Source organism: Archangium violaceum, from assembly GCF_016887565.1.
Lineage (GTDB): Bacteria > Myxococcota > Myxococcia > Myxococcales > Myxococcaceae > Archangium > Archangium violaceum_B.
Window position 1 is genome coordinate 9,303,960 of record NZ_CP069396.1, and the last position, 230,686, is coordinate 9,534,645.

Below are 230,686 nucleotides of genomic sequence, written 5' to 3' on the forward strand. Positions count from 1 at the left end.
CCGGCACCGCTCGAGATCGGCCTTGAGTCCCTCCGCGCTCTGGTAGCGCTCCTCCGCCACCTTGGCCAGCAGCTTCAAGACGATGGCGGACAGCACGGGAGGCAGGCCAGGCACCCGCTCCAGCGGTGGCTCGGGTGCCACCGCCATGTGCGCATGGAACCACTCGAGCGCATCGCGCCCCTGGAAGGGCCTGCTTCCCGTCAGCAGCTCGTAGAGGGTGACCCCCAGCGAGTAGAAGTCCGTGCGGTAGTCCACCGCCCGGTTCATGCGCCCCGTCTGCTCGGGGGACATGTACGCCAACGTGCCCTCCATCCAGGAGATGGGCGCCGCCTCCACGTGCTCGACGAGCTGCGGGGTCGCGGAGCCGAAGTCGATGAGCCACGTCTCGCCGGAGGGGGCGACGATGATGTTGGAGGGCTTGAGGTCCCTGTGGACGATGCCGCGGCAGTGGAGCTCGGCCAGCGAGGAGCACAGGGAGATGGCCAGGTCCAGGACTCGCGCCACCTCGAAGGGCTGCTCCGTGAGCAGCTCTGACAACGGCTGGCCCTCCACCTTCTCCAGCAGGAGGACGGGGCGATCCCGGAGCCGCTCGCAGGCATGGACCTGGACGACCCCCTTCACGCCCTGGAGTCGCTGAAGAATGCCCAGCTCGCGGCGATAGCGCTCGGACTCGCGCGGGCCTGGAAACGCGGCCGTGGGCGTCTTGAGGATGAGGGCCTGGCCATCGGCGTCACGCACCGCGTGGAAGAGCTGGTTGGCGCCGGTGGGCTTGATGGCCCCTCGGAGGGTATATCCTGGGATGTCGAGCATGGTGCCCCCCGTGGCTCGATATGGATTGAGCGCACCGAGTGATTCGGAATGGGAACACGCCCCCGAATACGCCGCAATGCGCGATGGGAAGCCACTCCGGCGCCCTCCCGACCCCTATCCGAGAAGGCACACGTCAAGTTTCTTTCGCGCGCGCGTGACCGCGCGTGTGCTCACAGCCCCGCGGAAAACGCAAGCAGCAGGGGCTTGACTGGTTGCCCCTGACAATCCACAACACGCGCGCACCCAGGGGACCCCCATGACCCGTAAACCGCTGTACCTCTTCGCGCTGCTCGCCGTCCTGCTGTCCTCGACCAACGCCTCCGCCGGGGTGTGGTTCGAGCTCCTTCATGCGCCGTGCTGGACGGGCAACGAGGACAACATCAATCCCGTGAGCGGTCGCTACCGGGGCGCAGTCGACTGCTTCAACAAGGACTTCAACGGTGGGGGTTCCCGCACCACGCTGAGCATCAAGGCGTTCCAGGCGTGGGAGTTCGGGACGATGTTCCTGTATTACGACATCACCGGCCCCTTCAACAGCGCCCTGGCCGACGTCACCAGCCTCAACGAGAAGGGCGGTTTCTTCGGCGGCATCACGCTGACGCTGTCGGGCAAGTTCTTCGCCGAGAAGGTGCTGGGCCGCCCGCTCAACTGGGGTCCCCTGTCCAACGTGTCGCTGAAGTACGAGGCGGAGCACGTCTCCAAGTTCGGCATGCTGAACTACTACGGCCTGCAGTGGGACCTCGCGGTGCCGGGCATGGACTTCGTGACGGTCACCACCGTCATCCGCGACGACTACGTGTTCCGCGGCGTGGACTTCCAGGTGGGCGCGGCGTGGCAGAAGTCCTTCGCGCTGGGAAGCCAGGACTTCATCTTCGGCGGCTTCTTCCAGACGGGCCTCTTCGGCGAGGGCGCGCACCGCAACCCCGGTCCCTTCGATCTCACCAAGGGCCAGCGCTTCTTCCTCGCCCAGCCCCAGCTGCTGTGGGACTTCGGCAAGGTCATCACGTTCACCCCGGGCAAGCTGTACGCGGGCTTCGAGTACCAGATCGCCTTCCACCGCTACCTCATCCCGGGCAAGGCGGAGAACGTCCTCCAGGGAATGATCCGCTGGAACATCTGAGCCGCACCCGTTCGTGATGAGCGCCAGGGGCTCGGAACCGCGCACCGGTTCCGGGCCCTTCGCGTTTCAGCTGCGCGCCGCCGGGAGGAGCCGCCGCTCATGCTCGAGCAGCCACTGCTTGACGGGGACGCCCCCCGCGTACCCGGTGAGCTTCCCGTCGGTGCCCACCACCCGGTGGCAGGGGACGATGATGGAGAGCGGATTCCTCGCGTTCGCGGACCCGACGGCCCGCGCCGCGCCCGCCCGGCCGATGTGGCGCGCCAGGTTCGCGTAGGACCAGGTGATGCCCAACGGAATCTCCCGCAGCGCCTTCCACACCGTGTGCTGGAACGGCGTTCCCTCCGGTTCCAGCGGGAGCTCGAAGGACACCCGCTCGCCCGCGAAGTACTCCTCCAGCTGGCGCCGGGCGGCGAGCAGCACCGGGAGCTCCGGCCGCTCGGTCGCCTCCAGCACGGGAGCCCGCTTGTGGTTCTCCAGGTAGATGGCCGTCAGCGCTCCTTCCGTGGCGAAGACACGCAGGGGCCCCACCGGGCTCTTCAAGGTCGTGGTGTATCGCATCATCCGCCTGCTCCTTCCGAGAGAGAGGTCCAGAGGTGTACCGCCGCGTAGGACCTCCAGGGCCGCCAGGCCTCGGCGCGCTCCGCGGCCGCCTTCGCCGTCAGGCCTCCGAGTGCCTTGCGGATTCCGAGATCGCTCGCGGGAAACGCATCGGGCCAGCGCAGGGCCCTCATCGCGATGTAGTGCGCCGTCCAGGCCCCGATGCCCGGCAACGCCTCGAGCGCCGCCATCGTCGCGTCCACCTCCGCGCGCCCGTCCAGCCGCACCGAGCCCTCCGCGACGGCCTTCGCCACGCCCAGCAGGCTTCGCGCCCGAGCACCGGGCAGCCCCAGCGCCGCCACGTCGTCCTCCCCCGCCGCCGCCAGCGTCTCCGGTAGCGGGAAGAGCCGCGAGGCGTCCGCATGGGGGCTGTCCACGGGCTCGCCGAAGCGCGCCACGAGCCGCCCGCTCAAGGTCGTGGCCGCGCGCACGGAGACCTGCTGCCCGAGGATGGCGCGCACCGTCAGCTCGAAGGGATCGAACGCCCCCAACACGCGAAGCCCGGGATGCTCCCGCACCCGCTCCGCGAGGAGCGCATCACGCCCCAGGCACTCCGCGATGACCTCCGGCCGCGCGTCCAGGTCGAAGAGCGCCCGCAGCCGCGCCGCCACCTGCATCAGCACTCCCGCCAGCGAGAGCGAGACCTCCGCCAGGAGCGCCGGGCGCTTCCCGTCCCGCCGGACCGTCAGCCAGCCCGTCCTGCCCCCCAGGCGCACCGTGCGCCGGTACTCGGACTCCCCCACCGACTCCACCCCGGGAATGGCGCGCCCGCGCAGGAAGGCCAGGAGCTGCTCCCAGTCCAGGGGCGGCCGGTAATCCAGCCGGAGCACGAGCGAGCGCGCCCCCTCCGGTTCACCACTCTTCCGCCGGAGCGCCGAGGGCGGCATCCCGAACCGCGCCTGGAAGAGCGCGTTGAAGCGCCGGACGCTCTGGAAGCCGCTCGCGAAGGCGATCTCCGCCAGGGGGAGCGCGGTGTCCTGGAGGAGCTGCTTCGCCAGCGCGAGCCGCCTCGACTGGGCCAGCTCGACCGGCGAGACGCCGAGCTCCGACTCCATGGCCCGGCGCAGGTGCCGGCTGGTGACGCCCAGCTCCGACGCGAGCTCATCGATCGACGCCTCGTTGAGGGCGCCCGCCTCGATGCGGGAGACCGCGGTCGCGACGAGCCGTGGCACCGAGTCCACCGGCGCGCTGCCCGGCGCCAGCTCGGGACGGCACAGGAGGCAGGCCCGGTAGCCCGCGCGCTCGGCCTCGGCGGCCGTCCGGTAGAACGCGCACCGCTCCTGGCGCGGTGTCCTCGCCGTGCACACGGGCCGGCAGTAGATGCCCGTCGTCGACACCCCGACGAAGAAGAGCCCATCGAAGCGCCGGTCTCGCGCGCTCAGGGCCCGGTAGCAGGTCTCGGTCTCCAGCGTTTGCATCACGGGGTGTTCGTAGCGTGGACGAGCACCCCTGTCTGGCCGTTTTCGGACCCGACCGCGAAAATAGGGTCCCTAGCGCTGCTCGAGGCCCGTCAGCCCACTCCCCTGCAGCGCGGAGCCGATGCGGGGCGCGCTCCGGGACACGGAGGCGAGCGACCCCTCGACATGGGACTTGACCCGTCGCTTGCGCTCGGGGGAGACCCCGTGCCACCGCGTGGACCGGCCGCCCGCCTTGCTGGACGCCAGCGCGATGGCGCTGAGAGCCGTGCTCCGCTCCCGGGCACGCCCCGGAGCCGTGACGGAGAAGACCCGCGAGCCACGCACGGAGGCCGCCGCCAGCAGACCACCCCGGACGTTGGACCCCTTGGGGCTCGAGATCAGCGAGCGGGACGGCTGGATGGCACCCAGGTCCAACCCATCCGAGGCCACGCCCCGGCTCGGCGAGCCGTCGCCCAGCCGCAGATCCGTCGCGGACACGTAGAGCGGATTGGCGGAGATGGAGCCCTGCCCCGCGAACGCGGCGGCCCCGTAGTCCCCACCCGCGTTGCCCCAGACATTGTTGGACAGCAGGACGCCCCGGGCCGCCGACGCCTTGAACACGCCATGGCCCCCGTTGGACGTGATGAGGCTGTCCCTCACCACCGGCGCCTCCTGCTCGGAGAGCAGCGCCACACCCGCGGCCCCGTTGGCGTGGAACGTGTCGTGGCGCAGCTCGCCCCCGCCCCTCAGCTCGATTCCGTGGCCTCCACTGCCCGTCACCACCGTCCCCTCCATCCGCACCTTCGCCCACTCGGCCACGCTCACCCCGTTCGCCCCACACCCGCTCAGCCGGTTGTCCACCAGCGTCGCGTTGCCCCAGCCCACGCGCAGGCAGTCCTCCACGGTGGCGTTCACCGCCGTGCTCCGCACCACCGCGCTCGTGTCCAGCGACAGGGCCTGCCACGCCTGATCGATGACCGCTCCGTCGATGACCGTGCCCCGGCCTCCCCTCACCCGGATGCCGTACCAGGCGCCCAGCTCCCCACCGGACGTGAACTTCACCGGCCGGGCCTCGGTGCCTCGCACCACCAGCGCGCCATCCACGATGAGCTCCACGCGCTGCTCATCCACCCCGGACCGCAGCGCGTCCCGCTTCGCGGCGATGACCTTCACCCCGGGCTCGATCACCAGGGTCGCACCCCACCCCACCGTCACATCCCCCGTGAGCACGTAGGGGCTGCCACTCTTCTTCCAGACCGTGGGCGTGGAGAGCTTCCCCTGGACCTGGGTGGCGGACGCCATCAGCGGGGTCAGCGAGCTCCACACCACCAGCAGCGCGCGCAGAACCCGCCTGGATCCCCGCCACCTTCCGCCTCCAGACAGGGGGCTTCGGGCGACACCACACGACTCACTCCTGGTACGGCTCGGCAACATTTCACTCACCCCGGAAAACGACAGCAACACCATAACACCATCCCGCTTCAGAGTCATCAGAAACCGAGAGATACGGGGAGTTCCCGCTTTTCTCATGAACCAAGAAATGGCCGAGGTGTTATGGTGGCCCGCCATCAGGAGGACCGCTCGGTGACACCGGGCCTCGCTCAAGCCTTCATCTCCGCCCGAGAGGGCATCCCCGCGGGAGTGTCCCTGGCCGACCTCGAGGAGCGACTCGGCCGGCTGCTGGACACCGCCCGCGCGCACTGGCCCGGCGTGGACCTGGACGGTGCGCGCTTCGCCGCCCACCTCGCGCGGCACCTTCCCGCCGACAGCACCCCCGAGGCCCTCGAGCGCCTGCACCTGCCGGACCTCTACCTGGCCCACGCCTGCGCCGAGGGAGTGCCCGCGGCCCATGCCGCCTTCGAGGCCCACCTCCTGTCCGAGGTGAACGTGGCCGTGGCCCGCCTCAAGCTGCCCCCCGCGGCCCTGGACGAGGTGCGACAGCTCGTGCGCCAGAAGATGCTCGTCCCGGGCCCGGACACACCGCCCAAGCTCGCCGCCTACCCCGGCACCGGCCCGCTCTCCGGCTGGGTGCGCGCCGCCGCGCTGTGGCTCGCCCTGGATCTGCAGCGCCAGCGCTCCAGCCACGACACGCCCAAGGACGACAGCACCCTCTCCCTGCTCGTCGACCCCGGGGACGACCCCGAGCTGGCCTACCTCAAGACCACCTACCGCACCGAGTTCAACACCGCCTTCGGCCAGGCCCTCGCCAACCTCTCCCCGCGCGAGCGCAACCTCCTGCGCCTGAAGTACCTGGATGGGCTGAGCATCGACCAGTTCGGCGCCCTCTACGGCGTGCACCGCGCCACCGGCGCGCGGTGGGTGGTGGCCGCCCAGCAGGCGCTCCTCGAGGAGACCCGGCGCCTGCTCACCGAGCGCCTGCGTCTCACCGGCTCCCAGCTCGACAGCGTGCTGCGCCTCATCTCCAGCCAGCTCGACGTGAGCCTCAGCCGACTGCTGCGCTCGCGCGTCGACTGAAGCGCCATGCCCTGCCTCGACGAAGCCACCTTCATGGGGCTGATGCTCGGCGAGCTGCCTCCGGAGCGCGCCTCGGAGGTGGACCGGCACCTGGACACCTGCCCCGACTGCCGGCGTCTCGTGGCCGACGCCGTCCGGGCCCGGACGCCCCCCGTCCCGTCTCCCCCCTCCGACCTCCCCTCCTCTCCCGCCGCCTCTCCCGTGGAGGCCGTGCTCCCGAGAGGCACCGCCGTGGGGCGCTACCTCGTGCTGGAGCGGCTGGGCGCGGGGGGCATGGGCGTCGTCTACTCGGCCTATGACCCCGAGCTGGACCGCCGCGTGGCCCTCAAGCTGCTGCGCGTCGTGGCCCTCGGGCTGGACGCCGAGGAGGGACGCGCCCACCTGCTGCGCGAGGCCCAGGCCATGGCCCGCGTCTCCCACCCGCACGTGGTGTCCGTCTACGACGTGGGCACCTTCGGCGAGCAGGTGTTCCTCGCCATGGAGTACGTGGAGGCGCAGACGCTGCGCCAGTGGATGAGGGCCGCGCCACGCTCCTGGCGGGAGGTGCGCGACGTCTTCCTGGACGCGGGCCGGGGGCTGAGCGCCGCGCACGCCGCGGGGCTCGTCCACGGAGACTTCAAGCCGGAGAACCTCCTGGTGGGCCGCGACGGGCGCGTGCGCGTCACCGACTTCGGCCTGGCGCGCCGGACCACTCCCGGCCACACCCCGGAGGTGGTGGGCGGCACCCCGGCCTACATGGCGCCCGAGCAGTTCGGCCGGGAGGGCCGCGCCGACGCGCGCAGCGACCAGTTCGCCTTCTGCGTCGCGCTGTACGAGGCCCTCCACGGCGAGCGCCCCTTCGCCGGAGACACCGAGCGGGAGCTGGCGGCGGAGGTGCGTGCCGGCCGGGTGCGCCCCGCGCCAAAGGGCACGGGCGTACCGCCATGGCTGCACCAGCTGGTGGCGCGCGGGCTGGAGGTGGACCCCACCGCGCGCCACCCCTCGCTGGAGGCCCTGCTCTCCGAGCTCACGAGGGACCCGGCGCGGCGGCGGCGGTGGTGGCTGCAGGTGGGCGGAGGGGTGGCGCTGCTGCTGCTGTCGGTGGGCCTCACCCATGCGCTCCACACGCACGCGGCCCGGGCCTGCCAGAACGCCGGGGAGAAGGTGGCCGGCATCTGGGGCCCGCAGCAGAAGCAGGAGGCGGAGGCGGCCTTCCTCGCCACCGGCCGGCCCTTCGCGCAGGAGGCGTGGAAGAGCGCGCGGCGCACGCTGGACGCGTACACCGCCGCCTGGGCCACCCTGCACACCGCGGCCTGCGAGGCGACCCGGGTGCGCGGCGAGCAGTCCCCGGAGGTGCTGGGCCGGCGCATGAGGTGCCTGGACGAGCGGCTGGCCGAGGTGGCCGCGCTCGCGCGCCTCTTCACCCAGGCGGACGCGAGCGTGGTGCAGCACGCGCACCGCACCGCCGAGCAGCTCTCCTCGCTGGCCACGTGCTCCAACCTGGCGGCGCTCGAGGCCGCGGGGCCCGTGCCCCGGGACGACGCCGCGCGCCAGCGGGCCGAGGCGCTGCGCACCGCGCTGGTGGAGGGCCGCACGCTCGGCGCGTCGGGCCGATATAAGGAGGGCGCGGCCCGGGTGCTCCCCGCGGCGGAGGCGGCGCGCGCGGCGGGGGATCGGTACGGCAGCGCGGAGGCGCTCCTGCTGGTGGCCGAGCTGAGAGATCAGGCGGCGGACTACCGGGGCGCGGAGAAGGCCGTCCAGGACGCGGTCTGGGCCGCCGAGGCCGGCCGCAACGACGCGGTGGCCGCGCGCGCCTGGACGCTGGCGGTGCGCATCACCGGGGAGCGGCTCGAGAAGTACACGCTGGCCAACTTGTGGCGAGAGCGCGCGGAGGCGGCCCTCGCCCGGGTGGGCGACGACGAGGTGCTGCGCGCGCGGCTGCTCACCAACGAGGGCCGCGTTCTCGCGACACAGGGCCGGTTCGCGGAGGCCTCGGAGCGACACCGGGAGGCGCTGGCCCTGCTGGAGAAGACCCGGGGACCGGAGGATCTGGAGGTGGCGGACGTCCTCCTCGAGCTGGGCTCGGCACATGTGGCGATGGGCCACCAGGAGGAAGCGCTCACCCACCTGCGGCGCGCGCGCTCCCTGCGCGAGCGGATATTGGGGCCCAACCACCCGGAGGTGGCGATGGCGATCCTCGCGCTCGGGGACGCGGCCTGGCAGCTACGGGACATCCCGGAAGCGGCGCGGCTGGCCCTCCAGGCGCGGGAGATGTTCGAGCGCGCGCTCGGCCCGGAACATCCGAGCTTCGGCTACGCGCTCAACTTCTACGCGATGACCCAGCTCTTCGATCCGAAGGCCGACCGGCGGGAGATCCTCTCCCTGATGGAGCGCGCACGGAGCATCATCCGCGCGGTCGATGGACTGGAGAGCACCAGCGTGCCCTACCTCAACATCAACCTGGCCCAGGTGCTGATGGCGCAGGGGCGCTTGCAGGAGGCGGAGCAGTACTTCCGCGAGTCCATCGCCCAAGAGGAGGCACGGCAGGGCCCGGACTACCCACCGCTCAGCCTGATGCTGAGCGGGCTCGCCGAGGTGCTCCTGCATCAGGATCGCAGCCCCGAGGCCCTGCCATACTTCGAGCGCGCCCTGGCCATCCACCAGGCCCAGCCGGGGGACTACCGGAATTTCCGGGGGGAGCTGCTGATGAACATGGGGTGGGCCTACCTCCGGGCGAAACGGCCGCGCGAGGCCATCCCGCCCCTGGAGCGCGCCGTGTCCGCCCTGGAAGGGGCGCCCGAGGGCTACCAGCGGCACCGGGAGATCGCCCTCTTCCGCCTGGCGCGGGCCCTGTGGGACTCGGGAGAGGATCGCGTCCGCGCCCGCCGGCTCATCACCGAGGCGCTCGACATGGTGGCGACGGACACCCTGCCCGGTGCGGAGAAGGTCCGCGCCAACCTGGAGCAGTGGCTCGCCGAGCATCCGCCCGTCGTCCCGCCCAATCGCTGACGGCGTCCGCCGCGCTCACGACTCCCACCGAGCCGCGCGGCTCACTCCGGCCTTCCCGCGAGCGCCCGCGCCTCCGAGAGGCTCGCCGCGCAGCGGAAACCGAAGTGGTGGAAGATGGGCCGGTTGGCGGGCACATGGGGCCGCCGGTACACCGTCGTCGCGTACGAGCCCGGCCAGAACCACGAGCCGCCTCGCACCACCTTCTCGGTGTAGCCCTCGCAAGGCACCCGGCCCTCGCACGGGCCCTTCGGATCCACCCCCAGACACGCCGCGCCACACGCCTTCCACGAAGGGGTGAACCAGTCCGCCACCCACTCCCAGGCGTTGCCGGACATGTCGTGGAGCCCGTACGGATTCGGAGGCCGCGAGCCCACCGGCTCCGGACGTCCCACGTCGGCGTGCGTCCTGGAGCGCTGCTTGCGTCCGCAGCTCCGCCCCCGGGCGTCCATGATGACCGCGCGCTCGCAGGTGGCGGGCTCGTCGCCCCACGGGTAGAGCCGCCCGTCCGTGCCGCGCGCCGCCTTCTCCCACTCGGCCTCCGTCGGCAGGTGCTTGCCGTGTGCCTCGCAGTAGGCCTTCGCGTCGTACCAGCTCACCCCGTTGATGGGCTGCTGGGGGTTGTCGAAGTCGCGGTAGTTGGGCCCGGCCTTCCGGCACCGTCCCGCCTTCTCACACGCCTTGTAGGCCCCGTACGTCACCTCGTGGGTGTCCATGTAGAAGGTCCCCACCCAGACCTTCGCCTGGGGCCTGGCCGGCGCATGCCGCCCTCCGTTCACGCCTCGGAGGAAGGGGCCTCCGGGAATGCAGGCCATGCCGGTGATCGGCGCCTCGAGACAGGGCAGCACCTGGGGGGCCCCGGGGAACACCTCCTCCGCCACCGCCACGCGCGCCACCAGGACAAGGGGCACGATGGCCCACCACGTCCTCACCTTCACCGCACCGCCTCGCCGCGCGCCGCCCGCGACAAGCCCTTCCCCCGCCGCACCTTCTTCGCCTGCACCTTCGCCAGCAGCCGCTGCTTCGCCGCCTCGCGCGCCTCCTCGGGCCCGACGTCGAGCCGCGACAGCCCGTACACCGTCCCGCTGTCCGGCGCGTAGCGCAGCATCCGGCGCACGTCCCGCGTCTTCGCGTCCGCCAGCCACGCCAGGAAGCTCGAACCCGACTGGGTGTTGTAGTGGTAGTAGGTGCCCTTCACGTGCGAGACGCCCCGCTGGCCGCTCGTGCGCACCACCACGCTGCCCTCGTCCAGGGAGAGCTCGCGCATGTTGCTCCGGTACCGCGCGTCATACGGGAAGTACTGCTCGGCGTTCGAGAGGTAGAGCACCCCCACCTTCTTGCCCGCCTGGGCCACCGCCCGGCCCACGGCGCTCACGGTGCGCTGAGCGGTGAGGTCCCCCCGCACCATGAAGACCTTGTCCTCCTGGAAGAGGCGGCGGATGTGCGCGTACTCGGCGGCATCCACGACGAAGCACGGCAGGGACGCCTTCGCCATCTGCGTCACCACGCGCTTCAGCCTCCGATCCACCGCCCAGCGGGCCGTGCCGTAGGCCCGGAGCGCGCCCGTCCGCTGCTTCTTGTCCGGGTAGCCCTCCTCGATGAGACGGCGCACCTCCTCGCGGCTCTTCGGTTGCCACAGCCGGAGGAACTCCTCGGGGGTCTCCGCCGCGAGGAAGAGGACGCGGTAGACGCGGTGCAGGTCCACGATGGACTGGTCGAAGTCGAGCAGGACGAGCGTCTCGGCGCGCGCCCAGGCCCCCAGCAGGTAGTTCTGATCGGAGCCGACGCCGATGTAGACCCCGCCCTTGTCCTTCACCGCGTCATGGAAGAGGTGGAGGTCGTTCTCGTTGGAGATCCAGTAGTGGAGGCCGCGCACGAGCTCCGGAGGCGCGGGGTCCGCCGGCAGGCTGGCGAAGGCGGAGAGGTCCGGCTCGCTGGCGGAGGCCAGGGCTCCAGCCAGGGCGACGAGGAGGGCGAAGACGCGCATCGCGGGCATGATACCGCGCCGCGCGTGATACGCTCGGGGGCATCCCGAGCGCGCCGCCGCTCCGGGGGGTCGGCATGTCGGCGCATCTCTTCGCCTCATCGGTGGTCGCGCTCATCGTGGCGCTCTTCAACGGCCTGCTGGCCGGCTACGTCCTCGCGGCCAGCCGGGGAGACAGGCGCCAGCTCTCGTTCGCCTGCGGACCCGCCGGGGTGGCCCTCTTCGCCATCGGGTGGTTCGTCGTCCTCCTGGAGCCCCAGTCCCGGGCCTCGGTCCGCGTGGCGGTCGGGTTCGCCTCCCTGCTGTCCATCTCCAGCTTCGTCGCCGATGCCCTGGCCGACCTCGGACCCGGCCCGGCCCGGCGCCGCCTCCTCGTCTCGCTCGTTCCCATCGGGCTCGGCCTCGTCGGGCTGTCGGCCCTGGCCGCGGTGGCCTTCGCGCAGCCGCTCGTGGCGCTGCTCCCCCAGGTGCTGGCACTGGCCGGAGTGGGCCTGTTGGGCGTCATCCGCTTCGCCCTGCGCCAGCACGAGAACGCCTCCATCCGCCGGCTCTCGCGGCACATGGTGGCGCTCATCGGCATCTCGCTACTCGTCTGCACCGTGCGCTCGGCCGTCGAGCTCTCCCAGGGAGGGGCCGCCGGCAATGGGATGATCCTGTGCGTCATCCTCGTCGCCGAGGTGGCGACGCTCAGCTACACCGTCCACGAGCGGGTCTCGGTCCATCTCCCCGTCTCGCGCGCCCTGACACACGCCGTGCTCGCCATCGGTCTGGCCTTCGCCGTCGTCGCGAGCCTGAGGGCCCTGGGCCATGGGGTAGACCTCGTCCAGGTGTCGGTGGCGGTGGTGGTGGCGCTCGTCGCCTCCGTGCTCTTCATCGGCCTGGGAAAGCAGCTCGACCGGGGCATCGAGCAGCTCCTGTTCCCCAAGCAGGCGCTGCTCGCCGGGCAGCTGTCCGCCGCCCGCTCCGAATCCGCGGCGCTGCGCGGCCGGCTGGAGCGCGCCGAGCGGCTCGCCATCGCCGGAGAGCTGGCCACGGCCATCGCCCACGAGGTGAAGAATCCCCTGGCCGCCGTGCGCGGCTACGCCGAGCTCCTCGCCACGCAGTCCCCGCATGTCCTCCCCGAGCAGCGGGCCCGCTTCGAGAAGGCGGTCCGCATCATCCGCGAGGAGAGCGATCGCATCGACGCGCGGGTGGCGGAGCTGCTGAACCTCGGGCGGGCACCCCGGGGGGAGAAGGGTGGCGGCACGCTCGACGTGTCGCGCCTGGTGCTGGAGGCGGTGGCGGTGGCCGAGGGAGAGCCGGGCTTCCCCACGCTGGTGCCGGGATTGGACCCGGCGCTGCGGGTGGTGGGAGACGAGGACGCGCTGCGCGGGGTGCTGCTCAACCTGCTGAAGAACGCCGCCGAGGCGATGCGGGAGAAGCCCGGTGGGCGCATCGAGGTACGGGCCTGGCGCGAGGAGGAGCGGGTCGTCGTCGAGGTGCGTGACGAGGGCGCGGGGCTCGACGGGGTGGAGCGCGAGCGGCTCTTCCGGCCCTTCTACACGACGAAGGCGGACGGGACGGGGCTGGGGCTCGCCATCTCGCGCTCGGCCATCGAGGCGGCGGGCGGCACACTGGGCCTCCTGCCCCGAGCGGACCGTCCGGGCGCGGTGGCCCGCGTGGAGCTGCCCGTGGCACCAGGCGCCGACACCCCAGCGAGGGAGGACGTGTGATGACGGAGGACGCAGGCGCGGTGGACAGGCCGGAGATCGCCCTCGTGGAGGACGAGCACAACGTGCGCGAGCTCTACCTGGACGTGCTGGGCGCGCGAGGGCTGTCCGTCGTCCCGCTCGAGTCGGTGGCGGCCGCGGAGGCGTACCTCGCCCTGCACGTGCCGGACCTCGTGTTGCTGGACGTGAAGCTGCGCGACGGTGACGGACTGGTGCTGTTGGACCGGCTGCGCAAGCAGGGGTTTCGCGCGCCCGTCGTGGTGATGACGGCGTTCGGCACCGTGGAGCGCGCGGTGCAGGCACTGCGCGCGGGCGCGGCGGACTTCCTCGTCAAGCCGTTCAGCAACGAGCGGCTCGTCTCCGCGGTGGAGGCCGCGCTGGAGACGGGACGCAGGCTGGTGGAGCTGGAGCTGGCCGCCCCCACCGTCTCCCCGGACACGGAGGCGGGCCGCGCGCTCATCGGCGCCGATGGGGGCCTGCGGGACGTGGCCGCGCTCCTTCCCCGGGTGGGCGCCTCGGACGCCACAGTGTTGGTGCGCGGCGAGTCCGGCACGGGCAAGGAGCTCGTCGCCCGCGCCATCCACGCCGCCTCGTCGCGGCTGGACGGGCCCTTCGTCTCCGTCAACTGCGCCGCCCTCCCCTCCTCCCTGCTCGAGTCCGAGCTGTTCGGCTTCGAGCGCGGCGCCTTCACCGGCGCCCACGCCCGGCGCAAGGGCCTCATCGAGGCGGCCGAGGGCGGCACGCTCTTCCTCGACGAGATTGGCGACATGTCGCTGGAGGCCCAGGCGAGGCTGCTCCGCGTGCTGCAGGAACGGGAGCTCACCCGCATCGGCGGGCGCGAGACGGTGAAGGTGAACATCCGCGTCATCGCCGCCACCCACCGCGACCTGGACGAGCTGGCGGCCAGCGGCCGGTTCCGCTCGGACCTGCTCTACAGGCTGGCGGTGATTCCCATCCACCTGCCGCCCCTGCGCGAGCGCACCCGAGACATCCCCGGCCTCATCGAACACTTCCTGGAGAAACACGCGGTGCGCAAGGGACTCCGGCCGCCCCGGCCGGACCCGGAGACCCTGCGGTGCGCCATGGCCTGGCCCTGGCCCGGCAACGTGCGCGAATTGGAGAACTTCGTCGAGCGCGCCGTCGTGCTCGGCCGGTTCGATCCGGACTCGCTCCAGCCCGCGCGAGCCCAGAAGGCCGCGCCTGCCTCCGCCCCGGCGGCCTCCGGGCCCGTTGGGTTACCGGATGCCAATGCTCCCACGCTGACGCTGCGCGAGGCGGTGGCGCGGGCGGAGCGGGCCGCGGTGATCGCCGCGCTGCAGGCGGCCGGGGGACAGAAGACGGTCGCCGCGCGGCTGCTAGGGGTGAGCTACAAGACCCTCTTCAACAAGATCCACGAGCATGACATCCGAGAGGAGCTGCACATCGGGTGACACCTGTGTAAGGCCTTACATACCTGGGTTGCGCATGCTCCCTCTCCCTCTGGGAGAGGGCGGGGGGTGAGGGTATGAGTCCCGCCGTGAAAAGACCCTCACCCTAGCCCTCTCCCAGAGGGAGAGGGGACATGCACGGGGCCTCGGACGGGTCCAAGGGCTTCAATGGGGCACGGGGCTTGCTCAGTCCTCGACCGCGCGATGACGCGCACTCGAGGAGGCCTCATGGGCTCTGCATCTCCCGGGGCGGCGATGGGCCGCCTGGATCTGATCGACTCTCTCCTGCGCGCGGTGGACAGACCCGCTCGCGAGGCGCTGGACATGGCCCGGCGCCCGCTCGCCGCGACCCTCGCTCCGGCGCTGCTCGGCCTCTTCCTCGTGGCGGCCAGCTCGGCCACCGTGGGGTTCATCTCCCCCGAGGGCCTCCAGCTCGTCCCCAGACTCGACGCCCTGCGCGCCGTCTTCGAGGCCCTGCTCGTCGTCATCCCCGGCACGCTCGTCTTCGCCATCTACCTGCGCCTGAGGCTCTCCACACGCACGCTGCTGGCGGCCACCGCCATCGGACTGTTCGCCGCGGGGCTTGTGGCCACGTGCGTCCTGCCGCTCATGGCCTTCCTCATGCTCGTGTCCAGGGAGGCGCCGCTCGTCCTCGCGCTCCCCTCGGTGTTCGTGCCCGCCCTGGCGCTCTCCACGCTGGCGGCCCTGCCGGTGCGCGTCATCACTTCGCTCGACCCGTCGCGAGCGGCCTGGTGGCTGTCCCGCGCCTTCGCCTTCTTCCTGGGCGCCGTCTTCCTCCTGCGCGTCCACACGTCCCTGCTCAACCTCTGGTCCTGACGAGGTCTCCCATGCAAGCCATCTCCCGAAGTGTCACGCTCACGGCCGAGCCCCTCACGCCGTTCATGCCCTGGTCGGTCGAGGAGCGCGCGCCGCTCCCCGAGCCCGCCGCCGCCGGAGAATCGTCCGAGCGGCAGCTCCTGGTGGAGCTCCTGCGCGAGCCGGAGTCCATCGTGGAGCGGCTGTTGGATCCGGCCCGGCTCCAGGGGCTGGTGCTCGGCTCGGTGGGAGTCATCACCGTCTGCACGAGCCTCTTCGCCGCCACGTCGAGCGCCGCGCGGGCGGACGGAAGCGCCTGGGCGCTCCCGGCGGCGCTCGCCTCGGTGAACGTGCTGCTGGCGCTCGCGGCGTCGCTGGGCCCCATCTACGCGGCGAGCATCCTGGTGGCGGCGCGCGTGCCGCTGGCCCGGCTGGTGGCGGCGCTGCTGGCCTCGGCGGCGACGGGCTCGCTGTTGCTGGCGGGACTGGCACCGCCCCTCTACCTGCTGTGGAGGCTGGACTCCGAGTGGGCGGGGCCGCTGCTGCTCACGGCGGCCTTCCTGCTCTCCGGAGCGGCGGCGGGCGCGCGCATCCACCGGCTGCTGAGCCTCCTGGCGGAGGCCGTCACCCGCACGGCGCTGGGCGACGCCACCGCGGTGCTGTCCACGCAGGACGCGTACCGGGTGGGCATCCTCGCGCGCGTCTCCTGGATGATGGTGGCCTTCACCTCGGGCATGGGCTTCTGGGCCTTCGACGCGCTGGGCTGAGGAGGACGAACCATGACGGCGCTCATCATTCTCTCGGCATACACGGCGCTCGGACTGTTGGCGGCCGTGCTCGCCCTCGTCCGCCGGCGGGAGGACTCCCTCCCGGCCCGGCTCGGTCAGGCGCTGGCGGCCCTCCTCCTGTGGCCCTTCCTCCTGCCCGTGCTCCTCTCTCCGGGAAACACCCCCGCGCGTCCCGAGCGCGGCGACCGGAGCGAGCGCGCACGGCGGTTGGATGACGTGACGGGCCGGCTCGAGGAGTGCTGGAGACAGGCGGCGGTGGAGAGCTCCTGGGCGGCGGAGCAGGCGCGCGAGCACCGGCTGCTGGACGGGTTCATCTCCCGCCTGCGGGCCCAGGAGCGGCGCCTGGTGGAGATGGAGGCGGCGCTGGCCACCGCGCCCGCGAGCGTGAAGGAGCGGCTCACCCGGCTGTACGAGCACTCGGTGACGGAGCTGGAGCACAGCATCGGGCTCGTCGAGGAGCTGGCCGCCCAGCTCACCCTGCTGCGCTTCTCCGACCTGGGCAACCCCTCGGCCGTGCGCGTCGAGCGCGGACACATCGAGGAGCTGCTGCTGCGCATCGAAGCGCTCGCGGACGCCTCCCAGCCGGGCATGAGCGAGGCGCCACCAGCGGCCCAGGTGGCGCGCGCATAGCCAGACATTCATCCGAGCGGACAGTCACATCGGCGGGTTGGGGGCTCCATGGAGATGAAACCTCACGAGGAGCCCCCCATGCCCATCCGATTTCCCACCGCGAGCGCGCTCGCCCTCGCCTGTGCCCTCTGCGGTGTGGCCAGCACCGCATGGGCCCAGACGCCGAAGCCACCCCCGCGCGACGTCTTCCAGCACCTCACCCGGTCCTGCGGCGGCTTCCCTGGCACGCCATGTCCCAAGAACCAGCTCTGCGTCGACGACCCCAGCGATGACTGCGATCCGGACAAGGGAGGCGCCGACTGCATCGGCATCTGCGTGAAGAAGAGCGAGTGCAAGTCTCCAGTCTGTGACTACAAAAATCCGCTCAAGCAGTATGTCAGCAAGAGCCCAGAGCGGTGCGCGACCATCCGTTTCATCTGTGCCCCGGGCTTCCAGCCGTTCTTCGACGACTGCGGCTGCGGCTGCGAGCGCGGAAAACAGGAAGAAAGCGCCCCCCGGAAGTGAAGGGACGCCGGTAGTTTTTTCACCTATCCACTTGGAGAAACTTCCATTCTCCAGGGGCGCCCCCGCCTTCCAAGTCATGAAAATGACAAGAGGAAGGGCTGGCGTGATTCGTGCTTCACGTCCAGCTCGAGATGAATCCCTCCGAGAACACCACCGCCTATGCCGTCGAAGTCAGCTCGGCGGCCTGGAAGCAACTCTCCCAGCTTCCCTTGGAGACCTACCAGCGCATCCGTGGCGAGCTGGATTCAGTCGCCGCCAGGCTCGTCCGCATGGGGACTCCCACCCTGGCCCTGTTGAAGACCGTGTGCCAGGTCACATCTCTGTCAATCGTGGTGGGCAAGTACGTCGTGATCTACGACCTGGACCCCGACCGCAGACACCTCACCCTGCGCGAGGTCGCACGCCGTCTTCCCCACGACATGTAGAGGCCCGGGATAGTCTCCGGCCCTCCATGAGCGACTCCCAGACAGAAGCCACCCGGGTGCCGCACGAGTCCTACGGGAAGCTGTTCCTGCGCTTCCTGCACTTCGGCCTGCTCGCCTGGGGTGGACCGGTGGCGCAAATCGCGATGATCCGCCACGACCTGGTGGAGAAGGAGAAGTGGGTCACCCGCGAGCACTTCAACCGGGCGCTCGCCGTGTACCAGGTGCTGCCGGGGCCCGAGGCGCACGAGCTGTGCGTCTACTTCGGGATGCTCGCGCGCGGCCGGCTGGGTGGTGTGCTGGCGGGGCTCGGGTTCATGCTGCCGGGCCTCGTCCTGATGCTTGGCCTCTCGTGGCTCTACCTGCGTTATGGCCTGGGCTCGCCGCGACTCCTGGCCGTGTTCGGTGCCGTCCAGGCAGCGGTGACGGCGCTCATCGTCCGGGCGGTGGTGCGCATCGCGCAGCACACCCTCGCGGACCGCTGGTCGTGGAGCGTGGCCGGGCTCGCGGCGCTCGCGCAGGGAGCGGGGGTGCACTTCGCCTTCACGCTCGTGGCCGCGGGGCTCATCCTCCTGCTGGCCAGGAAGGGACTGCGGCTGCCGGCCCTGGGGCTCGCCGGAGCGTGCGCGGTGGCCGTGGCCCTCTTCCTGGCCCTCCACGGATTCGCGCCCATGGGCGCGGGCGGGGCGGAGATCGGACAGGGCGTCGCCGGCGAACGCCCTTCCCTCCTGGCCCTGCTCGTGTCGGGCCTGCGCGGCGGGCTGCTCACCTTCGGTGGGGCCTACACCGCCATCCCCTTCATCCAGCGCGACGCCGTGGTGACGGGCGCGTGGATGACCAACGCGCAGTTCCTCGACGGGCTCGCCCTCTCGGGGCTCATCCCCGCCCCGCTCATCATCTTCTCCACCTTCGTGGGCTACCTCGGTGGAGGATGGGCCGGGGCGCTGGTGATGACGGCGGGCATCTTCCTCCCGGCCTTCTCCTTCTCGCTGCTGGGCCACGACTTCTTCGAGCGGGTGCTCCACCACCCGCGCTTCCGCCACTTCCTCGACGGGGTGACGGCGGGCGTGGTGGGGCTCATCGCGGCGACCACGGTGGGACTGCTGCGCGCCGGGCTGACCCGGCCCGCCACGGTCGCCATCTTCGCCATCGCCCTCGGGGTGCTCTTCCGGTGGAACGCGAAGTTCCTCGTGCCGCTCGTCATCGCCGGGGCCGCGGTGGTGGGGCTCTTGTTCCAGATGGCATGAGCGGGAGGTGGCCGCGGTCTCCGCCCCCGCCTCCGTCCCCTCAGCCGCGGGAGGTGCTGCGGGCCAAGGAGATCAAGGCCGACTGGGTCGAAGCGGACGAGATCCACGCCAAGGAAGTGAAAATCGGCCGGTAGTCCCGGCCCCGGACACCTGGCCCGGATGCAGGCCCTCGTCCAGCCGCCAGCCCCCCGAAGTCACTCCCCGTATCACCCATACGGGGAGCGGTCCTGGTAGCTTCCCCCGTCCATCATGGAACCGACCGCCGTCACCGACCCCCGAATCGGCACCATCTTGCAGGAGCGCTATCGGATCCTCCAGCGGCTCGCCGCGGGAGGCATGGGCGTGGTGTACCAGGGCGAGCGCCTCGAGCTCGGCCGTGCGGTGGCCATCAAGTTCCTCCACCCCTGGATGGCGTCGGACGCGAGCTTCCTGAAGCGATTCCAGATCGAAGCGCAGGCGATGAGCCGGCTGTCGCACCCATGCTGCGTGTCGGTCATCGACCATGGTGTGCACGATGGCGCCCCCTTCATGGTGATGGACTTCGTCACGGGGCGGACCCTGCGCACGCTGCTGCGCGAGGGAGGGCCTCTTCCCGTGAGGCGCGCGCTGGGTCTCGTGCGGCAGGTGCTGGCCGGGCTGGCCCACGCGCATGCCCAGGGCATCGTCCACCGGGACATCAAACCGGAGAACATCCTCCTGACGGAGGCCATCGGGCTGGGCGAGCAGGTCCGCATCCTCGACTTCGGATTGGCGAAGCTGCGCGACACGGTCTCGGGCCTGACCACGGGCCTGGCCATCGGCACGCCCAGCTACATGGCCCCGGAGCAGATCCTCGCCGGGGAGATCGACGCCCGGACGGACCTCTATTCCGTCGGCGTGCTCCTCTTCGAACTGCTCACCGGCGCCAAGCCCTTCAACGGCGAGCGCGCGGCGGAGGTGATGGGCCAGCACCAGGTGGCCACACCGCCGGCCCTGGGCAGCATCCGCTCCGGGGCCGGGTTCTCCCAGGAGCTGGAGGCGGTGGTCCGCAAGGCGCTGGCGAAACACCCGGGGGACCGCTTCCAGTCGGCCGTGGACTTCGCCGCCGCGCTGGACGCACTCCCGGACGTGGGCACCCCCTCCTCCGAATGGCCCACGGCGCAGGTGGCTTCCCCTGCCCAGTCCCCCGAGGCTACCGTTCCCAGCCGTCCCCAGGCGAAGACGCCATCGCTGGTGCCGCCCCGGGACAAGCGGCCCATGGTGGCCCTGGGGGCCACGGGTGTGCTCCTGGTGGGCCTGGGCGCGGCGCTCCTCTGGCCGGAGCCGCAGGAGACCCCGCCCGCCACCCACGCGCCTTCCTCCGTCGCGAGGAACACTCCCGAGGCGAAGCCACAGCCCGCCCCCAGCGACACGCCCGCCCCCTCCGCCCAGGCTCACTCCACCCGGGAGGAGACCGTTCCGCGGGAGGACCTTCCCAACATCGAGCAGATCGAACGCTGGGCGAAGGAGGGCGAGCGGCGGAGGGATCAGACGCTCCGGGCGCTCGCCAGTCTGCGCGCGCAGTACCCCCAGAGCGCCTACGCCCCCTATCTGGAGGGACACGTCAACTTCGACAACTTCCGCTGGGTGGATGGCCTCGCCTCCTACGGTGCGGCCATCCGCAACAACCCCGCCTATCGCACGGATGCGAAGCTCGTCCGCAACGTCATCCGCTGCCTGGTGAGTGATCGCTTCCACACGAAGTGCGCCGACTTCCTCGTCCGGGAAGTGGGAGCCGCCGCGGCGCCCTACCTCGAGGAGGCGGCGCGCTCGGACCCCTACGCCAATGTCCAGAGCCGTGCGGCCAGACTCCTGCCGAGGGTGAACGCGCGGCGTTGACGCTCACACCTGCTCGCGGGCACCGCCCCGGAGACATGGACACCGTGTGGACCCTCCTTGGTGCTGAGCGCCAGATGCCCCTGGTACTATTGACGGTAGTAGCAAGCCAGGGCTTGATGCGGGAATGGTGAAGAAGCGCACCTGGGAACCCCTGGGCCATCTGGAAGCGGCCGTGATGGAGGTCGTCTGGACCCGAGCCCCGGTCACCGCTCGCGAGGTGTGCGACCGGATGACGGGGGCCGAGGAGCGGGCCTACACCACCATCATGACGACGATGGATCGGCTCCACCGCAAGGGGCTGCTCGTCCGCGAGAAGGACGGCCTGGCCTGGCGGTACGCGCCCGCGCTCGGAAAGGCCGAGTTCGAAAAGGCGCTCGCGGACGGCCTGGCGGCGGAGATCCTCCAGTCTCACGGAGAGGTCGCGCTGTCGGCCTTCGTCGACGCGGCGGCCGAGGTCGATGAGGGGCTGCTCGACCGGCTGGCACAGCTCATCTCCCAGCGGCGCAAGGGGCGCGCGTAATGGCGGCCCTGGCATTCCTCCTGGAGTGCGCGGCGACGGCGGCCCTCATCGGAATGGCCGTCTCGCTGCTGGTGTGGCCAGCGCTCCTGCTCTTCCGGGGCCGGGCGTTGCAACGCGTTCCGGCGCTCCGCGCGGACCTCGCCTTCGTGCTCGGTACGCTGCCCGCCCTGGCCTCGATGGGCGTGGTGGCCGCCGCGGCCACGCCTCCGCTCGCCGCGGCGCTCGGTCTGGCGGCCGACCACTGCCAGGGTCACGGGCACCACGTGCACCTCTGCTTCCTCCACGCGACGCACGTGAGGCCCCTCCTCGCGACGGTGGGGGCCTTCTCGCTGGCCGTGTTCCTCTTCCGTGCCGGGGGAATCGTCTTCCGGCTGCTTCGGGTGCGGGCACGGCTGTCCGCCCTCGAGTCGCTCGGCACTCCTCGCCCGGGGCGCTTCCCCATCGTCGCCGTCCCCGGTGCTCCACGGCTCTGCCATGCGGTCGGACTCGTGCACCGGCGCATCCTGCTGTCCGCCAGTCTGGAGGAGTCGCTCACCCCGGCGGAGCTGCGCTCGGCGCTGGCGCACGAGGAGGCCCACCTGCGCCGTCGAGATCCGCTGCTCGGGTTGCTCCTCGGAGTGGCCGGGCTCTTCGCCGCGCCGTTCCTCGCACGCGCCTGCACGGCCGTCCACCAGATGGCCGCGGAGGAGGCATGCGATGCCGAAGCGGCGGTGGCGGTGGGAGATGGCGGGCTGGTGGCGGGCGCGCTCGTCAAGGTGGCGGCGCTCCAGCGGCGGCTCTCCAACGTCGCGGGGGATGCACCTGCCTTCGGGGCACTCGCACTGGAGCGCCGTGTCCGGCTCCTGCTCGATGAGGAGGCGCGAGTCACCACGACACACGCCCTTCGAGCCGCCGGAGCCGTGACCCTCGCGGCCGGGCTGTTCGCACTCGCGCACACCGCCTTCCTCCACCACGCGGTGGAGACGGCCCTCCATCTCCTCTTCTGAGAGCCCCAGGCCATGCGCATGCGCTCGCCCCTTCGTCGTTCGGCCTCTTCTACTATCCTGGGTAGTATCTCCCTGGTGCTGATGCTGGCCGGCACGGTCCTGGCCCAGCCCGCGCTCGACGAGCAGCAGTATGTGACGCGAGTGCTCACCTCGAGCCTGGAAGGCCGCGTCGCCGAGAGCGAAGCCGCGCTCGGCCGTGCCGAAGCCACGGGCGTTGGCCTGTGGCCCAACCCCACCTTGGAGTGGGAGCGCCAGAAGACGAGCTCCGGAACCCGGGAGGGGGAGAGCCAGGACGTACTGATGGCCTCCATCCCACTGGTGCTCTCCGGGCGGTTGGGGTTGGAGAAGCAGGCCGCCGAGCGGGACGCACGGGCCGCCGAGGCGCGTCTCGAGTGGGCCCGTGCCCAGCTGCGACACGAGGCGACGCGGGCCTTCGCCGCGGTGTTGGCGGCTCGGGAGCGCCGGTCCATCCTGGAGGAGTCGCTCACCCAGCTGCGGCGCCTGGCCGAGGCCATCGCCACCCGCGAACGGGCCGGAGAGGCCGCGGGCTATGACAGGCTGCGCATCGAGCTGGAGGCGGCGACGGTGCAGGACGCGCTGCGCGGCGCCGTGTTGGACGAGCATCGGGCCGAGGCCCACGCGCTGAGACTCCTCGGGCCCGAGGTGACGGTGCTCCCTCCGTTCGAAGGCTCGCCGCGGGTGGAGCGGCCCCTGCCGGATGGGGCTTCGCTGTTGGCGGAGCTCGAGGAACGGCGTGGCGACCTGCGAGCCCTCGCGCTCGAAGCCAGTGGCGCGGAGGCCGCCCGCCGTGCGGCGGGCCGGGGTTGGATTCCGGAGCCCTCCGTCCGCGCGGGCGCGCAATTCCTCGACGTGGGACTGCCGGGGGCCGGGGCCGGGTACGTGGTCGGCGTGGGACTGCCGCTGCCCCTCTTCGACCGACAGCAGGGAGAGGCGGCCCGGGCGCGAGCGCGCCGGGGGCTCGCCGAGGCACGCCGCGCGACACTCCTCCACGAAGCACGGACCCGGCTCGCGGTCGTTCTCGAGGAGGTGTCCGGCCGGAGGCAGAGACTGGAGCGGCACCGGACCGAGGTGCTCGGGCGCGCCCAGGAGCTTCGGCGAATCGCCGCGACCGCCTACCGGGGTGGAGGTGCCGAGCTCCTCGTCCTGGTCGATGCCGAGCGCGCCGCCCGTGAGGCGCGGCTGACCACCGTCGAGTTGGCGGTGTCCCTGGTCGAGGCGGAGACGGACCTTCTGCTTCTCGCGGGTGCCTATGACAGCGCCACGCCCCGGAGTGTGACCCCATGAGCCGCCCTCTCCTTCTCGTCCTCTCCCTGGCGTGCATCCTCGCCTGCAAGCGGGCCCCGGGCGACCATGAGCATGGCGCTGGACAGGACCACGAGCATGGCCACGAGCACGGCCCCGCTTCCGCCAACGAGCCGGAGCGCCCGGGCCAATCCGTCACCGTCTACCAGGACGGCCTGGAGCTCTTCATGGAGTACCCGGCGTTCGTGGTGGGCCAGCCCTCGCCCCTGGTGGCGCACTTCACCGACGCGCGAGATCCCAACGGCTTCCACGTGGTGACGAAGGGGCGAGTGACGGCCACCCTGCGCTACGCGGACGGCACGGAGGAGCGCTTCGTGGCCGAGAAGCTCCTGCGCGACGGCATCTTCAAACCAGAGGTGCGGCCCACGAAGGCGGGAGAGGGCACGCTCACCCTTCGGCTCGAGGGAGAGCAGGTTTCGGGCACCGTGGACGTGGGCAAGGTGGTGGTGTACCCCACCGTGGCCGCCGCGGTGGCCGCCGTGCCTCCCGAGGAGACGGGCGAGGCCACCGTGCCCTTCCTCAAGGAGCAGCAGTGGAAGACGCAATACGCGACGGCGCCGGCCGAGCCGCGAGTCCTCCAGGGTGGGGTGCGCGCCAACGGTGAGCTGAAGCCGGTGGCGGGTCAGTCCGCGGAGCTGTCCGCCCCGGTGGCCGGACGCATCGCGGTGGGAGACAAGGTGGCGCACCTGGGGCAGCGCGTGCGCAAGGGCGAGGTGCTCGTGCGGCTGGTGCCCACCGCCTCGGCGAGCGGCACGGACCTGGCCTCCGTGGAAATGGAGGCGGCGCGAGCCCGGGCGGAGCTGGGCCTGGCGGAGCGGGAGGTGAAGCGCGCCGAGGAGATGTTCGCGGGCAAGGCCATCCCCGAGAAGCAGCTCGACGCGGCGCGGGTGGCGCAGGAGGTGGCGGCGGCGCGAGTGGCGGCCACCGAGCGCCAGCTCGCGCTCTACCGCAGCACGCAGAGCGGGGCGGCGGGCCCCAGCGGCACGGCCTTCGAGCTGCGCTCCCCGGTGGACGGGGTGGTGTCCTTCGCGGATGTCATCCCCGGGGCGGTGGTGGAGGCGGGAAGGCTGCTCGTCTCGGTGGTCAATCCCGAGCGGCTCTGGCTGGAGGCGCGCGTGTTCGAGGCGGACGTGCCCAGGGTGGAGCGCTCGCCCGGGGCGTCCTTCTCCGTGACGGGCTTCGAGCACGAGTTCTCCGTGGACGAGAAGACGGGGCGCCGAGTCGCGGTGGGCTCGGTGGTGGACCGGGCGACGCGCACGGTGCCGGTCATCTTCGAGCTGCCCAATCCGGAGGGAGTGCTCAAACCCGGCATGTTCGCCAAGGTGACACTCTACACCGGGCAGACGGTGCGCGGAGTGGCCATTCCCGAGTCGGCCATCGTGGACGACAACGGCAAGCCCACCGTCTTCGTGATGGAGGGTGGAGAGTCCTTCTTCAAGCGGACCCTCCGGCCAGGCATCCGCTCCGGCGGCCACGTGCAGGTGCTCGAGGGCGTGAAGGAGGGCGAGCGGGTCGTGTCCCGGGGCGCCTACGAGCTCAAGCTGTCCACCGCCACGGGGGCCATCCCCGAGCACGGCCACCAGCACTGAGGCGGAGTCGCACGACGATGAATCACCTCATCCGCTGGTCCATCGACAACCGCCTGCTGGTCGTGGCGGCCTGCGTGCTGCTGCTCGTGCTGGGGGTGGAGACGGCCCGGAAGATGCCGGTGGACGTCTTTCCGGATCTCACCGCGCCCACCGTCACCGTCCTCACCGAGGCGCATGGACTGGCGCCCGAGGAGGTGGAGACGCTCGTCACCTTCCCCATCGAGACGTCGGTGAATGGAGCCACGGGCGTGCGCCGGGTGCGCTCGGCGTCCGGGGTGGGCATCTCCATCGTCTGGGTGGAGTTCGACTGGGGCACGGACATCTATACCGCGCGGCAGGTGGTGAACGAGAAGCTGCAGCTCGTCGCCTCGCAGCTGCCGCCGGACGTGCCGCCGCCCACCCTGGCGCCCATCTCCTCGGTGATGGGGGAGATCCTCTTCCTGTCCGTCTCCTGGAACGAGGACGCGCTGGCGCCGGAGGTGGCGGGGCGCGAGGCCCAGATGATGGAGGCGAGGAGCGCGGCGGACTGGGTGCTGCGCAAGCGCCTGCTGTCGGTGGCGGGCGTCTCCCAGGTGGTGCCCATTGGCGGGGCGGTGAAGCAGTACCAGGTGCTGCTGCGGCCCGAGTCGCTCCAGGCGCTCGATGTCGGCTTCGAGCAGGTGGCGCACGCGCTGCGGACGACGAACCAGAACGCCTCCGGTGGCTTCTACGTGGAGGGCGGACAGGAGTACCTGCTGCGGGCCGTGGGGCGGGCCCGGGGGTTGGAGGACGTCGCCAACACGGTCGTCACCGTGCGCGCGGGTCAGCCCATCACCGTGGGGCAGGTGGCGGACGTGAGGGTGGGCGCCAAACCCAAGCGCGGAGAAGGGAGCGCCAACGCGGAGCCCGCCGTCATCCTCGCGGTGATGAAGCAGCCGGATGCCAACACGCTGGAGCTCACCCGGCGGCTGGACTCGGTGCTCGACGACATCCAGCGCACGCTGCCCCAGGGGCTGGTCATCAACCGCCACATCTTCCGGCAGTCGGACTTCATCTCGGTGGCGGTGCACAACGTGTCCGTGGCGCTGCGCGACGGCGCCATCCTCGTGGCCGTCATCCTGCTCGTCTTCCTGATGAACCTGCGGGCGACGTTCATCTCGCTCATGGCCATTCCGCTGTCGCTGGTGGTGGCGGTGCTGGCGCTCGCGGCGTTCGGCGTCACGCTCAACACCATGACCATCGGCGGGCTGACCATCGCCATCGGGGCGCTGGTGGATGACGCCATCATCGACGTGGAGAACGTCTTCCGGCGCCTGCGGGAGAACGCCCACCTGCCCGAGGCCGAGCGCCGATCCGCCTTCGAGGTCATCTACCGGGCCTCGGTGGAGGTGCGCACCTCCATCGTCTTCGCCACCCTCATCATCGTCCTCGTCTTCGTCCCGCTCTTCTTCCTGTCGGGGCTGGAGGGACGGATGCTGGCGCCGCTGGGGCTGGCGTACATCGTGGCCATCACCGCGTCGCTGGTGGTGGCGGTGACGGTCACCCCCGCCCTGTGCGCGTACCTGCTGCCCCGGGCGCGCTCGCTGGGCACCGAGGAGGGACCGGTGCTGCGCTGGCTGAAGGCGCGCTACCAGCCGATGCTCGCGTGGGCGCTGGCGCGGCCGAGGGCCATCCTGGCGGGGGCCGGACTGGCCTTCCTGGCGACGCTCGCCATCATCCCGTTCCTCGGGCGCTCCTTCCTGCCCGAGTTCAACGAGGGGACGCTCACCCTCAACGTCGTCACCCTGCCGGGCACGTCGCTGGAGGAGTCGGACAAGCTGGGCCGGCGGGTGGAGCAGGCGCTGCTGGCCCTCCCCGAGGTGGTCTCCACCGCCCGGCGCACGGGCCGCGCGGAGCTGGACGAGCACGCCCAGGACGTCAACGCGGCGGAGCTCGACGTGGGCCTGGACCTGTCGAAGAGCGACCGGAGCAAGGAGGAGCTGCTGGAGGCGATGCGCAAGTCGCTGGCCCAGGTGCCGGGGGCGGTCATCACCATCGGCCAGCCGCTCTCCCACCGAATCGATCACATGCTCTCGGGCTCCCGGTCGGCCATCGCGCTGAAGCTCTTCGGGGATGACCTGGAGAAGCTGCGGGAGCTGGCCGAGCAGGTGAAGAAGGTGGCCGAGGGCACCCCGGGCGCGGTGGACGTCTCCATCGAGCAACAGGTGGACATCCCGGAGCTGGAGATCCGTACCGACCGGGACGCGGTGGCGCGCTACGGCCTCACCACGGGCGAGGTGGCCGAGGCGGTGGAGCGGGCCTTCGCCGGGCAGACGGTGGGCTCGGTGCTGGAGGGCCAACGGGCGGTGGACCTCGTGGTGCGCCTGGACGACGCCTCACGGGCGGACCTGGAGGCCATCGCCTCCACGCTCATCGACACGCCCGTGGGGCCGCGCATCCCGCTCAAGATGCTGGCGAGCCTCACGCGCGAGACCGGCCCCAACACCATCAGCCGCGAGGGAGTGCAGCGCAAGATGGTGGTGCAGGCCAACGTGGCGGGGAGGGATTTGTCCTCGGTGGTGGACGACCTGGAGGCCCGCGTCGCCCGCGAGGTGACGTTCCCCGAGGGGTATTACATCGTCTACGGAGGGCAGTTCGAGAGCGCCGAGGAGGCGGCCCGCGGCATCACCCTGTTGAGTGGAGGGGTGGTGGTGGGCATCTTCCTGCTGCTGGTGGTGGCCTTCGCGTCGGTGCGCAACGCGCTCCTCACCCTCATCAACCTGCCGCTGGCGCTCATCGGCGGAGTGGTGGCGGTGGCGCTCACCTCCGGCGTGGTGAGCGTGGCCTCGCTGGTCGGCTTCATCACCTTGTTCGGCATCGCCACGCGCAACGGCATCCTCATGGTGAGCCACTTCGAGCACCTGATGACGGAGGAGGGAAAGAGCCTCTCCGACGCGGTGCGCCAGGGCTCGATGGAGCGACTGGCGCCCATCCTCATGACGGCGCTGTCGGCGGGGCTCGCGCTGGTGCCGCTCGTCATCGCCGGGGGCGAGGCCGGCAATGAAATCCAGGCGCCCATGGGCGTGGTCATCCTGGGGGGCCTGCTCTCCTCCACCTTCCTCAACATGCTGGTGGTGCCGGTGCTCTTCCAGCTCTTCGGCCGGAGCGCCGAACGGCACTGAGAAAGGTTTGGTGCGACACGGAGCCCATCTATAGATTCCGGCCGCTCTCGACGTCTCGGAGCGAAAGGACAACGTGAGGACGATGAAGAAGCTTCTTGGGTGCGTAGTCGCGGTGGTCGTGGCCCTCACCGCGTTGCCCGCGTCGGCGCAGCTCGAGCTGCCCGCGCCGAGCCCCTCCGCCAAGGTGATGCAAGAGGTGGGACTGACGGAGATCTCCGTCGATTACTCCAGCCCCGCGGTCAAGGGGCGCAAGATCTGGGGCGGGCTGGTCCCCTATGACCAGGTGTGGCGGACGGGCGCCAACCTGGCCACGAAGATCACCTTCAGCCGGGATGTGACGTTCGGCGGGAAGCCGGTGCCGGCGGGCACCTATTCCATCGTCACCGTGCCCACCCAGAAGGAGTGGACAGTGGCCCTGAACAAGGAGCTGGGCCTGTTCAGCGGCAGCAAGCAGTACGACACCAAGGACGACGTCGTGCGCGTCACCGCGACGCCCACCGAGATTCCCAACCGCGAGCGCCTGACGTTCCTCTTCTCCAACACCACCGACGACCAGACGTCGCTCGACATCGAGTGGGAGAAGCTGCGCGTCTCCGTGCCGATCACCGTCGACACGGCGGCGCATGCGCAGGCCAACATCCAGTCCACGGTGAACGGCACGTGGCGCTCGCTGGCCAACGCGGCGCGCTACGTGGCCGACACGTCGAAGGACTACCCCACGGCGCTCAAGTACGCGGACAACTCGCTCGCCATCCAGTCGCACTGGTACAACAACTGGATCAAGGCCGACATCCTGGCGCGCTCGGGGAAGATCGCCGACGCCCGCAAGTTCGCCCAGACGGCCTGGGACCTGGGGCAGAAGGATCCGAACTTCTTCTTCAAGGATCAGGTCGCCAAGGCCCTGCAGGACTGGAAGGGCAAGAAGTAGTCTCAGCCGCGCGAGGCCCCTGTCACGAGCTGGCGGTAGAGGGCCTCGTAGCGGTCGATGGCCGGCCCGAGCTGGAAGCGGGCCAGGACGTTCTCGCGAGCGCGGCGGGAGAAGAGCCGCCAGCGCTCCGGGTCCCGGACGAGCTCGAGGACGTGGCCCGCCATGGCCTCCACGTCCCCCACCGGCGCGAGGTAGCCCGTCGTCCCGTGCTCGACCTGCTCCGGGATGCCGCCGATGTTGCTCGCGACCACCGGGATGCCACAGCTCAGCGCCTCGAGTGCGGCGAGACCGAAGCTCTCCTGTTCACTCGGCAGGAGGAAGACATCCGCCGCGGCGAGGATCTCCACGAAGCTCTCCTGTTTGCCCAGGAAGGCCACGCGGTCCTCGAGGCCGAGCTCCCGCACCCTGCGCTCGGCGGGTGAGCGCTCGGGGCCATCACCAATCATCACCAGCCGGCACGGGCGCCCGCGGTGGGCCTCCGCGAAGACGGACACCACGTCGCCGATGCGCTTCACCGGCCGGAAGTTCGACACGTGGATGAGCACGGGCTCGTCATCCGCGAGTCCTGGGAAGAGCTGACGCAGGTGGGCCCGGTCGCGGAGCGGAGCGTAACGCTCCGTGTCGACGAAGTTGGGGATGACCTCGATGGGGACGGTCTCCGGGAGACGGAAACCCTCCCAGGTGGCGCGCCGCAGGAACTCCGAGGGCGTGGTCACCGCGTCACTGCGCAGGATGGAGAAGCGCGTGATGGGCAGGTAGGTGGGGTCCGTGCCGACGAGCGTGGTGTCGGTGCCGTGGAGCGTCGTCACGATGCGCGGCGACAGGTCCCCCAGCACCTCGCGAGCCATCCAGGCCGCCGTGGCATGGGGCACCGCGTAGTGCACGTGCAGGATGTCCAGCCGCTCGTAGCTGGCGACCTCGATCATCTTCGAGGCCAACGCCAGCGGGTACGTCCCCGAGTGGGCGAGCGCCGGATAGTCGCTCTCCACCACCTCGTGGAAGATGACCTTCCGGGTCATCCCGTGCAGGCGCACCGGGAGATCTCTCGCGATGAAGTGGACCCGGTGGCCGCGCTCCGCCATGGCCAGACCGATCTCGGTCGCGACCATGCCGCTGCCTCCAAAGGTGGGAAAGCAGGTGATGGCCAGGTTGAGACGGTCGCTCATCGGGATTCTGGGAAGAACAGGGGCCGAGCGAAGCTATTCCGGCGGAAATGCTCCAGCGGATCGCTCAGGCCCAGGGTCTCTCGCAGGACGTAGGGCTCGCCGTGGGAGACGCCGATCCGCGCGCCGTAGAAGCGGTCGCGGGCCTCGAGCGAGGTGAGCGACAGGGGCGAGCCGACGAGCGTCTGCGGACCATCCGCCCGGGGCTCCACCTGGCTCGCATAGCAGCGGATGGCCGCCATCTTCCGCTCATGGGCCGCCGACACGTCGACGACGAAGCTCGGCTCGGCCAGGTGGCGCATGGGGTAGTAGAGGACCTGCCTCGGCGTGAAGGACGCGCTGGGGGGCTCGGTCTCGAACTTGCGCACCGAGGCGAAGAACAGCGCACGCGTCACCAGGGCGCTGGTGGCCTCGTGGTCCGGGTGGCGCTCCTGCTGCCACGGGACGAGGACGAGCTCGGGACGCAGGCGGCGGAGGACCTCGACCACGCGCGCGACGGGCGCGGTCCGCGAGCGCTCGGCCTCGGGCGCCTCGAAGCCGGCCCAGGGGTCGATCCACCCATCCGGCAGGCCGAGGTTCTCGCGGACGGAGAGGCCCAGCACCCGGGAGGCGGCCTCGGTCTCGGCGGCGCGCGACTCGGGAGTGCCTCGCGAGCTCTTCTCGCCGCGCGTCAGGTCGACGATGCCGGTGCGGTAGCCGAGGTCGACCATGCGGGCCAGGAACCCACCGCAGAAGAGCTCGACGTCGTCGGGGTGCGGCCCGAAGGCGAGGACGTCGAGACCGTAGGGCGAATCGACCGCGGTCATGGCTTCAGCTCCTTCAGGTCTCCGGAGAAGGGCACACAGGCCTCGAGGACGAGGCGCGTGAAGGCCCGGGAGCCGAGACGGCTCGCGTAGTACGGCAGCCCGTGGATGCGCTCCTGGGGCGCGCCGTCCGGGGCGAGGTAGGCGCGCAGACGGTCCACGCGCTCGACCCTCACCTGATCCCTCTGCGTGATGGCACGGCCGTACCGGGCCGTGAGGCGGGAGATGCCTCGGCGGACGGTCTTGTCGGTGCGGGAGATGGCGCGGGAGAAGGTCGGATCGATGGCGGCCATGCGCTCGCCGAGGCGGGCGAGCTCGGAGGCGAAGTCGCCCAGGAGGCGGGCCTCGATGGCCTCGGGCGACTCGAAGCCTCCCCCGGTGTCACGGGCGGCGAGGCGGGCCAGCAGCTCGTCACGCGGGGCGGCCACGTCATCCGGCGAGAGGCCGAGCGTGTCGAGCAGGCGGCGCGCGCGGTCGTCGACGATGCGGAACCGGGCGCGAGGAACGATGAGCGGCATCGGCAGGCCGGCGTGCGCATGGAGGGGCGCGAGCTGCGCGAAGTAGGCGATCTCCCCCGGCCCGCCGACGTACGCCGCTGTGGGAAGCCAGGAGTCCTGGAGGATGGGACGCAACAGGGCCGAGGTCGTGAAGCGGAGCGGCTCGCGCTCCAGCCAGGAGAGGAGCTCGGCCGTGGTCACGGAGGCGCCCTGCGGGTGGCCCACGAGGCTCCAGGTGCCAGGGGTGGAGGCGGGATCGATGCGGTAGCGCGCGCCCTCGATGCCATCGGGCGAGAAGAAGCCGAGCGGCGCGCCCGGGCGGATGTGGACCTGCTCGGAGAAGCCCGCCTCGGAGAGGGCCTGGCCCCGCTGGGCGAGCTTGCCGGCGATGGCCGCGGCCTCCTCGATGGCACGGCGGTGGAGGGGCGCGGCCAGGGGCGCGAGGCGCGGATCGCGCGGGTCGAGGAACACGAGCCCCTCGTCCGCGAAGAGGGCCGACAGCACCTCGGCGAAGGCATCCGCCAGCGTCGCCCCGGGACGGTAGGCGCGCTCGAGGAGCGCCAGGTGCTCGCTCGCGTGAGGACCGTCACCCAGCTCGGCACGGAGCGCGGCGAGCGCGGCGGTGACACCCGGGCCCAGGTGGCGGTGTGCGACCGGGACGCGCGAGGTGGCCGCGTCGGGCTGCTCCAGGGACACGCGCAGGAGCCCACCGGCGGAGCGCGGGATGAAGCAGTGATCGATCTCGGGAAGGTCGTGGTCCTCGGTCTGCAGCCAGAAGACGGGGACACAGGGCCGGCCGGTCTCCTCGGCGAGGGCGCGGGCGGCGACGATGGCCGAGGCGGCCTTGTAGACCGTGAAGAGCGGCCCGAGGAAGAGCCCGACCTGCTGGCCTGTCACCACGGCGGTCGTGCCGGAGCGGGCGAGCAGCTCCAGGTTCCGCTCGCGGGCGGGGCTCGGCGCGAGGCGCGCGTTGCGGGCCACGAGCACGTCGTGGATCGCCGGGGCGAGTGGCCGCGAGGCCGCGGCGGCGACGGCCTCGGCGCGGGCGGCCCGGTGCCGGAAGCGGTCGGGGAGGAATTCGAGCGCGCGCGGATCGCCGCGGAGCCAGGAGGCGGAGAAGGAGGAAGCCACGGGCAGGGTGATAACAAGTCCGTGGCACCGGGGCGACCGGGATGGACCCGGCTCGCACGGCCAGTCATGACCCAGGGCGTCATGGCGCGGCGGGCATAAGGAATCCTCCCATCAGCGCGGCTGCGTTCCTTGTTAGGGTCCGCCCGAATGCGGAACCTGGTCATTCTTGGAACGGCACTGGCCATGAGCCTCGGAGTCTGGTCGACGGCACTCGCGCAACCCACCCGGCAGCCCCATGCGGGGGAGCTCGCGGCGGGAATCCGGCGCCTGGGCGTGGTCGGGAGCGTGCTCTACGTGGCGGCCCACCCCGACGACGAGAACACGCGGCTGCTGGCCTTCCTGGCCGGTGGACGGGGTCTGCGCGCGGGTTATCTCTCGATGACCCGTGGGGATGGCGGACAGAACCTCATCGGGACCGAGCAGGACGAGCTGCTGGGGCTCATCCGCACGCACGAGCTGCTCGCGGCGCGGCGCATCGACGGCGCCGAGCAGCTGTTCACGCGGGCGAGGGACTTCGGCTACTCGAAGAGCGCCGACGAGACGCTGCGCATCTGGGGGCGCGACGAGGTGCTGGCGGACGTCGTGCTCGCCATCCGCCGCTTCCAGCCGGATATCATCATCACGCGCTTCACCACGAAGCCGCCGAATCACGGTCACCACACGTCCTCGGCGATCCTGGCGGAGGCGGCCTTCACGGCGGCGGCCGACCCGGCGCGCTACCCCGAGCAGCTCGGGGAGCTGAAGCCGTGGAAGGCCGACAGGCTGCTGAACAACGCCGCCACCTGGAACCTGAAGCCGGACGCGGACATGTCGGGCTACCTCGCGCTGGATGTCGGCGGCTATGACCCGCTGCTGGGACGCTCCTGGGGGGAGATCTCCGCGGAGAGCTGCAGCCAGCACAAGAGCCAGGGCTTCGGAGTGCCGGCCGAGCGCGGGACGCAATTGGAGTACTTCACGTCCCTGGCCGGGACGAAGCCGAAGTCCGACCTCTTCGAGGGACTCGAGCTCACGTGGCGGCGGTGGAGCGGCACGGAGCAGGTCGTGCGGACCATCGACGAGGCGGTGAACGGGTTCGATGCGCGCGCGCCCCACCGCAGCATCCCGGCGCTGCTGCGCGTGCACGAGGCGCTCTCGGCCCTGCCGGACAGCAACCCGTGGAAGGCGCTCAAGCTGCGCGAGACCGAGGCGCTCGTGGCCGCGTGCGCGGGCCTGTTCCTCGAGGCGCGCGCGGCGGAGGAGTCGGCCGTCCCAGGCGGAAAGGTGGCGTTGAACCTGGTGGCGCTGAACCGCTCGCCCGCCGCGCTCCGGCTGGTGGGGGTGACGCTCCCGGGCGGCGAGTCCGTGGCGGCCGGTGCCGACCTGGCCGACAACAAGCCCTTCAAGCTCTCCAGGCCGGTGGCGATTCCCGGGGACGCACGGATCTCCACGCCCTACTGGCTGCGCAAGTCCGTCTCGGGTGGCCTCTACACCGTGGACGAGCCGGACCGCGCGCTCGTGGGCAGGCCCGAGGGAGAGCCCGCCCTGACGGTGACCTTCGCCTACGAGGTCGGAGGCAAGCGCTTCACCGTGGTGAGGCCGGTGGTCCACGCGTGGACGGATCCGGTGCGCGGTGAGCTCTACCGGGCCTTCGAGATCGTCCCGGCCGTCACGGCGACGCTCGAGCGGGACGTGCTGATGTTCCCCAATGGCACGGCGCAGTCCGTCGCGGTGGTGCTGGCCGCGGGCAAGGCGGATGCGGCCGGCAAGGTGCGGCTCGAGGTGCCGAAGGGCTGGCGCGCCGAGCCCGCCGAGGTGCCGTTCCAGCTCGCCGCGCGCGGTGACGAGCGCACGGTGCGCTTCCAGGTCACCCCGCCCCAGGGCGCGAGCGAGCGGGGCCGACTGCGCGTCGTCGTCGACAGTGGCGGACGCTCCGAGTCGTGGCGAGTGCGCACCGTGACGCACGAGCACATCCCGCCGCTGGCCGTGCGCCAACCCTCCGAGGCGGCGCTGGTGCCCTTCACCCTGGCCACGAAGGTCCGGCGGCTCGGCTACATCCCCGGGCCGGGAGATCGCGTGGCCGAGAGCCTCGCGGCCGTCGGGTACGAGGTGACGCAGCTGCCCGAGGAGCGCCTCGCCTCCGAGAAGCTCGAGCGCTTCGAGGCCATCCTGGTCGGAGTGCGCGCCTTCAACGCCAACCCGCGCCTCGCGCTCCACCACGAGCGGCTCATGAAGTACGTCGAGCAGGGAGGGCGGCTGCTGGTGCAGTACAACACCAACAGCCGCGTGGGACCGCTCAACGCCTCCGTCGGGCCCTACCCCCTGGAGATCGGTCGCGATCGCGTGACGGATGAGACCGCGGCGATGACGCCCGTGGACCCCAACCACCCGCTCCTGAAGGGCCCCAACCGTCTGGTGCCCGCCGACTTCGAGGGCTGGGTCCAGGAGCGGGGCCTCTACTTCGCCTCGAAGTGGGACGAGCGTTACAAGCCCGTGTTCGCCATGAATGATGTTGGCGAGGAACCGCTGCGCGGCGGGCTTCTCGTCGCCCGTCACGGCAAGGGGACCTTCGTCTACACGGGCCTCGCCTTCTTCCGTCAGCTTCCCTCGGGCGTGCCCGGGGCCTACCGCCTGCTCGCGAACCTCCTCGCCCAATGACCGACATCTCCAACACCTCCAAGCCGCGGCCCCAGCTCGACGACGCGCCTCCCCTGCTCGGGTCCTGGCGCAACATCTACTTCTTCGTGTTGGGCTCCCTCGCCGTGTTCATCGCCCTGTTCTGGGCACTCACCCGGGCCTATTCGTGACACTGCTCGACTGGCTGGTCCTCATCGGGACGACGGCATTCATCGTGGGCTGGGGGCTCTGGCGGACGCGCGGCGAGCGCGACACCGCGAGCAGCTTCCTGCGCGGCGATCAGGATCTGCGCTGGCCCACCATCGGCCTGTCGGTCATGGCCACGCAGGCGAGCGCCATCACCTTCCTCTCCGTCCCAGGCCAGGCCTACGAGGACGGGATGCGCTTCGTGCAGTTCTACTTCGGACTGCCGCTCGCGATGGTGATCGTCAGCGCCGTCTTCGTTCCCATCTACTACCGGCTGAACGTCATCACGGCCTACGAGTACCTGGAGTCGCGCTTCGACTTGAAGACGCGTCTGCTCGGCGCGTTCCTCTTCCTCATCCAGCGCGGGCTCGCCTCCGGCATCACCATCTACGCGCCCTCCATCATCCTGTCGGCCATCTTCGGCTGGCCGCTGGAGCCGACCATCATCGTGATGGGGGGACTCGTCATCCTCTACACGGTGACGGGTGGCTCCAAGGCCGTCAGCCAGACCCAGAAGCAGCAGATGGTGGTGATGCTCGGGGGCATGGTCGTGGCCGCCCTCGTCATTGTGTGGCGGCTGCCCGAGCACGTGTCCTTCGGCCGTGCCGTGGATGTCGCCGGAGCGCTCGGCCGGATGAACGTGGTCAGCTTCGACCTCGACTTCCAGGACCGCTACAACATCTGGTCCGGCCTCACCGGCGGCCTCTTCCTGTCGCTGTCGTACTTCGGGACCGACCAGTCCCAGGTGGGCCGCTACCTGACGGGCCGCTCCATCACCGAGAGCCGCCTCGGGCTGCTGTTCAACGGCGTCCTGAAGATCCCGATGCAGTTCCTGATCCTCTTCGTCGGGCTCCTGGTCTTCGTGTTCTACCAGTTCAACACGCCGCCCCTGCTCTTCAACCAGCCCCTGCGCGCGAAGGTCCAGGCGACCGCGCAGGCGGGTGAGTTCGCGGCCCTCGAGGAGAAGTGGACCCGGGTCCAGGCCGACAAGCGCGCCGAGGCCGAGCGCTATCTGGCGGCGCGTGAAGCGGGTGATGGTTCCGCCGAGGCGAGCGCGCGCGAGCGGCTCCAGGCCGCCGCCCGCACGGCCGACACGGTCCGCAAGGAGGCCAAGGCCGTGGTGTCCCGAGCCCTGCCGGGTGTGGAGACCAAGGACTCGGACTACATCTTCATCTCGTTCGTGAAGGACTGGATGCCCAGCGGGCTCGTGGGGCTGCTCATCACCGTCATCCTCGCGGCGGCCATGAGTTCCATCGCCAGCGAGCTCAATGCCCTGGGCGCGACGACCACCGTCGACTTCTACCGGCGGATCGTCCGCCGCGACGCCTCGGACCACCACATCCTGGTGGCCTCCAAGCTGTTCACCATCTTCTGGGGCCTCGTCGCGGTCTCCTTCGCGAGCTTCGCGTCGCTGCTCGACAACCTCATCCAGGCGGTCAACATCCTGGGGTCCATCTTCTACGGGACGGTGCTGGGTCTCTTCCTCGTGGCCTTCTTCCTCAAGCACGTGCGGGGGAACGCCGTCTTCATCGCCGCGCTCATCTCGCAGACGACGGTGATCGCCCTCTTCATGTTCAGCGGCATCGGCTATCTCTGGTTCAACGTCATCGGCTGCGCGCTGGTGGTCGCCCTGGGCCTGGCCATCCAGGCCGTCATGCCCCGGGCGGCACGGGCCCCGTGATCGACAGCCTGCTCGACGTGACCGTCTTCACCCGGGTCGTGACCGCGGGGAGTCTCTCGGCCGCGGCCCGGGAGCTGGGAATGTCACTCCCCGTGGTCAGCAAGCGCCTGGCGCGTCTGGAGGATCGGCTCGGGGTACGGCTCGTGAACCGCACCACGCGCCGCCTGAACCTGACCGAGGAGGGGGCCGAGTTCCATGAGCGGTGCGTGCGCCTGCTCGGAGAGATCGATGAAGCCGAGGAGAGGGTGCGCTCCCGCAAGCGTGGGGCGAGCGGGCTGCTGAAGGTGACCGCGACCGCCGCCTTCGCCCGGCGCCAGTTGGGATGGCTGATCCCCCGCTTCCTGGAGCGCTATCCCGACATTCGCGTGCAGCTCGACGTCTCGGACACGGTGATCGACCTCGTGCAGACGGGCCATGACGTGGCCATCCGCTTTGGCACCCTGCCCGACTCCAGCCTGATCGCGAAGCGCCTCGCCCCCAACCATCGCGTCGTGTGCGGCTCACCCGGCTACTTCACCAGGCGGGGCAGACCCAAGCGCCCGGCCGACTTGAAGGACCACGCCTGCATCGCCTTCGGCAGCCCGCCCAACCAGGACTGGCAGTTCGAGGGCCGGGGTGGCGAGACGATGACGGTCCGGGTCTCGGGTCCGCTGGTGACCAACAACGGTGAGGTCGCGCACGAGTGGGCGCTCGAAGGTGGCGGGCTCGTGCTCAAGTCGCTCTGGGACGTCGGCCCGGACCTCGATGCCGGGCGGCTCGAAGTGGCGCTGCCCGGGTACAGGGTGCCGGCCGCGCCCATCCACGCCATCTACCCCCATACCCGTGGAATCGCGGCGAAGGTGAAGGTGTTCGTCGAGTTCCTCGGCGAGGAGCTGCGCGCGGCCTACCGGTCAGTGCTTCACGACGCCGAGTTGTGAAAGGAGGGTGAGGTTGTCCTCCAGGTGCCAGTTCGCGGCGATGCGGCCCTCCTTCACCGTGTAGATGTCCACGGCGTCGAACTGGATGGAATGGCCATCACCCTGGATGCCGTTGAACTGGCCGGTGAAGTGGCCCGTGAAGCGCAGGCGGCCGATGACCTGGTCGCCCACCACCCAGACCTCCTCGACCGAGACCTGGAGGTCCGGCACCGCCTTGCGGAAGGTGCGTGAGGCGACGAGCGGACCGGTCGGTCCCTGCGGGCGGCCCTCGGGCAGGTTCAGGTCCACGAAGTCCTCGGCGAGCGCCGCCCTGGCGTAGCGCTCATCCCCTGTGTTCCAGAAGGCGTAGTAGCGCCGCGCCGCCTGCAGCCGGGTCTGCGCCTGAGCGGACGTCAGGCCACGGTCGACCGTGAGCTTCTTCGGTTGGGGCAGTTCCTCGGCGGCGCGAGCCGGTGCGCCAGCGAGAACGGCGAAGCAGACAAGGGCGGACAGGAAGTGGGTCGCGATCGTCATCGTGCATCTCCCGTGATTCAGCGTGTTCGTCACGCATACCGGGATGATGCGGAAGGCGTGTGGCGCCAGCTACGGGCAGGGCGCGAAGGGATCCTTTCGACACGGGAAAGAATGGGAGCCGGCCCCCCTCACCGGCTCGCATCATTTCAGGCGCAGCGCCCTCCGGGCCGCGAGGCGCCACCCCACGCGCTCCCTTACGCCATGGACGAGCGCGTAGAAGGTGGGCAGGGCCAGCAGCGTGAAGAGCGTGGAGGTGAGCAGGCCACCCACCATCACCACGGCCAGCGGGCGTTCGACCTCGGTGCCGTGGAGCGGCAGCACCAGCAGCGGCAGCAGGCCGAGGATGGCCGTGCCCGCCGTCATCAGCTTGGGCCGCACGCGGCCGATGCTGGCCTCGCGGACGGCCTCGGGGAAGGGCTTGCCTTCCGCCATCAACCCCTTCGTCTGCGCCACCAGCACCAGGCCGTTCTGCACCGCGATGCCGAACAGGCCGATGAGGCCCACGAGGCTGGACACGTTCCACGTCTCCCCCGCCAGCAGCAGCGCGAGGATGCCGCCGACGAAGGCGTCCGGCAGCGTCGCGAGGATGACGAGCGTCTCGGCCAGCGAGCCCAGCGCCAGGTACAGCAGCAGGAAGACGGCGAGCAGCGCCACCGCGATGGCGAGCATCAGGGACTTCGCGGCCCGCTCCTGGCTCTCCACCCGGCCTCCCACGTCGAGGAAGTAGCCCGTGGGCAGCCGCAGCTCCGCCGCCAGCCGCTCGCGCACCTCCGCGGCGGTGCTCCCCAGGTCGCGTCCCACCACGCTCGCCTCGATGGCGATGCGGCGGCTCCCCGCTTCCCGGCGCACGCTGCCCGCGCCGGTCGTCTCCTCGATCGTGGCCAGCTGGCTCAGGGGAATCCGCGAGCCGTCATGCCCGTCCACCAGCAGGTTGTGGATGGCGTTGACGTCCCCCCGGCGGTGGTCCGCCAGACGCAACACCAGGTCGAACCGGCGCTGGCCCTGCCACACCTGGGAGGCCTCCTCGCCCACGAGCCCCACGCGTACCGCGCGGATGACATCGCCGGGAGTGAGGCCCACCCGGGCCACCGCGGCGCGGTTCACGTCGATGCGCAGCTGGGGCAGTCCGCTGAGCTTCTCCACGCGCAGGTCCTCCACTCCCCTCACCCGCGCCATGACGGCACGGGCCCGCTCCGAGAGCTGGGCGAGCCGCTCCAGGTCCGGGCCGAAGATGCGCACCGACACGTCGGCGGGGCTGCCGCCCAGGCCCTCGTCGATGCGCATTCCCAGGGGCGTGGTGAAGAGGACGGACACACCGGGCACCTTCGCCACGGCCTCGCGCATGTCCGCCTCCAGGGCCTCCAGGTCGCGCCGCCGGTCCTTCTTCAACACCACCAGCACGTCCGAGACGGTGTGCGGCATGGGGTCCTCGGTGCGCTCGGCCCTGCCCGTGCGGCGCACCACGTCCTCCACCTCGGGGAACTCGCGCAGCTCGTCCTCCACGCGGTGGTTGAGCCGATCCACCTCCTCCAACGAGGCCTCCGGTGGCAGCATCGTCTGGAGGAGCAGCGCGCCCTCGTCCAGCCTGGGCATGAAGTCGCTGCCCACCGCGAAGGCGAGCCCCAGCGCGGGCAGTGTGATGGCGAGCGCCACCACGCGCACGAGTCCGGCCCTGCGCATGCAGGCATCGAGCAGCACGGCGTAGCGGACCTTCACCACGCGGATGAGCCACACGTCCTCCTCCGACTGGCCGTCCTTCCGGGGCCGGAGGAGCAACGCCGAGGCCACCGGCACCAGCGTGAGGGCGAGAAGCAGCGAGGCGGCGAGACACGCCACCACCGCCGCCGCGAGCGGCTGGTACATGCGCCCCTCGATGCCCGACATGGCGAACAGCGGGATGAAGACGGAGACGACGATGAGGGTGGCGAAGGTGATGGGCCGGGCCACCTCGCGCGCCGCCTTCAGCGCCTGGGCCTTGTGGTTGCCCGGGTCACCTCCGGCGCGGAGCCGGTGGACGATGTTCTCCGTGACGATGATGGCCGCGTCCACCAGCAGGCCCACCGCGATGGCCAGGCCCCCGAGCGTCATGGTGTTGATGCCGACGCCCGTGGCCTTCAGGAACAGTCCCGCGAGCGCCAGGGACAGCGGCAGGGTGAGGGTGACGATGGCCGCGGCGCGCAGGTCTCCCAGGAGGGCGAAGAGGACGAGCACCACCAGGAAGGCCCCGAGGAGGATGGCGCGGCCGACGCCTCCCAGCGCGGAGGACACCAGCTCCGACTGGTCATACACGGGGCGCAGGTGGACGCCCGGTGGAAGACCCGCCCGCACCTCGTCGAGGGCCTGGCGCACGCCCTCCGCCACCTTCAGGGTGTCCGAGCCGAACTGCTTGATGACGCGGCAGCTCACCACCTCGCCCTCGAGCCGGTGGGCCATGCCCCGGCGGATGGCGGGCGCCTCCCGCACATCGGCCACGTCCCCGAGCAGCACGGGTGTCCCCCCGCGCAGGGCCACCACCGTGCCGCGCAGATCCTCCAGCGTCTTCGCCCTCCCCATCGCCCGCACCGTCCACTCCACGGGCCCCCGCACCACGAAGCCCCCGGAGGCGTCGAGGTTGGCGCCCTCCAGCGCGTGCTGCACCTCGTCGAGGGAGATGCCCCGGGCGGCCATCTGCTCCGGATCGAGCTGCACCTGGTACTGGCGCAGGTAGCCTCCCAGCCGCTCCACGCCCGCCACGCCGGGCACGGCGAGCAGCCGGTTCTTCACCTCGAACTCGGCCAGGTCGCGCAGCGTCATCAGGTCCGCCGCCCCCTGCTCGGCCTCGAGGGTGAACTCGAAGATCTCATTGAGCCGGCCGGTGAGACTGGAGATGAGCGGCGCATCCGTCCCGGGAGGCAGCTCACTGGTGGCCGCGGCCACGCGCTCCGCGACGAACTGACGGCTGCGGAAGTAGTCCGCGTCCGGCTCGAACTCCACCGTCACCTGGGTGACGCCCAGCTGCGAGGTGGAGCGGACGCGGCGCACGTCGGGCAGGCCCGCGAGCGCCACCTCCATCGGAATGGCCACGGCCGTCTCGAGCTCCTCCGCGCCCATGGCCGGGTTCTGCACGATGACGTTGAAGAGGGGGGCGGACAGGTCGGGGAAGACGTCGCGGCGCAGGCCCTCGAAGGCCACCGCGCCGAAAGCGGAGAGCGCCAGGGCCAGCACCACGGTGAGGCCGGGGCGCGCGAAGGACGCCTTGAGAATGCGTGAAATCACGAGAGGCTCCCTTCAGTGCTCATGGTGCTCGCCCCCTCCGCGTGACTTCTCCACCTCGGCCTTGAGGAGGAAGGCCCCTTCCACCACCACCTGCTCACCGGCCTTCAGGCCCGAGAGCACCTCCACGTCACCCGACAGGGTGCGGCCACGCCCCACCGCGCGCCGCTCGAAGGTGCCATCGCCCTTGGGAAGGAAGGCGAACCAGCCATCCTCCAGCCGTTGGAGGGCCGCCGCCGGGACGGTGGTCATGGGAGCCCCCGACTCGCCCAGGGGAATGAAGGCCGAGGCGGACATGCCCGGCCGCAGCAGGCCGTCCGGGTTGTCCACCTCCAGCCGCACCGGGATGGTGCGCGAGGCCGGGTCCACCCGTTGGCCGATGAAGCCCACCTTCGCGGTGAAGTCCTTGCCAGGAAGCGCCGCGAAGGTGGCACGGGCCGTGGCGCCGAGCGGAATGCGCACCGCGTCCCGCTCGAACGCATGGACGGTGAGCCACAGCCGCGACAGGTCTCCGATGTGGAAGAGGGCCCGGGAGGGATCCGCCATCTGCCCCACCACGGCGCCGCGCTCGATGACGGTGCCATCGAGGGGCGAGCGCAGGGTGAAGCCCGCGGCCGCTCGACCCCGTGCCGCTTCCTGCTCATCCACGCCGAGCGCCAGCAGCTCCGCGTGTGCCGCCCCCACGTCCGCTTCGGCCGAGGCCGCTTCGGCTTCGGCGGCCTGCACGTCCTTCTGGGCCACGATGCGCTCGGCCCCCAGGGTGCGCTTGCGCTCCGCCGCCTGCCGGGCGGCACTGGCGCGGGCCTGGGCGGATTGGAGGGCCGCGCGCGCCCTGCCCAGCTCGGGACTCTGGAGCTCCACGAGCGGCTGGCCCTTCTTCACCTGCTGGCCCGGCGAGGCCTGGAGGGAGAGCACCCGGGCGGGGATGGGCGAGGCCACCTCGGCATAGGCGTTCTCGTTCACCCCCAGCTCGCCCAGGGCGGTGACGCCCTCTCCACCGGGGCGCTCCTGCACCGGGGCCGTGGTGATGCGCAGGTCTCTCAGCATCTCCGGATCGATGTGGACGAGGGTCTCGTCCTCGCCCTCACGGTGGGCGTGGGCCTGGGCTTCCCGCTCGTGGTCATGTCCCTCCTCGTGCTGGGGCGTCTCGCGCTTGCAGGCGCAGACCCCGAGGAGGCACACCAGGATGACGTGGTGGAGGGACTTCATCGAAGGACTCCGGCCTGGACGGCGAGTTGGACGCGGGAGAGGGAGGCTTGCAGGAGGCGGGTGAGGTAGTCGGCGCGGGCCTCGAGGACGTCACGGCGCACGATGAGGAACTCGGCCAGTCCCATCTCCCCGGCCTCGTAGGACTTGCGCGCCAGCTGCTCGTTGTCCGCGAGCAGCGGGAGGGCCTCGCGCTCCAGCAGCTCCACCGCCTCGCGATCCTTGTGGTACCGGGCCAGGGCGGCCCGCACCTGGACGGACTGGGTCCTCCGGGCGGCCTCCAGGGCCTGCTGGAGACGCCGCACCCGGGCCTCTCCCGTCACCCGGGCGGACTGACCCCGGGCGAACAGCGGCAGGGACACGCCCAGGGCGCCGAGGAGCACACGCTCATCGCCCTCCTGCTCGTAGCGGACCCCCACGTTGAGATCAGGCCACGCGGAGCCCTCCCCCAGACGCTGCTCCGCCTTCGCCTCCTCCAGCTCCGCCTCCAGGGCGGTGATGTCCGGACGCTCCGAGGGGGTGGGCGGAAGCTCCTCGGACCGGGAGGCCAGGGCGCTCAAGTCACCGCGCACCCCGAGGGGGGCCTCCGCGGACAGGCCGAGCAGTCCGCTCAACTCGCCAAGGAGTGCCGCCTCGTCGCCCTCGGCGCTCGCCGCGTCCGCCCGGGCACGCGCCAGGGCCACGCGTGCCACGTTGACGTCCACCACGGGCACGTCTCCGGCCTCGAAGCGCCGCTGGGTGGACTGGGAGACATCCCGGGCGGCCGCTTCCGCCTCTCGCGCCAGGCGCAGCCGCTCCCGGGCATGCAGCGCCCGCAGGAAGGTGCCCGCCACCTCTCCGAGCACCCGCCGCTCCGTGTCCCGCTGGTGGGCCGTCTCCCGGGCGAGGCCGGCGCGGGCCGCCTCGAGACGCGCCCCCCGCTTTCCCCCCAGCTCCACGGGTTGAGTGAGCCCCACCGAGACATCCGGTGCGCGCTCTCCCGTGGCCAGGGTGCGGGGGCCCGCTTCGACCTCCAGCGTGGGGTTGCCGTTCAACAGGGGCGAGGCACCCGCGACGGGCCCTCGCGCCTCGGCCACCCGGCCGGCGGCCTCCAGCAGGGCGGGGGCACGCTGGCGGGCCAGGGCCAGGACCTCTTCCAGGGTGAGCTCGGACGAAGGTTGGGCCGCACCCGGGCGCGGCCAGAGCAATACGGCGGCGAGCCCGAGGGCCGCCGTCGTCGGACGGTGGAACACAGAAACCTCGCGAATGAAGACGAGCGTCGGGAGCGAGGCGGTACCCCTGGGAGACCAGGGCGCACCTCTCCTGATGGCGCTCGAGGCGGATGGACGAACAGGGCCTTACGCGAGGGCGGCTATTGGGATGTGCAGGATGTCACCCACCTCGACGGATGAGGGCTCGTCCTCCTCGTGCTCGACGGGAGGAGGCCTCGGAGCCCTCGGGATGCTCGAGAGGGTGGGCGTCAGGACGACCTGGCGCAGGTGGGAGCAGCAGGTGCAATCGAGACAGTCCGGGGCACATTGCCCGCGCTCGTCATCGTCCTGGCAGCGCTGCGTGCACACGACCCCCGAGCTGGCGGGCGGCAACAAGCCACCTCCCACCGGGGCGAACAGCAGCAGAGCGAGGAAGAACCAGATCCGGAGCACCGGGGCCTCTTGTAGCACGTCGGCGCGAGACCCGCCCGCACAACCCTCACTTCACGGAGCGCGAAAGTGTCATGCAGGAACCTGGGTGGAGGCGGCGGCTCGTTTCTCCTTCCGTGAGAGGGAAAAGAGGGGTTGAGTGCCGCGCATGGGCATCTGGTCGAAGAAGAGCATTGCCCAGCTGCGAGGTGAGGAGGGCCAGACGCACGAGCTGCACCGCACGCTCAGTGGCGTCCACCTGATGCTGCTGGGAGTGGGAGCCATCATTGGCGCGGGCATCTTCGTGGTGACGGGCACGGCGGCGGCGCAACACGCGGGGCCGGCCATCGTCCTTTCCTTCGTGCTGGCGGGAGTGGGCTGTCTCTTCGCGGGGCTGTGCTACGCCGAGTTCGCGGCGATGATCCCCGTGGCTGGCAGCGCCTACACCTACGGCTACGCCACCCTGGGCGAGCTGGTCGCCTGGCTCATCGGGTGGGATCTCATGCTCGAGTACCTCTTCGCCTCCTCCGCGGTGGCGGTGGGCTGGTCGGGCTATTTCACCGCCTTCCTGCGCGACTACCTGCACTGGCAACTGCCACCGGAGCTGACGAGCGCCCCCTTCGACGTGGAGCCGGGCGGTCACCTGTTCCACGCCACTGGAGCCATCATCAACCTGCCGGCCGTGCTGCTGGTGGCGCTCATCACGGGGCTGCTCGTCATCGGCATCCACGAGTCGGCGCGCGTCAACAACATCATCGTCTTCTTGAAGGTGGGCGTCGTGCTGCTCGTGGTCGGCTTCGGCGCGTTCTACGTGGAGCCCGACAACTGGAAGCCCTTCCTGCCGGAGAACACGGGGACCTTCGGCCAGTTCGGCTGGAGCGGGGTGCTGTCGGGGGCGGGCATCATCTTCTTCGCCTACATCGGCTTCGACGCGGTCTCCACCACCGCGCAGGAGACGCGCAACCCGCAGAAGGATCTGCCCGTCGGCATCCTGGGCTCGCTGGCCATCTGCACCCTGCTGTACGTCCTGATGGCGCTGGTGCTCACGGGGCTGGCGCCCTACAGCACCCTCAACGTGGCCGAGCCCGTGTACGTGGCCATCGCGAAGGCGGGGCCGGCGCTGTCCTGGCTGAGGCCCATCGTCAGCATCGGGGCCATCGCCGGGCTGGCCTCGGTGGTGCTCGTCATGCTGATGGGACAGCCGCGCATCTTCTATGCGATGGCGCGCGACGGCCTGCTCCCCCACTTCTTCGGCCGGGTGCACCCGCGCTTCCACACGCCCTACGTCGCCACCCTCATCACGGGCGTGGTGTCCATGGCGGTGGCGGGGCTGTTCCCCATCGGTCTGCTGGGGGAGCTGGTCTCCATCGGCACCCTGTTCGCCTTCATCGTCGTCTGCGGGGGCATCCTCCTGTTGCACTATCGGCGGCCGGACATTCCCCGGCCCTTCAGCACCCCGTTCAAGCCCGTGGTGCCCATCCTCGGCATCCTCACCTGCGGAACCCTCATGGTGGGCCTGGGGCTGGCGACGTGGTTGCGGCTCCTCGGCTGGATGGCGCTCGGGCTTGCCATCTACTTCGGCTATGGCCACAAGCACTCGCGCCTCGCCCGGGGAGGGACAGCTCCCTCAGAGCCTCCACCGGGAGACCTCGGCGGACCGCTCTGAGGTGGCCGAGGGTTCCCAGGTGTAGTCGACTACATCCGTCTCGATGGACCGCACACGCCCATGAATACCCAGGATCTCCTCGCTCGACTCCAGGATGCCTCTCCCGATGGTCCGCTGGATCGTCTCGCCGCGCTCGTCGTGGAGCACGAGCTGTCCCAGCCGCTCGAGACGCTCTTCCCCCCTCCCCTGCTGGCGCGCGCGCTGAAGGCCGCCCTCGAGGGGTGGCTCGCCTCCGACACCGCCGACCGGGAGCTCGCCTCCGTCCTCGAGCACCTCCACCTCCAGCTCACCCAGGAGAAGCGGACCGTGCGCGAGGCCGTGCCCCCGGAGCTCGCCAAGGGGCTGGCGGAGCTGGCCTCCCGCCGCTACTCGCCGGACCGGGCGGTGGTGATGGCGGTGCTGGACCGGCCCCCCGTCCGCTCGCTGGCGCGCGGGCTGCTGCTCAACGTGCTCATCGAGTTCAGCCGCAAGGTGAGCGCCCCCGTGACGGAGAACCGCATCGCCAAGGGCTTCTCCGGCCTGGCGCGGCTCGCGGCCGAACAGGCGAAGGGCTCGGGCGGAACGCTGGGTGGCATCGCCAGCGCGCTCTCCGATGAAATCGAGCGCCAGGTGGAGAAGCGCGCCCGCGACTTCACCGACTCGGCGCTGTCCGGCATCTTCCAGCAGCTCGCGGACGCGCTGAGCGATCCGGGCCGGGCCTCGGAGCAGGCGGAGATGCGCGTGGCCATCCTGGACGGAATCCTGGGCCTGCCCCTGGAGCGGCTCGGGCGCGAGCTGTCGCGCGCGGACGTCCCCGGCGGCGCGGCGGTGGTGCGCAAGGCGCTCTCCCAGTGGCTCGGCTCGAGGGACGTCACCACGGATCTGGAGGGCTGGCTCGCTCGCGCGATGGAGCGGGACGGCAAGCGCCCGGTGCGCGAGGTGCTCGGGACGCTCGGCCTGCTCGAGACGTTCCAGAAGCTCGGCCGGGAGTCACTGCGCGGGCGCCTGGCGCCGGTGGTGGCCTCGGAGCCCTTCGCGCGCTGGCTGGAAGAGCTGACGCAGGTGAAGTAAGGCCCCACCCCGTTGCGATACCAGGAGATACCCCATGGCACTCGAGGATGATTTCCGTTCAGCGCAGGAGCGCGTGAAGACGCTCACCACCCGTCCCTCCAACGACACGCTGCTGGAGCTGTATTCGCTCTTCAAGCAGGCCACCGACGGCGACGTCCAGGGCAAGCGCCCGGGGATGCTCGACATCAAGGGCCGCGCCAAGTACGACGCCTGGGCGGGCCGCAAGGGCCTGGGGCGCGAGGCGGCCATGCAGCAGTACGTGGCGTTGGTGGAGAAGCTGTTGCGCGGCTAACGGCTGAAGGCCCACAGGGAATGTCCGTCGCGATGAACACGCCCCCCGCTACCCCTCCGCCGCCCCTGCGTCCCGAGGAGCTGTGGCCTCGAATTCTCAGCACGACCCGGCAGGGGCTGGCCACCGGCGCCCTGCAGCCGATCGCGACCGAGTGCCACACGGTGGAGCACCAGGGGGTACCCTTCCAGGTACGCGTGCTCGGCCGGGTGCAGCTCAAGGAGCGCCGGAAGAAGGAGCCGCCCCGTCCCGGGTTCGATCCCTTCGAGAACCCGGAGCCGGACCTCACGGTGGGGGATGTCACGCCCACGCACCTGTGCCTGCTCAACAAGTTCAACGTCGTCGAGCACCACCTGCTCATCGTGACGCGGGCCTTCGAGGAGCAGGAGTCGCCGCTGACGCACGCCGACTTCGAGGCGCTCGCGCTCTGCATGGAGGGACTGGACGGGCTGGCCTTCTACAACTCGGGCGAGATGTCCGGTGCCAGCCAGCGGCACAAGCACCTCCAGCTCACGCCGCCGCTCGGTCCCGAGGGCCTGCGCGCTCCCATGGAGAAGCTGCTCTCACCACCGCCGGCGCGGGGCCACGTCACCACGGTGCCGGCCCTGGGCTTCGCCCACGCGGTGACGGGCCTCGGGCGCTGGGAGGGTGTGGCTGGTGAGGACGCGGCGCGGATGCTGGAGGCCTACGAGGCCCTGAGGGCCGCGGTCGGAATGCATCAGGAGCTCTCTCCGTACAACCTGCTCGCCACGCGGAACTGGATGCTGCTGGTGCCCAGGCCTCGCGCCGAGGCCCACGGCATCAACGTCAACGCCCTGGGCTTCGCCGGCTCGCTGCTCGTCAAGACGCAGGAGCAGTTGCAGCAGGTCGAGGCCCTCGGCCCCTTGGGGCTGCTGCGGCAGGTCTCCCAGCCCGCCCCTACGGCGTCGCCGGAGCCGGAAGCTCGATAAGACCCGCGCGGTCCAACAGCTCGCGCACGTGCGCGGTGAATGCCACGTGCTCGGGGTTGCTCGCCGTCATGAGCTCGGGAGAGAGGATGAGGAGCCATCCCAGCTCCCCCACCGGCTCGATGCGCACGGGCTCGGGCAGCGGAGGCAGCGTGCCCCTCCGACGCGACAGGTACGTCAACCAACCCATCCGTACTTCCCACTTGCGCTTCTCGACGAGGTTCACCATCTCGCTCGAAGTGGCCATGGCGAAGTCGGGGTCCCACGCGGTGACCATGCTGGTGAGCACCTGGGCCAGCACGGGTGCGCGCAGCAGGCGCTTCCGAATTGGCTCCTCGGTCGTGGGATAGAGAAGGCACACGTTGGGCCCACCCCACGGCGAGTATGCACCGCAAGACAGGTGAATATCGGTGGCGGCCTTCTTCGCATTCCACATGATCTGGCTGAAGCCTAGCTCCTCAATGACCTTCCGGCTGGAGCTCGTGCGGATTCGCCCTTGAAGGAACAACGCCTCGAGTTCCTTTACTTCTTGAGGCATGGGGTGGCCTGGCAGATCGCGTGGGGCTCCACGGCCCGCCCGGTACCATTGAGCAAACGTCGGGTCACACCGTGCCAACATGAGGAAGAAGAGTTCCGCGCGCCGGGCGCACTCCAGCGCTGTCTCCTGACGCGGTCCCCAGTATGCGCCCACATAATACCTCTCCTTCATTCGCACTCCTCACGGGGCTGGCGGTGTATGGCGGACGGTGATGTTGTTCCATCCTCTATCCTTGAAGATTTCGCGAAGGAACTCCGCGACCTTGGCATCGGCCACATGCCACGTCAGCGATAGCTTTACCCGCTCGGCCATTCTCGATTGAGCACTGGCTTGTTCGATCAGCTCGTTGAATCCTCCTGACCTCACGTACCAATACTTGGGCGTGCCATCGTTGTTGAAGAACTTGATGTAGCGGGGTCCCTTGGCCTCCAACAGTTCCGTACCGTTGAAGCCGTCGAACTCCTCCTCACCAATCATGTACACAAACCAGGCAGGCCGCCCCGTCACCTGCTCCTGGTAGTTCAGGGCATCCTCGGAGTCAGTCGTGGGCGTCTTGTGCACTCACCTGCCAGGACCCATCGTCGAGGCCACCTTGCCGGTGTTTCCCTGACCCAGGTTGGCCATGTGGAGGATGGAGAAGGTGCCCAGTTCCACGCCGAGCGTGGTTGCCACGGTGCCCCCCGCCACCAACACCGTCCTCATCTCCAGCACCCCCTCGGCCGTGAGTGCCAGCACCGGCAGTTTCGCGCCCAGCCCGCCCGCGCGGCCCACCGTGCCCACCGCCCCCTCTCCACCTCCGAACAGCATGAGCAGGTGCGTGGACAGCCGCGCCGCCTCGCGGATCTGGTCCTGCAATGACATGGCACCGAAACGCTCGAAGTATTCGGGTGAGGAGGCGATGAGCAGCGCCACCGTGTTGGGAAGCTGCGCGAGGTCCTGGGCACCGCGGATGGGGTGGAGGACGGACTGACCGAACGCCAGCGCCATCTCTCCGATTGCATCCTGCGCTCCGTCCAGGGCGGCATTGAACCAGTCGCGCTCCAGGCCCAGCTCGGCCCAGGGAACGGTGTTCACGCGCCGCAGGGCATCATTCACCGGGTAGAGGACGCCGCCACGCGAGAAGTAGAAGGTGCCCACCACGAGGTTGCCCACCTTCCACTGCCCCTGTACCAGCTTCACCTGCCCCATGCGCTGAATGGGTCTGCCCGTGAGCGCCGCCACCAGGTAGCCGTCGGGGCGCATCAGCACCAGGGGCCTGAAGCGCTCGGTGCGCCGCGAAAGCTCCGCGTATTCCACGCGCTCGCCACCCTCGAACACTTCACCCAGGAGCCATGCGAGGACCCTTCGCGAGGCGAAGCTCCGCTGTGTCACGCGCGTCTTCGCCAGGTGGCTCAGGAGTTGACGCGCCTGCTGTGTGTAGAGCGCCGCGCCCGCTGGATGTCGCGACTCCTCCTCCAGACCGCACGCTTCCTGCACCGCTTGGAAAGCATCCGCCAGTGGCTCGGGGAAGCCACCCGCGCTCCCATCCACTCCCATCATCCAGTCGGGAGAAGCCGGACGCGTGGGCGCACGGCCCGTGGCACATCCCCCCAGCAATACCAGCGCCACCAGGACGAGGGGGCCCGGTGTCCGGCGCTCCCCTCCACATGAACCCAGGCCCATGCCTCCAGCCGCTCAGGCCTCCATGAGGATCCGGTGCCGGTAGAGCTCCAGCAGGATGTCCTCGTGCAGGTCCGCCTGCTTCTCCTGGCGCAGGTGCTGGCGCACCGCCTCGACGGGCTCCCGGCCCGTGAACTCCACGAGCAGCCCGTAGGCGATGCCGGGTAGCGCGACGGCGTCGTACTCGCTGTAGGCCCCCAGCGCGACGTTCCCGTCCGGGAGCCACTTCACGGTGGCCTCGGGGTTGAGCTTGAGCACCTTCGGCAGCGCGGGCGCGACCGCGTCCCGGTGGCTCTTCTCCAACACCTTCAGCTCGATGACTCCATCGAGCCCCATGATCTTCTCCATCTGCTCCGCGGACAGGCCCCGGACGATGTCGAAGCAGCCCCGGTAGAACTCGCCCTCACGGCCCGCCCACCTGCTCCACAGCGCGGCGTACTCCTTCTCCGCCAGGGGCTTGTCGTCGAGGTCCTCGACGGTCGGCGTCTCCGACAGGTCCGGCTTGTCCTTCCCGGCCAGGATGAACTCGGGCATCAACTGCAGCACCGCGTAGCGCGAGAGCTGGATCTCCGCGAGCGCCAGGTACGTCTTGAGCGTCATCCAGAACTTCCGCCCGTCGGCCCCCGCCACGTACTTGCAATAGAACGTGGAGCACACCGCCTCGCGGTAGGGCCAGATGGTACAGCCGCCCTGCTCCAGCTCGTAGTACGGACAGCGCATGGACGCCGCCCGGCCGAAGAACTGCCGCGAGTTGCGATACAGCAGGTTGTAGCGCGCCGAGGGCCTCACCCACTGGGGCGTCACGCCCACGCGGCTGGCGATCTTCTCCCCCATGCGCCGCCGCCCCTCGCCCAGCTCGTCCCGCTCGTCCGACAGGAGCGCGCCCACCAGGTAGTTCGGCAGCTTGGGGTAGTAGGTGCAGCACTTGGTGTCCGGCCGGAACAGCCGGCTCACGCCATCCACGGACTCGACGGTTCCCTGGCCCGAGCTCTGGCACATGGCGCACGAGGCGCACGTGGCCTTCGTCTCGACGGGAATCTCCTTCCGGAAGAAGTCGGGGAACAGGTCGCGGTAGAGGACCGGCAGGCTGTCGAGGATGCGAGACATGGACGAGGGCTCCCTAGGCCACGAGCCGGATGAGGATCATCACCATCAGCGCCAGCGTGGAGAGCTGTCCGATCCCGAAGCTGATGGAGCGCCACGGCTGCATGGACTTGATGTAGGCGATGCTGTGCCCCACGCGGGCGGCGGTGAAGGCGATGAAGCAGATCTGCATGCCGAGCACCGGCGCGCCGGCCAGCACGGCGATGAGGCCCAGGACGAGGAAGCCCGGGATGTTCTCCAGGTCGTTGCGATGGGCGCGCAGCACGCGCTCCACGTCGGGGTGCTCGGTGGTCGCCAGCTGGGCGCCGAAGCGGGCCGCGTCCTCGGGGTTCAGCGCCACCTTGAGCCGGGCGCGCGTGCTCGCGGTGTAGATGCCAACGGCGTTCATCTTGAGGATGAGCACGATGGCGCACAGGGCGTAGAGGCGAAAGCCCGGAGCGGCCAGCATCAAACTGGAGGCAACGTTCGTGAAGAGATCGTTCATGGGAGATGAGCGATGTAGCAGCAGCGCGGCCGTTTTGACAGCCACGCGCCCGCTCGCGCTCAGTCGGCGAAGTAGAGGCTGCCCAGCGCGACCCCGGTGACGGTCAGCAGGAGCATGAGGCCATAGCCGCCATACAGCACCGCCGTCTTGAAGGCGGTGCGCATGAGCGACTGCCCGTAGACCCGCCGCAGCGACAGGAAGAGGTAGCCCAGGATGAGGGGCTGCATCACCGGCAAGCGCTTGGGGCCCAGCGCCAGGCCCGCGACGATGCCGGCGGCCGCCGCCAGGAAGGCGAAGGCATGGAAGTGGAGCGTGAAGACGAAGTGCTCCGCGTAGAAGCGCCCTGTCTTCCGATACAGCAGGTGCAGCAGCAGGGCGAACACCGGGACGAGCACGAACATCGCCTTGGGCAGCGATTGCGTGATGGCCTGGAAGGCCTGCTCCTTCCCCGCCGAGCCACTCATGGCGATGCGGTTGAGCCGGCGCTTGAACTCGGAGTCCTCGTGCAGCAGCGGCCTGGGCGCGGGCGCCTGCGGGCCTGTATCCAACTCCGCCAGGGACGGACCCACCGTGACCACCACCTCGCCGGGCGCGTCCACCCGCGACCGCACCTCGAAGAGGCCCTCGGGGTGGATGACCGTCAACGCGAGGAAGTAGAGGAAGCTGGCCGTGAGGTAGAGCCGGAAGGGGCGCACGTAGAGGGAGCGCTGGCCCTCGAGGTACGCGACCGTGAGCCCTCCGGGACGCCGCAGCATCATCCCCGCCGAGCGCGCCAGGTTCGACTCCAGGTGGAAGGTGTCGGTGAGGTAGTCGCCCAGCCACTTCCAGAAGGGCACCCGCACGTCGGCGTGGCTCTGTCCACAGCCCGAGCAGTAGCGCCCCCGCACCTCCTCGCCGCAGCTCGGACACTTCTCGAGGGGTAGGACGGCCACGGTGGGCTCGGCCTGCGGGGACGGAGCGGGGACGGGGGCGGGCTGGGACATGGTGCGTGGGGCCCAGTGTCCCCCTCCCCTCCCCCGCCGCACAAGGTGCGCCAGACCCGGCCACGGGCCGCACCAGCAGTACCTTGACGGCGGCGCCCGGCTTGCCCATGTTGCCGGGCTTCATGCCTGTCCTCAGTGGTGCAGTCACCTTCTCGCGTTTCCGGTCCGAGCCGACGGGGAACGCTCCTTCCGATGTGAAACGCTGGCTCGCCAAGGGCCTGAAGTCCGGCGCCTTCGAGCCCATCGACCTCAAGAAGACCGAGGACGAGCGGGCCGCGGGCTTCGTGGAGCTGGAGAACCATGAGTCCGTGGACTTCTCCACCGGCAGCGTCCTCTATGGCGAGTACGCGCTGTTCGGCTTCCGCGTCGACACCGTCAAGGTGCCCGCGCCGGTGCTCAAGGCCGAGCTGGACAAGTGGGCCACCGCCTTCGAGAAGCAGAACGGCCGCGCCCCTACCCGGGGCGAGAAGGCCGAGAACCGCGCCTCCCTCCGCCACATGCTGCGCCAGCGCGCCGTGCCCTCCACCAAGGTGCATGACGTGAGCTGGAACCTGAAGACGAGCCAGGTGCAGATCTGGGCCGCGTCGCGCAAGGCGGTGGATGAGATCCTCCTGGCCATGGAGACGGCCTTCGAGGTGAAGCTCCAGCCGCTGGTGCCCGCCTCCCTGGCGGCGCGCGCCGGCATCGCGGACGACGCGCTCATCCCCACTCCGGAGCTCATCGGCGTGGAGATCGCCCACAACGAGATTCCGAGCAGCGAGGTGGCCCATGGGGAAGCGTGAGCAGGCGAGGATCGAAGCGGCCTTCATGCGGGGCGACACGGGCGTCGACGGTGCCGCCACCGAGGAGGACACGCGAGACGAAGCCGAAGTCGAAAAGGACAAGGCCCGAGAGCAACTGCTGCGCGGCCGGGCCTATCTGGGCCGCGAGTTCCTCACCTGGCTGCTGTGGCGCTCGGAGTCGGGCGACGCGCTGGTGGACTTCGAGAACACGGGCCTCGTGGTGCTCTACACCGGCCGGTGCACCCTCAAGGGCATCAGCGGCGACGTGACGGAGATGTCCGCCCGGGGCGCGCTCGCGCCGTACTCGGAGCAGGTGAAGCACTCGCTGGACCGCGGGCTGCTCGTCCACCAGGCGCGGCTGCGCCTCACCCACGGCGAGAAGGTGTACGAGGTGACGCTGGACGCCGAGTTCCTCGACATCCGCGCGGCGAAGCTGCCGGAGCTCATGGCCGAGGAGGAGGATGACCGTCTCCTGGAGCGCCTCTACCTCACCGAGCAGCTCTCCGACATGGTGGACGCGCTGGTGCAGGCCTTCCTCGAGGTGCGCGCGAGCCGCAACTGGGGCAAGAAGGTCGTCCCGGCGATGAAGAGCTGGATGAAGGGCGAGGACGAGGCCCCCCGGGCCACCAAGGTACAGCTGGCCCGCGCCGCGCGCGGCTGAGCTGACAGAGGGACACCATGGCTCCCGCCCCGCCTCGCCTCACCTTCTTCTGCGAGCTGGAGGCGGGGCCGCTGGTGGCCCTCTTCGCCGACCCGGCCGTCGTCGAGCACCTCCTGGCGCTGCGAGCCAGTGTCAGCCTCGGGGTGCTCGACCTCGGCCCGGAGCGCGCCGCCGTGGTGCGGCGGTTGAACGACGCGGGCGTGCCCGTCATCGCCTGGCAGTTGCTGCCCAGGGCGGAGGGCTACTGGTTCCACCTGGGCAATGCCCCCCAGGCCGAGGCCCGCTACGAGGCCTTCCGCGCGTGGACGGCCGGGCACGGCCTGCGCTGGGACGGCGTGGGCCTGGACATCGAGCCGGACATCCACGACATGCAGCGCATGCTGGCGAGCCGTTGGCGGCTGTTGCCCGCGCTGCTGCCCCGGCTCCGGCGCGGCGGGCAGTTGCGCGAGGCCCGGGCCCGGTACGGCGCCCTGCTGGCCCGCATCCGCGCGGACGGGTACCGGGTGGACAGCTACCAGCTCCCCTTCATCGTGGACGAGCGCCGGGCGGGCTCCACCCTGCTGCAGCGCCTCGTCGGCGTGTTGGACCTGGCGACCGACCGCGAGGTGTTGATGCTCTACTCCAGCTTCGTGCGCCCCCATGGCCCGGCGGTGTCGTGGAGCTACGGCCCGGACGCACGCTCCATCGGGGTGGGAGTCACCGGTGGCGGCGTGGACGTGCCGGGCCTCATCGAGGTGCCCCCGCTGGACTGGGAGGAATTCGCCCGGGACCTGCGGCTGGCGCGGCGGTGGACGGAGGACCTCCACGTCTTCAGCCTGGAGGGCTGTGTGCGGCAGGGCTTCCTCGCGCGGCTCCGCGACTTCGACTGGACGGTACTGGACGAGGCGCCTCCCGCGTCCGCCCGGCGCCTGGACCGGCTGCGACGGCTCGCGAGCCGGCTCCTCCGTTTCGCGGGCAGTCAGGGGTAGACACGACGGGAGACAATCACGTCATCGAGGGGGGAGACGGCACGCGGGCAACCTTCTTCGCGTGCGAGATCGACTCCAGATGTTCCTGCCGCAGGGGACGATCTCGACGAAGCCGGAGCGCGCTCTGCTCCGCGTCCGCCAGCATCTCCCATGCCTCGCGGGCCTGCCGAGGGAAGAGGTGAAGTGACTGCACGTAGAGGCAGGCGACGTGAACGCGCATCCCCAGATCGTGGAACCCGAGTTTCTGGATACGACGAAGCCATCGGCCAAACTCCTTCCAGGGCAGTCTGTTGCCGTATGTCTCGGTGAGAAGGGTACTTGTGATGATGCGCTGCACAGCGAGGCGCTGGGCAGCGGTTTTCGCCTTTCGCAGCCAGTGTTTCTCGAGCTTCAGGAGCTCTCGCCTGCATTGCTCGTATGGCGCCTTCGCCCTGAGTAACTCCAGGTAGTGAAGGTCGAGATCCTCGCTGAAGGTTGCAGCATGCTCCTGGCGTGAAGTCTTCATGCTCACGCTCCAGGGCAAGGCTTCCCGTTGGCACGCAGGGGCCAGTAGCCATACCGCATGCAGGCATCGAAGCACGCCTTGCACTGCGACTCACCCCAGACTCGGCCGTCATGTTTCCCACTTCTGCATTTCTCGTAGCGCGGCAGGCAGATGTCCTTCTCCCACCTTTCCCTCTCCTCTTGCGTCGGAAGCTCGGGGATGGGCGCGGCTTCGGACTCAGTGCGTCCAGGCGGTAGATAATTGGGGCGCGTGGCCTCTGTCGGAGGTGTTGCACCACACCGCTCGTATTGGCCCGGGTTCTGCTTGAGGCAACAGGTGACGGTGCTGTCGGTCGGGCTGCACTCGGCCAGAGTGAGCGCGAAGCCGCCGCCGTACCCCGAGGCGCTCGTTGATACACACCCAGATGCCAGAACGGTCAGCCCTACGGCGAGCCATGCCGGGCGGCACAGTTGACCGCGACCGACGACACGGGCTTGTTGCATGACGACCCCCAAGTGCCTGGACTCAGGGCCAAGATCGTCATGCCAACTGGACCATTGGCTAAAGGAGCCCTGCCCCTGTTGTGTCAGCCGGAGGACTTGTGCTCCCTTCCCGCTTCTGCGTTGGCTCGTGGTGTCCTCTTCCCATCGCTTCAAGGCTTCGAAAGCTCCGTAACTGCTCGCCGGACCCCCGTCATGACGAGAGGGGTGGAGACATGAGACCCCAGCCGAGCGACCCGCATCCGTCTGGCGGAGGACAAGGGGGCCCCAGGTACTCAACACACGGAGGCGCGCTCAGTCCGACGCGTCGCGGAGCACGGGGAGGGAGAGCTCGAACCGCGCGCCCTTCCCCGGTGACGAATGGACCTCGAGCGTCCCGCCATGGGCGAGGGCGATCCGCCGCGCGAGGTACAACCCGAGCCCCAGTCCCGAGGACTTGGGGCCGCGGGCGAAGCGCTCGAACAACCTGGGGAGCAGCTCGGGCGAGACCCCGGGCCCCTGGTCGACGACGGAGACGACGACATGGTCGCCGTCCGTGCGCGTCCGCGTCTCGACCTCCACCACCACCGGAAGCCCCGCGGGCGAGTGCTTCAGCGCATTGGCGACCAGGTTGGAAAGGGCCTGGCGAAGACGCTCGGGGTCGGCCACGAGGACGAGCTCCTCCGGGCCTCGGGACTGGACCTCGTGCGAGGGAAGCGTCGAGGTCGCCGCCACTTCCTGCACCAGCCGCATCACGTCCAGGGGCTGTGGGTGCAGCGAGAAGAGCCCCTGCTCCAGGCGGCCCACATCGAGCAGGTCGGAGGTGAGCCGGGAGAGTGCCTTGACACTCCCGAGCGCCGCCTCGGCATCGCGGATGTCGTCGACGGACCGCTGCCGGACCGACCGCCGGTGGATGAGCTCGATGCGCGCGCGCAGGGAGAACAGGTGATTGCCCATGTCATGCGCGAAGATGGTGATGAGGTCCTCGGCGGCGGACCGCCGGCCCTGCTCGAGGGCGGCCTTCGTCAACTGCTCCGAGAGCTCGATGCGGTGCGCCACCACGCCCACCCACCGGGCGACGGCCTCCAGGAAGCGGAGGTCGTCCAGGGAGAAGAACTCCGCCTTGTCCGAGGAGCACTCCAGGACGCCTCGCCGCTCCCCGCCCACTTCGATCACCGCCCCGATGGCGGACTTGATCCCCAACCCGAATTTGATGCCTGGCAGCTCCTCGGGGTCCTCGTCCTGATGGCCCGTGTGCCAGGGCATTCCTGTCTCGAAGATCTCCACGATCCGGCCGCGATTGGCGAGCTGTAGCCGGTCCAGGCCGAGGCGCTTCTGCTTGCGGGACATGGGGGTGTCGCTGATGCCCCTGGCCACGAGCGTCTGGGTCTCTGGCTCCAGGAAGAAGATGTCCACCTTGTCGGCATGGAGCAGTTCCACGAGGATCTGGGCCGCGTTATCCATCGTGGGACGGAGCTCGGCTCCCTGCAGCTCGAGCAGCTTCTCGAGCGCCCGCAGGAGCAACTCGCGCCGCCCGCTCTCACTCTGGGGTCGTTCCGAGGACACGACACAGAGGATATGTACCTCGGAGGTCAAGACCACTGTCCTACGGGACACATCCCCTGGCGGGCTCCTCGCTCCTCAGGAGGGCATGCGGCGGAGCGTCATTGGACGAGCCGGTGGATGTCCCCGCAGGCGATGTACGAGCCGCCGTTGCCGGTGGTGACGATCTCCTCCACCACGTACAGCACGTTCTCCTCGCGGATGTCGCGCGGGAAGCGGATGTTGAGGTTGGGGTCGTAGCCGTCGGACACCACGCGGGCGCGCAGCTTGCTGCCCTCCTTGACGCACTGGACGAGCACGCCGGTGCCCACCGTGTTCGTCGTGGGCAGATCCGCCGCCGAGCCCGTCACCTTGGACGCGGTGGGCTTGCCCTTCTTCTTCGCGGCCTCCGCCGAGCGGGCGCCGCGCTCCTGCCCGGGCAGCACCAGCCGCTTGATGGCGCCGCTCACCCGGTAGAACGTGCCGTCTCCCGACGGCTCCAGCTTGTCCACCACGTACGAGACGCCCTCCTCGCGCGCGCTCCGGGGGAACTGCACGTTGAAGCTCGGGTCATACCCCTCGGAGGCGGCGTGGACGCGCAGCTTGCCGCCCTCGCGCACGCACTTGAGGATGACGCCGGTGCCCGCGCTGGACACGGCCTCCAGGCTGTCCGCCGAGCCGCCCGCCGTCCCGCGCAGCGCCAGATCGCCACGGCTGCGCGTGCCCGCCTGGTAGGACTGATCCCTCATCTCCTTGCGGATGACCGGGTCGTACTTCCTCGACTCCAGGCGCTGCGCGTAGTGCGCGAGCTGCTCCACCTCCTCGGCGATGTCGTAGGAGGCCTTGTCGAGGTGGGCGGAGACCTCGGTGATGACCTGCCGCAGCCGCTGCGAGGCCGAGCCGAAGTCCCCCTTGTCGGCGAGCTCGACGGCCTGGTCCTTGACGCGCGCGATGCGCAGGCGGCTCGTCTGGGCCAGCACGTTCTTGTCCGCGGACACGGCCGCCGACTCCGAGGCCGAGGCCAGGTTGACGACGATGGGCACCTCGCCCGACAGCTCCCGGATGGCCCCGTCCACCACCGCCTGCGCCCGGAACACCAGCGTGGCGAGCGTCACCGGGCCACTGGCGCTCCCCGCGTCCACGGACAGCTCCGCCGCGAGCTGCCGCGGCTCGGTGGCGTACACGTCGCCCAGCCCCACCGCCACCTCCTGGCCCCGGGACTCGAAGCGGTAGCGGTTGAGCACGCTCGCCACCTTCACCTTGGGCGCCGGCTTGAGCGTCACCTCCAGGTTCTGCGCGACGAGCGAGCCGAGGCCCTCCATCTCGATGCCGAAGACGCCCTCGGCGTCGTCCGGCGTCTGGATGTAATAGAAGTGCCCCTCCCCGGCGTTGGCCATGCCGATGAGCAGGTCCTCGTTGAAGTTGGAGCCGAAGCCCAGCGTGGTGGTGATGATGCCGGCCGCGGACTTCTCCCGCGCCGTGGAGACGAGGGCGTCCGGATCGGTGATGCCCATGTTGGCCTGGCCGTCCGTCAGCAGGAGCACGCGGTTGACGCGCTCCGCGGCCTTGTTGGCCCCCACGTGCTCCACGCCCTTGAGCCAGCCGCCGCTCAGGTTGGTGCACCCGCCCGCGCGCACCTTGGAGAGCACCGCGCCGATGGCCGCCTTGTCCGTGACGCGGGTGGGCGCGAGCACCGAGAACACCGCGTCGTCATAGGTGACGATGGAGAGCCAGTCCTCCGGGCCCATCCGCTCCACGAGCTGCCGCGAGGCCTGCAGGGCGTGCTTCAGCGGAACGCCCGCCATGGAGCCCGAGCGGTCGATGACGAGGCTCAGGTTGAGCGAGCGCCGCGTGGACGCCGCCGGGGCATCGGCCTGGAACGTCACCACCAGGTCGACCTTGGAGGAGGTACCAACGGGGAGCACCGGACGGCTGAGGGTGTAGGTGGCCTTCATGGAGGGGCCCTTTCGTGAAGTATGCGACACAGCCTAGTCTCTCGCTCTGTCATGAGTCACTTCGGGCCTACCCGCCCCACCAGGTCGGACCCGTGTGCCAAGAAGAGGGGGGCACCTTGATCTGCCTGGCCTGTGCCGAGCTCCGTGCCACGGACTCCGCGACCACCTGCCCGAGTTGCGGAACCGCGCTCGTGCCCGCCACCGCGGAGCACCTGGACGCGCTCGTCCAGGAGAAGCTGCGACGGCGCATCTCGGACTGGCACGCCACACGGCTGCTCGACGAGCACACCGCGTCCCGGCTCACCGAGTCCCTCGCCGGCGCGCCCGTGGCGAGCGTCGCGGTGCCGCTGCTCGAGGACGCGAGCACCCTGGAACAGAAGGCCGATGCGCTCGCCGGGAAGCTGGAGCAGCTCGAGGACTGGCGGCCGGGCTGGGGCCAGGCGTTCTTCCAGGCGCTGGAGAACGCGGCGCGCGCGGAGCGGGAAGCGAAGCGCGCGTCCGACGACGAGGAGCTCGACATCGGCCTCGCCTCGGAGTCGGGGCAGGCGCTCTTCCACCGCGTGGACGCGGGCGCGCTCGGCGGCGGGCTGGATGCCATGGTGGCGCTCGATGACGCCGGGGGCGCGCGAGGAGAGGCGCTCAAGCTGCACGAGTACGTCTGGTGGTTCCTCGGGGCGGTGCTGGTGCTCGGTGGCTCGCTCATGGGCGTGCGCGAGGCATGGCGCGCTCTCGGGGGCGTGCCTCGCCAGCTGCTCGTCACGGGCGCCCTCTTCGCCTACCACGCGAGCTTCATCGGGCTCGGGGTGTTCCTCGCCCGGCGCTCGGCGTCGGCCGGGCGGGTGCTCGCGAGCATCGGCCTCGCGCTGCTGCCCGTGGTCTTCGTCGCGCTGTCCTCCCTGATGGGCCTGCACCCGGCGCTGGGAGGAGCCGTCTCGGCCGCGGCCGCCGGCCTGTGCCTGCTCACGCTGAGGCCCGCGGGCCGCCTGCTGTATGGGGCCTCCACGGTGTCGCTGGGCGTGGCGCTGCTCCCCTCGCTGCTGGCGGGACTGCCCCTGATGGGGCTGGACGATGCGCCCTGGACGCGCACCCTCTGCGCCTTCGGCGGTGTGGCGGCGCTCGGGGCGGCGGCGTGGCGAGCCAGTCGCGAGACGACGGGCCGGGCCGGGCTCTCCGTCCTGACCACGGGCCTCTATGGAGCGGCCGCGCTGGCCGTCTTCTCGGTCGCCAGCGCGCCGTCGGGCTTCGATGCCTTGGTGCCGGGAAGCCCGCTCTTCGCGGGGATGACGCTCTGGGCGGTGGCGCTCGCGGCGGTGGTGGCGGGCGTGGCGACCCTGGCTTCGGTGCGCGAGGCCCATCCCCGAGCGGCCCCCGCCGTGGAGACGCTCGCGCACGCGGTGGTGGCTTGCGGAGCGCTCGCCGGGGCGCTCTCGGCCTTCTCCGTGCCGCCTGGAGTGGAGCGATGGGTCGATGTGGCCTCCGCCTTCACGCCCTTGGCGGCGGCGCTGGTCTTCTTCGTGCTGGAGCCCACGCGCCGGGCGCTGGTCCATCCGGCCGCGCTCGCCACGGCCCTGGCGGGCGTGCTGCTGGCGCGGCTGGAGATGCCCTCGGAGGCGGGCTGGTGGATGGTGGGCCTCGCCACTGTCGGAGCGGGCCTGCTGCCCATCGCGCGGTTGCTCCCCCGGGGTACCCTTCGCTTCTGGTTGGAGGTCTGGGGCGTGGTGCTCTCGCTGGCCTCACTGCCACTCACCTCGCTGGCCACCTCGGCCTGGGGCTCGGGGACGTCGTGGCCGAAGGCCGCGGCGGGTGCGCTGGTGGCCGTCTCCGCGCACCTCGTCGCCGGTCATCAGTGGCGGGCACTGCATTACCTGGGAGGTGCCGCGCTCCTCTTCGGTACCTTCGGCGCCGTCGAGGCCTCGGCTGAAAACGCGAGTACCTGGATGTTGGTCGCCGCGCTCACCCTGGCCGCGGGTCTCTACGCCGTGACCGGGCTCATCCAGGAAGCGTGGATGCGACGCAACGGCAAGACGCTCGAGCTGCTCCCCCTGGACGACCTGTCACTCGCGATGGCCACGCTGGCCATCCTGCGCGCCTTCCCGGGAGCGCGGATCGTCCTCGATGGGGAGGACCCCTTTCCGCTTCGCTTCGCCACCCACGCAGAGTTCCTGAATCTCGCGATCCTCGGCGGGCCGCTCGTCCTCGCCTCGGTGCTCCTCCTGCTGCGCGTGAGAAGGGACCGCAGCCGGCTCGTCAGCGCCCTGGCCGCATGGGGCCTCGCGTTCTCGGTCGTGCAGTGGGTCCAGCAGACGAGCGGTCCGAGCCTCGCCGACCGCGCCCTGCTCCTCGCGCTGCTCGCGTTCGGCTTCTCCGCGATCGCGACACTGCGTGGCCGTGGATCCGAGCCCTCTACTCCCGCCAGGAAGGGACGGCCCCTGCTCGGGTGGCTCGAGCTGCCATTCGCCGAGCGGGGCCGCCCGCTCTACACCGATGGCTTCGCCGCCGTGTCGTTCCTGGCGGCCACGTTCTCCCTCGTCCTGCTCGTGAGCTGGATGTCGTCGCCCGACGAAGCCACGCGCTCCCGGGCCGTACTCGCGGGAGCGCTCCTCACGGGGAGCGCGGTGCTCGCCTTCCTCACGCGAGGCTTCGTCACGTGGCGCCTGCGCGGCGCGGTGGTGACGCTCGCACTCGCGGGACTCTTCATCGCCTTCACGGCGGTACTCAACCGCACGGGCCGGCCGCTGCCGCCCGACGTGGTGGCCCTGCGCCTGCCCTTCATCGGCGTGGGACTCTGGCTGCTGGCGCTCGCGACCCGGCGCTTCGGACCGTGGCTCGCCCGGCTCCTGGAGAACGAGCCCCAGGGACGCCTGTACCACTTCGTCCCGCACGCCGGAGTGGCCGCGCTGGGCGCACTGCTCGCGGTAGAGGCGTGGATCTTCGGTGGGCCCCTCCTGTCCCGCGCGCTGACGGTGGTGCCTCCGCTCATGCCGCTGGGCGCGGCGCTCCTGGCGCTGCTGCTCGCCTTCTCCTTCCGGGCCCCGGGCCTTGCCCGCCTGGGGTTGCTCCTGGGCATTCCGGGAGCCGCGTTGTGGGCCGTCCATCGCACCGTGCTCGGGCATCCGCTGGTGGCCTTCACACCGCCGGGTGGGCAGTGGATGCGCGCCGGGCTCCTGGAAGCCGCCCAGAACCTCGGGTGGCTCGCGTCCGAGGCCTGGCTCACCTCGGGAGAGACGGTGCCCCAGTTGTGGTACCGGGCCTTCGCGGGCGTCGCCGCCGCGGGGCTCGTGTACGCCGGCGCGGGCATGGTGCTATCCCCGCTGGGAGCGCGGCTCGACTTCCTCCGAGCCCTCCTGGGCAACGAGCCAGACTCCTTCGGCCAGCGGCTCACGCAGGCGCTGCACCACCAGGCGGGCATCGCCGCGGGGCTCGTCTTCGCCGCGGCGTTCTTCCAGCCCGGGCTGGAGGCGGCCGTGCTCACCCTCGCCTCTGGACTGCTGCTCATCGCGGGCCGGGCGAAGGCGCGTGCGCGAATGGTGGCGGGAATGGGCATCCTCCTGGTCATCCACGCCCTGGCGCACCGCGAGCCCCTCATCGGCGCGTGGCCGGGGCCGGTGCTCGCCCTCGTGGGGTGGCTGCTGGTGGCGCTGAGCCCGCGAGTGGCCCGCTGGCGGGGAATCGACGAGGGCGCGGTGCGAGCCCGCGCGCAACTGGGCGCGCTGTTCTTCTCCCTGAACGCGGCGGAGTACGCCCTGGCCAGCGGCGGCGCGACAGACCCGCTGATGGCCGTTCCCCGCCTGCTGCTCGATACCCTCTACGGGCTCGGTGGGCTCTGGACTCGGTCCACCGCCCTGCCGGTGACCTTCGCGCTCGTCGCCGCCTCGCTGTTCACCGGCGCGTACCAGTGGAAGGGCGCGCTGTCGAAGCTGGGCGCGGGGTGGGCCTCGATGGTGGCGGGGCTCGCCGCCGTGACGGGCCTCTCGGTGGGGCTCCTGGCGGGCGCGGACGAGGCCGGGAGGTTCGCGGCGTACGAGCTCCTCCTCACGCGGCACGGGACAGCGCTGGCGCTCTGCCTGGCGGGAGTGGCGGCGCTCGCGCACGCCGCCAACCGGTGGATTCGCGACGGCCGCGAGGACATCGCCCGGGGGCTCGCGTGGGGCCGGGACGCGTGGCTCCTCGTGACGGGTGGCCTGCTCGCGCTGGTGGCGGCGTGGGTGAGCACGCCGGATGAACGGGCGCTCCCGCTGGCGGGGGCGGCCATCGGCCTGGCGGTGGCGGTCTCCCTCCACTGCGCGTGGCGCGAGCGGACGGGCCGGCACGTGTACTTCGTGCAGGTGGCGGTGGTGGGCGTGTACGCGCTCGTGAGGGCGCTGTACGCGCGGGGCCTGCGTCCCGAGCACGATGCCCTCTTCGCCCTGGCGCTCGGCTTCGTGCTGGTGGGCGTGACGGTGCTGGCGCGGCGGGCGGGCATCGCCCCGGTGGAGCAGGCGACCCGCCGGTTCGCGGCGCTGCTGCCCGTGGGCATGGCCCTGGTGCTCCCCAGCGAGGCCACGGGCGAGGCCGCGCTGCTGGCGGGTGGCTCGGGCCTCCTGTACGCGGTGCTGGGCGCGGTGGAGCGCAGCCGGCTGTTCGGCTCGCTCGCGGCCACGGCCTGCAACGTGGCGCTGCTCATCGGCGCGCTCTCGGCGGACATGGAGGGCATCGAGGTCTACCTGGCGCCGCTCGGCATGCTGCTGCTGATGCTGGGGCAGCTCTTCACGAGCAGCCTGCCGCACGCGGCGAGGAACGCGGTGCGCATCGTGGGAGGCCTGCTGCTGTACGTGCCCGCGGCGTCCAAGCTGACACTCCAGCTCGGACAGGCGGAGGACGGGACGTATGCCCTCGTGTTCGGCGCGGTGTGCCTCCTGGGCGTGGCCGCGGGCATGGCCCTGCGCATCCGCGCCTACCTGGCGCTGGGGACGCTGTTCCTCACGCTGGACGTGGCGGCCACGCTCGTGCACGCCGGACTGAGGGACCACCGCATCGGCTTCGTGGTGATGACGCTCACCGGCCTCACCATCGTGGGAGGCCGGGTGCTGGCCACCTTGCGCCGCCAGGAGCTGGAGCTGCTCGTCCGGCGCGTGCGCGTCACGCTCCGGGGCTGGGACTAGCGAACTCACCCAGCACGACGAGCGAGCGGCCTTCCATGGGGAGCTCATGCTCCTCCACGGAGGAGAAGCCGCGCTCGCGCGCCAGGTCCGCCAGGTGCCGCCGCCACGGGTTGTACGGCATGCTGTTGTCCGAGCAGCACGGCACCACGGCGAAGGGCAGCCGGTACTTCGCCGCGTACTCGATGATGATCCGCGTCGCCCCGTCCGGGTGCATGCCCACGAGCAGGTCGCACTCGCACGGCTCCTCCAGCGTGAACATGCGCTGGGCGTAGCGCACGGGTAGGTGCTTGTGTCGCAGATCGAACGTGGTGACCGTGCGCCCCAGCCGCGAGAGGGCCTCGTTCAACCGGCCCTGCCCTCCGGCGATGTCGAAGATGCGGGGGGCGGCGAAGCGCTCGGTGATGAACTGGGCGAAGAGGTCGAAGCGACGCTTGTCGGCCATGCGCCCTCCTCTACACCAGGTCCGGTGCTCCGGATTCCCCCAGGAGCCCGCCAACCCGCCAGGGAGCGCCCGCTCTCGCGACAGGCGGCCGGGCCTGACTTGGATTTCCTTGAATTCACGGATAAGAATGACGCACCCTGTCGTGAGGTAACGTTGCTCCCGGTCATCTGCCTCACGCGACGATTCCGCGTACATGGCGCGGGCTGGTATCGCAATCTGAGAAGACCGGAGGAGCCGGCCCATGAGCGTCATCATCATTGGAGGAGGACTCAGTGGGATGGCGGCCGCCTTCCATCTGCGGCAGCGGGGCATCCCCGTGGTGCTGCTGGAGCGCGCGCCGCGGCTGGGGGGCAACATCCAGACGCACGTCCGCGACGGCTTCCTCCTGGAGAACGGGCCCAACAGCTTCTTCGACCGCGAGCCCTCCATGCGAGAGCTGGCCCGGGCGCTCGGAGTCGAGTCGCTCATCCAGCCCGCCACCGACGCGGCCCGGAAGCGCTACGTCTATACCCGCGGCCGGCTGCGAGCCCTGCCACGCCCCCTGCCCTCCTTCCTCGGCTCGAATGTCCTGCCGTTCACCTCGCGGCTGCGCGTGCTGGGAGACCTGTTCACCCGCCGGTCCGTCCGTGACGAGGACGAGTCGCTCGCCCGCTTCGGCCGCCGGCACCTCGGTCACACGGCCACGTCCGTGGTGCTCGACGCGGTGCAGAGCGGGCTGTTCACGGGAGACCTCGAGACGCTGAGCGCGCGAGCCGCCACGCCGCGTCCGAAGGAGCTGCCCCAGCCCGGCGCGCTGTGCTCCTTCCGGGGAGGGCTGCAGCGCATGGTGGATGCGCTGATCCGGCGCCTGGGGACCATCGCCCACACGAGGGCCCACGTGGAGCGACTCACCCCTGTCCCGGGAGGCTGGCGCGTGGTGGTGCGCGAGCAGGGGGAGCGCACGGAGTTGGAGGCCTCGCAGGTGGTGGTGTGCACCCCGGCGAACACGGCGGCCGGACTGCTGCGCGAGACGGACGCGGAGCTGGGCTCCCTGCTGGGGAGCATCACCTACGCACCGGTGGCGGTGGTGCACGTGGGCTTCGCCCCGGAGTCCGTGCCGAAACCGGACGGCGCGGGCTTCCTCGTGCCCGCCAGCGAGAAGCGCAGGCTGCTCGGCGCCATCCATGCCTCGACCCTCTTCCCCTGGCGCGCCGAGGGGGAGCGGGTGCTCTACACATGCATGGTGGGTGGGACGCGGCAGCCGGAGCTGGCCTCGCTGCCTCCGGAGGAGCTCGTCACGCTGGTGCGCGAGGAGCTCGCGCACATCACCGGGGTGCGCGCCGAGCCCGTCGTCACCGACGTGGTGCGCTGGCCGTGCGCCCTGCCCCAGTACACCCTGGGCCACGAGGAGCGCCTGGCGGCCATCGACCGGGCCGTGGCCCGCTGGCCGGGACTGCACCTCAGCGGCAATGCCTATCGGGGCATCAGCATGGTGGACTGTGTGCGAGACGCGGCCACGCTCGCGGAGCGGCTGGCGGCCCGGGTAGGGCCCACGGGCGGCGCCCTGGGGTTGGGCTCCCAGCAGCAGGCGTGAGCGTGTCGCATCCTCACAAGTCCAGCCCTCCTTCGGGGAGGTAGCGTCTCGCACACGAAGGACGCATCATCGGACAGGGGTCTGCGCCGTGATTACACATGTCGTGTTCGATTTCGATGGAACGCTGGCGAACTCGTTGAACGTGGCCATCGCGCTCTACAACGAGATCGCCGAGAAGAAACGTTACGGCAAGATGACGGCCGACAACCTCGCGGAGCTGCGCGGGATGACCGTGCGCGAGCGGTGCAAGCGCTTGGGGGTTCCACTCTACATGCTGCCCTGGGTGGGGGTGCGGGTCGGCAGGGGCTACCGAAGCGCGGTACAGACCATCGAGTTCAACGAGGGCATCCCCGAGCTGCTGAAGGAGCTGAGAGGCCGGGGTCTGGAGTTGCTCATCCTGTCCACCAACGACGAGGAGAACATCCGGGCCGTCCTGAAGCGGCACTCGGCCGAGGAGTGGGTGAAGGACCTCTATTGCGGTGGAGGAATCTTCGGCAAGGCCCGCCGGCTGCGCGCGCTGATGAAACGGACGGGGCTCCGGCCGGAGCAGCTCGTCTACGTGGGCGACGAGCACAGGGACGTGGTGGCCTGCAAGGAGGTCGGCGTGAAGGTCATCGCCGTGCGGTGGGGTGCCGACACCGAGGCCCTGCTGAAGCAGGCCGGGCCGGACTACATCGCCGAGCACCCGGCGGAGATCGCCGAGTGCCTGGGCCACTGGTCGACCCCGGCACCCGCGCCCGCGGTCCACTGACGAACGGGGCCCTCCCTCAGGAGAAGAGCTCGAGCAGGTCCTCGCGGGTGATGGCGGTGGCGGCCGACGCCTCGCTCAGGGCCGCCTCGAAGAGGGCGCGCTTCTTCTCCTGGAGCCCGAGGATGCGCTCCTCCACCGTGCCCTGCGACACCAGGCGGTACACCATCACCGGACGCTCCTGACCGATGCGGTGCGCGCGATCCGCCGCCTGGGCCTCCACGGCCGGGTTCCACCACGGGTCCATCAGGAATACGTGGTCCGCCGCGGTGAGGTTCAGGCCGGTGCCGCCAGCCTTGAGCGACATCAGCAGCACCGGAGCGCCCTCCGGTGACTGGAAGCGCGAGGTGATCTCCCCGCGATTGGGCGTGGACCCATCCAGGCGCTCGAAGGGAATCCCGGCCGCCTTGAAGTGCGGCTCGACCAGGTCGAGCAGCGAGGTCCACTGCGAGAACACCAGCGCCTTGTGCCCATCCGACACGGCGGTGCCGAGCGCCTCCACGAGCGTCTGCACCTTGGACGACGTGTTGGCCTGCTGGCCCGGGACGAGCGCCGGGTGGCAGGCGGCCTGACGCAGCCGGAGCAGGGCCTCCAGCGCCTTGAGCACGCTGCCGCCCTCGTTGAGCAGCGCGACCACTTCCTTACGGGTCGCCGCCATCACCGCGTCGTAGACGGAGCGCTCGCGCTCATCCAGCGACACGTGCATCACGGACTCGGTGCGCGGCGGCAGCTCGGGCGCGACATCCCGCTTGAGACGCCGCAGGACGAAGGGCCGGATGCGCTTGCGCAGCCGCTCCGCCGCCTCGGCGTTGCCCTCGGTGATGGGCCGGGCCGTCCGATCCTCGAACTGCCGCCGTCCCCCGAGCAGGCCGGGGTTGGTGAAGTGCATCAGGCTCCAGAGCTCCTCCAACCGGTTCTCGAGCGGCGTGCCGCTCAAGGCCAGCCGGAAGTTCGCCTTGAGGCCGAACGCCGAGCGCGAGACCTGGCTCTCCGGGTTCTTGATGGCCTGGGCCTCGTCCAGCACGACCGCCTCCCAGGTGCGGCCCCCGAGCACGGCCGCGTCCAGCCGCAGGATGGAGTACGTGGTGAGCGTCACATCGGCGGCCTCGTCCAGGGCACGGCCGGGCCCGTGGTACACGCACACCTTGAGCGACGGGCGGAAGCGCTTGAGCTCCGCGGCCCAGTTGGGAAGCACGCTGGTGGGGCAGACGACGAGCGAACGAGGACCCAGCACGCAGATGGTCTGGAGCGTCTTTCCGAGGCCCATGTCGTCGGCGAGGATTCCGCCGAGCCCCGCGCCGCGGAGGAAGCCGAGCCAGCTCACGCCCTGCTGCTGGTAGTGGCGCAGCGTCGCGGAGAGATCCGGCGGGAGGACCGGGGGCGGGAGCTTCTCGAAGCCCTCGACCATGGGCGCCAGCCGGTCGAGTCCCGGCGGAGGCGGCTGTTCGAGCGACTCGCACAGGGCCCCCAGCTCCGGCAGGGCGTGGTTGGAGACCTTGCCATCCGCCTGCCGCGCGGCCAGGAGGTCCGCGACGCGCTGGCCATGCTTGTCCAGCCAGGCCCGGGGAAGAGGCGCCCAGCCACCTCCATCGAGGGGAACGAGCCCCAGCCCCTCGGTCCACGCGCGGATGACGGCCGCCGCGTCCACGGACTGCGTCTCGCCCTTGCCGCCCTCCACCTGGAACTCGAGCGTGAAGCGCACCTCGGGCATGCCCGGCCCGGAGGTGGACTCCACCTGGAGCGAGGGCCGGAGCTTGACGTCCGGGCTCACGACACCCGCCGAGTCTCCGGCGAGGTCCCCGCGCCAGCGCCGCAGCTTGTCCGCCCAGCGCACCATCTCCTGGCCCTGGACCGTCACCCGCCGGCCGGGCACCAGGTTCAGCTCGTCCCGGAGCTGGTGGATGAGCCGCTGTTCGGCCGCTTCGTCCCGCAGGGGGACGGCCCCGCGCAGGTAGACCATCCGGCCGTTGTCGACACGCACCGACGGCGGCGCCCCGTAGACGAGGGTGGGCAGGATGGACAGCCCCGACTCCAGCTGGTTGAGCTCCAGCAGGATGCGCGGCTTCATCTCGCGGTCGATGGGCGGCAGGCGCCGGCTGCGGACCTCCACGGGCATGCGGCGGCCCAGGTCCGGCAGCACCTTCGAGGAGATCTCCCCCATCTGCTCGGGGGCGAAGGTGCGGACGATCGGGAGGTTCTGCAGCCACGGCCCGGTCATCGACGTCTCCCCCAGGCGCGCCAGCGCATCACCGCACAGCGCGACTCCCGGGCTCACGACCTCGGTGACACGGGGGTCTCGCGTCACCGTCACCACCAGCTGCGCGCCACGGTCCTCGGCGACGGCCCTCGGGAAGACGACCTCCTCCGACACGGCGACGGGCCGCCCGTCGAGCAGCACGTTCCTCGCCTGCTGGAGCACCTGAAGCAGCGCGTCGAGCCGCTCGGGAGGGAGCGCCCCACGTGTACGGCGCTCCAGGAGCCGATCCGCGAGCAGGTCCGACTGCTCGACCTGCAGCTTCGCGGCCTGGGCCGGCCTGGCGAGCAGGGCGGCGAGGCTGTCCTCGAGGGGCTCCTCGGTTCCATCGGCGTGCGCGAGCGCGCGGTGGAGCTCCAGCCCCCCCGACGCGCGCGAGAACCGGTACACCACGCGCGACCACTTGTTCGCGGTGGCCTCCATGGGAGTGTCCTGCTTCTCCGCCTGCTGGATGGAGATGGCCGCCGCCACCACGTGCTCACACGGGTCCACCCGGCCGGGGCAGTCGCACTCCCAGGCCTCGTCGTTCGGGTACAGGATGACCGTGAGGGCGACCGGGCGCCCCGCCGCCTTCACCCGCAGCTCGATTTCACTCGCGGTCTGGGCCTGGAGCGAGACGGCGCCGGCGCGGGCGAGGTTCACCCCGTTGGACCAGATTCCGGGGCGGGCTTCCTTTCGAACGGCTTCGAGCAGCTGAGCGGTCGCGGACATGGGAGATGCGATTCCCTATGCTCCGTGGGGGGCACCGCGCAACGACGATGTGCCCACCGGGGCGCATAAAGGACAGGAGGCAGCACCCTCCCCCACCCCGGAAACGAGCGCGAGGTGACCTCGACCTGCTCGATGAACGCCCAGTTTGGGACACTGTCCTCGCGTGTACACTGCGCCCATCCCCGCCTCCGAGGGAACTGGGTATGCTTCGGGGATTTTCCGGATGGGCAATCGTACCTGGGAGCTAGACCTTCGGACACATGACCGCTCTCGAGAAGAACAACGTGAAGGTCTTCGGAAATGGCGGGAAGGCGTTGATCTTCGCCCACGGTTACGGCTGCGATCAGCGGGTGTGGCGCTTCATGACGCCCGCCTTCCAGGACGAGTACAAGATCGTCCTCTTCGACCATGTCGGCTCCGGGGGCTCGGCTCTCTCCGCGTACAGCCGCATCCGCTACAGTTCCCTCAAAGGCTACGCCGACGATGTGCTGGAGCTCTGTCACGAGCTGGCGTTGACGGATGTCCTCTTCGTGGGGCACTCGGTGAGCGCCATGATCGGCGTGCTGGCCGCGATCAAGGAGCCTGCCCGGTTCGACAAGCTGGTCCTGATCGGACCGTCGCCCCGGTACATCAACGACATCAACTACATCGGTGGCTTCTCCCAGGGAGACATCGAGGGCCTCCTCGATTCCCTCGATAGCAACTATCTCGGCTGGTCGAGCACGATGGCGCGCGTGATCATGGGCAACCCGGCGCGCCCGGAGCTGAGCGAGGATCTCGCCAACAGCTTCTGCCGCATGAAACCCGACATCGCGAAGCATTTCGCGCGAGTCACCTTCCTCTCCGACAACCGGGCCGACCTGCCGAAGCTGAAGACCCAGTCGCTGATCCTCCAATGCTCCGAGGACGTGATCGCCCCGGAGGTGGTGGGCCGATACCTGCACCAGAACCTGGCCAACAGCCGGCTGCGGGTGCTGGAGGCCACCGGGCACTGCCCTCACCTGAGCGCGCCCGAAGAGACCGTCGCCGCCATACGGACCTTCCTGTGAGAGGCTGATGGAGGAGAGCGCCGAAGAGCTGTATGACACCGCGCCCTGTGGTCACGTCTCCACGCGTCCAGATGGTACCCTCGTCAAGCTCAACCAGACGTTCCTGACCTGGACGGGCTACCCGCGCGAAGAGCTGCTCTCCGGCAGACGCTTCCAGGAGCTGCTGACCGTCGGCTGCCAGATCTTCTACGAGACGTATTACGTCCCCCTGTTGCGGATGCAGGGCTTCGCCAATGAGATCAACCTCGAGCTGAAGCACAAGGACGGCCATTCCCTGTCGTTCCTGCTCAATGCCATCCAGAAGAAGGACGCGAACGGCAGACCCCTCTCGAACCAGATCGCCCTCTTCCATCTCGTCGACCGCAAGAAGTACGAGCGGGAGCTGCTGCTGGCCCGGAAGAAGGCCGAGGAGGCCATCAAGATCAAGACGGATTTCGTGTCCATGATCAGCCATGAGATCCGCACGCCCTTGAACGCCATCATCGGGATTTCCAACCTGCTACGGGACACCCACCTCTCGCCCCAGCAAGAGGAATATGCCCGCATCCTGAGCTTCTCGTCCGGGAGCTTGCTGAACCTGATCAACAACATCCTGGACTTCAACAAGATGGACGCGGGCAAGGTGACGCTGGAGGAGCGAAGCTTCGATGTCCGCCAGTTGATCTACGACACCGTCTATGGCCTCGGCCTCCAGGCCGAGGAGAAGAACCTGGCCCTCCGGTTGGAGCTCGACGAGCGGGTGCCGGCCTACGTCGTCGGGGATCCGCTCAAGCTCGGGCAAATCCTCACCAACCTGCTGAGCAATGCCATCAAGTTCACCGAGAAGGGAGCCATCACGGTGGAGCTGCGGCTCGGCGAGCTGTTCTCCGACTCCGCCGCCCTCGAGTTCCGGGTCACCGACACGGGCATCGGAATCGCAAGGGATCGCCTGCCCCGCATCTTCGAGGAATTCACCCAGGCCAGCTACGACATCAACCTGAAGTACGGGGGCACCGGCCTGGGGCTCACCATCAGCCAGAAGTTGTTGGAGCTGTATGGCACCCGGATGGACGTGGAGAGTGAACCGGGAAGGGGCTCCTGCTTCTCCTTCCGCCTGCGCCTGGGGATCGGCCAGGAAGCAAGGGAATCGGAGCGCACGGCGGAGACCGTCCCGAACGAGCAGTCCCTCCAGGGCCGCAGGGTCCTGGTGGCCGAGGACAATGAAGTCAATGTGTTCGTCCTCACGCGGTTCCTCCGCAAATGGAACATCGACTTCGACGTGGTGGGAAACGGCCGGCGCGCCCTGGAGAGGATCACCGAGCGCGATTACGACCTGGTGCTGATGGACTTGCAGATGCCCGAGCTGGACGGCTTCGAGGCCACCCGGCTCATCCGGAATCTTCCCTCCGAGAGGCTCAACCGGCTGCCCATCATCGCGCTCTCGGCTTCCGCCAGGATCAGCCTGGGAGACCGGCTCGTGTCCGCTGGCTTCACCGACTTCATCGGGAAGCCCTTCAGGCCGGAGGAGCTCTTCACGAAGATCACCCTCTACGGCTTCCAGCCCTCACCAGCCACCGCGGCGAACCGCTCCGAGGAGGAGAGGGACCAGCGACAAGGGGTGGACCCGGCGCGTTCCCCGCCGGGTTTCAGCCTCGAGAAGTTCAGGCGGTTGACCGCGGATGACCGTCAGGCCCTGGTGGAGCTGAGCGCCATCACCATCAAGAGCTACGAAGCCTACAAGCACGAGTTCCAGGAGGCGCTCGAGACGGGCAACCTGGAGAAGTTCGACTTCCATGCCCATAAAATCAAGGTGACGCTGGAGCTGATGCAGGCCCACGCGTTGAAGGCGGCCCTGCAACAAGGCAAGAAGCTGCTCGCGGAGAAGGAGCGCGCGCCGGACCGCATCCATGCCGTTCTTCACACCATCCAGTGTGAGCTGGATGCGATGATCCGGGCGTTGGAGGAAGTGCGGAAGGAATAGGGACATGTCTGGACCGCTGGAGCAGTTGCTGGAAGAGGAGGAGGCGCTGCAGTTCGACCACCTGAGCCACGAGGACGCGCTCGCCCTCGGACTGCGGCTGCTCGAGCGCGCGCGGCGCGATCGCCTTCCCGTCGTGGTGGACGTGACGCTCGCCGGGCGCTGCGTGCTGCAGTGCGCGCTCCCCGGCAGCCGCCCCGACAACCACGACTGGGTGCGGCGCAAGCGCAACACGGTGAACCGTTTCTGGCACAGCTCGTATTACATGGGCCGTTACTACGCCAGCAAGGGAACGAGCCTGGCCGACAAACCCTATCTGGACCCCGCTGAATACGCGGACCACGGGGGCGGCTTCCCCCTGCTGCTGAGGGGGACGGGCTGCATCGGCAGCATCACCGTGTCGGGGCTGCCACAGGAAGAGGACCACGCCCTGGTGGTGGGCGTGCTCCGCGAGTGGTTGGCGGGCCAGACCCGCCGCGACACATAACGTCTGCCTCAGAGCACCCGGCTCGCGACGGCGTCGAAGAGGAAGTTGGGCACCAGCTTCGTCAGACCGACGGCACGGTCCATGGGCCAGGGAAAGCCATACTCGGCGGCTCCGCGTGAGATGGCCCGTCCCATCAACTCCACGGCCGGCTCCGACTCCAGGAGGAAGGGCATGACGTGCCGGATGCCCGCCGTCATCTCGGTCTTCACGAAGCCGGGCTTGATGCAGGTGACGCGCACCCGGGTGCCCTGGAGGTCCACCCGCAGGCTCTCCAGGAAGGTATTCAGGAAGGCCTTGGACGCCGAGTAGGCCGCGTTCTGGGGCAGGCCCCGGCAGCTCGCCAGGCTGGAGACACCCACCAGGTGCCCGCGGTTGCGCTCCACCATCCGCGGCAGCACCGCGGACAGCGTGGCCACGGCACCGGTGACGTTCACGTCGATGATCCGCTTCGCGTGCTCCCACGGGAAGTGCCGGGCGTCGGTCTGTCCACCCACTCCCGCGTTGGCCACCACCAGATCCAACCCACCGCAGGCGTCGTCCAGCGCGCGGATGCGCTCGAGCGTAGGCTCCGCCTGGGAGACATCCAGCGCCACGGGCTCGATGTCGGCACCGGTCACGCGGGCTTCCCGGGCCAGTGCCTCCAGGTTGTCGTGGCGCCGCGCGGCGGCGTACACCTTCACGCCGCGCTTGCCGAACCACAGCGCCAGACCCCGACCCAGGCCGCTGGAAGCCCCCGTCACCAGCGCCGTCCGATAAGGCATCTCCGTCATGAGCACCCTCCCCTGGCGCCGAGGCTTAGCGCAGGGGTCCCGGGGTCACCAGGGGATGCGTCTGGCGGAGTGCTCCACACCGCCAGAAGGCGCCGGGGGTGAACAGAGCCCCGGCGCCCACCCACTTCCTACCGCCCCATGGAGGAGGCGGAGAGGGGGTTCAGACACGTCAGCGCGCTCGCCCCCAGGGAAGCAACGCCAGACGCCTCGCACTGGCAGAGGTCCGCGTTGCACTGCTGATCCGGCCCGCAGCCGCCACAGTCCGGCTTGCAGACACAGGCGCACGCGTTGGGGTCCGCCTGGTACGTCGGCCCGCACTCGAGCGCCGCCGTATCGCAGACACAGGCGCATGCCGCCGGGTCGAACCGCATGCCCGGCTGGCAGGTGGCGCTCTGCACGCACTGACAGGCGCACGTGTTGGGGTTGCACTCCTCGAAACGGCCGCAGAGCCCGTTGCAGTCCGTGGGGCAGGTGAAGGCACACACGGCCGGGTCGGTGTTGCACACCTTGCCGGGCGAGCCACCCCCCCCGCAGTCGGACGGGCACGCGCACTGGCCCGTCGACAGATCGCAGGCCAGAGTGCCCCGGCAGAAGTCCGGCTCGCGCGGATCGTAATAGGCCATATCCGTCGAGCACGGTGGCGGAGTGCCATCCTTGTTCGGCGTGCGGTCGGTCCAGTAGCGGTAGGAGATGGCGGCCTTCGTCACGCCCGCCACGGAGGGACGGCACGCGCCGTAGAAGGCCAGCGCCTGGCTGACACCGTCCACGTCGAAGCCGTTCACGCGGCTGCGCGGCAGGTCACTCGCGTTGCACTGCGAGGGATCCAACACCGACTCCACCGCCACCCGCATCGAGGCGCCGATGGGCGGCTTGAGCGTGCGGTAGCCCGAGGCGGCGATCGTGCTGTCCATGATGGTGTTGATGGTGTTCTGGATGGACGTGGCGCTGCGGATGCTGCCCGTGATGCCGCCCGTGGCCTGGATGACCTCCACGTGCCGCTGGTCGTGGACGGGCTCGCCCGGATAGCACTCGCCACCGGCCGCATCGCAGATGATGCCGTGCATGGGGATGAGCTGTCCGGTGGGGTTGGCGCCCTTGAAGTAGTCGATGTACGTGCTCACGGGCGTGCTGTCGTTCGTGTCACGCACGTCGGTGAGGATGATGACCACCAGCCTGGCGCCCGGACGGTACTTCTTGTCCGTGGGGGTGCTGGCGTTGGTCATGTACTCCACCGCGCCGCGCGTGCTGTGCAGGGACATCTCGTCGGCGGAGCCGCTGACGCCGACCCAGCACCCCTGGGTGGTGTCAGGGCACGGGGCGTCCTTCTGCAACCACGCCTTGAACTGATTGATGTCGCGGGTGAAGCCGCGGAACACCCCGGCGTTGGGGATTCCATAGCCCGTCTGCGTGTAGGACGTGGTCACCATGCCGATGCGCCAGTCGAGCTGCGAGTTGGCCAGCCGGTTGGCCACGGCCGTGGCGGCGTTGCCCAGTGCGCTCTGGGACGTCTCCATGGAGCCGCTGTCGTCCACCACGAAGAGGAAGTCGGTCATGCCGTTGCCCGGGGTGAAGACCTCGCACTGGAGCGCGTCCGTGTCTCCGAACTGGGCCAGTGCCGACCCGCCCGCGGTGTCGCCCATGACGAAGAGCCCCGGCTCCACGAAGCGGTTGGCGGGGGTGATGGCCAGCACCACCACGACGCTCTGGTTGGAACGGTGGACGTACTGTGCCTGGATCTTGTACGGCCCGCTCACGCCCGCTCCACCCGACAACACTCCAGCCCCCGAGCCGACGAGCGTGTTGGCCACGGCGTTGGCGTAGTCGCGCAGGTTGGTGGTCGCGGGCTGGTCATAGCGGGCCAGCACCGCCGCGTGGTTGTCCCAGGTGGTGAAGGTCTGGGTGGTGACGGTGGTCGACGCCACCGCCGGGCTGAACTGGCCGCGCACGTACGCCTCGTCACCCATCGGCGTGGTCGAGGAGCCCGCCTGCCCGCGCCTGTAGGCGATGAAGGCCACCTTGTGGGTGTCGTCGTAGCCGATGAAGCCGCGGCCGTTGCCACCCACGAGGAGCTGCCGCACCTCCTGGAAGGAGGGCCGGAGCGCCACGCGGATGTCACCGCCGTTGTCGTCCTTGAAGGTCACCTGCCGCAGGTTCTGGGGAGCGCAGGCCTGACCGGGCAGCGTGTTCGAGGCGCCGTCGCTGCCGTCACGCGGATCCAGCTCGCCCGGGTCCTTGCGACCATTCTGGTTGGTGTCCTCGGCACCATCCGGAATGCCATCCGCATCGCTGTCGGCATTCGCGGCGTCGGTGGTGGTGGAGGGGTCCGCGTCACCGGAGTAGCCGCAGGTGGAGTCGGGCGCCGCCGCCGTGGCGATGCCACGCTCCACGCCATCGAGGATGCCGTCCAGGTCCGTATCCGGGCGGATCGGGTCCGTCTCTCCGGCCGCGTCACGCGTGCCATTGGCGTTCAGGTCCTCGCCGCGGAAGGAACCCTGGTCCGGGCCATCCAGGAGGCCATCACAGTCGGAGTCCTTCTCGCGCGGATCCGTCTCGTTGGGGCCCACGTGGCCGTCGTGGTTGCGATCCTCGAGACCATCCTTCAGCCCATCGCCATCCGTGTCCGGGTTCAGCTTGTTCGTCCCGGTGGCGTCCTCGATGGAATCCGGCAGGCCGTCACGGTCCGCATCGGGGGCCCTGTTCGGGCCGCAATCGCTGGCGTCGTTCGGGTTGGTCTCGCCCAGGTCGACCACGCCGTCGCGGTCGGCGTCTTCCGAGCCATCCGCGCAGGTGTCACCGTCCGTGTCCCGAGCGAGCGGGTTGGTATGGGTGACCTTGAGCTCGAGGCCGTCGAAGAGGCCATCGCCATCCGTGTCGAAAGCCTGTGGATCGGTCTCACCCGGGTCCACCCGGCCATTGCGGTTGCTGTCCTCCTGCCCGTCCTTCAGCCCATCGCCATCCGTGTCAGCCACCACCGGATGCGTGCGGGTGGAGGGGTCCGTGTCCACCGGCACCGAGGCACAGCGCGGGTCGACCCCCGCCGTGATGCCCACCTCGACACCGTCCGGGACACCGTCCTGATCCGTGTCGTCCGAGACCGGGTGCGTCTTCAGCCCGCCCAGGTAGATGACGGAGTATTCCTGCCCGTTCGACAGGCCATCGCAGTCCAGGTCCCGCTCCGGGGCGCGCGGATCATCCGGATGCCCCGCGTCCTGTGCCGGGGAGCCCGCGTCCGTCGTCGTACCCGCGTCCGTCGTCGTACCCGCGTCCGTCGTCGTACCCGCGTCCGTCGTCGTGCCCGCATCCGTCGCCGTGCCCGCATCCGTCGCCGTGCCCGCGTCCGTCGTCGTGCCCGAATCCGGAGTCGAGCTGCCCGCGTCCGTCGTCGTGCCCGCATCCGTCGCCGTGCCCGCATCCGGAGTCGAGCTGCCCGCGTCCGTCATCGTGCCCGCATCCGGAGTCGAGCTGCCCGCGTCCGTCGTCGTGCCCGCATCCGTCGCCGTGCCCGCATCCGGAGTCGAGCTGCCCGCGTCCGTCATCGTGCCCGAATCCGGAGTCGAGCTGCCCGCGTCCGTCGTCGTGCCCGCATCCGTCGCCGTGCCCGCATCCGGAGTCGAGCTGCCCGCGTCCGTCGTCGTGCCCGCGTCGGGCGGCACCTGGGCTCCACCATCCTGCTGGGAGCCCCCACCAGCATCTGGCACCTCGCCGTAATCGTTGGGATCGTTCGGGTCCGTCTCGCCCGGATCCACCCGACCGTTGTGGTTGATGTCCTCCTGCCCATCCTTCAGCCCATCACCATCCGTGTCCGCCACCGCCGGGTGGGTCTGGGTGGAGGGGTCCGCATCCGGCAACGCCTCGAAGGCACAGCGGGGGTCGACGCTCCCCGCGCGTCCCATCTCGATACCGTCTGGAATGCCATCCTGATCCGTGTCTTGCGAGGCCGGGTGCGTCTTCAGCCCGCCCACGAGGACGAAGGAGTATTCCTCCTCGTCCGACAAGCCATCGCAGTCCAGGTCAAAGGTCCCTGGGATTCCCGAATCGGGCCCCGGCTGGGAACCGCCATCGGGTTGAGTGCCACCACTGCCCGGGGGGTCTCCAGGACCACACCCGGAAGTCACGAGCGCGCTTCCCAGAAGGAAAGTCGCGAGAAGACGAAGAGAAGAAGTCATAGGTCCGTGCTCTCGGGGGGACGGGCCCCCCGGCGACGCGGAAGATTACACGCTCCTTCTGACTCCTCGGCCAGGAAGACGGAAGCCCGCGCCCTCAACGGCCCTGGGTGCAGGTCCGCAGCTCGGAGATGAGCGTCTCGTAGCGCAGGGGCTTGCCCAGCACCCGGTACGCGCCCAATGAAAGCGCTGCCACGGAGGCCAGGGAGCTCACGAGCCCCGTCACCACGAGCACCGGCACGCCCGGCCGGGACTCGCGGGCGGTGCGAACCACGTCCAGCCCATTGCCTCCGGGCAGCTCCACGTCGGTGATGATCGCATCGAAGGCCTCGTTGCGCAGACGCTCGACGGCCTCCTTGGTCCCGCACAGGCCCACCGCGGAGTAGCCATCCATCAACAGCAGGTCACACAGCGCTCCCGCGGCCACCGGCTCGCCATCCACCACCAGGATGCGCTTCATCGCACTCACCGCCCACCCCAGGGTTGTGGGCGTCCACCCCCCATGCGGCGCACGGGGGTGGCCGGCAGGGGAAAGGCCAGCTCCAGGGCATCCGCCGCGTCGGCCAGTGGCCCGTGCGCGGCCTCGATGCGCGCGAACTTCGCCCGCACCCGCTCCATCATGTCCACCGGCAGCAGCCGCCGGACGATGGGGAAGAACCGCCCCTCCTCCGCCTCCGTGTGGCCCCGCTCCAGGCGCACGTAGCGCTCCGCGAGCACGTAGATGTCCTCGGGCTCCTTCTCGCCCCGGGTCACCGCACGCGCCGTCTCGCGCAGCTCCTCCGCCAGCTCGCGCCCCATGGCGTGCTGCCCGGAGAGCGCCGCCATCACACCCTCGCCCAGCGGCAACCCCCGCGAGGTGATGGCCTGGAAGACCTCGCCCTCCTTCGCGTCATGGCTGCCATCCACGAAGGTGAGGAGGAAGTGCGCGGCCCGCTCGAAGAGCACCGGGGAGACGTCACCTCCGCCACGCCCGTGCACCACGGCCCGCTCGAGCACGTCCAGGACGCGTTCGATGTGGCGATGCTCGTTCATCAGGATGTCGATGGCGTCCATGTTCACACCGTCCGGGAGAAGCGGGGCCGCTCGGCCCGGCGCAGGTAGGCGTCGAACACCATCGCCACGTTGCGCACGAACAGCCGGCCCAGGGGGGTCACCTCGAGCTGGCTCCCCTCCCGGCGCACCAGCCCATCGTCTTCCAGCGGCTTGAGCCGCTCCAACTCCAGCGCGAAGTCGCGCGTGCCGTCCTCGCCCAGGTCCACCCAGAAGTTGCACATGAGCTGGGTGATGAGCGCGCGGCGGCGCCGGTCATCCTCGGTGAGCTGGATGCCACGCTCGGTGGCGAAGCGGCCCTCGCGGACGCGCTCGTAGTAGTACGGCAGGGCGCGGACGTTCTGCGCATAGGCCCCGCCCACGTCGCTGATGCCGGTGGCCCCCAGGGCCACCACGTCCGAGGCCGCCTTCACCGTGTAGCCCTGGAAGTTGCGCCCCAGCGCGCGCCGCTCCTGGGCGCGGGCCAGCTCGTCCTCGGGGACGGCGAAGTGGTCCATGCCGATGGGCCGGTAGCCCGCCTCCACGAAGGCGGCCCACGCCGAGCGGAACAGCCCCAGCTTGGTGCGCGCGTCCGGCAGGGCCTCGGCCGGCATGCGCCGCTGGTGCTTGAGCACGTCCGGGATGAAGGCGAAGGAGTAGACGGCGAGCCGGTCCGGCCGCAGCTCCAGCACCTGCCGCAGCGTGCGCTCCCAGCCCTCCGGGTTCTGGTACGGCAGCCCATAGATGAGATCGAAGTTCACCCCGGAGAAGCCCAGGCCCCGCGCGTGCTCCAGCAGGGCGCGCGTCTGCTCGAAGGGCTGGTGGCGGTTGGTCACCTCCTGCACCTTCGGGTCGAAGTCCTGCAACCCCATGGAGACGCGGTTGAAGCCGAGCTCCCTCAGCAGGGAGAGCTGCTCCGGCGTGGTGACGGCCGGGTGCACCTCGACGGCCACCTCCGCGTCCGGCAGCGGAGAGAGGTGCCGGGTGATGCCACTCCACAGGCGCTCGAGCTGCTTCTCGGACAGGAAGGTGGGCGTGCCACCCCCCCAGTGCACCTGCGACAGCTTGCGCCGGTGACCCAGCCGCTCCACGACCTGGGACAGCTCCTGGAGGACATGGTCGATATAGGTGTCCGCCGCGCTCCGGTCCTGCGAGATGACCACGTTGCACCCGCAGTACCAGCAGAGGCTGCGGCAGAACGGCAGGTGCACGTACAGGGAGAGCGGCTCATCGGCTCCAGCAGTGCCGGCCACATCGAGCCGCTCGGCGTAGTGCTCGGTGCCGAAGTCCTGCTTCCACTCGGGGGCGGTGGGATAGCTGGTGTAGCGGGGGCCGGCGACGTCGTAGCGCCGCATCAGCTCTTCGGAAGGCGTGGGGATTTCCAGGGACGAGCGCATCGGTGCCCCTTGCCATTCCAAGCACCGTGCCAGCGTCGAGCCCTCGGAAACCCCAGTCCCGACAGCGTTTCCGGGCGCAAGGGCTGCGTCCGGACGCAATGGTTGCGCTTCAGGAACCCATCGGCCCCGCTACCGCACTGGAGAGGGAGGCCCGAGGAAGCGGGCCTCCAGGCGCTTCACCTGCCCGGACGCCTGGTCGGAGACCTCGATGTGGAAGGTGAAGGGGAGACGCTGGCTCCGCTCCACGGTGACGAAGAGCGGCACGCGCTGGCCCTCCAGCGAGCCGAGCTTCACCTGGGGCAGAGGCAGCACCACCGAGGCGGGGACCGGGCTGTCCACCCGCACCGTGAAGGTGGACTCGGTGGGATTCTTGTTCACCAGGTGCAGCTCGAGCTGGTTGCGCACCGTGGTGCCCTCCAGGAGGTAGGGCATGCCGGGGAAGCGCAGCAGGTTGGCCTCGAAGGGCGTACGGCCCACCAGGCTCACCGTGAGCGCGATGGCGGAGATCGCCAGGAGCCCGCCATACATGAACAGGCGCGCTCGGAGGACCTTTCGGGGCTGGCCCGCCAGGCCATTGAGCGAGTCGTAGCGGATGAGGCCCTTGGGACGCCGCAGCTTCTCCATCACCTCGTCACAGGCATCCACGCACTGCGTGCAGGCGATGCAGTCCATCTGCAACCCGTTGCGGATGTCGATGCCGGTGGGACAGGCGGTGACGCACTTGCGGCAGTCCACGCAGTCGCCCTGCCGAGGGGCCTCGGGAACCACCAGCCTCGCCTTCATCAGCCGGCCCCGGGGCTCGCCGCGGGTGGCGTCGTAGCCGATGATGAGCGAGTCCCTGTCCTGCATGGCTGACTGCAGGCGCCCGTAGGGGCAGACCACCACGCACAGCTGCTCGCGGAACCAGGCGAAGTTGAAGTACAGCGCGCCCGTGACGGCCATGGCCCAGGTGAAGGGCACGCCGTGCCCACCGGGGCCCTCCCTCACCATGGTCTCCAGGTCCTTGACGGAGATGAAGAGCGCCAGCGCCACGTGCGCCAGCAGCCACGACACGCCCAGGAAGGCGCCATGCTTCGCCACCGCGCGCAGCACCCGCTCCGGTGTCCACGGCCCGGCGGCCATCTTCAGCCGGCGCTCGCGGGGGCCGTCGATCCACCGTTCGAGCCGCCGGTACACGCCCTCGAGGAACACCGTCTGGGGGCAGGCCCAGCCGCACCACACACGCCCCAGCCACGCGGTGGCGAAGAGCAGGGAGAAGCCCGCGGTGGTGAGCAGGAAGAGGACGAGCCAGAAGTCCTGCGCGTTGAAGGTGCTCCCGAAGAGGTAGAAGCGGCGCGCGGCCACGTCCAGGTGGACGGCGGGGTGGCCCCCCACCCGGAGGAAGGGCAGCACGGCATAGAAGGCGATCAGCACCGCGTAGACGATGCGCCGCCGGGTGACGAAGCGGCCACGCACATCCGAGGGATGGATGGCCACGCGCGAGCCATCCGGCCGGATGGAGGAGAGGTGCCCGGTGTCCGGCCCTGAAGCTCGAGGCTGCATGGCTCTTCCCTCCCTTACTGCTCTGGCTCGCCCTGGGGCGCCTTGCCAGCCACGTTCGTGTTCTTGAGCGTCAGCACGTACGCGACGATGGAGCGCACGCGCTCGGCGCCCAGCGTGCGTTCCCAGGCGGGCATGCCCTTGGCCACCACGCCCTCGGACACCGTCTTGTGGATGGCCATCGGCTTGCCGCCATGCAGCCAGAAGTTGTCCGTGAGGTTGGGACCGATGAGTCCCTCGCCCTTCTGGCCGTGGCAGGAGGCGCACTGCTGCTGGAACTGCGCCTTGCCCAGCTCCACCGACTGGGAGTCCTGCATCAGCGCGAGCAGCGTGTCGTCGGACACGGGCTTGTTGGAAGCCGCGAGGCGCGCGGCCTCGGCGGCCTCGGCCTTGTACACCTCCAGCGAGCCCGGGCCCATGCCCGTCACGTGGTAGTAGTACCAGTAGCCGAAGCCGAAGATGAGGGTGGCCCAGAGGATGAACAGCCACCACCGGGGCAGGTGGTTGTCCATCTCCTCGATGCCGTCGTAGACGTGGAGAACGCCCGACTTGTCACTCGCGCTCATGGTGGGTCCTCGCGCCGCGGGGGTCGGAAGTCACCGCGCCCGGCTCGGCCAGCGGCAGCCGGGCCAGCGCGTCGTAGTCCTGGCCCCGCCGCCCGAGGAACACCCAGGCGGCCACGCCAAGGAACACAGCGAAGAAGAGAAGCAGGGTGAAGAGCGGGAGATGGACGAGGTCCATCCCCTCGTAGAATTGTTTCCACATCAGGGAGTCCCTCCGGCCGAGGCCGTCTCGAGGCCGCCCGGAACGGGCGCGATGTCCTGGGGCCCGCGCCCGAGCCGCTGCAGGTAGGAGATGAGGGCCACCATCTCCGAATCCCACGCCACCTGGACGCCCTGGCTGGCCAGGTCTGCGGTGATGGCCTCGGCCTGGGCCTTCTGGCGGGCCTCGGCCGCGTCGACGTCCGCGTTGGTATAGGGCACGCCGAGCTTCTGCATCAGCGCCAGCTTCTTGGGTGCCAGCTTCACCTCCAGCTTGTTCTCCGCGAGCCACTGATACGGAGGCATGTTGGAGCCGGGGCTGGTGGCGCGCGGATCCATCAGGTGCGTGTAGTGCCAGAGATTGGGATACTTGCCACCCTCGCGGTGCAGGTCAGGACCCGTGCGCTTGCTGCCCCACTGGAACGGGTGGTCGTAGATGAACTCCTCGGCGCGCGACACGTCGCCGTAGCGCTGCGACTCGGCGAGGAACGGGCGGATCATCTGCGAATGGCAGACGTAGCAGCCCTCGCGGACGTACAGATCTCGTCCCTGGAGTTCCAGCGGGGAGTACGGCTGCTGGGCCTCGCCGTGCGCCGGCACCGCCTGCTTGATGAGGATGGTGGGCAGCAGCTCCGCCACGCCGCCGATGAGGATGGCGAGCAGCGTGAACACGGTGAAGGCCAGCGGACGGCCCTCGATGAGGGCGAACCAGGAGGGCCCGCCCGTCTCACGGTTGCGCCGGGCGACGATCCACGCGAACTCGCCCAGGGCCACCATGGCGCCCATGATGGCGATGGCACGCACGGGACCCGACCAGCCCAGGAAGATGCTGAGGCCGATGATGGCCAGCGCGAACAGGAGCGGCCAACCGGTGACCACGGCCACCCAGGCCGGCTTGCCGGGCACCACGGGCACGGGGGCCAGCTCCTCCAACACCACGGTGGTCTCGCCATCCACCGCTTGGCCGGAGCGGGCCGTCTTCCAGAGGTTCCACACCATCAGGATGAAGCCAGCCAGGTAGAGCGAGCCGCCCAGGAAGCGGACGATGTACATGGGCCGGATGGCGATGAGCGTCTCCACGAAGCTCGGGTAGAGCAGCGTGCCGTCCGGGTTGGTGGCGCGCCACATGAGGCCCTGGTTGATGCCCGAGGCCCACATCGCGACCATGTAGAGCAGGATGCCCACCGTGCTCGTCCAGAAGTGCAGATCGGCCGCCTTCACCGAGTGCAGCTTCGTGCCGTACAGCCGGGGCACCAGCCAGTAGAACATGCCGGCCGCCATGAGGCCGTTCCAGCCCAGGGCGCCACCGTGCACGTGGCCGATGATCCAATCCGTGTAGTGGCCCAGCGCGCTCACCGACTTGATGGAGAGCAGCGGCCCCTCGAAAGTGGCCATGCCATAGAAGGTGAGGCCCGCGATGAGGAACTTGATGACGGGATCCTCACGCAGCTTGTGCCAGGCGCCGCGCACGGTGAGCAGCCCGTTGAGCATGCCGCCCCAGGAGGGGGCCCACAGCGCCACGCTGAACACCATGCCCAGCGACTGCGCCCAGTCCGGCAGCGCGGTGTAGAGCAGGTGGTGCGGGCCTGCCCAGATGTACATGAACACCAGGGCCCAGAAGTGGATGATGGACAGCCGGTACGAGTAGACCGGGCGCTCGGCCGCCTTGGGCAGGAAGTAATACATGATGCCCAGGATGGGCGTGGTCAGGAAGAAGGCGACCGCGTTGTGGCCGTACCACCACTGCACCAGGGCGTCCTGCACGCCGGCGAAGACGGAGTAGCTCTTCAGAGGGCTGAGCGGCAACGCCAGGCTGTTGACGATGTGCAGCACCGCCACGGTGATGATGGTGGCGATGTAGAACCAGATGGCGACGTAGAGGTTCTTCTCGTTGCGCTTCGCCAGCGTCCAGAAGAAGTTGATGGCGAACACCACCCAGACCAGCGTGATGGCGATGTCGATGGGCCACTCGAGCTCGGCGTATTCCTTCGAGGTGGAGATGCCGAGCGGCAGCGTGACGGCCGCCGCGACGATGATGGCCTGCCATCCCCAGAAATGGATTTTCGAGAGGAGATCCGACGCCATCCGCGTCTTCAACAGACGCTGGGTGGAATAGTAGACGCCGGCGAACATCATGTTGCCCACGAACGCGAAGATGACCGCGTTGGTGTGCAGCGGGCGCAGGCGGGAGAAGGTCAGGTACGGGACGCCGAAGTTGAGCTGCCACCAGGCGAGCTGGGCGGCGACGATGCAGCCCACCAGCATGCCCACCACGCCGAAGAGCAGCGAGGCGGCGATGAATCGCCGGGTGGTGGTGTCGTCATAGACGATGCGTTGCTGTTGCACGAAAGCACCTCGGGGAAATTCACTGCCGCGGGTTGGCTTCGGAGGACACGGCCGGCGGGGGGCGGGCGGTGTCGTCCTCGAGCGGAATGAGGGACAGGCGGTCGGCGTGCTCGGAGTCGCGGTGCCGCACGCTGAAGGCGTAGAGCAGCACCGAGCCCGCCACGAGCATGAGGCTGACGAAGACCTGGAGGACGATGACGTTCATGCGGGCACCTCCTTCAAGGCACTCGGTGTCTCCCCGGCCGCATGCGAACGGCGGGCCGAGAGGCTCGCGAGGGTGAAGAGGATGAGGGACAGGGAGCTGAGCGGCATGACCACGGCCGCGCGCAGCGGCGTCATCAGCCCGGCGAGGCACACCGACACCGTCACCACGTTGTAGGCGAGCGAGATGCCGATGACCCGCCGCACCACCTGGCGCAGGCGGCGCGAGAGCACCAGCGCCTCGCGGATGGCCGAGAGGCCCTCGCCCATGAGGAAGAAGTCGGACTTGCCCGGCAGCACCGGCCGGTCGATGGCGGGCGTGCCAGCGCAGAAGGCGCGCTCGAAGGCGAGGCTGTCGTTGACTCCGTCCCCCAGGTAGAGCGTGTCCGCCTGGTCGATGCGCGCCACCGCCTCCGCCTTGTCCTCGGGCCGCTGGCCACCGAGCGCGTGCTCCACCGGCACGTCCAGCGCCTCGGCCATGGCGCGCACCCGCGCGGGCGCGTCGCCGGAGATGAGCCACACCTCGTGGCTGGCCTCGCGCAGCGTCTGGATCTCCCGGCGCGCGTCGGCGCGCACGGACTCCCGGAGAGCGAAGGAGGCCAGGGGCTGGCCATCCCGAGCGAGGACGGTTCCCTCCAGCCCCGTGGCACCGGGCGCCGCCCAAGCCGGGGCACCCAGTCGCCACGTACCGTCCGCCCGGAGCAGCTCCAGGCCCTGCCCGGGGTGCTCCGTCACCTGAGCGCCGGTGGAGAAGCGCGCGCCGGCACGAGAGAGGGCCGCGGCGAGACACCGGCTCACCGGGTGGTTGCTGCGCGCGGCCAGGTCGAAGGCCACGTCGCGCGACTCGGGCGCGAGCGCATCCACGGCCTCGCGGTCCACCAGCTCCAGCCGGCCGAGCGTCAGCGTGCCCGTCTTGTCGAAGAGCACCTTGCGCACGCGGGGGAGCCGGTCCAACAGATCCTGACTGCGCACGAAGAGGCCGAGCCGACGCAGGCGCGTCTGGGTGAGCTCGTACGCGAGTGGCACGGCGATGCCGATGGCGCACGGGCACGTCACCACGAGGAGGGCCACGGCCACCTGGAGCGCCTTGTCCTGGCCCTGGGGGAGCCAGAGGAGGAGACCCAGCGCGGAGACGAGCAGCACGGAGAGGACCCAGCGGCGGGACACCGCGTTCCAGAAGCGCGCATGCGCGGGCACACGGCCGGGCGCCGAGGGCGTCTGGCGCAGCAGGGCCACCAGCGGCGAGTCCTGGAAGTCCGTCCGGGCACGCACGTGGGCGGCACCCCGGGCCGCGTTGAAGGCACCGGCGGGCACCTCGCCCCCCTGCTCCACCGCGCGCACGTCCGGCTCGCCCGTCACCCAGTCGGTGGAGAAGCTGGCGCGCGCGTCGAGCAGCTCCGCGTCCACGGGCACCAGCTCGCCCGGGGCGATGACGAGCACGTCTCCCGCGCGCAGCTCGGCGGCGCGCACGGTGACGAGCCGGTCCCCCTCCTGCCGGCGGGCGAAGAGTCCCTCCGCGCCATCATCCTCCAGGAGGAAGCGGCGGTTGCGCTCGAGGACGCGCTGCTGCAACCAGCGCCCCACCAGCATCAGGGTGACGAAGGTGTTGAGCGTGTCGAAGTAGGCGAGGTCTCCCCGGCCGTCGCGCGCCTTCACCAGGGAGGTGGAGAAGACGAGGAGGATGCCCAGGGCGATGGGCAGGTCCAGATGGAGGACGCCGCTGCGCAGCCCGCGCCAGGCGGAGCGGAAGAAGGGCCAGCCCCCCACCAGCACCACGGCGGTGGAGAGCCACAGGCTCAGCTGGCTGAAGAGGGAGAAGACCTCGCCGTCGGCGGGGGTGAGCCCCACGTAGAAGCTCACCGAGAAGAGCATCACGTTCATCGTGATGGCGGCGCAGAGGCCGAGCCGGATGGGCAGGTCGTGCGAGGCGGACTCGGAGCTCTTGCGACCGGGTCCGAAGAGGTAGCCGAAGCCCTCGACGGAGCGGAGGAAGCCGGCCACGTCGAAGGCGCCCCTGCGCCAGGCGAGCCGCGCCTTGCCGAGCGCCGGGTTGACGGTGAGCGAGGCCCCACCGGGCTGGCGGCGGAAGAGCTCGTTCATCAGCCAGACGCATGCGGCACAGTGGATTCCCTGCACGTCCAGTTCGAGCGCGCACACCGGGCCGGTGGTGGCCTCGGCGCGGGCCACGAGCGGCTCCAGCCAGGCCAGGCCCCGGTCCTGCCTGGGCTCGGGCGCCGGAGCCGTCTTGCCATCGGCCAGCGCGTAGTACCGGGTGAGGCCCTGGTCCACGAGGAGCCGGTGCACGGCCTCGCAGCCCGCGCAGCAGAAATCCCTCGGCGACGAGCCCTCGGGAACGGGGCTGCCGCAGTGACGGCAAGAGGCCGGGAGGCGCTCGATTGGCGGGGAAGCCAGCATCGGCTCGGCCCCCTTGCGAACGGCATGCCCATTGCGATGGACCGGGGCATGACCGCGGCCCTTCCCGTTCTCCAGAGCCTCTTCGGACAGATCCTTCCGGCCCCCGTGGTGGTGGCGGGCGCCGCGGGCGCGTTGATGGTGGGCGTCACCGGCAGCGTGCACTGCCTCCTCATGTGCGGGCCACTGGCCTGCGCGGGATTGCCGGGCGTGAAGGGCCCGGAGAGGTGGCGCGCGGTGCTCGCCTATCAGAGCGCGCGCGTGGGGGCGTACGCGCTGATGGGCGGCCTGCTGGGCGCGCTGGGCGGAGGGGTGACCCGCGCGCTCGCGGTGTCGACGCGGCCCTGGCTGCCCTGGGTGATGGCGGCGGCGCTGGTGGCCTCGGCGCTGGAGCTGGGGAAGCGTTTGCGCCCGCTGCCGGGGCTGTCACACCTGGCGGGCGCCATCACCCGGGCGGGCGCAAAGTTTTCGCTTTTGAGCAGATCGGGCGCAATGGGTGCGGTAACGCCGCTGTTGCCGTGCGGCCTGCTCTACGGCGTGTACGCGGCGGCGCTGACGAGTGGCTCCCTGGGAGGAGGGGCGTTGCTGCTGGGGGCGTTCGCGCTGGGCGGGCTGCCGGCGCTGCTGGGCGCACAGCTGCAAACGGGCCTCTGGCAGAGGCAGCCGCGCGTGGCGGCGTTCGTGCTGAAGCGCGCGGTGCCGCTGGTGGCCGCGGCGGTGCTCATCTACCGGGCCGTGGGCGACACAGCGCGTCACATGAGCTGCCACTAGAAGCGTCGGGCGCCCAACAACGTATCAGCTTGACTTACCACTTGTTCCATTTTCTCTTCACTATCCGTCCTGGCCGGAAACGGCCAGTGCGTGAGCTGCTTCAAACGGAAAGTGAAGAGTCCCCATGTTCAACAAGACAACCGCAATGGCTGTCGCATTACTCATCACCAGCCTGTGGGCTGGCGAGGGTGTGGCGGCCACCTACGGCGTGCAGAGCTCTGGCTCCTCCGCCATCTTCTACGTGGACACCACCTCCTGGGCGGACATCCACTACACCCTCAACAATGGAGGACAGCTCAACGTCCGGATGACGGTCGTCAACGGACGAAACCAGTACACGGTGAGCAATCTGGTCAGTGGCAACACCATTGATTACAACTTCACCTACTGGGACGTCTCCTGTAACTGCGCTCGCGACACGCCCGCGGCCCGTTACACGCACGGCAGCACCTCCACGGATGCTGGCACCGACGCGGGGACCGACGCAGGCACCTCGATCGATGCGGGCACCGACGCGGGAACCGATGCGGGCACCTCCATCGATGCGGGCACCGCCAACGTCGTGCCCCTCTTCAACAGCGGCACGCCGCTGGAGCCGGCCCTGGTGGAGAATACGTCCCAGGCGCTGATCACCCGCGTCGGTGAGCGGGTGCGCGACCGCCACGCCCGTGAGAGCCAATTCCAGGCGTACGATCACTTCCTCTCGCTGTATTTCGCGAACCGCACCTACTCCATCGAGATCGTGGACCAGGTCGCCAAGGGCGGCAACCAGATCATCGTCAATCTCCACACCGTCTACCCGCACGACGGCACGAACTTCCGCGCCTTCTTCCGGGGCATCAACACGGTGGCCGAGTACTGGCACAACGGCACCTTCAGCCGCGTGAATGACAACCTCTACACCGCCAGCGTCAACTACAACGCCAAGGAAGGCCGGGCGATCAAGATTGGCGATCGCATGGAGATCGAGGTCGGCGTCTTCCTCAAGCAGCCGGTGGAAGGCCGCTTCAACTACTACTCCCGTGCCTGGCTGTACATGGTGGGCAGCGGCGGCATCGTGCCGTTCGAGGGCGTCGGTACCCTGATGGACTCCTACCCGATGCCGGAGGCCGGGTGGAGCGGTGGCCGGACCACGCTGAACCAGCCGTTCTCGAACGAGCCGGCCGAGCGCTTCATGCAGATGGCGTTGAACATGGCGCCCGTGAACGCGCAGCCCTTCGTCGAGGGCCGGCGCATCCACCACACCGACTTCGGCAATGGCAGCCATTCCGAGTCGGGCAACCCCATCTTCACCGAGCAGGTGAACAAGCTGGGACCGAACTACATCGCGCGCTCCTGTGTCGCCTGCCACAAGAACAACGGCCGGGGCCTGCCGCCCACCACCACCAACACCACGTTGAACAACATGGTGGTCAAGGTGGGACGGGTCAACGGCACCACGGTCACCGCGGATCCGCAGCTCGGCGCCAAGCTGCAGCCGTTCAGCACCAGCGGGACCCCCGAGGCGGACGTGCGCATCTCCGGATGGACCACGACCAGCGGCCAGTTCGGCGACGGCACGGCCTACCAGCTGCGCAAGCCGACCTACAGCTTCCTCAACGTCATCCCCACCCACTACTCGGCGCGCGGCACCCCTCAGCTGGTGGGTCTGGGCCTTTTGGAGGCCATTTCTGAAAGCGCTGTCATGGCCCTGGCCGACCCGAACGACAGCAACGGGGACGGCATCTCCGGGCGCGCGCGGACCGTGACGGATCCCCAGACGGGCGAGACCCGCCTGGGCCGCTTCGGTTGGAAGGCGGGCCTGGCGCGTCTGCGGCACCAGGTCGCCGATGCCTTCAACGGCGACCTGGGCGTCACGACCTCCGTCTACAAGACCCTGGACTGTGGCACCTCGCAGGCCGGCTGCTCGGGCTCCAGCACGGAGCTGAGCGATCAGGACCTCGACAAGATCGTCCGGTACATCGCCCTGCTGGGTGTCCCGGCCCGCCGCGATCTGAGCGACGCCCAGGCCCTGCGCGGTGAGACCCTCTTCCAGAGCGCGGGGTGCGCCAGCTGCCACAAGGCCACCCTGACCACCAGCCCCTATCACCCCAACGCGGAGCTGCGCGGCCAGACAATCCACCCCTACACCGACCTGCTGCTGCATGACATGGGCACGGGCCTGGCCGACAACCTCCCGGAGGGCAACGCCTCGGGTTCGGAGTGGCGCACCCCGCCGCTGTGGGGCATCGGCCTGACGGCCGGCGTCAGCGGCGGCGAGGCCTACCTGCATGACGGCCGCGCGCGCACCCTGTCCGAGGCCATCCTCTGGCACGGGGGCGAGGCGGAGTCGTCCAAGCAGGCCTTCGCCAAGATGCCCGCCGCCGACCGGGATGCCTTGATCCGGTTCCTGAAGTCCCTCTGATCAAGGCCTCCTCGCAACACACGGGGGCCGCGCTGTCGTCGCGGCCCCCGTTTCATTCACATGCGGGGTTGCCTGGTGCTCACTGGGGGATGGCCAGGCACACGCAGGCGCCGGACACATCGCAGGGCAGCGGCGGGTCACTGTCGCGCTGCACGCATTGCGTCCCATTGCAGCAACTGCCTTCGGACGCACCACACGCCTCACCCACCGTGGAGCAGCCGTTGCTCACGCGGTACGACACCCACTGAGGGAGGTGACTGGAGGCGGAGAGGTTCTGCATGGGCACCGGGAAGGCCGCGAAGGAAGGATCCTCCCCCGCCGCCAGCTTGTCCGGGTCCACCGCCGCCATCCACAGCAAGACCCCCTTGAGGTTCTCACCGATGCTCCCGGGGGGTCTGCGCAGGCCATACATGCGGGAGGAGGCGAACGTCACCCACATCAACCGGTCACTGCCCACCGAGCCTCTCGTCACGTTGGGATACCACCTCGGGTAACCGTTGGTCAGGTCCACCGTGCTTCCGTCCATGACGCCAGGCGCGTTGGCGCGCGCCAGCTCCACGGGGGCCGCGCTGGCGTGCAGCCGCGCCACCCACATCCTCGCGGAGGGATCGCTCTCCGAGTTGCAGTTCATGTGCGACTCACCCGAGCCGCTGGGGCAGGAGGACTCGTTGTAGACGAGGAAGGACGAGTCGGGCGCGATGGCCGGGGCATAGCGGTTCTTCCCGCTCTGCGACGGAACCACGGTCATCGGCTCGCTCCAGCCGCCACCCGGCTGCTCCGACACCAGCTGGATGGAACCCTTGAAGAAGCGCTGAAGCGTCTGCTTGATGCCAACGGACGTGAAGGCGATCGTCTTCCCGTCCGCGCTCCAATCCGGATGGCTGGCGGGATTGGCCGACGTGCCGGTGTTGGCGATCTCTTGCAGGAGAGCACCGGTGCTCCCGTCGAAGAGCATCAGGTTGAAACGCGTGGCGTTCGTGTCTCCGTAGACGCCGACGAACCTGCTGCCCTCCGGGTTCCAGGACTCGAAGGTGCTCAGCTGCGTGCCGCCCTGCGCGAGGGGGAGCCGGGTCGTGGAGGTGAGGGTGGACAGATCCGCCAGGGCGATCCGCCCATCATTCTGTCCGTTGACCCCGGCCACCATCCTCTTGCCATCGCGGCTCACCGAGTGGCAGCCCACGCAGGTCACGCTGGAACCCTCGATGTTGCTCGCTCTCAACACGGAAGTGGCGTACGTCGAATCGTTCCCGACGAAGTCCTGGCGCACGATGGCCATGTTGTTGGCGGTCGTGAAGTAGTAGAGCGCACCCTCCACCGTGGAACGGGAGATCTGGAGGGCGATGGGGTCGGAGACGCCCACCGGGCCGGTGAGCAGATCGCCCGTCCCGCGCAGGACGAGCTCCACGGGCTGGCCACCGCGGTTGCTCTCGGCCACGAACCGCCAGACCTCCTCGGTGAGCGTGTAGATGCAGCCACGGCTCACGCCTGTGGGCAACGAGAAGCCGCTCGGCACGTAGCACCGCAGGTAGACGCGCACGTCGGTGATGCCGTTGCGGAAGGACAGCTCGAACAGGGTGTTGGAGTCGGCCCCCGGCAGGAAGTGGATCTCCATCTGCCCCAGGTTGGGTGGGATCATGACTCCGCTGTTGGGATGGAGGAGCTGGGGCTTGCGCGCGGCGTCCACCGCTCCGTCGAACCGCAGCTCCGGCTGCGGAGGCAGGGAGGCGGAGATGGGATCCAGGATCCGCTGCTCGAGCTTCACCGTGATGGGAGTGGAGACGGACAGGGCCCCTACCCGGGCGCGTACGTTGCTGGTGCCACCCACCGAGGTACCCGAGGTGAAGGTGGCCCCCGAGAAGAGGCCCAGCCGCGTGTCATCGACGCTGAAGGCCGCCTGAGCCGTCACGTCCTCGGTGTGCCCATCCGAATAGGTCCCCGTGACGGTGAACGCCTGGACGGCCCTCGTGCTCCCCTGGATGACGAGCTGGACATCGCCGGGCGAGAGCGTGATCGAGCTCAGGGTCGCGCACGACGGGCCGTCGCAGTCCGGGTCGGAGCAGTCGAGACGCCCATCTCCATCGTTGTCCAGCTGGTCGTCGCACACGGACTCGGTCCTGGCGTTGCCCTCGCAGATGCAACCCGTGCCGCACGCGCGACTCTCGCAATCAGGGTCCACGCAGTCCGTGTATCCATCACCATCGTCATCGTTGCCGTTGCCACAGGCCTGCTCCGAGGGTGGCACACAGGAACCGTTGGAGCACGTCTCCGACGCTCCGCAGGACTTGTCACACCTGCCGCAGTGAGCCGGGTCCGTCCGCAGGTCGAAGTCCTCGTCCACCTTGCCGTCGCAGTCGTCATCCTCACCGTTGCAACGCTCCACGGTGTTGCTGGTGACATCGCTGCACACCACTCCACCCGAGGCGTTGCAGACGAGCTCGCCCTCGGCGCACAGGTCCGAGTCCTTGCCATCGCAGGACTCGCCAACGTGGAAGCCCTCGTCCACCTCTCCATCACAGTCGTCGTCGCTCAGGTTGCACAGTTCCACCGAATCCGCGGTGGTATCGCTACAGACCGTGCCGCCATTGGCGCCACACACCACCTTCCCCTCCATGCAGCGGTCGCTGTCCGGTCCATCGCAGGAGGTCCCGAGCGCGAAGCCCTCGTCCACCTCGCCATCGCAGTCATCGTCGATGCCATTGCACAGCTCGGCCGAGGCGGGCTCGCAGCGGCCTCCATCCGGGGCTCCTCCATCGGAGCCTCCCGGCCCGGCGTCACCCGCGTCCGGCGTGCCTGCTCCTCCGGCGTCACCCGCATCTGGAGTGCCCACTCCCCCGGCGTCACCCGCGTCCGCGGTGCCCGGGTCCGTGTCACCACCGTCGGTCCCGCCATCGCCCCCGCCGGACTGGCCGGCGTCAACCTGGGTGGCAGGCGTTCCGGAGTCCGGATCATCCGGCTCCGGGGGATCGCAGGCGGTGAGGCCGGTGACCGCGAGTGCCACCATCAGAAAGAGAGAGCGCGCGTGTGCCGCGATGGGGCGAAGGGAGGCCCTGTCTCGCCGCGAGTCCACGCGGGGTGAGACAGGAGTGCCGAAGTTACTCATGACGCTGGTATGACCTGTGCCTTTCGGGACGGTGACTCCCGTGGAGGGAGTCTTCAGTCGCGACCCGGGAAAAGTTGTAGATGCAACATTCCTCGGTGGACAACAACAAACTGATTCACCGGGCGAGGCACATGCCTTCCTCGAAACGGGGCACTGGCTTGCGGGTCAGACCACACTTGGACTTGATGCCCGCCTCCTGCTGCCACGCCCGCTCGGCCTTCTCGAGCGCGTCGAGCTTGGAGCGCAGCGCCTTCACGTCCGTCGTCCGCGTGCAGTAGCCGATGTACTCGCGAGGCCCGCCGCAGGCCTTGTGGCCGAACCCCGCCACCGCGCACTCCTCCACCTGCTCGCAGCCTCGCGGGTTCGCCAGGGCTCGCGCCTGGCTCGCGAGCTTGTCGGCCCGCTGTTTCAGCTTCGAGCCACTCGCGCCCCAGGCTCCGCCCGCCGCCATCAGCCCTACCACTGCCCACGCACTCAACCGGCCCAATCGGAACCTCATGCCGAACCTCCTCGCCTGTCCGAAAAGACAACGCGCTGGCGGGAGTGAGCCCCTCGCCAGCGCGTCCTCATCTACCTGCTCGTCTCCGAGGCGACCAGGCGGGCGGGTGAAGCCCCCGCCCGGTCCGCCCCGCGCCCCGCCTCAGGCCGCCTTCGCCCGGCGCCGCCGGACGAGCACCTGCCGGGCCAGCACGAACAGCCCCAGGTAGATGCTCGCATCCGTGCCCGAGGTGGCGCCGCAGCCGCAGCTCCCACTCTTCACGCTGATGCCCACCGGGGCGGAGCTCGCCACGTTGCCAGCGCTGTCGGAGATGACGGCCGTCACGGTGTGCGACGACCCCTCCACCGCCTTGGAGCTGTCCCACGTCGTGGTCAGCGTCGCGTCCGTGCCGGTGGCGATCACCACGCCATCGACCAGGATGGAGAGCTGGCTCAGCGTGGTGCCAGTGGCCACCGCGCCCGTGGCGGAGATCCGCACCTCGCCGGACACCACCGTGCCGCCCGCCGGCTCCGTTACCGACACCGTGGGCTGAGCGAACGGCGTGACGTTGGTCTGCGCCGCGCCGGTCAGGTGGGCCTGCGCGGCATCCGTCAGGGTGAGCGTCTTCAGGCCCGTCGACAGGAACGTCACCTTCAGGCCCTCGAGCACGCCGTCCGTGAAGGCCGCGTTGGCCGGGAGGACCGCCGCCGCATCCGAGCTCGTCACCTTGACCGGGCCGGAGTAGGTGGTGGCCACGTTGCCGTAGGCGTCATACGCCGTGGCGGACAGGGTGACTTCCTGGCCCGCGGTGAGGCTCGCGGGGAGTGCCAGCGCGTAGCTGGCCGCCGGGCCCGGCGTCACCTCGAACGCCGCGCTCGTCGCGCCCGCGAAGCCCTGGGCGCTCGCCACCAGCGTGTAGCCGGTGCCCGCCTTGTGAAGGGAGAGCCCCTCGAACCGGGCAACGCCATTGACCGCGGACACCGGAGCCGCGCCGAGCAGCGTCCCGGCCGCCGGGTTCGCGCCCAGGCTCAGCGACACCAGGACCGAGCCGTCGGAGAGCACGTTGCCTTGCGCGTCCTGCACCTCCACCTCGATCGGAGCGAGCGAGGCGCCCGCCACGAGCCGGCCCGGAGCGCCGCGGAAGACCAGCCGCGCCGGAGCGCCGGTGGTGATGTCGAACGCCGCGCTCGTCACCGCGGACAGCGCCTCCGTGCTCGCCTGGAGCGTGTAGCCCCGGGCGGCGCGGTCGAGCGACAGATCCGCGAAGGTGGCCACACCGTTGACCGCGGCCACCGTGGTGGTGCCCGTCAGCACACTCTTCCCCGGGTTGGCGCCCAGGGTGAGGGTGATGGAGTCGGTGGCGCTGGTGACGACGTTGCCGAAGGCATCCACGATGGCCACGCGGACCGCCGGACCGACCTTCGCGCCGGCCTGGGTGGCTCCGGGCTGGACCGAGAAGGCCAGCGCCGCCGCCGCACCCGGAGACACATCGAACGCCGCGCTGGTGACATCCAGCATGTCGTCCGCGTGCGCCGTCAGCTGGTAGCCCGCCGCCGCGCGGGTGATGCGCAGATCCTTGAACGTCGCCACGCCGTCGACCGCCGGCACCTCGAGGGTGCCACCCAGCGTGCCCCCCTGCCCTCCCTGCAACGTCAGGGAGATGGTGTTCGTCGCCGACACCAGGTTGCCGGAAACGTCACGGATCTCCACCTCGACCGGAGCCAGCGTGGCGCCCGCCGTGGTGGAAGCGGGGCCCTGCTTGAAGGAGAGCCGGACCGCGGTGCTGGCCTGGACGTCGAACGCCGCGCTGGTCACGGCAGACAGCGAGTCCGAGGTGGCGCTCAGCGTGTAACCGGAGCCCATGCGGTTGACGGACAGGTCTCCGAAGGTGGCCACGCCGTTGATCACCGCCACCGTCGTGGTGCCACTCAACACACCGCCTCGGGGGTTGTCGTTCAGGGTCAGGGTGATGCTCGCGTTGGACGACGTCACCGTGTTGCCCTGGTCATCCAACACCGCCACCTTCACCGTGAAGGCCTCGCCCGCGCCCGGGCGGGCCGGAGGAGGAGTGGTGAAGACGAGCCGGGCCGGAGCACTCGCGCGCACGTCGAAGCCGACGCTGGTGTCCGAGTAGAGACCGCTCGCACCGGCCACCAGGGTGTAGTTGGAGCCCACGCGTCCCAGCGACAGGGAATCGAAGGTGGCCACGCCATTCACCGCGTTGACGGTGGTGGTGCCGCCCAGGGTGGCGCCGCTCGGGTTGTTGCCCAGCGACACCACCACCGGGGTGGTGGCCTGCGTCGACACGTTGCCGAACTGGTCATGGAGGGTGACCTGGACGGCCGGGGTGATGGGAGCGCCAGCCTGCACACTGGTGGGCTGCCGGGTGATGACCGCCCGGTACGGAATGCCCGGCGTCACGTCGAACGCGCCGCTGACCACGCTGGTGAGCGACGTCGCGGAGGCCCTCAGCGTGAACCCGGTCCCCAGCTTGTTGAGGGACAGGTTGCCGAAGGTGGCCACGCCACTGACGGCCGCCACGGTGGTGGTGCCACTGAGCGTGGCGCTCGCCGGATTGGTGGCCAGCGCGAGGGTGACGTTGGCCGAGGAGGTGGTCGCGTTGCCATACGTGTCCACGATGGCCACCCGCACCGCCGGGGTGATGGCCGAGCCCGCCGGGGTGCTGGAGGGCTGGGTCACGAAAACCAGCTTCGACGCCGCGGCCGGGGTGATGTTGAAGACCGAGCTGGTGGCGCTGGTGAGGCCGGTGGAGGAGGCCACCAGCGTGTAGCCGGTACCCACCCTGTTGATGGACAGGCCGCTGAAGGTGGCGACACCGTTGGTCATGTTCACCGTCGCGGTGCCGGACAGCGTGCCACCGCCCGCGTTGTTGCCGATGACGAGGGTGACGCTGTTGGAGCCCGTCGTCACCGTGTTGCCGTAGGCATCCACCAGGCCGACCTTCACCGCCGGGGAGAAGGAGGCACCGGCCACCGCGTTGGAGGGCTGGACTGAGAAGACCAGCCGGGTCGCGGCGGCGGAGGTGACGGTGGTGCTGGCACTGACGCTCATGCCCGGGTTCGCCGGGTCCGTCGCGGTGAGGGACTGCGTGCCCTGGGTGAAGAAGGTGACGGGCACGGTCGCCACGCCTCCGGTGAAGGTCGCGGTGGACGGCAGCACCGCCGCGGAGTCCGTGCTGGTGAGGGACACACTCCCGCTGTAGCTGGAGCTCACCACGCCCGCCGCGTCCACCGCGGAGAGGGTGACGGAGGACTGCGTGCCCACCGCCACGGAGGCAGGAAGCCCGGTCATCTTGAAGCCGACCGCGGGTCCCGGCGGCGGCGTCCGGGTGGAGCAGGCGGCCACCTGATCCGCCGTGATGCGGACGTCATCCACGTAGAAGCCTTCGGAGTGCTCGATCGACCCGCTGTAGAAGCGGAACCCGAACCACACCGTCTGGCCCGCCAGCGCCCCCAGGTTGACGGTGACCTGCTTGAGCGAGCCATTGGCGTTGGTGCTCTGGTTGGTCCAGACGCGGATGCTCGTGTTGCTGTTGAGCGGATTGTCGTAGCCACCCGCCGAGATGTACGGCTGCGTCGAGGACACCGCGTCGGACACCGGGGTCCAGGTCCCGCTCGCGCCCGTGGTGCTGTAGACGAGGTAGGCGCCGTCGTACTTGTTCTCGACGTTGTACCAGACGTTGAACGTCATCTGGGGACTGGCCGCATTGGCCGGGATGGCGAAACCATTGATGCCGGACACCGAGCCGTTGCCTCCCAGCACCAGCGTGAGCTGTTGGCTGGCGGGGTAGGTGCCACCACACGCCGTATTGGCCGCGCCGATCCGGTACGCGTTCGTGGCCGACTGGTAGTGGCAGCCGGAGACGAGATTGATGGCGCTCGCGTTGCCGGACTGCGCCGTCGGGAGCCAGTACGCGGACGCATTGGCCGGCCTGTTGGTGTCGAAGTCATCGAAGTAGCGGACACCCGACAAGACCGGGCCGGTGGGCCTGGCCGACTTCTGGACCAGGTTCGTCTCCTGGAGGGTGGCCGTGCTCGTCTCGGTGGCGCGGACCACGTAGTAGTACGTGCCGCCGGACGACAGGTTCAGGTCATCCGAGAACGTGGTGCCAGTCAGCCCGGTGGCGATCCGGTTGGCCGCCGAGGGGGTGAAACCCGGCGTGGTGCTCCGGTACACCGAGTAGCCGAGTGTGCCACCGCACAGGGGCGTGGCCGCTGACCAGGTCAGGGTGTTGGCGCAGGTGCTGGAGGCGCCATTGTTGACGGAGGCGAGCCCCTCGAAGCCGGGCGGCAGCGTGCACTGGCCCGTGGTCACCGCCGAGGCCTCGTTGGAGTTGGGAGACTCCGCGCACAGGACCCCGCGCACCACGTAGGAGTAGGTCGTGCCACCCGACAGGCCGGTGTCCACGAACGGCGGCGCCGCCGCGGTGCCCGCCAGGGTGTACGGACCACCGGCCCGGGTGGCACGGTAGATGCTGTACGAGGTCGCGCCATTGGGGCTCCAGCTGACGTCGATGCGGCCATCGCCACTCGCGGTGGCCGTCACGCCGGTGGGCGCCGGGGGAGCGTCCGTGCAGATGTTGTAGATGACGAGCGCGAAGTCCTGATCCAACGACGTGGAATTGTTCGGCACGCCGTCCGAGTTGATGTTGGCCGCCTTCACCGTCACGGAGAAGAGGCCGCTGGCGCCCGCCGGCAGGAAGACGCTCTCCACGTTGTTCCGGCTGTCCGCGGTGCCTCCGGTCACGGAGTTGGCGCCCGAGAAGACGTTGCCCTTGTACGTGTTGGCGCCCACCGTCACGGTGAGGTCCAGATCGTTCTTCCAGGCGCTGGCGGCGGTGGAGCCCGGCGCGTCCGTCCACGCGAGCGTCACGCGGAAGGGCTTGCTCGAATCCAACACCTTGCCCGTGAAGGTCCGGGTCTCGCCCGTGGCGACGAAGAGGTTGGCCGGGTTCTGGTCATCCAGCAGGCGCGAGGTGCTGTCGAACGCCGTGCCGAGATCCATCAGGCCCGTGCCCTGGTTGTTGGAGTAGAGCGAGTCGCCGGCCCCCGTGCCCGTCATGTAGCGGGCCGAGCTCATCAGGAAGGCCTTCGTCATCGCCGGGCTGGGCGGAGTGCGGCCCTGGTTGATGAAGTACTGGCGGACCAGCGCCGCCGCCCCCGCCACCGCGGGAGTGGCGTGGCTGGTCCCCGAGGAGGCCGAGTACCACTGCTGGCCCTCCGGGAAGTAGTTGCTGGGCTCGAGACCGCCGCACACGCCCTCGCCGTCGAAGCAGGAGAGCGCCTGGCCCAGGGGGTTGGCCGGCGTGGCGGCGCGCTGGCCCGCCACCTGGGCCACACCACCCGAGACGTGCGTGCCGGGCGCCATGATGTCCGGCTTCTTCCGGCCGTCCGCGGTGGGACCGCGGCTGGAGAAGGACGCCACGTCGTACAGGCTGTTCGCCTCGGAATCCGGGGTCTCGCAGTTGTCCATGCCGCCGAAGGGCTGCACGTTCTCCGAGGCCCCCACGGTGATGACGTTCTTCGCCGTTCCCGGAGAGCCCACCGTGCTGGCGCTCGGGCCCGCGTTACCCGCCGCGAAGACGATGACCATCTCCTGGTTGCCCGCGTTGGCCTCCGCCGAGCCCGTGGGCTGCGCATCGCGCACCAGCGCGTCGTAGATCTGCGCATCCTCGTCGTACTCGTTGAAATCGGCGCCCCAGCTGTTGGAGCTGATGCGCATGCCATCGCGGTACGCGCGCGACTGCAGGTTCGCGTAGTCGGGGTCGGTGAAATCCGCCGGATCGAACACCACCGACGCGCCCACCTTCACGAAGGGCGCCACGCCCAGGCCGTAGGAGAAGCCGCTCGAGTCCCTGTAGGGCGACCCGGCCTGATTGGCGTAGCCCGCGACGATGTGCGTGTTCAGAGTGCCATGGCCGTCGCAACCCTGGAGGGTGCTCCCGGTGTTCGCCGTTCCCTCCAGGCGGCTGTAGACGACGCGGCTGGTGCCGGTGACGTCCCCGTTGGCGTACAGGCCGAAGTGGTTGGGCATCGACGTGCCGTTGTCGAGTCCGCTGTCGCTCACGTCCACGCCGAAGCCGGACGCGGTGAACTGCGCCTGGGTGAACCCCTTGGAGGCCAACCACGCCAGATAGCCCGGTCCCGTCGGACCCGTCCCGGAGATCTGCCCGGCGAGGATCATGTCCTGGCGCTCGTCGAACTTCCTCGGCCGGGGACGCGGCTGGATGGACACGACGTCCGGGCGCCGCACCACCTCATCGAGCGCCTTCCGGTCCAGCCAGGCCACCACGTTCACGTAGCCCAGCGCTTCCCGGATGATGGACTCGCGGGATTGCAGCGAGCGGATGAGCTCCAGCGTCGCGCCGTTCGTCTCCTCATCCTTGACGAGCTGGATGGCGTAGGTGGGCGTCACGACCGTCTGGATGGACGGGGACAGCTTGTACTCGTCCAGGTACTCGCCATCCCACTGGATGGCAGGGGACGCGGTGAGGTGACGCTCCAGTGTCCCCATCGCGGCGGGGTCGCCATACACGAGGTAGGCGTTGTTGGGGAGGTACGTCACCACCCTGACTCCGGTGGCCTTCAACGCCTCGTACCACTCGGGCCGCACCGGGCCGGCGAAGTGCACGATGTGGAGGCCCTTGCCGGCGACCGTCTTCTTCATCCCGCGCAGGGACATCGCCCGCGTGGACGTGGTGTCGAGCTCCCCCGCGTTCAACAAGATGCGGTTGTAGTCGTCCCGCACCTCCACCCCCGGCGCCGCCGACAGCGACTCGAGCGTGGCGTCATCCACCTGCAACAGCTTGAAGGAACCGTAGTCCCCGAGGACCCTGGCGCCCTGCTTCTCGAGCTCGGCCGCCTTCTCCGCGCCCAGCTGCACCTTGTGCAGGGATGAGCTCGCGTGGGAGCCCTCGGACCGCGCAGACCCTGGCTCATTCCCCGAGCCCCCACACGCCAACGTCGCAACGAGCCCCGCAAGACCGAGCGCCCTCGCGGACAGGCCGCGAGCGCGCATACCGGTCAGCCGGTACGCCGATTCCTTCATGTATTTGCCCTCATGGGCGACGAGCGAGGTGCGCCTCGTTCGTGGCTTCACCGGGGGAATCCGGTGAAGGCTCCACTTGCGCGAGCGTCCTCCGAGAATCGGAGCCGCCCGCCCACCACTCGCCGCTGAGGGTGATGATTTACCACGTCCCGGTAATCAATGCCAACACACGCCCTCCCACGGGGCGTCAATCGGCTCTCAAGAATCGAGACCGTCTATTCGCTCTCGCCCGGAGCGCGTGCCCCGGAAACACAAAGCCCCGGGCGCGGCGCAGGGTGCGCCGGCCCGGGGCCTCTACTGCTTGGAACCGCGACTACTTCGCGCCGCCGCCGAGGCTGAACAGCTCGGCGGAGGACTGATCGGTGTTGCTGACGCCCGCGGTCGCCAGCACCTGGCCGTTGGGCAGCAGCGTGGCCGTGTGGCCGTAGCGGTCCACGTTCAGGCTGCCCGCCGAGCACCAAGTGCCGGTCGCCGGATCGTAGAACTCCGCCGCGGTCAGGATGCCGGTGGCCTGGTGGTAGCCGCCCACCGCCAGCAGCTTGCCATTGGACAGCAGCGTGGCCGTGTGGAAGCGGCGCGGGGTGACCATGCTGCCCGTGGCCGTCCAGCGGCCCGTGGCCGGGTCATACAGCTCGGCCGAGGAGCCGCTGGCGATGTCCCAGCTGCCACCACCCGCCGCCAGCACCTTGCCGTTGGGCAGCAGCGTGGCCGAGTGGAAGCGGCGCGGCGTGCCCAGGGCGCCCACCGGCGTCCAGGTGCCGCTCTCGGGATCGTACAGCTCCGCGGAGGTCAGCAGCTCGCTCGCGTCATCGCCGCCGCCCGCCACCAGCACCCTGCCATTGGGCAGCAGCGTGGCCGTGTGGTCACGACGGGCCCCGCCCATGTTGCCGGCGAGCGACCAGGTGCCCGTGGCCGGGTCGTACAGCTCCACCGAGGACAGCGCGACGCCGGAGGCGCTCTCGCCACCCGTCACCAGCACCTTGCCATTGGGCAGCAGCGTGGCCGTGTGATGCGAGCGGAACACCACCAGGCTGCCAGTGGTCTTCCAGCGGCCGAGGTCCGGGTAGTACAGCTCGGAGGAGGCGCCGCTGATGGCGCACGCCCCGCCGCCGGCGATCAGCACCCGCCCATCCTGCAGCAGCGTCATCGTGTGGTAGCGGTGCGTGGCCAGCGTGTCGCCGGTGCGCTTCCAGGTTCCGGTGGCAACGTCATACAGCTCGGAGGTGGTGTTGAAGCCGCCCGCCGTCAGCACCTGGAGGCCGCCCTTGAGCAGCGTGGTCGTGTGATGGATCCGCCCCAGCGCGAGGCTGCCCGTGGCCTTCCACGTCCCCTTCACCTGGCAGACGCCCGCGCGCGTGCCCGGGGCGTTGGAGCGGAAGTTGTTGAGGCCCGGGGTGAGCCAGTTGGTCGCCGGGCGGGCGGGGATGGTGCCGTCGTCGTTGACGTTCGTCACCGCGTACGCGTGCTGGTTCCAGATACGGCGCGTGCCCACCCAGCCATCCTGCGGATCGCCGAACACGCGGATGCCGTTGAAGCCCGGCGCCGCATGGTTGTTCTCCGCCACGACGATCTCCGCGGCGCCGTCGCCATCCACGTCCGCGACGATGGGGAACTCGTGCGTGGTGCCGGAGCTGTGCGTCGTCTCCCAACGCAGCCCACCCGTCACACCGTCGAGGATGCGCACGCGGAGCTCGTCGGCGTAGATGACCTCGGTCCTGCCATCGCCCTCGAAGTCGAAGGTGGTGGAGGTGGTCTTGCCCGAGCTGTACTCCTGGATGGGGATGGTCCACTTCACGGCGCCATCGGTGCCGTAGACGGTGTAGTTCCAGTCGCCCGCCAGGCCGATCTCCAGCTGCCCGTCACCATCGAAGTCCGCGATGTTGGGCGCGCCACCGTGGCCACGGTTGGTGGGGAAGGACTGGCCGGGATCCGTGTAGTGGACGTCCCGGGTCCACAGGAGCGTGCAGTCGTCGTCGAGCAGGCTCACCTGGCCATGGCCCGCCACGACGATCTCACCGGCCGCGTCGGCGTCGAAGTTGGCCACGCCGGAGAAGCCGCCCAGGATCTGCGTGTTGGTGCACTTGAGCGAGCCATCGAACCGGTAGACGGAGCGGCCATTGATGACCTCCTGCTTGCCGTCCTGGTCGATGTCCGCCGCGAAGGAGACGGGGCCGGTGTACAGGGCGCCATCCATGCCCTGCGAGCCCACCCACTTCAGCGCGCCGGTGTTGGTGTAGACGCGGTTGCCGTCGAGGATCTCCACCTTGCCATCGCCGTCCAGGTCCGCCAGAGAGGGGCCGCCCCACTCGTTGTAGTCGTACGCATCCGGGGCAGAGCGGAACTTGAAGGCGCCATCGTTCTCGAAGCAGATGATGCCGCGGCCGTTCTCCGGAATGCCGCAGATCTCCACCGCGCCGTCGCCGTCGATGTCACCGGCGGCGATGCTGGCGGCCGGCTTCACCCGGTACTCCGCGTTCGCCACGGCCCACAGCTCGGCCCCGGTCTTGCCGCTGATGGCCCGGAGCACGCCATTGACGTTGGCGTTCTCTCCCGCCCGGGCCTTCGCGTTGTAGAAGTCGCCGTCGAAGGCGGTGAAGACGATGTCGGGGCTGCCGTCCCGGTTCACGTCCACCACCACCGGCTGCATCATCACCTGCTTGTACGCGGACAGCGTCTCGCTGCCCGTCCACGCCCACTGCTGCGCCACCTGAAGGCTGGCGGCGGCGGGCGCGCTGGGGACCACTGGCGCGCTGGGGACCACTGGCGCGGCGGGCTCGCTGGGGACAGGGGCCGTGCCGTCCACGGTGGGCTCAGGGGTGGCGATGGGCGTCGGGCTCTGATCGGCCGCGACGCCGTTGATCGCCGCCACGGACTGCGGCGTCTGCCCCGACTGCTCGTCGTTGCGCACCTCACTGCAGGCAGACAGCGCGGCCAGCGCAACCACCGCCGAGCCCTTCAAGGCACCTGGAACGCTCGTGCGTCCCCACTTCCAGCCTCTTGTTCTCGTCTTCATGCGTGTCCCTCCCTCTCTTTCGGCCCCTGGGTGCCCACGCGAGCCATGAAGACCGGCGGAGGGCGTGAAGGGGACGACAGAGTAATCTAATTAAAAAAAGACATCCTCTCGGAAATGAATGGCTTCTCGCGTCATCCATTCCCTTCCGGCGGAATCATCAAGGAATCAGAATCTGGAGAGACCACATCCACGCAGCCAGTGGTCCGCCACCCGGACATTTCCCTTCACGAGAAGGCCCCCTCCTGCACGCCACACCCCAGCACCGCCAGGACGAGCCGCGCCTCGAGCGCCACCCGTCGCGCGCCAGCGCGAGCCGCACGCGCCGCGAGTGATTGGAGTCGCGGTGCCACCGCCTCCCGCTCCGAGCCACCACCCACCCGCTGAACCAGCAGCGCCTCGGTGAGCAGGAGCTCCGCCTCGATGAAGAAGTCCTCGCTGTGACACGCGAGCGCCCGAGCCCGCGCCAGCGCCTCACGTGCCTCCAGGGTCTCACCCAGGGCCAGCAGTGCCCGCGCCTTCACCGTGTACGAGAGCCCTTCCCGGTCTGGGCTCCGCAACGCCGCGTGGCTGGCCAGCGCCCACTCCGCCACCACGAGCGCCTCCTCCGGGCGGCCCTCCTCCAGGGCGAGGCTCGCCAGCGCGAGCTCCGTCTCGGCCACGAAGGCCCACAGGCCCCGCGCCCGCCGCAGCTCCAGCGCGCGCTCCAGCTCCCGCCGCGCCCGCGCCAGCTCCCCCAGTTCCATCAGGAGCAAGCCCAGCTCGTGGCGGGCCCAGGCCTCCATGTAGTCATCCCCATAGGTGACCTGGGCCGCATGAATCCCCTCCTCTAGCAGGCACCGGGACTCGTCCAGCTCCCCCAGCAACCGCAGCACCGAGCCCACCAGGATGACGCAGCTGCTCGCGTCGTGCAGCCGGCCGCGCAGCTGGAACAGCTCCCGTGCGCCCTGGCCCCGCAGCAGGGCCTCGGTGAGATTGCCCAGCTGGCGGTTCAACACACCGGCGCTCAGGAGGAGCTCCGCCTCGAGCGAGGCGCCCTGGAGCCGCTGAGCCACGCGGATGGCGGAGACGATGACGTACTCGGCCTCGCGCAGCCGAGCCATGTCGATGAGCGTCATGGCACGTACGTGCATCGCGCGCGCCACGCCACCCCAGTCCCCGCCCTCCAGGAACAGCTGCTCCGACTCCTCCAGCAACCCGATGGCCTTCCGAGGCTCCGCGAGGTTGCGCGCGGCATACGCCTGGATGATGAGCGCGGACGCGGCGAGCTGCCCCTGGCCCTCCCTCAGCGCCCGGGACACGGCGGCCGCGGCATGGCGCCGGGAGGACATGAAATCGGCGGTGGCGCTCGCGGCCACCGCCGCGGCCAGGTCGATGCGTGCATCCTCGCACTGAGGAGGAGGGAGCTGCCGCAGCGTGTCCAGGGTGGCCCGGGCCTCGCGCGACTGCCCCACGTTCACCAGCACGTGCACCAGCGAGGTGCCGTACTCCACATTGCGGGGGAAGAACTCGAAGAGCGTCCGGTAGGCCTCGATGGCCTGTGCCCACTCGGCCCGCAGCTCATGGTTGCGGGCGGCCACCAGGAGGCGCTCCTCCCGGGACAAGTGCCCGGCCAGCTCGAGCGCCCGGCGCGCGGCCTCCATGGCTGGCTCCTCTTGATGGAGATACTGGCGAGCGGCGGCCAGTGCCGAGTGCGCGGGAGCGAAGTCCGGGACGCTCTCCACCACGCGCTCGAACCGCTCGGCCGCGGTCGCCGCGTCATGGTGCCGCAGGGCGACGAGCCCCTCGGCGTAGAGCCGCGCCGCCTCGGCCTCGGTGGGCATCGCGCCACGCCCGCCCTGGAACTGCTCAGGGAGCCGCGGCCCCGCGCCCAACCGCTCCCTCGCCATGCGCACGGCGCTCGCCACCCGCTTCATGGGGGAGAGCGAGGGCAACCCCGAACGGCTCCGCCGCTTCGGAACCGGTGCCCCACCGCGCAGCGAGGCCACTACCTCGGACGCGGTGGCAAAACGAGAACACGGCCGTGGCGCCAGGCAGCGCAGGAGCACCTCCTCCCAGACGGGCTCCAGCTCCGGCACCAGCTCGCGCGGCGAGGGAGGCGGCACACTCAGGCGCATCAGGGCGGTGGACGTCTCCGTGTCCCCCACGAAGGGCCGCCGTCCCGTCACCATCTCGAAGAGCACCACCCCGAAGGAGTAGATGTCGGAGGCGGGAGACAGCGGCCTGCCCTCCACCTGCTCGGGGGACATGTACGCCGGGCTTCCCATGATCGGACCGTCCCCGGAGGAGGACGCCTCTCCTTCGAAGACCTCCCCGCCGGCCAGGCCGAAGTCGGTCACCACCGCCCGCTGACCACCCGGCAGGGAGGCCGCGGGCACCAACATCACATTGCTGCTCTTGAAGTCGCGGTGGATGATCCGCGCGGCATGCGCCGCATCCAGCGCCGCCGCCATCTGTTCGGCCAGGAGCAACACCTGACGCGGTGACATCCGCCCGTGGCGCTGGAGGTGCATGTGGAGCGTCCACCCCGCGAGCAGCTCCATGGAGAGGAAGACGATCCTCCCCGGCGAATCCCCCGCCGCATTCGACTCGACCTCGTGCTCTCCGAGGTCGAAGACCCGGCACACATTGGGATGCGTCACACGGCGTGCCAGGCGAAGCTCACGCTTGAAGCGCGGGAGCGCCTCCGGCATGGCGGCCAGCTCCGGCCGGAGGGTCTTGAGCGCCACGGGCTCGTGTAGCGACAGATCCTCCGCCGCGTACACCTCGCCCATCCCTCCACTGGCGATGAAGCACGCCACCCGGTAGCGCCGGGCGACCAGATCCCCCGCGAAGAACGCGCGCTCACTGTAAAATTCTGGATGCGCGGAAACCCGCTCCGCCTCGGCACCGCCACGTGCCAGGGTGGTCGTGCTCTGCATCCCCTTGAGCGACTCGCGGTCCATGGCTCGGCATCCCCCCTTCAGACGGCATGATGCTCAAGCTAGAGCAGGCGAACTACTTACACCTATGAGGTACGTCACACTCCCCTGACCAGTCGCAGGAGGTCCTCCCGGATGCCCGGCCACGGCTGGTCCAGGTCCAGGGAACAGGCCCGCAGCTCATGGCCGCCGAGCCGATACCTGTAGTCGAAGCGCTCGCCGCTGGTGGCATACAGCAAGACCCCGGTGTCAGCGGCGCCATGGCCGCGAGCCTCCAGGTTCTTGAGGTAGGCGAACACCTGGTAGAGGTGCTCCTCGCGCAGCTTCTTGCGCCCGTCGCGGCCGGTGCGCAGCGGGCGCGTGTAGAACTTCGCGTCGAGGATGACCTTGTGCCCCGGAGCGACGAGCGAGATGTCCGTGCGCATGCTGGGCAGGAGGGCCTCGGCGCCGGGCAGAACCGGCTCGGCGGCCCAGCGGATGACTTCTCCCCCCACCCGGAAGTGGTCCTGCTCCCGCTTGAGGAAGTTGCGAACGAACGCCTCGAACAGCGCGCCCATCTCCCGCTCGTCCGCACGGAAGTCGACGAAGCGAAAGCCCTGCCCATGCTGCTCCGGGACGAGGAAACGCATCGCCAGCTCGCACGTGTGGAGCAGGAAGCCGTAGTGCGCGTTGTTGCGATGGAGTTGCACGCGCCGGAAGAGGGCCGGCACGGGCTCGATGGGTGACACCTCGCGCATGCGCCGGGCGGCGTTCGTCAGCTCGCGCGCGAGATGGGGAGCGACACCCGCCGAGGCCAGGCGGAGCATCGTCGCCCGCAACAACCGGTTGTGCAGGACGTCGTGGCTGAGCTCGTCGTACCGGCAGACGGCGCGGCTGGAGCGCTCGAGGTTGCGCTTGAGCGTCACGGACACGTCGAGCCTGCCACGTGGCGAGCGCAAGGCCTCCTCGTGCTCCACGTACGCACGATCCAGGCCCCGGCGCAGCAGGCCCGCCACGCCCGAGACGAGCACGTGAGCCAGCAGGTCCTGGAGCGGCCCGACATCCAGCCCGCCCACGTCGGCGAGCGGGGCCATGTCGGCGTGATCCCAGGCGTAGCAGAGCAGGTAGTAGACGTTGCGGACGGGAACCACGACGCCTCAGTCCTCGAGGAGCAGCGCCGTGGCCTCCATGGCGCGCCTGGGCCGATCGAACCAATACTCACGCAGCAGCGGTTCCAGCTCGTAATCGACGATGCGCTGATACCAGTCATCGTCGCAGGTCCCACCGATGGGAGGGCCGCAGAAGTAGCTGTGCCCCACGAGGAAGCCCTTGCCGAGGCCGTCGTCCTTCTTGATGAGCTCGTTCACCTTCTTCACGCGGTTGCGGATGCGCTCGATGAGGGCGGCTGGCGCGCCCCGGGACGTGAGCAGCCGTTGGAAGGAGGGATCGTCCAGCGCGGGCTCGACATCCACGAAGGCGAAGCGCCGCCGCAACGCGTAGTCCACCATGGCCAGCGAGCGGTCGGCCGTGTTCATCGTGCCGATGATGTGCAGGTTGGGGGGAACGTAGAAGGGCTCCTCCTTCTCGTCCGCGTAGGCCAGCGAGGTGGCCCAGCGCGGCTCCCTCTTGTCCTGCTCGATGAGCATCATCAACTCACCGAGCACCTTGCCGAGGTTGCCCCGGTTGATCTCGTCGATGATGAGGACATAGGTGTCGTCCTTGTCCTGCAGCGCTCGATCGCAGAAGCGCAGGAACGGACCATCTCGCAGTTCGAAGCCCCCGCCCTTCGCGGGACGGTAACCCTGGACGAAGTCCTCGTAGGCATAGGACGGGTGGAATTGGACGAAGCAGACGTGCTCGGGGTCGCGCCGCCCGACGAGCAGATCCGCCAGCCGCGAGGCAAGGAACGTCTTGCCCACGCCGGGAGGGCCCTGGAGCACCACGTTCTTGCGGTGGCGCACGAGCCCGATGAGGTGCTCGAGGTCCTCGCGGGAGCGGAAGAGCTCGGCCGTGGCCTCATCGAGAGTGTAGGGCGGCTTCGGCTTGGAGACGTTCGAGGAGGAGTCATCCGTCCCGGGGCGGCCATCCGGGCCCTTGGCCCCCACGGCCGCCTTGAGTTGGGGCAGGAGGCGCGGATGGTGGGTGATCTCCGTGAGTGTCTTGGTGACGAGCAGCTCCCGAGGTGTCTCCTCACCGGTCCACAGCCACTTCACACGGCGCACGTTGGGGTAGCCGGAGCGGGAAGCGTCGTAGGTGTAGCCGGACTCCACGACACCGTAGCCCACGATGAGCGAGCGGCCCTGCTTCACGAAGACCAGATCACCGGGCTTCATCTCGTGGGCGAATTCCCAGGCGGCGAGCGCGTCCTGGATGGGATCGCTGCCATCATTCCGGCTCTGCCGGAGCGCGGCCCGCACCTCGTCATGGCTGCTGAACCTGCTCAGGTCTCCCAGCCCGCTGATACCAATGGCGATGATGCCCTTGTCCTGGAACTCCTCCCAGTACTCGGCGCCACGGCCGCAGGCGATGAGCCACGCACGCTGGGTGGGAGCAGGGGGCTCCTCGGTCCCATTGGCCCCCGTCTCGATGGACCCCGGTGACTCCACCCCCCACACGCAGAGGCGCTCCAGATCCCAGGCCCCCACCCCGAGCGCCGCCTGGAGCTCCCGCACCACCTCCACGAAGCGGAAATACGAGGCGACAGGGTCCTCGGTCTTCTCGAAGAGCCCCTCCTCCGCCAGCCGCTTGCGCATCGACTCGTAGTAGGCGGGCCAGGTCTCCGGCGCTTCCTGGTGCCAGATGGCGCTCACGAAGAACGGCACCCGTGACGGCTGCACGTTCCGGCGCGTCGTCACACCCATGTCGATGTGCTCCACCAGCCGGTCGTGGAATGCCTGCATCCGCGCGCGTGCATCCGCATCCGACCTCGGCACGGGCAGCACCGCGCGCAGCCGCGCCGTGATGTCCGCCGACTGCGCGGGCAGGTGCTTCAAAAGGGTATTCAGGAACATCGCCCCGGACAGCCCCTTGAGCCCGAAGACGTCCCACTCCCCTCTCGTCCTCATGTCGAAGACGGCTCGCAGCCTGTCGAGCTCGATGCGCTCCCCGAGGAAGTCTCCGATGAGCGACCGGATCTCCTCGCGCACCTTCACGCGCTCGCCGTCCCGCTGGTCGTACTCGCTCATGAATGCGCGATCGGCGCGCATCGCTTCCAGCCTCTTCTTCCACTGCTCGAGGGTTGCCGCGTTCAGCATCGCGCCGCGAGGTTAGCCGAGATGCTCCCTCCAAAGACAACGGGCCGAGGTCACCGGAGGAGGACGGTGACCTCGGCCCATGAACCTCGCGCACTCTGGGTGCGCGGGGGCACGGCTCACGTCGATAGGGGTAAAGACCCTCACCCCAGCCCTCTCCCAGAGGGAGAGGGGGCATACACGGTCACGTGTGATGGTGCAGGCTCTCCACCAGGTACGGGTCGTTTCGCGCGATCAGTGGCACCGATGCCACCGTCCTCGTCACCGTCAGCACGAACAACGCTCCCAATCCCACCAGCCCCGCTACGTCCCAGACGCTGATGCCCGTGTACTCGGGCATGTTCGACGGCGCGATCATCAGGTGCAGATCCAACCACCGCCCCGCCAACATGATGCCCGCCACCAGGCACAGGTGCGTCGCGTTGCGCTTGGCTGGCTTCGGCAGCAGCAGCACGAACGGCAGCGCCCAGTTGAGCACCACGTTCAGGTAGAACGGCCCCTCCCAGCCTCCGTGCATCCGGTGGATGAAGTAGACCGTCTCCTCCGGAATGTTCGCGTACCAGATGAGCAGGAATTGCGAGAACCACAGGTAGGCCCACAGCGTCGCGAAGCCGAACATCAGCTTGCCCAGATCGTGCAGGTGGCTGGTGTTGAGCTCCTTCATCAGCCCCGAGCGCTTCATCAGCACCACCGCCACGGTGATCGCCGCCACGCTCGACTCCAGCAGCCCCGCGACGTTGTACAGCCCGTAGATGGTGCTGAACCAGTGCGGCTCCAGGCTCATCAGCCAGTCGAAGCTCGCCAGACAGAACGATATCGCGAACACCACCAGGAAGATGGCCGAGGTGGCCACGTTGCGCTTCGTCGGCCCCACGGAAGGCTCGGCGTCCTGGTCCAGTGAGTTCTTCCGCAGCCGCCACGTCAGGAACGCCCAGAGCACCAGCATCACCCCCATGCGGATGGCGAAGCCCGGCGCGTTGAGGAATGCGGCCTTCTGGTGCAACAGGTGGTCCGTCTCCATCACCCCGGGACGCGCCCATAGGTACAGCGAGGGCAGGCCCGCGAGCACGACCAGCAGGCTCACCGCGCCCACCGGCACGTAGGAAGCGAAGGCCTCGGGAATACGCTTGAAGACGGTGTACCAACCCGCGTTCGCCACCGAGTTGAGCGCGAGGAACACCGCGCCGCCCAGCGCCAGCGTGAGGAAGAAGAAGCCGTTGAGCAACAGGCTGGAGAAGCCACGGGTGGGCTCCTGGGCCAGGCCCGCGGCCAGACCGAGCAGTCCGAGCACCGCCAGCGCCATGCTGGCCCTGCGGAGGTTGGGGCTGATGACGATTCCCGAGGAGCTCATGGCGTGTCCTTCCGCGCGGTCCGCGTCGGTGACTGCAACGACCGGATGTAGTGGACGATCTTCCAGCGGTCCTCCTGGGCCACCTGCGAGCCGTGCGCCGGCATCAATCCCTGTCCGTGGGAGATGATGTGGAAGAGCTGCCCGTCGGCGAGGCCGAGGGCGTGCTCGGCCAGCAGCGACGGAGGCCGGGGGAAGCGCGCGGCCACCAGGCCATCCCCGAGCCCTCCCGAGCCGTGGCAGTGCGAGCAGTAGCGGTTGAAGGCCACCTTGCCGCGCGCCAGCACCGGCTCCGAGGCCTCGAAGGGATTCTTCAGCTCCGTGGAGGCGCGCATGGCCTCCTCGGTGCCCGGGCCGTAGTGCAGCGGCGAATAGCCCCGCGGAATGCTGCCCGGCGCGGGCGCCATCAGTGTCTTGCCATCGCGCGTGTTGGGGTTGGGCGCGTAGCTGTCATACGGCACGGAGCCGTACATGTCCGGCGCGTATTCGAGGTTGGGCTGGGACACGTCCCGCTCGCAGCCCACCTGCGAGGCCGCGGCGAGCACGCCGATTCCGAAGAGGAGCCGCTTCACGACGCCACCTCCATCTGCTCCACCTCGAGCGCACCGTGATGCTCGAGCATCCGCCGCAGCTTCCCGTCCGACTCGTCCGCGCGCAGCGCCAGCACGAAACGGTCATCCGTCACCCGGGGCAGCGCCTCGCGCTTGCTGCCGGGGAAGGTCTTCGTGCGCAACAGGAAGGCCGCCACGGTGAGGAGGCCCGCGCACAGCACCGTGAGCTCGAAGGCCACCGGGATGAAAGCCGGGAAGGAGTTGAAGGGCTTGCCTCCCACGTTGAGCGGCCAGCTCACCACCGACGTGTAGTACTGGAGCGCCAGGGCCGACGTGGTGCCGAACAGCCCCGCCCCGAAGCACACCCAGGTCAGGCGCGAGGACTTCAGCCCCATCGCCTCGTCCATCCCGTGGATGGCGTACGGCGTGTAGACGTCATGCACCGCGTAGCCCGCCTCGCGGGCGGCCCGGGTGGCGTCGAGGACGTGCTCCTCGCTGTCGAAGTAGCTGAGCAGGACGGATTGGGACTGGCTCATACCGGCATGTCCTTTCTCACCGCCACCGCCGCCAGGGCCGGGGTGGGCAGGGGCTCCGGCGTCTCCGCCGGGTGCTCGTGCGGCGTCTCGGAGCCGTGAGCCGGGTGGCTGGCATGCGCCGGGGCATGCGCTCCCCGCGCGAACGCCGCCACGCTCTTCACCTCTCCGATGGAGATGATGGGCAGCACCCGGGTGAACAGCAGGAACAGCGTGAAGAAGAGGCCGAAGGTGCCCACGAACGTGCCCACCTCGACCACCGTGGGCGTGTACATGGACCAGCTCGAGGGCAGGAAGTCCCGGTGCAGCGACGTCACGATGATGACGAAGCGCTCGAACCACATGCCCACGTTGATGACCAGCGACAGCACGAAGATGGCCGCGGGCGACGTCCGAATCTTCTTGAACCAGAACAGGTGCGGCGACACCACGTTGCACGTCACCATCGTCCAGTACGCCCACGCGTACGGGCCGAATGCCCGGTTCATGAACGTGAACTTCTCGTACGGGTTGCCCGAGTACCAGGCGATGAAGAACTCCGTCCCGTACGCCAGCGACACGATGCCACCCGTGACGATGATGACCTTCGTCATGTTCTCCAGGTGGCGGATGGTGATGAGGTGCTCGAAGCCCAGCACCGTGCGGGTGATGATCATCAGCGTCAGCACCATCGCGAAGCCGCTGAACACCGCGCCGGCGACGAAGTACGGCGGGAAGATGGTGGTGTGCCAGCCGGGGATGACCGAGGTCGCGAAGTCGAACGACACGATGGTGTGCACGCTGAGCACCAGCGGCGTCGCCAGGCCCGCCAGCAGCAGGTACACCGTCTCGTAGCGGTGCCACGTGCGCGACGAGCCGTTCCACCCGAACGACAGCGCCTTGAAGATGGACTTCTTCAGCCCCTTCGCCCTGTCACGCACCGTGGCCAGGTCCGGAATGAGGCCGAAGTACCAGAACACCGCCGAGATGGTGAAGTACGTGCTGATCGCGAACACGTCCCACAGCAGCGGCGAGCGGAAGTTCACCCAGAGCGAGCCGCGGCTGTTCGGATAGGGCAGCACCCAGAAGGCGTTCCACGGCCGGCCCATGTGGATGACCGGGAAGATGGCCGCGCACATGACCGCGAAGAGCGTCATCGCCTCGGCCGCCCGGTTGATGCTCGTGCGCCACTTCTGCCGGAAGAGGAAGAGGATGGCGGAGATGAGCGTGCCCGCGTGGCCGATGCCCACCCAGAACACGAAGTTGGTGATGTCGAAGGCCCAGCCGATCGTCTTGTTGAGGCCCCACACGCCGATACCGGTGGCCACCTCGTAGGAGACCATGCCCACGCCCACCGCCAGCGTGGCGACCGCCAGGGCGAAGGCCACCCACCACTTGCCGGTGGGCTTGCGCTCCATGGGGGCGCAGATCTCCCCCGTGAGCTGGCCGAGGGTGCGCTCCTCGCCGACGAGCGGCACCCGCAGGGAGGATGTGTGCTGGTTGCTCATTCCGCGCTCCCGTCTCCGGTGTTGCGAACCTTGGTGAGGTACGTCACGGCCGGACCGATGTTGAGTTCCTCCAGCAGCCGGTAGGCGCGCCCGCTCTTCGCCAGCTTCGCCACGTCGCTGTTCGGGTCGTTGAGGTCTCCGAAGTGGATGGCCCGCGCCGGGCAGCTCTGCTGGCACGCGGTGCGGATCTCTCCGTCACGCACCTCGCGCCCCTCGCGCTTCGCCGACGCCTTGCCCTCCTGGATGCGCTGCACGCACAGCGAGCACTTCTCCATCACGCCGCGCGTGCGCACCACCACGTCCGGGTTGAGCACCATGCGCTCGAGCGGCTCGTCGTGCTTGTAGTCGAACCAGTTGAACCGCCGGACCTTCGTGGGGCAGTTGTTCGCGCAGTAGCGGGTGCCCACGCAGCGGTTGTAGACCTGCTGGTTGAGGCCCTCGCTCGAGTGCACCGTCGCGAGCACCGGGCACACCGTCTCGCACGGGGCGTTCTCGCAGTGCTGGCACATCATCGGTTGGTGCACCACGCGCGGCGCGTCCGGCTCGCCCTCGTAGTACCGGTCGATGCGCATCCAGTGCATCTCCCGCTGCCGGCGCGCCTCGTCCTCTCCCACGATGGGGATGTTGTTCTCCGCCTGGCAGGACACCACGCACGCCGAGCAGCCCGTGCAGGCGCTCAGGTCCACCGCCATGGCCCAGCGGTGGCCCTTGTACTCGTGGCCCGACCAGATGGAGAGCGGGTGGCCACTCCCGTGACCGCCCTCCTCCTCGTTGCCCGCGCGCGGGTTGGCGAGGAACGCCGCCAGCTCGGCCTCGCGTACCAGCGCGCGGCCCTCCATGGAGGCGTGTGTCTGGGACAGGGCGAGGGGCTGGTGATCGGGCGTCACCTGCACTCCCACCCCATGCGCCGTGCGGCGCACCTTCCCATTCGTCAAAGAGGCCAGGCCGAAGGCGTTCTCCCCCACTTCGTTCCCGATACGTCCCACCTTCGTCCGGCCATAACCCATGGCGAGGCCCAGCGCCCGCGGATGCGTGCCCGGCTGCACCAGCGCCGGCACCGCGAGCGTCTTCCCCCCGGAGATCACCTTCACCACCTGCCCGTCGCGGATGCCCAGCTTCGACGCGGTGGAAGGCGCCACACAGAGGTAGTTGCCCCAGGTCGCCTTGGAGATCGGATCCGGCATCTCCTGCAGCCAGCCATTGTTGGCCAGCGCGCCGTCCCTCAAGGCCACCTTTTGATACAGAACCAGTTCGTACTCACCCGCCCCCGAGGAGGAGCCCGCCAGCGCCGCCGCCACGCTCTCGGCGCGGAACGTGGGGGCCTCGGAGGCCGAGGGCGGCAGCACCACCACCACGCCCTGGCGCACCGCCTCGTCCCAGAAGGGCTGGAAGCCCGTGGCCACGTTCGCGCGCGGGAAGATCTCCGCCTCCCAGCGGGCCCGTAGGAAGTCGTAGTGCGACTGCTCCACCCCCGCCCACTTCAGCAGGGACTCCACCGCGCCACGCGTGTCGTGCAGCGGAGCCACCACCGGCTGGCGCAGGCTCAGCACCCCGCGCCGCGGCTCGGCATCCCCCCAGGACTCCAGCGGGGTGTGGTCCGGCGCGTGGAAGCGCACCAGCGAGGCCGTCTCGTCGAGCCGGTCGCTCGTGGCCACCGTCAGCGCCACGTCCTTCAGCAGGCCCGCCAGCGCCTCGCCCTTCGGGTGGGCGTAGGCCGGGTTGACGCCATGGAAGAGGACGGCGCCCACCTGCTTCGCCTCCAGCTCGGCGAGCAGCTCGCCGAAGGTCATCGCCCCCGCGTCCAGCGCGAGGCCCCCCGTCACGGAGCGGGTGGTGCCCTCGTTGCCGAGCAGCTCGTTGGCCGCGTTGGCCAGCACCTGGGCGGCGGGCTCGTCACTCCCGCACACCACCAGGGCCTTCTGCCTCGCGGCCCACAGCTCGCCGGCCAGTACGTCCAGCACGTCGGCGGCCACCTGCTTCACGAGGAATCTCTCGAGGCCCTCCACGCTCCGTCCGGCCTTCTCCGCCAGCCGCCTCACCAGCCCCGCCAGCGCGGGCACCACGTCCGAGGGCGCCACCGGCACGCGCTTGTCGGCGCTCGCGCCCGTCAGCGTCATCAACGGCTCGAGCTGCCAGTGCCGCGCCATCTCCTTCTTGCCCGCCGCGTCACGGGCCTCGGTGTACTGGCGCGTGAAGGCCACCGGCGACACCCAGGTGCCCAGGAAGTCCGCGCCGAAGCTGGCGATGACCTTCGCCTGGTCGAAGCGGTAGTCCGGCACCCCGCGCACGCCGTGCGTGAGGCGGTGGGCCTCGGCGATGGCCTCGAGCTCCCCGGTCGCGTCGAAGCGCACCGTCCGCGCGGTGGGGAAGACAGACAGGAAGCGCGCCACGGCGGCCTCGGCGGTGGGTCCCAGCACCCACGGGAGCACGAGCCGGATGGGCTTCCCCTCCCCCGCCAGCTTCCGCAGCCCCTCCACCACCGCCTTGTCCAGCTCGCCCCAGGTGGCCTTCGTCCCCCCCACCGACGGCCAGCGCGAGCGGTTGGCGTCATAGAGGGACAGCACGGACGCCTGGCCCGTGGCGCACACACCGCCACGCGACACCGGGTGCTCCTCGTTGCCCTCCACCTTGATGGGGCGGCCATCGCGCGTCTTCAGCAGGACGCCACAGTTGGCGCTGCACGCACCGCAGGTGGACGCGTACCAGAGGGCAAGGCCCGGGGTGACCTCGTCCGGCCTGGCGATGAAGGGCACCGCCTTCTGAACCGGGGCGCGCTGACAGGCCACCATGGCCGCCGCGGCGCTCAGGCCCATCACCTTGAAGAAGTCACGGCGCGAGCTCTGATCCGGCGCCTGGGCCGCCACGCCCACGGGGAGCTCCTCGGCGAACTCGTCGCGGGCCTTCTCGAGCAGTGCCGGATCTCCAGCACGCGCGGCCAGGCTCTGCCAGTACTTGGGTGTCGTCTCGGACATGGTGCGCGTTCCTCAGCGGTGGCAGCCAGAGCAATCGGTGGGAGGGTTCAGGGTGCGCGGCGCCGGGGTGACGGGCGCGGAGGCCACGGCCACCCCCGACGCGGAGGTCCTCAGCACACCGGATGCCAACGGCGGTACCGGCGCCTGGGATTTCGACTCCTGCGTCTCGCGGTGGCAGTCCAGGCACCAGCCCATCGTCATGGGCTCCACCTGCTCCAGCCGCACCATCTCCTGCACCGGGCCGTGGCACTGCTGGCACTCCAGCCCGGAGGTGACGTGGCTCGCGTGGTTGAAGTACGCGTGGTCCGGCAGCCGGTGCACGCGCACCCACTCGATGGGCGTGTTCTGCTTCACCGCCTGGGTGAGCTTCTGGATCTCTGGCGAGTCCGTCTTCACCTGGGTGTGGCAGTTCATGCACACACCGGAGTGGGGAATGCCGGCGTGCCGGCTCTTCTCCGCGCCCACGTGGCAGTACTGACAGTCGATTTCGTAGTGGCCGGCATGCACCGCGTGCGAGAACGCGATGGGCTGCGCGGGCATGTAGTTCTGGTTGTTGTTGACCGGCGTGGTGTCACAGCCCCCCAACGCGAGGGCGGCCAGCACACCGGAGAGCAGCGAGGCTCGGGTCGAGTCGATCATGGGGTGACGATCCCGCTCTGGCTGGCGGGCTCCTCCCGGGTGGACACCAGCGTGGGCGCGGCGCCCGTCGAGGCCAGCCAGCGCGTCAGGGGCCAGGCGAGCAGCAGCGCGAGCACGCCGAAGAGGTGCATCCGCACGGTCAGCGGCAGCTGGGCGACGAGCGTCGCGTCCGGCTGCAGCGTCACCAGCGAGCGCAGGTACGGCACCACCACGCTCACGTACCAGGCGGAGGCCCACCGGTACGCCACCGCGATGTAGAGGCCGTTGAGCACCTCGGCCAGCAGCAGCACCTGGAAGGCCAGCCACGCCCGCGCGCCGGGCTCGCGGCTCGACAGCTTGCGGGCGATGCTCGCCACCAGGCCCCAGGCCAGCATCATCCCGCCGATGAGGCCCACCACCTCCAGGAGGAAGAGGCGCGCGGGCGAGCGGATGAAGAGCTGGACCGGGTGCGGCAGGAGGAAACAGGCCGCGTGCCACAGCACCATGATGATGGCGCCCACCACCAGGGACACGGCCGCCGAGCCGGTGCCCTCGCGATCCACCCACCGCATCACCCAGGCGGACAGACGCTCGCGGTTGCGCAGCCACGCCGGCACTCCGATGGCGAGGGCCAGCACCATGTAGGGAAGGGAATCGTAGAGGAACGTGCCGCTCACGTGTCGCCTCGCTCTCTCAGTCCTTCGCGCGGCCACGGCCGCCCAGGACGATGCCGATGAAACCCAGTGCGACGCCCAGCCCCACGAAGCCCAGGTAGAAGAAGTCCCGGTCCTTGCGCGGCGGCGTGCCGTCTCGCGAGACGTTCGCCAGGTATGCCTTGAGCTCGAACTGCTCCGCTTCCGTCAGCGGCGCCTTCTCGTAGAGCTCCTTCATCAACGGGAAGGACATCTCCTTCAGGGCGGGCGTCATCTTCCGCTCGCCCAGCCGCGCGAAGGAGAAGGTCAGGTCTCGCGCCAGCGTCCCTCCCCCCACCACACCAATGCCACGCACGTCATGACAGCCGATGCAGGCCGGGCCTCCATTGGCCAGCGCCACCTGCCCCTCGAAGAGCTGACGGCCGTGCTCCAGCTCCTCGGGCGTGGCGTCCGAGGCCAGCTTCGGCCCGGTGGCCCCCGGCTGACAGCTGCCCTTCTCGGTGCAGTCACGGAAGAACGCGAACAGCCCCTTTCGCTCGTCGTCGGAGAGCTGCTGGTCCGGCATCCGGACCCCGTTGAACTTCTTGATGAGCTCGCCGGCCACCGGGTCGCCGCCGTCGATCATCGCTCCCGGGCTCTTCAGGAAGGAGGTGACCCAGGACTCCTCGCGGCGCTTCAGCACGCCCATCAGGTCCGGGCCCACCCGGTCTCCCTGGCCCACCGTGTGGCAGCTCGCGCACCGCTCCGAGAAGAGCTTCGCCCCCTCGGGAACCCCCTGCGCCGCCGCGGGCACGGCGGCGAGCAACGCCAGTACCGACAGGACGGGAGTGACGGCCAGTGCTCGTGTCCGGCGTCGGCTCGGGACGTATGTACCCATCACGGCGTGCCCCTCTTCGTGAAGCCCGGGCACCTCGCCCGGCTCGACGCGCCGGTCTGCAACTGGAAGGCCAGCGGCCAGGCGGGCTCCGCTCCGAGTGGAGGTGCCTCCTCGCGCGAAGTGTCAGATGCGCAGCATTTGCGCCTCGCGCACGCCCGGAGCGCAGCATTTGCCGCGCGCCTCACCTCATGGCTCGATGCAACCCCTCGAGGCGTTGGATCCCGCCATGCAGATTCATCGGGCCAGGGAGAGCCACCATGCACTCCAATGACACCGGATTCTATGGACGATGGATCCTCGCGAACGGCCAGGCCGAAGCGGCCGGGTTGGGAACGACCTTCGTCGCCGGACGGCTGGTCGCACCGCACCTCGAACAGGTAACGGGTGTGGCGGCCACCCTCGGGGGAGCGTTCGCCGCGGTCCTCCTGGGCACGCTCCTCGAAGGCGTCCTCGTGGGGCTGCTACAGGAGCGTGTCCTTCGTCAGCGGCTCACGGGCCTGCGCCGTGGGGCGTGGATCCTCGCGACCGCCGCCGGAGCCGGACTGGCATGGCTGCTCGGGATGGTGCCGAGCACGGTCATGGAGCTCGCCTCCACCGCGTCGCCCGGCCCGGCACCGGAGGAGCCGGGTGCGCTGGTCCAATATGGACTGGCCATGGGGCTGGGGTTCGTCGCCGGCCCCATCCTCGGCCTCGCCCAGTGGACGGTGCTGCGCGGCCTCGTCTCGGGCGCCGGCCGCTGGCTGTGGGCCAACGCGCTGGCCTGGGCCGTTGGAATGCCTCTCATCTTCATCGGGATGGACCTCGTGCCCTGGGCCGGTCCCTTCGCGCTCGTGGCGCTCGCGCTGTACCTGGTCTGCGGCGTCACGGGCCTCGTCGTCGGCGCCATTCACGGACGCGTGCTCGTGCGGCTTCTAAGTCCTCGTCACATCCGGCTCCTCGCCCATCAGTCCCATGGGGGAAGGAGGGGATGAGGATGCCGGCAATGCCCGACGAGAGTGCAGCGAATCTGGAGCTCGAGAAGACAACCCGCCTGTTCAAGGCGAGGTACGAGATCGGTACCGGTGAGCTCGGTGCCCCGGACTTCTACATCGACGTCAATGTCAACACGGTGAGCAAGACACTCACCGGCATTGGCAGGATCAATCAGGCAGCGCTCCCACCCGTGGACGTGCGCACCCGGTTGGAGGGCACGTACATGCCCATGGTGGCCGAGCCACCCTCCCCCATGCGCGTCATCGTGGCCGCCACGGGCACCTCCGTCATCCCCTGGCTGCCCGACGGAATCCAGCCACGCGGGCAGAGCAACGTTCGCCTGTTCATGCTCCTCGACCCGAACTGGAAGAGCGGTAGCGCCTCCTACGAGTACAAGGGGGCACAGGGGCAGTGGCTCGAGGTCATGAACGTTCCCGTGAAGCGATGCAGCTGACCCCGAGCGCCCGTCCGGCGAAGGAGCCTCGGCGGCCGCTCAGCCGCCGATGGAGGTGGTGCCCATCAGGCTCCGGCCGATGGCCAGGATGCCGCCGAGCACGAGCACGAGCGCCCCGCCCACGCCGATGAGCGGCAGCAGGTAGCCGGGGTTGGGGCGCTTGCGGTTCACCACCAGCAGCGCGTGGGCCAGGCCCGCCGCCGCCAGCATCATCACCAGGTGGCCCCAGAGGGCCGGGTAGAAGGGCCAGCCCGAGCCCAGCAGGATGATGCCGAGGAGGATCTGCGTGTCGAGCAGCCCCGCGAAGCTGGAGCCGATGATGCGGACCGACTTGTCCACGGGCCGCTTCGTGGCGAGCCCGAAGGCGAAGTAGGCGACGGCGACCAGCCCCATCAGGAGGACGAGGTAACGCAACCCGGAGTGCGCGTAGAAGAGCATTCTCATGCTCGCGCCCTTTAACGCCCCCCGGGCCGGGAGGCGAGCCTTTACGTCGGATCCGGCTTCGGCGTGGCGCGCGTGCTGGGGGGCAGCTCGGGGGCCGCGAGGACGTCGGCGCCGGGCAGCTCGCCGGTGAGGCTCTTGAGGAAGGCCACGATGTCGTCCACCTCGGCGTCGGTGAAGCTCATCCCCAGCTGGTGCTTGGCCATCAGGCGCACCGCCGTGGGCAGCTCCTTGACGGAGCCGTCGTGGAACCAGGGACCCGTCTTCTCCACGTTGCGCAGCGTGGGCACGCGGAACTTGTGCAGGTCCTCCTCGTTCTTCGTCACGTCGTAGCGGCCCTTGTCCTCGGTGGGGAAGTCCTCGATGAGGCCCAGCTTCTGGAAGGAGGTACCGCCCACCGACGGGCCGTTGTGGCACGTGGTGCAGCCCGCGCTGGCGAAGAGCTCCAACCCGCGCCGCTCCTGCTCGGTGAGGGCGCTCTCGTCACCCGCCAGGAACTTGTCGAAGCGCGCGCTGGTGAGGAGCTTGCGCTCGAAGGCGGCGATGGCCCGCGCGGCGTTGCCCACGCTCACCGCCTTCTTGTTTCCAGGGAAGGCCGCCTGGAAGCGCTTCACGTACTCCGGCATGGAGTTGAGCGTCGCCAGGACGCGCTTCTCGCCCGGCATGGCCATCTCCAACGGGTTCATCATCGGGCCCTCGGCCTGCTCCTCCAGCGTGGCGGCGCGGCCATCCCAGAACTGGGCGACATGGCCCGCGGCATGGAAGACGGTGGGCGCGTTGCGGCTGCCCTTCTGGCCCTTGTGCCCCTCGGAGGTGGCCTTGCCATCCACGCCGAAGGTGTCCAGGTCGTGGCAGCTGTTGCACGAGATGTCGTGGTTCTTCGACAGGCGCTTCTCGAAGAAGAGCATGCGCCCGAGCGACACCTGCTCCGCGCTGTCCACCGGCGCCTTGACGGTCTTGGCGGGCAGGCGGAAGAAGGAGACGAGCTTCTCGTGGCTCATCTTCGGCTTCGGTGGCTCCGGCGCGGCGGCGGGCGAGGGCGCGGCGACCACGGTGGGGGCGGGTGGCGCCGGCGGAGGAGACTCCTTGCTACAAGAAGAAGAGAAGGCGCCCAGGGACACCAGTCCGACGCCAAGCAAGAGCCGATTCCGCGACATCTACCAACCTCCCGAGAGCAGCAGCAGTACTGGGATGTCGTTCCTACCATCCCCCGACGCCTTTTGTGGATGCCCCCCGGCTGACGGGGAAAAGGCCAGGGTGAGGCTCATCCCTCCTGGAAGCCCTGACCCGCCTTCCTGGAGAGCGGCCACCCGAGCGGGCGCCGACGCCTCGCGGTGGAAGAAGAGCCGGTCGATGGCCCAGGACAGGCCGAGGCCGGTGGCCGTGCCCAACACGTCCCACGTCAGGTCCTTGAAGGAGAAGAAGCTCCCGCGCCACGCGTCGTAGACCTCCTTGCCGACACCCGCGCCGAGCGCCAGCCCCGCGCCGGTGAGCCACCGCGCTCCGGGCTCCTCGAAGAGGAGCGCCCCGCCGGTGTACCCCGCACCGGCCAGGCCGGCGCTGACGCTGTAATGCAGCGCCTTGTCCCGGCCGAACCAGTCGTCCGTGGAGGGAATCTCGGGCTCCCCGCCCCGGGCGGACAGTGGCAACAGCAACGACAGACACAACAAGGCCAGGAGGCCTTCACGGGCAGTCATGATGCGCCATGACACCACCCTCCGGCGCCCACGTCAGCCCCCCGGGGAGGACCCCATGGGTGACCCTGGGAACCTGTCGCGTCGGATTTCGAGACTCGCGGCCCACCTGCACGTATGCTTGTCATCCGTGACACGCCCCGGCACATCTCTCTTCGACCTCGGCAAGCCCTCCTCCCGTCACCCCGGACTCGACGGGGCACGAGGATTGGCCGTGGTGGCGATGGTGCTGGGGCACACGCTGGACGCGCTGCTCGCGCCCGAGGTCCGCGTCCACCCCTGGGTGCAGCGGTACTGGGAGTTCCGCGGCATCACCGCTCCCCTCTTCCTGCTGGTGGCCGGCTTCGCCGTGGTGGCCGCGCTCGGCACCTCCCCGGCCAGCGCGGGCCAGTCCTTCTTCCGCCGGGTGCGGCGGGCCCTGCTGCTCCTCTTCCTCGGCTACTTCCTGCACTGGCCGGGCTGGGCCACCGCCCACTCGCTCGGCTGGGGCGTGGAGCTGCGCACCCTCGTCTTCACCTTCGATGCGCTGCAGAGCATCGGCGTGAGCCTGCTGGTGGGCGCCGCCGTGCTGGTGCTCGCGCGCGGCACCTGGACGCGGGCCGTGGCGCTCGCCCTGCTCGCCGTGGGCATCCCCCTGGCCAGTTCCCTCCTGTGGAACGCCGCCACGGCCTGGCCCGTGGAGTTGCAACAGGCGGTGGGCATGCCGGGCTCGCGCTTCCCGCTCTTCCCCTGGGCGGGCTACTTCTTCGCCGGAGCGCTCGCCGCCCACCTGCTGCGGCTGCTGCGGCCCGGCTGGCCCCAGGGGCTCGCCCTGGTGGCGCTCGGCGCGGGGCTGCTGGCCCTCACCCAGCGCCTGCCCGCCGACTGGAGCCCCACCAGCGCCTGGCTCGTGGCCTTCCGCGTCGGCGAGGGACTCCTCGTGCTGGGTGTCATCAACCTGTTGCCCCAGATGTTCTCGCGGCCCCTCGCGCCGCTGGGCCGCACCTCGCTGTGGATCTACGTGCTGCACCTGCCGGTGGTGTACGGCTGGGCCGGCACCGCGGGGCTGGCCGGGCGCGTGGGCCCCACCCTGGGACTGCTGCCCGCGCTGGGCGTGGGCCTCGGGTTGCTCGGGGTGTGTTTCCTCGTGGCCCGCCTGGGCCGGATGGTGCGCGGAAGCCGCGGCCCCGCGGACGGCACGACGTGGCGCGCCCGCCCGGTGCCGGTCGACGGCGCCGCGCTGCGCTCCGGCCAGCGCACCTAAGTGGGCAGCCCCCCATCGAGAGCATTTACATCCCAGGGTCTGCGGGCTAGATGCGCGGCGCTTCCTTCCACACAGGCAGTCCAAGCGAGGAACCATGAACCTGCTTCGCAAGCTGTCCGTCGTCGCCGTCCTGTCCCTCGGCCTGTCCGGCTGCGCGGGTGTCGCGTTCATCGGCACCGGCGCCCCCGGCTCCTCCGGCCTCTACGCGCAGACCACCAGCAACAGCTTCATCAACGAGCAGACCAAGCTGGGCTCCAAGTCCGGTGAGAGCTGCATCACGTCCATCCTCGGGCTCGTCACCACGGGCGATGCCGGCGTGAACGAGACGGCCAAGAAGGCCGGCATCAGCCGCGTCACCCACATCGACCAGAAGCTCACCAACATCATCGGCGTGTACGCCACGTACTGCGTCGTGGTGTACGGCGACTAGTCGCCTTCCCCGGTGCCGCGTCCCCGCCAGACGGCCGAGGGGCGCGGCACCGTGTTTCACTGGGATGCCGGGGTGAATGCCGGGGCAGAATGCCCCGCGTCGTTTCCCCCTGCACCCAAGAGACTGCTAATTTCCTGACGGCTTCCGGCCTCCCCCCCTTCAGCGGACCCACCCGGGTCTTCCGGCCGCGGAGCTCAGTGAAAGAGCAGACCTCATGAAACTCAAGAGCCTCGTTCGTCCCCTCATCCTGGCCGCCGCCACCGTTGGCGCCGCGGCCTTTGCTCAGGCGGCCAAACCGGCCGCACCGGCCGCCCCCACCGCCGCTCAGCAGCAGGTCGTCATCGACCGCGCCCTGCTCGGCGTGTTCAAGGCGCTGCCGGCCCGCTTCGAGGACCCCAAGAACCCCATCACCCCGGAGAAGGTGGAGCTGGGGCGCATGCTGTACTTCGACACCCGTCTGTCGAAGAACCAGGACGTGTCCTGCAACAGCTGCCACGACCTGAACAAGTTCGGCGTGGACGGCAAGCCCACCTCGCCGGGCCACAAGAAGCAGCTGGGCGGCCGCAACTCGCCCACCGTGTACAACGCCGGTGGTCACATCCTGCAGTTCTGGGATGGCCGCGCCCCCAACCTCGAGGAGCAGGCCAAGGGCCCCATCCTCAACCCCGTCGAGATGGCGATGCCCAACGAGGCGCGCGTCGTCGAGACGCTGAAGTCCATCCCCGGCTACGTCACCGCCTTCCAGAAGGCATTCCCGGGCCAGGCCGACGCCGTCACCTACGACAACATGGCCAAGGCCATTGGCGCCTTCGAGCGCCAGCTCGTCACCCCCTCGCGCTTCGACAAGTTCCTGGCCGGTGACGAGAAGGCGCTCACCGAGGCGGAGAAGCACGGCCTGAAGAAGTTCCTCGAGCAGGGCTGCCAGACCTGCCACAACGGCCCGGCCATCGGCGGCTCGCTGCAGAAGCTGGGTCTCGTGGTGCCCTTCCAGTCCAAGGACCAGGGCCGCTTCGACCTGACCAAGCAGGAGTCGGACCGGATGATCTTCCGCGTCCCCACCCTGCGCAACGTGACGAAGACGGGCCCGTGGTTCCACGACGGCTCCGTCACGGAGATCCAGACGGCCGTGAAGCTGATGGCCCAGCACCAGTTCGGCAAGCAGATCACCGACGAGGACGCGAAGGCGATCGTCACCTTCCTGGACTCGCTCACCGGTGAGCTGCCCAAGAGCTACATCACCAAGCCGAAGCTGCCGGCCAGCGGCCCCAAGACGCCGAAGCCGGACCCGACGTAATCCATCGAAGCACCGGCCTCCGCGCGCCCGAGGAAAGGACGCGCGGGGCCGGAGTCCTCGGAGGCTCAGCCCTTGCGCAGGACGCGCGCGAGCCGGGCCACCGCGTCCCGCAGGACGTCGGGCTCGCAGTGGGAGAAGTTGAGCCGCAAGCAGTGCGCGGCCGACGGCCCGCCGGGCACCGCGAAGGCCTGGCCGGGCAGGAAGGCCACCTGCTCCTGCTCCACCGCCCGCATCAGCAGCGCCGTGGTGTCCACGTTCCCCGGCAGCTCCACCCAGACGAACATGCCACTGGAGGGCCGCGTCCACTTCGCCCCCGAGGGGAAGTGCGTCTCGAGCGCACCCAGCAGCGCGTCCCGCCGCCGCCGGTACTCATCCCGCAGCCGCGCCAGGTGCGCATCCAGACGGCCCGACTCCAGGAAGGCCAGCACCACGCGCTGGGCGAAGGACGTGGTGTCGATATCGCTCGCCTCCTTCACCGTGGCCAGCCGGTGGATGAGCTCCTCCGGCACCACCAACCACCCCACCCGCAGCGACGGGGCCAATATCTTGGAGAAGGAGCCCAGGTAGAACACCCACTGGCTCTCCAGCGCCCGCAGCGGCGGCAGCGGATCCGGCTCGTACTGGAGCAGGCCGTAGGCGTCGTCCTCGATGATGGGCAGGCGGTAGTCGCGCGCCACCTTCACCAGCCGCTCCCGCTTCTCCGCGGACATGCGCACGCCGAGCGGGTTGTGCCCATCGCTCATGACGTAGAGCAGCGAGGGCCGCTCGCCCCGGCGCAACACCGCCTCCACCGCATCCACGTCGATGCCGGTGGACAGGTCCGTCCCCACCGTCAACCGCCTCGGCTGGAAGGGCTCCAACACCTGCTGGAAGCCGGAGTAGACGCGCTCCTCCAACAGCACGGTGCTGCCGGGCTCCAGGAACAGCCGGGCCAGCAGACTCATGGCCTGTTGGGAGCCGGCGGTGAGGAACACCTGCTCTGGCGAGCACCTCACGCCGCGCAGGGCCATCAGCTCCACCACCTTCTGGCGCAGGGGCTGGAGCGCGGCGCCATACTGCAACGCGGCCAGCGGCTGCTCCGCGAGCACCCGCGCCGCCGCCTCGGCCAGACCCTGCGCGGGGAACAGCTCCTCCGCCGGCAATCCCAGCGCCAGCGACAGCACGCCGGGCCGCAGGATGCGCTGCAACGCGTCCTGGATGGCGGAGGGCTGTAGCTCCTTGGCCCACCCCGCGAGTGGAAGCTCGGTACCACCGCTCATGCCACCCTCCGGGCGTGCTCGCGCTCCACCGCCTCGAAGAGCGCGCGGATGTTGGCGCCTCCGAAGCCGCGTGCGTCCTTGCGCTCCACCATCTCGAAGAAGAGCGTCCCCCGCGAGTGCCGCGAGCGGGTGAACGCCTGCATCAGCAGGCCCCACTCGTCGCGATCCACCAGGACGCCCAGCTCGCGCAGCACGCCCACGTCCAGCCCCAGCTGGCCCAGCCGCGACTCCAGCACCTCGTAATAGGTGGAGGGAATCTCCAGGAAATCGAGGCCGCGCTGGCTCAGGGCCCGCACGCTCGAGGCGATGTCCGGGGTGAGCATCGCCACGTGCTGCACCCCCGGCCCCCCGTGAGCGGCCAGGAACTCGGCGATCTGCCCAGGACTCTCGCCCGTGGCCGGCTCCTGCATCGGCAGACACACCCGGCCCGAGGCACTCTGCACCACCTTGGAATTCATCCCGCTCTTGCGTGTCCGCACGTTCTCCTCGTGCGTCACACGGTAGCCGAAAACCTCCTGGTAGAAGCGCACCGTCTCATCCAGCGTGCCCGGCGCCAGGCAGATGGCGAGGTGATCCAGGCTCGAGACCAGCTCGCGCGTGGGGGCCGCTCCGGACTCCAGGGCCCGGAAGCCCCGCGGCACGAAGAAGTCCCGGGGTCCGTCACGCTGGATGAGCGAGTGGACCACGTCCCCCATGCCCGCCACCGCGGCGCGCACGAGCCGGCGGCCGTGCCCGTCCTCCACCACCCCGGGCTCCTCCACGGGCCGGGCGCCACGCCGCACGGCCAGCTCGAAGTCCGCCACCACGTCACGCGAACGCAGGGCGATGTCGCGCACCCCATCCCCATGCCGTTGGACGTACCCGGCCACCGGCCCCTGCGGGTCCAGGCCCTGTGTCAACAGCATCCGCAGGCTCCCTTGCTGCAAGAGCTGGCTGCTGCGCCCCTCCAGCCCCGTCTCGGGCCCCCCCTCGGCAACCGCCCGGAACCCCAGGCATGATGTGAAGAAACGAGCAGCCTGTCCCACGTCCTCGACGTAGAGCTCGATATGGTCTATTTCTTCAAAAGTCATAAAATGGATAATACCACGAATCTGTCATTATCCGGCATATGAGTAATCCGGGGGGATTACGGTTTTCCAGCTCGTACTCCGCCGCACAATTCCTCACCTGTTCCGTGGGATGCGCTCACCGCGCTGTCCCACTCCATTGCCGTGGGCAGCTCAGGGCGGCCCGCGAGATGACCAAGGGCTTCACGCTCCATGAAGTCGATTTCGAATTCGTCTCCCGCATCCACGTTGCTGGAGTTGGTGGAGGAGCGCGCCGCGCTCCTGACCGAGGCACCGCTCTTCACCCTGTATGAAGACGCCGATGGTGGCGAGGAGATCCTCAGCCACGCGGGACTGTTGAGGCGCGCGCAGGGCATTGGAGCCCACCTGCAGGGGATCGCCGCGCCGGGCGAGCGGGCGGTGCTGCTGTATCCCCCGGGGCTCGAGTACGTGGCCGGCTTCTTCGGCTGTCTGGCATCGGGCGTGGTGGCGGTGCCGGCCTATCCGCCGGATCCGACGCGACTGGAGAGGACGCTGCCGCGTCTGAGGGCCATCATCCAGGACGCGCAGGCCACGCTGGTGCTCACCACGTCCTTCATCCTCTCCATGGCGGAGCTCATCTTCGAGGCCGCCCCGGATCTGAGGAACCTGCGCTGGGTGGCCACCGACGAGGTGGCGGCGGGAGCGGAGGCGGACTGGAAGCGGCCGGAGCTGACGAGCGACTCGCTCGCCTTCCTCCAGTACACCTCCGGCTCCACGGGCACGCCCAAGGGCGTGATGCTCACGCACGCCAACCTGCTGCACAACCTGAAGCTCATCCACGGAGCCTTCGGGATGAACGCGGGCAGCTCGGGCGTCATCTGGCTGCCGCCCTACCATGACATGGGGCTCATCGGCGGCATCCTGGGCACCGTGTACGGGGGCTTCTCCACGGCGCTGCTGTCGCCCTTGACGTTCCTGCGGCGCCCGCTGCGCTGGCTGGAGGTGGTCTCGCGCACGAAGGGCACCATCAGCGGTGGCCCCAACTTCGCCTTCGATCTGTGCGTGCGCAAGACGACCGAGGAGGACCGGCGCAAGCTGGACCTGAGCCACTGGGAAGTGGCCTTCTGCGGCGCCGAGCCCATCCGCCCCGAGACGGTGGACCGCTTCGTCCAGGCCTTCTCCGTCAGCGGCTTCCGCCGCGAGGCCTTCTACCCCTGCTACGGCCTGGCGGAGGGGACGCTCATCGCCTCCGGTGGTGATGTGGGCGCCTCGCCCGTGCTGCGGACGGTGGGTGGAGAAGAGCTGTTGCGGGGCCACGCCGTGTCCGCCCAGCCCGAGCAGGAGAAGGCACGCACCCTGGTGGGCTGCGGCCGGAACCTGCAGGACCAGGAGCTGGCCATCGTCAATCCCACCACGTTCGCGCGCTGCGCGCCGGGCGAGGTGGGGGAGATCTGGGTGAAGGGCCAGAGCGTGGCCGTGGGGTACTGGAACCGCACCGAGGAGACGGAGCGGGTCTTCCACGCGCGCACCCAGGATGGCGCGGGGCCCTTCCTGCGCACGGGAGACCAGGGCTTCCTGCTGGAGGGGGGAGACCTCTTCGTCACCGGCCGCATCAAGGACCTCATCATCATCCGCGGCCGCAACCACCACCCGCAGGACATCGAGCTGACGGCGGAGCAGGCGAGCCCCGCGCTACGGCCCGGGTGCGGCGCGGCCTTCTCGGTGGAGGTGGAGGGCGAGGAGCGGCTGGTGGTGGTGTTCGAGGCGGACACGCGGCGCCAGCCGGTGGCGATGGACGAGGTGGTGCAGGCCGTGCGGCAGCGCATCGCCGAGGTGCACGAGCTGCAACTGCATGCACTGACGCTCATCGAGCCGGGCAGCCTGCCCAAGACGTCGAGCGGCAAGATTCAACGGCGGGCCAGCCGTGAACTCTACCTGACGGGAGAGCTGCGCGAGGTGGCCACGTGGCGCGGCGAGGCGGTGAGCGCCCCGGCCGTGGAGGAGACGGCGGCCTCGGCCGACGCGGTGGAGGAGCGGCCCGGGACGCCCGAGGCGCTCGAGCGCTGGCTGCGGGCGCGGCTGGCGCGGCGGCTGGGAACGAGCCCGGAGCAGCTGGAGCGGGACGAGCCGCTCACGCGCTACGGCATGGACTCGCTGTCGGCCGTGGAGCTGGCGTACGAGGTGGAGAAGGGCCTGGGCGTGACGCTGCCCATGGAGGCCCTGCTGCGCGGGCCGAGCCTGGCCGAGCTGGTGGAGCAGCTCTCCCAGCTCGCTGGCACCCGTCAGGCCGCGCCCCTGGGCCGGGCCTCGCGCGAGCAGCCCCTACCCCTGTCCTTCGCCCAGCAACGGCTGTGGTTCCTGGATCAGCTCGAGCCGGGCAGCCCGCTCTACAACATCCCCGCCTGCGTGCGGATGGAGGGCTCGCTGGATGCGGCGGCCCTGGAGCGGAGCTTCGCGGAGATCGTCCGGCGGCACGAGTCGCTGCGCACCACCTTCCAGGCCCAGCAGGGCGAGCCCGTGCAGCACGTGCGTCCCGAGGGCGCGCTGGAGCTGGTGAGGGTGGACCTGAGCGCACTGCCCGCGGAGGAGCGCGAGGCGGAGGTGCAGCGCCGGGCCCACGAGGAGGCGCTGCGCCCCTTCGAGCTCACGCGCGGCCCGCTGCTGCGCACCGTGCTGCTGAAGCTCTCGGACACCGAGCACGTGCTGGTGCTGTGCATGCACCACATCGTCTCCGACGGCTGGTCCATGGGCGTGCTGGTGCGCGAGGTGGCGGCCCTCTACGCGGCCTTCTCGCGAGGCCAGCCCTCGCCCCTGCCCGAGCTGCCCGTGCAGTACGCCGACTACGCCGTCTGGCAGCGGCAGTGGCTGCGGGGCGAGCTGCTCGACACGCAGCTGGCGTACTGGAAGCGGCAGCTCTCCGGCGCGCCCTCCCATCTGGAGCTGTCCACCGACAAGCCCCGGCCCCCCGTGCAGGGACTGCGCGGCTCCAGCGTGCCGGTGCGGCTGTCCCGCGACCGGTGGGAGGCGCTCGAGGAGCTCGCGCGGCGTGAGGGTGTCACGCCCTTCATGCTGCTGCTGGCCACGTTCCAGACCCTGCTGCACCGCTACAGCGGCCAGGATGACATCCTCGTCGGCTCGCCCATCGCCGGCCGCAACCGCTCCGAGCTGGACGGGCTCATCGGCTTCTTCGTCAACACGCTCGTGCTGCGGACCGGGCTGCACGGCGACCCCACCTTCCGCGAGCTGCTGACGCGCGTGCGGGAGACGACGCTGGGCGCCTACGAGCACCAGGACCTCCCCTTCGAGAAGCTCGTGGAGGAGGTGCGCCCGGTGCGCGACCTCAGCCGCAGCCCCCTCTTCCAGGTGATGCTCGTGCTGCGGCCGGATCCGCTGCCCGGCACCGCCCTGCCCGGGCTGTCGCTGCACGAGGTCGAGCTGGAGAGCCGCACGGCCAAGTTCGATCTCACCCTCACGCTCAGCGAGTCCGCGCAGGGACTCTCGGGCGCACTCGAGTACGCCACCGATCTGTTCGAAGCCCCCACCATCGCTCGCATGGTGGAGCACCTGGATGTGCTGCTGGAGGGCGTGCTGAATCACCCCGAGGCGCGCCTGTCGGAGCTGCCACTGCTGCCGGCCCAGGAGCATCAGCGTCTGCTGGTGGACTGGAACCACTCCGACTTCCTGCCCCGCGCCGACCGCGCCCTCCACCAGTTCTTCGAAGCCCAGGTGGACGCCACCCCCGAGGCCACCGCCCTCGTCGTCGGCACCCGCCGCTTCTCCTACCTCCAGCTCGAGGAACGCACCAACCAGCTCGCCTGGCACCTGCGCTCCCTGGGCGTCGGCCCCGAGGTGCCCGTCGCCCTGTGCCTGGAGCGCACCGAGCTGCTGCCCCTGGCCATCCTCTCCATCCTCAAGGCTGGCGGCACCTACGTGCCCCTCGACCCGGCCTACCCCTCTCAGCGTCTGGCCTACAGCCTCGCCGACGCCCGCAGCCCCCTGCTCCTCACCCAGCGCTCCCTGGCCGAGGACATGCGCGGCCTGGGTGCTCCCTCGTTGTTGCTGCTGGACGAGCCCGAGGCTTTCTCCCACCAGCCCACCCACCGGCTGCCCTGCCTCAACACGCCTCAGCACCTGGCCTACGTCCTCTACACCTCCGGCTCCACCGGTAGACCCAAGGGCGTCGCCCTCCAGCACTCCAGCGCCTCCGCCTTCCTGAATTGGGCCCTGGCCTCCTTCTCTCCCTCTCAGCTGGCCGGCACCCTGGCGGCCACCTCCGTCTGCTTCGACCTGTCCGTCTTCGAGCTCTTCGCTCCCCTGGCCTGCGGCGGCTGCGTCTACCTGGCCGACAACGCCCTGGCCCTTCCCTCCCTGCCCGCCGCTTCCGAGGTGACGCTCATCAACACCGTCCCCTCGGCTGTCGCCGAGCTGGTGCGCCAGCGTGCCCTGCCCGCCTCCGTGCGTACCGTCAACCTCGCCGGTGAGGCCCTTCAGTCCTCCCTGGTGCAGGCCCTCTACGCCACCGGCACCGTCGAAGCCGTCTTCAACCTCTACGGCCCCACCGAGGACACCACCTACTCCACCTGGGCCCTGGCTCCTCGCGACTCCTCCCTCATTCCTCCCATTGGCCGTCCCCTGCCCGGCTCCCAGGCCTATGTGCTCGACGCACACCTGCGGCCCGTGCCCCAGGGCGTCCCCGGTGAGTTGTTCCTCGGCGGCCTGGGCCTGGCCCGTGGCTACCTCGGCCGCCCTGAGCTCACCGCCGAGCGCTTCATCCCCGACCCCTTCTCCTCCTCTCCCGGCGCTCGCATGTACCGCACCGGCGACAGGGTGCGTTGGAGCGCCGACGGCCAGCTGGAGTACCTGGGCCGCATCGACTTCCAGGTGAAGGTGCGTGGCTTCCGCATCGAGCTGGGCGAGGTGGAGTCCGCCCTGCTGCGCCACTCCTGCGTGCGTGACACCGTCGTGGTGGCTCGTGAGGACGTGCCCGGCGACAAGCGCCTGGTGGCCTACGTCGTGGCTCGCGAGGGCCAGTCCGTGGAGCCCGGCGTGCTGCGCTCCTTCCTCGAGGAGCACCTGCCGGCCTACATGGTGCCCTCGGCCTTCGTGGCCCTGCCCGCCCTGCCTCTCAACCCCAACGGCAAGGTCGACAGGAAGGCCCTCCCCGCTCCGGATGCCTCGCACCTGCCGAGCGGCTCCAACTACGTCGCCCCGCGCACTCCCACCGAAGAGGCCCTCGCCTCCATGTGGGCCGAACTGCTGCACGTGCCGCGCGTGGGCGTGCACGACAACTTCTTCGAGCTGGGTGGTCACTCGCTGCTGGCCACCCAGGTGGCCTCTCGCATCCGCGCCACCTTCGGCGTGGAGCTGCCCCTGCGTGCCCTCTTCGAGTCCTCCACGCTCGAGGCACTCGCACGGCGCATCGAGTCCTCTCGCCAGGAGCGCACCTCCAGTCTCCCCGCCCTCAGGACCGCCGACAGGTCTCGCCCGCTGCCCCTGTCCTTCGCGCAGCAGCGCCTGTGGTTCCTGGAGCAGCTCGAGCCCGGCAACACCACCTACAACATGCCCGCCGCCGTCCGGCTGGTGGGCTCCCTGAACGTACAGGCCCTCCAGGGCAGCTTCGATGAGCTCGTGCGCCGCCACGAGTCCCTGCGCACCACTTTCCGCTCCGAGGCTGGCGAGCCCGTCCAGGTCATCGCGCCTTCGGCTTCGTTGCCCCTGTCCCTGGTGGATCTGACGACACTGTCGCCACAGGAGCGTGAGGCCGAGACCATTCGTCTGGCTCACGCCGAGGCCACGCGCCCCTTCGATCTGGCCCATGGTCCGCTGCTGCGCACCGTGCTGCTGAAGCTCTCGGACTCCGAGCACGTCCTGCTGCTGTGCATGCACCACGTCGTCTCCGACGGTTGGTCCATGCAGGTGCTGGTGCGTGAGGTGGCCGCCCTCTACGACGCATTCTCCCAGGGCAAGCCCTCTCCCCTGCCTGGACTGCCCGCCCAGTACGCCGACTTCGCCGTCTGGCAGCGCCAGTGGCTCCAGGGCCAGACGCTCGACACCCAGCTCTCCTGGTGGAAGCAGCAGCTCTCCGGCGCTCCCGCTCAGCTGGAGTTGCCCACCGACAAGCTCCGCCCCGCCACCCTTTCCTACCGCGGTGCCGAACTCCCCGTGCGGCTCCCCCGTGAGCTGTCCGAGTCGCTCAAGGCGCTCGCCCAGCGTGAAGGCGTCACCCCCTTCATGCTCCTGCTCGCCGCCTTCCAGGTGCTGATGCACCGCTACAGCGGTCAGGAGGACGTGAGCGTCGGCTCGCCCATCGCTGGCCGCCGTCACTCCGAGACCGAGAGCCTCATCGGCTTCTTCGTCAACACGCTCGTGCTGCGTGCCCGCATGGAGGGCAATCCCTCCTTCCGTCAGCTGCTGCGCCAGGTGAAGGACACCACCCTGGGTGCCTATGAGCACCAGGACATCCCCTTCGAGAAGCTCGTCGAGGAGTTGCACCCGGCTCGCGACTTGAGCCGCACTCCCCTCTTCCAGGTGATGTTCGTCCTGCAGAACGCGCCCGCCGCGGACATGGCTCTCCAGGGCCTGTCCCTGCGCATGCTGGAGTCCTCCTCCCAGACTGCCAAGTTCGACCTCACCCTCTCCCTCTCCGATTCCGCCGAGGGCTTCGCGGGTTCCCTGGAGTACGCCACCGATCTCTTCGAGCAGGACACCGTCTCCCGGCTCGCGCAACACCTGACCGTGCTGTTGCAGGGAGTGGTGTCTTCTCCCGAGGCGCGCCTGTCCGAGCTGCCGCTGCTGCCGGCCCAGGAGCGTCAGCGCCTGCTGGTGGACTGGAACCACTCCGACTTCCTGCCCCGCGCCGACCGCGCCCTCCACCAGTTCTTCGAAGCCCAGGTGGACGCCACCCCCGAGGCCACCGCCCTCGTCGTCGGCACCCGCCGCTTCTCCTACCTCCAGCTCGAGGAACGCACCAACCAGCTCGCCTGGCACCTGCGCTCCCTGGGCATTGGCCCCGAGGTTCCCGTCGCCCTGTGCCTGGAGCGCACCGAGCTGCTGCCCCTGGCCATCCTCTCCATCCTCAAGGCTGGCGGCGCCTACGTGCCCCTCGACCCGGCCTACCCCTCCCAGCGTCTGGCCTACAGCCTCGCTGACGCCCGCAGCCCCCTGCTCCTCACCCAGCGCTCCCTGGCCGAGGACATGCGTGGCCTGGGTGCTCCTGCGTTGTTGCTGCTGGACGAGCCCGAGGCTTTCTCCCACCAGCCCACCCACCGGCTGCCCTGCCTCAACACACCTCAGCACCTAGCCTACGTCCTCTACACCTCCGGCTCCACCGGCAGGCCCAAGGGCGTCGCCCTCCAGCACTCCAGCGCCTCCGCCTTCCTGAATTGGGCCCTGGCCTCCTTCTCTCCCTCTCAGCTGGCCGGCACCCTGGCGGCCACCTCCGTCTGCTTCGACCTGTCCGTCTTCGAGCTCTTCGCTCCCCTGGCCTGCGGCGGCTGCGTCTACCTGGCCGACAACGCCCTGGCCCTTCCCTCCCTGCCCGCCGCTTCCGAGGTGACGCTCATCAACACCGTCCCCTCGGCTGTCGCCGAGCTGGTGCGCCAGCGTGCCCTGCCCGCCTCCGTGCGTACCGTCAACCTCGCCGGTGAGGCCCTTCAGTCCTCCCTGGTGCAGGCCCTCTACGCCACCGGCACCGTCGAAGCCGTCTTCAACCTCTACGGCCCCACCGAGGACACCACCTACTCCACCTGGGCCCTGGCTCCTCGCGACTCCTCCCTCATTCCTCCCATTGGCCGTCCCCTGCCCGGCTCCCAGGCCTATGTGCTCGACGCACACCTGCGGCCCGTGCCCCAGGGCGTCCCCGGTGAGTTGTTCCTCGGCGGCCTGGGCCTGGCCCGTGGCTACCTCGGCCGCCCTGAGCTCACCGCCGAGCGCTTCATCCCCGACCCCTTCTCCTCCTCTCCCGGCGCTCGCATGTACCGCACCGGCGACAGGGTGCGTTGGAGCGCCGACGGCCAGCTGGAGTACCTGGGCCGCATCGACTTCCAGGTGAAGGTGCGTGGCTTCCGCATCGAGCTGGGCGAGGTGGAGTCCGCCCTGCTGCGCCACTCCTGCGTGCGTGACACCGTCGTGGTGGCTCGTGAGGACGTGCCCGGCGACAAGCGCCTGGTGGCCTACGTCGTGGCTCGCGAGGGCAACACGCTCGATATCTCCGCCGTGCGTGCATTCCTCGAGGAGCACCTGCCGGCCTACATGGTGCCCTCCGCCTTCGTCGTACTGCCCGCCCTGCCCCTCAACCCCAACGGCAAGGTCGACAGGAAGGCCCTCCCCGCCCCGGATTCTTCCCACTTCTCCGGCTCACACGAGTACGTCGCTCCTCGCAACGAGGTGGAGCTGCGCCTGGCCAATATCTGGAGCCAGATCCTCCAGCTGCCGCGCGTGGGCGTGCACGACAACTTCTTCGAGCTGGGCGGCCACTCGCTGCTGGCCACCCAGGTCGTCTCGCGCATCCGCGCCGCCTTCGGCGTGGAGCTGCCCCTGCGTGCCCTCTTCGAGTCCTCCACTCTCGAGGCCCTCGCCTCGCGCGTGCGGGCGTCACTCCAGGGCAACGCCACCTCCGCACTGCCTGCGCTGAAGCCCGCCGACAGGACGGCCCCGCTGCCCCTGTCCTTCGCCCAGCAGCGCCTGTGGTTCCTGGAGCAGCTCGAGCCCGGCAACACCACCTACAACATGCCCGCCGCTGTGCGTCTGGTGGGCACCCTCGACCTCCACGCCCTCCAGCGCGTCTTCGATGAGGTGGTACGCCGTCACGAGTCCCTGCGCACCACCTTCCGCTCCGAGGCTGGCGAACCCGTCCAGGTCATCGCTCCCAAGGCATCACTGCCCTTGTCCCTGGTGGATCTGACGACACTGTCGCCACAGGAGCGTGAGGCCGAGACCCTGCGTCTGGCCCGCGCCGAGGCCGTGCGCCCCTTCGAGCTGGCCCACGGCCCGCTGCTGCGCACCACCCTGCTCAAGCTCTCGGACTCCGAGCACGTGCTGCTGCTGTGCATGCACCACGTTGTCTCCGACGGCTGGTCCATGCAGGTGCTAGTGCGCGAGGTGGCCGCCCTCTACGACGCCTTCTCCCAGGGCAAGCCTTCTCCCCTGCCCGGGCTGCCCGTCCAGTACGCCGACTTCGCTCTCTGGCAGCGCCAGTGGCTCCAGGGCCAGACGCTCGACACCCAGCTCTCCTGGTGGAAGCAGCAGCTCTCCGGCGCTCCCGCTCAGCTGGAGCTGCCCACCGACAAGCCCCGCCCCGCCACTCTTTCCTACCGCGGTGCCGAGCTGCCTGTTCGGCTCCCCCGTGAGCTGTCCGAGTCGCTCAAGGCGCTCGCCCAGCGTGAAGGCGTCACCCCCTTCATGCTCCTGCTCGCCGCCTTCCAGGTGCTGATGCACCGCTACAGCGGCCAGGAGGACGTGAGCATCGGCTCGCCCATCGCTGGCCGCCGCCACTCCGAGACCGAGGGCCTCATCGGCTTCTTCGTCAACACGCTCGTGCTGCGTGCCCGCATGGAGGGCAACCCCTCCTTCCGTCAGCTGCTGCGCCAGGTGAAGGACACCACCCTCGGTGCCTACGAGCACCAGGACATCCCCTTCGAGAAGCTCGTCGAGGAGTTGCACCCGGCGCGTGACCTCAGCCGGACGCCTCTCTTCCAGGTGATGTTCGTCCTGCAGAACGCGCCCGCCGCGGACATGGCCCTCCAGGGCCTGTCCCTGCGCATGCTGGAGTCCTCCTCCCAGACTGCCAAGTTCGACCTCACCCTCTCCCTCTCCGAGACCTCCGAGGGCTTCGCTGGCACCCTGGAGTACGCCACCGATCTGTTCGAGAAGAGCACCGTCTCCCGGCTCGCGCAGCACCTGCATGTGCTGCTGGAGGGCGTGATTGCCACGCCCGAGGCGCGGCTGTCCGAGCTGCCGCTGCTGCCGGCCCAGGAGCGCCAGCGCCTGCTGGTGGACTGGAACCACTCCGACTTCCTGCCCCGTACTGACGGTGCCCTCCACCTGCTCTTCGAGCGCCAGGTGGACGCCACTCCCGAGGCCACCGCCCTCGTCGTCGGTACTCGCCGCTTCACCTACCGCCAGCTCGAGGAGCGCACCAACCAGCTCGCCTGGCACCTGCGCTCCCTGGGCGTCGGCCCCGAGGTGCCCGTCGCCCTGTGCCTGGAGCGCACCGAGCTGCTGCCCCTGGCCATCCTCTCCATCCTCAAGGCCGGCGGCGCCTACGTGCCCCTCGACCCGGCCTATCCCTCCCAGCGTCTGGCCTACAGCCTCGCTGACGCCCGCAGCCCCCTGCTCCTCACCCAGCGCTCCCTGGCCGAGGACATGCGTGGCCTGGGCGCTCCGGCCCTCCTGCTGCTGGATGAGCCCGAGTCCTTCTCGCGCCACCCCACTTCGCGCCCGCCCTGCCTCAACACGCCTCAGCACCTGGCCTACGTCCTCTACACCTCCGGCTCCACCGGCAGGCCCAAGGGCGTCGCCCTCCAGCACTCCAGCGCCGTCTCCTTCCTCCACTGGGCCATGGCCTCCTTCTCCAAGGCCCAGCTGGCCGGCACCCTGGCGGCCACCTCCGTCTGCTTCGACCTGTCCGTCTTCGAGCTCTTCGCTCCCCTGGCCTGCGGCGGCTGCGTCTACCTGGCCGACAACGCCCTGGCCCTTCCCTCCCTGCCCGCCGCTTCCGAGGTGACGCTCATCAACACCGTCCCCTCGGCTGTCGCCGAGCTGGTGCGCCAGCGTGCCCTGCCCGCCTCCGTGCGTACCGTCAACCTCGCCGGTGAGGCCCTTCAGTCCTCCCTGGTGCAGGCCCTCTACGCCACCGGCACCGTCGAAGCCGTCTTCAACCTCTACGGCCCCACCGAGGACACCACCTACTCCACCTGGGCCCTGGCTCCTCGCGACTCCTCCCTCATTCCTCCCATTGGCCGTCCCCTGCCCGGCTCCCAGGCCTATGTGCTCGACGCACACCTGCGGCCCGTGCCCCAGGGCGTCCCCGGTGAGTTGTTCCTCGGCGGCCTGGGCCTGGCCCGTGGCTACCTCGGCCGCCCTGAGCTCACCGCCGAGCGCTTCATCCCCGACCCCTTCTCCTCCTCTCCCGGCGCTCGCATGTACCGCACCGGCGACAGGGTGCGTTGGAGCGCCGACGGCCAGCTGGAGTACCTGGGCCGCATCGACTTCCAGGTGAAGGTGCGTGGCTTCCGCATCGAGCTGGGCGAGGTGGAGTCCGCCCTGCTGCGCCACTCCTGCGTGCGTGACACCGTCGTGGTGGCTCGTGAGGACGTGCCCGGCGACAAGCGCCTGGTGGCCTACGTCGTGGCTCGCGAGGGCAACACGCTCGATATCTCCGCCGTGCGTGCATTCCTCGAGGAGCACCTGCCGGCCTACATGGTGCCCTCCGCCTTCGTCGTACTGCCCGCCCTGCCCCTCAACCCCAACGGCAAGGTCGACAGGAAGGCCCTCCCCGCCCCGGATTCTTCCCACTTCTCCGGCTCGCGCGAGTACGTCGCTCCTCGCAACGAGGTGGAGCTGCGCCTGGCCGAGCTCTGGAGCCAGATCCTCCAGCTGCCGCGCGTGGGCGTGCACGACAACTTCTTCGAGCTGGGCGGCCACTCGCTGCTGGCCACCCAGGTCGTCTCGCGCATCCGCGCCACCTTCGGCGTGGAGCTGCCCCTGCGCGCTCTCTTCGAGTCCTCCACCCTCGAGGCCCTCGCCTCGCGCGTGCGGGCGTCACTCCAGGGCAACGCCACCTCCGCGCTGCCTGCGCTGAAGCCCGCCGACAGGTCGGCCCCGCTGCCCCTGTCCTTCGCCCAGCAGCGCCTGTGGTTCCTGGAGCAGCTCGAGCCCGGCAACGCCACCTACAACATTCCAGCCGCCGTCCGGCTGGTGGGGGCCCTGGATATCGAGGCCCTGCGCCGTACTTTCGATGAGGTGGTACGCCGCCACGAGTCCCTGCGCACCACCTTCCGTTCCGAGGCCGAAGGCAGCATCCAGCTCATCGCGGCTCCTGCCTCCCTGCCGCTCCCCGTGGTGGACCTGACGGCCCTGCCCACCGAGCAGCGCGAGGCCGAGGCCCGCCGGCTCGTCGGGGAAGACGCCACCAGGTCCTTCGACCTGGCGCATGGTCCGCTGCTGCGCACCTCGCTGCTGAAGCTCTCGGACTCCGAGCACGTCCTACTGCTGTGCATGCACCACATCGTCTCCGACGGTTGGTCCATGCAGGTGCTGGTGCGCGAGGTGGCCGCCCTCTACGACGCCTTCTCCCAGGGCAAGCCTTCTCCCCTGCCCGGGCTGCCCGTCCAGTACGCCGACGTCGCCGTCTGGCAGCGCCAGTGGCTCCAGGGCGAGACGCTCGACGCGCAACTGTCCTGGTGGAAGCAGCAGCTCTCCGGCGCTCCCGCTCAGCTGGAACTGCCCACCGACAAGCCTCGCCCCGCCGTCCTCTCCTACCGCGGTGCCGAGCTGCCCGTGCGGCTCCCCCGTGAGCTGTCCGAGGCCATCAAGGCGCTCGCCCAGCGTGAAGGCGTCACCCCCTTCATGCTCCTGCTCGCCGCCTTCCAGGTGCTGATGCAGCGGCATTCGGGACAGCAGGACATCGTCGTCGGCTCGCCCATCGCCGGGCGCCGCCACGCCGAGACCGAGGGCCTCATCGGCTTCTTCATCAACACGCTCGTGCTGCGTGCCCGCATGGAGGGCAACCCCTCCTTCCGCTCGCTGCTGCGCCAGGTGAAGGACACCACCCTCGGTGCCTACGAGCACCAGGACATCCCCTTCGAGAAGTTGGTGGAGGAGCTCCAGCCGGCTCGCGACATGAGCCGCACTCCGCTCTTCCAGGTGATGTTCGTCCTGCAGAACGCGCCCGCCGCGGACATGGCCCTGCAAGGCCTGTCGCTGCACATGCTGGAGTCCCAGTCCCAGGCGGCCAAGTTCGACCTCCACCTCTCCCTCTCGGAGACCTCCGAGGGCTTCTCCGGCTCCCTCTCCTACGCCACGGATCTCTTCGAGCAGGACACCATCGTCCGTCTCATCGAGCACTTGACCGTGCTGTTGCGGGGAGTGGTGGCGGCGCCCGAGGCGAAGCTGTCCGAGCTGCCGCTGCTCACCGAGGCCGAGCGCCGCCAGCTGCTCGTGGAGTGGAGTGATACCTCCGCCGACTTCCCGCGCGAGGCCACCCTCCACCAGCTCTTCGAGGCCCAGGTGGCGCGTACTCCCGACGCCCCGGCCCTCGGCTTCGAAGGCAGCTGGCTCACCTACCGCCAGCTCGACGAGCGCGCCAACCAGCTCGCCTGGCACCTGCGCTCCCTCGGCGTCGGCCCCGAGGTCCGCGTCGGCGTCTGCATGGAGCGCTCGCTGGACATGGTGGTGGCCCTCTTCGCCACCCTCAAGGCCGGCGGCGGCTACGTGCCGCTCGACCCGGCCTATCCCGCGCAGCGCCTGGAGTGGATGCTCGAGGATGCCCGGCCCGCCGTCCTCCTCGTGCAGCAGCACCTGCTCAACCGCCTGCCCCGCTCCGAGGCCTCCATCGTGTGCGTGGACACCGGCTGGGACTCCATCTCCCGCCAGTCCACCCTCACGCCTCCGGCGCTCTCCACCGCGGACAACCTCGCCTACATCATCTTCACCTCGGGCTCCACCGGCCGCCCCAAGGGCGCCATGAACATCCACCGCGCCGTGGCCAACCGCCTCGTGTGGATGCAGCGCGCCTACGGCCTGGGCTCGGAGGATGTCGTCCTCCAGAAGACTCCGTTCAGCTTCGACGTCTCCGTCTGGGAGTTCTTCTGGCCCCTCATGGTGGGTGCCCGCCTCGTGGTGGCCCGCCCCGGTGGCCACCAGGATCCCGACTACCTCGCCACCCTCATCTCCCAGCAGCGCGTCACCACCCTGCACTTCGTGCCCTCCATGCTCCAGGCCTTCCTCCAGGAGCCCGGACTGGAGCAGCGCTGCGCCAGCCTGCGCCGCGTGGTGTGCAGTGGTGAGGCCCTTCCCCTGGAGCTCTCCCGCCGTTGCCTGGAGCGTCTGCCCCACGCCGAGCTGCACAACCTCTACGGCCCCACCGAGGCCGCCGTCGACGTCACCTGGTTCCACTGCCGCCCGGACTCCGCCCTTCGCTCCGTCCCCATCGGCAAGCCCATCTCCAACACCTCCATCCGCCTGCTCGACGCGCACCTGCGTCCGGTGCCCGTCGGCGTGGCCGGTGAGCTCTTCATCGGCGGCATCCAGGTGGGCCGCGGCTACTTCGGCCGCCCGGACCTCACCGCCGAGCGCTTCATCCCCGACGCCTTCAGCACCGAGCCCGGAGCCCGCCTCTACCGCACCGGCGACCTGGCGCGCTGGCTGCCGGATGGCGACATCGAGTACCTGGGCCGCGTCGACTTCCAGGTGAAGGTGCGTGGCTTCCGCATCGAGCTGGGCGAGCTGGAGGCCGCGCTGCTCCAGTACCCGGCCGTACGCGAGGCCGTGGTGGTGGCCCGCCAGGAAGGCGCTGGCGACAAGCGCCTGGTGGCCTACGTGGTGGCCCACGAGGGCCAGTCCCTCGAGGTCTCCGCCCTGCGCGCCTTCCTCAAGGACAAGCTGCCCGAGTACATGGTGCCCTCGGCCTTCGTGCCGCTGCCCGCCCTGCCGCTCAACCCCAACGGCAAGGTGGACAGGAAGGCCCTGCCCGCTCCGGAGGCCGCGCTCCTCTCCGGCGCTCGCGAGTACGTCGCTCCCCGCAACGAGGTGGAGCGGCACCTGGCCGAGATCTGGGCCACGGTCCTGCGCGTGCCCCGCATCGGCATCCACGACAACATCTTCGACCTCGGCGGCGACTCCATCATCAGCCTCCAGGTCGTGGCGCGCGCACGCCAGGCCGGCTACACGCTCTCCGCTCGCGACATCTTCCAGCACCAGACCGTCGCCGAGCTGGCCACCGTGGTCCGCGTGGCCTCGCGCTCCGAGGCCATCCCGCAGGGGCCCGTGGTGGGCCCCGTGCCCCTCACGCCCATCCAGCGCCGGCTGCTGGAGCTCGACGCCTCCCACGCGCATCACTTCAACCAGTCGCTGCTGCTGCGGGCACGCCAGCCCATCGATGCGGCGCCGCTGGAGAAGGCCCTGCGCCTGATCGTCTCGCACCACGACGCCCTCCGTCTGTCCTTCCAACAGGTGGACGGCGTCTGGCGTCAGGACAACGCCTCGCCCGAGCAGGCCCTGCCCTCCCTGCTCCAGGTGGATCTCTCCTCCCTGCCCGCCTCCGAGCACCCGCGGGCCCTGCTCGAGGAGACCGCCCGCCTCCAGGCCAGCTTCTCCCTCTCCCAGCCCCCGCTGCTGCGCGCCGCCCTCTTCCACTTCGGTGACGGCCAGCCCCAGCGCCTCTTCCTGTGCATCAACCACCTCGTCGTCGATGGCGTCTCCTGGCGCGTCCTGACGGAGGACCTGGAGTCCGCCTACCAGCAACTGCTGCGAGGCCAGCAGCCGTCGCTGCCCACGAAGAGCACCTCCTTCCAGACCTGGGCCCAGCGCCTGGAGGCCCACGCCCGCTCCGAGTCCCTGGCGGCCGAGGCCTCCTTCTGGGCCGAGCTGGCTGATGTCCGGCCCGCGCCCCTGCCCACCGACTCGAACGGGCCCAACACCTTCGAGTCCCAGCGCTCCGTCTCCGTCTCGCTCGACGCGGAGGCCACGCGCCTGCTGCTCCAGGAGGTGCCGGGAGCCTGGCGTGCGCACATCAATGACGTCCTGCTGAGCGCCCTGGCCCAGGCCCTCTCCGAGTGGACCGGCCAGCGCGAGGTGTTCGTCGAGTTCGAGGGCCACGGCCGCCAGGAAGAGCTCTTCGAGGGCGTGGACCTCTCGCGCACCGTGGGTTGGTTCACCACGCTGGTGCCCGCGCTGCTGAAGCTGCCCGCCGGTGGCTCAACCGGAGACGGTCTGCGCTCCGTGCGCGACTCGCTGCGCCGCCTGCCCCACAACGGCCTCGGCTTCGGCCTGCTGAAGTGGCTGGCTCCGGACGCGCTCTCGCGGCCCTTCCAGGCGATCCGCTCCCAGGTCATCTTCAACTACCTGGGTCAGCTCGATGCGAACGCCGCGTCCAGCAACCTCTTCAGCCTGTCCAGGGAGCGCACCGGCGCCCACGCGGCGCCCGCGGCCACCCGCCACTGCGTGCTGGAGCTCAACGGCTCCGTCCTCGACGGCAGCCTGACGATGGATTTCGCCTACAGCGCCCATCTGCACGAGCGCTCCACCATCGAGTCGCTGGCCCAGCGCTTCCTGCACCACCTGCGCGCCCTGATCGACCTGCGCCACTCCGAGGACGCCCGCCGCTTCACGCCTTCGGACTTCCCGCTCGCGCGCCTCCCGGCACCGAAGCTCGACACGCTGCTGGCCACCACGGGCCAGGACATCGAGGACCTCTACCCGCTCTCGCCCCTGCAGCAGGGCATGCTCTTCCACTACCTGCTGGCGCCCCAGTCCGCCGTCTACTTCGAGCAGACGGCCTGGACCATGGACCAGCGGCTGGACCTGGCGGTCTTCCGCCAGGCGTGGCAGGCCGTCCTCGACCGCAATCCCATCCTCCGCACCAGCTTCCACTGGCAGGGCTTCGATACGCCCGTGCAGGTCGTCCACTCCCGCGCGGTGCTCCCCTTCGAGGAGCACGACTGGAGGGGGCTGTCCGCCGAGGAACAGCGCTCCCGCTTCGAGCGCTTCCTCGCCGAGGATCGCCAGCGTGGCTTCGAGCTCTCGCGCGCCCCGCTCGTGCGCGTGACGGCCATCCGGCTCGGTGAGGACTCCCACCGCTTCCTCTGGAGCCACCACCACCTGCTGCTGGACGGCTGGAGCCTCGGACTGCTCGTGCAGGAGGTCTTCGCCCTCTACGACACCTTCCGCACCGGCTCCACGGCACAGCAGCCCTCGCGGCCTCCGTTCCGCGACTACATCGCGTGGATGCAGGGGCGCGATGCCTCCGCGGACGAGTCCTTCTGGCGCTCCACCCTCGCGGGCTTCTCCGCTCCCACCCCGCTGCCCGCCGACACCCATGCGGCTCCCGCCCGGGGCGAGGCACCGTCCTCCCATACGCTGGAAGTGGACCTGGGCCCTGGGGACACCTCCACCCTCCAGGCCTTCGCGCGCCAGCACCAGCTCACGCTCAACACGCTGGCCCTGGCCTCGTGGGCGCTCGTCCTCTCGCGCTACAGCGGTGAGTCCGATGTCCTCTTCGGCACCACCGTGGCCGGCAGACCCCCGGAGCTTCCCGGCTCCGAAGACATGATGGGCCTGTTCATCAACACGCTGCCCGTCCGCGTCACCCTGCCCTCGGCCTCCTCGACCGTCCTGCCCTGGCTCGAGGCCCTGCAGGACCACCAGCTCCAGGCCCGCCAGCACGAGCACACCTCGCTCGTGCGCATCCAGTCGCTCGGCGCGCTGCCCCGGGGCACCTCCCTCTTCGAGTCGCTGCTCGTCGTCGAGAACTACCCCCTCGACTCCGCCATGCGGCAGCGCACCTCGATGGAGGTGAGGGACGTCCGCTCCATCGAGCGCACCAACTACCCGCTCACCCTCGCGGTGCTCCCGGGCGAGCACATCCGCCTGCGTCTCTCCTACGAGGCCCCGCGCTTCGAGTCCGCGTCCATGCAGCGCCTGCTGGCGCACTGGCGCAACGCCCTCGTGTCCCTGGTGGAGCACGCCTCCGCGCGTCCAAGCGACGTCTCGCTCCTGTCCGCCGCCGAGCGCGCGCAGGTGGTGGAGGAGTGGAACAGCCCCTCCCTGCTCGACTACCCGCGCGACGCCTCCCTCTCCGTCCTCTTCCAGGAGCAGGCCCGCCGCACACCCGACTCCGTGGCCCTCGTCTTCGGCGACCAGCGCCTCACCTACCGCCAGCTCGACGAGCGCTCCAACCAGCTCGCCCACCTGCTGCGCCGCATGGGAGTCCGCGACAACACCCTCGTCTGCCTCTGCCTGGAGCGCTCGCTCGAGCTCGTCCTCTCCATCCTCGCCATCATCAAGGCCGGCGGCGCCTACGTCCCTCTCGATGCCTCCTACCCCCGTGAGCGCATCGCCTCCATGCTGGAGGACGTCGCCTCGCCCCTGCTCCTCACCCAGGACAAGTTCCTCTCCACCTTCTCCGGCCGCTTCTCCACCACGCTCTGCCTCGATTCCCAGTGGCAGCAGGTGCTGGCCGAGCCCGGCTCGGCGCTCCACACGGACACCCATGGCGGCAGCCTCGCCTACGTGATGTTCACCTCCGGCTCCACCGGCCGGCCCAAGGGCGTCTGCATCCCCCAGCGCGGCATCACCCGCCTGGTGTTGGGGACGGACTACGTGCACTTCGGACCCCAGGAGGTATTCCTCCTGGCGGCGCCGGTGGCCTTCGATGCCTCCACCCTGGACATCTGGGGTGCGCTGCTGCACGGCGGCAAGCTGGTGGTGCCTCCGCCCCACCCGATGTCGCTCGAGGAGCTGGGCGCCACGCTGGACCAGCACGGCGTGTCCACGTACTTCCTCACCGCGGCGCTCTTCGCGCAGATGGTGCAGCACCAGCCCGGTCCGCTCTCCCGAGTCCGCCAGCTCCTGGCGGGCGGCGAGGCGGTGCCGGTGGAGCAAGCGCGCCAGCACCTGGCGAACATCCGGGAGGGAACCACCTTCAGCAACGCCTACGGTCCCACGGAGAACACCACCTTCTCCACGACGATGCGGCTGACGCCGGGGGCGAAGCTCGGCGCGAGCGTGCCCATCGGCCGGGCCATCGCGCACTCCAGCGCCTACGTGCTGGACGACACGTTGCGGCCGGTTCCCCCGGGCGTGCCGGGAGAGCTGTACGTCGGCGGAGACGGTCTGGCCTGGGGTTATCTCAACCGCCCCGAGCTCACCGCCGAGCGCTTCATCCCCAACCCCTTCGCCTCCTCCCCCGGTGAGCGCCTCTACCGCACCGGTGACAGGGTGCGCTGGCTGTCCGACGGCACGCTGGACTACCTCAACCGCCTGGACAACCAGGTGAAGGTGCGCGGCTTCCGCATCGAGCTGGGCGAGGTGGAGACGGCCCTGCTGGCCCACCCCTCCGTGCGCGAGGCCATCGCCCTCGTGCGCGAGGACGTGCCCGGCGACAAGCGCCTGGTGGCCTACTTCGTTCCCCACGAGGGCCACACGCTCGACACCGCCGCTCTGCGCTCCTTCCTCGAGGAGAAGCTGCCCAAGTACATGCTGCCCTCGGCCTTCGTGGCCCTGGCGGCTCTGCCCCTCACGCCCAACGGCAAGGTGGACAGGAAGGCTCTCCCCGCACCGGAGGCCTCGCTCGCTGGGGACGGCGCCCACTACGTCGCTCCGCGCACTCCCACCGAGGAGAAGCTGGCCGCCATCTGGGCCGAGGTGTTGCACGTGCCTCGCGTGGGCGCGACGGACAGCTTCTTCGAGCTGGGCGGCCACTCGCTGCTGGCCACCCAGGTGACGTCGCGCATCCGCACCACGTTCGGTGTGGAGCTGCCGCTGCATACGCTCTTCGAGGCGCCCACCCTCGCGGAGCTCGCCGGGCACATCCAGGCCGCGGCCCGCTCCGAGGACCCTGGCATCCAACCCGTGCCCCGCGCGGGCCCGCTGCCGCTCTCCTTCGCCCAGCAGCGCCTGTGGTTCATCGATCAACTGGCGCCGGGGCAGGCGAACTACAACGTCCCCTTGGGGGTGAGGCTGGAAGGCGCCCTGGACGTCACGCTCCTCCAGCGCAGCTTCGAGGAGCTGGTGCGCCGCCACGAGGCCCTGCGCACCACCTTCCGCTCCGAGGTGGAGGGCAACTTCCAGCTCATCTCCCCGCCCGCGACCCTGCCGCTGGCCGTGGTGGACCTGACGTCACTGCCCGAGGGACAGCGCGAGTCCGAGTCCCACCGGCTCGTCCAGGACGAGGTGCGCCGGCCCTTCGATCTGGTGCGAGGCCCGCTGCTGCGCGCGACCCTGATGAAGCTGTCGGAGCGCGAGCACGTATTGGTGCTCGTCATGCACCACATCGTCTCGGACGGCTGGTCCATGGGCGTGCTGGTGCGCGAGATGGCGGCCCTCTACGCGGCGTTCCGCCAGGGCCAGCCCTCGCCGCTGCCCGAGCTCCCCATCCAGTACGCCGACTACGCCGCCTGGCAGCGGCGGTGGCTGCAGGGCGGGACGCTCGACAAGCAGCTCGCGTACTGGAAGCAGCTGCTCTCCGGTGCGCCCGCCCACCTGGAGCTGCCCACCGACAAGCCCCGCCCGGCCGAGCAGTCCTTCCGCGGCGCCACACTCCACGTCCAGCTCCCGCGCGAGCTGTCCGAGTCCGTCAAGGAGCTCAGCCAGCGTGAAGGAGTGACGCCCTTCATGTTCCTGATGAGCGCCTTCCAGGTGCTGATGCACCGCTACAGCGGTCAGGACGACATCCTCGTCGGCTCGCCCATCGCCGGCCGGCATCGCACCGAGCTCGAGGGCCTCATCGGCTTCTTCGTCAACACGCTCGTGCTGCGGGCCCGCCTGGGTGGCAACCCCACCTTCCGCGAGCTGCTGCGTCAGGTGAAGCAGACGACGCTGGGTGCCCACGAGCACCAGGACGTGCCCTTCGAGAAGCTGGTGGAGGAGCTGCGTCCCGAGCGCGACCTGAGCCGTGCGCCGCTCTTCCAGGTCCTCTTCGCCCTGCAGAACGCGCCCACCGCCGCGCCCCTGTCCGTGTCGGACCTCACGATGAGGCCCATCGAGGTGGACGGCTCCGTCTCCAAGTTCGACCTCGCGCTGACCCTCGCCGAGCAGGAAGGCTCCTTCTCCGGCACGCTGGAGTACAGCACCGACCTCTTCGAAGCGGACACCATGTCCCGGTTGATCGGGCACCTGCGGACGCTGTTGGAGGGCGCGGTGGCGCGGCCCGACGCTCGACTCTCCGAGCTGCCGCTGCTCTCCCCCGCCGAGCACCAGCGGCTCCTGCGGGCCGGTAGCCCCGCCCCGCGCGAGCTGCCCCGGCCCGCCCTGGTCCACCGCTCCTTCGAGGCCCAGGCCCTGCGCACCCCGGATGCTCCCGCCGTGCGCGGTGGTGGACAGCCTCTCTCCTACCGCCAGCTCAACGAGCGCGCCAACCAGCTCGCCCGCCACCTGCGCCGGCTCGGCGTCGGCCCCGACGTCCTCGTCGCCGTCTGCCTGGAGCGCACGCCCGACCTCGTGGTGGCCCAGCTCGCCACGCTCAAGGCCGGCGGTGCGTATCTGCCGCTCGACCCCTCCCTGCCCCGCGAGCGCCTGGACTTCATCCTCTCCGACGCCGGCACCGCGGTGCTGCTCACTCACTCCTCCCTGAAGGACGTGCTCTCTCCTCGCGGGCACGTGTTCCTCATGGACGAGCACTGGAGCCAGGTGGAGCAGGAGCCCGTCACCAATCTGGACGTCGCGGTGGATGGCGAGCACCTGGCCTACGTCATCTACACCTCGGGCTCCACGGGCCGTCCCAAGGGCACGCTCCTGCGCCACGCCGGCCTGTGCAACACCTCCCTGATGCTCATCGACACCATGCGTCTGCGTCCGGGCAGCCGCGTGCTCCAGTTCTTCTCCGCCGGCTTCGATGCCTCCGTCTCCGAGATATGGCCGCCGCTGCTGGCGGGCGCGGAGGTGGTGCTCGCCTCTCGCGAGGAGCTGGCTCCCGGTGCGCCTCTCATGCGCGTGCTCAAGGAGCAGGCCATCACGGTGGTGACTCTGACGCCCTCCGTGCTCGCCCAGCTCGAGCCCCAGGGACTCGAGCACCTGGAGACACTGTTCTCCGCCGGTGAGGCGTGCACGCCCGACGTGGTGGCGCGCTGGAAGCCGGGCCGTCGCTTCATCAACGCCTACGGCCCCACCGAGACCACCATCTGCGCCACGCGTTCGGACAACGTGGACGCCAGGCGCATCTCCATCGGCCAGCCCTACCACAACGTGCGCGTGTACGTGCTGGACGCCAACCTGCGTCCGGTGCCCGTGGGCGTGCCCGGTGAGCTGTTCATCGGTGGCGCGGGCCTGGCCCGCGGCTACCTCGGCCGTCCCGAGCTCACCGCCGAGCGCTTCATTCCCGATGCACTCAGTAACGAGCCCGGTGCGCGCCTCTACCGCACCGGTGACCAGGTGCGCTGGCTGCCCGATGGCACCCTCGAGTACCTGGGCCGCATCGACTTCCAGGTGAAGGTGCGCGGCTACCGCATCGAGCTGGGTGAAATCGAATCCGTCCTGGCCCGCCTCCCGCAGGTGCGCGAGGCCGTGGTGCTCGCTCGCGAGGACGTGCCCGGCAACAAGCGCCTGGTGGCCTACGTCGTGGCTCGCGAGGGACAGTCCCTCGAGGCCTCTGCCCTGAAGGCCGCGCTCAAGGAGCAGCTGCCCGAGTACATGGTGCCCTCCGCCTTCGTCACGCTGGAGGCCCTGCCCCTCACCTCCAACGGCAAGGTGGACAGGAAGGCCCTGCCCGCTCCGGACGCCTCCAACCTCTCCGGTGCCCGCGAGTACGTTGCCCCTCGTTCTCCGGTGGAACAGACCCTGGCCGATGTCTGGGCCCAGGTCCTGCGCCTGCCCCGCGTCGGCATCCACGACAACTTCTTCGAGCTCGGCGGCGACTCCATCATCAGCCTGCAGATCATCGCCCGTGCGCGACAGGCCGGCCTGTCGCTCTCGGCCCGCCAGCTCTTCAAGCATCAGACCATCGCCGAGCTGGCCTCCGTCGTCCGCGACTCCGCGGCTCCGGTCATCGAGCAGGGCCCCGTCGTGGGGCCGGTGCCCCTCACTCCCATCCAGCGCTACTTCCTGGGCAAGGACTCCGAGCTCCACCACTTCAACCAGTCCATGGCGGTTCAGACCCGCCAGCCGCTGGATGTGGCGCTGCTGGAGAAGGCCCTGCGTCTGCTCGTCTCCCACCACGACGCCCTGCGCCTGTCCTTCCAGCGCGTGGACGGCGTCTGGCGGCAGAACAACACCTCGCCCGATGAGGCCCCGCCTTCGCTGGTCCAGGTGGATCTCTCCACCCTGCCCGCGGAGCAGAGGCAGCGGGCCCTGCTCGAGGAGACCACCCGTCTCCAGTCCAGCTTCTCCCTGTCCCAGCCCCCGCTGCTGCGCGCCGCCCTCTTCCACTTCGGTGAGGGCCAGCCCCAGCGCCTGTTCATCTGCGCCCACCACCTCGTGGTCGACGCCGTCTCCTGGCCCGTCCTTCTGGAGGATCTGGAGTCCGTCTACCAGCAACTGCTGCGCGGCCAGCAACCGACCCTGCCCGCCAAGACGACCTCCTTCCAGTCCTGGGCCCAGCGCCTGGAGGCCCACGCTCGCTCCGCCACCCTGGAGGCCGAGGCCCCCTTCTGGTTGGAGCTCGCCCGTCGTCAACCGGCGCCCTTGCCCACCGATGCCTCGGGCCCCAACACCTTCGCCTCCGAGCAGTCCGTCTCCTTCTCGCTCGACGCCGAGGCCACCCGCCTGCTGCTGCAGGAGGTGCCCTCCGCCTGGCGGGCTCACATCAATGACGTGCTGCTGAGCGCCCTGGCCCAGGCCCTCTCCGAGTGGACCGGCCAGAGCCAGGTGCTCGTGGACCTGGAGGGCCACGGCCGCCAGGAGCTCTTCCCGGACGTGGACCTCTCACGCACCGTGGGCTGGTTCACCTCCGTCATGCCCGTGCTGCTGGAGCTGCCCGCTGGCGGCTCGGCGGGTGACGGCCTGCGCTCCGTGCGCGACACGCTGCGCCGCATCCCCCACAACGGCATCGGCTTCGGTCTGCTGCGCTACCTCGGTGCACCCGCCCTCTCCGAGCAGCTCGCGGCCCGGCCTTCCGCGCAGGTGGCCTTCAACTACCTGGGTCAGCTCGACGCGGCGGCTGACGCCTCCTCGCTCTTCTCCTTCGAGCGCGAGTCCGTCGGCCCCAACATCTCTCCGTCCGCACGGCGCTTCCACGCGTTGGAAGTGGGGGCCTCCGTCGTCCAGGGCCGCCTCGGCGTCACCCTCTCCTTCAGCACCCACCTGCACCAGCGCTCCACCATCGAGTCTCTGGCCCAGCGCTTCCTGCACCACCTGCGTGCCCTCATCGATCTGCGCCACTCCGAGGACGCCCGCCGCTTCACGCCCTCGGACTTCCCGCTCGCTCGCCTCCCGGCGCCGGCACTCGACACGCTGCTGGCCACCACGGGCCAGGACATCGAGGACATCTATCCGCTGACGCCGCTGCAGCAGGGAATGCTCTTCCACTACCTGCTGGCTCCCGAGTCCGCCGTCTACTTCGAGCAGACCGCCTGGACCATGAACCAGGGGCTGGACCTGGAGGCCTTCCGCAAGGCCTGGCAGGGCGTCCTCGACCGCAACCCCATCCTGCGCACCAGCTTCCACTGGAAGGACCTGGACGCCCCCCTCCAGGTCGTCCACGTCCACGCCGAGCTGCCCATCGAAGAGCACGACTGGCGCGGACTGCCGGCCGAGGAACAGCGTTCCCGCTTCGAGCGCTTCCTCGCCGAGGATCGCCAGCGCGGCTTCGAGCTCTCGCGCGCCCCGCTCGTGCGCTTGACGGCCTTCCGGCTCGGTGAGGACTCCCACCGCTTCCTCTGGAGCCACCACCACCTGCTGTTGGATGGCTGGAGCCTCGGGTTGATCATCCACGAGGTCTTCGCCCTCTACGACGCCTTCCACTCGGCGACCGAGCCCTCGCTCCCCACGCGTATGCCCTTCAGGGACTACATCGCGTGGATGCAGGGGCGTGACGCCTCCGCGGACGAGGCCTTCTGGCGCTCCACCCTCGCGGGCTTCTCCGCTCCCACCCCGCTGCCCGCCGACACCCATGCCCTTGCGGCCCAGGGTCAGTCGCCCTCCCTGCACGAGGAGGATCTGAAGCTGTCCGCGGAGCAGACCACCACCCTCATGGCCTTCGCGCGCCAGCACCAGCTCACGCTCAACACGCTGGCCCTGGCCTCGTGGGCGCTCGTCCTCTCGCGCTACAGCGGTGAGTCCGATGTCCTCTTCGGCACCACCGTGGCCGGCAGGCCTCCGGAGCTTCCCGGCTCCGAGGACACGTTGGGTCTCTTCATCAACACGCTGCCCGTCCGCGTCTCGCTGTCCTCGGCCTCCTCGACCGTCCTGTCCTGGCTCGAGGCCCTGCAGGACCACCAGCTCCAGGCCCGCCAGCACGAGCACAGCTCGCTCACCCAGCTCCACGCGCTCAGCGGGCTGCCCCGGAGCACTCCCCTCTTCGAGTCGCTGCTCGTCGTCGAGAACTACCCCATCGACTCGGTCCTGCGGCAGCGCACCTCGATGGAGGTGACGGACGTCTTCGGCCTCGAGCGCTCCAACTACCCGCTCACCCTCTCCGTCATACCGGGAGAGCGGGTACGGCTGAAGCTCGCCCACGAGGCCCCCCGCTTCGAGTCCGCGTCCATGCAGCGCCTGCTGACGCACTGGCGCAACGCGCTCCTGTCCCTGGTGGAGCACGCCTCCGCGCGTCCGAGCGACGTCTCGCTCCTGTCCGCCGCCGAGCGTGCACAGGTGGTGGAGGAGTGGAACAGCCCCTCCCTGCTCGGCTACCCGCGCGACGCCTCCCTCTCCGTCCTCTTCCAGGAGCAGGCCCGCCGCACACCCGACTCCGTGGCCCTCGTCTTCGGCGACCAGCGCCTCACCTACCGCCAGCTCGACGAGCGCTCCAACCAGCTCGCCCACCTGCTGCGCCGCATGGGAGTCCGCGACAACACCCTCGTCTGCCTCTGCCTGGAGCGCTCGCTCGAGCTCGTCCTCTCCATCCTCGCCATCATCAAGGCCGGCGGCGCCTACGTCCCTCTCGATGCCTCCTACCCCCGTGAGCGCATCGCCTCCATGCTGGAGGACGTCGCCTCGCCCCTGCTCCTCACCCAGGACAAGTTCCTCTCCACCTTCTCCGGCCGCTTCTCCACCACGCTCTGCCTCGACTCCCAGTGGCAGCAGGTGCTGGCCGAGCCCGGCTCGGCGCTCCACACGGACACCCATAGCGGCAGCCTCGCCTACGTGATGTTCACCTCCGGCTCCACCGGCCGGCCCAAGGGCGTCTGCATCCCCCAGCGCGGCATCTCCCGCCTGGTGTTGGGGACGGACTACGTGCACTTCGGCCCCGGGGAGGTGTTCCTCCAGACGGCTCCGGTGGCCTTCGACGCCTCCACCCTGGAGATCTGGGGTGCGCTGCTGCACGGCGGCAAGCTGGTGGTGCCTCCGCCCCACCCGATGTCGCTCGAGGAGCTGGGCGCCACGCTGGACCAGCACGGCGTGTCCACGTACTTCCTCACCACGGCGCTCTTCGCGCAGATGGTGCAGCACCAGCCTGGGCCGCTCTCCCGGGTCCGCCAGCTCATGGCGGGCGGCGAGCTGATGCCGGTGGAGTACGCGCGCCAGCACCTGGCGAACATCCGCGAGGGCACCTCCTTCCACCACGCCTACGGTCCCACGGAGAACACCACCTTCTCCACGATGATGCGGTTGGAACCGGGCACGAAGGTCGGCGCGAGTCTGCCCATCGGCCGGGCCATCGCGCACTCCAGTGCGTACGTGCTGGACGACACGTTGCGGCCGGTTCCCCCCGGCGTGCCGGGAGAGCTGTACGTCGGCGGAGACGGTCTGGCCTGGGGTTATCTCAACCGCCCCGAGCTCACCGCCGAGCGCTTCATCCCCAACCCCTTCGCCTCCTCTCCCGGTGAGCGCCTCTACCGCACCGGTGACAGGGTGCGCTGGCTGTCCGACGGCACGCTGGACTACCTCAACCGCCTGGACAACCAGGTGAAGGTGCGCGGCTTCCGCATCGAGCTGGGCGAGGTGGAGACGGCGCTGCTGGCCCACCCCTCCGTGCGCGAGACCATCGCCCTCGTGCGCGAGGACGTGCCCGGCGACAAGCGCCTGGTGGCCTACTTCGTTTCCCACGAGGGCCACACGCTCGACCCCGCCGGCCTGCGCTCCTTCCTCGCGGAGAAGCTGCCCGGGTACATGGTGCCCTCGGCCTTCGTGGCCCTGGCGGCCCTGCCCCTCACGCCCAACGGCAAGGTGGACAGGAAGGCCCTGCCCATGCCGGAGGGCGCGTCCGCGGGGAGCGACTCCTACGTGGCGCCTCGTGACGAGACGGAGCAGCGGATCGCCAGCATCTGGAGCGAGCTGCTGAAGGTGCCGCGCGTGGGCATCCACGACGACTTCCTGGCGCTGGGCGGGCACTCGCTGCTGGCCACCCAGGCCGTGTCGCGGCTACGCAATGCATTCCAGGTCGAGCTCACCGTGCGCGACTTCATCCAGGCGCCCACGGTGGCCGAGCTCTCGCTCCGCATCCTCCAACTCACCGCCCAGGTCTCCACGGAGGAGCTCGACCAGATGATGTCGAAGCTCGAATCCCTGAGCGACGACGAACTCCAGCAATTGCTGTCCGCCGAAGAGCAGACGGCCACCAAGGACGAAGATTCACATGAGTGACGACATCCTGAACGAGGAGTTGCGCAAACGCCTGGCGAAGCTGCCTGCGGAGAAGCGCGAGCTGCTCATGCGGCAGCTCCGGCAGAAGAGCGCGAGCGTGCCCCAGACGCAGCGGCAGGTGGCCGTCATCGAGCGGCAGCCGCGTGATGGCGCTCCGCTCCCGCTGTCGTTCGCCCAGCAGCGCCTGTGGTTCCTCGACCAGCTCGAGCCGGGGCAGGCGAACTACAACGTCCCCCTGGCCGTGCGGTTGGAAGGCGCGTTGGATCTGCCGTGCCTCCAGCGCAGCTTCGACGAGCTGGTGCGCCGCCACGAGGCCCTGCGCACCACACTCCGCTCCGAGGTGGAGGGCAACTTCCAGCTCATCTCCCCGCCCGCGCCCCTGCCGCTGGCCGTGGTGGACCTGAGGTCACTGCCCGAGGGGCAGCGCGAGGCCGAGTCCCGCCGGCTCGCCGCGGAGGAGAACAACAAGCCCTTCGATCTGGAGCGGGGTCCGCTGCTGCGTGCGACCCTGATGAAGCTGTCGGAGCGCGAGCACGTGCTGGTGCTCGTCATGCACCACATCGTCTCGGACGGTTGGTCCATGGGCGTGCTGGTGCGCGAGATGGCGGCCCTCTACGCGGCGTTCCGCCAGGGCCAGCCTTCGCCCCTGCCCGAGCTGTCCATCCAGTACGCCGACTACGCCGTGTGGCAGCGGCGGTGGCTGCAGGGCGAGACACTCGCCAAGCAACTCACCTACTGGAAGCAGCAGCTCTCCGGTGCACCCACGTCGCTGGAGCTGCCCACCGACAGGCCCCGCCCGGCCCAGCAGTCCCAGCACGGCTCCACGCTCCGCTTCCAGCTCCCGCGCGAGCTGTCCGAGTCCGTGAAGGCGCTCGGCCAGGCCGAGGGAGCCACGCCCTTCATGACGTTGCTGGCCGCCTTCCAGGTGCTGATGCACCGCCACAGCGGCCAGGACGACATCCTCATCGGCTCGCCCATCGCCGGCCGCCACCGCGCCGAGCTCGAGGGCCTCATCGGCTTCTTCGTCAACACGCTCGTGCTGCGGGCCCGCCTGGGTGGCAACCCCACCTTCCGCGAGTTCCTGCGTCAGGTGAAGGAGACGACGCTGGGCGCCCAGGCGCACCAGGACGTGCCCTTCGAGAAGCTGGTGGAGGAGCTGCGTCCCGATCGCGACCTGAGCCGCACGCCGCTCTTCCAGGTCCTCTTCACCTTCCAGAACAGGTCCTCGGAGTCCATGCCGGGACCGGACCTGATGCTGCGGCCCATCGAGGTGGACTCCACCGCCTCCAAGTTCGACCTGGGCCTCACGCTCACCGACACGGCCCAGGGACTCAGCGGCCTGCTGGAGTACAAGGACGAGCTGTTCGATGCGTCCACCGTGCGCGGGATGATGGACCACCTGCGCGTCCTGCTGGAGGGCATCGCCGCCCGTCCCGACGCTCGCATCTCCGAGTTGCCGCTGCTCTCCCCCGCCGAGCACCAGCAGTTGCTGCGGGCCGGTAGCCCCGCCCCGCGCGAGCTGCCCCGGCCCGCCCTGGTCCACCGCTCCTTCGAGGCCCAGGCCCTGCGCACTCCGGATGCTCCCGCCGTGCGCGGCGGCGGGCAGCCTCTCTCCTACCGCCAGCTCAACGAGCGCGCCAACCAGCTCGCCCGCCACCTGCGCCGGCTCGGCGTCGGCCCCGACGTCCTCGTCGCCGTCTGCCTGGAGCGCACGCCCGACCTCGTGGTGGCCCAGCTCGCCACGCTCAAGGCCGGCGGTGCGTATCTGCCGCTCGACCCCTCCCTGCCCCGCGAGCGCCTGGACTTCATCCTCTCCGACGCCGGCACCGCGGTGCTGCTCACTCACTCCTCCCTGAAGGACGTGCTCTCTCCTCGCGGGCACGTGTTCCTCATGGACGAGCACTGGAGCCAGGTGGAGCAGGAGCCCGTCACCAATCTGGACGTCGCGGTGGATGGCGAGCACCTGGCCTACGTCATCTACACCTCGGGCTCCACGGGCCGTCCCAAGGGCACGCTCCTGCGCCACGCCGGCCTGTGCAACACCTCCCTGATGCTCATCGACACCATGCGTCTGCGTCCGGGCAGCCGCGTGCTCCAGTTCTTCTCCGCCGGCTTCGATGCCTCCGTCTCCGAGATATGGCCGCCGCTGCTGGCGGGCGCGGAGGTGGTGCTCGCCTCTCGCGAGGAGCTGGCTCCCGGTGCGCCTCTCATGCGCGTGCTCAAGGAGCAGGCCATCACGGTGGTGACTCTGACGCCCTCCGTGCTCGCCCAGCTCGAGCCCCAGGGACTCGAGCACCTGGAGACACTGTTCTCCGCCGGTGAGGCGTGCACGCCCGACGTGGTGGCGCGCTGGAAGCCGGGCCGTCGCTTCATCAACGCCTACGGCCCCACCGAGACCACCATCTGCGCCACGCGTTCGGACAACGTGGACGCCAGGCGCATCTCCATCGGCCAGCCCTACCACAACGTGCGCGTGTACGTGCTGGACGCCAACCTGCGTCCGGTGCCCGTGGGCGTGCCCGGTGAGCTGTTCATCGGTGGCGCGGGCCTGGCCCGCGGCTACCTCGGCCGTCCCGAGCTCACCGCCGAGCGCTTCATTCCCGATGCACTCAGTAACGAGCCCGGTGCGCGCCTCTACCGCACCGGTGACCAGGTGCGCTGGCTGCCCGATGGCACCCTCGAGTACCTGGGCCGCATCGACTTCCAGGTGAAGGTGCGCGGCTACCGCATCGAGCTGGGTGAAATCGAATCCGTCCTGGCCCGCCTCCCGCAGGTGCGCGAGGCCGTGGTGCTCGCTCGCGAGGACGTGCCCGGCAACAAGCGCCTGGTGGCCTACGTCGTGGCTCGCGAGGGACAGTCCCTCGAGGCCTCTGCCCTGAAGGCCGCGCTCAAGGAGCAGCTGCCCGAGTACATGGTGCCCTCCGCCTTCGTCACGCTGGAGGCCCTGCCCCTCACCTCCAACGGCAAGGTGGACAGGAAGGCCCTGCCCGCTCCGGACGCCTCCAACCTCTCCGGTGCCCGCGAGTACGTTGCCCCTCGTTCTCCGGTGGAACAGACCCTGGCCGATGTCTGGGCCCAGGTCCTGCGCCTGCCCCGCGTCGGCATCCACGACAACTTCTTCGAGCTCGGCGGCGACTCCATCATCAGCCTGCAGATCATCGCCCGTGCGCGACAGGCCGGCCTGTCGCTCTCGGCCCGCCAGCTCTTCCAGCACCAGACCATCGCCGAGCTTGCCTCCGTCGTCCGCGACTCCGCGGCTCCGGTCATCGAGCAGGGTCCCGTCGTGGGGCCGGTGCCCCTCACTCCCATCCAGCGCTACTTCCTGGACAAGGACTCCGAGCTCCACCACTTCAATCAGTCCATGGCGGTTCAGACCCGCCAGCCGCTGGATGTGGCGCTGCTGGAGAAGGCCCTGCGTCTGCTCGTCTCCCACCACGACGCCCTGCGCCTGTCCTTCCAGCGCGTGGACGGTGTCTGGCGGCAGCGAAATGCCTCCATGGAGGAGGCCCTGCCGTCACTGCTCCAGGTGGATCTCTCCACCCTGCCCGCGGAGCGGAGGCAGCGGGCCCTGCTCGAGGAGACCACCCGTCTCCAGTCCAGCTTCTCCCTGTCCCAGCCCCCGCTGCTGCGCGCCGCCCTCTTCCACTTCGGTGAGGGCCAGCCCCAGCGCCTGTTCATCACCGCCCACCACCTCGTGGTCGATGTCGTCTCCTGGCGCGTCCTCCTGGAGGATCTGGAGTCCATCTACCAGCAACTGCTGCGCGGCCAGCAGCCCTCCCTGCCCGCCAAGACGACCTCCTTCCAGTCCTGGGCCCAGCGTCTGGAGGCCCACGCTCGCTCCGCCGCCCTGGAGGCCGAGGCCCCCTTCTGGCTCGAGTTCGCCCGTCGTCAACCAGCGCCCCTGCCCACCGATGCCTCGGGCCCCAACACCTTCGCCTCCGAGCAGTCCGTCTCCTTCTCGCTCGACGCCGAGGCCACCCGTCTGCTCCTGCAAGAGGTGCCCTCCGCCTGGCGTGCGCACATCAATGACGTGCTGCTGAGCGCCCTGGCCCAGGCCGTGCGCGAGTGGACCGGCCAGAGCCAGGTGCTCGTGGACCTGGAAGGCCACGGCCGCCAGGAGCTCTTCTCCGACGTGGACCTCTCGCGCACCGTGGGCTGGTTCACCTCCAGCATGCCCGTGCTGCTGGAGCTGCCCGCTGGCGGCTCGGCGGGTGATGACCTGCGCTCCGTGCGCGACACGCTGCGCCGCATCCCCCACAACGGCGTCGGCTTCGGTCTGCTGCGCTACCTCGGTGCGCCCGCCCTCTCCGAGCAGCTCGCGGCCATCCGCACACCCCAGATCGGCTTCAACTACCTGGGCCAGCTCGACGCGACGGCTGATGCCTCCTCGCTCTTCTCCTTCGTGCGCGATTCCATCGGCCCCGACATCTCTCCGTCCGCACAGCGCTTCCACGCGTTGGAAGTGGGGGCCTCCGTCGTCCAGGGCCGCTTCGGCGTCACCCTCTCCTTCAGCACCCACCTGCACCAGCGCTCCACCATCGAATCCCTGGCCCAGCGCTTCCTGCACCACCTGCGTGCCCTCATCGACCTGCGCCACTCCGAGGACGCCCGCCGCTTCACGCCCTCGGACTTCCCGCTCGCTCGCCTCCCGGCGCCGGCACTCGACACGCTGCTGGCCACCACGGGCCAGGACATCGAGGAGATCTACCCGCTCTCGCCCCTGCAGCAGGGCATGCTCTTCCATTACCTGCTGGCTCCCGAGTCCGCCGTCTACTTCGAGCAGACGGCCTGGACCATGAACCAGCGGCTGGACCTGGAGGCCTTCCGCAAGGCCTGGCAGGGCGTCCTCGACCGCAATCCCATCCTCCGCACCAGCTTCCACTGGAAGGATCTGGACGCGCCCCTTCAGGTCGTCCACACCCGAGCGGTGCTCCCCTTCGAGGAGCACGACTGGAGGGGGCTGTCCGCCGAGGAACAGCGCTCCCGTTTCGAGCGCTTCCTCGCCGAGGATCGTCAGCGCGGCTTCCTGCCCTCGCGTGCGCCCCTCATGCGCGTGACGGCCATCCGGCTCGGCGAGGACTCCTACCGCTTCCTCTGGAGCAATCACCACCTGCTGCTGGACGGTTGGAGCCTCGGGCTGATCATCCACGAGGTCTTCGCCCTCTACGACGCCTTCCGCACCGGCTCCACGGCGCAGTTGCCCTCGCGGCCTCCGTTCCGCGATTACATCGCCTGGATGCAGGGGCGCGACGCCTCCGCGGACGAGTCCTTCTGGCGCTCCACCCTCGCGGGCCTCTCCGCTCCCACCCCGTTGCCCTCCGACACCCACGCGGCTCCCGCGGGCGGCGAGGCACCGTCCTCCCATTCGTTCGAGCTGGAGCTGGGTCCGGGGGACACCTCCGCCATCCAGGCCTTCGCGCGCCAGCACCAGCTCACGCTCAACACGCTGGCCCAGGCGTCCTGGGCGCTCGTCCTCTCGCGCTACAGCGGTGAGTCCGACGTCGTCTTCGGCACCACCGTGGCCGGCAGGCCTCCGGAGCTTCCCGGCTCCGACAACATGATGGGCCTGTTCATCAACACGCTGCCCGTCCGCGTCTCGCTGCCCTCGGCGTCCTCGGCCGTCCTGCCCTGGCTCAAGTCCCTCCAGGACCACCAGCTCCAGGCCCGCCAGTACGAGTACTCCTCGCTCGTCCAGCTCCAGGCGCTCAGTGGGATTCCCCGGGGTAACTCCCTCTTCGAGTCGCTGCTCGTCGTCGAGAACTACCCCCTCGACTCCGCCATGCAGCAGCGCACCTCGATGGAGGTGAAGGACTTCCTCGCCGTCGAGCGCACCAACTACCCGCTCACCCTCGCGGTGCTCCCGGGCGACCACATCCACCTGCGCCTCTCCTACGAAGCCCCCCGCTTCGAGTCCGCGTCCATGCAGCGGCTGCTGGCGCACTGGCGCAACGCCCTCGTGTCCCTGGTGGCCAACGCCTCCTCGAGCCTGGGCGACCTCTCGCTCCTGTCCGACTCCGAGCGCGCGCAGGTGGTGGACGAGTGGAACGCCACGGGCTTCGACTACCCGCGCGACGCCTGCATCCATCAGATCTTCGAGCAGCAGGCCGCGCTGCGTCCCGACGCCATCGCCGTCGAGTTCGGTGAGCAGCGCCTCACCTACCGTCAGCTCGACGAGCGCGCCAACCAGCTCGCGCACCTGCTGCGCTCCCACGGCGTCGGCCCCGATTCCCTCGTGGCGCTCTGCCTGGAGCGCTCCGCGGAGCTCATGCCCTCGCTGCTGGGCATCCTCAAGGCCGGCGGCGCCTACCTCCCGCTCGACGCCGCCTACCCCCAGGAGCGCCTGGCCTTCATGCTCCAGGACTCCCGGCCTCGCGTCCTGCTCACCACGCGCGCCCTGCGCGACAAGCTCCCCGCCACCCCGCTCCCCACGGTCCTGGTGGAGGAGCTGAGCCTGGAGGGGCTGCCCACCACGGCGCCCGTCTCTGGCGTCACCTCGGGCCATCTCGCCTACGTCATCTACACCTCCGGCTCCACCGGCACCCCCAAGGGCGTCGCCATCGAGCACCGCTCCGTCATGCGCCTGCTGCATGGCGCCAGCTACGCCCGCCTGGGCCCCGATGAGACCTTCCTCCTCATCGCCCCCATCTCGTTCGACGCCTCCATCCTCGAGCTCTGGGGACCGCTCCTCTTCGGCTCCCGCCTCGTCGTCTTCCCGGCGTCCTCCCCCAGCGACCTGGACCTGCTCTCCCAGGTGATCAGCCGCTACTCCGTCACCACCCTCCACCTCACCTCCGGCCTCTTCAGCCAGATGGTGGACCTGCGCCTGGACGGCCTGCGCGGCCTGCGCCAGCTGCTCACCGGTGGTGACGTCGTCTCCGCTCCCCACGTGCGCCGCGCCCTGGAGGAGCTGCGCCTGCCCGTCACCGCCTGCTACGGCCCGACGGAGAGCACCCTCTTCACCTCCTGCTGGCGCATGACTTCCACGGAGCAGGTGGGGGCCTCCGTCCCCATCGGCCGTCCCATCTCCAACACCCAGGTGTACGTGTTGGACTCGCGGCTGCGGCCCCTTCCCGTGGGCGTGCCCGGCGAGCTCTTCATCGGCGGCGACGGCCTGGCCCGTGGCTACCTCGGCCGCCCGGAGCTCACCGCCGAGCGCTTCATCCCCAACCCCTTCGGCCCTCCCGGCTCCCGCCTGTACCGCACGGGTGACCTGGCGCGCTGGCGCTCCGACGGGGTGCTGGACTTCCTCGGCCGCCTGGACAACCAGGTGAAGGTGCGTGGCTTCCGCATCGAGCTGGGCGAGGTGGAGTCCGCCCTCCTGGCCCACCCCTCCGTGCGCGAGGCCATCGCCCTCGTGCGCGAGGACGTGCCCGGTGACAAGCGCCTGGTGGCCTACGTCGTTGCCCATGAGGGCCACACGCTCGACTCCGGCACCCTGCGCTCCTTCCTCCAGCAGCGGCTGCCCGAGTACATGCTGCCCTCGGCCTTCGTGGCCCTGGCGGCCCTCCCCCTCACCGCCAACGCCAAGGTGGACAGGAAGGCCCTGCCTGCTCCGGAGGCCTCGCTCGCGGTGGAAGGCGCTCACTACGTCGCCCCGCGCACTCCCACCGAGGAGAAGCTCGCCGCCGTCTGGGCCGAGGTGCTGCGCGTGCCTCGCGTGGGCGCGACGGACAGCTTCTTCGAGCTGGGTGGCCACTCGCTGCTGGCCACCCAGGTGACGTCGCGCATTCGCGCCGCGCTCGGCGTGGAGCTGCCCCTGCGCGCCCTCTTCGCGGCCCCCACGCTCGAGGCGCTCGCCCGGCGCATCGACGAGGCCGCCCGGGGAGCAACGCTCTCCGCGCCGCGGCCCGTCTCGCGGGAGCAGTCCCTGCCGCTGTCCTTCTCGCAGCAGCGCCTGTGGTTCCTCGACCAGCTCGAGCCCGACAGCGCGCTGTACAACATGCCCACGGCGCTCCGCCTGGAGGGCCCGCTGGACCTCGAGGTGCTGGAGCGCTGCTTCACCGAGCTGGTGCGCCGTCACGAGGCACTCCGGACGACGTTCCAGGCCAGCGGTGAAGCGCCCACCCAGGTCATCGCTCCGCCCGCGCCCCTGGTGCTCGCGCGCGTGGACCTGGGTCCCCTGCCCGCCGAGCAGCGGGAGGCCGAGGCCCTCCGCCTCGCGGAGCGGGAGGCGCGCCGCCCCTTCAACCTGAAGCACGGTCCGCTGCTGCGCGTCACGCTGCTGAGGCTGACGGACACCGAGCACGTGCTGGTGCTCAACATGCACCACATCGTCTCGGACGGCTGGTCCATGACGGTGCTGGTGCGCGAGATGGCCGCCCTCTACGACGCCTTCAGCCAGGGCAAGCCCTCGCCGCTGCCCGAGCTGCCCGTGCAGTACGCGGACTTCGCCGTGTGGCAGCGCCAGTGGCTCCAGGGCCAGACGCTGGAGAACCAGCTCACGTACTGGAAGCAGCAGCTCGCCGGCACGCCGGGACTGCTGGAGCTGCCCACCGACAAGCCCCGCCCGCCGGTGCAGACGTTCAACGGCACCCTCCATCCCCTCCAGCTGCCTCGCGAGCTGTCCGAGGCGGTGAACGCGCTCTGCCAGCGTGAGGGCGTCACGCCCTTCATGCTGCTGCTGGCCACGTACCAGACGCTGCTGCACCGCTACAGCGGCCAGGACGACATCGTCGTCGGCTCGCCCATCGGCGGCCGCCGCCACACGGAGACGGAGGGCCTCATCGGCTTCTTCGTCAACACGCTGGTGCTGCGCGCGCGCTTCTCCGGCGGGCTGACCTTCCGCGAGCTGCTGCGTCAGGTGAAGGAGACGACGCTCGGCGCCCACGACCACCAGGACCTGCCCTTCGAGAAGCTGGTGGAGGAGCTCCAGCCGGAGCGCGATCTCAGCCACAGCCCGCTCTTCCAGGTGTGGTTCGTGCTGGATCAGCCCCAGCCTGGCGCCTCGTCCGTGCAGGGCCTGACCCTGCGTCCGGTTGAGGCGGGCACGGGCGTGTCGAAGTTCGACCTGACCCTGTCGCTCTCCCAGTGGCCCGAAGGGATCTCCGGCGCCATCGAGTACAACACCGACCTGTTCGACGCGAGCACCATCGAGCGCATGGCCGGGCACCTGCGGGTGCTGCTGGAGAACGCGGTGGCGCGGCCCGACACGCGCGTGGCGGATCTGCCGCTGCTGCCCCCGTCCGAGCACCACCAGATCCTCGGGGAGTGGAACGCCGCCCGCCGCGAGCTGCCCCAGCCGGCCGTGGCCCACCGGCTCTTCGAGGCCCAGGCGCGCCGCACGCCGGACGCCATCGCGGTGCGCGCCGCTGGCGGAGAGCACCTCACGTACGCGGAGCTCAACGAGCGCGCCAACCAGCTCGCCCGTCACCTGCGCCGGCTGGGCGTCGGCCCCGACGTCCTCGTCGCCGTCTGCCTGGAGCGCACGCCCGACCTCGTGGTGGCCATGCTGGCCATCCTCAAGGCCGGCGGCGCGTGGCTGCCGTTGGATCCGTCGCTGCCCGCCGAGCGACTGGATCTCATCGCCACGGACGCCTGGGCGCCGGTGCTCATCACCGACTCGTCGCTGGAGTACCTGCTGGATCGGCGAGGGATCGTGTTCCTCATGGACGAGCACTGGAGCCGTGTGGAGCGCGAGCCCGACACGGATCTGGACGTCGCGGTGGAAGGCGAGAACCTCGCCTACGTCATCTACACCTCGGGCTCCACGGGCCGTCCCAAGGGCACGCTCCTGCGCCACGCGGGTCTGTGCAACACCGCCCTGCTGACCATCGACGCCATGCGCCTGCGTCCGGGCAGCCGCGTGCTCCAGTTCTTCTCCGTCGGCTTCGATGCCTCCGTCTGGGAGATCTGGCCCACGCTGCTCTCGGGCGGAGAGCTGCTGCTCGCGCCTCGCGAGGAGCTGATGCCCGGCGCCCCGCTCACGCGCGTGCTCAAGGAGCAGGCCATCACGGCGGTGACGCTGACGCCCTCCGTGCTCGCCCAGGTCGAGCCCGAGGGACTGGAGCACCTGGAGACGATCGTCTCCGCGGGTGAGGCGTGCACGCCCGACGTGGTGGCGCGCTGGAAGCCGGGCCGTCGCTTCATCAACGCCTACGGCCCCACGGAGACGACCATCTGCGCCACGCTCTCCGACGACGTGGACGCGAAGCACATCACCATCGGCCGGACGTTCCACAACGTGCGCGCCTACGTGCTGGACGCGCACCTGCAGCCGGTGCCCGTGGGCGTGCCGGGAGAGCTGTGCATCGGTGGCGTGGGCCTGGCCCGCGGCTACCTCGGCCGTCCCGAGCTCACCGCCGAGCGCTTCGCTCCGGATGCCTTCAGTGACGAGCCCGGTGCGCGCCTCTACCGCACCGGCGATCAGGTGCGCTGGCTGCCGGACGGCAACATCGAGTACCTGGGCCGCGTCGACTTCCAGGTGAAGGTGCGTGGCTACCGCATCGAGCCGGGGGAGATCGAGTCCGAGCTGGCGCGGCATCCTTCGGTGCGCGAGGCGGTGGTCGTGGCACGCGAGGACGTGCCCGGCAACAAGCGCCTGGTGGCCTACGTGGTGGCGAACGAGGGCCAGGAGACCGACACGGGCCAGCTGCGCGGCTACCTCAAGCAGCGGCTGCCCGAGTACATGGTGCCCTCCGCCTTCGTGCACCTGGAGAAGCTGCCGCTCTCCTCCAGCGGCAAGGTGGACCGCGAGGCCCTGCCGGCTCCGGGCTCCGAGGGCTCGTCGGACGATGCCTCGTACATCGCCCCGAGGACTCCGATGGAGCAGACGCTGGCCACCATGTGGTCCGAGCTGCTCGGCCTCGAGCGGGTGAGCGTGGTGGACAACTTCTTCGACATGGGCGGCCACTCGCTGCTGGCCACGCAGGTGGCCTCGCGCATCCGCGCCAACTTCGGCGTGGAGCTGCCCCTGCGCGTCCTCTTCGAGGTACCGACCCTCGAGGGGCTCGCCACGCGCCTGGAGTCCATCCTCGAATCCCGCCAGGGCCAGTCCTCCGGGGCCCCGCCCCTGACGCCGGCCGACAGGACGCGCCCGCTGCCGCTGTCCTTCGCCCAGCAGCGCCTGTGGTTCCTCGACCAGCTGGAGCCCGGCGGCATCGCGTACAACATGCCCGTGCCCCTGCGCCTGGAGGGGCCGCTGGACCTGGAGGCCCTGCAGCGCGCCTTCGACGAGCTGGTGCGCCGCCACGAGTCGCTGCGCACCACGTTCCGCACCGAGGCCGGCGAGCCCGTCCAGCTCATCGCCCCCAGCGCCACCCTGCCCCTGGCCGTGGTGGATCTGTCGGTGTTCGGCAGCTTCGAGCAGCGCGAGACCGAGGCCCTGCGTCTGGTGCAACAGGAGTCGCTGCGGCCCTTCGACCTGACGAACGGTCCGCTGCTGCGCGCACTGCTGCTGAAGCTGGACGAGCAGGAGCACGTGATGATGCTGGTGATGCACCACATCATCTCCGATGGCTGGTCGCTCGGCGTGTTCGTGAGGGAGATGGCGACGCTCTACGAGGCCTTCCGCCAGGGCCAGCCCTCGCCGCTGCCCGAGCTGTCCGTGCAGTACGCGGACTTCGCCGTGTGGCAGCGCCAGTGGCTCCAGGGCGAGACGCTGGACAAGCAGCTCTCCTGGTGGAAGCAGCAGCTCTCCGGGGCGCCCCAGGCCCTGGAGCTGCCCACCGACAGGCCCCGCCCGGCGGTGAAGACGACCCATGGCGCCGTCCACCCCCTCCGTCTGTCGCGAGACCTGTCCGACACGCTGAAGGAGCTCTGCCAGCGTGAAGGCGTCACCCCCTTCATGCTGCTGCTGGCCGCCTTCCAGGCCGTGCTGCACCGCTACAGCGGGCAGGAGGACATCGTCGTCGGCTCGCCCATCGCGGGCCGCCACCACGGCGAGACGGAGGGCCTCATCGGCTTCTTCATCAACACGCTGGTGCTGCGCGCGCGCCTGGGTGCCAACCCCACCTTCCGCGAGCTGCTGCACCAGGTGAAGGACACCACCCTGGGCGCCTACGAGCACCAGGACATCCCCTTCGAGAAGCTGGTGGAGGAGCTGCAACCGGCGCGTGACATGAGCCGCACGCCGCTCTTCCAGGTGATGTTCGTCCTCCAGAACACGCCCATCTCCGCGCAGCGCGGGGGCGAGCTGTCGCTGAGCCCCATCGAGGACACGGAGGGCCACGCCGCCAAGTTCGACCTCACCCTCAACCTGGGCGAGGTGTCCGGCGGCTTCGGCGGCGTGCTCGAGTACAACACCGACCTCTTCGACGCGGCCACGGCGGCGCGTCTGGCGGGCCACTTCCGGGCCCTGCTGGAAGCCGCCGTGGAGCGGCCGGACGTGGCGGTGTCCGAGCTGAACCTGCTCACCGAGGCCGAGCGTCACCAGCTCCTCGTGGAGTGGAACGACACCGCGGCCGACTCCCCCCGTGGCACCTGCTTCCACCAGCTCTTCGAGGCCCAGGTGGATCGCACCCCGGAGGCGGTGGCGGTGGTGTACGAGAACGACCAGCTCACCTACCGCGAGCTGGACTCGCGCGCCAACGCCCTGGCCTGGCACCTGCGCTCGCTGGGCGTGGGGCCCGAGGTGCTCGTGGGGCTCTACCTGGAGCGCTCGGTGGAGGCCCTCGTCGGCATGCTGGGCATCCTCAAGGCCGGCGGCGCCTACGTGCCGTTGGATCCCACCCACCCGGGTGAGCGCGTCCGCTCCATCATCGAGGACGCCAGCGCCAGGGTGCTCGTCACCCAGCGTCCGCTGCTCGAGCGGCTCGCCGGGTACTCCGGGCCCTCCATCTGCCTGGACACGGAGGGGGAAGTGCTGGCGCGCCAGCCCACCACCCGCCCGCCGTCCTCCGCCGGACCCGACAACCTCGTGTACGCCATCTTCACCTCCGGCTCCACGGGGCGGCCCAAGGGCGTGGCCATCGAGCACCGCCAGCTCGTCAACTACCTGTGGGGCGTCACCCAGCGCCTGCGGCTGGAGCCGGGGCTGGGCTTCGCCTCCATCTCCACGCTGGCGGCGGACCTGGGCAACACCGCCATCTTCCCCACGCTGTGCCACGGCGGCACCCTCCACCTGCTCTCGCGCGAGCAGACGCTGGAGCCGGCGGCCCTGGGCGAGCACTTCGAGCGCCACGCGGTGGAGGGACTGAAGATCGTCCCCACCCACCTCTGGGCGATGCTCTCCTCGCCCAATCCCGAGCGGGTCCTCCCGCGCCGCAGGCTGGTGCTGGGTGGAGACCGGCTGGACTGGGCGCTGGTGGACAGGGTCCACGAGCTGGCGCCGGAGTGCGAGGTCTTCAACCACTACGGCCCCACCGAGACCACCGTGGGAGTGCTCACGCGGCACGTGCCTCGCGGCGGCCAGTCGCGCCTGGGCAGCTCCGTGCCGCTGGGCCGCCCCATCCCCAACGTCCGCGCGTACCTGCTGGATGAGCACCTGCAACCGGTGCCCATCGGCGTGCCCGGCGAGCTCTACTTCGGAGGCGACTCGGTGGGCCGCGGCTACCTGGGCCGCTCGGACCTGACGGCCGAGCGCTTCATTCCGGACCCCTTCGGCGAGCCGGGAGCGCGCATGTACCGCACCGGGGATCGGGCGCGTTACCTGCCCGACGGGAGCATCGAGTTCCTCGGCCGGGCGGACCACCAGCTGAAGATCCGCGGCTACCGCGTGGAGCTGGGGGAGATCGAAGCGGTGGTGGCCCGTCACCCCGCGGTGCGCAAGGCCGTGGTGGTGGCGCGCGAGGACAGACCGGGCGACAAGCAGCTGGTGGCCTACCTCCTGGCGAACGAGGGCCAGAGGCTGGAGCCCACCGCCCTGCGTACCTTCCTCAAGGAGCAGCTGCCCGAGCACATGGTGCCCTCGGCCTTCGTCCAGCTGGAGTCCTTCCCCTTCACGGCCAACGGCAAGCTGGATCGCAAGGCCCTGCCCGTCCCCGAGGGAGCCGCGCTCTCCTCGGGCGGTGACACGGTCGCCCCGCGCACCGAGGAGGAGCGGCGCCTGGCCGACATCTGGGCCCGGGTGTTGCGCGTGCCCCGCGTGGGCGTGCGTGACAACTTCTTCGAGCTGGGGGGCCACTCGCTGCTGGCCGTGCGGCTGATGAGCCGGATCCGCGAGGCCACGGGACACGCCCTGCCCCTGGCCACGCTCTTCCAGGCGCCCACGGTGGAGCAGATGGCGTCCTTGCTCCGCCAGGGCGCGGAGCCCCGGCCCTGGTCGCCGCTGGTCCCCTTCAGTGGCGCCGGTGGCGCACGGCGTCCCTTCTTCTGCGTCCACCCGGTGGGAGGCAACGTCCTCTGCTACGCCGAGCTGGCGCGTCAGCTCGGTCCGGACCAGCCCTTCTACGGCCTGCAGGCCCCGGGGCTCGAGGGGGGCGCGCCGTTGGCCCTCATCGAGGAGATGGCGGCCTGCTACATCGAGCTGATCCGCACGGTGCAGCCCACGGGCCCCTACCTGCTGGGAGGTTGGTCCCTGGGAGGCGTCATCGCCTACGAGATGGCGCGGCAGTTGGAGCGCCGGGGAGAGCAGGTAGAGGTGCTGGCGCTCATCGACTCGCTCACCCCCGCGGCGCAGCCGGCACGCCCCGAGCTGTCGGCCTCCCAGGTGGCGATGATGTTCGCCCTGGACCTGGTGGGCACCTCCGGAGCCGGGCTGCCGGCGGAGCCGGAGCGGCTCGCGGAGCTGGGCGTGGACGAGCTGCTGGCGAAGCTGCTGGAGCTGGGACGCGCCAGCGGCGTGCTGGCTCCGGACACGAGCTTGGAGCAGCTGCGCGACCTGCTGCGCGTCTTCGAGAACAACCTGCGCGCATCGCGGCACTACGAGCCCGTGCCCTACGGCGGCCCGGCCACCCTCTTCCTGTCCAGCGAGGGCCGGCCCGAGGGCCTCCCGGAGGACAACGGCTGGCGGACGCTGGTGGGCGGCGGGCTGGAGCTGCACGCCCTGCCCGGCAATCACTACCAGTTGCTGCGCTCGCCCACCGTGGAACGGCTCGCCGGGATGCTGAAGCAGGCCCTGGAGCACGCCCACTCCCGGAGCGCCACGCGCACGGGCTCCGCCTGACGTCTCACCCCCGTCGCGGCCCGCCTGGACGTACGTCTTGGCGGGCCGCCCGGGGACATGCTCTCATTCCCCTACCCACCCCTCCCCCCTTCGCTCCCGGAGAGGCCTACCCTCCATGTCCGAGCAATCCCTGTATCGCCTGTCGGATCACACCTGCATCACCCCGCTCATCCAGAGCTGGGGGGCGTGGTGGATGAACTTCGCTCCCATCCCGGCCGTCCTGCACGCGCACAGCTTCCAGCTGCCGCTGCTCAAGGCCTACCTGCAGAACCCCGACTTCCACGCGCGCGCGGCGAAGGATCCGGCCCTCAGTGGTGGCTCCTTCGTCGGAGTCCCCGCCGAGCGGGCCGGTGAGGTGAAGGCCCTGCTGCAGAAGATGCAGGAGGAGCAGGCCGACAACCTCAAGCTGGCCGAGTCCCTGGAGGAGTTCCAGCGGTGGTTGCTGGAGGAGGCCCGCGGCCAGTCGCTGGAGCCGTACTACACGAAGGTGCCCGAGCCGCTGCGCGGCCGCGTCGAGCTCCTCTATGACTACAACAACCGCCCCTTCCTCCGGGTGATGGAGGGGATGCTGTACCGCAGCCCCGTGCACAAGCGGGACATCCAGTCGCTGCGGCTGTGGAACCTGGAGACGGACGCGGGCCGCCCCAGCCTGCTCACCACCCCGTACATGATGGAGCCGGGGCAGATCGACGTGCGGGTGCCCTTCGACGAGAAGCGGATGGACGCGCTCTTCGGGCTGGACCAGGAGCCGCGGCCGCTCGGCTTCATCCGGGACGTGCTGGGCTCCGCCGTCACCAGCGACGCGCAGCTGCTGCCGATGCTCACCCAGGAACCGCTGCGCCCCTACACCCCGTGGGAGGGCAGCGTGCCTCGCGTGCGCTACCTGGGCCACGCCTGCGTCCTCATCGAGTGGAAGGGCACCACCATCATGGTGGACCCCGTCATCAGCCCCCGCCCGACCGCCGGAGGCCATCCCCGGATGAACTTCCAGGAGCTGCCGCCGCGCATCGACTACGCGCTCATCACCCACAGCCACGCGGACCACTACTCCTTCGAAACGCTGCTGCGCCTGCGCCGGCGCATCGGCCACCTGGTGGTGCCCCGCTCCAACGGGCTGCTGCTGGGCGACTACTCCCCCAAGCTGCTGGCCCGCGCCCTGGGCTTCGAGAACGTCCTGGAGCCGGAGGCGTACGAGTCGCTGCCCATCCCGGACGGGGAGATCGTCATCGCGCCGTTCCTCGGCGAGCACGGGGACGTGGGCCACGCCAAGTCCGCGTTCCTGGTGCGCATGGGCAAGCAGCAACTGCTCTTCGCCGCCGACTCCATGAACGTGGATGACGCGCTCTACCGCAACATGCGCCAGGAGCTGGGCACCGTCCAGACGGTGTTCATGAACACGGAGACGGAGGGCGCGCCGCACACCTGGACCATCGAGGCGCTCTTCCCCAAGAAGCGCGACCGCAAGCTGGAGAAGAACCGGCGCTGCCGCGGCAGCAACGCGGACGAGGGCCTGCGGATGATGGAGGTGCTGGGCGCGAAGCGCCTGTACAACTACGCCATGGGCCTGGAGCCGTGGATGGAGCACATCATCGGGCCGGCGAGCGGTCCCGAGGCGCCGCGCATGAAGGAGTCCGAGCGGCTGCTGGCCGGAGCCCGCTCGCGCGGGTGGGTGGCCGAGCGGCTCACCCAGCCCATCGACTTCCTCCTGGAGGAGTGAACCGGGACATGGCGATCCGACCCGTTGGCCTCCTCCTGGCGGCCGCCCTGCTGGTGGCCCTCCCCGCGAGGGCCGGCTCCCGCAACGAGCTGTCGCTGGGGCTGTCCGTCCTCGAGCACGTCTCCTATGCCCGTAGCTCCAATCCCTTCCTCCTGATGGAGGCGGCCTTCCTGCGCACGGCGGCCGAGGAAGGCGGCTTGAGCGCGGTGCAGTTCGGAGGAGGGCTGCGGACGGGCAGCGGGCCCGCCACGAAGACGCCCCTGCCGCTGGAGGTCTTCGTCCACGCGCAGGTGGGCGCGCGGTTCGGCGTCTGGGCCCCCACCGCGGGCCCCGAGCTGGGGTTCTCGGGCTTCACCCAGCTCGTCGACACCGTCCTGATGCGCGGCCGTCAGCACGAGTACGAGGACTCGCGGCTGGGCCCCGTGTACTTCGCCTTCGGGGCCAGCCCGCTGCGCTTCCAGCTCGGCCGGTTCACGTTGAGCGCGCTCCAACTGCGCGTGGGCACCAGCTTCCCCGCACCGGGCGCCAGCGTCCGCGTGCAGCTCGGGCTCGTGAGCGTGGGAGGTGGATGGTGAAGCTGCGTCTTCCACGAGGTGTCCTGGCGGCCCTGCCGCTGCTGGCCCTGACGACGTGTGCCCCCGCGGTGCCCACCTTCCCGGAGCTGGAGTTGGAGAAGCTCGCGGAGCTGGCCGGCAAGGTGGACGCGGAGCGGCTGATGGCCCACGTGCGGAACCTGGCCGAGTCGCACCAGGCGGAGAGCCCCCTGACCTGCTCGGACCGGGAGCGCGAGAACTACGAGCCCACCTGCCACCTGACGCGGGACAACGCGCGCGAGCTGATGAAGAAGCGGCTCGAGGCCCTGGGGCTCCAGGTACGGCTGCAGGAGGGCGAGGACTCGGGCTTCCAGGTCACCAACGTCGTGGCGGAGCTGCCGGGCACCACCCGCCCCGAGGAGGTGGTGCTGGTGGGCGCGCACTTCGACGCCTTCTACATGGGCGCCGACGACAACGCCTCCGGCGTGGCGGCGGTGCTGGAGCTGGCTCGCGTCTTCTCGCAGTACCGCTTCGAGCGCACCGTGCGCTTCGTGGGCTTCGATCTCGAGGAGAGGGGTTTCCTGGGCAGCACCCAGCTGGTGAACGCGCTCGGCGGCGAGCACCTCACCGCCGCCCTCGTCTTCGACAGCATCGGCTACTACGACAGTACGCCCGGCTCGCAGACGTCGATCCCCGGCCTGCCCTCCCCCGACACGGGTGACTTCCTGGCCGCCATCGGCAACGACGGCTCGCGCCAGTTCGTGTCCGAGCTGTACGAGCTCAACCGGCGGCTGGGACTCATGAAGGTCGTCCCCATCATCGCTCCGGGAGAGGGCGCCACGCCCATCTCGGGCAACCTCATGCGCAGCGACCACTCGCCCTTCTGGCTCACCGGGAGGAACGCCGTCTTCCTCACCGACACGGCCGACTTCCGCAACGCGAACTACCACACGGACAAGGACGTGCCGGAGACACTCTCCCCCGAGCCCTTCCGCCAGGCCGTGCGCGTGTCCGCCGTGAGCCTCGCCTGGTGGGCGGGAGGTCCCCGATGAAGAAGGCGCTTGCCTGGGCCCTGCTCGCGCTGCTGGGCTCCACCCCCGCCGCCGCCGAGGGCGTGTCCGAGTCCCCGGCCCACCGGTTCACCGTGTATGCCCACTCGGGGGCGGGCATCTACCTCTCCGACACGCGGACGCTGGGCGGCATCGGCGGAGGCGTGGGCGTGCGCGACACCCTGGACGATCGCTTCATCCTCCAGGCGGACCTCGGCTACCTGGGGGCGATCGGCAACGCCGCGCAGGTGCGCGTGGGCGCGGGCCTCCAGCGTCGGGGCATGTACACCCCGGCGGCGCTGCTGGTGCTCACGGGGATGGTGGGCAGCGGTCTGCACTTCCTCACGCCCGAGCACCCCACGCCCATCTCGGGGCCCCTCTTCACCCTGGGGGTGCAATTGGCGCCGCTGCGCTTCACCACCCCCACGGGCATGCAGGTCTCCGTGCTCGAGCTGGGTCTGGGCGCGAGCCCGGAGCTGCCCGGCCTGGGCCTGAGCTACCAGGTGAACCTGCTCGAGGTGGGGACCTCCTTCTAGTCCCCGCCCGCGCCGCACCGCGTCGCCGCCCCCAGTCCGGCTGCCCGCCGGGAACCAGGGGAGCTGGCGCAAGCCCCCCAGCCCGGCCGGCGTTCCGGGTGGGGGGTATTTCGTCCAGAATTCACCAGAACGCGGCCCGCGTCCTGTACTCTTGCAGCGCCCCTGTCGCGGAGAGATTGAGACCTTGTTCAGGCATCCCGAAGATCGCATCCCCGTCCTCATGTTCGTGTGCGTGTTCGCGCTCGACCTGACCGTCTACTTCACGGCGCAGAGCTGGTGGCTACCGATCCTGTATCTGGGGCTGGGGGCGATTCCCAAGGGGTGGATCAGCTCGTGGAACCACCACCACCAGCACCTGACGATGTTCCGCCACCCCCTGCCCAATCGCCTGCTGGAGATCATCTTCGGGTTCCAGACCGGGGTGACCTCGCATGCGTGGTTCCTGCACCACGTGGTCGGCCACCACCTCAACTACCTGGACCAGACCCAGGACGAGTCGCGGTGGAAGCGCCCCGACGGCAGCACCATGGGAGAGATGGAGTACGCGCTCAAGACGACGCTCTCGGCCTATCCCAGGGCCTTCCAGGTGGGGAAGAAGTACCCCCAGGCGCGGCGCATCTTCGTGAGCATGGGCCTGCTGCAGCTGGCGCTGCTCGGCGTGCTGTTCTGGCACAACTGGTACAACGCGCTCTTCGTCTTCCTGCTGCCCATGTGCCTGTCGCTCTACCTGACGGCGTGGGCCACCTACTTCCACCACGTGGGCCTGGAGACGAAGGACCACAACGAGGCGTCGTACAACATCCTGCACCGGGGCTATAACCTGATGACGGGGAACCTGGGCTACCACACCGCGCACCACTCCAAGCAGGGGCTGCACTGGTCGAAGCTGCCGGAGCTGCACGCGAAGCTGGCGCGGAACATCCCGGCCAACCTCTACCGTCAGCCGGGCATCCCGTTCGTGTGGAGCGGTTCCGAGGCGAAGCTGGAGCTGGGCAACGAGGAGATCGAGGCGATCGCCCAGCAGGAGCCCGCGGGCACCTGAGCCGGCGGGGAGGAGTGATAAGCACGGAGCCACCTTGAACCTCCTGCTCCTCCAGGACTCCGATTTCCTCCCGGACGGCACCGTCCAGATGACCGGCCGCCGCGCCCAGCACGCTCGCGAGGTGCTGCGCGCCGAGCCCGGGGAGACGCTGCGCGTCGGGAAGCTCGGCGGGCTCGTGGGCACCGGCGAGGTGCTGGAGAACACCCCCGGCCTGCTGCGCCTGCGCGTCACCCTCACCGACCCGCCTCCCCCGAGGGCCGGAGTGGATCTGCTGCTCGCCATTCCCCGCCCCAAGGCCCTCAAGCGGGTGCTGCCCGCGGTGGCGCAGCTCGGCGTGGACCGGGTGGTGCTCGTCAACGCGGCCCGGGTGGAGAAGAGCTACTTCGACTCCAAGGTGCTGGCCCCCGACTTCATCGAGGAGCTCCTCCTCCAGGGATTGGAGCAGGCCCGGGATACCCGTCTGCCCGAGGTGCTCGTCCGCGAGCGCTTCCGCCCCTTCGTCGAGGACGAGCTGGACGCCATCTTCGGCACCCAGGCCCTCCGGCTCCTCCCCCACCCGCCGGCGAGACAGCCACTCACCCGGGTAGGCGTGCAGACGGCCCCCCGGATGGTGCTGGCCGTGGGGCCGGACGGCGGCTGGGTGCCCTTCGAGGCGGAATTGCTGGAGGCACACGGCTTCCACCCCTTCTCGCTGGGGCCGCGCATCCTCCGGGTGGAGACGGCCGTCCCCGTCCTGCTCGGTCAACTGGCACTTCTAAGGGAGGACATCGCGCGCACGACGTAGTGCATCAGGCTTGAAGGAGCGCGTGGGGATGTTCAAGAGTCGTCCCATGGCGAAGACGACCCGAACCCGAGCCCAAGCCGTCGCAGTGAACGCGCCCCAGCAGGACGAGGCGCCGGAGCAGCAATCCCTGGTGACTCCCGAGTCGGAGACGAAGGCGAAGCCCGCCAGCCACGACACGGTGCCACCGCCCGCGCTGCTCGACTTCATGATGCAGGGGTGGAAGCCCCAGAGCGGCAAGCCGCCTCCGAAGCTGAAGAACGCGGACGCGTTCGAGGCCCGCCGCCGGGCGCTCTCGAAGCTCTTCCCGGGCGAGACGCTCGTCATTCCCACCGGCCACGAGAAGGTGCGCGCCAACGACACCTACTATCGCTTCCGGCCGGGCACGGACTTCTACTACCTGACGGGCAACATGGAGCCCGACTGCGTGCTGGTGCTCCAGCCCAAGGAGGGGGGTGGCCACACGGACATCCTCTTCGTGGAGCCGAACCCGGGCCGTAGCAACTCCACCTTCTTCACGGACCGCGTGAAGGGCGAGCTGTGGGTGGGTCCGCGGCTGGGCGTGAAGGAGAGCCAGGTGCGCTTCGGCGTGCGTGAGGCGCGTGGCCTGCCGGAGCTCCCCGCGTTCCTGGAGGGCCTGAAGGGCGCGGTGGCGCTGCCCTCGCGCGTGCTGCGCGGCCACTCGGCGAAGGTGGATGGAGCGGTGCCGGAGCACGCCGAGCGGGACAAGCAGTTGGCCACGGCGCTGTCCGAGATGCGGCTCCTCAAGGACAAGCAGGAGGTGCGCGAGCTGGAGGCGGCCATCGACTCCACGCACCGGGGCTTCGAGGACGTCATCCGCCGGCTGAAGGCGGCGCGGAGCGAGCGCGAGGTGGAGGGTGTCTTCAACCTGCGCGCGCGGGTGGAGGGCAATGACGTGGGCTACGGCACCATCGCCGCGGCGGGCCACCACGCGTGCGTGCTGCACTGGACGCGCAACGACGGCGACATCAAGAAGGGCGAGCTGCTGCTGCTGGACGCGGGCGTGGAGGGCAACAGCCTCTACACGGCGGACATCACGCGCACGCTGCCCATCTCCGGCAAGTTCTCCAAGGAGCAGCGGGAAATCTACGAGCTGGTGCTGGAGGCGCAGGACCGGGCCATCGACGCGGTGAAGCCGGGCAACGACTTCATGGAGCCCAACCGGGTGGCGATGCGGGTGCTGGCCGAGGGCCTGTACGCGCTGGGCATCCTGAAGACGAAGCCGGAGGAGGCGCTGAAGGACGAGAACCAGTTCTACAAGCGCTACTCGCTGCACAACGTCAGCCACATGCTGGGCCTGGACGTGCACGACTGCGCGCAGGCGAGGCAGGAGGCGTACAAGTACGGCAAGCTGAAGGCGGGCATGGTGCTGACGGTGGAGCCGGGCCTGTACTTCCAGAAGGACGACCTGACGGTACCGGCGAAGTACCGGGGCATCGGCGTGCGCATCGAGGATGACGTCCTGGTGACGAAGACGGGCTGCCGCGTGCTCTCCGAGGACATTCCTCGCCAGGCGAAGGACGTCGAGGCCTGGATGAAGCAGATCTGGAGCGAGAAGAAGTAACACCCGCGCGGGCGGATGGTGTTCTCCTGGCGTTGCGTCCTCGAAGCCACGCCAGGAGATGACCCGTGCTCCCGAAGCCGTCCCACCTGTTCGCCTCGCTCGCCGCCGCCACGGTGCTCGCCACCGGATGCGGCGGCGGGAAGCCGCCTCCAGCGCCGCCTCCCGAGGTCTGCACCGGCCCCACGGTGCTCGACGTGCTCCCGGGGGCCTACCCGAATGCCGTGGACCTGTCGGGCACCGGCGCCCTCGAGGTGGCCGTGCTCGGAGACGCGACGCTCGACGCGCGCACGCTGGACCCGGCCACCGCCTCGTTGTCCGACCCGGACGGCTCCGCCCCGAACGTCGCCGCCGAAGCCGCGCTCCGCGAGGAGGACGTGAACGGAGACGGCCAGCTGGACGCCGTGCTGCGCTTCCCGCTCCCCGCGCTGGTGGACCAGGGCGTCCTCCACGCCGAGGTGAGCCGCCTGAAGCTGGAGGCGAGAACCCGCTCCGGCGCGGAGGTGAGCGGCTGTGACCGGGCACACGCCTCGGGCCACCTTCTCAACCGGCTACCCGCCCCCACGGGCTCCTACGCGGTGGGCACCACCACCTTCGACTGGGTGGACACCTCGCGCGACGAGACGTTCTCCGACGCCAAGAAGGACAAGCGCGAGCTGATGGTGCGCGTGTGGTACCCCGCCTCGCCGCCTCCCCGGGCCCAGCCCGCGCCCTACTTCCTCGTGCGCCGCGAGGGCATCGCACAGCTGAAGGGAGATGGACTCGACACACCCGCCCGCCTGCTGGATTTCGTCCATGCACACGCGGTGGCCGAGGCTCCGCTCGCGGCCGATGCCCGCTTCCCCGTCCTCCTCTTCTCACCCGGAGCCGGCGTCCCGCCCACCCTCTACACATCGCTGCTGGAGGAGCTCGCCAGCCATGGCTACGTGGTGGTCGCCACCTCGCACACGTACACCACCGGCGCCGTCATCTTCCCCGACGGCCGCTATGCCCCCAACACCGAGGAGCCCGGCGGCCTCTTCGGCACGCCCTTCTTCGACGTGACGGTGGCGGATCTGCGCTTCGTCCTCTCCCAGGTGCGGGCGCTCGATGCGGGGGACGCCCAGGGGCGCTTCACCGGGAGGCTCGACCTGGAGCGCGTGGGCGTCTTCGGCCACTCCGTCGGTGGGGCCGCATCGGCCATCATCTGCCAGAAGGAGCCGGGCGTGCGAGCCTGCGCCAACATCGACGGCACCTTCCAGGGCTCCTGGAAGAAGGGCGTCACCCAACCCTTCCTCGTGATGCACACCCGGGCGATCGACGATGGCACCCATCGCTCCTTCATCGAGGACAGGCGCGCCCCGGTCTACGCGGTCGCGGTCGCCCAGTCCGGGCACCTCACCTTCTCGGACCTGCCGCTCCTGCTGGAGCTGATGAAGGCCTACGATTCGAAGGTGACCGCCGACAGCCTCGACACGGGAACGCTGGAGCCGGCGGAGCGCGCCGCCTCCATCACCCGCGCCTGGGTGCTCGCCTTCGCGGACGAGCGGGTGAAGGGCAGCGGCGAGTCTCCGCTCCTCCAGGGGGGCACGGGGGACTACCCGGAGGTCACGCTGACGGTGCACTCCCGCTGAACCGGGATGACGCGCGCTTCCAGCGCGGAGATGCGCTCCAGCCAGTCGTCGAGCTCTCCGGAAGTGTTGAGGTGCGCGCGCAGCTCGGCGCCGCCCTCCACGTCACGCAGGTAGCCCGCCAGATAGCGGCGCGTGTACGGCACGCCCCAGCCCTTCCCGCGCACGGCCACGTTGGCGAGCAGGTGCTCGCGCAGCAGGCCCAGGCGCTCGGAGGGTGTCGGAGGAATGGGGGTGAGGCCCGCGCGCTGGGCCTTCACCTCGCGGAACACCCAGGGGTGCTCGATGGCACCCCGCCCCAGCATCGCGCCCGCGCAGCCCGTCTCCGCGAGTGCACGCCGCACGTCCGCCGCGGTGCGGATGTCCCCGTTGACGACGACGGGCATGCGCACCTGCGCCTGGGCCAGAGCCGCCCAGCGCCAGTCCGCGGTGCCCGTGTAGCCCATCTTCGCGGTACGGCAGTGGACGGTGAGGGCACGCACGCCCACCTCCTCCAACCGGCCGGCCAGCTCCACGATGGGCATCTGGTCCTCCGGCCCCAGGCCGATGCGTGTCTTCACCGTCACGGGCAGGGACACCGCGCGTACCACCCGCTCCGCCATGGCCACCATGGCCTCTGGATCCCTCAGCCAGCCCGAGCCCGCGCCCCGCCGGGCGATGCGTGGCACCCAGCACCCGCAGTTGATGTCGATGAAGGCGGGCCGCGCCGCCTCGGCGATGCGCGCCGCCTCCACCAGCTTCGCCGGATCCGCGCCGTAGATTTGAATGGCGGTGGGCTGGTCGTCCTCCGTCAGCCGCAGCTTGCGCTCGTTGCGGGAACACCCCAGCAGCAGGGAGTCCACGTTGACGAACTCGGTGAAACACACGTCCGCGCCCAGCCGGCGGCAGATGCGCCGGAAGACGGCATCGCTCACGTCCTCCATGGGAGCGAGCATGACGGGCTGTGCGGCGAAGAGCGTGGTGAAGGCGTCGGACGGCATGGGAAGCACCCCATGCTACTACCGGGAACGGGCCCGGCCCTCAACGCCCCGTCAGCGCGGCGCGCAGCCACCGCCACCCCGCTCCCACGCTGGGGGTGACACACAGCATCGCCCAGCGCACCTGCCGCAGTTGCGCGCCCTCCAATGACTTCTCCATCGGGTCGAGCAGGGCCATCGCCTCGGCCTTCTGACCCTGGCTGGCGAGCAGCCGCGCCAGGTCCAGCCTCGGAGCGAAGAGCGCGGGGTCCAGCGTGAGCGCTTCCTTCAAGAGGATGATGGCCACCGGCCGCTCGGCCTTCCGGCGCAGGTACAGCCGGCCTCGCAGGAGCATCCTCACCGCGTCGGCGCGGTGCCCCCGGGAGAGGTTCATCTGCGCCACCTGCTGCCAGAGGGCCACCTGGGCCGGGAACGTCTCCGCCGCCTGCGTGTAGACGGCCAGCGCCTTGTCCGCGAAGCCCTTGTCCAGGTGGCTCTGGGCGGCGGTCCGGAAGCTCTGGAGCGCCGCCTCGTGCTCGTTCGTCCGCGCCAGCAGCGGCGCCAGCTTCACGTGGACGGCGGGATCCTTCGGCTCCAGCTCCAACGCCTTGCGATACCCGGCCACGGCCTTCTTGAGCTTGCCCTTGGACCGGGCACGATCGGCTTCGGTGATGAGCTCCGAGCGCGTGGGCGGTGCTTTCTTTCCGAAGAGCATGGTTCGCCAATGGTAATCCAGTCAGGCGACCGTCGAGCGAGTTGCCACTCGGGCGGAAATTCTCATCCAGGAAGCACCCGGTTGACCCTGACGCGACGTGAGGGTGCATCCTGAGAGGCATGGACAATCAGGCCCTGCGCCAGCTCGAGCTCGAGGGCTGGCTGCATCTCCCGCGCGTGCTGTCCGAGAAGGAGCTCGCGGCGATGCACGCGACCTGGGATCGCCTCGCCGCCGCATCGCCGAACGACAGTGTGGGCATCAACTGGGGACCCGACCTCGGCACGGAGCCGGACTTCGCGGTCTGCCAGACGCATCCTCGCGTCCTGGCCGCGGTGAGCGCGCTGCTCGATGACGACGTCCACGTGCTGCGGATCAAAGGCCGCGCGCCTCCTCACGGCCACGGGCGCCAGGGGCTCCATGTCGACTGGAAGGGCCCGACCCCTCCCGAGCGACAGCTCCTCGTCAATGCGTTCTGGGTGCTCGACGACATGGCCCTCGACAATGGAGCCACACGCATCGTGCCCGGCAGTCACCGTTGGGCACGCGTCCCACGTGGCTCATACGCCCAACCCCAGAGTGTCCACCCCGCCGAGCGCGTGCTGGAGGCCCGTGCGGGAGACGTCATCGTCTTCAGCTCTCACGTCTGGCATGCCGGCTCTCTCAACGCGTCCGGGCGCCGGCGCCGGCTCGTCATCGCGCAGTTCGGCCGCCACGAGATCGCCGCCGAGAACGTCGGCGACTATTGAGCTGGACCAGGAATTCCAAGTATTCACTGGAATACATGGTAGAACCCGAACTCCTCCATCTTGTCGTCCCGAGGGGTCTCGCCCGTGAAACCTGGTTCCACCCGTCATGTCGTTCCCCTGCTCGTCGCGGCACTCGCCTTCGTGCTGCCAGGCTTTCCGAGCCATGCGGGCACCGTGAACGAGTACCCGGAATTCCCCTACCCGGCGACCGGCTACACGGAGCCGTATCGCGGACAGTTCCACTTCAGCTCTCGCGGGGGCTGGATGAACGATGTCAACGCGCCGCTCTACTACAACGGCACCTACCACCTCTTCTTCCAACACAATCCCCACGGGCTGGCCTGGGACACCATGCACTGGGGACACGCCACCAGCCCCGACCTGGTGCACTGGACCCAGAAGCCGATGGCGCTCGAGCCCGGGGTTCACCCCGGGGACCTGTGGTCCGGCGGTGGGGTCGTCGATGTCAACAACACCTCCGGCCTGCGCACCGGAGCCGAGTACCCCATCGTCGTGTTCTCCGGAACCAATGGGGTCATCGTCCATTACAGCAACGACGCGGGCCGGACGTTCCAGACCTACGATGGCGGCCGCAAGGTCGTGACGCCCGCGGGCACCAGCCGGGATCCCAAGGTGTTCTGGCACGCGCCGACGTCGCGGTGGGTGATGGTCGTCTGGTCCGACGCCGGGGGCAACGGCGTGGACCTCTACGACTCGCCGGACCTGCTGCACTGGACCTGGCGCAGCCGGTACGCGGCGGGTTGGCTCTTCGAGTGCCCGGACTTCTTTCCCCTCGCGGTGGACGGCAACGCGGCCAACACCCGCTGGGTCATGACGGATGCGAGTGGCGAGTACGTCCTCGGCGCGTTCAACGGCACGACGTTTACCCCCGAGTGGACCACGCCCCAGCGGATGGACATGGGCCGCAACAGCTTCGATGGCTCGTTCTACGCGGGGCTCGTCTTCAGCAACATGCCCGACGGGCGCACCGTCCAGATGGTGTGGATGCCGGGCAATGCCGGGAGTGTCTGGACGGGCAGTGCCTCGTTTCCCGCCGAGCTGAAGCTGAAGACGTTCCCCGAGGGCGTGCGGATCACCCGTACCCCGATCGCGGAGTTGCAATCGCTGCGCACCTCGAGCGCGGCATGGACCAGCCGGACGATCACCACCGACCCGGCCAGTGATCCGCTCGCCGGCACCTCCGCCGACACGTACGAGCTCATCGCGGAGTTCGACCTCACGGGGGCCACGGCCTCGCGCTTCGGGTTCAAGCTCCACGCCCGCGCGGATGGGTCCGCGGATCGGCTGGTGACATATGACCGGGCCGCGCAGACGCTGTACGGGGCGCCGCTGGCACCCATCAATGGCCGGGTGAAGATGCGGCTGCTCGTGGACCGGGGCCAGTTGGAGATCTTCGGCAATGACGGCCGGCTGTCGGTGACCGACAACGTCCGCTTCGACTCCGCGCCGGCCAGTCAGGGTATCCGCCTCTACGCGGAAGGAGGCTCGGTGAAGCTGGTCTCGCTGGAGCTCTACCGGCTGGGCTCCGCCTGGGGGACCCGCGAGTCCGTGCTCGACACCAACCTCTCCGGGAGCTGGAAGGCGGTGGGTGGCACCTGGACCGATGTGACTGGCGGCAAGCAGGGCGCGGCGGGAAGCTTCACCAACGGTTTCTATCTCAGTGAGCAGACGGGCACGGACTTCACCTACGAGGGTGACGTGCGCGTGGTCAGCGGGAGGGCCGCGGCCCTGACGTTCCGGGCCAGCGCCGATGCGACCCAGCACTACACGCTCAACGTGGACACCGCGGGGTTCGTCAAGCTGTGGAGGCCCGGACGCGACGTCGCCGTGTACCCGATGCCCATCGCCATGGGCCGGACGTATCACCTGAAGGTGGTGGCCACGGGCTCGCGCTTCCTGGTGTACCTGGACAATGGAACCGTACCCATCATCGACGCCACCGATACCGCGTATGTCAGCGGGCGCTTCGGGATGAATGTCTACGAAGGCACCGTCCTCATCCAGAACGTCCAGGTGAACGCCACCGGCTTCCGCACCAATCTCGCCGGACCGTGGAGCCCCACCGCGGGCACGTGGACCGAGCCGCTCGGTGGCGGCAAGCAGGGCTCCGTAGCGGGTGACGGCTTCCTCCTCAGCTCGCAGACGGGCGGCAACTTCACCTACGAGGGAGATGTGCGCGTGGTCAATGGCGTGGCGGCGGCCCTGACGTTCCGGGCCAATGCCAATGCGACCCAGCATTACACGGCCAACGTAGACACCTCGGGGTTCGTCAAACTCTGGCGTCCGGGGCGGGACGTCGCCGTGTACCCGACGCCCATCGTGGCGGGCCGGACGTACCACCTCAAGGTGGTCGCCAACGGGTCACGCTTCCAGGTGTATCTGGACAACGGAACCGTACCCGTCATCGACGCCACCGACACGGCTTATGCCAGCGGGAGATTCGGCATCAACGTCTTCGCGGGCACCGCCCTCATCCAGAACGTCAACGTGAGCCCATGACGGTCCACCCGGCACGGTAAGTGTGTTCGGCGTGAGCACCGGACTCTGCGCTTTCGGCCCGAAAGCTATACTCCGGGCATGGACGGAAAGAGACTCCTGCTCGTCGAGGATGCTCCAGAGAGCGTAACTGCTCGCCGGACCCTGTCATGACGAGAGGAGTGGAATCGCGCGCGAGTAGCCCTGAGCCCGCGCTGGCTCAGCGGTACTTCTCGATGAACTGAGTCACCGCGGTGAGGAAGGCCTCGGGCTCCTCGAAGGGTGCCATGTGCGCGGACTTCTCGAAGATGACGAGGAACTTGTGCTCGGGAGGTGTACCCAGGTTGTCATAGGCGTCGTGCGCCATGGCGACCGGCACCGCGCCGTCGTGCCGCCCCCACAGCACGAGTGAGGGGATGGTGATGCGCGAGAGCTTCGAGGACATCTGCAGCGCGTCGTAGAAGGCGTCGTCGGAGAGGAGCTTCTCGAGGACGATACCGTTGTTCGTGAGCATGGCCCCAAACGAGAAGGGCGAGAAGAGCAGCAGCTCCGCGCCAAGGCCGGGCGAATTCGACGGCTCATGGAAGTAGCCCCCCGCCTTGGTGCACAGGCGCTGCCATTTCCAGAGGTTGTCGCTGATGATCCGCGTCCCCTTCATCGACTCGGCCCACTCGGGAACGCCGCGCCACGTGTCCACCTCCTCGCCCGCGGCCAGCTTCCGCTCGGCGTGGACCTTCACGTAGTCGAGCGCGAAGTCCCAGTTCTTCTGCCAGTCGTGGTTGCCATCCAGGTCGATCCATCCGGCCACGCCCTCCTGGTGCTCGAGGAGATAGGCGGTCCCCAGGGTGCCGCCCCAGCTCGGGCCCAAGAGGAAGAGCTTCTGGACATCATGGCGCTGGCGAAGCGTGCTGATGACGGCGTGGGTGTCCGCGACGAACTGCGCGAGCGAGATCGTCTCGGGTGTGGGGTTGCCCTGGGCCACCCCGGTGGCACGCTGGTCCCAGTAGACGACGGCGTACTTCTCCTCGAGGGACTCCGTGACGGGCGACAGATAGGACATGCTCGAATTGCCAGGGCCTCCGGCGAGCACCACCATGAAGACACCGGAGTCCGTGTTGCCACGCACCCACACCGGCAGGTCCGCGCCGGCACTGCGCACGAAGAAGAAATCGCCCTCGGTCTGGAACCGGCCGCAGCCAGTCAGGAGCGCGGCGAGCAACAGGGCGACGGTCGCGAGGGTTCTCATTGGAAGCGGACTCCGAGTTGCACGGCCGCATGGGGCAACAGCCGCTGGTTGAAGGGGAATTGACCGAAGAGCGTCGCGCGGGTGAAGAGGGCAAGCGGGGCCACTCCATTGCGTTGCAGGTCCCAGCCCAGACCCAGGCTGGCGGTGGGCATGAGGGCAGGCCTGCCAGCATCCGCGGCCGGCTGCACGGCGCCGTCCGGCGAGACCCCATAGGCCGGGCCTTGCAGGAAGGTGTGCAGGTAACCAGCACCGGCGAGCAGCTCTCCATACAGGCCAAAGGACGCCGTGAGGCGTCCGCCTACCTCGGCGGAGGCGAAGAGCCCCACGTGGTTGCGCGGGTGGACGTAGCCGCCCAGATTGCCCGTCAGAACGATGGCACCGCTGCCACCACGGACCAGGCTCAGCTCCGTCCCAACGGTAAGTCCCGGATGAACGAGCGTCTCTCCAAGGTACGCCACGGTCAGCGGAAGGCGCGTCGGCGATTCATCGGCGCGGGCCGGGGAAGAGAGAAGAGCGGCAACAGATATCACGGCGGCGAGCGCCAGCCGCACGGATGGGCGAGACAGGATGGGCCCGAGACGCGGGGGCGTTCCAGCCTGGGTGACGGGTAATTGAAAATCCATGGATGCTGTTCCTCCTCCCCATGGAACACCGCGGCCCCGTCAAACCGTCACCGCGCTTGCGCGGAGTTCCGCCTCGCGCGGTCCGCAATGCTGCTCCACACCGGGAATGACACACCTCGCGATGTAGCGGACGGCGGCAAGGCCATGGATGCATTGCTTGTCGCTGCGGAGCACTCCCGAGGAAGTGGAGTTGCGCTGCGAGGACCGGGGACCCGGAATCCCTCCGGACCATCGTGCGGCAGCTCGTCGAGGGCGTCGGTGGGCGGGTCCTCGTGGAAGAGCGGCCGGGAGGAGGCAGCTGCTTTCGTGTCTGGCTTCCCCGGGGAGACGCGCCCTGGTCAGAAGACGATGCAGTCGAACTTCTCGATGACGGCCTTGAGCTCTTCTGGAGTGGTCTCGAAGTGCTTTGCCTCGACGGTAGCGGACAAGGTCACGGACCTGGTGGGGGCCGGTTGTTTGTGCAGGTCCTCGATGACGATACGGCCAAATCGGCCCGGCCACTTGACGCTGCGCAGCTCGGAGGCACGGCCGATGGGGTCTAGGATGGTGAAGCAGGGCCACTTGGGAAAGCGAATGGTGGCAGGGTCAGAGCCCATGATGCGGCAGCCATCCAGGCGGGCCTCCGTGAAGTCGCAGTCCTCGATGGAGCCGTGCTGATACCACGGCTGGCTGCTGTATTCGGGCCAGTGTCCGAAGTCGCACCCTGACAGCCGCCCTTTGAACCGGCAACCCTTCAGGGACGCGGCCACCCAGGCCTGGTGGTTCTTCAACTCCTGCTTCACCTCGAAGGTGCAGTCGATGAAGCGGGGCTGCTTGAGGCTCAGGCGCCGAGCGGACACCTTCAGCACGAGGGTACAGTTCCTCAGCGTCAGGTCGGGGCCGAGGATGTAGTTCGCATTCTTGTCCGTCAGTTCCAGCCGCTCGTTTTCGATTTCGCGGTCCTCGAAGACGACGTTACCGAGCCAGTCCATTGCCGCCCCTTTCAGAAGGTGAGCATCCGGAAGAACTCGCCCGACATGCGCCTGCCATGCCGCGCCATGTTCGACGCCGTCCCGGAGAGAATCTCGTACTGGCGGCCTGTCGCTGGGTCAACCACGTCAATGCCCTTGTTGAGGTTGAACTTGTAGAGTTTCTCGAACTTGAGTTTCACCTCATTTTGCACGTAGCGCCCTCGGGCCTCGCGCTCCAACAGCCGCGCCAGCCAGTATTCTCCTCGCTCCAGAGCCTCGTTGATGGCCTTGTTCTCGTTGAAAGAGCGCTTGTCGGGCCCCCACTCCTTCGCGGCACGGGTAACGGCCTCTTGGAGCATGTCCCCCACCCTGTCCTCGGCTGGAATGTCCGCGGCCGACTTGCCCCGTGGCAAATGCCAGCGCTGGCCGTCGCTGAGTTCCACCTGCCGGTTGCCGCCCCGATGACGGATGACTGTTTCGGAAGAGCGGCCCCCAGGGGTCATTCCCGCTCCACTACCCTGCCCCTTCTTGAACATCACCACGGCCATGGGGCCCTGCGGTGAGGTGGCCACCGTTTCCACCACCGCCACCGCTCTGGCCAGGGCCCCCTCCGTCGCGAGCCTCGCCTCCATGGCCTCCGCGTGCGCCATGACGACGGCACCGCCCTGAGCCTCGAACTGCGCTCCCGCGAAGTTGAAGCCCGGAAGCGACTTTACCCGCGAGGCCACCTGCCCCAGCGTGTGTCCGCTGAGCGTGGCCACCGCCAGAATCATCGCCCTGGCCGCGTCCTCGCCCAGCACCTTCCCGAATTCCCCGCCCGCCGTGCGCAACTCCTCGAAGGTGCTGGCGTGGTGCGCGACATCGGCCATGCGGGCCCAGCCGTCCATCAGCTCGTACACCGTCTGGAGACCCAGCCACCCCATCAGGATGACGGTCAGGCTGGCGGCCACCGCCTTGGTCGTCGGCTCGGGCACCACCCACATCATGCAGTACAGAGCCACCGTCCAGACGGCCATGGACACCAGTGCCCGTACGTCCAGCAGCTGGCGCCCCAGAGCCTCGCGCGTCTCGTCGAGCACCGAGCCGAAGGCCAACGCTAGCGCCAGCGTTCTCCTGTCGTCCGCACGCAGGTAGGGCCCATCCTCCAGCAGGCCCAGGCAATCTCCTCCGCCCCGGTGCTCACACCACTTCAGGTACTTCGCCTTCAGGGCTTCATCCGCCTCGGGCGTGAGGGGGACCGGGCCCGTCTGGCTCACGGGAACGAAGGAGAAGGTCTGCTCACGGTAACCCTCGAGCAGCCATAGCCCCGTCATGGCGATGGTCTCGACGTCTTGTCGCGACTGCTTCGACAGCTTCAGCAGCTCTCGGGCGGCCTCTCGTGGACTCCCCATCAGCCGCACGTCGCGTGAGAGCCTCTGGACGGCGCGCTGGAATTCAGCCCTGTCGATGGGCACCGGCCGGGTGGAGACGGCCCCCGGCTCCATGAAGTCCACGGCGTACACGCTGGCCGACTCGAGGCCGGGCTCCGCGCCGAAGGACACTCGCTCCGACGGTGTTGGAGGAGGTGTTGAGGGCCGATAGGCACTCCCCGCAGTACCGCTACCCGTGGCACAGGCGGAATGGAGAAAGAGGACGATGAGGACCCAGCCGCCCATCAGAGCACGCAACTGTGTACCCGCTGAGCGCGACCCCACATGAGGAACGGACAAGCTGCACCCCCAGCCGCATGGGCTGAATCCGAGCCGTGACGGTTCAGCGGTCGGCGAGCTCCAGGAGCTTCGTGACGGTGTTCCAGTTACGGGCGGTCGGGATGACCCCCAGGCGCGCACTGCCGAGCACGGTGGCCAGCTTCGAATCCCGGATGCCCTTCGGGAACCAGGCGTAGATCTCACGCCCGACCACGCGAAACTCGTCCGGCAGGTACGCCGCCGGATCGATCTCCTTGATCCGCTTCGGCTCAGGTACGTCGGACAGGAACGTCACGAGGAACTGCGAGGGGGCCTCCTCGGCGCCAGGCAGGGGATTCACCTTGATCACCGCGGCCAGCTCGTCCCGGGTACGGACGACGACGGAGACCTCGAAGCCGAACTCCTTGGCAATGGCCGCCTCTATCCGCTTGACGACTTGCGCCGGGTTCTTCTCCTTGCTCGTGAAGACGGCGTTGCCGCTCTGGAGGAGGGTCGCGACGTCCGTGTAGCCGAGTCCCTCCAGCAGCTCACGGAGCCGCGCCATCGGGACCTTCTTGTTGCCACCCACGTTGATACCGCGCAGCAGGGCGATGTAACGGGCCATGGACGCGAGTCCTAGCACACCGGCGTCAGGGGACGACCGCCCGACACCGCTCCGAGGCGGTCAGGACGCATGCACTGACGACATGGCCCGCGGCCTTCCGCAGGAGCTTCGTGCGCTCCTTCTCACAAGCGTCCTGGGAGGCATGGCCGCTCGAGGTGGGCGCGGACACTCCGGGGATGTAGCTGCAGAAGCGCCAGCGCTTCACGCCTGGCTTCGCCTCCCCCTCTGGAATCCCCACCGACCCGGACTGCCCGTTGAACACTCCGGCTCCGGGAGCCCGATCGAAGCACGCGAGGAGCAACCCCGCACGCGTGGGTGTCGGCCGGTGGCCCCAGGGCACCACCATCGGAGCGTTCGACAGATACGACTGGAGCTCGACGACCTGCGCGCGTGACACGAGCCCCTGTTGCTTCAGCAGTCGGATGGACCCGCAGTCCGCGCTCTCCTCGCTCAGCCCCTCGGCGAGGGCCTGATGCGCGCACACGTGACCGAACCAGAAGAGCTGCACCACCGGTGGCAACCGCGCCAGCAGCCCGGGGTTGTACTCGACGTGCGACGGCACGTCGGGCCACGCGGGGAACGACAGCCCGACGTCCGCGAGCGAGGTGTTCGGCACGAAGGCCACCGGCATTCCCGAGGAGGACTTGCAGGACACCGGCACGCCGGCGATCCACGGGGTGTACGGGCTCGCGGGTTGGGCCCACGCGGGACCGGGAAGGCCCACGAGCACCAGCAGGGCCAGGAGGACGTAGCGCATTGTTCAATCTATTCCGCGTCTACGGGAACGTCACTCCCGAGAGAGATGCCGTCCGAGGTCCGTTCTCGTCCCAGAGCACGCGCAGGGCTGGAAACGGTTGGGGAGATACCGCATGGACAGGGGCTGGCGTCACGGTCCCGCCCGGCGCATAAACGACGCGCATGAAATTCCTCTTCTATCCCGCCCCGGCCCATGGCCACGTCAACCCGATGCTTCCTCTCTTCCAGGAGCTGGTCTCTCGGGGAGACGAGGTCGTCGTCCATGTGACGCGGGAGTTCGAGGCGGCGGTCCGCAACACCGGGGCGTCGCTCCGGTTGCTCGATGACGGACTCACCATCCCCTCCTCCTTGTCCGGGGGAGGGACTGGACCGGCGCTCGAGCGGTTGATGCCATTGCTTCTCGGCCTCATGCGCCAGGGACTGCGGGAGGTCCCCAGGCTGGCGGAGCAGGCCCGATCCGAGCAGGCCCACTGCATCGTCTACGACCCGATGGCCATGTGGGGCCGCGCCATCGCCGGGATGCTTCATCTGCCCAGCGCCATCTTCCAGACGAGCTTCGGGCTGAGCCACTCCCCGACGATCCAGCGCGAGATGAAGAAGAACATGAAGGGCCTTCCACCTCCGCGGGCCCTGCTGGCCCTGCTCGAGCTGATGTGGACCTCCGAGGTGCTCCACTGGCGCCACGGGGTGCCGCGCATGGGAATGCGCTCGGCGTTCGCATCCGTCGAGGACCTGAACCTCATCCCCATCCCCCGGACGTACCAGCCCGATGCCGGGCTCTTCGACGAGCGCTTCCTGTTCGTCGGCCCGTCCGTCCTGCCGCGCAACGACCGGGGAGACTTCCCGCTGGAACAGCTCGACGGCAAGCCCGTGCTGCTCATCTCGCTGGGCACCACGCCCATGAACCAGCGGCCCGACTTCTACAAGGCCTGCTTCGAGGCCTTCCGCGATACCCGCTGGCAGGTGGTGATGGCGTGCGGCAAGGGCGTGGACCTGGCCGCGCTCGGCCCGGTGCCCTCCAACTTCCTCGTGCGCCAGCGTGTGCCCCAGCTCGACGTGCTCCAGCGCGCCCGCGTCTTCATCACCCACGGCGGCATGAACTCCACCATGGAGGGCCTCTGGCATGGCGTGCCGCTGGCCGTCTTCCCTCAGTTCGGGGATCAGCCGCTCAATGCCTCGCGCGTGAGCGAGCTCGGGCTGGGTGTGGCGCTCTCGGCCCGAGAGGCCCTGGATCCGAAGGCGTTGCGAGAGACCATCGAGCGCCTCGACACGGACCCGGGCTACCGCTCCCGCCTCTCCGGGTTCCAGAAGGAGCTCCAGGAAGCCGGAGGCCACCGCCGCGCGGCCGATGCGCTCCAGCGGTACGCCGCCGCCCGCCAGGGTCAGCGCCAGAGCGCGGCCTGACCCGTGCTCCCCGTGGGCTACCCCGCGTCCGCCTTGAACATGCGGGGCGCCGTGCTCGCATCCGGCGTCACGGTGAAGGACAGCCGGCCGATCTCCCGCCCGTCCTCGGTCTCCATGGAGACGCGCCAGTCACCGGGCGAGGGGTTGGTCAGGCTCGCGAACGTCCGGTAACCCCGCTCACGCCCGCCCTGCCCCAGGTACAGATCGTCGTATGAGTGGAACTCCGTCCAGCCCGCCTTCGGGTCGTCGTAGTACCAGCGGATGACGAGCCGGGTGCCCTTGTCGCCCGCGCGCTGGGGCTTGAAGCTGGTGGGCGCGAAGATACTGGCGAAGAAGTAGACCTTGTCGCCCGGACGCGCGCGGAAGTCCTGATCCCCGCGCTGCCACGGCTTCCACTCGGAGCGCTCGTGGAGCAGCCGGTAGTCCCGGCCCTTCGGTCCCTTCACCACCTCCACGCCGTGGTAGATGCCGCTGGCCAGCATGGACAGCGGCACCGGGGGAATCGCCTTCAGCAGGTAGAGTCCGAGCAGCAGCGCCTGGATGCCGAGCCCCGGCAGCGCCACGTGCCGCAGTGTGCGCCGCCAGTCCCCGCTCCACCAGCGCGCCAGCAGGGAGAGGACCAGCGTCACCCCGCAGGACAGCCCCGCCGAGGCCACGAACAGCTTTCCGCTGTAGTAGCCGGACAGCACGGGCAGCAGGTACGCGAAGTAGGACGTGACACAGAAGCCGTAGAGCCCCACGCGCACCACGGGCCCCAGCGCCCGGAAGCGTGGCAGCTCGTTGGCCACCAGCAGCCCGAAGACGCCCGTGAGGAACAGGAACGCCGTCAGCCCGGAGGCGCTCTTGAAATAGAAGAGTGTGTACGGGCTCAGCAGCCCGCCGAGGAAGAAGTGCAGCGCGTCCTCGCGGAAGCGCCACACCCGGGCCAGCCGGCGTGGCGGCTCCGTTCCCCAGCTCCAGCGCAGTTCCAGCAGCAGCAACAGGCCCAGGATGGCCAGGTACAGGCCCTGCTTGGTGAGCACGAACCCGTTGTCGATGCGCCGCAGCGTGGCGATGTCGTAGGCGAAGCCCGCGAAGAAGAAGAGCGCCAGCTCCCACTTCGCGTAGCGGGCGCGGAGGTCGCGCACCCGCGCGCCTAGCGTGGGCCGCGGCTCCGTGGGAACCGGGTCCTCGGACGGAGCGGTGGCGGGCACATCCGCGACGGGAACGAGCAGTGGCCCCGGCTCGGGAACCGGCTCGACGGCCGGACCCGGCTCAGGAGTAGCGGTCGTCTCTCCAGGGGTGCGCGGTATTGCTGTAGCCACGTTGTTCCCAGAAGCCTGGCTGGTCCTGCCGGAGGAACTCGATGCGGCGGATCCACTTCGCGCCCTTCCAGGCATACAGCTGGGGCGTGATCATCCGCACCGGGCCGCCGTGCTCGCGCGGCAGCGGCTTGCCATTGTACGTGTGCACCAGCAGCACGTCGTCCTTGAGGGCTTCCTCGAGCGCCAGGTTGGTGGTGTAGCCGTCGTACGCGTGCGCCAGGACGAACCCCGCCTCGGGCAGCGGGCGGGCGAGCGCCGCGAGCGTCGCGAGCTGCACCCCCTTCCACTGCACGTCCATCAGGCTCCAGCCCGTGACGCAGTGGAAGTCACTGGTGTCCTCGGCCTGGGGCAGCGACCGGAAGTCCGTCCAGCTCAGGGTGAGGGGCTGCTCCACCGCGCCGTCGATGCGCAGCTCCCACTCCTCCAGCGAGGGCTGGTCGAACGGCACGCCCAGGTCCAGCACCGGCCACTTGCGCGTCTCGGTCTGATCCGGCGGCAGCTTCGGCATGCCATGCCGGTTGGGCGGACCGCTTCCCTGGGGGCGCTCGTCACTCAGGCCCGGCGTGCGCGCCATCTTCTCCAGGAAGCGCGCCCGGAGCTTCAGGCGCGCTTCCACGATGCGTTGGAGCTTCTCGTCCCGGGTGGACATCCCGCGCTCAGGCTGGGGATTTGCCGGAGACCAGATCGGGCAGCTCGCCACGCTCCTCCAGCTCCATGAGGATGTCCGAGCCGCCGACGAACTTCCCGTTGATGAACACCTGGGGAATCGTGGGCCAGTTGGAGTACTCCTTGATGCCCTGGCGCACCTCGGGATCGGCCAGCACGTCCACCGTGTGCACCTCCCCGTGCTGCTGCAGGATGTGCAGCGCCCGCGCGGAGAAGCCGCACTGCGGGAACAGCGCGTTGCCCTTCATGAAGAGGACGATCTTGTGGTTGCGGATCTCCTCGTCGAAACGAGCCTTCAATTCCGGAGTCATGATTCGGCTTCCTCGTCAGCGATTGCCGAGCTTCTTCCATTGCTCGGGCGAGTAGGTCTTGAGCGCGAGCGCGTGCAGCTCGCCAGACTTCAGCCAGTCCTGGAGTGGTGCGTATACCAGCTGGTGCTGCTCCACCATGGACTTCCCACCGAAGGCGGGGCTCACCACGCGCGCCTCGAAGTGGTCTCCGGTCCCGGTGGTGTCGCGCACGTCCACCTCCGAGCCGGGCAGCGCGCCGAGAATCCTCTGGCGGATGGCATTCGGATCGAGCATCAGTTCAGTCCCTTCCCCTTCGCGAGCATGGCGGGATCCACTCCCATGCTCTTCAGGGTGCTGTCCCATATCAGACCCGGGTCCCCTTCGAGCACGGGACGTGCGGAAGCCTCGGCGTAGAGCCAGGAGCCGGAGGCGAGCTCACTCTCCAGCTGCCCGGCGCCCCAGCCGGCATAGCCCAGACAGAAGCGCAGGTGTGGCGCCGGATCCTTCAGGAGGGGGCCCAGCGTATCCAGGGTGAGACTGAGGAAGAGGCCGGGCACCACCTCGTGCTTCTCCGTCACACGCTCGTCGTCGTGGAGGACGAAGCCCCGGTGGGGCTCCACGGGGCCGCCCACGAAGACGGGCTGGTTGACCCGCTCGGGGGCGATGCCCAGGGACTGATTCTTCGCCAGCTCCCCCAGCGTCAGCGAGGCGCCCCGGTTGATGACCAGACCCATGGAACCCGATTCGTTGTGCTCGAGCATGAGGATGACCGAGCGCTTGAAGGTCGAGTCCCCCAACTGGGGCATGGCCACGAGAAAACCGGGAGCGAGTGTCTGCACAGGGGAAGTGTCCGACCTTCGCCCCCTCCGCGCAACCGATTCGTACCCGGCCCGCAGATCAATGCCAGCTGTTGTGGCGGGACTGCAGCGCCTGGGCAAGCTTCTCCGGCGCGAGCGGCTTGCCGATGAACAGATCCGCCCCCAGCCCCTTGCACTTGCGGGCCATGGACGCATCGCTCATGGCGCTCACGCCAATGAGCACGGCCTGGGGGAACTTCTCGCGCAGGCGCGCCATCAGGTTGGTGCCACTGCGGCCCGGGAGGAAGACGTCGACGATGGCCGCGTCCATGCGCTTGTTGCGCACGGCGAACTCGGCCTCCTCGGCGCTGCCCACGGGCAACGGCGCATAGCCCCACTGCGTCAGCAGCTCCACCAGCAGCTCGCGGTGGGCGGGATCGTCCTCCACGATGAGTACCGAGCCCTTCACCGGCTCCAGCTTCAGATTGTCGTCGGCCTGGGTCCTGGAGCGGCTGTGGCCGGTGGCAATGGGGAGCTCCTCGTTGACGATGGACATGGTGGCTCCGGGGAGAGGGGGTTGTGTGGTGGGAACGGCCACACTCCTGCCCGGAATTCCACACTCGCAACGTCCCCGGGGGCGAACCGCCGCTCCCCTCAGGCGCGGCGCGTCCCTGCCCCGAGCGCCTGGGAGGCCAGCGAGGCACCAAGCACGAGCAGCACCAGCAGCCCCCACGCGGGGAGCACCACCCGGGCGCCGCCCTCGTAGATGAGGGCCGCGTAGCTGGTGCCCAGGTAGCGGCCGAGCGACATCGGCTCCATGCGGGCGATGCCGAAGAAGCTGACGGTGGACTCGGTGAGGATGGCGGTCGGCAGGCGGCTGAGGAAGACGGCGAGCACGAAGGGGCGCAGCGCGGGCCAGAGGTGGACGCGTAGCAGGTGCCACCGTCCGGCGCCGAGGGCCCGTGAGGCGGCGATGAACTCCTGGCCTTCCAACGTGGCCAGGCGGTTGCGGAACATGCGCGCCGGGCCCGCCCAGCCCACCAGGGCCAGGGACACCACCATGAGCCCGAAGGGGCCCAGTCCGCCCGCGTGGCCCGCGTCCAGCATCGACTGGCCGGCCAGTTGGAGCACCATCACCACCAGCACGTCCGGCAGCGCGAAGACGGCGTCCACCGCGCGCAGGAGCTGGTGCTCCACCGTGCCGCCGGCCGCCCGGGCCACCATGGCCACGCCAAGCCCCAGCACGGTGGACAGGGCTCCGGCCACCAGGCCCACGGCCAGGGAGACCCACAGGCCCCCGAAGGCCAGCTCGCACACCGTGCGGTCGGGATGGGTGGGGTCCGTGCCCAGCGGGCAGGTCGAGGCGAGCGCCTCGGGGAAGACGCGGGCGGAGAGCCAGCTCGCCAGGCCCAGGCCCACGAGCAGCGCGAGGCCCACCCAGGCGCGTGTGGGGACGCGGCGCGTGCTCATGCCCGGACCTCCCGGGCCCTCGGGTCCACCCAGAGGCGCACGAGCTCCACCACCAGCCCGACGGCGACGAGCAGCGAGGCGAAGACGGTGGTGGCCACCACGACGACGGCCACCTGCTTCTGCAGCACGGCGAGGACGTAGAGCTGGCCGAAGTACGGCAGGCCGAAGACGCGTTCGGCGGCGAAGGAGCCGGCGAGGAGCGCGGTGGCCACGGGCCCCACGGCGTCCAGCAGCGCGGGCAGCACGTTGGGCAGCACGTGGCGCCACAGCACGGAGTGCGGAGACAGGCCCTTGCCGAGCGCGGTGCGCACGTAGTCCCGGGACAGCTCCGTGTCCAGCGCGTCCGCCACCAGCGTGCCGAGGAAGATGCCGGGCCAGACGGAGATGACGAGCGCCGCGGACAGCTCGGGCAGCAGGTGCCCGCGCTCCACCACGGCGGGCGCCAGCAGCAGCGCGGGGATGAAGACGGGCGTCCCGAAGGCCACGGCCGGCAGCGCGTCCCCGAGCACGGCGAGCCGGCCGCGTCTCCACCGGGCCCGCAGCAGCGCGAAGGCCAGGGCCCAGCCGAGCGCGAGCACCAGGGCCACCAGCCCCACGCCCACGCTGCCGGAGAGCTTCCACAGCAGCTCGTCGCCGGTGACGCCCTGGGCGCTGGTGCCCAGGCGCTCGCCGCGGAAGAGCTTCACCCAGGGGCGGAGGAAGCCGAGCGGCTGCCCCAGGCCGAGATCCCTCCGGTAGGACGCGAGCACCTCCGGGGCCACCTGGCGCTTGGCGTCGTCCTCGGTGGTGAGCGGCAGCGCGGCCATGAGGAAGTAGGACGCGAGCGCGACGATGGGCACGAGCACCAGCTGCCGGCCAAGGCGGACGAGCGCGGGAGACATGGGTCAGCGCACCTCCGCCGGAGTCTCCAGGCGCAGCTCGCGCAGGGAGAGGAAGTTGAAGGGGTCCACGTCCACGCCGCGCAGGGAGGCCCGGGTCCGGAAGTAGCGGTCCGGGTGGTACAGGGGCGCGATGACGGCCATCTCGTCGAGGAGCACCGCCTGGGCCTGTCCGTAGAGGGCACGCGAGCGGGCCTCGTCGGGCTCGGCGTCGGCCTCGTCCAGGAGCGCCTCGAAGCGGGTCATGGGCTCGCCGCCCCGCTGCGTCTCCCAGCCCGTCTGGTGCAGTCCGGTGCGCTCGAAGAGGGTGAAGAAGGTATTGGGGTGCGCGTAGTCCGCGCCCAGCCGGCGCAGGTAGAGGTCGTAGGCACGAGGGCCCTCGGGGGTGCGGCGGGCCACCTCGGCGGAGAAGTCCGAGCGCGAGTCCAGTGTCACCCGGAGGCCCACGGCGGCGAGCTGCGCGGCCAGGCGCTCGGCGATGGCGACCTCGGGCACGAAGGAGTCCCCCGCCCGGAAGACGAGCCGCAGCGGCCGGTCCACCCCGGGCACTCCGGAGAGCTCCGCACGGGCCCGCTCGGGCTCGAAGTGGGGCAGGCTCGCGGCCGCCTGGGGGGTGGCGGCACCGGGCAGCTCGGGCGGGAGGAGGACGTGGGTGGGGCGAGCCGCGGGCAGCAGGCCCTTCATGAGGGCCTCGCGGTCGATGGCCCGGGAGATGGCGCGGCGCACCTCGGGCCGGTCGAGCGGTGGACGCTCGGTGTTGAAGACGAGGAAATAGGTGGAGAGGAGCGGCTCGCGCTGGAGGTCCTCCGGGCGACGGCCCTGGAGGGCGACGGCGCTGTCCACGAAGACGAAGTCCACCCGGCCGCGCTCGTAGAGGGCGGGGCCGATCTCGGACTTCAGGAGGGTGAGCACGGGCGCGGGACGCTCACCGGGGCCGAGCGGCGGCTGGAAGACGGAGTGCGGGTTGTGGACGAGCCGCACGCGCTCACCCGCGCGATCCCAGCTCTCGACGCGGTAGGGGCCGAGCGCCAGGGGGTGGCCGTCGCGAGGCCGGTCGAAGTAGTCGCGCACCTCCTCCTCGGACCTGCCGGCGAGGGCCACGGAGGGCACGGGGAAGAACAGGTAGAAGTTGGCGAGCCGCGCGAGGAAGTAGCTGCGGGGGCGGGCCAGGGTGACGCGCAGGGTATGCGGGTCGAGCGCCTCGACGCCCACGCGGGCGAGGGCCGCCTGGAGCCGCTCGGCGGGGGCACCCTGGTCCTGAAGGGCGAGCACCTCCTCGGCGCCGAGGAGGTCGGCCATCTCCCCGCGCTCGCGGCCCTGGAGGGCGCGGTGCCAGCCGAGGACGAAGTCCTGGGCGGAGAGGGGGGTGACGCCATCGGACCAGCGCACGTCCCGCCGGAGGTGGAAGGTGTAGACCTCGTGGCCCTCGGCGGTGCGGGAGCGCTCCCAGCGCTCGGCGAGACCGGGCCGGACGGAGTGGTCCGGCGCGAGCGTGGTGAGCCCGCGCTGGCTGGCGAGCATGACGGGGTAGTTGGCCCAGCTGTTGGGGTCGGAGTAGCTCCAGTCGAGGGTGGTGGGCATCGCGGGGACGACGACCTTGACGCCGGGGTCTGGCTGGAAGCCACAGCGACCACAGCCACCGGCCACGAGGACCAGGGCGAGCATCAAGGCGAGTCGTGAGGAGCGCGCGGGAGGAGCCACCAAGGGGTGGGTTGTATCGCGTCGGTGACGGGGCATGCGACCACCGAGCGAGGGAACACCCTCACCCTAGCCCTCTCCCAGAGGGAGAGGGGACATACACGGTGAGGAACCTGATGAGTCCCTCTCCCTCTGGGAGAGGGTCGGGGTGAGGGTCTACCGCGAAAAAAACGGGCCCCAGGGGAGTCCCCGGGGCCCGCGATTCACTTCACCCGTTCAGCCCGGAACCGCTACGCCGAGGCCGGAGCCGGAGCCGGGAGCGCACCCGCCGCGTCCGAATTCTTGGTCGCATCCGCCCTGCGGCCGAACTCCTCGGGCTTCTCGAGGGCGAGGGCCTCGCGCAGCACGTCGTCCACGAACTCCACGGGGACGATGCGCAGCTGGGCGCGGATCTTCTTCGGGATGTCCTTCAGGTCCTTCTTGTTGGCCTTCGGGATGAGGACGGTCTTGATGCCGGCGCGGTGGGCGGCGAGCGTCTTCTCCTTCAAGCCGCCGATGGGCAGCACGCGGCCGCGCAGGGTGATTTCCCCCGTCATGGCCACGTCCTTGCGCACCGGGACGCGGGTGAGCGCGGACACGAGCGCGGTGCACATGGTGACACCGGCGGACGGACCGTCCTTCGGGATGGCGCCCTCGGGCAGGTGCACGTGGATGTCGTAGTTCTCGAACATCTTGCGATCGATGCCGAACCGCTCGGCGCGCGAGCGCACGTACGACATGGCCGCCTGGGCCGACTCCTGCATCACCTCGCCCAGCTTGCCGGTGATGATGAGCTTGCCCTTGCCCGGCATCACCGTGGCCTCGGTGGTGAGGATCTCTCCGCCCATCTCCGTCCAGGCCAGACCGGTGACGATGCCCACCTGGTCCTCGCGCTCGGCCACGCCGTAGCGGAAGCGCGGAGTGCCCAGGTACTTCATCAGCTGCTTGCGGTCGACCACGATGTCGCGCTTGCCATTCTTCAGGATGTCGCGCGCGATCTTCCGGTACACGCCGCCGATCTCACGCTCCAGCGAGCGCACACCGGACTCACGGGTGTAGCGGTGGATGATGGTCCGCAGGGCCTCGTTGGTGACGTCGATCTTCATGTCCGCCAGGCCGTTGGCCTCCTGCTCCTTGGGGATCAGGTAACGGCGGGCGATGTTGAGCTTCTCGGGCTCGGTGTAGCCCGCGATCCGGATGACCTCCATGCGGTCCTGCAGAGGACCGGGGATGTTGTGCATCGTGTTCGCGGTGCAGATGAACATCACCTTCGACAGGTCGTAGTCCAGGTCGAGGTAGTGGTCGTTGAAGTTGTGGTTCTGCTCCGGGTCGAGCACCTCGAGCAGCGCCGCGCTCGGGTCGCCACGGAAGTCCGTGGACATCTTGTCGATCTCGTCGAGCAGGAAGACGGGGTTGTTGCTGCCCGCCTTCTTCAGCGACTGGATGAGCTTGCCCGGCATCGCGCCGATGTACGTGCGCCGGTGGCCGCGGATCTCGGCCTCGTCACGCACGCCGCCCAGGGACAGGCGCACGAACTTGCGGCCGGTGGCGCGGGCGATGGAGCGCGCCAGCGACGTCTTGCCGACGCCCGGAGGCCCCACGAAGCAGAGCACGGGGCCCTTGAGCTTCTTCACCAGCTGCTGCACCGCCAGGTACTCGAGGATGCGCTCCTTGGGGCGCTTGAGGCCGTAGTGGTCCTCGTTGAGCACCCGCTCGGCCTCGACCACATCCAGCCGGTCCTGCGTCTCCTCGTACCAGGGCAGGCTGATGATCCAGTCGATGTAGTTGCGAACGACGGTGGCCTCGGCGCTCATCGGGCTCATCATCCGGAGCTTCTTGAGCTCCTTCTTGACCTTGAGCGTGGCCTCCTTACTCATCCGCTTGTTCTTGAGCTTCTCCTCGATCTCCTGGATCTCGTTCTTGAACTCGTCGCGCTCACCCAGCTCCTTCTGAATGGCCTGCATCTGCTCATTCAGGTAGTACTCCTTCTGGGTCTTCTCCATCTGCTTCTTGACGCGGGTGCGGATCTTCTTCTCGACCTGCAGTATCTCGATCTCACCCTGCATCAGCTCGTAGAGCTTCTCCAGCCGCTTGGCCGGGCTCTCGGTCTCGAGCAGCGCCTGCTTGTCGTTCAGCTTGAGCGACAGGTGCGCGACGATGGTGTCGGCCAGCCGCGCCGGGTCATCGATGCTCGCCACCTGCATGAGCATCTCGGGCGGGATGCGCTTGTTGAGCTTGACGAAGGCCTCGAAGACCGAGTGCACGCTGCGCACGAGCGCCTCGAGCTCCACGGACTTCTCGCTCTGCTCCTCGACCTCCTCCACCTCGACCATGAAGAAGGCGTCGTTGGGCATGAAGCGCTTGACCTTCGCCCGGCGCACGCCCTCCACGAGCACCTTCACCGTACCGTCGGGCAGCGGGAGGAGCTGGATGACATGGCCGATGGTCCCGAAGTGGAAGATGTCTTCCGCCGTGGGGTCATTCGTCTTGGCCTTCTTCTGGGCGGCCAGGAGGATGACGGCCTTGTCGTCGGGGCCCTTGTGAGCCATCGCGTCCTTCAGGGCCGCAATGGACTTCTCCCGGCCGACGAACAGCGGGACCACCATGTGCGGGAACACGATGATGTCGCGCAGCGGAAGGAGCGGCACCGTGCTCCCACGCTTCTGGGCATCCCTCTTGTCGTCTCGTCCGAAGAACATGTATTCGCCACCTGCCTGCTTGCCACCCTAGGTTGCAAGCCCCTGGAATGTTGCCCGCCCGCACTCCGAGAGTACGGACAGGTGAAGACGGTCTCTATAACACGGCCCCTCCGGCCGCCGTTCCCCGCGTGAAAGATGGGGGATGTTGGCCTGCAAGCAAGGGAACACCTGGGGACCATCGGGTGTCCGGCCGGTGCTTTAGCGGCCCCGGATTGCGCTCGCAGCGGATGCAATGCCGTCCGCCTGCACTCCAAGCACCTCGAAAAGAAAGCTGTAGAGGTCCACGCTGGACTCGATGGCCTTGGCCACCTGGTCCGCCCCGCCGTGGCCCGCGTTGGCTTCCACTCGTATCAGAGCGGGTGCGCCATGACCCGCGCGCTGCACGGCGGCCGTGAATTTGCGGGCGTGCAGGGGGTCGACCCGGTCGTCGTGGTCCGCGGCCATCATCAGGAGGGCCGGATAGCGCACGCCCGGCCGTACGTGGTGATAGGGCGAGTAGGCGTGGAGCACCCGGAAATCCTCCGGGTCCTCCGCCGAGCCGTACTCCGGAATCCAGGTCTTCCCGCTGCCGAACAGGTGATAACGCACCATGTCCAACAGGGGCACCGAGCACACCACCGCGCCGTACAGCTCCGGACGCTGGGTCATGACGGCCCCCACCAGCAAGCCCCCGTTGCTGCCCCCGGAAACGGCCAGCCTGCCCGGTCGGGTATAGCCCTCGTTCACGAGGAACTCGGCGGCCGCGTGGAAGTCGTCGAAGACGTTCTGCTTGCGGTGCAGTCGGCCGGCCTCGTGCCAGGACTTTCCGTACTCGCCACCGCCGCGCAGGTTCGCCACCGCGTACACGCCCCCGGCGTCCAGCCACGGGTAGATGCTCGAGCGGAACGACGGCAGCATGCTCACGTTGAAGCCGCCATAACCGGACAGCAGCACCGGGTTGTCGCCGTTCTTCTTCAGGTCCTTGCGGTGCACCAGGAAGAGGGGCACCCGCGTGCCGTCCTTGGAGCGGTAGAAGGCCTGTTCGACGGTGTAGCGCTCCGGGAGGATGGGCAGGTCCACCCGGGCCCAGGTCTCCACGCGCCCCGTGGACACCGAGGTCTTGTAGACCTGCGGCGGGGTCGTGAAGGAGCTGAAGACGAACCAGGCCTCGTCGCGATCCTCCAGGCCGTAGAGGTTGCTCGCCGCTCCCACGCCCGGCAGCTCCACGTCGCGCACCGGCTGGCCCTCCAGCGTCACCAGCTTCACCCGGGTGGTGGCGTCCTTCAGGTACGCCAGCGCCAGGTGGCCACCCACGACGCTCATGCCTTGCAGCGCGGCCGAGGGGTCCTCGGGGACGAGCTCCTTCCAGGCCGAGCGCTCGGGCCGCTCGGGGGACGCCTTGAAGACGCGCTCCATCGGGGCGCCCTCGTCGGTGAGGATGTAGAAGGTGTCCTCCCAGACGTCGACGGAGTACTTCGCCTCCTGGCCCTTCACCAGCAGGCGGAAGTCCTTCTCCCCCACCCGCTTCCACCACACGTCGTTCTCGCTCCAGCCGCGGGTGATGTAGACGAAGAGGTACTTGCCGTCCCGGGTAACGCCTCCGCCAAGGAACGTCTTCGGGTCCCCGGTGCGCTCGTGCACCACCGCGTCCGTCTTCGGATCCGCGCCCAGCCGGTGCAGCCGCAGCTCGGTGTAGCCGGGCCGCTCGGCCACGGGGATGGACGGATCCGTCGGCAGCCACTCGTAATAGAAGGCCTCGTTGTCCGGCGTCCAGCTCGGGGAGGCGTACTTGGCCCCCTCGATGACGTCCACCTCGCTCCACTTCCCCGTGTCCACGTCCAGCACGTGGAGGATGGCCTCGTCCGCCGCGTTGGGCTTGCGCGTGAAGGCCAGCTTCCTCCCATCCCACGAGGGGGCCCATAGACCCAGCGACACCGTGCCGTCCGCGCTCCAGGTGTTGGGATCGAGCAGGACGCGCTCCTCCCCCTTCTCCCCCTCGCGCCAGTAGAGGACCGCCTTCTCCTTGTCCTTGTGCGTGCGGACGTAGAAGTAGCGGTCGCCTCGCACCGCCGGGGCAGAGACCGACTCCACGTAGAAGAGCTCGGTGAAGCGCCTTCTCAGTGCCTCGCGGCCCGGGAACCGGGAGAGGTGCTCACGGGTGAAGGCATCCTGGGCCTTCATCCACGCCTGCACCTCGGGGGATTTCTCGTCCTCGAGCCACCGGTACGGGTCCGCTACCGCCACCCCGTGCAGGGTGTCCACCACCGACTCGGCCCGTGTCACCGGGTAGTTCATCCGCTTCGTCTCCATGCGTGGAAGAGCAGATAAGGCAACGCCCCCGTTCGTCCCACGAAAAGTGCGGGACTGACGGGGGCGTCCGTGAGGCGCGGTGGGCCAGACAGACCCAACCAGGGGACCCTATACCCTCACCCTAGCCCTCTCCCAGAGGGAGAGGGGACATACACGGGTTTGGCCCTCTCCCTCTGGGAGAGGGTCGGGGTGAGGGTCGGCGTGCCTACGCGCTCTCCTTCTTGGGCTCCGTCTCCTTGTTGTCCTGGGAGTGGAGCACCACCGGCTCGCTCTTCTTGAGGATGACCTCCTCGGAGATCACCACCTCGCGCGCCGTCTTGCGAGAGGGCAGCTCGTACATCACGTCCAGCATCGCGCTCTCCAGGATGGAGCGCAGGCCGCGCGCTCCCGCCTTGCGGCGGATGGCCTCGGAGGCAATCGCCTTGAGCGCCCCATCCGTGAACTTCAGCGAGATGCCATCCAGCTCGAAGAGCTTCTTGTACTGCTTCGTCAGCGCGTTCTTCGGCTGGCTCAGGATGTTCACCAGCGCCGGCTCGTCCAGCTCCTCGAGCGCCGTGACGATCGGCAGACGGCCGATGAACTCCGGAATCATGCCGAACTTCAGCAGATCCTCCGGCTCCACGTGCTTGAGCAGCTCGGTGAGGTTGCGCTGCTTCTTGGACTGGATGTCCGCGCCGAAGCCCAGGCTCCGGCCACCGAGCCGCCGCTCGATGATCTGCTCCAGCCCACCGAAGGCGCCGCCGCAGATGAACAGGATGTTCGTCGTGTCCACCTGCAGGAACTCCTGCTGCGGGTGCTTGCGGCCCCCCTTGGGCGGCACGTTCGCGATGGTGCCCTCGATGATCTTCAGGAGCGCCTGCTGAACGCCCTCGCCCGACACGTCGCGGGTGATGGAGGGGTTCTCCGACTTGCGGGCGATCTTGTCGATCTCGTCGATGTAGACGATGCCGCGCTGGGCCCGCTCGATGTCGTGATCCGCCGCCTGGAGCAGGTTGACGATGATGTTCTCGACGTCCTCACCCACGTAGCCGGCCTCGGTGAGGCACGTGGCGTCCGCGATGGTGAAGGGCACGTTGAGGATGCGCGCCAGCGTCTGCGCCAGCAGCGTCTTGCCGCTGCCCGTGGGGCCCAGCAGAAGGATGTTGCTCTTCTGCAGCTCCACGTCGTCCATGGCCACCTTGGACTCGATGCGCTTGTAGTGGTTGTGCACCGCCACCGAGAGGGTCTTCTTGGCCCGCTCCTGACCCACCACGTACTCGTCGAGGATGGCCTTGATCTCACTGGGCCGCGGGATGCGCAGCTTCGTGTCCTTGGTCTCCTCGCGGTCGATCTCCTCCGCGATGATGTCGTTGCACAGCCCGATGCACTCGTCGCAGATGTAGACCGTCGGTCCCGCGATGAGCTTCTTCACCTCTTTCTGCGACTTTCCGCAGAAGGAACAGCAGAGGGACTGGTTGTCTCGCTTCTCCACGTTCTTACCCGCCATGTATGGCCCTCGCTGCAACTGCCTGGAGGTGCGCTCCCCAACCGGCCCGCCCCCCTGCCTACAGCCAATCTAGTCAGTCCCCTTCCGGGGCGTCCACGTGCCTGAGGGGTACTTAACACCCCAAAACATCCGGCGCAGAAAGCAGAAGCCGGAGACGCGGTGCAGCATTCCCGCGGCTCCGGCCCGTGCACTTCCCTTGAAACCGGCCCTACTTGCGCTCGCCTGGCGGCAGCAGGACCTTCCGAGGATTCTGGACCTCGTCCAGGATGCCGTAGGCCTTGGCCTCGGTGGCACCCATGAAGAAGTCGCGGTCCGTGTCCTTCTCCACGCGCTCGATCGACTGGCCGGTGTGCTTGACGATGAGCTCGTTGAGCTTGGCCCTCATGCGGAGGATTTCCTTCGCCTGGATCTCGATGTCCGTGGCCTGGCCGCGCACCCCGCCCAGCGGCTGGTGGATCATGATGCGCGAGCTGGGCAGCGCGTAGCGCTTGCCCTTGGCCCCGGCCAGCAGCAGGACGGCCCCCATGGAGGCCGCCTGCCCCACGCAAATCGTCGACACCTGGGGCTTCACGTACTGCATGGTGTCGTAGATGGCGAGGCCCGCCGTCACCGACCCGCCCGGCGAGTTGATGTAGAGGTTGATGTCCTTGTCCGGGTCCTCGGACTCGAGGAACAGGAGCTGGGCGACGATGACGTTGGCGACGTCATCGTCGATCTCCGTTCCCAACATGACGATCCGGTCCTTCAGGAGCCGGCTGTAGATGTCGTACGAGCGCTCCCCACGGTGGGTCTGCTCGATGACGTAGGGAACGGGCATGAAGGGCATGACAACCTCGTGAAGGGTCTAAGGAGGATGAACTCCTAGGAATACTTCGCCTGACCCTTCAGGAATTCAATCGTCTTTTCTTCGCGAAGTCGGAGGTTCAACCCCTGGCGCTCCTCCGGGCCCTTGAAGTACTTGCGAACGACGGAGACGGCCTGGTTGGCCTCCTTGGCCAGCTCCTCGATCTTCTTCTCCACCTCTTCGTCGGAGACCTGGATGTTCTCCTTCTGAGCAATGGCCTCGAAGAGGAGCGCGCCCTTCACCTCCAGGACGGCCTCCTCGCGCAGGTCCTCGCGCAGCCGGTTGAAGTCCAGGTTGAGCTGGCGCGGATCCATTCCCATGCGGGCCATGGCGCGCAGCCGGTTCTCCAGCATGTTGTCGATGGTGCGCTCCACCATGGACCGCGGCACCTCGAAGGAGTTGCGCTCGATGAGGGCCTTGATGAGGGCGGCACGCTCCTCGCCCTGGGCCTTGTTGCGCTTGCCCGTCTCCAGATCCGTGCGGATGCGGGTGCGCAGCTCCTCCAGCGTCTGGGCCCCACCCGTCTCCTTGGCGAACTCGTCGTTGAGCTCGGGGGTGACCTTGCGCTTCAGCGCCTTGACGGTGAACTTGAAGCGGGCCGTCTTGCCCTTGACCTCTTCCACCCGGTAGTCGGCCGGGAAGACGTAGTCGATCTCCTTGGTGTCGCCCACCTTGGCGCCCTCGAGGGCGGCCACGTTGGACTCCACCAGCTCGCCCGGGGCCAGCTCCACGGTGACGTCGTCGGCCTTGCTGCCAGCGAAGGCATTGCCGTCCACGGCGGCGTCGTAGTCCACGATGGCGAAGTCACCGGCCTGGGCCACGTCGCGGCCCTCCACCGGATCCAGGCGGGCCATGTTCTCACGCAGCTGCGTGAGGCGGTCCTCCACCTCCTTGTCCTCGACCTTCGTCTCGGAGCGGGTGAGCGGCAGCCCCTGGTACTCCTTGGCCTCCAGCTTGGGCTTCACCTCGACGCGGGCCTCGAAGGAGAAGGGCCCGTCGGCCTTGAGGCCGGAGTTGTTCGTCACCTGCGGCGGGGCCACGGCCTCCACCTTGTGCTCCCGGACGGCCTCCAGCCAGGCGTTCTGCACCACGCGCTGGATGACCTCGTCCTCCACCCGCTCCCGGAAGCGCTGCTCGAGGATGCGGCGGGGCACCTTGCCCTGCCGGAAACCGGGCAGCTTCACCTGCTTGCCAAGCGCCGTATACGCCCGGGTGAGCTCCTCGGCCACGCGGGCGTTCTCGACCTCGATGGAGAGCTTCTTCTCGATGGGAGAGAGCTCCTCGACCTGGACCTTCATGGATGCCTCGCTCGCGCCGGGCGTGCCTTCGACGCCGGCGTGTCGAATGGGTGAAGAAGTGAAGACTAGGGACGTGCGCCTTTAGGAGATAGGTCCGATCCGGTCAACGCGAAATGGCCGGAATGGGCGAGGAGGGACTCGAACCCTCACACCTTGCGGTACCAGATCCTAAGTCTGGCGCGTCTACCAGTTTCGCCACCCGCCCGGGCGCACACCGTGCGTTCTACCTCGAAAACCGGGGTCCGGCACACGCGAATCCAGGACCCCAAAAAGACACCGGGGCTCTCTCATCGCTGAGAGAGCCCCGGTCTATGAGAGCGGAGGGAATCGAACCCACAACCTATGGATTAAGAGTCCATTGCTCTGCCAATTGAGCTACGCTCCCGACTCTTGTGCGCCGTCGCGGTTCGTCACCGCGCGTCGACGGGGACGGCTTGTACGAGGCCTTGCCGTCCACGTCAAATGCTTTTTTTCGCGCACCCGCGCAACCCCTCCGCACCCGCTTTCCCGTGCCCGCCTGCCCTCCGGCCTGGCCTGGACACCCGTTCAGTAGTGGGGATGCCAACGCCCGCCGTCCAGGGTTGAATCTTCCCCGAGGTGCGGGCGGACGGAGGTCGTTCGCCCTTTTCGCAGGCGGAGACAGAGCAGCGGCATGGAAGCACACAACAAGGCGGAAACGGCGTCGGGCCAGTGGAGCCCCGAGCGCGTGGAACTCATCAAGCGGACCATCTGCCCCAAGGGCATCGGGGAAGACGAGTTCGCCCTCTTCATCGAGCAGTGCAAGCGCTCCGGGTTGGACCCGTTGCTGAAGGAGGCCTTCTGCGTGGCTCGCAGGCAGAACGCGGGCAACCGGGAGAAGCCCAACTGGGTGACGCGCTACGAGTTCCAGCCCTCCGAGGCGGGAATGCTGGCGCGAGCGGAGCGCTTCCCGGACTTCAAGGGCATCCAGGCGAGCGCGGTGTACGCCGAGGATGAGATCATCGTGGATCAGGGCAGGGGCGAGGTGGTGCACCGCTTCAACCCGGCCAAGCGCAAGGGCAGCCTGGTGGGGGCCTGGTCGCGCGTGGTGCGCGAGGGGAAGTTGCCCGTGGTGGTGTGGCTGGACTTCGCGGGCTACGTCCAGCAGACGCCGCTGTGGGCCAAGATTCCCACGACGATGATCGAGAAGTGCGCTCGCGTGGCGGCGCTGCGCAAGGCGTACCCCGAGGCCTTCGGCGGCCTGTACGTGCGCGAGGAGATGCCGGCCGAGGAGTTCGAGCCAGCGGCGGAGCCCGCCCCGGCGACGCACCATGGTGGTTACGAGGTGCTGGGCGCGCGTCCCGGCCCCGTGAAGGCGTCCTTCCCTCCCCTGCCCACGACCTCCTCACGAGAAGTGCGCGAAGTCCGCGAGGAGAAGGAGCCCGCTCCCGTGGTGCAGGCCCAGCAGCACGTGGAGGCCCCCAAGGAGCCTGCCCGTGAGCCGGAGCCGGCCCCCGCGCCGGTGAAGACGAAGGGACGCTCCGCGGCCACTTCGGCCAAGGAGGTCCGCCAGCCCGTGGTCGCGAAGGAGACCCAGGAGCCCGCTCCTGCTGCTCCCGCGCTCGCACCGGCTCCGGCCGCCGAGACTCCGGCGAAGCTGAAGAGCTCGTCCGTCGTGGTGGCCTTCGGCACGCACAAGGGCAAGACGGTGTCGGAGCTCAATGACGAGGACCTGGCCGAGACGATCGACCTGGCCCACGAGAAGCTGATGGAGCAGCCCAAGGCGAAGTGGGCCCGGGCGATGCGCGAGAACCTCGCGGCGCTGGAGGCGGAGGCGGAGCTGCGCTGCCGCGTCCCCACGACGAGCGGCTCCGAGGCCTGAGCTTCACTGTCGGTTTGAGGTTTCCGGCGTGGCGGCACCCTCGAGAGGGGGTGCTGCTGCGCGCCCAGAGGGACTTGAACCCCCAACCCTTGGCTTCGAAGGCCAATGCTCTATCCAGTTGAGCTATGGGCGCAAAAAGCGAGGGGATGAGAAGGGCGGCCAACCGGGATCGAACCGGTAACCTCAGGAGTCACAGTCCTGCGCTCTAACCAGTTGAGCTATGGCCGCCGTCATGGCGAACAACCGCCTTGAAACGTGGCGGCTTCCCTACCGTGGAAACCGACACTGTTCAAGCCCTTTGTCACAGCGGGAGGCTTGGCGCGCCAGGCGGGACTCGAACCCACGACCCTCGGCTTAGAAGGCCGATGCTCTATCCAGCTGAGCTACTGGCGCCCAGTTCTCTCCGTACAGCGTTACTGCGGTATCGGGGCGAGAGGATTTGAACCTCCGACCCCCTGCGCCCAAGGCAGGTGCGCTACCAGGCTGCGCTACGCCCCGATAAAGTCCAGCATTGTTGAACCATCCGGAACGGACGTGCAAGGCAAACGTATCTGACGCCTGCTCACCCTCCGACAGCCGGACTGCCCGCCAGGGCCAACAGGTGGGGCCGCATCTTCCGGAAGGCAACACCCCGGTGCGACAAGCCCGCCTTCTCCTCCGACGTCAGCTCCGCCATCGTCTTGCCCTGGGGCAGGACGAAGACGGGATCGTAGCCAAAGCCGTGCGAGCCCCGGGGCTCGTGGCCGATGCGTCCCTCGCAGCGCCCCACCTCGATCACCGCGCGGCCTCCCCGCGGCAGGGCCAGACAGAGCGCGCACATGAAGGCCGCCGTGCGCTTCTCGTCCGGCACCCCCGACAGCTCGCCGAGCAGCTTCTCGTAACGTGCCTTGTCGCTCCCCTCGGCGTAGCGCGCGGAGTGAACCCCGGGCCTGCCTCCGAGTGCGTCCACGCACAGCCCCGAGTCGTCCGCGAGCGCCGGCAGGCCGGTGGCGTCCGCGTAGGCGCGGGCCTTCTTCTCGGCGTTCTCCTCGAAGGTGGCACCGTCTTCCACGGGCTCGGGCACGGGCGGCAGGTCGCTCAAGGCGAGCACCTCCACCGCGTCCCCCACGAGGCCGCGCAGCTCGCGCAGCTTGCCCGCGTTGGTGGTGGCGAAGAGCAGGCGGGGCTTCATCGCATCACCCTCCGAGCACCTTCTGCTGGGCCTCGACGAGCTGGCGGATGGCCGCGAGCCCGCCGTCCAGCATGGCGTCCAGCGTCTTGCGGTCGAACGTCTGGTGCTCGGCCGTACCCTGCAGCTCGACGATGCGGCCATCCGCGGTGGCCACCAGGTTCAGGTCCACGTCGGCCGAGGAGTCCTCGTCATAGTCGAGGTCCACCCGCACCTCGCCCTTCACCACGCCCACGGACACGGCGGCCAGCGGGTTGAGCTTGGGCATGCGCGTGAGCACGCCATCCTTGTGCAGCTTACGGAAGGCCAGCGCCAGGGCCACGTAGGCGCCGGTGATGGAGGCCGTGCGGGTGCCGCCGTCCGCCTGGAGCACGTCGCAGTCCAGGGTGAAGGTGCGCACCCCGAGGGTCGACAGGTCCACCGCCGCGCGCATGGAGCGGCCGATGAGGCGCTGGATTTCGAGCGTGCGCCCCGTCTGCTTGCCCTTGGCGGCCTCGCGCTGGGAGCGGGAGTGCGTGGCGCGCGGCAGCATGCCGTACTCGGCCGTCACCCAGCCGCTGCCCTTGCCCAGCAGGTGCGGAGGCACCCGGTCCTCCACCGAACAGGTGACGAGCACGCGGGTGTGGCCGAACTCCACCTGGGCGGATCCCTCGGCGTAACGGGTGACACCAGGGGTGAGGGTGACGGGGCGCAAGTCCAGCGCCCCACGGTTGAAGGACCGCACGGGATGCTCCTCGGCTAGGGGAAGACGCGCGCCTCTCTACCAGACGCGGGGGCCCGCTGTCCGGCACGAGTGCGCGCCAGTGTCAGGGCGTGGCGGGTGCCGCCACCTTGGGCCCCTTCGGGGCGTCGCGCTTGCGGATCTCCGTGAGGAACCCCTTCACGCCCTCGGTGATGGCCGTGGCCAGCCGCTCCTGGTAGTCGGCGCGGCCCAGGCGGCCTCCCTCCTCCGGGTGGGAGATGTACCCCACCTCGATGAGGACGGCGGGCGCCTCGACTCCATTGAGCACGTAGAAGGGCGCCTGCAGCACGCCCCGGTCCGAACCCCCCGTGCTCGCGATGAGCTTCTGGTGGATGGCGTACGCCAGGCGCGAGGAGTCCTGGTGCGCCTCGGTGCGCGCCAGATCCTGGAGGATGAAGGCCAGCGTCGAGTCCCCGTGTCCCCCTTTCGCCACCGGGGCCTCGGCGTTCTCGCGGTCCGCGGCCGCTCGCGCCGTGGCGTTGGAGGCGTTGGCCGACAGGAAGTACGTCTCGATTCCCTGGACCCGCGCGCGCGTGCGCTTCGTGGGCATCGCGTTGCAGTGGATGGAGAGGAAGAGGTCCGGCCTCTGCTCGTTGGCGAACTCCACCCGCTCGGGCAGGGGCAGCGCGATGTCCTCGTCCCGAGTCATCAGCACCTGCGCCCCGAGCTCCTTCTCCAGCAGCGTCCTCACCCGCCGGGCGACCTGCAGGGACACGTCCTTCTCGAGCAGCCCCGTGGGACTCTGGGCTCCCCCTACTGCGCCACCGTGGCCGGGATCCACCACGATGCGCGCGGGGCGTTCGGCCGACAGAGAGGGCGCGGGCAGGCAGAGGACGACGAGGAGGCCAACCAGGGCAGTGGGACGGAGCATCATGCCGACCCTGGATGCTACCGGAGGTGGCGCACCACAGCGAATCCGCCCCGGCGCCCTCCCCCTCCCCAGGGCCCGCTATCCGACAACCTCGATGCCGGTGCGGCCCTCGCCCACCTCGCCGATGAGGGCCACGTCCACCCCGGCCCGCTCCAGCGCCTTGTAGGCCTTGGCCACGTCACGCGCCGGGACCGAGGCCAGCAGGCCCCCGTTCGTCTGCGCGTCGGCGAGCACCCACTGGATGTCCTCGGGCAGCCCCTTGGGGAAGCGCACCTTCTTGCCCACGTGCGCCAGATTCGACTTCGTCCCGCCCGGCACCACGCCCTGCCGCGCCAGCTCCGGCACCTCCGAGATGATGGGGATGCGCTCCAGGTCCAGGAACGCCTTCGCCTTCGCCCCCGTCATCATCTCCAGCAGGTGCCCCAGCAGCCCGTAGCCCGTCACGTCCGTCAGGGCGTTCACCTTGAACTTGCCCGAGGCGAACACCTCGCCCGCCTTCTTGTTCAGCGCCGACATCAACGCCACCACGCGCTCCGTCAGCTCCTCCGACGCCACCCCGCGCTTGATCGCCGTGGTCGCGATGCCCGAGCCCAACGGCTTCGTCAGCATCAGCACGTCCCCCGGCTTCGCCCCCGCGTTCGTCAGCACCTTCTTCGGATGCACCTGCCCCGTCACCGCCAGGCCGTACTTCGGCTCCGGATCCTGCACCGAGTGCCCACCCAGGATGGGGATGCCCGCTTCGTCCGCCTTCGCCTGCCCTCCCGCCAGGATTCGGGACAGCTCGTCCAGCGGCCGATCCTTCGGAAAGCCCACCAGGTTGAGCGCGAACAGCGGCTTCGCCCCCATCGCGTAGATGTCCGATAGCGCGTTCGCCGCCGCGATGGCCCCGAACTGGTACGGGTCGTCCACCACCGGCGGGAAGAAGTCCACCGTGCTCACCAGCGCCATCCCCGGCGCCACTCGATACACGGCCGCGTCATCGTTGGTGTTGAATCCCACCAGCGCCCTCGTGTCCTTCGCAGTCTTCAGTTGGCGCAGAACCTGCGCCAGGTCCGCGGCCCGGATCTTGGCCGCTCAACCCGCGCAATGTGACAGCTCTGTCAGCCGGCGCGGCTTCTGATCTTCGGACACGGTGGGCCTCTTCTACGGTGGAAGTCGTGAACCTCTATACCCTCACCCCGACCCTCTCCCAGAGGGAGAGGGAGGATTGGGGGGGGAGATTGGAGAGGCGGTGGATGGCGCTCAGCTCGCTCGCACGTAGTCGCGCTTGATGAGCTGCAGCACCGCCTCGGCCGCCTGCACGTCGTCCTGCTCCGAATGGTCCAGGACCCCGCCCAACGAGCCGTAGTTGTGAATCTGCTGCAACACGTCCAGCAGCTCCGGCGCCAGCTCCCGCAGCGGCGCCGTCATCGGCATCGCCAGCGTCAGCTGCGTCCCCATCCCCGGCAGCTCCTTCTGGATTCGCTTGTACTCGTCCAGCTGCCTCAGCGCGTCCATCAGCAGCGCCTCGGTCGACGAGTCCAGCTCCACCATGAACTCCTGCGGATCCGCCGGACGCAGCTCGAAGTCGCCCTGCTCCCACGTGACGATCCGGTTGAAGCTCTTCTGCGGCCCCAGGTTGTGGTTCTCGTCGATCACCGCGTAGTACACCCGGCCCTGCCGCAGGTAGATCTTCCCCTCGTGATCGTTGCTCACCACCAGCACGCCGTTCTTCTTCGACGTGTGGAAGAGCTGCAGCAGGTCCGGCAGCGGAATCTCCTCGATCTTCCCCGTCATCGACGAGGCCTTCGTCGACGTGCGCGCCGCCTGCGCCGCCGCCGCCTCCTCCAGCTTCTGCTTGGCCATCGCGTCGTCGACCTCGCCGACGCCAGCCCCCTGCTGGATGAGCTTCAGGATGGAGGTCCCAATCAGGATGCGGTCCCCCTCCTTGAGCGTTGCCTGCTTGACCTTCTCGCCGTTGACGAAGGTGCCGTTCGTCGAACCCAGATCCTCGATGGAGATCTGCCCGGCCCCGTTGACGATGATCCGCGCGTGCTTGCGCGAGACCATGTCCTCGACGAGCACCATGTCGAGCTCGCTCGAACGGCCGATGACGATCTGCTTCTCCGCCTTCAGCGGGAACTCGCCGCCCTGGTACTTGCCGGAGATGAACTTGAGCGCGTACGTCTTGCCCGGCGTCGGAGTGCTCACGGTGCTACGACCTCGATGATGAGTGGTACCTCGAGCCTCAGCCCTCTTCCGTCCCTCGCCCCTCTCCCCTCCCAACCCTCCACCAGGACCCCGCTGAGAACGACGGCCTAGACTACATGAGACCGGCCGAAAACAAGAATTCCTCTCCACTACGAATCAGCGACAAACGACGTTGCCCCCGTTCATCCACGGGCCGGGAGGGCAGATCTCCCTCCAACCTCCACGTCTCGCTGGCCACCGCCTCGTCCCGCTCCAGCCGCAGGAACCACGCCTCGGCCCGGTAGCGCCGCCGCCGCACCTCCAGCACCTTCCCCACCTCCGCCGCCTCCTCCCCTCCCCCACCATCCCCCCGTGCGTCCGGGGCCCGCAGCGCCTCCAGCGCCTTCCCTTCCCCCGCCTCCAGCGCCCGGCGCCGCGCCTCCAACGTGCGGACCACCGCCGCCAGCCGGGGCGCCGCCAGCCCCTCCGGCATCCACTCGCGCCCGCGGCGCACGAAGGGCACCCGCTCCACACCCAGCGAACTGACCTCCGTGCGCTCCAGCCGGCCCGTGAAGTCCAGGGTCGCCCAGGCCACGGCCCGCTTCCCTCCCGGCTCCACGTTGACGGTGATGCGCGCGAAGTGGTGACCCTTGGACCGCAGCGGCGTGCCCACTCCCGGGATGGCCAGTTCCATCCCGTCCTTCTCGGTGGCCTTCAGGGCGGTGATGATCTCCACCTCCGGCCCCGCCGCCACGCCCAACAGACGCGGCATCACCAGCGACAACGCGGCCACCGCGGCCAGTACGGCGATGACCACACCACCCCACCGACTCCAGTCGTCGGCGCTCCTCACGACCCCATCATCCGCTGGGCCCGCTCTGCGGCGGGTGTCCCCGGCAACCGCTCGATGACCCGCTGCAACGTCTGCTTCGCGCGCTCCGCGTCGTTGAGCCGCACATAGGCGTCATGCAGATCGAAGAGGGCCTCCTCCTCGAGCTTCGTGCCCGGGTAGTTCTTCAGCAACGACTCCAGCCGCTGCGCCACGGCCTTCCAACGCTCGCGCCGGGCGTAGAACCTGGCCACGTACATCTCGTGCTCGGCCAGCTTCTCGCGCGTCTGCTCCAGCTTCTGCTTCGCCTCACCCAGGTACTGAGAGTCGGGGTACTGGCGGACGAAGTCGTTGAGCGCCACCAGCGCGGCCCTCACCTCGGTCTGGTCCTTCTCCGTCGAGGGCGGCACCAGGAAGAAGTCCGAGGGGATGTCCTCGAAGTGGCTCAGGGCCGCCCTGTACGCGGCGTAGTCCACCCGGGGGTGCGTGGGGTGCAGCTTGATGAAGGACTGGTACTTCTCCCGCGCCTCGGAGTACCGCTCCTGGGCGAAGTCGAGGTCCGCCAGCTTCAGCTCGGCCTCGTTGGCCACGTCCAGGTAGGGGTACTTGGTCCGGACGTGCTCGAAGTACTTCTCGGCCTGCAGGTAGTCCTTCCGCTCCAGGGCCTCGTCGCCCAGACGGAGGTTGGCATCGGCCTCGCTGGCGAACTCGGGATCCCCGGCCTGGCCGGTGGAGAGCGCCGCGCAGCCAGCGGCGGAGGACAGGAGGGCGGTCAGGCAGACGGCTCGAAGGAAACGCATGGGAGGGGCAAGCTAATCGTCCAGCCCCGAAGGTTCCAGCGTCCCGTCACCGAGTACCCGCTGGATGACGTCCGAGGAGAATCCCCGGCTGACCAGGAGCCGGCCAGCCCGTGCCTTCTCCTTGGGCTCCAGCGTCCGGCCCAGCAGCCCCCGCCGCTCCAACACCTGGCGCGCGGCGGCCTCCGCGTCGAACTCCACCGACTCGCTGGCCGCGGACACCGCCGCGTGGGCCTCCTCGCGGCTCAGCCCGTGGGCCTGCAGCCGCTGCCGCACCGCCTGGGGGCCGTACTTGCCCCGCTGCAGCAGCACCGCCGCCCGCTCCCGCGCGAAGCGCTCGTCGTCCAGGTAGCCCCAGCCCTTCACCTTCTCCAGCGCCGCCTCGCGCACCGGCTCGGGGAAGCCCTTGCGCTCGAGCGCCGTCAGCAGCTCGTGCCGGCTGCGCGCCCTCACGGCCAACAATCGCAGGCACGCGTCCGTCGCGCGCCTGACTTCCTCGGGGGTGGAGTCCTCGGAGTCCATCGACTGCTCTCTAGCATGTGGTAACAGGCGCGGCATGCACCCCCTCATCGCCCGCTACCTCAGCCCCGATGCCGCCCGCGAGACGCTCCAGAAGGAGAAGAATGGCGAGCCGCTCGAGCCCGAGGAGCGGTTCTTCGTCGAGACCGCCGCCGCCCACCCCGATAAGCGCAATGCCCTGCTGGGCACCACCGGCAAGCGCCACCTGTCCTCGGACGCGGAGGCCGCCGTCGTCTTCCTGGCCGCCTACGCCGCCGCGCGCGCCATCGCCGAGGATCCGGCCCTCTCCGCCGTCACCGCCAAGGCCCGCGAGGCGCTCGCCAGCGAGGGCGCCAATCCCGACGAGACCGACGCATTCATCGCCTCCATCATGTTGGAGGAGGCCTTCGGCTACGAGGAGGAGGTGGAGGCGTTCGACAGCTCGTACGTCCAGGAGGCGCTCGGCGAGGTGCCCGCCCTGGCCGCCCTCACCCGCGAGCAGGTGGATGCCCTCATCTACGGTTTCGAGAAGGCGGCGAAGGACGACGCGGAGCGGAACACCCGCGCCCGCATCGCCCGGGCCCTGGTGGACACCGCCTGGGGCGAGGGCCCCACCCCCATCAACCCCGAGCACATGGAAGCGCTCTACGAGGCCGAGCTCGCGGAGAAGCCCGAGGCCGAGCTGGAGGCCGGCCTGCACGCCACCGTGGACTTCCTGCAGGTGCTGGCCCGGGAGGGGCTCATCGGCCCCCAGCGGCTGTCACGCCTGAGGGCACAGCTCGGGGACGAGGAGGCGTAACTCTCCCCTGAGGGGCAACTCTCCCCCTCTCCCCTCTCCCGGAGGGAGAGGGAAGGGAGGGGGAAGGTGGGGCTAGAAGCGCTCGATCTGGAAGTCGTCGTCGGCCGGCGCGGGCGCCTTCGGAGCGGCGGCGGGCGCGGGTGCCGGAGCGGCGGGACGAGGGGCGGCCACCGTCGGAATCCCCGCGCGCGACGTGGGCGGCGCGGCGGCGGCGGGCATGCCCGGGCGCGATGCCGGGGAGACGGCGGGCACTCCCGGGCGGGCCACGGACGGCGTGGGCACCGCACGGGCCGGAGTCGCCACGGGCGCCGGCGTGGGCTGCTGGTTCTGACCGAAGCTCGCCGAGCCGGGCACGGGCTTGGCGGCGCCATTGGCCTCGAAGTTGTCCCACTTCGAGTCAGAGGTGGCGCTGATGCCGGAGAAGCGCAGCGCGAAGTCGTCCGGATTGGTGGCCTGCCGGTGGGCCTCCTCGTAGGTGACGAGCCCCTGCTTCACCAGCGACATCAGCGACTGGTCGAAGGTCTGCATCCCGTACGTGTCGAAGCCCTGGGAGATGGCGTCCGGAATCTCCTTCGTCCGGTCCTTGTCCTCGATGAGCTCCTTCACGCGGGCGGTGCAGCGCAGCACCTCCACCGCGGCCACGCGGCCCTTGCCGTCCGCACGCGGAATGAGGCGCTGGCTCACCACCGCCTTGAGCACGCTGGCCAGCTGGATGCGCACCTGCTTCTGCTGGTACGGCGGAAACGCCGAGACGATGCGGTTGATGGTCTCCGTGGCGTCCAGCGTGTGCAGCGTGGACATCACCAGGTGGCCCGTCTCCGCCGCCGCGAGCGCCGTCTCGATCGTCTCGTGGTCACGCATTTCGCCCACGAGGATGACGTCCGGGTCCTGCCGCAGCGCGCTCTTGAGCGCCTGGGCGAACGACATCGTGTCCACGCCCACCTCGCGCTGGTTCACGATGGAGCGCTTGTCCCGGATGAGGAACTCGATCGGATCCTCGATCGTCATGATGTGGTTCGTCTCGGTGGCGTTGATGTGATCGATCATCGCCGCGAGCGTGGTGGACTTACCCGAACCCGTGGTGCCGGTGACGAGCACCAGGCCGCGCTCGTCCAGGCAGATCTTCTCCAGGATGGGCGGCAGCAGCAGCTCCTTGATGGTCATCACCTTGAACGGGATGACACGCAGCACCGCGCCCACGGTGCCGCGCTGCTGGAAGACGTTGACGCGGAAGCGGCCCAGCCCGGGGACGCCGTAGGCCAGGTCCACCTCGTTGCTCTGCTTGAACTTCTCCTTCTGGAACTCGTTCATGATGCCGAAGGCCATGCGAGCCACCTCCTCGGGAGGCAGCCGCTTGCCGTCCTTCAGCGGAACCAGCGAGCCGTCGACCCGGAACATCGGCGGCAGGCCCGCCTTCAGGTGGATGTCGGAGGCACCGCCGCGGAGCGCAATCTGGAGGATCTCGTTGAGTTCCATGGATGGTCCGGGATGGTAGCACGTCAAACCGGACCCGAGAGGAGCCCCCCGGGCGAGGCTCGACCGCCTGCCCAGGCCCGCAAAGCACGACGGCGGAGGCTCCCGAAGGAACCCCCGCCGCGGTGGTACTCCCAGCGAAACCGTGAAAGACGGCTTAGCGCTTGGAGAACTGGAACCGGCGACGCGCGCCCGGCTGGCCGTACTTCTTGCGCTCGACGGCGCGGGCATCACGCGTGAGGAAGCCGGCCTTCTTCAGCGCGGGACGGAACTCCGGGTTGTAGTTGCACAGGGCCCGGGACAGACCGTGGCGGATGGCGCCGGCCTGGCCGCTCAGACCGCCGCCGCGCACGTTGACCTCGATGTCGATCTTGCCCTTCTGCTCCAGCACGTCCAGCGGCTGGTTCAGGATCATCTTGGACGTCTCGCGGCCGAAGTACACGTTGATGTCGCGGCCGTTGACAATCACAACACCAGTGCCCGGGCGGATCCACACGCGCGCGGTGGCCTCCTTGCGGCGGCCGGTGCCATAGAAACCCTTCTCGGTGGCGGTAGCCATGTCGTCTCTTCTCTAAAAAAGGTGCGGAAAGTGGGAAGGGAAAGGAGCGCTTACGCCTCGACCTCGCGCGCCACCGGCTTCTGGGCGGCGTGCGGGTGCTGGTCACCGGCATACACCTTGAGCTTGGTCATCATCTGACGGCCCAGAGCGTTGCGCGGCAGCATCCGGCGAACGGCGTTGATGATGATGTCCTCGGGGTGCCGCTGGCGCAGCTTGGCCAGGTTGGTGATCTTCAGCGCACCCGGGAAACCGGCACGCGGGTGCCGGTAGTACATCTTGTCCTGCTCCTTCGTGCCCGTCACGACCACCTTCTCGGCGTTGATGACGATCACGTGGTCACCCGTGTCGATCGACGGGGTGTACATCGCCTTGTGCTTGCCCTTGAGAAGGGTGGCGATCTGGCTGGCGGCGCGGCCGAGCACCTTGCCGTTCACGTCGATGACGTGCCAATCGCGCTTGATATCCGCCGGCTTCGCGCTGTAGGTCCTCTGCGACATTGTTTGAACTCCAAAAACGTGGTTGGCGCCCGAAGCGCCTGTAGCCAAAGCAACCACGGGTCCACCCTGAGAACTTCCAAGCTGGCCCGGAAAGGCCGACCGTCTTAGAGGGGGGCGGGAGGCAAGTCAAGGTCGCACTGCGTTCACCGTGCCCCACCCGCCGTTCCCGTGGGAGGAGGGGCCGCTCCCGCCGGGCCCTGGACAGGGGGCCCCGCCGGGGGGGCCGGCGCCTTCCCGCCCGCTCCCTGGGCCTTGAAGCGCTCCTTGAGGTTGGCGAAGAAGTTCTTCTCCTGATCCGAAGGGGGGCCCTTGCGGGGGGCGTCCAGATCCTCCAGCTCCACCAGCTCGGGTGGAATGTCGTCCAGGAAGCGCGAGGGGGTGCGCGGCACCTCCTTCCCCCGCTTCACCCGCATGGCGGCCCGGGTGAGGTAGAGCAGCTCCTTGGCCCGGGTGATGCCCACGTAGCAGAGCCGGCGCTCCTCCTCGAGGTTCTGCGCCTCGCCCTGCATGCCCTTGTGGGGCATCAGCTCCTCTTCCATGCCGATGAAGAAGACCGCCCGGTACTCCAGGCCCTTGGAGGCATGGACCGTCATCAGGGTGACGGCCTTCTGCCCGCCGGGCACCTCCTCTTCTTCCTGGCGGGTGTCGAGGCTGAGCCGGTTCAGGTAGGTGAGGAGGCTGGCCTTGGGGCCCTCGCGTTTCTCGAAGGCCTCCAGGGAGTTGATGACCTGATCGATGGACTTGAGCTTCCGGTCCGCGCTGGCCTGCGAGGTCGTCAACGAGCGCGCGTCGTCCTTGTAGCCTATCTCCTCCAGGAGCTTGCGCGTCACCGCCGCCAGCTGGCCCTGCTCGTACGACTGCCGGTAGCGCTCCACGAGCTGGAGGAAATCCTTCACCTTCTCGGCCGCGCCCTTGGGCAGATCCTCGTACCCCTCGGCGCGCTCCATGGCGCCCCAGAGCGACACGCTGTCACGCCGCGCGTGCGCCACCAGCCGCTCCATGGTGACGTCGCCGATGCCTCGCGCCGGCACGTTGATGATGCGCAGCAGCGCCGTCTCGTCCCGCGGGTTGGCGATCAGCTTGAAGTAGGCGATGACGTCCTTCACCTCGCGCCGGTCGAAGAACTCGCTGCCCGACACCACCTCGTAGCGGATGCCCTTCTCGCGCAGCATCTCCTCGATGGGCCGGGCCTGGCCGTTGACCCGGTACAGGATGGCGATCTCATCCGCCGGAATCCCCCCGGCGATCAGCCTGGAGATCTCCTGGGCCACGTACCGGGCCTCCTCCTCCTCGGTGGGGGCCGTCACCACCTTGATGCGCGGCCCCCCCTTGCGCTCGGACCACATCCGCTTGGCCTTGCGCTCTGGGTTCTTCGCGATCACGGCGTTGGCCGCGTCCAGCACCACCTGGGTGGAGCGGTAGTTCTGCTCCAGCCGCACCTCCTTCGCCCCGGAGAAGTACGAGTCGAAGCTCAGGATGTTGCGCACCTCGGCGCCGCGCCAGCTGTAGATGCACTGGTCGTCGTCGCCCACCACGCACACGTTGCGCGTCTCCCCGCTGGCCAGCAGCTGCAGCAGATCCAACTGGGCCTGGTTGGTGTCCTGGAACTCGTCCACCAGGATGTAGCGGAAGCGCTGGGTGTACTTCTCCTTCAGATCCCCGTGCTCGCGCAGCAGCCGCGACGGGAGGATCAGCAGATCATCGAAGTCCACCGAGCCCTGCGCCTTGAGCGCGAGCTGGTAGGACTCGTAGACCATGTGCGCGATGATGTCGTAGTCGTCCCCCTGCCCTTCCCCGAGCGGCTGGGGCGTCTTGCCCGCGTTCTTCGCCTTGGAGATGAGGTTGAGCACCTTGCGCGGATCGAAGGCCCGGTCGTCGATGCGCCTGTCCCGCATGGCGCGCTTGATGATGGCCACCTGATCGCCCTGGTCGGCGATGGAGAACTTCTTGGGCCAGCCCAGCCGGTAGATGTCCTCGCGGAGCATCTCCGCGCCGAAGGCATGGAAGGTGCACACCAGCACGTTCTGGGCCCGGGGTCCCGCCATGTGGACCAGGCGCTCCTTCATCTCCGTGGCGGCCTTGTTGGTGAACGTCACCGCCAGGATGTTGCGGGACAGGATGCCACCCGGCCGCTTGTCGAGCAGGTGGACGATGCGGTTGGTGATGACTCGCGTCTTCCCGCTGCCGGCGCCTGCCAGCACCAGGAGGGGGCCCTCGGTGGTGAGCACGGCTTCGCGCTGCGGGGCGTTGAGCTTCGAGAGGTCCATTGCGCGCGGCCCGGGGATACCCTTTGATCTCCCCGTGCGCGACTATTCTTTTCCACGACGGCTCCTTCTCCTCGCACTCCTCGCGGGCACCGCCTGCACCGGTGGTGGAAAGACGACACCGGGAGCCCCGGAGACGGCCTCCGCTGACGCCCCGAAGACCTTTCCTTGCGTCCACTTCGAGGATCTGCGCCCCTTCCTGCCCGAGGCCCTGGAGGGCCTCACGCGCACCCAGGATGGGGGCTCCACCGGCCGCTATGGCGACGTGTCCGTCAGCGAGGCCGAGCGCAGCTTCGCGCGTGGTGAGGAGCGGGAGGTGAAGGTGCGCATCGTGGACACCACCCTGGGGGAGAAACTGGGGCAGGCCATCCGCTCCGCGGCCGAGGAGGGCCGGGCCCGCGCACCGAATGATCCCACCGCCCCCATCTTCTGGAAGGACAAGGAGGCGGTGGGCTTCGTACGCTACGACGAGACGAACGGGCTGGCCGAGGCCAGCCTGCTGGTGGGTAACCGCTACGTGGTGGCGGTGAGCAGCCGCGGCTTTCCGGGCACCGTGGAGGTGCGCCGGGTGGCGCGTGGTATCGACCTCGAGGGGCTGGCGAGACTGAGCCAGCCGCCCGGCGGCCCGGACCGCCAGGGAAAGGAGCATCCGTGGTGAAGGATAGAGGGACGCGGGCCAACGCACCGGACGTGCTCGCGGAGGAGGCGGCGGCGCGCCAACAGGTGACCGCGATGAGCAAGCGCGAGTTCCTCGAGCAGTACCAGCGGCTGGCCAAGCTCTATACGGCGGACCCGGGCAACCCCGGCTCCTACGCGTGCCAGGGCTGCGAGCGGTGCGCCAACTGCATGTTCTGCCGCGACTGCGACAGCTGCTACCAGTGCACCCACTGCACCCGCTGCGAGCTGTGCAACAACTGCACGCACTGCGTGGACTGCAAGCAGTGCCACCAGTGCGCCTACTGCGTGCAGAGCGAGAACTGCACCGGCAGCGCCTACCTGGTGCTGTGCCGCAACATGTCCGACAGCAACTACTGCTTCGGCAGCGTGGGCCTCTCCAAGAAGGACTTCCACATCCTCAACGTCCCCTTCCCCCGCACCGAGTACTTCAAGCAGGTGAAGCGGCTGCGCGAGGAGCTCGGCATCTGACGCCGGGCCCCCCGGGGCCTACAGCGCGCGGACGAAGAAGGCCTTGAGGTACTCGGTCTCCGGCAGGCCACCGAGCACCGGATGGTCCAGCCCCGCGCCCCGGCGCTCCAGAATCTGCACCGGCCGCTTCGCATCCGCGGCGGCCGACAGCACCATCTCCTCGAAGGCCTCGCGCGAGAGCTTGCCGGAGCACGAGCAGGTGACGAGCAGGCCCTCGGGGCGCAGGCACTTGAGGGCGCGCAGGTTGAGCTCGTGGTAGGCGCGCAGGGCGGTGGACAGGCCCTCGCGCCGCTTGGCCAGCCCCGGCGGATCCACCACCACCGTGTCGAAGCGGCGGTTGGACTCGGAGAAGCGGCGCAGCACGTCGAAGGCGTTGGCGTTCTCCACCGAGACGTTGGTGCGCCCGTTGCGCGCGGCGTTCGCGCGGATGCGCTCGGAGGCCTTCGGGTCCTGCTCCACCGCCAACACCGAGTCACACGTCCGGCCGAGCGCCAGCGCGAAGCCCCCGTGGTAGCTGAAGAGGTCCAACGCCTCGCCCCGGGCCAGCTCACCCGCGCGCAGGTGGTTGTCCACCTGGTCCAGGAAGGCGCCCGTCTTCATGTCGCCCAGCAGGTCCACCTCGAAGAGGTTCTCCCCCTCGTGGTAGGTGAAGCGGGCCTCGCCCTGGCCGTGCAGCAGCCGCACCTCGCGCGTCAGGCTCTCGAAGTCGCGGCCGGACGCATCGTCGCGGCACACCACGTGCGTGGCGCCGGTGAGCTCGGCCAGCGTGCGCGCCACCCACTCCTTGCGCACATCCATGCCCTCGGAGAGCGTCTGCAGCGTGAGGCCCGCGCCATAGCGGTCCACGAAGAGGCCGGGCAGCAGATCCGACTCCCCGTGCACCAGGCGCACGCCGTCGCGCTGACGCAGCGGCGCGCGCCGGGCGAGCGACAGCTCCAGCCGGTGGCGCAACAGGGCCTCGTCCACCTTCTCCTCGGAGGGGCCCTTGCGCGTGAGCAACCGCAGCGCCAGCGGCGAGCGCTGCGCATAGAAGGCCTGGCCCACGGGGTTGCCCTGCGGGTCCACCACCGACACCACGGCGCCACGCTCCTGCGTCTGGGGCGGCTCCAGCAGCTCGGTGCGGTACAGCCAGGGGTGGCCCCGGCGCAGGGCCTTGGCCCCCTTGAGACTCACTCGGGCGGTGGGCTGGGAAGAACGGGTCATGAACTCTTGTGTCACTCCAGGCCGCGGGCGGCCAGTTCCTGGTCGTCCTCGCCCCGCAGGTGCCCCACCTCGTGGAGCAGCGTCACCTTGATCTGCTCCCGCAGCTCCTCCCGCGAGCGCACCGCGCGGGCGAGGTTGAGACGGTAGAGGGCCACCGAGCGGCAGGGCGTCTCCGAGCCATCACAGGGCTCGCCCAGCGGCGGGCCCCGGAAGAGGCCGAGGATGGCGGGAGACAGGGGCGGCTCGCCGGAGAGCAGATCCTCGCTCGCGGGCAGCTCCTCGGCGCGCACCGGCACCCCGGAGAGATCCTTGCGCATGTCCTCGGGCAGGGCCGCCACCGCGCGGGCCACGTCCTCGCGGAACTCGGCCGCGGAGGGCATGGGCGGCACCGGGAAGTCCTGCGGCGAGAGGGCATGCGCCTTGTCGAAGTGCACCTGGGCCTGCTTCCACTTGCCCTCGCGCTCCATCAACAGGCCCAGGTGGTAATGGGCGTGCGCGCCGCGCTCCGGATCATTCAGCAGGCCCGTGAAGGCCACCCTGGCCTCGGCGAAGCGGCACAGCTCGAAGAGTGCCAGGGCCTTCTCGTAGGCGGCCTCGTGGTTGTTGGGCTCGCGCGCCAGGACGAGCGAGGCCCGCTGGAGCGCCTCGGAGGCCTGCCCCAAATCGTTCATCGCCATGGCGGCCACCAGGGCGAAGCGGGGCAGCATCTCCGGGGACACGTCGGGCTGGGACAGGCCACGCTCGGCGTAGAGGGCGCCCAGCTCGTCGTACTCACGGCTGGAGGGCATTTGCACGGCGTAGAGGTGCGCCGCGCCGAGCAGCGCGTCCGGGTGTTCGGGATCGATGGCCAGCGCCCGCGCATAGGCCACCTGCGCCTCCGTCGTGCGGCCGAGGGCGCCCAGGGCCTCGCCACGCGCGGCATGGGCGGAGGCCGAGTCGGGCTCCAGGGCCGAGGCCTGGGCGGCGCAGGAGAGGGCCTCCGGGAACTTGCCCGCGTCGAGGTAGTCCAACGCGGCGTCGAGCGGATTGGACCCGCCCGACTTGCAGGGGAGGAGCGGTTCGGGCACGGGAGCGGCGACGGGCGCGGCGGGCCCGGGCGCGGACGCGGTGACGGCCACGGTGCCCGCATCGGGGGCGGCCGGGGCGGCCGGCGGAGAGGTCCGCTGACAGGCACCGAGGAGAAGCAGACAGAGGGCGAACGGACCGCGCCGGGACATGGGGAGCGCAGGCTACGGCATCGCCCGAACCACGGGAAGGTGTCAGGTGCCTGCTCGCCCGGTCTTGCATTCCGACCGACAACTGGCCCGAGACGACGGGGCCCGCCATCGCCGCGTGGCGAGGACGGGCCCCGGGGTGCGTCTCGGTCCCCGCCTCACATCTCCGAGGCCGTGCACGCCTCCTGGCCGCCGTTCGTCCGATCATGCCGGCACGTGTGCAGGGTGCGCGGCACGGGCAGCTCGTAGACGTACTGCAGCACGTCCGTGTCGGAGGAGACCTGCGTCTCGGTGGCCTGCGACTTGCCGGGCTCGACGAAGAGGGTGCTGTACTTCACCTGCCCCGTCTTCGACACCTGGATGGCCGTGGCGGGCTCGGGCGGAGGCGCCAGCACCGAGCGCGTCTGGTAGCGCGCGTACCCGTCCTTGCCGAGGAAGCCCGCGGCGCAGTTGGGGGCACCGGTGATGAAGTCCGCCTGGTGCAGGCGCGCCAGGTTGTTGCTGGAGCCCGCGCAGGCCGTGGTGGTGGTGGAGGTGGTGGGCGCCGGGTACATGGAGTTCCACATCGAGCAGCTCGCCAGCACCGCCGCGCCGCCGGCCGTCTTGTGCTGCAGACCCTCGTACTCGTAGAACCAGCCGGAGTCGTCCTCGCCCGCCACCAGCTTCGAGCTGGAGCACGTCTTTCCAGCCGCGCACTCGCACGTCCCGCTGGCGTCGCACTCGACGTTCGTCACGTCGACGAGGCTGCCACTGCCGGTGCCGCCGGTATCGGTCAGCCGCCGTCCATCGTAGTCCCTGGCCAGGTTCTTCGAGGTGGGCGTCGCCGACAGGCTCTCGTCGAACATGCGCTCCGCTTTGCCGCCATAGGCCCAGAGGCCGTAGAAGCGGTTCTTGCCGAGCGAGCCCGACGTGGAGGAGGCGCTCAGGTCCAGGTCGTTCATGTTCAGCGTGTTGCCCGGGTCGCGCACGCGGCAGTCGAAGACACCCGCCGAGTTCTGACCGCACTCCACCTTCGTCCGGGCGAACTCGTAGTTGACCGTTCCGCCGCCGCTGGGCTTGGGGCACGTGTTCGCGTTGCGGGACTCGAACTCGGCGGTGAGGTAGTCCAGGTCTCCCGCCGTGCTGCAGAAGTTGGAGGAGGAGCTCGCCGCGCTGGAGAAGGGCGTGAAGCGGCCCTGCGAGTAGAGCCGATCCGCCCACTCGTTGCTCATCCGCTGGTAGTCCGAGCCATTGCGCGTCAGCTTGTAGGTGGCCTGGACCTGGCCGCACCCCAGCTTGGAGCACGCCTGCGGATTGTCGAAGCGGCAGGTGCCCGCACCGGTCTCGAGCAGCGAGTAGCGGTTGCCCGAGCCCACGAAGGCGCGCAGGGCCTGGTTCCCCGGCTGCACCGCCAGCGAGGACAGGTAGTAGATGGGCGAGCGGTTGCGGATGCTCCGCGCATCGGAGACGGCCGCACCCTCCCGGTCCATCGAGAAGGAGCGCGCGCCGCTCCAGTTGCCGATGAGCCGGGTGGAGGTGTCGAGCACGCCCGGCTGGAAGAAGCGCAGCGTCCAGAGCTGGCCACCCAGGTCTCCCACCACGGCGGTGTCGAAGAAGCCGTCGAAGCGCGGCTTGTCGTTGGCGCCGTAGTCCGCCATGGCCGCCGGCGCCACGAAGCCATACGTCATGAACTTCCGAGGCTCATCCGTGCTGCCGGAGGCGCTCTCCGAGAACTCCCACTTCCACAGCAGGTTGTCGTTGCGGCCGTTCACGGCGCCGTTCCACACGTCCACCATGTACATGCCGCGGCCCTTCTCGCCGCCGGGAGACCACCCACCGGACAGCATCGCCACCCAGCGCTCGGCGCTCGACGGGCCCTCCTCACCGTGCCGCTTCTGCCCGTTGGAGGTGCTCAGCAACACGGGGCCGATGGGCGGCGCCTTGGGGCTGAGGCTGAAGAGCGTCTTGCCGAAGCGCAGCGCCTCGTCCGTGCACGGCTGCGGGAACATCCAGCGGAAGCCGGGCTGCGACTTCACGGTGGTCGTCGTATTGCCGCTCGCGTTCCACAGCACCTCCAGGGCGAAGTAGTGCGTGCCACCGCGGCCCTCGGCCACCACGGCCACCGTGTGGTACTCGTCCCAGGACTTGCGGCCATCCCCGTTGTCGTCCGCCCAGATGTCGCGGACCATGATGTCGCCGTCGACGAAGTAGGAGTGGCCCTGCAGCATCTCCTGCAACCGCGGCAGCATGTCCGCCGGGATGAAGGCCCACCGCTCCAGGCCGCCTCCGGTCGCGTTGCTCGGGTAGTTCACGTCACACGTCGAGCTGTCCTCCTGGCCCTGCCCGTCGCTGAAGGCGTGCAGCATGCCGTCGTTGGCGCCCACCAGGATGAGCCGCTCGCGCTTGCGGTTGATGAACTGGTAGGCCTCGTAGGCATCCCGCTGCAGGGGCGTGGCGATGTTGCAGGCGGTGGGCAGATCGCTGCGCAGGTCCATCGGCGTGGACTCCACGCCGGTCTTCTGCTTGGTGGCGTAGAGGGTGCGCACGCACTGCGTGGTCACGCCGAGGTCGCACAGGAACTTGTCTGCCGGAGGATCCACCACCATGGGCGAGGAGTGGAAGATGTCGCCCAGCACGGACGGCCGGGTGTCATCGCGCTTGTTGTTGCCGTTCTCGTCGAAGATGTCCTGGCCGCGCACGTACTGGACGATCAGCGCCGTGCACAGCAGATCATACGAGTCCTGGGTCGTCAGGGAGCTCGGCAGCCCCGTGAGGCCCGCGGCGACCATGAGCGGCGCGGCCTTGAGGGCCAGGTCCGTATACGCCGGCATCTGCATCCGGCTCAGGATGAGGCCCGGCTTGTAGGTGGTCCCCAGGCCACTGGGGCACAGCGGATCCCCACTCACGGCCAGGTACTGGCGCAGCGTGGAGATGTTGGCGAGCTTGAAGGCGACGAGCCCGTCCTTCTGCGTCAGCAGTCCGTCCTTCGTCCCGCCGCTCGCCGAGCCGTTGTCCGTCACCGTCCAGATGTTGCGGCTGGCATGACCGAGCTTCTCGAGCTCGCTGCTCGCCTCCCAGTAGGGCACGGCGGGACCGCCGAAGAGCGGCGTGCCGTTGGTGCCGCCCGTCTCGGACAGCAGCTTGCGGTACTCGCTCGAGGAGTCCTCCGAGACGATGCTCCCCTCCTTGTCGACGAGGAAGATGTCGTTGCGGTCGCCGTCGGCGTTCTTG

General features: G+C 69.7%; 152 protein-coding genes and 6 tRNA genes (2 of these 158 only partly in view). 59 read left to right on the forward strand and 99 right to left on the reverse strand.

What is annotated here, in order from left to right; genetic code table 11:
* Positions 1 to 810: the 5' portion of a trifunctional serine/threonine-protein kinase/ATP-binding protein/sensor histidine kinase gene (locus JRI60_RS37125; RefSeq protein ID WP_204220646.1), read on the reverse strand. The gene continues 4,476 nt to the left of window position 1, outside the view; only the first 810 of its 5,286 coding nucleotides appear in the window; it begins with the start codon at positions 808 to 810; its stop codon lies beyond the left edge, outside the window.
* Between the two features lie 256 nt (positions 811 to 1,066).
* On the opposite strand from JRI60_RS37125, the gene JRI60_RS37130 reads away from it, so the two are divergent.
* Entirely contained in the window at positions 1,067 to 1,930 is an 864-nt protein-coding gene (locus tag JRI60_RS37130; RefSeq protein ID WP_204220647.1) for a hypothetical protein, read from the forward strand.
* A gap of 66 nt (positions 1,931 to 1,996) precedes the next feature.
* Here the strand turns inward: JRI60_RS37130 and JRI60_RS37135 are convergent, their stop codons facing one another.
* From JRI60_RS37135 to JRI60_RS37145, 3 genes are all read right to left on the reverse strand, one after another.
* Complete coding sequence (locus JRI60_RS37135; protein WP_204220648.1) at positions 1,997 to 2,491, reverse strand: methylated-DNA--[protein]-cysteine S-methyltransferase; 495 nt, start codon at positions 2,489 to 2,491, stop codon at positions 1,997 to 1,999.
* On the reverse strand, positions 2,488 to 3,945 hold the full coding sequence (locus tag JRI60_RS37140) for a DNA-3-methyladenine glycosylase 2 (RefSeq protein WP_204220649.1): 1,458 nt from the start codon (positions 3,943 to 3,945) through the stop codon (positions 2,488 to 2,490). Before JRI60_RS37140 ends, JRI60_RS37135 begins: the two co-directional genes overlap by 4 nt.
* 72 nt (positions 3,946 to 4,017) lie before the next feature.
* Positions 4,018 to 5,226 (reverse strand): right-handed parallel beta-helix repeat-containing protein, encoded by a 1,209-nt coding sequence (locus JRI60_RS37145; protein WP_204220650.1) that lies wholly within the window; start codon positions 5,224 to 5,226, stop codon positions 4,018 to 4,020.
* Between the two features lie 255 nt (positions 5,227 to 5,481).
* On the opposite strand from JRI60_RS37145, the gene JRI60_RS37150 reads away from it, so the two are divergent.
* Both JRI60_RS37150 and JRI60_RS37155 read left to right on the forward strand, forming a co-directional pair.
* Entirely contained in the window at positions 5,482 to 6,399 is a 918-nt protein-coding gene (locus tag JRI60_RS37150; RefSeq protein WP_239469937.1) for a transcriptional regulator, read from the forward strand.
* A 6-nt stretch (positions 6,400 to 6,405) separates the two neighbouring features.
* Positions 6,406 to 9,387: a serine/threonine-protein kinase gene (locus JRI60_RS37155; protein WP_204220651.1), complete on the forward strand. Its 2,982-nt coding sequence runs from the start codon at positions 6,406 to 6,408 to the stop codon at positions 9,385 to 9,387.
* A gap of 41 nt (positions 9,388 to 9,428) precedes the next feature.
* On the opposite strand, the gene JRI60_RS37160 is transcribed toward JRI60_RS37155, so the two are convergent.
* Both JRI60_RS37160 and JRI60_RS37165 read right to left on the reverse strand, forming a co-directional pair.
* Positions 9,429 to 10,295, reverse strand: a complete 867-nt coding sequence (locus JRI60_RS37160) for a formylglycine-generating enzyme family protein (RefSeq protein ID WP_204220652.1) — start codon at positions 10,293 to 10,295, stop codon at positions 9,429 to 9,431.
* Positions 10,296 to 10,318: 23 nt separating this feature from the next.
* Positions 10,319 to 11,371, reverse strand: a complete 1,053-nt coding sequence (locus tag JRI60_RS37165; protein ID WP_204220653.1) for a hypothetical protein — start codon at positions 11,369 to 11,371, stop codon at positions 10,319 to 10,321.
* Positions 11,372 to 11,445: 74 nt separating this feature from the next.
* Between JRI60_RS37165 and JRI60_RS37170 the strand changes: the two genes are divergently transcribed.
* The 15 genes from JRI60_RS37170 to JRI60_RS37240 all read left to right on the forward strand — a co-directional run bounded on the left by JRI60_RS37170 (position 11,446) and on the right by JRI60_RS37240 (position 29,254).
* On the forward strand, positions 11,446 to 13,080 hold the full coding sequence (locus tag JRI60_RS37170; protein ID WP_204220654.1) for a sensor histidine kinase: 1,635 nt from the start codon (positions 11,446 to 11,448) through the stop codon (positions 13,078 to 13,080).
* The gene (locus JRI60_RS37175) at positions 13,080 to 14,507 is read left to right on the forward strand and encodes a sigma-54-dependent transcriptional regulator (protein ID WP_204220655.1); all 1,428 of its coding nucleotides are present in this window, start codon (positions 13,080 to 13,082) and stop codon (positions 14,505 to 14,507) included. The genes JRI60_RS37170 and JRI60_RS37175 overlap by 1 nt, the downstream gene beginning before the upstream one ends.
* Before the next feature lie 225 nt (positions 14,508 to 14,732).
* Entirely contained in the window at positions 14,733 to 15,341 is a 609-nt protein-coding gene (locus tag JRI60_RS37180) for a hypothetical protein (RefSeq protein ID WP_204220656.1), read from the forward strand.
* An 11-nt stretch (positions 15,342 to 15,352) separates the two neighbouring features.
* Positions 15,353 to 16,087, forward strand: a complete 735-nt coding sequence (locus JRI60_RS37185; protein WP_204220657.1) for a hypothetical protein — start codon at positions 15,353 to 15,355, stop codon at positions 16,085 to 16,087.
* Between the two features lie 12 nt (positions 16,088 to 16,099).
* The gene (locus JRI60_RS37190) at positions 16,100 to 16,738 is read left to right on the forward strand and encodes a hypothetical protein (RefSeq protein ID WP_204220658.1); all 639 of its coding nucleotides are present in this window, start codon (positions 16,100 to 16,102) and stop codon (positions 16,736 to 16,738) included.
* A 78-nt stretch (positions 16,739 to 16,816) separates the two neighbouring features.
* Positions 16,817 to 17,242, forward strand: a complete 426-nt coding sequence (locus JRI60_RS37195; protein WP_204220659.1) for a hypothetical protein — start codon at positions 16,817 to 16,819, stop codon at positions 17,240 to 17,242.
* 110 nt (positions 17,243 to 17,352) lie between these two features.
* On the forward strand, positions 17,353 to 17,667 hold the full coding sequence (locus tag JRI60_RS37200; protein WP_204220660.1) for a type II toxin-antitoxin system RelE family toxin: 315 nt from the start codon (positions 17,353 to 17,355) through the stop codon (positions 17,665 to 17,667).
* Positions 17,668 to 17,693: 26 nt separating this feature from the next.
* Entirely contained in the window at positions 17,694 to 18,911 is a 1,218-nt protein-coding gene (chrA, locus tag JRI60_RS37205) for a chromate efflux transporter (protein ID WP_204220661.1), read from the forward strand.
* 249 nt (positions 18,912 to 19,160) lie between these two features.
* On the forward strand, positions 19,161 to 20,768 hold the full coding sequence (locus JRI60_RS37210; protein WP_204220662.1) for a serine/threonine-protein kinase: 1,608 nt from the start codon (positions 19,161 to 19,163) through the stop codon (positions 20,766 to 20,768).
* A gap of 124 nt (positions 20,769 to 20,892) precedes the next feature.
* Positions 20,893 to 21,288 carry a BlaI/MecI/CopY family transcriptional regulator gene (locus JRI60_RS37215; protein ID WP_204220663.1) on the forward strand — a complete coding sequence of 132 codons (396 nt, stop codon included), beginning with the start codon at positions 20,893 to 20,895 and terminating at the stop codon, positions 21,286 to 21,288.
* Positions 21,288 to 22,274, forward strand: coding sequence for a M56 family metallopeptidase (locus JRI60_RS37220; RefSeq protein ID WP_204220664.1), 987 nt, complete (start codon positions 21,288 to 21,290; stop codon positions 22,272 to 22,274). The genes JRI60_RS37215 and JRI60_RS37220 overlap by 1 nt, the downstream gene beginning before the upstream one ends.
* Before the next feature lie 81 nt (positions 22,275 to 22,355).
* The gene (locus tag JRI60_RS37225) at positions 22,356 to 23,579 is read left to right on the forward strand and encodes a TolC family protein (RefSeq protein ID WP_239470882.1); all 1,224 of its coding nucleotides are present in this window, start codon (positions 22,356 to 22,358) and stop codon (positions 23,577 to 23,579) included.
* Entirely contained in the window at positions 23,576 to 25,186 is a 1,611-nt protein-coding gene (locus tag JRI60_RS37230; protein ID WP_204220666.1) for an efflux RND transporter periplasmic adaptor subunit, read from the forward strand. Before JRI60_RS37225 ends, JRI60_RS37230 begins: the two co-directional genes overlap by 4 nt.
* Positions 25,187 to 25,203: 17 nt before the next feature.
* Complete coding sequence (locus JRI60_RS37235) at positions 25,204 to 28,326, forward strand: efflux RND transporter permease subunit (RefSeq protein ID WP_204220667.1); 3,123 nt, start codon at positions 25,204 to 25,206, stop codon at positions 28,324 to 28,326.
* Between the two features lie 82 nt (positions 28,327 to 28,408).
* Positions 28,409 to 29,254: a DUF2911 domain-containing protein gene (locus JRI60_RS37240; RefSeq protein ID WP_204220668.1), complete on the forward strand. Its 846-nt coding sequence runs from the start codon at positions 28,409 to 28,411 to the stop codon at positions 29,252 to 29,254.
* A 2-nt stretch (positions 29,255 to 29,256) separates the two neighbouring features.
* On the opposite strand, the gene bshA is transcribed toward JRI60_RS37240, so the two are convergent.
* From bshA to bshC, 3 genes are read right to left on the reverse strand one after another with little or no spacing between them, the layout of a single operon-like run.
* The gene (gene bshA, locus JRI60_RS37245; RefSeq protein ID WP_204220669.1) at positions 29,257 to 30,420 is read right to left on the reverse strand and encodes an N-acetyl-alpha-D-glucosaminyl L-malate synthase BshA; all 1,164 of its coding nucleotides are present in this window, start codon (positions 30,418 to 30,420) and stop codon (positions 29,257 to 29,259) included.
* Complete coding sequence (gene bshB1, locus JRI60_RS37250) at positions 30,417 to 31,223, reverse strand: bacillithiol biosynthesis deacetylase BshB1 (protein ID WP_204220670.1); 807 nt, start codon at positions 31,221 to 31,223, stop codon at positions 30,417 to 30,419. Before bshB1 ends, bshA begins: the two co-directional genes overlap by 4 nt.
* Entirely contained in the window at positions 31,220 to 32,848 is a 1,629-nt protein-coding gene (gene bshC, locus JRI60_RS37255) for a bacillithiol biosynthesis cysteine-adding enzyme BshC (protein ID WP_204220671.1), read from the reverse strand. The genes bshB1 and bshC overlap by 4 nt, the downstream gene beginning before the upstream one ends.
* A gap of 147 nt (positions 32,849 to 32,995) precedes the next feature.
* On the opposite strand from bshC, the gene JRI60_RS37260 reads away from it, so the two are divergent.
* Genes JRI60_RS37260 through JRI60_RS37275 form a run of 4 tightly spaced genes read left to right on the forward strand, consistent with a single transcriptional unit; the run spans position 32,996 to position 38,245 of the window.
* Positions 32,996 to 35,482, forward strand: a complete 2,487-nt coding sequence (locus tag JRI60_RS37260) for a PIG-L family deacetylase (RefSeq protein ID WP_204220672.1) — start codon at positions 32,996 to 32,998, stop codon at positions 35,480 to 35,482.
* On the forward strand, positions 35,479 to 35,631 hold the full coding sequence (locus tag JRI60_RS37265; RefSeq protein WP_204220673.1) for a hypothetical protein: 153 nt from the start codon (positions 35,479 to 35,481) through the stop codon (positions 35,629 to 35,631). Before JRI60_RS37260 ends, JRI60_RS37265 begins: the two co-directional genes overlap by 4 nt.
* A complete protein-coding gene (locus JRI60_RS37270) occupies positions 35,628 to 37,328 on the forward strand; it encodes a sodium:solute symporter (RefSeq protein ID WP_204220674.1) in 1,701 nt (566 codons plus the stop codon). Before JRI60_RS37265 ends, JRI60_RS37270 begins: the two co-directional genes overlap by 4 nt.
* The gene (locus tag JRI60_RS37275; protein WP_204220675.1) at positions 37,325 to 38,245 is read left to right on the forward strand and encodes a LysR family transcriptional regulator; all 921 of its coding nucleotides are present in this window, start codon (positions 37,325 to 37,327) and stop codon (positions 38,243 to 38,245) included. The genes JRI60_RS37270 and JRI60_RS37275 overlap by 4 nt, the downstream gene beginning before the upstream one ends.
* On the opposite strand, the gene JRI60_RS37280 is transcribed toward JRI60_RS37275, so the two are convergent.
* From JRI60_RS37280 to JRI60_RS37300, 5 genes are all read right to left on the reverse strand, one after another.
* Positions 38,219 to 38,758, reverse strand: a complete 540-nt coding sequence (locus JRI60_RS37280; RefSeq protein WP_204220676.1) for an ester cyclase — start codon at positions 38,756 to 38,758, stop codon at positions 38,219 to 38,221. The genes JRI60_RS37275 and JRI60_RS37280 overlap by 27 nt on opposite strands.
* 141 nt (positions 38,759 to 38,899) lie before the next feature.
* Positions 38,900 to 42,013, reverse strand: coding sequence for an efflux RND transporter permease subunit (locus JRI60_RS37285; RefSeq protein ID WP_239469938.1), 3,114 nt, complete (start codon positions 42,011 to 42,013; stop codon positions 38,900 to 38,902).
* Between the two features lie 12 nt (positions 42,014 to 42,025).
* On the reverse strand, positions 42,026 to 43,219 hold the full coding sequence (locus JRI60_RS37290; RefSeq protein WP_204220677.1) for an efflux RND transporter periplasmic adaptor subunit: 1,194 nt from the start codon (positions 43,217 to 43,219) through the stop codon (positions 42,026 to 42,028).
* Positions 43,216 to 44,448, reverse strand: coding sequence for a TolC family protein (locus JRI60_RS37295; protein ID WP_204220678.1), 1,233 nt, complete (start codon positions 44,446 to 44,448; stop codon positions 43,216 to 43,218). The genes JRI60_RS37290 and JRI60_RS37295 overlap by 4 nt, the downstream gene beginning before the upstream one ends.
* 105 nt (positions 44,449 to 44,553) lie before the next feature.
* Complete coding sequence (locus JRI60_RS37300) at positions 44,554 to 44,859, reverse strand: hypothetical protein (RefSeq protein ID WP_204220679.1); 306 nt, start codon at positions 44,857 to 44,859, stop codon at positions 44,554 to 44,556.
* Between the two features lie 145 nt (positions 44,860 to 45,004).
* On the opposite strand from JRI60_RS37300, the gene JRI60_RS37305 reads away from it, so the two are divergent.
* The 4 genes from JRI60_RS37305 to JRI60_RS37320 are packed head-to-tail and all read left to right on the forward strand — an operon-like array spanning position 45,005 to position 48,790.
* Positions 45,005 to 46,501 carry an amino acid permease gene (locus JRI60_RS37305; RefSeq protein ID WP_204220680.1) on the forward strand — a complete coding sequence of 499 codons (1,497 nt, stop codon included), beginning with the start codon at positions 45,005 to 45,007 and terminating at the stop codon, positions 46,499 to 46,501.
* Between the two features lie 60 nt (positions 46,502 to 46,561).
* On the forward strand, positions 46,562 to 47,551 hold the full coding sequence (locus tag JRI60_RS37310; RefSeq protein WP_204220681.1) for a hypothetical protein: 990 nt from the start codon (positions 46,562 to 46,564) through the stop codon (positions 47,549 to 47,551).
* A gap of 34 nt (positions 47,552 to 47,585) precedes the next feature.
* Positions 47,586 to 47,843 (forward strand): acyl-CoA-binding protein, encoded by a 258-nt coding sequence (locus tag JRI60_RS37315; protein ID WP_204220682.1) that lies wholly within the window; start codon positions 47,586 to 47,588, stop codon positions 47,841 to 47,843.
* Between the two features lie 20 nt (positions 47,844 to 47,863).
* Positions 47,864 to 48,790 carry an ATP adenylyltransferase family protein gene (locus tag JRI60_RS37320; RefSeq protein WP_239469942.1) on the forward strand — a complete coding sequence of 309 codons (927 nt, stop codon included), beginning with the start codon at positions 47,864 to 47,866 and terminating at the stop codon, positions 48,788 to 48,790.
* Here the strand turns inward: JRI60_RS37320 and JRI60_RS37325 are convergent.
* From JRI60_RS37325 to JRI60_RS37345, 6 genes are read right to left on the reverse strand one after another with little or no spacing between them, the layout of a single operon-like run.
* Positions 48,759 to 49,496, reverse strand: coding sequence for an Imm52 family immunity protein (locus tag JRI60_RS37325; RefSeq protein WP_204220683.1), 738 nt, complete (start codon positions 49,494 to 49,496; stop codon positions 48,759 to 48,761). The genes JRI60_RS37320 and JRI60_RS37325 overlap by 32 nt on opposite strands.
* A gap of 9 nt (positions 49,497 to 49,505) precedes the next feature.
* Positions 49,506 to 49,886 (reverse strand): Tox-REase-5 domain-containing protein, encoded by a 381-nt coding sequence (locus JRI60_RS53755; RefSeq protein ID WP_239469943.1) that lies wholly within the window; start codon positions 49,884 to 49,886, stop codon positions 49,506 to 49,508.
* On the reverse strand, positions 49,887 to 50,987 hold the full coding sequence (locus tag JRI60_RS37330; RefSeq protein WP_239469944.1) for a hypothetical protein: 1,101 nt from the start codon (positions 50,985 to 50,987) through the stop codon (positions 49,887 to 49,889).
* A gap of 12 nt (positions 50,988 to 50,999) precedes the next feature.
* Positions 51,000 to 52,091, reverse strand: a complete 1,092-nt coding sequence (locus tag JRI60_RS37335; protein WP_204220684.1) for a hypothetical protein — start codon at positions 52,089 to 52,091, stop codon at positions 51,000 to 51,002.
* A gap of 13 nt (positions 52,092 to 52,104) precedes the next feature.
* On the reverse strand, positions 52,105 to 52,572 hold the full coding sequence (locus tag JRI60_RS37340; protein WP_204220685.1) for an MAPEG family protein: 468 nt from the start codon (positions 52,570 to 52,572) through the stop codon (positions 52,105 to 52,107).
* 59 nt (positions 52,573 to 52,631) lie between these two features.
* Positions 52,632 to 53,555, reverse strand: coding sequence for a DUF3667 domain-containing protein (locus JRI60_RS37345; RefSeq protein WP_204220686.1), 924 nt, complete (start codon positions 53,553 to 53,555; stop codon positions 52,632 to 52,634).
* A gap of 122 nt (positions 53,556 to 53,677) precedes the next feature.
* Here JRI60_RS37345 and rdgC point away from each other — a divergent pair, with 122 nt between their 5' ends.
* Genes rdgC through JRI60_RS37360 form a run of 3 tightly spaced genes read left to right on the forward strand, consistent with a single transcriptional unit; the run spans position 53,678 to position 55,966 of the window.
* Positions 53,678 to 54,337, forward strand: coding sequence for a recombination-associated protein RdgC (gene rdgC / locus JRI60_RS37350; protein WP_204220687.1), 660 nt, complete (start codon positions 53,678 to 53,680; stop codon positions 54,335 to 54,337).
* Complete coding sequence (locus JRI60_RS37355; protein ID WP_204220688.1) at positions 54,324 to 54,998, forward strand: hypothetical protein; 675 nt, start codon at positions 54,324 to 54,326, stop codon at positions 54,996 to 54,998. The genes rdgC and JRI60_RS37355 overlap by 14 nt, the downstream gene beginning before the upstream one ends.
* Before the next feature lie 17 nt (positions 54,999 to 55,015).
* Positions 55,016 to 55,966: a hypothetical protein gene (locus JRI60_RS37360; protein WP_204220689.1), complete on the forward strand. Its 951-nt coding sequence runs from the start codon at positions 55,016 to 55,018 to the stop codon at positions 55,964 to 55,966.
* A gap of 16 nt (positions 55,967 to 55,982) precedes the next feature.
* On the opposite strand, the gene JRI60_RS37365 is transcribed toward JRI60_RS37360, so the two are convergent.
* The 3 genes from JRI60_RS37365 to JRI60_RS37375 all read right to left on the reverse strand — a co-directional run bounded on the left by JRI60_RS37365 (position 55,983) and on the right by JRI60_RS37375 (position 60,426).
* On the reverse strand, positions 55,983 to 56,471 hold the full coding sequence (locus JRI60_RS37365; protein WP_204220690.1) for a hypothetical protein: 489 nt from the start codon (positions 56,469 to 56,471) through the stop codon (positions 55,983 to 55,985).
* 773 nt (positions 56,472 to 57,244) lie between these two features.
* On the reverse strand, positions 57,245 to 58,495 hold the full coding sequence (locus JRI60_RS37370; protein WP_239469945.1) for a GAF domain-containing sensor histidine kinase: 1,251 nt from the start codon (positions 58,493 to 58,495) through the stop codon (positions 57,245 to 57,247).
* A 98-nt stretch (positions 58,496 to 58,593) separates the two neighbouring features.
* Complete coding sequence (locus JRI60_RS37375) at positions 58,594 to 60,426, reverse strand: vWA domain-containing protein (protein ID WP_204220691.1); 1,833 nt, start codon at positions 60,424 to 60,426, stop codon at positions 58,594 to 58,596.
* Between the two features lie 191 nt (positions 60,427 to 60,617).
* Between JRI60_RS37375 and JRI60_RS37380 the strand changes: the two genes are divergently transcribed.
* Complete coding sequence (locus tag JRI60_RS37380; protein ID WP_239469947.1) at positions 60,618 to 65,567, forward strand: hypothetical protein; 4,950 nt, start codon at positions 60,618 to 60,620, stop codon at positions 65,565 to 65,567.
* Here the strand turns inward: JRI60_RS37380 and JRI60_RS37385 are convergent.
* On the reverse strand, positions 65,545 to 66,009 hold the full coding sequence (locus JRI60_RS37385; protein ID WP_204220693.1) for a hypothetical protein: 465 nt from the start codon (positions 66,007 to 66,009) through the stop codon (positions 65,545 to 65,547). The genes JRI60_RS37380 and JRI60_RS37385 overlap by 23 nt on opposite strands.
* A 241-nt stretch (positions 66,010 to 66,250) precedes the next feature.
* On the opposite strand from JRI60_RS37385, the gene hemG reads away from it, so the two are divergent.
* Positions 66,251 to 67,582, forward strand: a complete 1,332-nt coding sequence (gene hemG, locus JRI60_RS37390) for a protoporphyrinogen oxidase (protein ID WP_204220694.1) — start codon at positions 66,251 to 66,253, stop codon at positions 67,580 to 67,582.
* Between the two features lie 88 nt (positions 67,583 to 67,670).
* Entirely contained in the window at positions 67,671 to 68,333 is a 663-nt protein-coding gene (locus tag JRI60_RS37395; RefSeq protein WP_204220695.1) for an HAD hydrolase-like protein, read from the forward strand.
* 16 nt (positions 68,334 to 68,349) lie between these two features.
* On the opposite strand, the gene JRI60_RS37400 is transcribed toward JRI60_RS37395, so the two are convergent.
* The gene (locus tag JRI60_RS37400) at positions 68,350 to 71,295 is read right to left on the reverse strand and encodes a DEAD/DEAH box helicase (protein WP_204220696.1); all 2,946 of its coding nucleotides are present in this window, start codon (positions 71,293 to 71,295) and stop codon (positions 68,350 to 68,352) included.
* Between the two features lie 260 nt (positions 71,296 to 71,555).
* Between JRI60_RS37400 and JRI60_RS37405 the strand changes: the two genes are divergently transcribed.
* Genes JRI60_RS37405 through JRI60_RS37415 form a run of 3 tightly spaced genes read left to right on the forward strand, consistent with a single transcriptional unit; the run spans position 71,556 to position 74,788 of the window.
* On the forward strand, positions 71,556 to 72,344 hold the full coding sequence (locus JRI60_RS37405) for an alpha/beta fold hydrolase (RefSeq protein WP_204220697.1): 789 nt from the start codon (positions 71,556 to 71,558) through the stop codon (positions 72,342 to 72,344).
* Positions 72,345 to 72,351: 7 nt separating this feature from the next.
* On the forward strand, positions 72,352 to 74,304 hold the full coding sequence (locus tag JRI60_RS37410; protein ID WP_204220698.1) for a PAS domain-containing hybrid sensor histidine kinase/response regulator: 1,953 nt from the start codon (positions 72,352 to 72,354) through the stop codon (positions 74,302 to 74,304).
* A 4-nt stretch (positions 74,305 to 74,308) separates the two neighbouring features.
* Positions 74,309 to 74,788, forward strand: coding sequence for a heme-degrading domain-containing protein (locus JRI60_RS37415; RefSeq protein WP_204220699.1), 480 nt, complete (start codon positions 74,309 to 74,311; stop codon positions 74,786 to 74,788).
* Between the two features lie 8 nt (positions 74,789 to 74,796).
* On the opposite strand, the gene JRI60_RS37420 is transcribed toward JRI60_RS37415, so the two are convergent.
* The 11 genes from JRI60_RS37420 to JRI60_RS37470 all read right to left on the reverse strand — a co-directional run bounded on the left by JRI60_RS37420 (position 74,797) and on the right by JRI60_RS37470 (position 89,409).
* Entirely contained in the window at positions 74,797 to 75,558 is a 762-nt protein-coding gene (locus JRI60_RS37420; protein WP_204220700.1) for an SDR family NAD(P)-dependent oxidoreductase, read from the reverse strand.
* A 128-nt stretch (positions 75,559 to 75,686) separates the two neighbouring features.
* On the reverse strand, positions 75,687 to 78,998 hold the full coding sequence (gene cglD / locus JRI60_RS37425) for an adventurous gliding motility lipoprotein CglD (protein WP_430384418.1): 3,312 nt from the start codon (positions 78,996 to 78,998) through the stop codon (positions 75,687 to 75,689).
* Positions 78,999 to 79,818: 820 nt separating this feature from the next.
* Complete coding sequence (locus JRI60_RS37430) at positions 79,819 to 80,181, reverse strand: response regulator (RefSeq protein WP_204220702.1); 363 nt, start codon at positions 80,179 to 80,181, stop codon at positions 79,819 to 79,821.
* A gap of 5 nt (positions 80,182 to 80,186) precedes the next feature.
* The gene (locus JRI60_RS37435) at positions 80,187 to 80,774 is read right to left on the reverse strand and encodes a hemerythrin domain-containing protein (RefSeq protein WP_204220705.1); all 588 of its coding nucleotides are present in this window, start codon (positions 80,772 to 80,774) and stop codon (positions 80,187 to 80,189) included.
* A gap of 2 nt (positions 80,775 to 80,776) precedes the next feature.
* Positions 80,777 to 82,147, reverse strand: coding sequence for an oxygen-independent coproporphyrinogen III oxidase (gene hemN / locus JRI60_RS37440; RefSeq protein ID WP_204220707.1), 1,371 nt, complete (start codon positions 82,145 to 82,147; stop codon positions 80,777 to 80,779).
* 129 nt (positions 82,148 to 82,276) lie between these two features.
* Complete coding sequence (gene ccoG, locus JRI60_RS37445; RefSeq protein WP_204220710.1) at positions 82,277 to 83,689, reverse strand: cytochrome c oxidase accessory protein CcoG; 1,413 nt, start codon at positions 83,687 to 83,689, stop codon at positions 82,277 to 82,279.
* Positions 83,690 to 83,703: 14 nt separating this feature from the next.
* Entirely contained in the window at positions 83,704 to 84,252 is a 549-nt protein-coding gene (locus tag JRI60_RS37450) for a cbb3-type cytochrome c oxidase N-terminal domain-containing protein (protein WP_204220713.1), read from the reverse strand.
* Positions 84,239 to 84,451: a CcoQ/FixQ family Cbb3-type cytochrome c oxidase assembly chaperone gene (locus JRI60_RS37455; RefSeq protein WP_204220715.1), complete on the reverse strand. Its 213-nt coding sequence runs from the start codon at positions 84,449 to 84,451 to the stop codon at positions 84,239 to 84,241. Before JRI60_RS37455 ends, JRI60_RS37450 begins: the two co-directional genes overlap by 14 nt.
* The gene (gene ccoN / locus JRI60_RS37460; RefSeq protein ID WP_204220718.1) at positions 84,451 to 86,793 is read right to left on the reverse strand and encodes a cytochrome-c oxidase, cbb3-type subunit I; all 2,343 of its coding nucleotides are present in this window, start codon (positions 86,791 to 86,793) and stop codon (positions 84,451 to 84,453) included. The genes JRI60_RS37455 and ccoN overlap by 1 nt, the downstream gene beginning before the upstream one ends.
* Before the next feature lie 19 nt (positions 86,794 to 86,812).
* Positions 86,813 to 86,998: a cytochrome oxidase gene (locus tag JRI60_RS37465; protein ID WP_204220720.1), complete on the reverse strand. Its 186-nt coding sequence runs from the start codon at positions 86,996 to 86,998 to the stop codon at positions 86,813 to 86,815.
* Complete coding sequence (locus JRI60_RS37470) at positions 86,995 to 89,409, reverse strand: heavy metal translocating P-type ATPase (RefSeq protein ID WP_204220723.1); 2,415 nt, start codon at positions 89,407 to 89,409, stop codon at positions 86,995 to 86,997. The genes JRI60_RS37465 and JRI60_RS37470 overlap by 4 nt, the downstream gene beginning before the upstream one ends.
* A gap of 24 nt (positions 89,410 to 89,433) precedes the next feature.
* Between JRI60_RS37470 and JRI60_RS37475 the strand changes: the two genes are divergently transcribed.
* A complete protein-coding gene (locus JRI60_RS37475; protein WP_239469949.1) occupies positions 89,434 to 90,177 on the forward strand; it encodes a sulfite exporter TauE/SafE family protein in 744 nt (247 codons plus the stop codon).
* A gap of 145 nt (positions 90,178 to 90,322) precedes the next feature.
* The gene (locus tag JRI60_RS37480; protein ID WP_430384339.1) at positions 90,323 to 92,581 is read left to right on the forward strand and encodes a di-heme oxidoredictase family protein; all 2,259 of its coding nucleotides are present in this window, start codon (positions 90,323 to 90,325) and stop codon (positions 92,579 to 92,581) included.
* 79 nt (positions 92,582 to 92,660) lie between these two features.
* Here JRI60_RS37480 and JRI60_RS37485 read toward each other — a convergent pair whose 3' ends face one another.
* The 15 genes from JRI60_RS37485 to JRI60_RS37555 all read right to left on the reverse strand — a co-directional run bounded on the left by JRI60_RS37485 (position 92,661) and on the right by JRI60_RS37555 (position 121,427).
* Positions 92,661 to 95,582 (reverse strand): PD40 domain-containing protein, encoded by a 2,922-nt coding sequence (locus JRI60_RS37485; protein WP_204220732.1) that lies wholly within the window; start codon positions 95,580 to 95,582, stop codon positions 92,661 to 92,663.
* Between the two features lie 214 nt (positions 95,583 to 95,796).
* Positions 95,797 to 96,180, reverse strand: a complete 384-nt coding sequence (locus tag JRI60_RS37490) for a hypothetical protein (RefSeq protein WP_204220735.1) — start codon at positions 96,178 to 96,180, stop codon at positions 95,797 to 95,799.
* Between the two features lie 141 nt (positions 96,181 to 96,321).
* Positions 96,322 to 103,227 (reverse strand): S8 family serine peptidase, encoded by a 6,906-nt coding sequence (locus JRI60_RS37495; protein WP_239469950.1) that lies wholly within the window; start codon positions 103,225 to 103,227, stop codon positions 96,322 to 96,324.
* 313 nt (positions 103,228 to 103,540) lie between these two features.
* The gene (locus JRI60_RS37500) at positions 103,541 to 106,240 is read right to left on the reverse strand and encodes a kelch repeat-containing protein (RefSeq protein WP_204220738.1); all 2,700 of its coding nucleotides are present in this window, start codon (positions 106,238 to 106,240) and stop codon (positions 103,541 to 103,543) included.
* A 224-nt stretch (positions 106,241 to 106,464) separates the two neighbouring features.
* Positions 106,465 to 109,182 carry a serine/threonine-protein kinase gene (locus tag JRI60_RS37505; protein WP_204220747.1) on the reverse strand — a complete coding sequence of 906 codons (2,718 nt, stop codon included), beginning with the start codon at positions 109,180 to 109,182 and terminating at the stop codon, positions 106,465 to 106,467.
* Positions 109,183 to 109,256: 74 nt separating this feature from the next.
* Positions 109,257 to 110,288, reverse strand: coding sequence for a 5-methylcytosine restriction system specificity protein McrC (locus JRI60_RS37510; RefSeq protein WP_204220749.1), 1,032 nt, complete (start codon positions 110,286 to 110,288; stop codon positions 109,257 to 109,259).
* 6 nt (positions 110,289 to 110,294) lie between these two features.
* Positions 110,295 to 112,391 carry an AAA family ATPase gene (locus JRI60_RS37515; RefSeq protein WP_204220763.1) on the reverse strand — a complete coding sequence of 699 codons (2,097 nt, stop codon included), beginning with the start codon at positions 112,389 to 112,391 and terminating at the stop codon, positions 110,295 to 110,297.
* Between the two features lie 181 nt (positions 112,392 to 112,572).
* Entirely contained in the window at positions 112,573 to 113,739 is a 1,167-nt protein-coding gene (locus tag JRI60_RS37520; protein WP_204220765.1) for a hypothetical protein, read from the reverse strand.
* Positions 113,736 to 114,308 (reverse strand): c-type cytochrome, encoded by a 573-nt coding sequence (locus JRI60_RS37525; protein ID WP_204220767.1) that lies wholly within the window; start codon positions 114,306 to 114,308, stop codon positions 113,736 to 113,738. The genes JRI60_RS37520 and JRI60_RS37525 overlap by 4 nt, the downstream gene beginning before the upstream one ends.
* Positions 114,305 to 114,823 carry a DUF3341 domain-containing protein gene (locus JRI60_RS37530; protein ID WP_204220768.1) on the reverse strand — a complete coding sequence of 173 codons (519 nt, stop codon included), beginning with the start codon at positions 114,821 to 114,823 and terminating at the stop codon, positions 114,305 to 114,307. The genes JRI60_RS37525 and JRI60_RS37530 overlap by 4 nt, the downstream gene beginning before the upstream one ends.
* Positions 114,820 to 116,307: an NrfD/PsrC family molybdoenzyme membrane anchor subunit gene (gene nrfD / locus JRI60_RS37535; RefSeq protein WP_204220780.1), complete on the reverse strand. Its 1,488-nt coding sequence runs from the start codon at positions 116,305 to 116,307 to the stop codon at positions 114,820 to 114,822. The genes JRI60_RS37530 and nrfD overlap by 4 nt, the downstream gene beginning before the upstream one ends.
* Positions 116,304 to 119,279, reverse strand: a complete 2,976-nt coding sequence (locus JRI60_RS37540) for a TAT-variant-translocated molybdopterin oxidoreductase (protein ID WP_204220794.1) — start codon at positions 119,277 to 119,279, stop codon at positions 116,304 to 116,306. The genes nrfD and JRI60_RS37540 overlap by 4 nt, the downstream gene beginning before the upstream one ends.
* Before the next feature lie 12 nt (positions 119,280 to 119,291).
* Entirely contained in the window at positions 119,292 to 119,918 is a 627-nt protein-coding gene (locus JRI60_RS37545) for a cytochrome c3 family protein (protein WP_204220796.1), read from the reverse strand.
* Positions 119,915 to 120,574: a respiratory nitrate reductase subunit gamma gene (locus tag JRI60_RS37550; protein WP_204220798.1), complete on the reverse strand. Its 660-nt coding sequence runs from the start codon at positions 120,572 to 120,574 to the stop codon at positions 119,915 to 119,917. Before JRI60_RS37550 ends, JRI60_RS37545 begins: the two co-directional genes overlap by 4 nt.
* A 16-nt stretch (positions 120,575 to 120,590) precedes the next feature.
* Positions 120,591 to 121,427: a c-type cytochrome gene (locus JRI60_RS37555; RefSeq protein WP_204220801.1), complete on the reverse strand. Its 837-nt coding sequence runs from the start codon at positions 121,425 to 121,427 to the stop codon at positions 120,591 to 120,593.
* A 257-nt stretch (positions 121,428 to 121,684) separates the two neighbouring features.
* On the opposite strand from JRI60_RS37555, the gene JRI60_RS37560 reads away from it, so the two are divergent.
* Positions 121,685 to 122,398 (forward strand): hypothetical protein, encoded by a 714-nt coding sequence (locus tag JRI60_RS37560; protein ID WP_204220803.1) that lies wholly within the window; start codon positions 121,685 to 121,687, stop codon positions 122,396 to 122,398.
* A gap of 11 nt (positions 122,399 to 122,409) precedes the next feature.
* Positions 122,410 to 122,853, forward strand: coding sequence for a DUF1842 domain-containing protein (locus JRI60_RS37565; protein WP_204220806.1), 444 nt, complete (start codon positions 122,410 to 122,412; stop codon positions 122,851 to 122,853).
* A gap of 39 nt (positions 122,854 to 122,892) precedes the next feature.
* Here JRI60_RS37565 and JRI60_RS37570 read toward each other — a convergent pair whose 3' ends face one another.
* From JRI60_RS37570 to JRI60_RS37580, 3 genes are read right to left on the reverse strand one after another with little or no spacing between them, the layout of a single operon-like run.
* Positions 122,893 to 123,297: a hypothetical protein gene (locus JRI60_RS37570; protein ID WP_204220808.1), complete on the reverse strand. Its 405-nt coding sequence runs from the start codon at positions 123,295 to 123,297 to the stop codon at positions 122,893 to 122,895.
* Between the two features lie 41 nt (positions 123,298 to 123,338).
* Positions 123,339 to 124,451: a cytochrome-c peroxidase gene (locus tag JRI60_RS37575; protein ID WP_204220811.1), complete on the reverse strand. Its 1,113-nt coding sequence runs from the start codon at positions 124,449 to 124,451 to the stop codon at positions 123,339 to 123,341.
* Positions 124,452 to 124,991, reverse strand: coding sequence for a YfiM family protein (locus JRI60_RS37580; protein WP_204220813.1), 540 nt, complete (start codon positions 124,989 to 124,991; stop codon positions 124,452 to 124,454).
* A 127-nt stretch (positions 124,992 to 125,118) separates the two neighbouring features.
* Between JRI60_RS37580 and JRI60_RS37585 the strand changes: the two genes are divergently transcribed.
* From JRI60_RS37585 to JRI60_RS37595, 3 genes are all read left to right on the forward strand, one after another.
* A complete protein-coding gene (locus JRI60_RS37585) occupies positions 125,119 to 126,231 on the forward strand; it encodes an acyltransferase family protein (protein ID WP_239469951.1) in 1,113 nt (370 codons plus the stop codon).
* Between the two features lie 94 nt (positions 126,232 to 126,325).
* The gene (locus JRI60_RS37590) at positions 126,326 to 126,661 is read left to right on the forward strand and encodes a TRL-like family protein (RefSeq protein ID WP_204220818.1); all 336 of its coding nucleotides are present in this window, start codon (positions 126,326 to 126,328) and stop codon (positions 126,659 to 126,661) included.
* A 214-nt stretch (positions 126,662 to 126,875) separates the two neighbouring features.
* Positions 126,876 to 127,955 carry a cytochrome-c peroxidase gene (locus JRI60_RS37595; RefSeq protein WP_204220821.1) on the forward strand — a complete coding sequence of 360 codons (1,080 nt, stop codon included), beginning with the start codon at positions 126,876 to 126,878 and terminating at the stop codon, positions 127,953 to 127,955.
* A 65-nt stretch (positions 127,956 to 128,020) separates the two neighbouring features.
* On the opposite strand, the gene JRI60_RS37600 is transcribed toward JRI60_RS37595, so the two are convergent.
* Together JRI60_RS37600 and hppD are read right to left on the reverse strand one after the other, a co-directional pair.
* Positions 128,021 to 129,214, reverse strand: coding sequence for a PLP-dependent aminotransferase family protein (locus tag JRI60_RS37600; protein WP_204220824.1), 1,194 nt, complete (start codon positions 129,212 to 129,214; stop codon positions 128,021 to 128,023).
* On the reverse strand, positions 129,211 to 130,284 hold the full coding sequence (hppD, locus tag JRI60_RS37605) for a 4-hydroxyphenylpyruvate dioxygenase (RefSeq protein WP_204220827.1): 1,074 nt from the start codon (positions 130,282 to 130,284) through the stop codon (positions 129,211 to 129,213). The genes JRI60_RS37600 and hppD overlap by 4 nt, the downstream gene beginning before the upstream one ends.
* Before the next feature lie 189 nt (positions 130,285 to 130,473).
* Here hppD and JRI60_RS37610 point away from each other — a divergent pair, with 189 nt between their 5' ends.
* From JRI60_RS37610 to JRI60_RS37655, 10 genes are all read left to right on the forward strand, one after another.
* The gene (locus JRI60_RS37610; protein WP_204220838.1) at positions 130,474 to 157,635 is read left to right on the forward strand and encodes a non-ribosomal peptide synthase/polyketide synthase; all 27,162 of its coding nucleotides are present in this window, start codon (positions 130,474 to 130,476) and stop codon (positions 157,633 to 157,635) included.
* A complete protein-coding gene (locus JRI60_RS37615) occupies positions 157,628 to 172,675 on the forward strand; it encodes a non-ribosomal peptide synthetase (RefSeq protein WP_204220839.1) in 15,048 nt (5,015 codons plus the stop codon). The genes JRI60_RS37610 and JRI60_RS37615 overlap by 8 nt, the downstream gene beginning before the upstream one ends.
* Positions 172,676 to 172,790: 115 nt before the next feature.
* The gene (locus tag JRI60_RS37620) at positions 172,791 to 174,392 is read left to right on the forward strand and encodes an MBL fold metallo-hydrolase (protein WP_204220840.1); all 1,602 of its coding nucleotides are present in this window, start codon (positions 172,791 to 172,793) and stop codon (positions 174,390 to 174,392) included.
* 8 nt (positions 174,393 to 174,400) lie between these two features.
* Positions 174,401 to 174,967, forward strand: coding sequence for a hypothetical protein (locus JRI60_RS37625; RefSeq protein WP_204220841.1), 567 nt, complete (start codon positions 174,401 to 174,403; stop codon positions 174,965 to 174,967).
* Entirely contained in the window at positions 174,964 to 175,977 is a 1,014-nt protein-coding gene (locus JRI60_RS37630) for a M28 family peptidase (RefSeq protein WP_204220843.1), read from the forward strand. The genes JRI60_RS37625 and JRI60_RS37630 overlap by 4 nt, the downstream gene beginning before the upstream one ends.
* The gene (locus JRI60_RS37635) at positions 175,974 to 176,510 is read left to right on the forward strand and encodes a hypothetical protein (RefSeq protein WP_204220844.1); all 537 of its coding nucleotides are present in this window, start codon (positions 175,974 to 175,976) and stop codon (positions 176,508 to 176,510) included. The genes JRI60_RS37630 and JRI60_RS37635 overlap by 4 nt, the downstream gene beginning before the upstream one ends.
* A gap of 220 nt (positions 176,511 to 176,730) precedes the next feature.
* Positions 176,731 to 177,552 carry a fatty acid desaturase gene (locus JRI60_RS37640; protein ID WP_204229261.1) on the forward strand — a complete coding sequence of 274 codons (822 nt, stop codon included), beginning with the start codon at positions 176,731 to 176,733 and terminating at the stop codon, positions 177,550 to 177,552.
* Positions 177,553 to 177,586: 34 nt separating this feature from the next.
* A complete protein-coding gene (locus JRI60_RS37645; RefSeq protein ID WP_204220846.1) occupies positions 177,587 to 178,336 on the forward strand; it encodes a 16S rRNA (uracil(1498)-N(3))-methyltransferase in 750 nt (249 codons plus the stop codon).
* A gap of 46 nt (positions 178,337 to 178,382) precedes the next feature.
* On the forward strand, positions 178,383 to 179,918 hold the full coding sequence (locus tag JRI60_RS37650; RefSeq protein ID WP_204220847.1) for an aminopeptidase P family protein: 1,536 nt from the start codon (positions 178,383 to 178,385) through the stop codon (positions 179,916 to 179,918).
* 65 nt (positions 179,919 to 179,983) lie between these two features.
* A complete protein-coding gene (locus JRI60_RS37655) occupies positions 179,984 to 181,528 on the forward strand; it encodes an alpha/beta hydrolase family protein (protein ID WP_204220850.1) in 1,545 nt (514 codons plus the stop codon).
* Here JRI60_RS37655 and JRI60_RS37660 read toward each other — a convergent pair.
* The gene (locus JRI60_RS37660; RefSeq protein WP_204220852.1) at positions 181,492 to 182,505 is read right to left on the reverse strand and encodes a tRNA dihydrouridine synthase; all 1,014 of its coding nucleotides are present in this window, start codon (positions 182,503 to 182,505) and stop codon (positions 181,492 to 181,494) included. The two genes, JRI60_RS37655 and JRI60_RS37660, sit on opposite strands and share 37 nt — an antisense overlap.
* 40 nt (positions 182,506 to 182,545) lie before the next feature.
* The gene (locus JRI60_RS37665) at positions 182,546 to 183,196 is read right to left on the reverse strand and encodes a tetratricopeptide repeat protein (protein WP_204220854.1); all 651 of its coding nucleotides are present in this window, start codon (positions 183,194 to 183,196) and stop codon (positions 182,546 to 182,548) included.
* A gap of 119 nt (positions 183,197 to 183,315) precedes the next feature.
* Here JRI60_RS37665 and JRI60_RS37670 point away from each other — a divergent pair, with 119 nt between their 5' ends.
* Together JRI60_RS37670 and JRI60_RS37675 are read left to right on the forward strand one after the other, a co-directional pair.
* Positions 183,316 to 183,942 (forward strand): phytanoyl-CoA dioxygenase family protein, encoded by a 627-nt coding sequence (locus JRI60_RS37670; protein ID WP_204220865.1) that lies wholly within the window; start codon positions 183,316 to 183,318, stop codon positions 183,940 to 183,942.
* Between the two features lie 84 nt (positions 183,943 to 184,026).
* Complete coding sequence (locus JRI60_RS37675) at positions 184,027 to 186,462, forward strand: glycoside hydrolase family 32 protein (RefSeq protein WP_204220867.1); 2,436 nt, start codon at positions 184,027 to 184,029, stop codon at positions 186,460 to 186,462.
* Between the two features lie 196 nt (positions 186,463 to 186,658).
* Here the strand turns inward: JRI60_RS37675 and JRI60_RS37680 are convergent, their stop codons facing one another.
* From JRI60_RS37680 to JRI60_RS37705, 6 genes are all read right to left on the reverse strand, one after another.
* Entirely contained in the window at positions 186,659 to 187,684 is a 1,026-nt protein-coding gene (locus JRI60_RS37680) for an alpha/beta fold hydrolase (protein ID WP_204220868.1), read from the reverse strand.
* Positions 187,681 to 188,307, reverse strand: coding sequence for a hypothetical protein (locus JRI60_RS37685; RefSeq protein WP_204220869.1), 627 nt, complete (start codon positions 188,305 to 188,307; stop codon positions 187,681 to 187,683). The genes JRI60_RS37680 and JRI60_RS37685 overlap by 4 nt, the downstream gene beginning before the upstream one ends.
* 338 nt (positions 188,308 to 188,645) lie before the next feature.
* On the reverse strand, positions 188,646 to 189,278 hold the full coding sequence (locus tag JRI60_RS37690) for a pentapeptide repeat-containing protein (protein WP_204220870.1): 633 nt from the start codon (positions 189,276 to 189,278) through the stop codon (positions 188,646 to 188,648).
* Between the two features lie 11 nt (positions 189,279 to 189,289).
* Positions 189,290 to 190,912, reverse strand: coding sequence for a SitA5 family polymorphic toxin (sitA5, locus tag JRI60_RS37695; protein WP_204220871.1), 1,623 nt, complete (start codon positions 190,910 to 190,912; stop codon positions 189,290 to 189,292).
* Positions 190,913 to 191,009: 97 nt separating this feature from the next.
* Entirely contained in the window at positions 191,010 to 191,549 is a 540-nt protein-coding gene (locus JRI60_RS37700) for a DUF1697 domain-containing protein (RefSeq protein ID WP_204220872.1), read from the reverse strand.
* Positions 191,550 to 191,574: 25 nt separating this feature from the next.
* Positions 191,575 to 192,306, reverse strand: a complete 732-nt coding sequence (locus JRI60_RS37705) for a hypothetical protein (RefSeq protein WP_204220873.1) — start codon at positions 192,304 to 192,306, stop codon at positions 191,575 to 191,577.
* A 161-nt stretch (positions 192,307 to 192,467) separates the two neighbouring features.
* Between JRI60_RS37705 and JRI60_RS37710 the strand changes: the two genes are divergently transcribed.
* The gene (locus JRI60_RS37710) at positions 192,468 to 193,709 is read left to right on the forward strand and encodes a macrolide family glycosyltransferase (protein ID WP_204220874.1); all 1,242 of its coding nucleotides are present in this window, start codon (positions 192,468 to 192,470) and stop codon (positions 193,707 to 193,709) included.
* Positions 193,710 to 193,726: 17 nt separating this feature from the next.
* Here JRI60_RS37710 and JRI60_RS37715 read toward each other — a convergent pair whose 3' ends face one another.
* From JRI60_RS37715 to JRI60_RS37790, 16 genes are all read right to left on the reverse strand, one after another.
* A complete protein-coding gene (locus JRI60_RS37715; RefSeq protein ID WP_239469953.1) occupies positions 193,727 to 195,013 on the reverse strand; it encodes a DUF2914 domain-containing protein in 1,287 nt (428 codons plus the stop codon).
* Positions 194,964 to 195,662, reverse strand: a complete 699-nt coding sequence (locus JRI60_RS37720) for a sulfite oxidase-like oxidoreductase (protein WP_204220875.1) — start codon at positions 195,660 to 195,662, stop codon at positions 194,964 to 194,966. The genes JRI60_RS37715 and JRI60_RS37720 overlap by 50 nt, the downstream gene beginning before the upstream one ends.
* 7 nt (positions 195,663 to 195,669) lie before the next feature.
* Complete coding sequence (gene grxD, locus JRI60_RS37725) at positions 195,670 to 195,990, reverse strand: Grx4 family monothiol glutaredoxin (protein WP_204220876.1); 321 nt, start codon at positions 195,988 to 195,990, stop codon at positions 195,670 to 195,672.
* 15 nt (positions 195,991 to 196,005) lie between these two features.
* Complete coding sequence (locus JRI60_RS37730; protein ID WP_204220877.1) at positions 196,006 to 196,263, reverse strand: BolA family protein; 258 nt, start codon at positions 196,261 to 196,263, stop codon at positions 196,006 to 196,008.
* The gene (locus tag JRI60_RS37735; protein ID WP_204220878.1) at positions 196,263 to 196,808 is read right to left on the reverse strand and encodes a YqgE/AlgH family protein; all 546 of its coding nucleotides are present in this window, start codon (positions 196,806 to 196,808) and stop codon (positions 196,263 to 196,265) included. Before JRI60_RS37735 ends, JRI60_RS37730 begins: the two co-directional genes overlap by 1 nt.
* A gap of 58 nt (positions 196,809 to 196,866) precedes the next feature.
* Positions 196,867 to 197,322: a response regulator gene (locus JRI60_RS37740; RefSeq protein WP_204220879.1), complete on the reverse strand. Its 456-nt coding sequence runs from the start codon at positions 197,320 to 197,322 to the stop codon at positions 196,867 to 196,869.
* Positions 197,323 to 197,420: 98 nt separating this feature from the next.
* Positions 197,421 to 198,236 (reverse strand): ABC transporter permease, encoded by an 816-nt coding sequence (locus JRI60_RS37745; protein ID WP_204220880.1) that lies wholly within the window; start codon positions 198,234 to 198,236, stop codon positions 197,421 to 197,423.
* Entirely contained in the window at positions 198,233 to 199,117 is an 885-nt protein-coding gene (locus tag JRI60_RS37750) for an ABC transporter permease (protein ID WP_204220881.1), read from the reverse strand. The genes JRI60_RS37745 and JRI60_RS37750 overlap by 4 nt, the downstream gene beginning before the upstream one ends.
* Positions 199,118 to 199,120: 3 nt before the next feature.
* Positions 199,121 to 200,779 (reverse strand): peptide ABC transporter substrate-binding protein, encoded by a 1,659-nt coding sequence (locus JRI60_RS37755; RefSeq protein WP_239470883.1) that lies wholly within the window; start codon positions 200,777 to 200,779, stop codon positions 199,121 to 199,123.
* 263 nt (positions 200,780 to 201,042) lie between these two features.
* The gene (gene lon, locus JRI60_RS37760; protein ID WP_204220883.1) at positions 201,043 to 203,490 is read right to left on the reverse strand and encodes an endopeptidase La; all 2,448 of its coding nucleotides are present in this window, start codon (positions 203,488 to 203,490) and stop codon (positions 201,043 to 201,045) included.
* 198 nt (positions 203,491 to 203,688) lie between these two features.
* Positions 203,689 to 205,764, reverse strand: a complete 2,076-nt coding sequence (locus JRI60_RS37765; protein ID WP_204229263.1) for a prolyl oligopeptidase family serine peptidase — start codon at positions 205,762 to 205,764, stop codon at positions 203,689 to 203,691.
* 220 nt (positions 205,765 to 205,984) lie between these two features.
* Positions 205,985 to 207,265 carry an ATP-dependent Clp protease ATP-binding subunit ClpX gene (gene clpX, locus JRI60_RS37770; protein WP_204220884.1) on the reverse strand — a complete coding sequence of 427 codons (1,281 nt, stop codon included), beginning with the start codon at positions 207,263 to 207,265 and terminating at the stop codon, positions 205,985 to 205,987.
* A 208-nt stretch (positions 207,266 to 207,473) separates the two neighbouring features.
* A complete protein-coding gene (clpP, locus tag JRI60_RS37775) occupies positions 207,474 to 208,091 on the reverse strand; it encodes an ATP-dependent Clp endopeptidase proteolytic subunit ClpP (protein WP_204220885.1) in 618 nt (205 codons plus the stop codon).
* A 35-nt stretch (positions 208,092 to 208,126) separates the two neighbouring features.
* Complete coding sequence (gene tig, locus JRI60_RS37780) at positions 208,127 to 209,407, reverse strand: trigger factor (protein WP_204220886.1); 1,281 nt, start codon at positions 209,405 to 209,407, stop codon at positions 208,127 to 208,129.
* A gap of 123 nt (positions 209,408 to 209,530) precedes the next feature.
* Positions 209,531 to 209,612, reverse strand: a tRNA-Leu gene (locus JRI60_RS37785).
* A gap of 107 nt (positions 209,613 to 209,719) precedes the next feature.
* Positions 209,720 to 209,792 (reverse strand) — tRNA-Lys (locus JRI60_RS37790).
* Positions 209,793 to 210,059: 267 nt separating this feature from the next.
* Between JRI60_RS37790 and bet the strand changes: the two genes are divergently transcribed.
* A complete protein-coding gene (gene bet / locus JRI60_RS37795; RefSeq protein ID WP_204220887.1) occupies positions 210,060 to 211,247 on the forward strand; it encodes a phage recombination protein Bet in 1,188 nt (395 codons plus the stop codon).
* Between the two features lie 59 nt (positions 211,248 to 211,306).
* On the opposite strand, the gene JRI60_RS37800 is transcribed toward bet, so the two are convergent.
* From JRI60_RS37800 to JRI60_RS37855, 12 genes are all read right to left on the reverse strand, one after another.
* Positions 211,307 to 211,380 (reverse strand) — tRNA-Arg (locus JRI60_RS37800).
* A 21-nt stretch (positions 211,381 to 211,401) separates the two neighbouring features.
* Positions 211,402 to 211,475: transfer RNA gene (locus tag JRI60_RS37805), tRNA-His, on the reverse strand.
* A gap of 88 nt (positions 211,476 to 211,563) precedes the next feature.
* Positions 211,564 to 211,640 (reverse strand) — tRNA-Arg (locus tag JRI60_RS37810).
* Between the two features lie 31 nt (positions 211,641 to 211,671).
* Positions 211,672 to 211,745, reverse strand: a tRNA-Pro gene (locus JRI60_RS37815).
* A gap of 64 nt (positions 211,746 to 211,809) precedes the next feature.
* Positions 211,810 to 212,418, reverse strand: coding sequence for an RdgB/HAM1 family non-canonical purine NTP pyrophosphatase (gene rdgB / locus JRI60_RS37820; RefSeq protein ID WP_204220888.1), 609 nt, complete (start codon positions 212,416 to 212,418; stop codon positions 211,810 to 211,812).
* Positions 212,419 to 212,422: 4 nt separating this feature from the next.
* Entirely contained in the window at positions 212,423 to 213,139 is a 717-nt protein-coding gene (rph, locus tag JRI60_RS37825) for a ribonuclease PH (RefSeq protein WP_204220889.1), read from the reverse strand.
* Positions 213,140 to 213,221: 82 nt separating this feature from the next.
* Positions 213,222 to 214,031, reverse strand: coding sequence for an N-acetylmuramoyl-L-alanine amidase family protein (locus JRI60_RS37830; RefSeq protein ID WP_204220890.1), 810 nt, complete (start codon positions 214,029 to 214,031; stop codon positions 213,222 to 213,224).
* A gap of 75 nt (positions 214,032 to 214,106) precedes the next feature.
* Positions 214,107 to 215,159: a selenide, water dikinase SelD gene (gene selD / locus JRI60_RS37835; RefSeq protein WP_204220891.1), complete on the reverse strand. Its 1,053-nt coding sequence runs from the start codon at positions 215,157 to 215,159 to the stop codon at positions 214,107 to 214,109.
* Positions 215,160 to 215,270: 111 nt separating this feature from the next.
* Positions 215,271 to 216,218, reverse strand: coding sequence for a DUF4388 domain-containing protein (locus JRI60_RS37840; protein WP_204220892.1), 948 nt, complete (start codon positions 216,216 to 216,218; stop codon positions 215,271 to 215,273).
* Between the two features lie 112 nt (positions 216,219 to 216,330).
* Positions 216,331 to 217,050 carry a hypothetical protein gene (locus tag JRI60_RS37845; RefSeq protein WP_204220893.1) on the reverse strand — a complete coding sequence of 240 codons (720 nt, stop codon included), beginning with the start codon at positions 217,048 to 217,050 and terminating at the stop codon, positions 216,331 to 216,333.
* Positions 217,047 to 217,826, reverse strand: a complete 780-nt coding sequence (locus JRI60_RS37850) for an outer membrane protein assembly factor BamD (RefSeq protein ID WP_204220894.1) — start codon at positions 217,824 to 217,826, stop codon at positions 217,047 to 217,049. The genes JRI60_RS37845 and JRI60_RS37850 overlap by 4 nt, the downstream gene beginning before the upstream one ends.
* A 12-nt stretch (positions 217,827 to 217,838) precedes the next feature.
* Complete coding sequence (locus JRI60_RS37855; protein WP_204220895.1) at positions 217,839 to 218,345, reverse strand: regulatory protein RecX; 507 nt, start codon at positions 218,343 to 218,345, stop codon at positions 217,839 to 217,841.
* A gap of 34 nt (positions 218,346 to 218,379) precedes the next feature.
* Here JRI60_RS37855 and JRI60_RS37860 point away from each other — a divergent pair, with 34 nt between their 5' ends.
* Positions 218,380 to 219,120 (forward strand): hypothetical protein, encoded by a 741-nt coding sequence (locus tag JRI60_RS37860; protein WP_204220896.1) that lies wholly within the window; start codon positions 218,380 to 218,382, stop codon positions 219,118 to 219,120.
* Positions 219,121 to 219,192: 72 nt separating this feature from the next.
* On the opposite strand, the gene JRI60_RS37865 is transcribed toward JRI60_RS37860, so the two are convergent.
* The 4 genes from JRI60_RS37865 to JRI60_RS37880 form a co-directional block, all read right to left on the reverse strand.
* Complete coding sequence (locus tag JRI60_RS37865) at positions 219,193 to 220,596, reverse strand: type IV pilus twitching motility protein PilT (protein WP_204220897.1); 1,404 nt, start codon at positions 220,594 to 220,596, stop codon at positions 219,193 to 219,195.
* 154 nt (positions 220,597 to 220,750) lie between these two features.
* Positions 220,751 to 221,152 carry a 30S ribosomal protein S9 gene (gene rpsI / locus JRI60_RS37870; RefSeq protein WP_047856232.1) on the reverse strand — a complete coding sequence of 134 codons (402 nt, stop codon included), beginning with the start codon at positions 221,150 to 221,152 and terminating at the stop codon, positions 220,751 to 220,753.
* 50 nt (positions 221,153 to 221,202) lie between these two features.
* Positions 221,203 to 221,649, reverse strand: a complete 447-nt coding sequence (gene rplM, locus JRI60_RS37875) for a 50S ribosomal protein L13 (RefSeq protein ID WP_204220898.1) — start codon at positions 221,647 to 221,649, stop codon at positions 221,203 to 221,205.
* A 143-nt stretch (positions 221,650 to 221,792) separates the two neighbouring features.
* Positions 221,793 to 223,916: an ATP-dependent helicase gene (locus tag JRI60_RS37880; protein WP_204220899.1), complete on the reverse strand. Its 2,124-nt coding sequence runs from the start codon at positions 223,914 to 223,916 to the stop codon at positions 221,793 to 221,795.
* Positions 223,917 to 223,950: 34 nt separating this feature from the next.
* Between JRI60_RS37880 and JRI60_RS37885 the strand changes: the two genes are divergently transcribed.
* On the forward strand, positions 223,951 to 224,571 hold the full coding sequence (locus JRI60_RS37885; RefSeq protein WP_204220900.1) for a hypothetical protein: 621 nt from the start codon (positions 223,951 to 223,953) through the stop codon (positions 224,569 to 224,571).
* Complete coding sequence (locus tag JRI60_RS37890; RefSeq protein WP_204220901.1) at positions 224,565 to 225,059, forward strand: caib/baif family protein; 495 nt, start codon at positions 224,565 to 224,567, stop codon at positions 225,057 to 225,059. Before JRI60_RS37885 ends, JRI60_RS37890 begins: the two co-directional genes overlap by 7 nt.
* An 18-nt stretch (positions 225,060 to 225,077) precedes the next feature.
* Here the strand turns inward: JRI60_RS37890 and JRI60_RS37895 are convergent, their stop codons facing one another.
* The 3 genes from JRI60_RS37895 to JRI60_RS37905 form a co-directional block, all read right to left on the reverse strand.
* Positions 225,078 to 226,262, reverse strand: coding sequence for a class I SAM-dependent rRNA methyltransferase (locus tag JRI60_RS37895; protein ID WP_204220902.1), 1,185 nt, complete (start codon positions 226,260 to 226,262; stop codon positions 225,078 to 225,080).
* Positions 226,263 to 226,273: 11 nt separating this feature from the next.
* Complete coding sequence (locus JRI60_RS37900; protein WP_204220903.1) at positions 226,274 to 227,479, reverse strand: metallopeptidase family protein; 1,206 nt, start codon at positions 227,477 to 227,479, stop codon at positions 226,274 to 226,276.
* A 155-nt stretch (positions 227,480 to 227,634) separates the two neighbouring features.
* Positions 227,635 to 230,686 carry the 3' portion of a pilus assembly protein gene (locus tag JRI60_RS37905; protein WP_204220904.1) on the reverse strand. Its footprint extends 1,502 nt past the window's final position, so the window shows 3,052 of its 4,554 coding nt (coding positions 1,503-4,554); the start codon falls outside the window, past its right edge; it ends in the stop codon at positions 227,635 to 227,637.

Coding starts and splice junctions, on each gene's coding strand:
- JRI60_RS37430 (WP_204220702.1), bottom strand. CDS start 80,181: ATGAAGCGCATCCTGGTGGTGGATGGCGAGCCGGTGGCCGCGGGAGCG.
- JRI60_RS37865 (WP_204220897.1), bottom strand. CDS start 220,596: ATGGAACTCAACGAGATCCTCCAGATTGCGCTCCGCGGCGGTGCCTCC.
- JRI60_RS37420 (WP_204220700.1), bottom strand. CDS start 75,558: ATGACGGAGATGCCTTATCGGACGGCGCTGGTGACGGGGGCTTCCAGC.
- JRI60_RS37385 (WP_204220693.1), bottom strand. CDS start 66,009: ATGGCCGACAAGCGTCGCTTCGACCTCTTCGCCCAGTTCATCACCGAG.
- JRI60_RS37405 (WP_204220697.1), top strand. CDS start 71,556: ATGACCGCTCTCGAGAAGAACAACGTGAAGGTCTTCGGAAATGGCGGG.
- JRI60_RS37580 (WP_204220813.1), bottom strand. CDS start 124,991: ATGACTGCCCGTGAAGGCCTCCTGGCCTTGTTGTGTCTGTCGTTGCTG.
- JRI60_RS37500 (WP_204220738.1), bottom strand. CDS start 106,240: ATGAAGACGAGAACAAGAGGCTGGAAGTGGGGACGCACGAGCGTTCCA.
- JRI60_RS37740 (WP_204220879.1), bottom strand. CDS start 197,322: ATGTCCATCGTCAACGAGGAGCTCCCCATTGCCACCGGCCACAGCCGC.
- JRI60_RS37640 (WP_204229261.1), top strand. CDS start 176,731: ATGTTCGTGTGCGTGTTCGCGCTCGACCTGACCGTCTACTTCACGGCG.
- rdgC (WP_204220687.1), top strand. CDS start 53,678: ATGCCTGTCCTCAGTGGTGCAGTCACCTTCTCGCGTTTCCGGTCCGAG.
- JRI60_RS37900 (WP_204220903.1), bottom strand. CDS start 227,479: ATGTCCCGGCGCGGTCCGTTCGCCCTCTGTCTGCTTCTCCTCGGTGCC.
- nrfD (WP_204220780.1), bottom strand. CDS start 116,307: ATGAGCAACCAGCACACATCCTCCCTGCGGGTGCCGCTCGTCGGCGAG.
- rpsI (WP_047856232.1), bottom strand. CDS start 221,152: ATGGCTACCGCCACCGAGAAGGGTTTCTATGGCACCGGCCGCCGCAAG.
- JRI60_RS37590 (WP_204220818.1), top strand. CDS start 126,326: ATGAACCTGCTTCGCAAGCTGTCCGTCGTCGCCGTCCTGTCCCTCGGC.
- JRI60_RS37615 (WP_204220839.1), top strand. CDS start 157,628: ATGAGTGACGACATCCTGAACGAGGAGTTGCGCAAACGCCTGGCGAAG.
- JRI60_RS37305 (WP_204220680.1), top strand. CDS start 45,005: ATGGGCATCTGGTCGAAGAAGAGCATTGCCCAGCTGCGAGGTGAGGAG.
- JRI60_RS37610 (WP_204220838.1), top strand. CDS start 130,474: ATGAAGTCGATTTCGAATTCGTCTCCCGCATCCACGTTGCTGGAGTTG.
- JRI60_RS37545 (WP_204220796.1), bottom strand. CDS start 119,918: ATGATCGACTCGACCCGAGCCTCGCTGCTCTCCGGTGTGCTGGCCGCC.
- JRI60_RS37175 (WP_204220655.1), top strand. CDS start 13,080: ATGACGGAGGACGCAGGCGCGGTGGACAGGCCGGAGATCGCCCTCGTG.
- JRI60_RS37240 (WP_204220668.1), top strand. CDS start 28,409: ATGAAGAAGCTTCTTGGGTGCGTAGTCGCGGTGGTCGTGGCCCTCACC.
- JRI60_RS37450 (WP_204220713.1), bottom strand. CDS start 84,252: ATGAGCGCGAGTGACAAGTCGGGCGTTCTCCACGTCTACGACGGCATC.
- tig (WP_204220886.1), bottom strand. CDS start 209,407: ATGAAGGTCCAGGTCGAGGAGCTCTCTCCCATCGAGAAGAAGCTCTCC.
- JRI60_RS37755 (WP_239470883.1), bottom strand. CDS start 200,779: ATGCTCGCCCTGGTCCTCGTGGCCGGTGGCTGTGGTCGCTGTGGCTTC.
- JRI60_RS37600 (WP_204220824.1), bottom strand. CDS start 129,214: ATGAGCGGTGGTACCGAGCTTCCACTCGCGGGGTGGGCCAAGGAGCTA.
- JRI60_RS37555 (WP_204220801.1), bottom strand. CDS start 121,427: ATGGGTACATACGTCCCGAGCCGACGCCGGACACGAGCACTGGCCGTC.
- JRI60_RS37215 (WP_204220663.1), top strand. CDS start 20,893: ATGGTGAAGAAGCGCACCTGGGAACCCCTGGGCCATCTGGAAGCGGCC.
- JRI60_RS37365 (WP_204220690.1), bottom strand. CDS start 56,471: ATGAAGACTTCACGCCAGGAGCATGCTGCAACCTTCAGCGAGGATCTC.
- JRI60_RS37280 (WP_204220676.1), bottom strand. CDS start 38,758: ATGACGATCGCGACCCACTTCCTGTCCGCCCTTGTCTGCTTCGCCGTT.
- JRI60_RS37220 (WP_204220664.1), top strand. CDS start 21,288: ATGGCGGCCCTGGCATTCCTCCTGGAGTGCGCGGCGACGGCGGCCCTC.
- JRI60_RS37435 (WP_204220705.1), bottom strand. CDS start 80,774: ATGGACGCCATCGACATCCTGATGAACGAGCATCGCCACATCGAACGC.
- JRI60_RS37455 (WP_204220715.1), bottom strand. CDS start 84,451: ATGTGGAAACAATTCTACGAGGGGATGGACCTCGTCCATCTCCCGCTC.
- JRI60_RS37235 (WP_204220667.1), top strand. CDS start 25,204: ATGAATCACCTCATCCGCTGGTCCATCGACAACCGCCTGCTGGTCGTG.
- JRI60_RS37345 (WP_204220686.1), bottom strand. CDS start 53,555: ATGTCCCAGCCCGCCCCCGTCCCCGCTCCGTCCCCGCAGGCCGAGCCC.
- JRI60_RS37410 (WP_204220698.1), top strand. CDS start 72,352: ATGGAGGAGAGCGCCGAAGAGCTGTATGACACCGCGCCCTGTGGTCAC.
- JRI60_RS37140 (WP_204220649.1), bottom strand. CDS start 3,945: ATGCAAACGCTGGAGACCGAGACCTGCTACCGGGCCCTGAGCGCGCGA.
- JRI60_RS37720 (WP_204220875.1), bottom strand. CDS start 195,662: ATGTCCACCCGGGACGAGAAGCTCCAACGCATCGTGGAAGCGCGCCTG.
- JRI60_RS37330 (WP_239469944.1), bottom strand. CDS start 50,987: ATGGGCCTGGGTTCATGTGGAGGGGAGCGCCGGACACCGGGCCCCCTC.
- JRI60_RS37685 (WP_204220869.1), bottom strand. CDS start 188,307: ATGGATTTTCAATTACCCGTCACCCAGGCTGGAACGCCCCCGCGTCTC.
- JRI60_RS37315 (WP_204220682.1), top strand. CDS start 47,586: ATGGCACTCGAGGATGATTTCCGTTCAGCGCAGGAGCGCGTGAAGACG.
- JRI60_RS37650 (WP_204220847.1), top strand. CDS start 178,383: ATGGCGAAGACGACCCGAACCCGAGCCCAAGCCGTCGCAGTGAACGCG.
- JRI60_RS37340 (WP_204220685.1), bottom strand. CDS start 52,572: ATGAACGATCTCTTCACGAACGTTGCCTCCAGTTTGATGCTGGCCGCT.
- JRI60_RS37620 (WP_204220840.1), top strand. CDS start 172,791: ATGTCCGAGCAATCCCTGTATCGCCTGTCGGATCACACCTGCATCACC.
- JRI60_RS37135 (WP_204220648.1), bottom strand. CDS start 2,491: ATGATGCGATACACCACGACCTTGAAGAGCCCGGTGGGGCCCCTGCGT.
- JRI60_RS37475 (WP_239469949.1), top strand. CDS start 89,434: ATGCCCATTGCGATGGACCGGGGCATGACCGCGGCCCTTCCCGTTCTC.
- JRI60_RS37660 (WP_204220852.1), bottom strand. CDS start 182,505: ATGCCGTCCGACGCCTTCACCACGCTCTTCGCCGCACAGCCCGTCATG.
- clpP (WP_204220885.1), bottom strand. CDS start 208,091: ATGCCCTTCATGCCCGTTCCCTACGTCATCGAGCAGACCCACCGTGGG.
- JRI60_RS37335 (WP_204220684.1), bottom strand. CDS start 52,091: ATGTCTCGCATCCTCGACAGCCTGCCGGTCCTCTACCGCGACCTGTTC.
- JRI60_RS37155 (WP_204220651.1), top strand. CDS start 6,406: ATGCCCTGCCTCGACGAAGCCACCTTCATGGGGCTGATGCTCGGCGAG.
- JRI60_RS37480 (WP_430384339.1), top strand. CDS start 90,323: ATGGCTGTCGCATTACTCATCACCAGCCTGTGGGCTGGCGAGGGTGTG.
- JRI60_RS37360 (WP_204220689.1), top strand. CDS start 55,016: ATGGCTCCCGCCCCGCCTCGCCTCACCTTCTTCTGCGAGCTGGAGGCG.
- JRI60_RS37310 (WP_204220681.1), top strand. CDS start 46,562: ATGAATACCCAGGATCTCCTCGCTCGACTCCAGGATGCCTCTCCCGAT.
- hppD (WP_204220827.1), bottom strand. CDS start 130,284: ATGACTTTTGAAGAAATAGACCATATCGAGCTCTACGTCGAGGACGTG.
- JRI60_RS37850 (WP_204220894.1), bottom strand. CDS start 217,826: ATGCGTTTCCTTCGAGCCGTCTGCCTGACCGCCCTCCTGTCCTCCGCC.
- JRI60_RS37290 (WP_204220677.1), bottom strand. CDS start 43,219: ATGAAGTCCCTCCACCACGTCATCCTGGTGTGCCTCCTCGGGGTCTGC.
- JRI60_RS37530 (WP_204220768.1), bottom strand. CDS start 114,823: ATGAGCCAGTCCCAATCCGTCCTGCTCAGCTACTTCGACAGCGAGGAG.
- JRI60_RS37895 (WP_204220902.1), bottom strand. CDS start 226,262: ATGACCCGTTCTTCCCAGCCCACCGCCCGAGTGAGTCTCAAGGGGGCC.
- JRI60_RS37690 (WP_204220870.1), bottom strand. CDS start 189,278: ATGGACTGGCTCGGTAACGTCGTCTTCGAGGACCGCGAAATCGAAAAC.
- JRI60_RS37225 (WP_239470882.1), top strand. CDS start 22,356: ATGCTGGCCGGCACGGTCCTGGCCCAGCCCGCGCTCGACGAGCAGCAG.
- JRI60_RS37765 (WP_204229263.1), bottom strand. CDS start 205,764: ATGAACTACCCGGTGACACGGGCCGAGTCGGTGGTGGACACCCTGCAC.
- JRI60_RS37320 (WP_239469942.1), top strand. CDS start 47,864: ATGTCCGTCGCGATGAACACGCCCCCCGCTACCCCTCCGCCGCCCCTG.
- lon (WP_204220883.1), bottom strand. CDS start 203,490: ATGTTCTTCGGACGAGACGACAAGAGGGATGCCCAGAAGCGTGGGAGC.
- JRI60_RS37680 (WP_204220868.1), bottom strand. CDS start 187,684: ATGAGAACCCTCGCGACCGTCGCCCTGTTGCTCGCCGCGCTCCTGACT.
- rplM (WP_204220898.1), bottom strand. CDS start 221,649: ATGTCGCAGAGGACCTACAGCGCGAAGCCGGCGGATATCAAGCGCGAT.
- JRI60_RS37515 (WP_204220763.1), bottom strand. CDS start 112,391: ATGCTGAACGCGGCAACCCTCGAGCAGTGGAAGAAGAGGCTGGAAGCG.
- JRI60_RS37860 (WP_204220896.1), top strand. CDS start 218,380: ATGCACCCCCTCATCGCCCGCTACCTCAGCCCCGATGCCGCCCGCGAG.
- JRI60_RS37210 (WP_204220662.1), top strand. CDS start 19,161: ATGGAACCGACCGCCGTCACCGACCCCCGAATCGGCACCATCTTGCAG.
- JRI60_RS37145 (WP_204220650.1), bottom strand. CDS start 5,226: ATGGCGTCCGCCACCCAGGTCCAGGGGAAGCTCTCCACGCCCACGGTC.
- JRI60_RS37490 (WP_204220735.1), bottom strand. CDS start 96,180: ATGAGGTTCCGATTGGGCCGGTTGAGTGCGTGGGCAGTGGTAGGGCTG.
- JRI60_RS37730 (WP_204220877.1), bottom strand. CDS start 196,263: ATGCTCGATCCGAATGCCATCCGCCAGAGGATTCTCGGCGCGCTGCCC.
- JRI60_RS37185 (WP_204220657.1), top strand. CDS start 15,353: ATGCAAGCCATCTCCCGAAGTGTCACGCTCACGGCCGAGCCCCTCACG.
- JRI60_RS37130 (WP_204220647.1), top strand. CDS start 1,067: ATGACCCGTAAACCGCTGTACCTCTTCGCGCTGCTCGCCGTCCTGCTG.
- JRI60_RS37670 (WP_204220865.1), top strand. CDS start 183,316: ATGGACAATCAGGCCCTGCGCCAGCTCGAGCTCGAGGGCTGGCTGCAT.
- JRI60_RS37400 (WP_204220696.1), bottom strand. CDS start 71,295: ATGTCCGCGACCGCTCAGCTGCTCGAAGCCGTTCGAAAGGAAGCCCGC.
- JRI60_RS37560 (WP_204220803.1), top strand. CDS start 121,685: ATGCACTCCAATGACACCGGATTCTATGGACGATGGATCCTCGCGAAC.
- JRI60_RS37855 (WP_204220895.1), bottom strand. CDS start 218,345: ATGGACTCCGAGGACTCCACCCCCGAGGAAGTCAGGCGCGCGACGGAC.
- sitA5 (WP_204220871.1), bottom strand. CDS start 190,912: ATGGGCGGCTGGGTCCTCATCGTCCTCTTTCTCCATTCCGCCTGTGCC.
- JRI60_RS37230 (WP_204220666.1), top strand. CDS start 23,576: ATGAGCCGCCCTCTCCTTCTCGTCCTCTCCCTGGCGTGCATCCTCGCC.
- JRI60_RS37325 (WP_204220683.1), bottom strand. CDS start 49,496: ATGAAGGAGAGGTATTATGTGGGCGCATACTGGGGACCGCGTCAGGAG.
- clpX (WP_204220884.1), bottom strand. CDS start 207,265: ATGGCGGGTAAGAACGTGGAGAAGCGAGACAACCAGTCCCTCTGCTGT.
- JRI60_RS37665 (WP_204220854.1), bottom strand. CDS start 183,196: ATGCTCTTCGGAAAGAAAGCACCGCCCACGCGCTCGGAGCTCATCACC.
- JRI60_RS37355 (WP_204220688.1), top strand. CDS start 54,324: ATGGGGAAGCGTGAGCAGGCGAGGATCGAAGCGGCCTTCATGCGGGGC.
- JRI60_RS37710 (WP_204220874.1), top strand. CDS start 192,468: ATGAAATTCCTCTTCTATCCCGCCCCGGCCCATGGCCACGTCAACCCG.
- JRI60_RS37635 (WP_204220844.1), top strand. CDS start 175,974: ATGAAGAAGGCGCTTGCCTGGGCCCTGCTCGCGCTGCTGGGCTCCACC.
- JRI60_RS37165 (WP_204220653.1), bottom strand. CDS start 11,371: ATGCGCGTCTTCGCCCTCCTCGTCGCCCTGGCTGGAGCCCTGGCCTCC.
- JRI60_RS37415 (WP_204220699.1), top strand. CDS start 74,309: ATGTCTGGACCGCTGGAGCAGTTGCTGGAAGAGGAGGAGGCGCTGCAG.
- hemN (WP_204220707.1), bottom strand. CDS start 82,147: ATGCGCTCGTCCCTGGAAATCCCCACGCCTTCCGAAGAGCTGATGCGG.
- ccoG (WP_204220710.1), bottom strand. CDS start 83,689: ATGCAGCCTCGAGCTTCAGGGCCGGACACCGGGCACCTCTCCTCCATC.
- rdgB (WP_204220888.1), bottom strand. CDS start 212,418: ATGAAGCCCCGCCTGCTCTTCGCCACCACCAACGCGGGCAAGCTGCGC.
- JRI60_RS37750 (WP_204220881.1), bottom strand. CDS start 199,117: ATGTCTCCCGCGCTCGTCCGCCTTGGCCGGCAGCTGGTGCTCGTGCCC.
- JRI60_RS37520 (WP_204220765.1), bottom strand. CDS start 113,739: ATGAGCTCCTCGGGAATCGTCATCAGCCCCAACCTCCGCAGGGCCAGC.
- JRI60_RS37540 (WP_204220794.1), bottom strand. CDS start 119,279: ATGTCCGAGACGACACCCAAGTACTGGCAGAGCCTGGCCGCGCGTGCT.
- JRI60_RS37465 (WP_204220720.1), bottom strand. CDS start 86,998: ATGAACGTCATCGTCCTCCAGGTCTTCGTCAGCCTCATGCTCGTGGCG.
- bshA (WP_204220669.1), bottom strand. CDS start 30,420: ATGAGCGACCGTCTCAACCTGGCCATCACCTGCTTTCCCACCTTTGGA.
- grxD (WP_204220876.1), bottom strand. CDS start 195,990: ATGACTCCGGAATTGAAGGCTCGTTTCGACGAGGAGATCCGCAACCAC.
- JRI60_RS37880 (WP_204220899.1), bottom strand. CDS start 223,916: ATGGACCTCTCGAAGCTCAACGCCCCGCAGCGCGAAGCCGTGCTCACC.
- JRI60_RS37375 (WP_204220691.1), bottom strand. CDS start 60,426: ATGAAGGCCACCTACACCCTCAGCCGTCCGGTGCTCCCCGTTGGTACC.
- chrA (WP_204220661.1), top strand. CDS start 17,694: ATGAGCGACTCCCAGACAGAAGCCACCCGGGTGCCGCACGAGTCCTAC.
- JRI60_RS37170 (WP_204220654.1), top strand. CDS start 11,446: ATGTCGGCGCATCTCTTCGCCTCATCGGTGGTCGCGCTCATCGTGGCG.
- JRI60_RS37830 (WP_204220890.1), bottom strand. CDS start 214,031: ATGATGCTCCGTCCCACTGCCCTGGTTGGCCTCCTCGTCGTCCTCTGC.
- JRI60_RS37485 (WP_204220732.1), bottom strand. CDS start 95,582: ATGGTGGCACTCGCGGTCACCGGCCTCACCGCCTGCGATCCCCCGGAG.
- JRI60_RS37625 (WP_204220841.1), top strand. CDS start 174,401: ATGGCGATCCGACCCGTTGGCCTCCTCCTGGCGGCCGCCCTGCTGGTG.
- JRI60_RS37180 (WP_204220656.1), top strand. CDS start 14,733: ATGGGCTCTGCATCTCCCGGGGCGGCGATGGGCCGCCTGGATCTGATC.
- JRI60_RS37705 (WP_204220873.1), bottom strand. CDS start 192,306: ATGCGCTACGTCCTCCTGGCCCTGCTGGTGCTCGTGGGCCTTCCCGGT.
- JRI60_RS37260 (WP_204220672.1), top strand. CDS start 32,996: ATGCGGAACCTGGTCATTCTTGGAACGGCACTGGCCATGAGCCTCGGA.
- hemG (WP_204220694.1), top strand. CDS start 66,251: ATGAGCGTCATCATCATTGGAGGAGGACTCAGTGGGATGGCGGCCGCC.
- cglD (WP_430384418.1), bottom strand. CDS start 78,998: ATGACGGACGCGGGCAGCTCGACTCCGGATGCGGGCACGGCGACGGAT.
- JRI60_RS37595 (WP_204220821.1), top strand. CDS start 126,876: ATGAAACTCAAGAGCCTCGTTCGTCCCCTCATCCTGGCCGCCGCCACC.
- JRI60_RS37470 (WP_204220723.1), bottom strand. CDS start 89,409: ATGCTGGCTTCCCCGCCAATCGAGCGCCTCCCGGCCTCTTGCCGTCAC.
- JRI60_RS37745 (WP_204220880.1), bottom strand. CDS start 198,236: ATGAGCACGCGCCGCGTCCCCACACGCGCCTGGGTGGGCCTCGCGCTG.
- JRI60_RS37565 (WP_204220806.1), top strand. CDS start 122,410: ATGCCCGACGAGAGTGCAGCGAATCTGGAGCTCGAGAAGACAACCCGC.
- JRI60_RS37575 (WP_204220811.1), bottom strand. CDS start 124,451: ATGTCGCGGAATCGGCTCTTGCTTGGCGTCGGACTGGTGTCCCTGGGC.
- JRI60_RS37570 (WP_204220808.1), bottom strand. CDS start 123,297: ATGAGAATGCTCTTCTACGCGCACTCCGGGTTGCGTTACCTCGTCCTC.
- JRI60_RS37265 (WP_204220673.1), top strand. CDS start 35,479: ATGACCGACATCTCCAACACCTCCAAGCCGCGGCCCCAGCTCGACGAC.
- JRI60_RS37190 (WP_204220658.1), top strand. CDS start 16,100: ATGACGGCGCTCATCATTCTCTCGGCATACACGGCGCTCGGACTGTTG.
- bshB1 (WP_204220670.1), bottom strand. CDS start 31,223: ATGACCGCGGTCGATTCGCCCTACGGTCTCGACGTCCTCGCCTTCGGG.
- JRI60_RS37195 (WP_204220659.1), top strand. CDS start 16,817: ATGCCCATCCGATTTCCCACCGCGAGCGCGCTCGCCCTCGCCTGTGCC.
- JRI60_RS37505 (WP_204220747.1), bottom strand. CDS start 109,182: ATGGACCGCGAGTCGCTCAAGGGGATGCAGAGCACGACCACCCTGGCA.
- JRI60_RS37700 (WP_204220872.1), bottom strand. CDS start 191,549: ATGGCCCGTTACATCGCCCTGCTGCGCGGTATCAACGTGGGTGGCAAC.
- JRI60_RS37495 (WP_239469950.1), bottom strand. CDS start 103,227: ATGAAGGAATCGGCGTACCGGCTGACCGGTATGCGCGCTCGCGGCCTG.
- bet (WP_204220887.1), top strand. CDS start 210,060: ATGGAAGCACACAACAAGGCGGAAACGGCGTCGGGCCAGTGGAGCCCC.